This window comes from Actinoplanes hulinensis (assembly GCF_019429605.1).
GTDB lineage: Bacteria > Actinomycetota > Actinomycetes > Mycobacteriales > Micromonosporaceae > Actinoplanes > Actinoplanes campanulatus.
Genome location: NZ_JAHXZI010000006.1, coordinates 173015 through 389890 on the forward strand (window position 1 = coordinate 173015; position 216876 = coordinate 389890).

Below are 216876 nucleotides of genomic sequence, written 5' to 3' on the forward strand. Positions count from 1 at the left end.
AGCTGGGCGACCTTCGTCGACTCGGCCGAGGACGGCAGCGAGGAGGCCGGATCGTTGTCCGTCTCCGTGGAACCGGCGAGACCGAGGACCAGCCCGCCGAGCAGCAGGGCCAGCAGAAGCGTCGCCCATGCCCTTCTCATCTGAAAGCCTCCAAGAACGAGAATCTTTACGATCGAGATTGTTCACGACGAAGCCGGGATCTGCAACACTTACCCCGTGGAAGGCAATGAGACCGCGGAACGCCAGCGGTTACGCGGGGACCTCGTCGACCTGTTGAACACGTACAGCAGCGAGGCGAATCACATCGGGCACGCCTTCGCGCACCTGCACCGGCTGAACGCGACGGATCTGCACGCGCTGCTCGCCGTCATGCACGCCGAACGGCGCGGAGCCCCGCTCACCCCCGGCAAGCTGGGCGAGGCCATCGGCCTCACCTCCGGCGCCACGACGGCGCTGATCGACCGGCTGGAACGCGGCGGCCACCTGCGGCGATCACGGGAGAGCGCGGACCGGCGGGTGGTCCATCTGCGCTACGCGGACGCCGGCATGGCCCTCGCCCTGTCGTTCTTCGCCCCGCTCTCCCCGCGCACCGACGAGGTGATGGCCCGGTTCGGCGTCGGAGAGCTCCAGACCATCGAGAAGTTCCTGCACGGCATGATCTCCGCGCTCATCTCCTACCGCGACGAGCTGCGCAGTCACTGATCGAACCATTTCATCGGTACGGGCTGGAGAGCCCTTTCCCGGCACTCCGCGAGCCGCTGCCGGGCCCGGCCCGTGCCGCGACCGCCGGGCGTAGATCGGTGGTCACCCACGCGACAGCGCTCACTCCGTACCGGGAATGGTGTTGATCGTGATTTTGCAACGCAGCCGCACCGGATGATCATCGGAAGTCGGGCGGCCGGCTGCCGATCGAAGCGGCGTGCGAACCGAGCCCCTCCTGGCCGAGGCCGACGCCCTGCTCGCCCGCGGGCGTGCCCAGCACGCCGAACGGCTGCTCACCCCGTTCGTCGTGCGGGAACCGGAGAACGTCGGCGCCTGGCACCGGATGGCCCGGGCCCGGCTCGACCTCGGTGACACCGCCGGTGCGCTGCTGGCCGCGCGGGCCGCCTGGAACCTGGACCCGTACGGCGCCGAGTCGCTGCTCTGGCTGAGCGCCGCCCGCTCGCGGGCCGGTGACCACGCCGAGGCGATCGCGGCGGCGGCCGCGGCATGCCGCGAGGACCCCGGCAACCCCCGCCTGCACAACCGGCTGGCCCGCGCCCAGCTCGCCGCCGGGCTGCCCGGCGAAGCCGCCGAAACCCTGCGCTGTGTCGCCGACCTGGCCGGGTACGACGCGGACCTCCAGGTCACCTACGGTCAGGCGCTGTTCGCGATCGGCCGGCCGCTGAGCGCCCGCGAGGCGATCGGGCGGGCCCTCACGATCGATTCCGGGCATGCCGGAGCGCGCGCCACGTGGAAGGACTTCGCGAAGGCGATGCGCACGGCCGTCGACGCCGCGTCGCTGGCCCGGGTGGCGGACGAGTTCGGCGAGTCGCTGCGGATCCATCCCGGCCGGCCCGCCGCCCGCCGTGGCGGCGCCGGCCGGGACGCGCTGGCGCACGTGGCGCGGGTGTCGCTGGTCTGGTTCCTGGTCGCGCTCGCCGCGGTCGGGGTGGTCCAGGCGGCCGGCCTGCTGACCGTGCCGTTCAGCCTCTACCTCACCCTGGTCTGCGCCGCCGGTGTGGCCGGCTGCGTCTCCGCGGTGGCCCGCCCACCGTCGGCGGGCGTCGCGTAGTTCCTACCGGGCTTCGCGTAGCAGGTTCAGGATGCGTGCCAGTTCGGTCCGGTCGGCCGGGTCGAGCCCCGCGAACAGGCGCTCGCCCTCGGTGGCCCGGGCCTCGTGGATGGCGGCGGCCGTGGCGACGCCGCCGGGGGTGAGCACGACCAGCGTGGCGCGGCGGTCGGTCGGATCCGGCTTGCGCTCGACCAGGCCGCGGTGCTGCAGGTCGTCGACGACCTCGGTGGCCGAGCGGGGAGCGATGTGCAGCCGCTCGGCGAGCACGCTGAGGCGAACCTCGCCGTGCCTGCTCAGCACGCCCAGCGCCCGCGACTGCGACGGCGAGATGTGCCACGGCTCCAGGGTGATCTTCGTCCGCTCGCGCAGGCGCCGGGTCACCGCCCAGAACGATTCCAGCAGGCTGTCGTCCTCCACCGGACCAAAATAGCAGTGACTACCCTCGTTCCCTCATGTTGAGGTAACCTCAGCTTGTCGCCGTCGTTCGAAGAGAGGCCCCATTTGCCGAAGGATCAATCCCGCAGAATCACCGCCGAGGAGAGAGCGCAGGCCCGTGCCGTCTCCCTGCGCCGCATCGGCGCCCTGTTCACCGGCCACCGCCGGCACCTCGCCGTCGTCGTGGCCGTCATCGTCCTGTCGTCCGTCATCTCGATGGGCTCGCCCTTCCTGCTGCGCGAGGTCATCGACGTCGCCCTCCCGCAGTCCGACCTGCGCCTGCTGTCGCTGCTGGTCGCCGGCATGGTCGGCATCGCCGCGGCCACCTCCGCGCTCGGCGTGGTGCAGACGTGGATCTCCACCACCGTCGGCCAGCGGGTCATGCACCGGCTGCGCACCGACGTCTTCGCCCACCTCCAGAGGCAGTCCGTGGGCTTCTTCACCCGCACCCGCGCGGGCGAGGTGCAGTCCCGCATCACCAACGACATCGGCGGCATGCAGCGGGTGGTCACCTCCACCGCCACGTCCGTCGCCGCCAACCTGACCACGGTCATCGCCACCCTGGTCGCGATGACCGCACTCTCCTGGCAGCTCACCCTCGCCTCGCTGGTCGCGCTGCCCCCGGCGATCTACTGGACCCGGCGGGTCGCCCGCATGCGGCAGAGGATCACCGCCCAGCGGCAGCGCGAGCTCGCCGACCTCAACGTCATCATCGACGAGGGCCTGTCCATCAGCGGCGTCCAACTGGCCAAGACGATGGGCGCCGGCGGCGCGCTCATCGAGCGGTTCACCGCCTCCTCGGCCCGCCTCATCGACCTCGAGCTGCGGTCCGAGCTGGCCGGCCGCTGGCGGATGGCCACGATGAACGTGGTGTTCGCCGTCATCCCCGCGGCCATCTACCTCGCCGCCGGCCTGCCGTTCGCGGCCGGCGCCATGAGCATCGGCACCCTGGTCGCCTTCACCGGCCTCCAGGCGGGCCTGTTCCGGCCGCTGATGAGCCTGCTCGACGTCGGGGTCACCCTCACCGCGTCCCTCGCGCTGTTCCAGCGCATCTTCGAATACCTCGACCTGCCGGTCGGCATCCGGGAGCCGGCCGAGCCCGTGCGCCTGCCCACGGTGCGCGGCCACCTGCGCTTCGAGGACGTCACTTTCGCGTACGACGGCGGCGCCACCGCCGCGCTCGCCGGCGTGAGCCTCGACGTGCCCGCCGGCACCTCCCTGGCCCTGGTCGGCGAGACCGGCTCCGGCAAGAGCACCATCGCCGCCCTGATCGCCCGGCTCCACGACCCGACGTCCGGCCGGGTCACCATCGACGGCGTCGACGTGCGCGACCTGGCCCTCGACGATCTGGCCGCCATGGTCGGCGTGGTCAGCCAGGAGACGTATCTGCTGCACACCACGATCCGAGAGAACCTGCGCTACGCGAAACCCGGCGCCACCGATGCCGAGATCGAGCGTGCCGCCCGCGCCGCCCAGATCCACGACCTGATCGCCGACCTGCCCGACGGCTACGACACGATGGTCGGCTCCCGCGGGCACCGCTTCTCCGGCGGCGAGAAGCAGCGCATCGCGATCGCCCGCACCCTGCTGCGCGACCCCCGCATCCTGGTCCTCGACGAGGCGACGAGCGCCCTGGACAACGAGACCGAGCGCGCCGTCCAGCGCGCTTTCGACGAGCTGTCCCACGGCCGCACCACGGTGACCATCGCACACCGCCTGTCGACGATCCGCGACGCCGACCAGATCGCCGTGATCGACCACGGCCGCATCCTGGAGTCCGGCACCCACGACACCCTTCTGGAGGCGGAGGGCCACTACTGGACCCTGGCCCGCTGACGCCTCACCCGTGCCGGCCCGTCGCCCTCGCCGCGTCATCGGCCCGCGCCTGCCTCACCCGTGCCGGCCCGTTGCTCTCGCCGCCTCTTCGGCCCGCGCCCGGCTCAGTCGTGGGCGAGGATCAGCGTCTCCAGGAGCCCCGGGTGGCGGCGGCGCTCCTCCAACAGGCAGGTGGCGGCGGCCAGCTCGATCAGGGTGGCGGTGAGGCGGTTGTCGTCGGCCTTCTGCGCGAAGCGGGCCAGGACCAGTGCGGGAGCGCGGATGGCGGCGGCGTCCGCCGGAGTGATCAGGCGCTCCCGGGTCACGATCGGCTGAGCCATCCGGAGCAGCCGGTCCAGCGCCGCCTCGAAGAACGAGGCGTCGGCGGGCGATCCGAGGCGATCCGGCATCGCCCCGAGCCTGGCCACCAGACCACTGAGGTCGACCGGGAACCGATTCGCCTTGACCTGGCAGTCGGGCAGCAGCGACTCGGCCACGATGCGTACCGGGTCGCCGGGCCCGGCCGACACCGGTAGCGCGAGGTTGCGGTAGGAGATCGGCTCGAGGACGTGGTCGATCGGTGACTGTCGTTCGACGGCCGGGAAAGCGCCGCGGGCGATCGACCGGATCCGGATGACCACGGTGCCGATCTCCTCGAATTCCGCGCGGATGATCGGGAAGATCCCCATGGCGCGGGGCGTGCTGCCCGGCTCCGCCGACTTGAGCGCCCGTTGCACCCGGCCGAGGTCGACCACCAGGTCTCCCCATCTCGCCGAGGCCCGGCGACGGTCGGACATCCCGAGCAGCACGGTCTCCAGTCGGCCGAGTTCCGCGTGCAGGCGTTCGGCTCTGTCTCGTAGATCCTCCACCATGCCGCCGGTCCGGTTCCCGGGCGTGTTGTCCGTGTCCGTGGACCGGACGTACCGGGTGCTCTCCCTGACGAGTTCGGCCATCTGGGCGGCGACATGGTTCATCTCGGTCATGGACCGGCGGACCAGGTCGGTCTGGCGGGCCGCCAGGTCCTCCAGACCCTTGTCGAGCAGGCGCGATCCGGCGAGGTCCGCGCTGAGCGCGTCGAGCAGCGCGCCGGCGGTGACGACCGGCGCCTTCTTGTCCGGGTACCGAACCGCCCACCGTTCGTCCGTGACCCACACCGGCTGGGCCGGGTGCGCTGTGGCGACCTCCGCGGCGGTCGGCAGGCGGAACACGATGCCCTTGCCGCTACGCGGTCCGGCCGCGACGAGCGCGTTGATCCAGGCCAGGAACGCCTCCGCGTCGAGGCGCCAGACGCCGCGGGCCGGCGCGTCCGGGTCGGCCGGTTCCGTGCCTTCGATGAAGGGCGTGCCGGTCTCCGAGCAGAACAGCTCGTACAGCTCGGTCGTGATCGGCCACCGGCTGATCCGGGTGCCGTCCGGCGTGGTCACCATCGCGCGCAGCGTGCGGCCGATGAGGACGTCGAGCGCCAGAGCCCGGTCCGCGGCGTCGGCGTCCGGCCGCAGACCGCGGTGCAGGAGGCGGTCCAGGTCGTTACGCAGCCCTCGGTCGACGCGGTTGTCGGACTCGGCGAGCTCGAAGGCCAGGGAACGGGCGACGAGGGTCCCCGAACGCACGGCGCTCGCCACGATCGGGTTCGGGTCCTCGCCGGCCCCGTACAGCAGGATGGTCTCCCGCCACCACGGATCGTCGACCACCTCGGTGAGCAGGTGGTGCAGGCCGCTCTCGGCGATGTAGGCGGCGGCCAGGTACTCCTGGAAGGTCTGGTGGGTGAAGGCGAAGTTCTCCAGGTCGGGGACCGGCAGCAGGCCGGTCGCCTCCATGTCCTCCAGGAACCGCTCGGCGGTGATCCCGGGCGCGGTCTCGTCGAGCCAGGGCTGCACCGTCCGGACCAGGGTGCGCCGGTCCTGGCCGCGGATTCCCTGCCGCATCCACTCGAAGGCGAGCCGGCCGAGCAGCATCAGCCGCTGCCGGAGCGCCAGCGCGACGATCTGGCCGCGTGCCTCGTCGCGGCGGCCCAGCATCGTCTCGCACACCTCGCGGTAGAGCATGGCGCGGTTCTCCGGGAGCTGCTTCCCGTACCGGTGCACGTTGGCGATCATCGTGAGCAGAAGTGGGTTCGCGGTGAGGTCGGTCAGGCCGGGAATGGCGTCGATCTGCCTCAACAGGTGCGCGGCCGCCTCCCTCCCGCGTTCGGCGGCGACCGCGTGCCCGTCGTTGTCGGCGTCGTGCCGTTCCGCGGCGGTGTACCACTTCTCCAGGAAGGCGCGGACCTGCGGCCGGCCGAACGGCAGCACCTGGACCGTCTCGGTGGCGTCGACGAACGCGTTGCGGTAGCCGGGCGGCCGTGAGGTGATCACGAAGTCGTTGCCCGGATGCGCCGCGACCTGCCGGTTGATCCACAGTGCCACGTCGCGGCGCGTCCCGGCCTCGCCCGCCTCGTCGAGCCCGTCGAGCAGGATCACACAGCGGCCGGCGCGAAGCCGCTTCTCCCACCAGCGGGCCGGTTCGGGACCGACCGAGTCCGGGATGGAGTCACGAATCAGGCTGGGCAGTGAGACGCCCGGGTCGGCGACGATGGCCTTGGCCTGGTCGCGCAGTTGCAGCCACACCGGGACCGGGCGCGTCATCGCACGGTTCGCCTCGACCGTCCGCCGCGCGACATGGCTCAGCAGGGTGGTCTTGCCGCTGCCCGGCGCGCCGAGCACCGCGAGCACGACGCGTCGCCGGCGGTTCAGGAAATACCAGATCGTACGATCGCGGCCGTTCTCCCGGGCGGTCGGCACCATGCCGGAACCCACCTGGCCGGGCGCGCTCGACGTCAGCGCCAGGCGGACGAAACTGGCGTCCAGCTCGGGGATGAACGGGCCGATGATGTTCAGCCCCTTGGCGTCCAGGTTGCGGCGGCTCTCACTGACCCAGCGCCGGTAGTCGCGGGCGTACCGGGAAGTGACGAAGTCGAGAAGCGCACGGCCGCCGCCCGGCGTGTCCGGGTCGCGCCGCAGGTGGCGGACGGCCACCGTGATCGACAGCACCAGGCAGCCCACGAAGATCGCGCCCATCAGCTTCACGTCGCCGGCCCACTTCCAGTCGGCCGGGAACGTGTTGGTGAAGACGTTGGTGACGGTCCCGAGGGCGGCGCCCGCGAGCACGCCGACGGTCACGGACGACCGGCTGTCCGTGGGCCGGCGACCGTCCGTCATCGAGACATGATGGCAGTCCCGCGCCGCCGCCGGAACCCGGCCGGCGTCCTCTGTACACGCCGGGCCGACGATCATGACCGGCTGGCCGTGCGGGCTGTTTCGCGGGCGTTGACACAGCCCTGACGGCCAGCCGGGGTCCGAGGTTCCCGCGGGTGGGCCGGGTCGCGGCGGGTGCGCTGCGGCCCTGCGCCGCAGCGCGCCCGCGCGAGTACGAGAAGCGGTTCAGTCCACCCGTACCATCAGGCGGTTTGGAACTTCTCGAAATGGACCACCTCGTCGAGTGGGCGGCGCTTCGGCTGGGACCAGCGGCCCTTCGCGGGGTAGCCGAGCGGGATCAGTGCCATCGTGAGGGCGTCCTCGGGCAGGCCGAGCAGCTCGCGGACCTCCTCCTCGTGGCCGATGTGCAGGGTGGTGAGTGTGGCGCCGAGGCCGTGCGCGCGGGCCGCGAGGATCAGCTGCTGGACGGCGCCGTAGATCGACGAGCCCAGCCGCGGGTTGGTGGACTTCGCGGCGCCGAGCAGGACCGGGAAGACCCAGACGGGGGCTTCCTCCAGGTGGTTGGCCAGATGGTCGGCGGCCAGGAAGCTGGCCTTGCTCATCGGGCCGCCCTCGGGCGCGTTCAGGATCTGCTCGCGGCGGGAGCCGTAGTGGCGTTCCCAGCCCTTCCGATACCAGCCGGCGATCCGCTTCTTCGTCTCCGGGTCGCGGACCACGATCCACGCCCAGAACTGGCCGTTGCCGGCGGACGGGCCACGGATCGCGGCGTCGAGGATTTCCCGGATCACGTCGTCGGTGATCGGCTCGGTGGACAGGTAGCGGCGGGCCGGGGTGGAGTGCAGCGCCTCCAGCACGGACAGGTCGGCGGTCATGAGCTGAGACTAATGATCCGTTCAGCGACACGCCGGGCTCCCGTCCCTTGCAGGATCGTGTAGTGGTTGACGTCGGGGATCAACTCGGCGTCAACTCCGGTCAACTGGTCATGTTGATACAGTCCACGCGGTTCATCCATCAGTCCACGCGGCGCCCACAGCAGGGGATGGGGCGCCGGGATCGGGTTGGTCAGCATGTCGTGCGCGTCGGCGCGGATGGCGTCGATGTTGCAGGACGACCCGGTGCCGGTGAAGTCGCGGCGGATGTAGGCCGCCAGATCCGGCGTCCAGTGGTCGCCCAGCGCCGGGTTCTGCCGGAAGTAGTCGAGGTAGGCGGTCTCGTCGTCGAACGTCATCGACAGCCGGCGCATCGCCGGGCCGATGACCGCGTGCAGCGCCGTGTCGACGTCGACGCCCGGCGGCACGGGCAGCGCGATCCCGCCGTCGACCATCAGCACGGGGCCGACGTCATGGGCGGCCGCGGTGACCGCGACCACGAAGGCGCCCATCGAATGACCGACGAGCGCGGGCCGCTCGACGCCGAGATGTTCGGACACCGCGATCAGGTCGGCGATGTGCGCGGCCATGCCGAACGGTCCGGGCAGATGCGCGCTTCCCGCGCGGCCCCGCAGATCAGGAGCGATCAGATGTACGCGTCCGCGCAACTCCCGGGCCACCGAGGTCCAGGACAGCGCGTTGGCCGTGATCCCGTGCACGGCCAGCACCACCGGACCGTCCCCCGGCCAGCTCACCACTCGTAGCTTCCCGCCGGTCACCGCGATGTCGATCTCTTCCATCACGTCAGTGTGCCGTCCATCCGCAGTCGATGGTGATCGACGATCCGGTGATCAGCCGGGCCGGCGGCGTGCACAGGTAGGCCGCCAGTTCCGCGACGTCCGCCGGGTCGACCAGCTCCTTGATCGCCGCCCGGGCCAGCAGGATCCGCTCGATCACCTCGGACTCACCGATGCCGTGCACCGCGGCCTGGTCGGCGATCTGCTTGTCGACCAGTGGCGTCCGTACGAATCCGGGGTTGATGCAGTTCGAGGTGACGCCGTGCGCGGCCCCCTCCAGCGCGGTCACCTTGGACAGCCCTTCCATGGCGTGCTTGGCGCTCACATAGGCGGCCTTGTACGGCGACGCCACCAGTCCATGCACCGACGACATGTTGACGATCCGGCCCCATCCACGTTGATACATGTGGGGAAGCACCAGCTTGACGAGCCGGAACGGCGCCTCGGCCATCACCCTCTGGATCAGCGAGAACTTGTCCGGCGGGAACTCGGTCAACGGCGCCACCACCTGCAACCCGGCGTTGTTGACCAGCACGTCCACCTGTGCCGGCAGCTCGTCCACACGGTCCAGATCGGACAGGTCCGCCGGGAACGCCCGGCCCCCGGTCGCGGCGGCCACCTCCTTCGCCGCCCGCTCGTCGATGTCCACCACCACCACGTCCGCGCCGGCCGCGGCCAGCCGTTCGGCGCAGGCGCGCCCGATGCCGCTGCCGGCGCCGGTCACCAGCGCGGTGCGGCCGGTCAGATCAAGGTCGACCACTCGTGCCGTCGTCATGGCGGTGAACGTACGGGCCGGGCCGTTCCCGCGGCTATGTGTGCGGCCCACACATCCGGCCGCCACCCCGTGTGATCGACGCCCGTGGTTTTGATGCGGCCGTGTTTCTAGCGTGTGGCCACATGAACCGAGTTCGCACGACTTCCGTCCTCGCGGCGGTGACCCTTTCCCTGGCCGCGTGCGGCAGCCCACAGGCCGCCACCGACGGCGGCTCCGGCCCGCTCAAGGTCGGCATCGTCTACTCCCAGTCCGGGCCGCTCGCCACCTACGGCGCCCAGTACGCCGAGGGCTTCAAGGCCGGCCTCGCCCACGCGACCGGCGGAACCGGCCGGATCGGCGGCCGAGCCGTCGAGGTCACCTGGGTCGACGACGCCGGCGACCCGGTGAAGGCGGTGTCCGCCGCCAAGGACCTGATCGGCAAGGGCTACCAGGTCCTCGGCGGATCCACCTCGTCCGGTGTCGCGTTGCAGGTCGCGCCGCTCGCCGCCGAGAACAGGGTGCTCTTCGTCTCCGGGCCGGCCGCCACCGACGGGCTGACCGGCCTCAACAGGTACACGTTCCGGTCCGGGCGCCAGTCGTACCAGGACGTGCTGACCGCCCGGACGTTCCTCGGCGACGGGAAGAAGGTGCTGGTCTTCGCCCCGGACTCGGCGTTCGGCAAGTCGAACGCCGACGCCGTCACCGCGGTCCTCGGTGGCGCCGGGGCCACCGTCACCGACATCGCGGTGCCCGCCAACGCCACCGACTTCACCCCGTTCGCCAGCCAGATCAAGGCGGCCGCGCCCGACCTCGTCTTCGTGGCCTGGGCCGGCACCACCGCGGGCGCCATGTGGCAGGCCCTCGACCAGCAGGGCGTCCTCGCCTCCACCAAGGTCGTCACCGGGCTCGACATCCGCGCCTCCTGGGCCGGGTTCGGCGCCGGCGGCACCAAGCTCAACCTGCTCGCCCACTACTTCGACGGCGCTGCCGACAACGCCGCCTACCAGGCGCTGAAGGCCGCCGTGCCGGGCGGTAGGACCGACCTGTTCCACCCGGACGGGTTCGCCGCCGCCCAGATGATCGTCCACGCGTTACAGAGCAGCCCCGACGACGTCGACAGGATGGTCACCGCTCTGGAGGGGTACGGCTTCGACTCGGTCAAGGGCAGGCTCACCGTCCGCGCCGAGGACCACGCCCTGCTCCAGCCGATGTTCCAGGCCAAGCTCACCGGCGCCGACGCCGTGACCGCAACGGGAACCGTTTCCGCCGACGACGCCGCCCCGCCCGCGGCGGCGATGAAGGGTTGAGCCCGATGACCGCTGTCACGGTCGAGTCCGTGTCGTGGCGCATCGGCGCCGTGCCGATCGTCGACGACGTGACCCTGAAACTGGCGGCGGGCGAGTTCATGGCGCTGATCGGGCCCAACGGCGCCGGCAAGACGTCCCTGTTCAACCTGATCAGCGGGCTGCGGCGGCCCAGTTCGGGACGGATCCTGCTCGATGGCGGCGACGTCACCGGGCTGGCCCCGTACCGGCGGGCCCGCCTCGGCCTCGGCCGCACCTTCCAGACATCGGCCGTCTTCGGCTCGCTCACCGTCGCCGAGAACGTCGCGCTCGCCGTCCAGGCCCGCCGCGGCGGCGCGACGCGCGCCTGGCGCCGGCGCTCCGACCGGCAGGTCACCGGCCGGGCCGAACAGATCCTTTCCGAGGTACGGCTGAGCGCGCGCGCCTCGGCCACCGCCGGATCGCTGGCCCACGGTGAGAAACGCAAACTCGAGATCGCCCTGCTGCTGGCCACCGAACCGAGCGTCCTGCTGCTCGACGAGCCGATGGCCGGGGTCAGCGCCGAGGAGGTGCCGGCCCTGGTCACCGTCATCCGCGGCCTGGCTGGGGAGAGCGGCCGCAGCGTGCTCATGGTGGAACACCACATGGACGTGGTGCTCGACGTCGCCGACCGGATCGCCGTCCTGCACCACGGGGCGCTGCTCGCCTGCGACACCCCGGACGCGGTGATGGCCGACCCCTTCGTGCAGGAGGCCTACCTGGGAGAATCGCTGTGATTCTAAAGATCAACGACCTGTCGGTACGCCTCGGCGGCTCGCACATCCTGCAGGGCGTCGCGTTCGACGTGGCCGAAACCGGGGTCACCGCGCTGCTCGGCCGCAACGGCGTCGGCAAGACCACCACGCTGCGCGCCGTCCTCGGCGAGGTGCCGGCCAGCGGGGAGGTCCTGTTCGGCGGGCGGCCGGCGCTCGGCAGGGCCACCCACCGGCTGGTCCGCGACGGGCTCGGCTACGTGCCGGAGGATCGGTGCGTGTTCGCCGGGCTCACGGTGGCGGAGAACCTTCGGCTCGCGGTCCGCGTACCATCCCCGGATTTTGACCTTGTCTTTGATCTCTTCCCGGAGCTCCGGAAGCGGGCCGGGCAGCGGGCGGGCACCCTGTCCGGCGGGCAGCAGCAGATGGTCGCCATCGCACGGGTTCTGCTCAACCCCAACCGGCTGCTGCTCGTCGACGAACCCACCAAGGGACTCGCCCCGGCCGTGGTGACCGCCGTGGCCGCCGTCCTGGAAAGGGTCGCGACGCGCGTACCGATCCTGTTGGTCGAACAGAACCTGGCGGTGGTCCGCCGCCTCGCCACCGACGCGGTCGTCCTCGAGGCCGGGCGCACCGCCTGGCGGGGCCGCGCCGCCGACCTGCTCTCCGACGCCGACGCGACCCGGTCGCTGCTCGGCGTCGGAACCACCGCCGGGAGGCACTGACATGTCCACCGTGGTCCTGCTGGCACTCACCGGGCTCGGCCTGGCCGCCCTCTACTTCCTCATCGCCTCCGGGCTGTCGCTGGTGTTCGGCCTGGCCGGAGTGCTGAACTTCGCGCACGGACTGTTCCTGTCCGTCGGCGCCTACGCCGCCTGGACCGTCTCCGAGAGCTGGGGGCTCGCCCCGGCCGTGCTGCTCGGCATCGCCGTCGCCGCCGCCACCGGCGCGCTCGTCGAACTCGTGTTGATCCGGCCGCTGTACACACGACACACCGAACAGGTGCTCGTCACCGTCGGGCTGTCACTGGCCGGCGTCGCGCTGCTCCAGTCGGTGTGGGGCGCCGACGCCCGCGTCTTCCCCCGCCCCGCCTGGGCGTCGTCGGTCGTGAGCATCGCCGGCGCACAGGTGCCGGCCGACCGGTTCCTGCTCATCGGCGCGGCCGTGCTCGTGCTCCTCGGCCTGCTCGCGTTCCTCCGATTCACCCGGTACGGCCTGGTCATCCGGGCCGGTGTGGAGAACCGCGACATGGTCAGCGCCCTCGGCATCGACGTACGCAACGCGTTCACGCTGGTGTTCACGATCGGCGGGGCGCTCGCCGGGCTCGCCGGGATCCTCGCCGGCATGTACTTCAGCTCGATCTCACCGGGGCAGGGCGCCTCCCTGCTGATCTTCGCGTTCATCGTGGTGGTCATCGGCGGCCTCGGCTCGGTCACCGGCGCGTTCGCCGCGGCGGTCGCCGTCGGCCTGCTCCAGCAGTTCGTCAACTACTACGGCACCGCCGGAGCCGGGGACGTGAGCGTGGTGGCGCTGCTCGCCGCCGTCCTGCTGCTGCGCCCGGCCGGCCTGGCCGGAAAGGCGGCACCCGCGTGAAATCGTCATCCGTCTCCATGTCGCCGCCGTCGCCGTCCTGGCCGACCGCGGCGCCGCCCGGTCGTCTGCGTCGCCTTGCTCCGCTGCTCGCGCTGCTGGTCGCGGTCGTGCTGCCGTGGTCGACGCTCAACCTGCCCGGCCTGTTCGAAGGACCACTCAACTCGCCCGGCACGCTGCAACTGCTCGCCATCTGCCTGGTCTTCGCCGGGCTGGCGCTCGGCTACGACCTGCTGTTCGGGCGGGCCGGGCTGCTGTCCTTCGGGCACGCCCTCTACGTCGCGGCCGGCGCCTACGGGGTGGACATCCTGGTCAGCCACTACGGCTGGCGGTTGTGGCCGGCGGCGGCCGTGACCGTACCGGCCGCCGCGGTCCTCGCCGTGATGCTCGGCTCGGTGGCGTTGCGGACCTCCGGGATCGCGTTCTCCATGGTGACGCTCGCCTTCGCCCAGGTCGGGCACATCGTGATCAACCGGGATCCGGGCGGGCTCACCGGCGGCGAGGAAGGATTGCCGCTGTCCAGCGCCGGTCTGCCCGCAATGTTCACCGGGGTCGTCAACACCGTCAATCTGTACTGGCTCGCCCTCGCCTTCCTCACCGTGGTCGTCCTGGTGGTGCACGCCATCGACCGGGCGCCCCTGGGTCGTACGTTGACCGGGTTGCGTGACGACGAGCGGCGGATCGCGGTGCTCGGGCTGTCGCCGTACCGGCTCAAGCTTCTCGCCTTCGTCCTGGCCGGAACCCTCGCCGGCCTCGGCGGGGTCATTTACGCCCTGGTCGTCGGTGGGGCGTCACCGCACATCGCCTCGTCCGAGCTCACCCTGTCGCTGATCGTCATGGCGGTCCTCGGCGGGGCCGGCACCCGGTGGGGCGCGGTGGTCGGCGGATTCCTCTACGCCTACCTCGACCAGCGGCTGGCCCGGCTGGGCGGGTCGCTGCCGGGGCCGTTCGGGGAGCCGTTGTTCGTGCTCGGGACGCTGTTCATCCTGGCGGTGTACTTCGCTCCCGGAGGTCTGGCGAGCCTGGGCTCCCGGCTCGAGCCACTACGGCGGGCGCTGCGGCCGCGCCGCCCCGGCGACGGTCACCCGGCGCCGGTGACGGACGCGGTCTGAGTGAAGGGCGGCCGCTGACGCGCCGCCCGCCCGCCGGTTCGCCCGGCCGGCTCTCGGCGTTGCTTCGCTGCGCGTGAGACGGCGCTGGTGGCCGGCTGGGTGGTTCGGCCGGCTGTGAGCGCTGTTTCGAGGTGCGTGAGACGGCTCTGATGGCCAGCCGGTCCCGCCTCGGTCTCGGCCGGGGTCAGAGTGGCGGCAGGCCCGCGTAGGCGCCGGTCGGCCGGAAACGGCTCGGCCGATCCCCGTACTCCTCCAGGGCGTGCGCCAGCCAGCCCGCGGTCCGGGCCACCGCGAAGATCGCCTCGCCGGCGTCCGCCGGCATGCCGTGATGCAGCGTGAGCGCGGCGAGCGCGAGGTCGATGTTGGGAGCCTGCCCCGATCTCGCGCGTACGGTGTCCGCCAGCTCCAGCGCGGTCTCCCGCACCGGCCCGTCGGCGATCAGGCCGAACAGCGTCCTGGCACGCGGATCGCCGTCCGGATACAGCGGATGCCCGAAACCCGGGATCGGCGTTCCGGACCGGTGGCGATCGGCGAGGGCGGCCATCGGGCCGGGGCCCCGCACGGCCTCCGCCAAGAGGGGGTACGCCAGCGCGCTCGCCGCCCCGTGCAGCGGCCCGTCGAGTGCGGCGAGTCCGGCGCTGACCACCGCATAGGGATGTGCCCGGGTGGAGGCGGCCACCCGGGCGGCCAGTGTCGAAGCGGCGATGTCGTGATCGGCGAGCAGGACCAGCGCGGCGTTGAGCGCGCACAGGCCGGGCTTGGCCGGGGTCTCCCTGGTCAGCCGGTGCCAGAGCTCCTTGGCGAACGACGTCTCCTCGACCGGGAACACACCGGACCGCGACGGCAGAGCCTGCACCATCGTGGCCAGCAACTGACGTCCGGTGGCGAGGACGGCGGCCGGCGCGATGTCGAAACGGAGCGGGTCGGCGGCGGCCGCCGCGGCGACCGTGACCCGGAGGCGGTCGGTGAGCCGGGCGGTCTCCGGCAGTGGCGCGGTCACGGCGACGGCCAGTTCCCGCAGTTCGGGTGCGGCTTTGAACGGAGTGTCCCGGAGGTCACCGGTCCAGAGCAGTGCTGCGACGGCCTCGTAGGTGGCGGTTTGGGCGAGCACCGTGGCGTCCCGCCCGCGGAAGTAGAGGGATCCGTCCTCGATCAGGGTGATGCCGGTCTGGATGCCGGGGGTGGTGGTCCGTTTGCGGTTCGCCAGGAACGTGTCGATGTCGGCCTTCGCGAACAGGCTGTTCTTGCCGTCGGCGTTGCGCTGGCTGGTGAGCAGTCCGCGGCTGACGTAGGCGTACACGGTAGTGGGTTTGACACCCAGGAGGACGGCGACCTCTTCGGTCGTCAGCAGCGGCTGTGCACTCATGTCATCAGGCTCTCATATTGACTGGATCAACATTGACATCAACTCATGACGAGTACAGATTGACGTCATGTTGACAGTCAATCCAGGACTCGCCGGTGTCGTTGCATTCGACACCGAGATCGCCGAACCCGACCGGGACGGCGGGGCGCTGCGATACCGCGGCGTCGACATCACCGCACTCGCCGGAACGGTGTCGTTCGGCGACGTATGGGGCCTGCTCGTCGACGGCGACTTCACCCGCGGCCTTCCGGTCGCGGAGCCACTGCCGCCGCTGACGGCCGGCGGTGACATCCGGGCCGACGTGCAGGCGGCGGTCTCTCTGCTGGCGCCCCGGTGGGGACTGGGGCAGCTGATCGACATTACTGACGACCAGGCCCGGGACGACCTGGCCCGGACATCGGCGGCCACGCTGTCCTATGTGGCCCAGGCGGCTCGGGCAGCCTATCCGCCCGCGCCGCGATCGGCCCGGGCCCCTGTGGACAACCGTTCCACCGACCGGCCGGTGCGGGCTCCCGCTGTGCCACAGCGACTCGTCGATGCCGGGCGGACCGCCGCCGAACGGTTCATGATCGCCTGGCAGGGCGAGCCGGACCCGCGGCACGTCGCGGCGATCGACCGGTACTGGATCTGCGCGGCGGAACACGGCATGAACGCCTCCACGTTCACCGGCCGGGTGGTCGCCAGCACCGGTGCGGACGCCCCGGCCTGTCTGTCGGCGGCCGTCGCGGCACTGTCCGGCCCGTTGCACGGCGGGGCGCCGTCCCGGGCGCTGGGGATGATCGAGGAGGTCGAGAGGGGAGTCGACGCCCGCCACTTCGTACGCCGGATCCTGGACGGCGGCCGGCGGCTGATGGGTTTCGGGCACGCGATCTACCGGGCCGAGGATCCCCGGGCGCGCATTCTGCGGGACGCCGCTCGTGAGCTCGCCGCACCCCGTTACGAGGTGGCGCGCGAACTGGAACTGGCGGCCCTGGCCGAACTGCGCGACCGCAAGCCGGACCGTGTCCTGGCCACGAACGTCGAATTCTGGGCCGCGGTGATCCTGGACTTCGCGGGGGTGCCGGCCGAGATGTTCACGTCCATGTTCACCTGCGCCCGTACGGCCGGTTGGAGCGCGCACATCCTGGAACAGAAGCGCTTGGGCAAGATCATTCGCCCGTCCGCGGACTACGTGGGCCCCATCGAGCGCCCGGCCGCCGACGTGCGCGGTTGGCCTGAGGCCCTCCACCGCAACTCTTGATCGTGGACGTGGCCGGTCTGGGCTCCGTCTGCCGAGGTGCGTGGTTGGTCCGAGGTTCCCCACCGCGGCTCTTGACTGGAAGTGCGGCCGGTCTGAGCCCTTCGTTCGCGGTCGTCGGTCCCCGTGTGCCCGCCGTTGTTCGGCCCGGTAGGCCTGCCGGTTCATGGCGGGCGAGGTGCCGCGCAGCGGTGGCCGGAGCCCAGAAGGGAGAGTAGTGCCACAATTCCGACACTACGGACAACCGCATCTAATTCGGGAGTGTCCCGGTTATCGGGACGGATGGCGTCCCCAAGCGCTGTCCTCCGGCCGGCGGTTCTGCCGCCGGCCGCCGATCACGGGTTGCCTGTTTGCCGTGAGGCCCTGATCGCGGACTTCCGCCTCGACGGAAGGCTGCCTGGTCAGGTTCTCCGGGTTGCCGGCGGGCCACGTGCCCAGAGCACCGGGTCATCCGGTCGCTCTGGGCATGGGCCGCGGTTCGCTGCTTGACCCGTAGATCGGGGTGGGCTCCTGATCCGGCGTTCGGCTCGCGGTAGGCGGGCTGATCGCGGACAGGCGGCCCCAGATCCCGGCCGCGGTCAACCGGCGGCCCCCCGACCAGGCAGAAGGTGTTCGATGGCAGTCACCCCCCGAGGATCCGCGTCCGATGACCCGCACGGGTATCCAGCAGCATCCACACCTGACCCGGTCGGACGCGGGTCTACTGCAACAAGCTCAATATCAAGCCGTTCTTCAACACCGCCGACATTGATCATCTCAATGCCGAGTCCGTCAACATTGACGGACGCAACGTTGATCCAGCCGATCATTGTGGACTCGCCATCAACCCGTTCGGCATTGAGCGGTGCAGCAGCGAGCGGTGCGACACCACTCAATCCATCGTCGGGCGGTTCGGCGGTGAGCAGCCCAGTGGCGACTAGTTCGGTGTCGGGCGGTTCAGCGGCGAGCAGCTCAGTGGCGAGTATCTCGGTGTCGGACGGTTCAGCGGCGAGCAGCTCGGTATTGAGCGGTGTGACCACGAGCGGTTCAGTGCTGGAAAGTGCGATGTCGGGCAGCGCGGTGGCGAGTGGTTCGGTGTCGGGCGGTGTGGCCGCGAGCAGTTCAGCGCTGAGTGGTGCGATGCCGGGCAGCGCGGTGGCAAGTGGTTCGGTGTCCGGCGGTTCGGTGTCGGGCGGCGCGGCGGCGAGCACAGTAGTGCTCAGCGGTGTGCCGGTGGACACGTCCGCGTTGAGCGGATCAGCGGCACACCGGACCGGAGCGGGCGACTCGGTTGTGCGGCCGCGTGTGGCGAGTGGTATCCGTGCGAGGCGGCCAACGCTCGCCGAGTTGGCCGAGACACAGGTGATGTCGAGCGAGGCGATCACCGCACGCATCGCCGCGAGCCGAATGGGCGGCGAGGGCTCGGTCGGAACCTTCCCGCGAGCAGACTCCGGCGTCACGGCCACGCGCCGGGCGCGGCCTGGCGCTCCGGGCACGGAAGGTCCGGCAGCGGTGCGGGAGCGATCCGCCTTGGCGGCATCGCGACTGCTGAGTGCGAGCGGCAACCTCGCGGCCCTCGGGTGGGCCGCACGGAAACGACCAGCCCTGAGCGTCACCTTCGCCGCCGTCGGCCTCGGGGCGGTCGTCGCGTCCGTGTTCGGGCTGGCGCCGGAGCGTGCGGAGTTCCGTCCACCGCCGGCCTCCGGCACGCGGGCTCCCACCACCGCCAAGGCCTCCGTCGGCGCCGCCCACGTCGGGATCGCCCCCTATGCGCCGACCTCGGCCGCGTCCGGCGATCAGGTCACACCCGGAACCCGGTCGGGCCGGGCCAGGAACGGCCGGTCATCGGCCAGCCCTTCGTCGGGCGGCGGCACGTCGGCGGACTCCCTGGTGAGTGCCGGCCCGGCGACGCCGACCCCACGCGGCGCCAAGGCGCGGAACCTCACCGGCCCGGCCGGCTCCGGAACCCCGGAGACCGCGTCGATCAGGCTGGGTCAGCCAAGCGACGGCGGCACGTTCAACGCCGGTACGTCGATCATCGGCAGCGCCGACCTTCCTGCCGATCACCAGATCTGGCTGTTGTGGCGGCAGGGAGCCGGTTCCTACCACGTCGGAGGCGCCTGCCGAGGTGGCCGGACCTTCACCTGTGATCCTCCAGGACTCGAAAGTGGCGGCGACGACACCTTCCAGCTCACAGTTGTCGTCGTCGATCCGGACACCGGGCGGACGCTTCACTCCGGAGAGACCCGCGATGCCCTGCCGAGTCACCTCGCCCGTCACGACGTCACGATCACGGTCCGCCGCTCCGCGGGGTAGCGGTGCCCATATCGACTGGCCAGGCGTCTCACCCGTCACGACATCGATGCCGGAGCAGCAGCGCCGAGTTTCGGTGTGACCACGGTCCTACCTGTCATGACATCCGGGCTGGGGTGGTTGCGGCCCGCGTCTTGGTGCGGTCCCTGCCTGTCGCGGGTTCGGGGTTCGGGTTGTAGCGGCCGGGTCTTGGGTGGCCGTCCTACCGAACGCGGGTTCGGGTTCGAGTTGTGGCGGCCGGGTCTTGGGTGGCCGTCCTACCGAACGCGGGTTCGAAGTTCGGGTTGTGGCGGCCGGGTCTCGTCAGCCGTCCTGCCAGTCACGAGATCGGGTTGGCGTAGTAGCGGATGCGTCTCGGTGTGGCCGTCTCGTGTGTCGCGACATCGCGGTTTGCCGGGCCGCCGCCGGGTGGCACACCACACGACCAGCCCGACATGGCCGGCGAAACACCGAAGCGCCGTATGACGAGATCGGTGGAACGTGCCGGTGGCAGTGTCGCCGGAAGACGGCGCCGAACGCGGCGGCGGATGGTGGCGGGTCCGGGTGGCGCCCCCTTGACGCCGCCCGGACCGCGCTCACCTTCCGGGGAGGGCCTCAGACGGCCACCTTCGCCAGCATCGGGCGGACCAGGCCGGCGAACTCCTCCGGCCGTTCGATCTGGGGCATGTGGCCGGTTTTCGCGAACATGTGCGACTGCGCGTGCGGGAACGCCGTCCGCGCCGCGGCCAGGTGGGCGCTCGGCAGGATCAGGTCGCGGTCGCCCCAGATGATCATTGTGGGTCTGGCATGACCGGCGACGCGGGACAGCAGGTCGGCACGCCAGGCCGCGGCGACACCGCGGAGGCCGCCGAGTTCTTTGGCGATCTCCAGGTAGACGGCGGCGAAGTCCGGCTGCCGGGCGATCCGGATGGCCATCTCGATGCGCTCGGGGGTGACCAGCGCGCGGTCCGCGAAGATCATCCGTTCCATCCGGGGCGCGGTGAGCCGGTCGATGCGGCGCAGCATCTGCCTGCCCAGTCCGGGTACGGCGAGCATGCGCAGCGCGACGGTCACCTCTTTGCCGAACCCGGCGCTGTTCACCAGGGTCAGCGTGGACACCCGGTCGGGCGCGCCGGCCAGCATGGTCATCGACACGGCGCCGCCGAGCGAGTTGCCCATCAGGTGTACGGGGCGGGTCTCGCCGAGTTCGTCCAGGGTGGCCCACACTCCGTCGCCGAGCACGCCGAGCGTTGTCGGCAACGGCATTCGTTGCGACAGGCCGAAGCCGGGCATGTCCACGCTGATCACCCGGTACTCGCCGTCGAGCAGCGGATGCTGCAACGCCCAGTCCTCCAGACTGCGGCCGATGCCGTGCAGCAGGACCACCGGCGGAGCGGCCGGATCCCCGCTCTCGTGAAAACGGATCCGGCTTCCACGTACGTCCAGATATCTCATCGCCGGACCACCGATCTCGCCGGGCGCGCTCCGCGGGACACCGACGCCGTGGTCAGCGCGCGCACGATCCGGGCGTGACCGACCGGCAGCAGCCGGGCCAGCAGGTCCGGCGCCTTGGCGCTGGAGGCGATCAGCAGCCGGGCCTTGCGCTTCGCGACGGCCCGCAAGATCTGCTCCGCGGCCTTGTCGGCGGGATAGCTGAGCAGCGCGGCGAAGACTTTGCGGTTGGGTTCGATCTCTTCTTCCGGTACGTGTGAGCCGACCAGCGCCGACTCCGCGATCCTGGTCCGGATGCCCCCGGGGTGCACCGTCGTGACGCCCACCCCGCGGTCGGCGAGCTCGCTGCGCAGCGACTCACTCAGGCCGCGCAGCGCGAACTTGCTGGCGCTGTAGGCGGTCTGCCCGGGCGGCGCGATCAATCCGAACAGACTGGACACGTTGACGAGATGTCCACCCGGTGTGGCGGTCAATGCCGGGAGCAATGCGTGGATGAGCAGCATCGGCGCCCGGAAGTTGACGTTCATGACCTTCTCGAACTGCTCGACCGACACCTGGTCGAAGCGCCCGCCGAGCGCGATCCCGGCATTGTTGACCAGCAGACCGATCGCCGGATGCTCGGTGAGCACCCGCGCCGCCACCGATTCGACGGCTGCCCGGTCGGAGAGGTCAGCGACGATCGTTTCCACCCGGAGAGCGGGATGGGCGCTCCGGATCCGCTCGGCCACCGGGTTGAGCCGGTCCTCGTCGACGTCGATCAGGACCAGGTCACTGCCACGGAAGGCCAGGCCGTAGGCGAGTTGTTCACCGATGCCGCTGGCCGCGCCGGTGAGCACGGCGGTGCGCCCGGCGAACCGGTACTCGGGGAGTCGGGTCATGAAGCCACCTTTGCGTCGGAGCGGACGGGTGCGGGACGACGGGTGAAGCTCATGTCGCGGGTGACGTCGGCACGCGGGGTGGTGAGGACGTCGCGCAGATAGTTCTGCCGGACCAGCCACGGATCGCGGTTTCCCTGGCGCGGGAACTTGTCGAGAGCGCGCTGCACGTAGCCGGACGAGAGGTCGAGCAGCGGGCGGCCGGTCCCGTGCGGGGCGGTCGGGGTGGCGCTCGCGTAGCCGTGCCGTTCCATGTGGTCGAGCAGTTTCAGCAGGTAGCGGTGGGACAGGTCGGCGCGCAGGGTCCACGACGCGTTGACGTAGCCGATGCAGTAGGCGAAGTTCGGCACCCCGCCGAGCATCAGCCCGCGGTAGGCGGCCGTCTCACCGACCTCCACCGGTTCGCCGTCGACGGACAGCGCGATCCCACCGACCGGCAGGAGGGACAGTCCGGTGGCGGAGACGACGACGTCGGCATCGACAACCGTTCCCGACTTGAGCCGGATGCCCACGGGAACGAACGTCTCGATGTGGTCGGTCACCACCGAGGCGCGGCCACTCGTGATCGACTGGTAGAGATCTCCGGACGGGATCACGCACAGGCGCTGGTCCCACGGGTCGTAGTGCGGTTTGAAGTGCTCGTCCACGTACCCCGGATTTTGGAGGAAGTGGATGGCGACGCTGCGCAACGCGCGTCGCACGAGCTTGGGCCGCCGCCTCGCGAGTTGGTAGAAACCCTGGGTGAGCAGGATGTTCTTGGCGCGTGCCACGCGGTTGGCCGCCTTCGGCGGCAGTAGGCGACGGGCCAGGTCGGCGATCACGTCACGGTGCGGCAGAGGGGTGACGTACGTCGGGGAGCGCTGCACCATCGTGACGTGCGCCGCGTCGGCGGCCATGGCCGGAACCAGCGTGACGGCGGTCGCGCCGCTGCCGATGACCACGACGCGCTTGCCCCGGTAATCGAGATCCGACGGCCAGAACTGTGGGTGCACGACCCGTCCGGTGTAGTCGCCGAGTCCCGGGAAGTCCGGCTGGTATCCCTCGTCGTAGCTGTAGTAACCGGCGCATCCGTAGAGAAAACCGCAGGTCAGGACGGTGCCGTCGGCGATGTGCACGGTCCAGCGGGCGTCCGTGGTGGACCAGTCGGCACGCACCACCCGGGCGCCGAAGCGGATGTGCCGGGTGATGCCGGCCTCGTCGGCGGTGTCCTCGATGTACTTACGGATCTTGTCGCCGGAGGCGAGTGACTCGGGTTCGCGCCACGGCCGGAACGGGTAGCTGAGCGTGTACATGTCCGAGTCGGAGCGGACGCCCGGGTAGCGGAACAGGTCCCAGGTGCCGCCGATCGCGCCGCGCGCCTCGAGGACGGCGTAGGTGTCGCGCGGACGCTGCCGTTGCAGCCGCCAGGCGGCGCCGATCCCGGACAGGCCCGCGCCGATGATCAGGACGTCGAAGTGCTGGTCAGTGGGCATCCTGCGCCTTCCTTGGAAGCGGTGCGAACCATGGTGGAGTGCCGGCGCCGGAGATCCGGACGCCACCCCAGGGGTCCGGGTCGCTCAGCTTCACCGTGGTCTCGGGCGAACCGGGAACGATGATCGTCGCCTTGCGGAGGCCACCGCTGACCCGCTCGCGTAACAGATCGTCCGGCCCGGTGCGCCCGGCCCAGCGGAACCGGCCCTCCACCGGCTCGAAGTGGGCCGACATGCGCACCTCGACCGCGACCGTGCCCTGGTCGTCGATGCGTAGCGTGGCCGGTCCGCGGTATTCCTCCTCGCCGGTGCTCACTGGTCTCTGGCCCACCCTTCATGTGCGGCGAGTCCGCCGGGGATGTCGGCGGCGCGGCGCATGCCAGCGATGCCTCCCCAGAGGAACGTCGTCAGGTAATCGCTGAGCGCTTCCCGGCTGATCGGCTGCTGCTGGCGCAGCCACCAGTCGCCGACCGCCTGCACGTAGCCGACCACCCCGTAGGCCCAGGGCAGCGCGGCGCCGGAGTCGAGGCCGCGGGCGCGCAGCCGGTCGCCGAAGATCCGGGCCAGGCCGCTGGCCACGGTGTCCATCACGTCGGCGACCACGTCGCGATGCCGGGCTATGTCCGGCTGATGCACGACGAACCGGTACAGGTTGAGATCGGCCTCGATGTGCGCCAGGTAGACGTCGATCGCGGCGCCCACGATCGCCCGTTCCTCGCGGACCGCCGCGACCGCCGGGACGATCGCCTCCAGGACCATGGCGCCGGCCTGCTGTCCGACGGCCAGCCACAGCTCCGACTTGTCGGCGAAGTAGCGGTAGAGGACCGGCTTGCTGACGCCGGCGTGGGCGGCGATGGCCTCCATGCCGACGTCGGGGCCGTGCATCCGGATCGCCTCGATGGCGGCGGTGGTCAGCTCCGCCCGGCGCTGTTCACGATGACCGTCCCAGCGGCCGCGACGGCCGTCGCCTCGATGGGCACCTGATGAGCCGCCGGCCGAGCCGGGATTGACTGGCGGAGTGACCGAGTTCATAGTACTAGAAGTAACTGTTACCGCCGGTAACGTCAAGTACGTCGAGCCGATCGTATTGATCAATCCAGTCGAGTTGAGTTGATCAAGTCAAGTCAAGGCAACGTCAGAGTTCGGAGGACGGCATGACCACAGTGACTCCGCCCGATCGTGACCGCACCGCCACCCGGCTGCTCCGCTCCTCGGCCGAGCATTCGTACGACCCCGAGGTGGAGATCGACTGGGAGGCGCCGTTCGTCCCCGGCAAGTACTTCGTGCCCCCGCACCGCTCCAGCCTCTACGGCACCCCGCTGTGGGAGCGCATGACCGAGGAGCAGCGCATCGCGCTCACCAGGCACGAGGTCGCCAGCATCGCCGGGCTCGGCGTCTGGTTCGAGACGATTCTCATGCAGTTGCTCATCCGGGAGTATTTCAAACAGGACCCGACCGCACCCCACGCCCAGTACGCGCTCACCGAGATCGGCGACGAGTGCCGCCACTCGGTGATGTTCGGTCGCATGATCGCCCGCCTGGGGACCCCGATCTACCAGCCCACCGGCGTCAACCAGTGGCTCGGCAAGTGGATCGCCCACACCGGAGTCGGCCCCCGCATGTACGCCGCCATCCTCATCGCCGAGGAGATCCTGGACACCCTGCAACGCGAGGCGATGAACGACGAGAACGTGCAGCCGCTGGTCCGGATGGTCTCCCGCATCCACGTCGTGGAGGAGGCCCGGCACGTCCGGTACGCCCGCGAGGAACTGGCCCGCCAGATCCGGTCCGCCGGCCGCGGCCGCCTCGCCTTCGACAAACTGGTCATCGGCCGGGCCGCCTACCTGACCGGGACACGGCTCGTCGACCCGCGCGTCTACCGGGCGGTCGGCCTCGACCCGGAGGAGGGCCGGCGGGCCGCACGCGCCAACCCGCACTTCCGCGAGACGATGCGGTGGGCGGGGGAGCGGGTGGTCGCCTTCCTCACCGACCTCGACCTGATCGGCGGACCGGGCACGGCACTCTGGCACGCTTCGGGGCTTCTTCCGCGTACGGCGCGCTCGTAGAGCCGGTCCGGTGTGGCCGCGGCGTGACCCGGATGGTGTCAGGGCCACGCCTCGCGCCTGGGTGATCCATGAGGCAGGAACACGGCGTGATCCGGGTGGCGTCCGGGCCACGCCTCGCGGCTGGGCGATCCGTCAGGCAGGCGCCAGGTCGATTCGACGGATCCTCTGTGCACCCGAACAGGGTCCTACTGTGGGGGCATGCGTGTCGCCGTGTTCAGCGCCAAGCCCTACGACCGACGATTCCTGACCGAGGCCGACCAGGAAGCCGGCCACGAGCTGGTCTTCCTGGAACCCCGGCTGTCACCGGACACGGCGTCCCTCGCCGGTGGGTGCGACGCGGTGTGCGCGTTCGTCAACGACGATCTGAGCGCGCCGGTGCTGGAGGAGCTCGCCGCGATCGGGGTCCGGCTGGTCGCGCTGCGTTCGGCCGGCTACAACCACGTCGACCTGACCGCGGCCCGCAAGCTGGGCCTCGCGGTCACCCGGGTGCCGGGCTATTCGCCGTACGCGGTGGCCGAACACTGCGCCGGCCTGGTGCTCGCCCTCAACCGCCGGATCCACCGCGCCTACAACCGGGTGCGCGAGCACAACTTCGCACTCAACGGCCTGCTCGGCTTCGACCTGCACGGCCGTACCGTCGGAGTGATCGGCACCGGGAAGATCGGCGTCCGTTTCATCCGGATCATGGCCGGGTTCGGGTGCCGGGTGCTGGCCTACGACCCGTACCCGGGCGACGAGGCGATCGAGGCCGGCGCCCGGTACGTGCCGCTCGAGACGCTGCTCGCCGAGTCGGACATCGTCACGCTGCACTGTCCGCTCACGCCCGAGACCTACCACCTGATCGACGAGCGGCGGATCGCGCAGATGCGCGACGGCGTCATGCTGATCAACACGAGCCGGGGCGCGCTGATCGACACGGCGGCCGTGCTGCGGGCGCTGAAGACGGGCCGCATCGGCAATCTCGGCCTCGACGTGTACGAGGAGGAGGCGGACCTCTTCTTCGAGGACCTCTCCGACGAGATGCCCGGCGACGACCTGTTCAGCCGCCTGGTCACCTTCCCGAACGTGCTCATCACCGGCCACCAGGCGTTCTTCACCGAGGACGCGCTGCGCAACATCGCGGCCAGCACGGTGGAGAGCCTGACCGCGTACGCCCGGGACAACTCCACCGCCGGCATCGCACCCGACGCGCTGGTGTGTTGACTTTTCCGCACGCGTACGCCCGGGGCGGCTTACCACCGCCACCGCCACCGCCACCGCCACCGCCACCGCCACCGCCACCGCCACCGCCACCGCCACCGCCACCGCCACCGCCACCGCCACCGCCGGCGCCACCGCCACCGCCACCGCCACCGCCACCGCCGGCGGTGCGCCTTTCCGCACGCGTACGCCCGGGGCGGCTCACCGTCGCCACCGCCCGCGGTGTGCCGGTGTGTTGATCTTTCGGTGCTGAATACGTCCGGGACGGCTCCATCGCCGGCAGCCTGCGGCGCGCTGGTCTGCTGACGTTTTCGGTGCGAGCGGGCCGGAAGACCCACGGGAAGGGGACCTCCGCCTTCCTCAGCGGCCCTAGTTGATCAATACCGTTGCTGGTGTAGATCGGGGGAGGTGGGTTCGATGAGCGAACTTGGCGGCGGCTGGCAGGACCTGTGGCTCGGCACGGCGACCGCGTGTACGGATCGCACGGCGGACCCGGCCGGACGGGCGAAGAACCGGGACGGTTCGATCAGCGTCACGGTCGGGTCCACCGGGCAACTGTTGGGTCTGGACCTGGACGACCGGGTCCGCGACCTGACCGGCCCGCAACTCGCCCGCGAGATCCTGATGGTGATGCGCTGCGCCCACGCCCACATCCCGGCGCCCGCCCACTGACCGTCGGCCCGGACCCTGCCCCTCCAGGCGACCGGCGTTGCGCGGTTTGGCGGGGCGGGGTCGGCCGCCGACGGGGGATCGGCCGGCGTGGCGCGGTTTGGCGGGGTGGGGTCGGCCGCCGACGGGGGATCGGCCGGCGTGGCGCGGTTTGGCGGGGTGGGGTCGGCCGCCGACCAGGGGGATCAGGCGGATGAACGCGACGGCGCCGCCGTCGCGCAGGTCGATCGGGTCGTCGAGATCCTCCACCTGGCGGCCGCCTGCCAGCATGATGAAGGCGTTGCGGTCGAAGGCCCGGCAGGCGGCGTCGGCCTGGGCCTCCCCGTCGATGCGGGCGCTTCCCGGCATGCGGAAGCCCCGCGGGGTCTCGGTGGCCCCGGACGGCTGGACCAGACCGTGGAACATCTCGTCCCGGGTCGCGTTGAAGCGGGCCACCTCCGCACGGACCCGGAGACGGATCAGCTCGCGGGCGGTGATCCGGTCCGGCAGATCCGGCAGCACCCAGGAGGTGATCTCCCGTCCGGTCATCGTCTCGTCGCGCAGCAGCGCCTCGGCCATCGGCTTCTCCTCGTCTCGTGGCTCAGCGGGGCAGCTGGCTCAGGATCGTCGGGTCGGTGATGCGCTGGTCGGCGGCGAGCAGGAACGCCTTGGACAGGATCAGCGACAACCGCTCGTCGTCGTCGAACGGCAGGCTCACCCGGGCGCCCCGGCTCCCGGGCACGATGCAGAGATAGGCGTCGTTCGGCTCCATCAGCACGTTGCCGGACCCCAGGTGGATCCGGTAGACGGCACGGGTGCCGCGGACCCGCAGGAAACGGTCGGTCAGCTCGCACTTCGGGCCGATCGCCAGCCCGGGCAGCAGCCGGGCCAGCACGTCCCGGCGCACCTCGGCGCTGCCGGACAGTGGACCGGAGACGGCATTCGACCAGTACGCCCGGAACGGGTGCTCGCCGCGGTCGAACCAGCTCTCGTCGGCGGCGATCGACGTCACCCCGACGAACAGGTCGACGTCGCGCATCGCCTCGCTGAGCACCCGTGGTGGCACCTCGGCGAGCGGCGCCGGCTCCCACCGGCGGCCCTCCCGGCGGGCGAACCGCACCTGATCGGTCGAGCAGAACTCCGCCTCGTGACCGCCGGACTCGACGGCCTCGTGAAAGAACGACGCCTGCCAGCCGCCGGCCGCGAACTCCTTGACGGCCTCGCTGTGACGGCCGCTGTCCCACGGGCCCAGGAAGCCGGCCGACCAGCCGCGCACCCGCATGAGGGCGTGGGCCTGCCCGTACCTCAGGATGTGCCCGGCGAACCGGTTGGAGTAGACGCGGGTCTGCTCCTCGGCCGGCGTCAGCCGGTACACCTCCCGGAACGCCTGCTTGAACGGCTGCCGCAGCCCGGCCGCGGTGATCCGGTCACGCCAGCCGGACACCTCGGCCGCGTCGGCGGCCACCGGATGCCACAGTCGCACGGCGCATCCTGGACCGCTCAGGCCGCCCACCGACCAGCCGTCGCCGGCCGGCTCGGGCAGCCCGGTCACCCACCTCCGCCGGTCGGTGGAGACCTGCCAGATCAGCCGCCGCGCGAGTGTGCCGGTGACCGGATGCCGCGGGTAGCGCCGCTCCCACGTCTCCCACTCCCAGACCCGGTCCAGGGAGGACAGTGCCTCCACCCGAACCCGCTCGGTGGCCAGCGTGGCGGTGACCTGCTTGGCGAACTCCTTCGCTGCCTTGACCACCTCGTCGTCCCGGATCGCGGCCGGCATGCTCCGCAGCGGCTGCCCGGCCCGCCAGGCCCGGACCACGGCCTTCTCTCCGGCGATCTCGGCGATCACGGTGTGCCCGCCGGGCGCCGGCCAGGAGCGGCGGCCGTCGGCGTCGAGGTCGTGATGGTCGACCGCCAGCTCCAGCGCCTCGCCCGGCTCCCAGCCGCGGACCGTGCCCATCCGCTCCAGCCCGGTCCGCACACGGGCACGGACCGGCTTGCTGCGGGCGGTCAGGGCGAGCCGGGCCAGCACCCGGGCCGGCTCCGGGCCCGGCCGCTCCACCAGGATCTCGATGACGGCGGCCGCGGTGCGTGACGCCCTCGGCTCGGCGGTGCGGCCCGGCGACCGGCCGGCCGACTCGGCGACCCGCGCCAGCAGCACGGTCGTCTCCTCGGACGGGTCGGTCGCGGCCAGCCAGCAGAGGCCCCGCACCAGCCGGTCCTGAGCCTCCCGCGTCCAGCCGATCGTCCCGGCGTAGACATCGAGGACGTCACGCACCGCCGCGACGGCCTGTGGCTTGTCCCTCAGCAGGGCCTCGCCCTGGCGCAGCCACGCCTTTGTCGGCACCGGCTTCGGCAGGGTGGACGCGAACTCCAGCACGGCGATCGTCCCCGGATCGGTGAGCCGCCCGCCCAGCCGGCGGCGAGCGGCCAGGCCGGCCGCGTCGTAGGCGGGCAGCAGATGCGCCGGCACGCCCGCGCCGACCCGGGTCAGCAACCGCTCATATCGCTCGGCCAGCGGATCGCGGAGGGAGCGGGGCATGAAGTAGCCGGAGCAGGTCTCCTCGAGGATCGCCGCGAGAGCCGGCTCGAAGGCGGCCAGCCGCTCGGCCGGCAACCGCTCGGCGATCAGCAGCGGCAGGTGGTAGAGCATGCCGTCGTAGATGCGGCCGCCGTGCGCGACCCGCAGCGCCCACCCCAGGTCGCCGGTCGTCCAGGGCAGGGGACCGGCGGCGATCCGGTAGATCTCCGGATCACGGTCGTGGCTCGGCTTCTCGATCTCGGAGGCGGCCAGGTGCCACTGCAACGCCAGCAGGCGCTGTTGTTCGCCGCCGTCCGTCATCGCGGACGGATCGGCCGACGCCACCCAGGCCGTGTCGACCTCACCGGGGCCCGGCGGCGGGATCAGATCGAGCCACTTGAACATGCCCCGCATCATGCCAAGCGGGTACGACAGAAATGCCACGCCCGCGGACGGCCGAGTGGCCGGGCGGCCGGGTGGCCGGTTCGGGCGGTGACCGTCCGGGTGACCGAGGGCGCGCTCAGCGGTGGACCGTCCGGGTCGCCGGGAGTGTGCTCACCGGCGGACCGCCCAGGCGCCCGGAGCGCGCCAGCCCCGCCACAGGGCGAGCAGGCGGAAGCCCGAGACGAACACGGCCGCCCCGGCCGCGGCCGCCGGCAGCAGCCATCCGCTCTGGTACGCGACGGCCACGATGATCGCCCCGATCGTGGACGGCACGGCGTACAACTCGTTCTCGGTTTTGAAGAGCTCCGGCGTCTGGCGGGCGAGCACGTCACGGAGCACCCCGCCGCCGACGGCCGTGGTGACGCCGAGGATGACGGCCTGGAACATGCCGAGGCCGGCGTCGAGAGACTTCACCGTGCCGGTCACGGTGTAGAGGCCGAGGCCACCGGCGTCGAAGATCAGCACAGCGATGCCGAGCCGGGCGACCTGCGGGTGGAAGAAGAAGGCGACCGTCGCGGCGACCAGCGGGATGGCCAGGTAGAGCGGATCCCGGAAGGCGGCCGGGGGATGGGCGCCGATGATGACGTCACGCAGGACGCCGCCGCCCAGAGCGGTCGTCTCGGCGAGCACCACGATGCCGACCACGTCGAAACCGCTGCGGATCGCCATCAGCGCCCCGGACGTGGCGAAGACGAACAAGCCGATGAGCTCGAGCACGTAGATGGCGGTGTCCGGTGACATCACGGCAGCGTACGAGATCGGATTTGTGATCTTCTGATTGCGCGCCGTGACGGTTCTGAGCTGCGGTGACGTAGATCGCCCGGGGTGCGGAACGGTTTCGGCGAGGTTGCCGGTGTTCCACCGACGGCCGTACCGGGCGGCGCCCCCGACGGCCCGGGCCGAACCGGACGATCGGACGGTGAGCCGATCTCTGACGGTGTGCGAGATTGTCGCGACGTCGCGCGCGGGAAACCGTGGTGCGCACGTGGCGTGACGACGGAATCACGCGGCGACGCCGGGGGAGAGGAAACGATGGACGACGCTCTGGTCGCCTACAACGCCGGGCGGGTGGACGGCGCGGCCGGGTACCGGGACCCGCAGGTCGCCGAGGATCCCGAGGTGGGCGCCGACTACCGGATCGGGCTGCTGGACGGGCGGATCGCGGCATTCCACCTGATCGCGGAGGTGCGGAGGATTCTCCGGGCGGAGGGGTCCCACTTCGATCACCCGGACGATGTCACGGGATCATGATCAACTAGTCACACGGCTTCGGGCGGCCAAGTGAGTGGCCGTTATTCTCGCGGAAACATTCACTTGGCGGTCCCGAAACCAGCCCTTAGGACTCTTGCACCGGACGGCGGCACAGGATGGGGACCGGATGATCGAGGGCGCACTGGCCGGCTTCACCGTGGCGGTGACCGCGGAACGACGCCGGAGTGAGATGGCCGCGCTGCTGGAGCGGCGCGGGGCACGGGTGATCAGCGCACCCGCGATCACCATCATTCCACTGATCGACGACGAGGCACTGCACGCGGCGACGGCGGCCTGCATCGGCCTGGAACCGCACCTGGTGGTGGCCACCACCGGCTTCGGGTTCCGTGGCTGGCTGGAGGCGGCCGAGGGGTGGGGGCTCGCCGAGAGGCTCCGCGAGGTGCTGGGCCAGGCCCGGATCCTCGCCCGCGGGCCGAAACCGTGCGGGGCCATCCGCGCGGCCGGCCTCACCGAGGAGTGGGCGGCGAAGACCGAGGCCTCCGAGGAGGTGCTCGAACGGCTGCTCAGCGAAGGCGTCGCCGGCAAGCGGATCGTCGTGCAGGAGCACGGTGAGCCACAGACCGAGTTCGTCAACACGCTGCGTGCGGCCGGTGCGGCCGTCGTCGAGGTGCCGGTCTACCGGTGGGCGATGCCCTCCGACACGGCCCCGGTGCGGCGGCTGGCCGAGCAGGTCGCGGCCGGGCAGATCGACGCGGTGACGTTCACCAGCGCGCCGGCGGTCAAGGCGTTCCTGCAGATCGCCGAGGAGGCCGGCGCCGACGTCGAGCAGGCGTTCGGCGGCCGCACCCTGGCGGCCTGCGTCGGCCCGGTCACGGCCGCGCCGCTGATCGAGCGCGGGGTTCCGGTGGTGATGCCCGAGCGCTACCGGCTGGGGGCGCTGATCAAGACGGTCACCGACGAGCTGCCGCGGCGCGCGGTCCGGCTTCCGGTCGCCGGATCAACCCTTGAGGTACGCGGACACGCCGTCCTCATCGACGGGGTGCCGTACGCGCTGGCCCCGGCGGCGATGGCGATCCTGTCGGCGCTGGCCCGCAAGCCCGGTGCCGTGGTGTCGAAGGATCAGCTGGCAGCCGCGCTGCCCCGCGGCAACGACGGTCATGCGGTCGACGTGGCGGTGGCGCGATTACGTGCGGCGCTCGGCTCGGGCAAGCACATCGAGACGGTGATCAAGCGTGGTTACCGCCTTCGCATTGACGAGGCGGCCTGACCACCCAAATCAACCCGCCAAGACGTCAACCCGCCAAGACGTCAACCCGCCAAGACGTCAACCCGCCAAGACGTCAACCCGCCAAGACGTCAACCCGCCAAGACGTCAACCCGCCAAGACGAGCAACACGTCAAGACGAGCAACACGTCAACTCAATCAAGACGATCAACACGAGCAAGACGTCGAGTAGTGCCGAGCGCCGGACATGACAGCCCGATGATCAGCCGGGGCCGTCCGGTCAGCTCAACCCCCGGCGACGAGGCCGGATCCGGATGAGCCCGATGTCCATGCCGGGCCACCAGGAACCCGAGGTCGACGACACGATCGGCCGCACGCCCATCGCGATCGAGTGGGCGCGCGGCCGATCGATGGCCCGTACCCGGATCGGTCACTGGACGATCAAGGACCGCTCCGGCCGTACCGGAAACGAATCGCGTGCCCGGCGCTGATGCCAGGCCGCGCCTGATCACGCACCGCAACCCGTGGATCGCGCCGTGAGGTGCGTGAAGTGGGCCGAGCACCGCAACCCGTGGATCGCGCCGTGAGGCGTGTGACCTGGGCCGAAGACCGAGGAGATGTCCCGTGAGTGAGTCCACCACCCTGATCGCCGTGGCGCACGGCACCCGCTCGCCCGCCGGCATCCGCCAGATCCAGGAGCTGGCCGCCGCAGTGGCCCGGCGCCGCCCCGGCCTGGACGTCCGTCTCTGCTACGTCGATGTGCAGGAGCCGAAGGTCGCCGGCATCGTCCCCACCTGCGAGGACGCGATCGTCGTTCCGCTGCTGCTGTCGTGCGGCTACCACGTGCGGGTGGACATCGCCGAAGCCGTTGCCGGCACCCACTTCCCGGTGTCGGCACCGCTGGGCCCGGATCCGGTGTTCACCGAGAGCCTGCGCCGAAACATTCCCGTCACCGCGGACGCGATCGTGCTGGCGAGCGCCGGCTCCTCCGACCCGCTGTGGGTGGCCGGAATCCGCGAGGTGGCCGCCCAGCTGCCCGGCCGGGTCGAGCTCGGTTACACCTCCGGCGGCGGCCCGCGCGTCGCCGACGTGGTGGCGAAACTGCGCGCCGAGGGCGCCCGGAGGATTGCCGTGGCCGCGTATCTGCTGGCCGAAGGCCTGTTCTACCGCACCCTGCACCAGGCCGGCGCCGACTGGGTGACCCCGCCCCTGTGTCACGACCCGGCCGTCGCCGACCTGGTACTGCGTCGGTTTGATGCCATGCGGCTCACAACGGTGGGTAGCCGTTTGTAGTCACAACTGTGGCGAGGCGGTTGTAGGGAATCCTGAACAACAGCGTCACCGTGAAGCGTCGTAAGGGTTAACGGCGGGCCGCGAACATCATCGGTGTGACGGCGACCCAGACGCATTGCCCCTACTGCGCTTTGCAGTGCGGGATGACGCTGACGCCCGAGATCCCTCGGGTGCGGCTTGAGCCGGCCGAGTTCCCGGTCAACCGGGGCGGCCTGTGCGCCAAGGGTTTCACCGCGGCGGACCTGCTGGACCACACGGACCGGTTGCTGACGCCGCTGGTCCGCAAGGAGCCCGGCAACCGGGAGTCTCCCCTGCGGGAGGCGTCCTGGGAGGAGGCGTACGAGCGGATCGTCACCGCGATCCGGGACAGCCAGGAGCGGTTCGGCCGGGACAGCGTCGGATGTTTCGGCGGTGGCGGGCTGACCAACGAGAAGGCGTACGCCCTCGGCAAGTTCGTCCGTGTGGCCCTGCGGTCGTCGGCGATCGACTACAACGGCCGGTTCTGCATGTCGAGTGCGGCGACGGCGGCCAACCGGGCCCTCGGGATCGACCGTGGCCTGCCGTTTCCGCTCGCCGACGTGGCCGAGGCGAAGACGGTGATGCTGGTCGGCGCGAACCCGGCCGACGCGATGCCGCCGTCGATGCAGTACCTGGACACGGGCCGGGCCAACGGCGCCAAGCACATCGTGATCGACCCGCGCCGCACCAACACGGCCAACGGCGCGCACATGCACCTGGCGCCGCTGCCCGGCACCGATCTGGCGCTGGCGAACGGGATGCTGCACATCGCGATCCGCGAGGGCTGGATCGACGAGGCCTTCATCGCCGACCGGACCGAGGGGTTCGCGGCCGTCAAGACGACGACGAACGCCTACTGGCCGGAGCGGGTCGAGCGGATGACCGGCGTCCCGGAGGCGCAGTTGCGCGAGGCGGTGCGGCTGCTCGCCACCGAGGGCCCGAGCATGATCCTCACCGCGCGGGGCGCCGAGCAGCACAGCAACGGTACGGACACCGCGCAGGCGTGGCTCAACCTGGCGCTCGCGCTGGGCCTGGTCGGCCGGCCGTTCTCCGGTTACGGCACGATCACCGGCCAGGGCAACGGGCAGGGCGGCCGCGAGCACGGTCAGAAGGCCGACCAGCTGCCCGGTTACCGCCGGCTCGACGACCCCGCGGCGCGCGCCCACGTGGCCGGGGTCTGGGGCATCGATCCCGACGAGTTGCCACAGCCGGGGCGTTCCGCGTACGAAATGATCGACGCTCTGGGAAGTGACGGCGGCGTCCGGGTGCTGTGGATCCTGGCGAGCAACATCGCCGTGTCGGCCCCGCACACCAGTCATGTCGTGAATCAACTCAACAGGACCGACTTCCTCGTCGTCTCGGACATCTTCCCGTCGGAGACCGCGCAGCTCGCCGACGTCATCCTCCCCACCGCCCAGTGGGCGGAGGAGGAGGGCACCATGACCAACCTCGAAGGAAGAGTCATCCGCCGGAGGATGGCGCTGCCCCCGCCGCCGATGGTGAAGAGCGACCTCACGGTGCTGACCGAGCTGGCCGGCCTGCTGGGCCGCGGCGAGTTCTTCACCGACGAGCCGGAGGCGGTGTTCGAGGAGCTGCGCCGGGCGAGTGCCGGCGGGATCGCCGACTACGCCGGCATCACCTACGAGCGCATCGAGGCCGAGCAGGGCGTGTTCTGGCCGTGCCCGGACGAGCGGCATCCGGGCACGCACCGGCTGTTCGCCGACGGCTTCCCCACGGCCTCCGGCCGGGCCAGGTTCGTGCGGGTCGATCACCGAGATCCGGCCGAGGTTCCCGACGATGCCTTCCCGTACGTGTTGACGACCGGCCGCAACATGCAGCAGTACCAGAGCGGCACCCAGACCCGGCGGGTGCGGGCGCTCAACGTGGCGCTGCCCGAACCGCGCGCCGAGATCCACCCCGACCTGGCCCGCCGGCACGGCATCGCCGACGGCGACATGGTCGAACTGCGCAGCCGCAGGGGCGCCGCGACGTTGCGGGCCCGCCTCAGCGACGGCATCCGCCCGGACACGGTGTTCGCGCCGTTCCACTGGCCCGGAGCCAACCTCTTGACCAACCCGGCACTGGATCCCCATTCCAAGATGCCCGCTTTCAAGGTGTGCGCGATCGCTCTTTGCAAAGCCGAAGAAGGGAGTTCCTGACGATGTACTCCACACCTCGCTTCCTGCAGGGCGTGTTCGCCTTCGAGGGCAAGGGGCTGGACGAGCCGGCCCCGCTCGGCACGGCCCTCAGCTACACCGTTCCTGCCGGTGCGACCGCGCAGGCCGTCTACTTCCGCGGCGGCAACGCCTCGGACGAACTGATCTGCGTCGTGCTGGTGCGCGACGGAGCACCCATGCGGTACTTCCCGGTCGGCGCGAAGAGCGACGTCCACGTGCCGCTGCGGGTGTTGGAGGACCTCGCCGGTGGCACCACGGTGGAGCTGTGGCTCGCCGCGCCGGCCGGACTGAACGGAAATGTGATCGTGGACCTCGGACTGGTGGAGATCTGATGACCCAGCGACTTGTAGTCATCGGCAACGGCATGGCGGGCGCCCGTACGGTGGAGGAGATCCTCGCCCGCAACGGCGACTTCACCGTCACGATGTTCGGTGACGAGCCGTACGGCAACTACAACCGGATCATGCTCTCCAACCTGCTGGCGGGTGTGGAGAGCGAAGAGGGCATCTACCTCAACGACCTGGCCTGGTACCAGGACAACGGGATCACGCTGCACGCCGGTGTGCGGATCGAGCGGATCGACCGGTTCGCCAAGATGGTGTACGCGTCGGACGGGACCTCCACCCCGTACGACAAGCTGATCATCGCGACCGGGTCGTACTCGTGGACGCCGCCGATCAAGAACATCCACAACCCGAAGCGCGGCTTCCACCAGGGCGTCTTCGCGTTCCGGACGCTCGACGACACCCGCGGCATGATTCGTTACGCCCGGGACCACGAGCGCGCGGTCGTGATCGGCGGTGGCCTGCTCGGCCTGGAGGCGGCCCGCGGCCTGCAGAACCACCTCAGCGACGTGACGCTCCTGCACGCCATGGGCCACCTGATGGAGCGGCAGCTGGACGAGAAGGCCGGCCACATGCTCCAGGCCAGCGTGGAGAACAAGCTGGGCATCAAGGTCATCACCAACGCGATGACGACCGAGATCCTCGGCAAGGACCGGGTCACCGGGGTCAAGCTGGCCGACGGCACGGTGATCCCGTGCGACGTCGTGGTGGTCGCCGCCGGCATCCGGCCGAGCACCGAGGTCGCCGCGAACAGCGACCTGCCGGTCGAGCGCGGCATCGTGGTCGACGACCAGATGCGGGTGCTGGACGAGGACGACATCTACTCGGTCGGTGAGTGCGCCCAGCACCGCGGCAACCTGTACGGCCTGGTCGCACCGCTGTGGGACCAGGCGAAGGTGCTCGCCGACCACATCACCGGCCGGGACACCGAGGCCGCCTACACCGGCTCGAAGCTCTCCACCAAGCTCAAGGTCGCCGGCATCGACGTCGCCTCGATGGGCCTGATCGCCCCGGAGACCGACGACGACGAGGTGATCATCTACAACGAGCCGAAGAAGGGCGTCTACAAGCAGCTCATCATCCGCGAGGGGACGCTGGTCGGCGCGATCCTGGTCGGTGACAACAGCAAGGCAGCCAGCCTGATCCAGTCGTTCGACCGCGCACAGGCCCTGCCGGAGGAGCGGGCCGAGCTGCTGTTCGACATCGGCGGCCCGGCCGGCGATGTCAAGCCGGAGGACATGCCGGACGACGCCCAGGTCTGCAACTGCAACGGCGTCAGCAAGGGCGCCATCTGCGGCGTCGTCAACGCAGGCTGCAAGACGGTCTCCGGCGTGATGGACAAGACCCGCGCCGGCAAGGGCTGCGGCACCTGCAAGCCGCTGGTGCAGCGGATCGTCGAGTGGGCCGCCGGCGGCGAGGCCGAGGAGGACCCGGCCGCGTCCTGGTACGTGCCGGGCGTGCCGATGCCGAAGCCGGAGCTGATGGCCGCGATCCGCAAGTACGAGCTGAAGAGCGTCTCGGCGGTCTTCGACAAGCTGGTGCCGGGCGGCGAGCACGACGCCAAGAGCAAGATGGGCCTGGCCTCGCTGCTCAAGATGATGTGGGCCGATCAATACATCGACGAGCGCGACGCCCGGTTCATCAACGACCGGGTGCACGGCAACATCCAGAAGGACGGCACCTTCTCGGTGGTCCCGCAGATGAAGGGCGGTGTTACCACCCCGGCCGAGCTCAAGCGGATCGCCGAGGTGGCCGAGCGGTACAACGTGCCGATGGTGAAGCTCACCGGCGGCCAGCGCATCGACCTGCTGGGCATCCCGAAGGAGCAGCTGCCGGCGATCTGGGCGGACCTCGACATCCCGTCCGGGTACGCCTACGCGAAGAGCTTCCGCACCGTGAAGACCTGTGTCGGCTCCGACTTCTGCCGGTTCGGGGTCGGTGACTCGACGGCGCTGGGTATCGCGATCGAGGAACGGTTCCAGGGTCTCGAGGGTCCGGGCAAGATGAAGCTGGCGGTCACCGGCTGCCCGCGGAACTGTGCTGAGGCGTACGTCAAGGATCTTGGTGTCGTCGCGATCGACGGCGGTAGGTGGGAGATCTACGTCGGCGGCGCCGCCGGTGCCCACATCCGCAAGGGCGACCTGCTCGCCACGGTCGACTCGGCCGAAGAGGTCATCCGCCTGACCGGCCGGTTCCTCCAGTACTACCGCGAGAACGCCAACTGGCTGGAGCGCACCTATGCGTGGGTGCCGCGGGTCGGCATCGAGAAGGTCCGCGCGGTGGTCGTCGATGACGCCGAGGGCATCGCCGAGGCTCTGGACGCCGCGATCGAAGAGGCCGTGCAGGCCTACAAGGACCCCTGGAAGGAGCGGGCCGTGCCGGCCACGCCCGGCCAGTTCCGTACCTCCCTTCCCCTGACCGTTCTCCCCCAGGTTCCGGTGCGCTCATGACCATCGCCCCCATCGCCAAGACCATCCTCGGCCCCGTCGACGAGATCCCGTTCGGCGAAGGACGCACCTACGCCGTCGGGCCCGACATGATCGCAGTCTTCCGCCTCCGCGACGGCTCCCTTCGCGCGGTGTCCGCGGTCTGCCCGCACAAGGGCGGTCCGCTCGCGGATGGACAGATCGACAACAAGGTTGTCGTCTGCCCGTTGCATCTGTACGCATGGGACCTCTCCACCGGGTGTTCCCAGTCCGGCCAGCCCCCGATCAACGTCTTCCCCGTGCGGGTCGATGACGGTCACATCATTCTGGGAGACTGAACATGACTGCGACATTGCCCGCTGCCGACATCACGGCCGCGAGACCCGGCGCCGCGACACTCAAGGGTCACTGGATCGACGACTGGCGGCCCGAGGACCGGGAGTTCTGGGAGGCCGGCGGTAAGAAGGTCGCCAAGCGCAACCTGATCTTCTCGATCTTCTCCGAGCACATCGGCTTCTCGGTGTGGTCGCTCTGGTCGGTGATGGTGCTCTTCCTGGGCCCGCAGTACGGCTTCGACCCGGCCCAGAAGTTCCTGCTCACCGCCGTTCCCACGCTGGTCGGCGCGGCGCTGCGGATCCCGTACACGTTCGCGGTGGCGAAGTTCGGCGGCCGGAACTGGACGATCATCAGCGCGTCGCTGTTGCTCATCCCGTCGGTGCTGATGTCCTTCATGATCCAGCCCGGGGTGGAGTACAACACGCTGCTGGTCCTGGCGGCGCTGGCCGGCGTCGGCGGCGGCAACTTCGCCTCCTCGATGGCGAACATCAACGCCTTCTACCCGGACCGGCTCAAGGGCTGGGCGCTCGGCATCAACGCCGGCGGCGGCAACATCGGCGTACCGGCGGTGCAGCTGGTCGGCCTGTTCGTCCTCGCGGTCTTCGGCGCCGGCAACCCGGGCATCGTGGCCGGCATCTACATCCCGCTGATCGTGATCGCGGCGCTCGGCTCGGCGCTCTACATGGACAACCTGACCCAGGCCCGCAACGAGAAGGGCGGCATGCGCGCCGCCGCCAAGGAGGGCCACACCTGGATCATGTCGGTGCTCTACATCGGCACCTTCGGCTCGTTCATCGGCTTCGGGTTCGCGTTCGGCCAGGTGCTCCAGGTGCAGTTCGCGGAAACGTTCAACACGCCGATCAAGGCCGCCTACCTGACCTTCCTCGGGCCGCTGCTGGGCTCGCTGATCCGCCCGTTCGGTGGGGCGCTGGCCGACAGGCTCGGTGGCGCGAAGGTCACCTTCGTCAACTTCATCGCCATGGCGGTGGGCGCCTCGATCGTCCTGTTCGCGGCGCAGCAGCGGTCGCTGCCGCTCTACCTGCTCGGCTTCATCACGCTGTTCATCCTCAGTGGACTGGGCAACGGCTCGACGTACAAGATGATCCCGGCGATCTTCAAGCAGAAGTACGCCGGTGACGAGCCGCGCGCCCGCCGGGTCTCCGGTGCGGTCATCGGCATCGCCGGTGCGATCGGCGCGGTCGGTGGTGTGCTGGTCAACCTGGCCTTCCGCCAGTCGTTCCTGACCTACAAGGACGCCGACGCCGCGTACATGGCGTTCATCGGGTTCTACGCGCTCTGCGTGCTGGTCACCTGGGTGGTCTACCTCCGCCCGGCGGCCCGTACGAAGATCGCGGTCTGACGTTCCACTTTCAGCCGAAGAGCCCTCCCCTTTTCGGGGTAGGGCTCTTCGGCTGTCCGGGGGAGGTTTTCCTGATAGATCACCCGATCGTGGTGTGCGTGTTCCCCGTCGAAGATCGCGGCGATTCATAAGATCCAACTTGTCCAGAAGTTACCCTTTCTTGCGGAAAGAGTGATCCGATGAACAAGACGACGCGTGCGTTCGTCATGACGGGCGTTGCCGCGGCCGCCGGCCTGGCGATCTCCGCGGGCCCGGCAGTCGCCTCCCCGGCGGGGCCGACCGCCGTCGAGGCCAAGCCGAAGGCCGCCGCGACGCAGCAGCAGGGCTTCAAGATCCGCGAGCGGATCCACGGGTTCTACCGCAGCCCGCGGACCTGCCACCGGATCGGCAGGTCCGGCGTCTGGCAGGAACGGTGGGAGCGGTACACCTGCTTCCGCGTCTACCGTGGCATCCACCGCGGTGAGTGGGCACTGAAGGTCACCTACGGCTTCGGCTTCAACGACCGTGACCGCAACCGGGACTGGAACGACGGCCCGAACGACAACCGCTGGAACGACGGCCCGAACGACAACCATTGGAACGGCGGTCCCAACGACCGTGACCAGGGCCCCCGCGGTCCCCTGAGGAAGAACTGAGCGCACCGCTCGATCGGCCGAGGGCCGCACCCGTCATCGGGTGCGGCCCTCGGCCGATCGAACGCATGACGTTGATCGCCCAAGAGGCCACCGGGCCCAGCCGGACGCTGACGCCGGCCCCCGGTCTGCCGGTGCCGGGTACACCGCTGATCGTGTTCACCCCGCCGGACGGGGACGGCGACCCCACAACACCAGCCCGGCCAGCAGCATCGCGCCACCCAGTGCGACCGCCGCGACGGCCGCGCCGGTCCGGGCGCCACCCTCCAGGTGCGACGCCACGATCCATCCGCCGGAGATGTCGAACACCAGCACCATGAGCCCTTGGGGGACGACCGGGATCCAGCCGACGGTCAGCAGAGCCAGAGCCCAGGCGGTGGCGCGATTCTCCCGGTACCAGTCGGCGTCCCACTTCACCGGGATCGGCGTCTCCGGCGCGCGCGTCCGCTGCCCGGCCGCGGTCAGCACCTCGGCGCCACGGTTGGCCAGCCGGTCGTCGGCCAGCCACGCGCCACCCCACCACGCGCCGACGCCGGCCGCGATTCCGGCCGGCGGAGCGAGCCAGCGCAGGCTCTCCGGACCCCAGATCAACAACGCCATCGGTACGGACGACGCGATCACAGCGGCGCCGGACGCCACCAGCACGCTGATGATGTCGGTCGGATTGTCCGCCGAGGTGGGATGCCGCGGATCGGGCACCGGCCGAACCCGCAGCAGCGACACCCACGCCGGCACCGTGGCACCCGCCCCCAGCACGGCGGGCAGCACCGCGAGAGCGGGCAACGGGTCGACATGCGGAGTGACCAGAACTCCGCCGACGGTCAGCAACAGCGCGATCGGGCTGACCAGAAGCAGCCAGGCGAGCGCCCGCCCGCGCACCTCGGCCCGCTCCCCACCCGGCACGGTGAACGGCATCCACAGAGCGGTACCGTCCAGCCCGACGAGCCCGGCCGACATGGCCGCCGCCCACAGCGCGGTGAAGACCCCCGCCCACGGCACGAGCAGATCCGCGCCGGCGAGCATCGGCAGACCGGCGAGCAGCGCCCCGTAGACGACCGCGAACGCCAGATACTGCACCCGCAGCGGATGCCGTACCCAGGTACGCAGCTCCCGCCCAGCGACCGCCCACACCGGCCCGGGCCCCCACCGGCCGCCCGGAGTCCGCCCCGCGCCGCCCACGCTCACCGCATCGCGCGCGCTCTCCGGGTCGCTCGCACCCGCGGCATCGGACGGGGTCCCTGTACGGAGGCCCGCTGGGCGGCGGGGACGCCATGAGGAGCCGGCCACGAGGGTTCGCCGGACGAGTGCCACATGGGCGGCGGCCGCCACCGCGACCAGCAGCACCAGGCCGGTGATCATCCAGAGGCCCTGGAGCGGCGGGCCGGACACCATGGACACCGGCCAACTGCCGGGGAAGTAGCGCAGCCAGGGGGCGATGTGTTCGGGTGGCCCGTCGAGCAGTTCCGTGATCCACGGCGCGACCGCCCACACCGAGCCGAGCACGCCCATCACGGTGCCGGTGAAGGCGCCGGTCACGACCGCGCCGACCGGGCCGCCGGCGTGCCCGACCGTCTCCAGGGCGACCGCCGAGCCGATCAGGCCGGTCAGCCACAGCAGCAGCGCCCCGAGCCCGGCGACCAGGACACCGCCCGGACCGTACCGGGCGGCGTGCACCGGCAGTGACGCCAGCGCGATGAGTGAGACCACCGGGCCGATGCCGACCGCGGACGCGGCGAGCAGACCGGCTGCCGCGGTGACGCCGCCGACCGGCTCCAGGCGCAGGTGGGAGGGGCGGACCCGGCCGCGGCCACCGCCCAGCATCAGCGGGAGCACGACCCAGCCGAGTACCCAGGTGCCTGCCAGGATGGAGAGGGTGTGCTGGTCACCGCGTACCGCGTACCGGATCAGCCATGCGGCCGCGAGAAGACCGCACAGGCCGGCCACCGCGGGCCCGGGATGCTCGCGCAGCGAGCGTCGCAGCATCGCGACCCGCATCCGGGCGACGAAACCGGCCGCGCTCATCGCACCGATCCCGGCGCGCGCGTCGCCGGCCCGGAGCGAGGGTCGGCTTGCGATCCCGCTCATCGGATCAGCCAGCCCAGGCCGTCGGCGCCGCCGGTCTCGGCGCCGACCAGTTCGACGAAACGGTCCTCCAGGGCGACGCCACCGGCCACCTCGGCGACCGGCCCGGCGGCCACCACGCGGCCCTGGTGGATGACGGTGACCTCGTCGCACATCTGCTCGACCAGCATCATCGAGTGGGTGGACAGCACGCACGTGCCGCCGCCGTCGACGAAGCGGCGCAGCACCCGGCGGATGCTCGCCGCCGACACCGGGTCGACCGCCTCGAACGGCTCGTCGAGCACCAGCAGACGCGGCGCGTGCAGCAGCGCCTGGGCCAGCCCGACCTTCTTGCGGTTGCCGGTGGAGCAGTCGGCGAGCGGGGTGGCGGCCGCCTTGGTGATGCCGAGGACCTCGATGAGTTCGGTGACGCGTTCGGCGGCGGCGCTCCGGGACAGGCCTCGCAGCCCGGCGCTGTAGCGCAGCAGTTCCGCGCCGGTGAGGCGTTCCGGCAGGTCGAGCCCGTCGGGCAGGACGCCGGTGAGAGCGCGGGCGGCGCCCCGGTCGCGGACCGCGTCGACGCCCAGGACGCCGATCTCGCCCGCGTCCGGGACGACGAGACCGACCGCCATGCCGATCGTGGTGGATTTGCCCGCGCCGTTGGGGCCCACGATGCCGTGGAAGGTGCCGGGACGGACGACGAGATCTAGGTTGTCCACCGCCCGGAATGTCCCGAAGGTCTTGCAGAGTCCACGGATCTCCAGGGCTGGGAATGGCATGGCCGTCAGGATAGTCAATGTCTGGACCGCGGGGGTTCCCATCGGTGGAGGTTGATGGCAGCGTGTCCACATGGGATGGAGACGATCTTTCACCGTGACGCTGGTCGCGGCCATCGTGGCGGCCTCGGCGGGACCCGCCGGCTCCGCCGCGGCCGCGCCGTCGTTCGGCTATCTGCAGCCGGGCGGCAAGCCACGCCTCGTCGAGAAGGTGCCGGTCAACGTGGTGTTCGTCGGCTACGAGCCGGCCCAGGTGGCGAAGTCCGGCTTCCTGGCCGAGCTGGCCGGGGAGTACGAGCCGGTGGTCCGTTCCCGGCTGTGGTACGGCGTGACCGAGAAGCTCGGCATCAAGTACCGGTACGACTACCGCCTCACGTACACCGGCACGCCGTACGAGGACCAGTTCTTCAAGCAGCTCGGCAAGCTGGCGAAGCCGGCGCCGCTGACCGCCTACCAGCAGGCCTACAACGACCAGGCGAACAACGTCCTGGACATCGCGAACAACCACACGATCGACGCCCCGAGCGTGGAGAAGTGGCTGGCCTTCCACCCGCCGGCCGGTGTGGACACCCGCCGCAACACCGTCTTCTTCATCAACTGGTACGGGCGCGGCGACTTCAAGCACCACGTCTACACGAAGACCGGTGAGCCCGACCCGGACACCGGCTACGACTTCGGTGTCCAGCGGGAGAGCCGCAAACTGATCGCCTGGGGCGGCACCACCGCCGACGACGAGGAGACCGGCCTGGGCGCCACCCGGCGGGTCTGGTTCCACGATCTGTCGGCCGGCCCGGAGTCCTGGACCAGCAACTTCGATGTGGACAACCCGGATCTCGACGGTGACGGCGTGGTCGACTACCGGATGCCGCCGACCTGGGAGTACGCCACCGGTGGCTTCCGCTCGCCGTCCGCACTCGCCGGTGACCTCGGCAAACTCACCCGGTACGTGGCGCTGAACCTGCTGTTCACCACGTCCCCGCTGTACCCGGTGGAGCTCCCGACCGCCAACCCGCCGCGGACCCTCGACATCGACAACAACACGTACGAGGGCTGGCCGGGTGTCGACGCGTCGGCCGAGTACATTTCGCCGAAGCTGCTCACCGACGAGTTGAGTGAACTGCGCTGGCGCAACCGGTTCAGCCATGACCAGCAGGACCTGCCGTACGACGCCCGCGCCGAGGAGTGCTACGTCGGTGTGCTGACCGGCGAGTCCTGCTACCCGGACACCGGCTACCCGTCGATCGCCAACCTGTACCTCTACAACACCGAGAACCTCGACCGCGCCCTCGACGACCAGGGCAGGGTGGACTACGAGATCCCGCTGTTCAACTACGCGGTCGGTGAGGGTGTGGACACGCCCGGCCTCGGGTTCGCCGACGACAACTACGTCGACGGCGACCAGAGCTACGTGTTCTCGTTCGTCTCCCCGGACGTGGTCGCCTCCGGCTACGGCCTGACCACCACCCAGATCCACGAGGTCGGCCACCACCTGGGCATGAGCCACCCGCACGACGGCTACGACAGCGCAACCGGCGTCGACTACGGCCCGGCCGGCGAGTTCTACTTCGCCAACGCCGGCGACGAGAACAACTCGATGATGAGTTACATCGACGTGAACTGGGACTTCAGCCAGTTCGACCGGGACAACAGCGACCGGTTCCTGACCGCCGCCTACTGGGAGGCCGCGAACCGGCTCGCCGCGACCGTCCCGGCCGGTAGGGGCCGGACCGCGCTGAAGGCCGCCGACCTGCTGCTGGGCGGCGCGTCGAAGGCGTTCGCGTCGCACGACTACCGGGCCGCGTACGCGCTCGCCGACAAGGCCTACAGCACGGTCGCCGCCATCCCGGGCGTCGACGCCGGCTCGGTGTCCGCGCAGATGCGCGCCGAGGCCGAGCAGGCCCGCAAGGGCAGCAAGGTCCACGACACCCACGAGTTCATCGACACGCTGGCCCCGGAGAGCCCGCGCAGCCAGCCGTGACCCCGCGCCGGCCCCGGACTTCCCGGGGCCGGCCCTTCAACCCCGTGGGTGGTCACTCACAGTTCGCAGAGTCGCACTCCGGTGCGCATTTCCGAGAGGTACGACCGGAGCGCGGCCGTCCGTTCCTCGGCCTCCCGGATCAGGGTCTGCGCCACGCCTCCCCAATCGTCCGGGCCCGGATCGTCCGGCAGCGCGGCGAACACCTCGGCGATCTCCCGGACGGTGAGGCCGACCCGCTGCGCCACCTTCGCCACCCGGATCCGGCAGGCCGCGTCGCTACTGAACCGGCGCTGGTCACTGCTGGTGCGCTCGGCCCGGACGATGCCGTGGCGTTCGTAGAACCGAACCGCCGAGGTGGCCACCCCGCTGTCCGCGGCAACCTCCCCGACCGTCAGCGTGTAACTGCTGGAGAGCTGTGCGGTCATTTCCTCATACTGCTCCGCGCCGGGCCTTGACTTCAACATATGTTGAAGGCCGAGTCTGGCCGCATGACTGAGACGTCCGTTGCCGAAGTACCCACCGCCAGCACCGTGGGCGACGAGCCGCTGCGACTCGCGGTGATCTCCGCCAGCGTCCGTGACCAGCGGATGGGGCGGGCCCTCGCCGAATGGGCGGCGTTCCGCGCCGCGGCCGCCGGCGCCGAGGTGGACCTGATCGACTGCGCCGAGTGCGCGCTGCCCGACGACGGCGGACTGCGTCCCGGCGGCAGCGCCGAATCGCCGGTCGCCGAGCGCCTCGACGCCGCCGACGCCTACGTGTTCGTCACCCCCGAGTACAACCACAGCTATCCGGCGAGTCTCAAGCGCCTCATCGACTGGCACTACCGGGAGTGGATGTTCAAGCCGGCCACGGTCCTTTCGTACGGCGTCCACGGTGGCCTGCTCGCCACCGAGCACCTGCGCGGCGTCCTGGCCGAACTGCACATCGTCACCACCCGGCGGGTCGTCGGCCTGAGCCGGCCGTGGTCCGACCTGAGCCCCGCCGGATACACCCCGCCCGCCGACGTGACCGAGGCGTTCGGCTCCGCCGTCCACGAACTCACCTGGTGGGCCGGCCTGCTGCGCACCGCCCGCCGCGAGCGCCCCTACGCCCGCTGATGCCACGCCACACCGAACCGCCACATGGTGCTCGGCGGCACCCTGCTGGACCGGCCGCTGGGCCCGGCGGGCGCCGGCTTCGCGGGCGGTCTGGGGCTGATCGTCGCCGGACTGTTGCTGCTGGGTGGCTTCACCCGGCGGGCCCGCCGGGTGGCCCGGCCGCTGGTCGACCTGCGGCTGCTGGAGCGGCGGCCGTTGCGGGCCGGGCTCGGGGTGCTCAACTGCTTCGGGGCCGCGTACTTCGGGACGATGTCGGTGCTGCCGCTCTACGTGCAGGGGGTGCGGGGCGATCCGGCGGCGCTGGTCGGGACCCTGTTGCTGCCACAGGCGATCACGGTGGGACTGGTGGCGCAGGTGGCGACCCGGCTGGTCGACCGGATCCCGCCGCGGCGGATCGTGCTGACCGGTACGGCCCTCGGCGCGGCCGGTGGCGCCGGGCCGGCCGTGGCCACCATGACCGGGGCCGGCTACCCGTGGATCGTGGCGGCGTCCGTGCTGCTCAGCGCGGGATCGGGGGCGACGCTGATGCCGACCATGACGATCACGTTGCGGGACCTCGACCATGCCGAGACGCCGCGCGGCACGACCCTGCTCGCTCTGGCGCAGCAGCTCTCGACGGCGATCGGCGGGGCGGCCGTCGCCGTGACGGTCAGCGTGCTGGTTCGCGAGCGGACCGGCGGTGGGGGAGTGGCCGCCATGCTCGCCCTGGACCCGGCAGCCCGGGCCGCGTCACGGCCCGAGCTCGCGGCGGCGGTCGGCGCCGCTGACCGGCCGGATCGCAAAGGCGTCCCGACGGCGGTGAGGGCCGGGCGGGTTCACCGGGACCGTCCCGACGGCGGTGGGGCCTGCCGGATGGTCAGGCTCATCGGGGCACGCGCATGCCGGCGACCAGGAGGGCGGCCATCCGGCGCGGGTCGTACCGGTCGTCGCTGCCGGCGCCGATGCAGAGGTTTCCGACCGCGCGCAGCAGCTGGTAGGCGCCTACGCCGGGAATCACCTGGCCGGCCGCGGTGGCGGCGGCGAGCAGGGTGTCGCAGACCGGTACGAGTCGGTCCAAAAAATAGGCGTGCAGCGTCTCGAAGGTGGCGTCGCCGGAGCGCAGCGCCTCGGGCAGGCCGTGCTTGGTGATCAGGAAGTCGACGAACAGGTCGATCCAGCGGGCCATCGCCTCGTGCGGGGTCGCGCTGTCGGCGAGCAGCGCGGGCCCGGCCTCGGCGCAGGCCTCCACCTGGTGCCGGTAGACGGCGACGATCAGGTCGGCGCGGGTCGGGAAGTGCCGGTAGATGGTGCCGACGCCGACCCCGGCGCGGAAGGCGATGTCGCGGACCGGAGTGTCGACGCCGGATGCCACGAACGCCGCGGCGGCCGCGTCCAGCAGGGTCTGCTCGTTGCGGCGGGCGTCGGCCCGTTTCCGCGGCGCGGCGGTCACCTGTTACCTCCGTCACTCCGATTGGTAAACGGAACACGGTTCCGTATGTTGGTTAACGGAACGCGGTTCCGGTTCCACTCACGTTACCTGAGGAGACCGCCATGCAATACCGCACCCTCGGCCGGACCGGCGTGCAGGTCAGCGCCCTCGTGCTCGGCGCCATGAATTTCGGCCGGATCGGGAACACCACCCAGCGGGAGGCCGAGGCCATGACCGGCGCCGCCCTCGACGCCGGCATCAACCTGATCGACACCGCCGACTGGTACAGCGACGGCCAGTCGGAGGAGATGGTCGGCAGGGCCATCGCCGGCCGCCGCGACGACATCGTGCTGGCCACCAAGGCCACCATGCCGATGAGCGAGAACCCCAACCACCGGGGCGGCTCACGCCGCTGGCTGTGCACGGCGCTCGACGACAGCCTGCGCCGCCTCGGCGTCGACCACGTCGACCTCTACCAGATTCACCGGTGGGATCCGGAGACCGGCGACGAGGAGACCCTGGCCGCGCTGACCGACCTGCGACGGGCCGGGAAGATTCGCTACTTCGGGTCGTCGACGTTCCCCGCCTACCGGATCGTGCAGGCGCAGTGGGCGGCCCGGGAACACCGTCTGGGCCGGTACGTCACCGAGCAGCCCAGCTACTCGATCCTCCAGCGCGGTATCGAGGCCCACGTCCTGCCGGCCACCCGGGACTACGGGATGGGGGTGCTGGCCTGGAGCCCGCTCGCGTCGGGCTGGTTGTCCGGGGCGGTCCGGGCCGGCCGGGAGATCACCACGAACCGCTCGGCGATCCTGCCCGAGCGCTTCGACCTCACCATCGCGTCCAACCGGGCCCGGATGGACGCCGTCGAACGGCTCGCCGTGGTCGCCGACCAGGCCGGGCTCACGATGATCCAGCTGGCCCTCGGCTTCGTCACCGCGCACCCGGCGGTGACCAGCGCGATCATCGGACCGCGCACGACGGCCCACCTGGAGGCGCAACTCGCGGCAGCGGACACGGTGCTGCCGGCGGACGTGCTGGACGCGATCGACGAGATCGTCGCGCCCGGGGTGGACCTGGCGGCGCACGAAAAGTTCGACACGCCCCCGGCCCTGCTGGAAGCCTCACTGCGCCGTCGGTGAGAAGCCGCGCCGCTGGTGAGAAGCCACGCCGCGCCGCTGGTGGGAACCCCGCAGAAAGCCGCCGGCGGGAAGGCGCCGGGTGGCAGCACCGCCCGGCGGTGCCTCGCGGGCCGGACCCGGCAGATGGTCGCGGTGCGCCACGGGACGGCGATCGGTGCGGTCGGGGACGCCTCACCCCGTACCGGAAATGGTTGAAGGCCGCACCCTCGCGCGGAGAATGCGGCCTTCGGGGATCTTGCGGAGGGATCAGCCCTTGACGCTGCCCGCGAGCAGGCCGCGGACGAAGTAGCGCTGGAGCAGGAGGAACACCGTGACCGGCACGACGATCGACACGAAGGCGCCGGCGGAGAGCAAATGCCAGGCCGTGCCGCGGGTGCCGCTCAGGTTGGACAACTGCACCGTCATCGGGGAGATCTCCGGCGAGCCGGCGAAGGTCAGCGAGACCAGCAGGTCGTTCCACACCCAGAGGAACTGGAAGATGCCGAACGCGGCCAGGGCCGGCATGAGCAGCGGCAACAGCACCTTGAAGAAGATCGACACGTGGCCCGCGCCGTCGATGCGGGCGGCCTCGATGAGGCTGGCCGGGACCTCTTTGATGAAGTTGTGCAGCAGGTAGATCGCCAGCGGCAGAGCGAACGTGGAGTGCGACAGCCACAGCGTCCAGAACGTGTTGTTCAGACCGGCCTTCACGTAGAGCTGCAGCAGCGGCACCAGGGTGACCTGGAGCGGGACGATCTGCAACGCGAAGATCGCGATGAACAGGATGTTCTTGCCGGGGAAGTTCATCCAGGCGAACGCGTACGCGGCCAGCGACGCCAGACACAGCGGGATCACCACCGAGGGGATGGTGATGACCAGCGAGTTCAGGAAGAAGTCGGCCAGGTTGATGCCGCCGTCGTCGAAGACGGCCCGGTAGTTGTCCAGCGTGACTTCGGGATCGGAGAAGAACGTCCACCAGCCGGTCCGCTTGATCGCCATCTCCGGGCGGAACGAGGAGATCAGCAGGCCGAACGTGGGGATCGTCCAGAGCACGGCGAGGACGACCGCGGCGAGCGACGCCCACGGCGAGGTGAGCCGGTTCTTCGCGTCCGCCGCGGCGGACAGCTTATGGGCTTCCGACTTCGACACCGGCGTGGTGGTGAGAGGAGCTGCGGTGGTCATCTCACGCCTCCGAACGGCGAAGCTGGCGGATGTTGTACACGACGATCGGGATGACGAGGACGAACAGCACCACCGCGAGCGCCGAGCCGAGGCCCTTGTCGTTGCTGCGGAAGCTCTGGCTGTAGAACTCGTTGGCGATCACGTTCGTGTCGAACCGGCCACCGGTCATGGTCTGGACGATGTCGAAGACCTTCAGGGTGCCGATCGCGATGGTGGTCATGACGACCACGACCGCGGGGCGGATCGCGGGCAGCGTGACGAACCGGAACATGCCCCACGGGCCGACGCCGTCGAGGCGGGCCGCTTCGATGATGTCGTCCGGGATCGCCTTGATGGCCGCCGACAGGACGGTCATCGCGAAACCGGCCTGAATCCAGATCATGACCACGATCAGCAGGAAGGTGTTCAGCGGTGACTCGATGAGCAACTGCACCGGCTCGCCGCCGAGCCAGACGATGACCTGGTTGACCAGGCCGATCTGCTCGACGTTGCGCTGGTCGGGGCGGTACTCGTACATGAACTTCCAGATCACCGACGCCGCGACGAAGGAGATCGACATGGGCAGGAAGATCAGCGCCTTGGCGAACGACTCCATCCGGGCCTTGTCGACCAGGATGGCGTAGAGCAGGCCGATGCCGGTCGCCGCGAACGGGGTGACCAGCACCCAGAACGCCGTGTTGCGCAGCACGGTGAGCTGCTCGGCGTCGGTGAAGATCTTCGTGTAGTTGTCCAGGCCGATGAAGTTGCTCAGCGAGGCGTCGAAGAACGACTGGTAGATGGTGCGAACACCGGGGTAGAGCAGCCCGACGCCGAGCATCAGCACGGTCGGGAGGAGATAGAGAGCGGCGACCGCACGGTCGCGCTTGCCGGCCACGCGGCTGGCGGCGAACAGGATCAGGCCGACGACGGCGGCGAACAACAGGATCGCCGCGAACATTTGCAGGATCTTGTCTGAGGTGGTGGAGGCGGTGGTGAACACGCGGCCCGTTCCTCCTTGGCTTGGTGCAAGCGAGAGGTTAAGTGAAGAACAGATGGGGGCGAACTGCCAGGGCCGGTCGGGTATGACCCCCGACCGGCCCCGGTATTACCAGTTCGTCACTTGGGCCAGGACTTCTCGATGTTGTCGAGCGTGGTCTTGGTGTCCTGACCGATGATCCAGGCCGTCGTCTGCTTCCAGAACGAGTTGGCGCCGACCGCACCGGGCATCATGTCCGAACCGTCGAAGCGGAACTGTGCGTTCGGGTCCTGGAGGATGCCGGCCGAGAGCTGGTCGATCGGGTTGGTCAGGTTCGCCGGGTCGAGACCCTTGTTGGCGGAGACCCAGCCCGAGGAGAGCTTGGCCTTGGTGTTCGCCCACACGTCGCTGGACAGGTAGGTCTGGAAGGCCTTGACCTCCGGACGGTCCGCGAACGCCAGGACGAACTCACCGCCGCCGAGGACCGGCTTGGTGGTGGCGTCCTTGCCCGGCAGGTAGAAGGCGTAGATGTCGCCGTCCTTGGCCACCTTGGTGCCGGCCGGGAAGTTGGCCGCGTAGAAGCTGGCCTGGCGGTGCAGCGAGCACTGGCCGTCGAGGATCGGCAGACCCGCGTCCTGGAAGGTGGTGCTGGCGATGCTCTTGACGTCGCCGAGGCCGCCGTTCACGTACTGGTCGTTCTTGAGGTAGGCGCCCACGGCGTCCAGGGCCTGGGTGGCCTCGGGGCCGTTGAAGGGGATCTCGTGCTTGACCCACTTGTCGTAGGTCTCCGCCCCGGAGAGGCGGAGCATGAAGTCCTCCATCCAGTCGGTGAGCGGCCAGCCGGTCGCCTCACCGGACGCGATGCCGGCACACCACGGCTTGCCACCGTCCGCGACGATCTTGTCGCTGAGCGCCTTGAGCTCGTCGAGGGTGGTGGGGATCTGGTAGCCCTTGTCCGCGAACTCCTTCGGCGAATACCACACCAGGGACTTCACGTTGGCGCCCAGCGGCGCGGCGTAGAACTTGCCGTCGACCGTGCCGTAGGCCTTCCAGTCGGGGCCGAAGAACTTGTCGACGTTGGCGGCGGTCTCGGCCGGGGCCTCGACGGCCTTGCCGGTCTTCACCAGGTTCTGCAGCAGACCCGGCTGCGGCACATACGCGATGTCCGGCGGGCTGCCTGCCTCGGCGCGGACCAGGATCTGGGTCTCGAAAGCCTTGTCGCCCTCGTACTTCACCGTGACGCCGGTGCACTTCTCGAAGGGGACGTAGGACTCCTTGTGCGGAGTGTCCTCCGGGGTCACGATGCCGGTGTAGATCGTGACCGTCTTGCCCTTCAGGTCACCGAACGCGGTGTAGGGCGAGCAGTCGATCGCCGCCGCCGACGCGCCGGTGTCGGCTCCGGTGTCGTCGTCGCTGTCGCCGCAGGCGCTGAGGCCGAAGACCAGCCCCATGCTGAGGGCACCGGCGAGCGCGACCCGCGATCGCGAACTCCCACGTTGAACGAACATACCGCTCCCTATGTCTGTAGCGCCTCCGGCGTCTTACGACGCCGCCGTCCGAAGCGCCTCTTGACCCTCAGTCAAGAGGTAACCAGCAAGTTGCGCAATGATTTCCGCGCGATCGAGTCGGTAACGATATCGCTGCGACCCATCGGCACCTTAACCGGTTAAGGAGATTGGCGGAAGAGCCTACCGTCTGCTGAGTTTCACCGGGGCATTATCCCGATTTTTCCGGATAAAACCTTGGGTGAGACGGTTTTGTTGGCGCTACTTCTGGCGATACGGGTCCACTGTCGCAAAAAGGAACCGCCGCACCCCCCGGCGAGGGATGCGGCGGTTCCGGCGACGGTGTTCTAGCGGGCGACTGCGAGGTACTTGTAACCGATCCGGCGCATCCGCTCCGGGTCCAGGACATGGCGTCCGTCGAGCACCACCGGGTTGCGCATCAGGCCGATGAACTTCGACCAGTCCAGCTCCAGGTACTGCGCCCACTCGGTGACCAGCACGACCGCGTCGCAGTCGGCGAACAGGTCGTCGATCGTCGCGCTCAGGTACGGCGCCAGCTCCGGCTGCTCGGCACGGAACCGCTCCGACGCCACCGGGTCGTGCAGCTTCACCCGGGCGCCCCGGGCCAGCAGCGAGTTCGCGATGTCCAGCGCCGGCGCGTCGCGCAGGTCGTCGGTGTTCGGCTTGAACGCCAGCCCGAGCAGGCCGATCTTGCGGCCCTTCAGGATGCGCAGCTCGTCCTGGAGCCGCTCGACGGCGATGGCCCGCTGCCGGCTGTTGACGTCGCGGGCGGCCTTCACGATCGGCATCTCGAGGTTGTACTCGGACGCGGTGGCGATCAGGGCCTTGGTGTCCTTGCCGAAGCAGGAGCCGCCCCAGCCCACGCCGGGCTGCAGGAACCGGGAGCCGATCCGCTGGTCCAGCCCCATGCCGCGGGCGACCTCGGTGATGTCGGCGCCGACCTTGGCGGCCAGCTGGCCGATCTCGTTGGCGTAGCTGATCTTGAGGGCCAGGAACGCGTTGGCCGCGTACTTGATCAGCTCGGCGGAGGCCAGGTCGGTGGAGACCAGCGGGACCGCGTTGGCGTCCTCCGGCCGGGGCATGAAGGTCGGCGGCGTGAACGTCTGGTTGATGATCGGCCGGTAGAGGCGGTTGAGCACCTCGAGGCTGCGCGGGTTGTCCGAGCCGATGACGATCCGGTCCGGGTACAGCGTGTCGGCGATGGCGTTGCCCTCACGCAGGAACTCCGGGTTCGACGCGACCGCGAACTCGACACCCTCCGGCCGGTCCTCCCGGGTGGCGAACGAGTCACGCAGGATGGCGTCCACCCAGTTGCCGCTGCCGATCGGGACGGTGGACTTGTTGACCACCACGGTGAAGTCGTGGTGGAGAGCGTGCGCCACGCTCTCCGCGGCGCCGCGCAGGTAACGCAGATCCGGGCTGCCGTCCGGGGCCGACGGCGTCTGCACCGCGACGAAGACGACATCCGCGCCGGGGACGGCCTCCTCGTACGAGGTCGTGAACGTGAGGTTCTGCGCCGCCTCGGCCAGCAGATCCTCCATCCCGGGCTCGTAGATCGGGCACTTGCCACCGCGCAGCATGTCGACCTTGGCCTGGTCGAGGTCGACACAGGTGACCTCATGGCCGAGGAAGGCCAGGCTGACGCCCGTGGTGAGACCGACATAGCCGGTACCGACAACGCAAACCTTCATGCAATCTCCTCCACCGCTATGCCGGCCCGCGGTTACACCACGTATCGGGGGCGTGGCTCACCGGCCTCTCGTCGGAGCCGGCCGGCCGGTGCCGCCGATGGCACCGACCTGCGTGTTCCGGCCGAATGATACACAGCCTTTTGGCTCACTTTTTGTCACTGAATGTGGCCTTCCATCGTGCCGTGCTCCCTCCTCATCGGCAGTTGAACCGGGAGTGCTGCGAAGGATGCGGAAAGTTTCCGGCTCTTGACAGGAAGATGACGGAGACCGACGCTGCTGGGAGCGCTCCCACTCACGTGTTTCAATGGAAGGGTCATCCCCCATGCGAAGGTCCCCCGGCGGCGCGATCGTCGCCGCCCTCGTAACGGCCGCGACCGCGGTCGCCGTCGCGTCTGGCCCGAACATGGCCTCGGCCGCCCCCGCCGAGCCCTACACCTGGAAGAACGTCCGGATCGACGGCGGTGGTTTCATCCCCGGCATCGTCTTCAACCCGGGCGAGAAGGACCTCATCTACGCGCGCACGGACATCGGCGGCGCCTATCGCTGGACCCAGTCCACCCAGAGCTGGACCCCGCTGCTCGACTGGGTCGGTCAGGACGACTGGGGACACAACGGCGTTCTCAGCATCGCCCCCGACCCGGTCGACACCGGCCGGGTCTACGCGGCCGTCGGCATGTACACCAACAGCTGGGACCCCAACAACGGCGCCGTCCTGCGCTCCACCGACAAGGGAAACACCTGGCAGCGGACCGCCCTGCCGTTCAAGGTGGGCGGCAACATGCCCGGCCGTGGCATGGGCGAGCGCCTCGCCGTGGACCCGCGGAACAACCGGAACGTCTATTTCGCCGCCGAGGGTGGAAACGGGCTCTGGCGCAGCACCGACTACGGGGCCACCTGGGCCAAGGTGTCCAACTTCCCCAACGTCGGCAACTACGTGGCCGACCCGTCCGACACCAACGGCTACCTGAGCCAGAACCAGGGGCTGAGCTGGGTCACCTTCGACCCGGCGTCGACCAGCGTCTACGTGGGCGTCGCCGACAAGGCGAACCCGGTCTACCGGTCCACCGACTCCGGCGCCACCTGGGAGCGGATCGCCGGGCAGCCCACCGGCTACCTCGCGCACAAGGGCGTGGTGCAGGGGAAGTACCTGTTCATCGCCACCAGTGACACCGGCGGCCCGTACGACGGGACGGCCGGCCAGGTCGCCCGGCTGGACACCACCACCGGCGTCTGGACCGACATCTCGCCGACCCCGGTGGCCGACCGCTACTACGGCTACTCCGGGCTCACCGTCGACAAGCAGAAGCCCGGCACGCTGATGGTCGCCACCCAGACCTCCTGGTGGCCGGACGCGATCTTCTTCCGGTCCACCGACTACGGCGCCACCTGGACCCGGATCTGGGACTGGAACGGCTACCCGAGCCAGACGAAGCGCTACACCATGGACATCTCGGCCAACCCGTGGCTGGACTTCAACAGCAATCCGCAGCCGCCGGAGAGCACCCCGAAGCTCGGCTGGATGAACGAGAGCCTGGAGATCGACCCGTTCGACTCCAACCGGCTGCTCTACGGCACCGGCGCCACCCTCTACGGCACCACCCAGCTGACCAACTGGGACTCCAACACCACCTTCTCGATCAAGCCGTTCGCCAAGGGCATCGAGGAGACCGCGGTCCAGGACCTGGCCAGCCCGCCGACCGGGGCGCCGCTGGTCAGCGCCCTCTACGACGTCGGCGGCTTCTACCACGCCGACCTCGACACCGTGCAGGCGAGCTTCCACGACAGCCCGGCGCTGGGAAGCAACACCGGCCTGGACTTCGCCGAGCTCAACCCGCAGTTCTTCGTCCGGGTCGGCAACGCCTCGGCCGCCCCGCACATCGGCGTCTCCAACGACGGCGGCAAGAACTGGTACCAGGGCCAGGAGCCGTCCGGCGTGACCGGCGGCGGCACCGTCGCGGTCGGCGCCGACGCCAACGCGGTGGTCTGGTCCCCGGCCGGCGTGGGCGTGCACTACTCCACCACACGGGGCAGCACCTGGACCGCGTCGACCGGCATTCCGGCCGGGGCCGAGGTCGAAAGCGACAGAGTCGACCCCAAGACCTTCTACGGGTACGCCGCGGGCAAGTTCTACACGTCCACCGACGGTGGGGCGACGTTCACCGCCTCCGCCGCCGCGATGCCCACCGAGGGCCGGGTGAACCTGAAGGCCGTGCCGGGCGCCGCCGGTGAGGTGTGGGTGGCCGGCAAGACCGGGCTGCTGCGCTCCACCAACTCCGGCCAGACGTTCACCACGATCGGCGGTGGCGTGTCGGAGGGGATCAACGTGGCCTTCGGCAAGGCCGCTCCGGGCGCCACCGCCCCGGCGGTCTACCTGGTCGGCACGGTCGACGGCGTGGACGGCGTGTTCCGGTCCGACAACACCGGGGCCTACTGGGTCCGGATCAACGACGACAAGCACCAGTACGGCAACGCCGGCGACGCCCTGGCCGGTGACCCGCGCGTCTACGGCCGGGTCTACCTGGGCACCAACGGCCGCGGCATCCTCTACGCCGACCGGCAGGGCGGGCCGACCTCGCCCACCCCGTCGACGTCGGCCTCCGCCTCCCCGGGCTCGCCCTCTCCGTCGGTCTCGGTCTCCGTGTCCCCGTCGGTCACGGTCTCCCCGTCCGTCTCCGTCTCGCCGAGCACCTCCGCCGGCTGCACCGCCACCTACAAGGTGACCGGGCAGTGGGGCGGCGGCTTCCAGGGCGAGGTGACCGTCAAGAACACCGGTACGGCCACCACCACCGGGTGGAAGGTCGGCTGGACCTACACGGCCGGGCAGACCGTCACGCAGAGCTGGGGCGGCACCGCCACCCAGTCCGGCGCCGCGGTAACCGTCGTGAACGCCGGATACAACGGCACCCTCACGTCCGGGGCGTCCACCACGTTCGGATTCCTCGGCGGCAACACCGGCACCACCAACCCCGTTCCGTCCCCGATCAGCTGTTCCACCACCCCGTAGGCCGGTCCCCGGGCGGCCTACGGGCCGCCTGGGAACCCGGCGGAGAGGAACATCCCCCGTGAGTCCATTCAGACACCGCCTGCGACGCAGGCTGGCACTCTCCGGCGTCGCCGTTCTCGGCGCCGGAGCGGCCCTCGCGGCCGGCGCCCCGGCCTATGCCGCGGCCGGCTGCACCGTCGTCTACAAGGTGCAGAGCCAGTGGCCCGGCGGCTTCACCGGCGACATCCAGATCAAGAACACCGGTGACCCGCTGTCCAGCTGGAAGCTCGAGTTCGACTTCCCGGACGCCGCCCAGAAGGCGGGGCAGGGCTGGAGTGGCGTCTACAGCCAGACCGGCCAGCACGTCACCGTCAACAACGCCGCCTGGAACGGCTCGCTCGGCACCAACGCCACCGTGGGCACCGGCTTCAACGGCACCTTCGGCTCGGCCAACCCGGTACCGACCGCGTTCACGCTCAACGGCACCGCCTGCAACCAGGCCGCGAACGCGCCGACCGTGGCCATCACCAGCCCGGCGGCCAACACCCGCTACACCGCGCCCGCGTCCATCCCGATCGCGGCGACCGCCACGGCGGCCGGCGGGCAGACCATCAGCAAGGTCGAGTTCTACCACGACGGCCTGCTGCTGGGCACCGACACGGCCGCGCCGTACACGTACTCCTGGGACGGGGTGCCGGCGCAGACCGCCGCCTACCACGTGCAGGCCATCGCGTACGACAACGCCGGCACCAAGAGCAGCACCGCCGACGTGCCGGTCTTCGTCGACGCGGCCACCACCCCGGCGATCGTCGCCGACGCCACCTCGCTGGCGATCAACCCCGGCGCGAGCGGTACGTTCAAGCTCGCGCTGAGCAAGGCGCCGACCGCGAACGTCACGGTCGCCGTGGCCCGTTCCGCGGGCTCCACCGCGGTCACCGTGACCCCGGCGACGCTCACCTTCACCACGTCGAACTGGAGCACCGGCCAGTCGGTCACCGTCTCGGCCGCCAGCACGGCGACGGCCGGGTCCACCGCGACGATCTCGGCCACCTCGACCGGCTACACGGCCGCCCAGTTGGGCGTCACGGTCACGGAGCCGGGTTCGGTGGACACCCGGTTCACGCAGCTCTACAACGACCTGAAGAACCCGGCCAACGGCTACTTCAGCCCGGAGGGCGTGCCCTACCACTCGATCGAGACGCTGATCGACGAGGCGCCCGACCACGGTCACGAGACCACGAGTGAGGCGTTCTCCTACTGGCTGTGGCTGGAGGCCGCCAACTCGCGGATCACCGGCGACTGGGCGCCGTTCAACAGCGCCTGGACCACGATGGAGAAGTACATCATCCCGTCGCACGCCGACCAGCCGACGAACGCGAACTACAACGCGTCCAAGCCGGCGACGTACGCGGCCGAGTACCCGCTCCCGTCGCAGTACCCGTCCCAGCTCGACACCGGCGTCTCGGTCGGCACCGATCCGCTGGCCGCCGAGCTGAAGAGCGCGTACGGCACCGACGACATCTACGGCATGCACTGGCTGCTGGACGTCGACAACACGTACGGCTTCGGGCACTGCGGTGACGGCACCACCCGCGTCGCCTACATCAACACCTTCCAGCGTGGCACCCAGGAGTCGACCTGGGAGACCGTGCCGCAGCCGTCCTGCGACACGTTCAAGCACGGCGGCCCGAACGGCTACCTGGACCTGTTCACCAAGGACACGTCCTACGCCAAGCAGTGGAAGTACACCAACGCCCCGGACGCCGACGCCCGTGCCGTGCAGGTCGCCTACTGGGCCCTGCAGTGGGCCACCGAGCAGGGCAAGCAGTCGCAGATCTCGACGACCGTCGCCAACGCCGCCAAGATGGGCGACTACCTGCGGTACTCCTTCTACGACAAGTACTTCAAGCAGCCCGGCTGCGCGTCCACCTCGTGTGCCGCGGGCACCGGCAAGAACGCCTCCAGCAACCTGATGTCGTGGTACTACGCCTGGGGCGGGGCCTACGACACCAGCGCCGGATGGGCGTGGCGCATCGGCTCCAGCACCAGCCACTTCGGCTACCAGAACCCGATGGCCGCGTACATCATGTCCAACGTCAGCGCCTTCAACCCGAAGTCGCCGACCGCGAAGGCCGACTGGCAGGCCAGCCTGACCCGGCAGCTCGAGTTCTACCAGTGGCTCCAGTCGTCCGAGGGTGCCATCGCCGGTGGCGCGACGAACAGCTGGAACGGCAACTACTCGGCGCGGCCGGCCGGCACGCCGACCTTCTACGGCCTGGCCTACGTGGAGGCCCCGGTCTACTCCGACCCGCCGTCCAACCAGTGGTTCGGCATGCAGACCTGGTCGCTGGAGCGGCTGGCCGAGTACTACTACACGACAGGTGACGCCAAGGCCAAGTCGGTCCTGGACAAGTGGGTCACCTGGGCGCTGGCCAACTCCACCATCACCGCGACCAGCTTCGAGATCCCGTCCGACCTGACCTGGTCCGGCGCGCCGGCCACGTGGAACCCGTCGAGCCCGGCGGCCAACACCAACCTGCACGTCACGGTCAAGAACAAGAGCCAGGACCTGGGTGTCGCCGGCTCGTTCGCGAAGCTGCTGACCTTCTACGCCGCCAAGTCCGGCAACACGGCGGCGAAGACGGCCGCGAAGAACCTGCTCGACGCGATCTGGACGCACAAGGACGGCAAGGGCGTCTCGGTGACCGAGACCCGTGCCGACTACAACCGGTTCGACGACGTCTACAACGCGTCCACCGGTCAGGGCATCTACATCCCGCCGGGCTGGAGCGGCAAGATGCCGAACGGCGACGTGATCCAGCCGGGTGTCTCGTTCCTGGACATCCGCAGCTTCTACCGCAGCGACCCGGACTTCCCGAAGGTCCAGGCCTACCTGAACGGCGGCGCCGCGCCGACGTTCAACTACCACCGATTCTGGGCGCAGGTCGACGTGGCCACCGGCTACGCCGAGTACGCCCGCCTCTTCCCCCAGGGGTGACGATGAGAATTCTCAGAATGGCCGCGGTGGCCCTGTTCGCCGCCGCGGCCGGGCTCCTGGCCCTGCCCAGCAGCCCAGCTCAAGCCCACGGCGCCATCCAGGTGCCCGGTAGCCGCACCTGGTTCTGCTACCAGGACGGCCGTAACCCGAACACCGGCGCGATCGAGCCGAAGAACGCGGCCTGCGCCGCGGCGGTGGCGGCGAGCGGTGTCACGTCGCTTTACAACTGGTTCGCCGTGCTCCGGTCCGACGGGGCCGGGCGGGTCAACGGGTTCCTCCCGGACGGCCAGCTGTGCAGCGGCGGGACCGGCGGGCCGTACAACTTCACCGGGTTCAACCTGGCCCGCACCGACTGGCCGACGACGCACCTGACGGCCGGGGCGAACATCCAGGTCAAGTACAACAACTGGGCCAAGCACCCCGGCACGTTCTCCCTCTACATCACCAAGGACGGCTACGACCCGACCAAGCCGCTCGCCTGGAGCGACCTCGAGCCGACACCGTTCGACCAGGTGACCAACCCGCCGGCCAATGGCGGGCCGGGCACCGATGACGGCCACTACTACTGGACCGGCCGGTTGCCCGCCAACAAGACCGGCAAGCACCTGATCTACTCGGTGTGGTCGCGCTCGGACAGCACGGAGACCTTCTACGGCTGCTCGGACGTGGTGTTCGACGGCGGCAACGGCGAGGTCACCGGGATCGGCGGCGGGGGCACCACCAGCCCGTCCCCGAGCACGCCCACCTCGCCCTCGCCGAGCGTGCCGGTCTCGCCGAGCGCATCGGTGTCGCCGAGCACACCGGGCGGAACGGGCGGCTGCTCCGGCATGTACAACGTCGTCTCGGCGTGGAGCGGTGGCTTCCAGGGCGAGGTCATGGTGCACGCCGGCACGACGCCGGTGAACGGCTGGAACATCTCCTGGACGTTCCCGGGCGACCAGAAACTCGCCCAGGTGTGGAGTGGGAAGGCCACCAGCAGCGGATCCCTGGTGTCGGTGACCAACGAGAGCTGGAACGCGAGCGTCCCGGCCAACGGCCACGTCACCTTCGGGTTCCTGGCGTCCGGCACAGCCGCGACACAGCTGCAGAACCTGACCTGCAGCACGGGGTGACACCCCGGTGACGGTTCCCCCGGCAGTGTGATGGACGTCGCGCCGCCGGGGGCGCCGCACACCGGGAGACAGCTTGACGAGCTATGGGCGTTATCCGTACGTTACCCGCATTAAGAAGAAAAGCGATGTTTCAGGTCGATCGGGTCAGGAAGACGCGCCCGGTCCAGCCGGCCGGCCCACCGTCGGCCGCGTGCTCACCCGCCGCGGCCTGCTGCTGGCCGGTGGCGGCGCGACGCTCGTCGTGGCCACGCCCGGCGCCGCCGGGCAGCGGACCACCCTGGAACGTGAGCCCCCACGGGTCGGCACCTGGGCGGCCGCCCCCACCGCGGTCCCGGTGAAGAAGGTCCTCACGCTCGACGACCAGACCGTACGGCAGGTCCTGCACACTAGCATCGGCGGCGATCTCCCACAGCTCACCCTGTCGAACGAGTACGGCGCCGAACCGGTACGCATCGGCGCCGCCCGGATCGGGGTGCGCACCGGTGGCCTGGGGTCCAGCGCCACCGTCCCGGGCAGTGACCGGCCGCTCACCTTCAACGGCTCGCCGGCCCCCGTCCTGGCCCCCGGGCAGGTGCTCGTCAGCGACCCCGCCGACCTCGTCATCGAGGCCGGCGCCGACGTGGTCGTCAGCCTCCACCTGCCGGAACGCGTTCGGGTCGGCACGATCAGCCCCCGGGCGAAGCAGGAGAACCTGATCGTCGCCGGCGACGCCACCGCGCGGCCCGATCCGGGCCCCGGCAAGACCATCACCCGGTACCTGTGGGTGACCGGGCTGAGCGTCCGCGCGGTCCGGGCGGCGTCCGCGATCGTCGCCCTCGGTGACTCGATCACCTGCGGCACCGCGACCACCGACAACGCCAATCACCGCTGGCCCGACCTGCTGGCCGCCCGGCTGCGCGTCGAGGGGCTGCCCCGCGGGGTGCTCAACGCCGGGCTCAGCGGCAACCGGCTGCTGTTCGGCTATGAGGACCCGACCGGCAGCGCGGACAAAAAGGCGTACATCGGCGCGGCCACGTTCCGGCGCTTCGCCCGCGACGTGCTCACCCACCCGGGCGTGGGCCACGTGATCGTCCTGATCGGCGTGAACGACCTGGCCAACAAGCCGGCCCGCACCACCGGCGAGATGATCGCCGGGCACCGGGAGCTGATCCTGCGGTCCCGCGCGGCCGGGATACGGGTGATCGGCGGCACCCTGCTGCCCTTCGCCGGCGCCTCGGACGGCCTCGACACGCAGGCCAACCAGCGGGTCCGAGCGGAACTCAACGCGTGGATCCGGGGCGGTGGCGAGTACGACGGGGTGATCGACTTCGACGCGGCGCTGCGCGACCCGAACGATCCGTGGCGCCTGAACCCCCGTTACGACTCCGGGGACGGGCTGCACCCCAACGACGAGGGCACCGCGGCGCTGGCCGCGGCCGTGCCGCTGAACCTGCTCGGAGACTGACCGGCCACCTCCGGCCGGCTCACAGCGCAGCGTCCTCTGCCAGGTCCCGGGCGCCCGGGCGATCCGCTGGACGGCCGGCGGCTACCTGATCGACTGCGAGCCCGGGAAGGTCGACGCGTACGCCGGGGTCGGCGGCGCCCCGGCCGCCGCCGGTCAGCGGCGGCGGGCCCTCGCACTGCTGGAGAAGCTCGACCACCCGGCCGCGGCCGGGTTGCGGATCAGACTTCGCTCGTGAACCGGTACGGATCCCCGGCGCCCACCCGCAGGATCTCCGGGGCGCCGCCGGACAGGTCGATCACCGTGGTCGGCTCGGTGCCGCAGTCGCCGGAGTCGACCACCGCGTCCAGGGCGTGGTCCAGTTCCTCCTTGATCTGCCAGCCGTGCGTCATCGGCTCGGTCTCGCCGGGCAGCAGCAGCGTGCTGGAGACCAGCGGCTCGCCCAGTTCGGCCAGGATCGCCTGCGCTGTCACGTGACCGGTGATCCGTACCCCCACGGTCTTCTTCCTGGGGTGCAGCAGACGCCGGGGAACCTCCTTGGTGGCCGGGAGGATGAAGGTGAACGGCCCCGGGGTCGACGCCTTCACCGCCCGGAACAGCGCGTTGTTGATCGTCACGAAATGACCCAGCTGGGCGAAGTCATGACACATCAGGGTGAAGTGGTGCCGATCGTCGAGATGACGGATCGCCCGGATCCGGTCCAGCGCCTCCTTGCTGCCCAACCGGCAGCCCAGCGCGAAGCACGAGTCCGTCGGATAGGCGATCAGAGCGTCGCCGCGGATCAGGTCGGCGATCTGATGGACGCTGCGCTGCTGCGGATTGTCCGGGTGCACGTCGAAGTACTTGGCCACTCGTCGCAGCTTAGGCTGCGGTCATGGCGAGCGTTCACCGTCCGGCCGCAAGAGTGATCTGTTTCGACGCCGACGGGCGCGTCCTGCTCCTGCACTGGGAGGATCCGGTCACCGGCGACCGGCTCTGGGAACCGCCCGGCGGCGGCATCGACCCGGGCGAGACGCCGCTGCGGGCCGCCCGGCGCGAACTGGCCGAGGAGACCGGGCTCGACCCGTCCGCGGTCCAGGAGCGGTGCATCGACGTGCCGCGCGACACCTGGTGGAAGGGGACCCACTTCGTGGGCCCCGAGCAGTTCTTCCCGGCCTTCTTCGGCACCACACGGCCGTCCGTGACCAGAGAGAACCTGCTTTCGTACGAGCAGAGCGAACTCCAGGGACATCGGTGGGTCCACCCCGCCGACCTGCACACGCTGCCCGGCCGCCTCGAACCGCCCACCCTGCCCGCCGTGATCGCGCGGCTGCGCGCCCCCGCCTGACCCGGGGTCAGCCGGAGAAGCGGGCGGAGCGCGCCATCCTGCGGTAGGCGGCCAGCGCCTCGGCGTCGCTGTCCGGCCGGAAGTCGCGGGACGTCCCCTTCTGCCGGTCGGTGTCGAACCAGACGACCGCGCCGACCGACGGGGTCTCCTTCACATAGGCGGAGAGCTTGCGGATCCACGGGGCCTTGGTGCCCTTGCCGTGGCCGATCGCCGCGGTCTCGGCCACGACGATCGGCTTGCGCTTGCCGTAGGCCGACACGATCGGGCTGAACAGTGTCCGCGGCGACTCCTTGGAGAAGTTGTAGCCGGAGACGCCCACCCAGTCGACGTAGTCGTCGCCCGGGTAGTAGTTCTCGAACCGGTTCCACGAGACGTCCGGCCCGGAGTTCCAGTTCGGCGCCCACACCCAGGCCACGTTGGTGGCACCCTCGTCCCGGAAGATCCGGTGGATGCGCCGCCACGACTTGATGTAGCCGGAGGGCTTCTTCCCGTTGTGGGCGCCGTCCCAGGCGAACCAGTTGCCGTTCATCTCCCACGCCCAGCGCAGCATGATCGGCCGTTTCATGCCGGCCAGCCGGTTCGCCATCAGGGCGATGTTCTTGTCGGATCTGCCGCTGGTGATCCGCTTGTGGGTGGTGCCGTCCCAGGACACCATCAGGACCGCGCTCGCGGGCACCTCCGGCTCGGCGAGCGGCGCGTAGCCGGACCACGGGTAGTAGCGGTGCACGATCCGCTGCTCCCGGCCGAGCTGCCTGCGGCGCAGCGCCAGGCTCTCGGTGAACGTCCGCCCGCGCAACGACAGATATGAGCCGAGCAGCGCCTTCCCCTTCCGGAAGGGGACCGCGCCGCCCCGGGCAGCGGCCGCCTCGGCGTCGCCCGCGACGGCGCCGGACAGGGCCACGGCCGGTACGGTCAAGGTCAGCAGGCTCAGCACCCGCCGGCGGGCCAGCCCGTCACGCTGCTCGTTCTCCACCAGCACCAGACTGCCGCAGACCCGGACGGCCCGGCCTCACTCCCACGGCCCGTGAAGATCACCCGTTCAGCCGTACGGACCTCAGCGGTCCAGCAGGTCGCGGCGCGCCTCCGCCAGCGCGTCGGTGACGTCCTCCGGGTCGAGACGGCGTACGTCGTAGGCGTCGACCAGATGCCCGGCGAGCCCGTCCCAGATCTCGATCGCCTCCTCGACCAGCTCCAGCGCCTCCGTGCCGGCCGGCCCGGCGCACAGGATCTCGGTCTCGGCGATGAGGCGGCGGCCCGCGTCCTCCACGTCGGCGATCTCCCACCGGGAGCCGGTGGTCACGGCCTCGACCTCCTGGAGGACGGCCTCGTACGCCTCGACCGCCGAACGGTGCTCGAGCAGGCCCGCCGCGCTCAGCAGCCGGGCCGCGAACAGCCGGTCCCGTGTCGCGTGATCGACCACCAGCGCGGCCAGCCGGGCGGGGTCGAGCGTCCGGACGGCCCGCTGGAGGACGACGTGGTCCGGCTCCTCGGCGTACGGGTCGGCCTCGGCGGCGAACCGCACGTCGGCGTCGAAGGAGGTCAGCGCCACGGCGACGGCGTGGGCGCAGAAACCGTCGTCGTCGGCCGGGCCGTCGCAGTCGCACTCGCCGGTGAACGCCCGGTCGACGACACCCACCCAGGCCAGGTACACCGCGCCGTCGTCGGTCACCTCGGCCTGCGCGCCGCCGCCGACGGAGGTCAGGTCACCGACGGCGCCGGTGGCGGTCAGGCGGTCGGCGACCGCGATGATGCCGGAGGGGATCGAGTCACGGAACGCGGGTACGTCGATGAGAGCCGCCATGATCGTGACCCTACCGGTCGGTGGTGAGCCACATCGCGGTCAGCGACGGTGGCTCCGGCCCTGTAGGCGGGTCAGCAGGTTGCGGATGCGGGTCTGGTTCTCCGGCTTGGCGAGTTCACGGCGGCCCTTGTCGACGATCTGCCGGCCGCGCGGGCTGTTCAGAAAGGCTTGGATGCGCTGCGTGATGGAGGGCATGCCTCCAGTGTGCCCAGCTTTGCGTGGCGCGACACCTACCGGCGGACCATGCTGAGGGCGTAGCCACCGTGAGTGTGAGGAGTCCCCGTGGAGACCGATCTGTTCATCGCCGGGAAGTGGGTGCCCGCGTCCTCGGGCAGCCGGTTCGACGTGCTCGACCCGGCGACCGGCGACACCGTCGCGTCGGTCGCCGACGGTGGGGAGGCGGATGCGATCGCCGCGGTGGAGGCGGCCGCCGCGGCAGGCCCGGGCTGGGCCGGGACCTCGCCGCGGGCCCGGTCGGAGGTGCTGCGCAGGGCGTTCGCGTTGATGACCGAACGCGCCGCGGACCTGGCGAAGCTGATCAGTCTGGAGAACGGCAAGGCGCTCACCGACGCGAAGGGCGAGGTGACGTACGCCGCCGAGTTCTTCCGCTGGTTCGCCGAGGAGGCGGTGCGGGGCGACGGCGCGATCGCGACGGCGCCGTCCGGCGCCAACCGGATCCTGGTGGTACGCCAGCCGGTCGGCGTGTGTGTGCTGGTGACGCCGTGGAACTTCCCGGCCGCGATGGCCACCCGCAAGATCGGCCCGGCGCTGGCCGCCGGCTGCACGGTGATCCTCAAGCCGGCCAGCGACACGCCGCTCACCGCCCTGGCCATGGCTGCGATCCTGGCCGAGGCGGGCGTGCCGGACGGTGTGGTGAACGTGCTGCCGTCCCGGAGTTCGGGCCGGGTGGTGTCGGCCATGCTGCGCGACTCCCGGGTGCGCAAGCTGTCGTTCACCGGTTCCACCGAGGTCGGCCGGATCCTGCTGGCCCAGGCCGCGGAGAACGTCGTGAACACGTCGATGGAGCTGGGCGGCAACGCCCCGTTCGTGGTGTTCGCCGACGCCGACCTGGACGCCGCGATCGAGGGCGCGATGATCGCGAAGATGCGCAACGGCGGGGAGGCGTGCACCGCGGCGAACCGGTTCTTCGTCGAGTCCGGTGTGGCCGGCGAGTTCGCCCGGAGGCTGGCGCAGCGCATGTCGGAGCTGGTGGTGGGCCCGGGCACGGACGAGAGGACGCAGGTCGGTCCGCTGGTCAACGAGGACACCGTGGCCAAGGTGGACGGTCTGGTCCGGGGCGCCCTGGACGGCGGCGCGTCGGCGGTCACCGGGGGCAGCCGGCCGGCCGGTCCGGGCTTCTACTATCCGCCGACGGTGCTGACCGGCGTGGCCGCGGACGCGCCGATCCTGCGGGAGGAGATCTTCGGGCCGGTCGCGCCGATCGTCACGTTCACCGGCGAGGACGAGGCGGTCCGGCTGGCCAACGACACCGAGTACGGCCTGGTCGCGTACGTCTACACCAGGGACCTGGCGCGCGGCCTGCGGGTGAGCGAGGCGATCGAGGCCGGCATGGTCGGCATCAACCGGGGCCTGGTCAGCGACCCGGCCGCGCCGTTCGGCGGGGTGAAGCAGAGCGGCATCGGCCGGGAGGGCGGTCACGAGGGTCTGCTCGAGTACCTGGAATCGAAGTACATCGCCGTCAACTGGTGACCCGTCTTCAGCTATTCTGCTAGGCACCTAGTGGAATAGAGGTTACGGATGATCGAGTTCCATCTGGACGCCCGGTCCGGTGTGTCGCCGTACATGCAGCTCATCCAGCAGGTGCGGCACGCGCTGCGGCTGGGCGTCCTGCGCGAGGGCGACAGGCTGCCCACCGTCAAGGAGGTGGTGGCCCGGGTCGCCATCAACCCGAACACGGTGTCCAAGGCGTACCGGGAGCTGGAGTACGAGGGGCTGGTCCAGGCGCGGCCCGGGCTCGGCACGTTCGTCACGCGGACCCTCGCCGCGGATGCCGAGAGCCACCGGCCGCTGCTCCGCGACCTGGAGCGATGGCTGGCCGGGGCGCGCGCCGCCGGCCTCGACGACGAGAGCATCGAAGCGCTCTTCGTGAGCGCGTTCCGCGCCTTCCAGGAGGCGCGACCGTGACCGCCGCGCTGGAGACCCGAAACCTCACCAAACGGTACGGGCGGCGCACAGCCCTGTCCGGCTGCACCCTCACGGTGCCGGCCGGCCGGGTCGTCGGGCTGGTCGGGCCGAACGGCGCCGGCAAGTCCACCCTGCTCCAGCTCGCCTGCGGCCTGCTCACCCCGAGCGACGGCGACATCCGGGTGCTGGGGGAGCGGCCGCTCAGCGGCTCCCCGCGGGTCGCGTTCGTGGCCCAGGACACCCCGGTCTACCCGGGTTTCACCGTCGCCGAGCACCTTCGCCTCGGCGCCCACCTCAACCCGTCCTGGGACGCCGGTTACGCCGACCGCGGGATCGCCGCCCTCGGCCTGGACCCGGCGCAGAGGGCGGGCAGCCTCTCCGGCGGCCAGCGCGCCCAGCTCGCCCTCACGGTGGCCGCCGCGAAACGGCCGGAGCTGCTGATCCTGGACGAGCCGGTGGCCGCGCTCGACCCGCTCGCCCGGCGCGGCTTCCTCCAGGCGCTGATGGAGCTGACCGCCGAGTCCGAGGTCAGCGTGATCATGTCGTCGCACCTGATCGCCGACCTGGAGCGCACCTGCGACCACCTGATCGTGCTGCGCGACTCGGCCGTCGGGGTGGCCGCCGACGTCGACGACCTGCTCGCCACCCACCACCGGCTGACCGGCCGGCGACAGGATCCGGCCGCGGTCTCCGGCGGCCGGGTCGTGATCGGGGAACGGCACACCGACGTGCAGTCGACGCTGATCGTGCGCAGCACCGCGCCGATCGACGACCCGGAGTGGCAGATCGACCGGCTCGACCTGGAGGACATCGTCCTGGCGTACCTGATGGAGGCACCGCGATGATCTGGCTGACCTGGCGGCAGGCCCGCGTGCAGGCGCTGGCCGCCGCCCTGATCCTGCTCGCGGTGCTGTCCGCCGTCGCGTTCACCTGGCCGTCGCTCACCGACGCCGCCCGGGTCAGCGGCTTCGCGGCCTGCCACGGCGACTGCGAGGCGGCCGCCGGCGAGTTCTCCGCCCTGGTGGCGCCGCGGACCGCGATCCTCGTCTACTACGCCGGCACCGCGCTGCTGCTCCTGCTGCCCGCCCTGGCCGGCGCGTTCTGGGGCGCGCCGCTGGTGGCCCGCGAGCTGGAGTCGGGCACGTTCCGCATGGTGTGGAGCCAGAGCGTCCCGGCCCGGCGGTGGCTCGCCGTCAAACTGGCCGGCGTGGGCGGCGGGGTGGTCCTGCTGGCCGCGGCGACCAGCACGGCGATGACCGTCTGGGCCGGGCAGATCGACCGGGCGTACGCCAACCGGGTCGAGCCGGTGATCTTCGCGGCCCGCGGTGCGGTCCCGGTCGGTTACGCCGCACTGGCCCTGGTCGCGGGGGTGCTCCTGGGCCTGCTGCTGCGCCGGAGTCTGCCGGCGATGGCGGTGACGCTGCTCGTGGTGGCGGCCGTGCAACTGGCCTTCCCGTTCACCGTGCGCCCGCTGCTGGCCGACCCGGTCACCACCGTCTCCGCCCTGGACCTGACCGCCGAGAGCGGGCTGTCGCTGTCGGTCGACGAGCGGGACGGCAGTGTGGAGGCGCTGGTGGATCCCGGCGTCGCCGGGTCCTGGGTGCTCGGCAACCGGGTGCTCACCGCGGGCGGCGAGGAGTTCACCGGGCCGATGGATCCCACCCGCTGCGGTCTCACGGCGGCCCACGGCGCCTGCCTCGCCTGGCTGGGCGAACAGGGCCTGCGGCAGGAGGTGACACACGTGCCGGCCAGTCGGTTCTGGGCTCTCCAGTGGCGTGAGTTCGGGGTCCTGGCACTGCTCACGGGCGTACTGTCCGGGCTTTGCCTGTTGCGAACCCGCCGCCGGAAGGGCTGACCGTCCCCGACGAAGCCGATCGGACCGTCCCACCGGGCCTCGCACGGGTGTCCGGTGGGGCCGAACGGCTATTTCCCGAGGGACCTAACGGCCGGTACTGAGGAGATATGACGCCATCACACGCAGTGATTGTTGGCAGTCGGCGTACAGAAATGAATAATCTTGTTTCCCGGCCCCCCACCCGACGATCATCACGGTGCGTTCTGACCGATACTTGGCGGACCGTTCAGTGCTCACCGCAGCTCGGGACACCCTGAGAGGACACCTATAGCCATGCGCAAGTCTTTGCTCGCTCTGGTCGCCGCCGGCCTGCTGACCACGGCCACGCTCACGGCTTGTGATGACGGGGGTGACACTGACGCGGCGGGTGGCAACGCCCCGGCGACCACGAACGGTGGCAGCGAGGAGGTGACCGGCGAGGGCGGCATCGGCGTGATCCTGCCCGACACCAAGAGCTCCCAGCGGTGGAAGTCGGACGACAACCGCTACCTCGAGGCGGCCTTCAAGAAGGCCGGTGTCAAGTACTCGATCGTCAACGCCGAGGGCGACAAGGAGCAGTTCAAGCGCCTCGCCGAGACCATGCTCGACAAGGGCTTCAAGGTCCTGGTGATCGTGAACCTCGACTCGGTCAGCGGCAAGGCCGTCATCGACAACGCCCACTCCCGCGGCGTCCCGGTGATCGACTACGACCGGCTCACCCTGAACGGCGCCGCCGACTACTACGTGAGCTTCGACAACGAGGCCGTCGGCCAGCTCCAGGCCAAGGAACTGCTCAACTGCCTGAACCAGAAGAAGGTGTCCAACGCGGTGGTCGCCGAGCTCAACGGCTCGCCCACCGACAACAACGCCACCCTCTTCAAGAACGGCTACGACACCGTCCTCAGCGCCAAGTACGACTCGGCCCAGCTGATCAAGGGCCCGGACCAGTGGGTGCCGGACTGGGACAACGACGAGGGCCGCGAGATGTTCGCCCTGATGCTCAAGCAGTACCCGAACATCGGCGGGGTGCTCGCCGCCAACGACGGTCTCGGCAACTCGGCCATCGAGGTCCTCCGGGCGAAGAAGCTCAACGGCAAGGTTCCGGTCACCGGCCAGGACGCCACCACCCAGGGCCTGCAGAACATCCTCGCCGGCGACCAGTGCATGACCGTCTACAAGGACGTGAAGCAGGAGGCGGAGGCCGCCGCCGGGCTGGCGATCAACCTGTTCAACGGCGTCAAGCCGGGCCTCAAGGACAAGCTCAAGGACCCGGAGTCCGGCCTCTACATCCCGTTCCTGAGGCTGCTGCCGAAGGCCATCACGATCAAGAACGTGAAGGACGTCGTCGACGCCGGCTTCGTCGATGTGGACACGCTGTGCAACGCCAAGTACAAGGAAGCGTGCAAGCGGGCCAACGTCATCAAGTGATCATCGGCAGGGGCCGGTAGAACCTAGTCCGCGATCCTGATCCGGACGCGGCGGTTCTGCCGGCCCTTGCTCTCCACCTTCACCACCTCGACCCGGCCCACCTGCGCGGTCGACGCCACATGCGTCCCGCCGTCGGCCTGCACGTCCAGCCCCACGATGTCGATCACCCGGATCTCCGGATGATCCAGCGGCGGCAGCGCGTCCTGGGTGCGCACCAGCGTCGGGATCTCCAGCGCCTCCGCCCGCGGCAGCACCCGCGCCACGATCTTCCGGTCCGCCACGATCTCCGCGTTGACCGCGTCCTCCAGCGCCTGCTTGAACCCTGCCGGCACCTCGGGCAGGTTGAAGTCCATCCGCGCCTCACCCGGCTGCATGTTCCCGCCGGTCACCAGCGCCCCGAAATCCCGGAACACGGTCCCGCACAGGATGTGCAGCCCCGAATGCGTCCGCATCAGGCTGCCGCGCCGCGCGTCGTCGATCGCCCCGCGCACCGTCGTCCCCGCCTTCGGCACCGGATCACCGGGCGCCGGGACCAGATACTGCTCGTCGCCCTTGCGCGTGTCGACGATCCGGGTCTGCACACCCTCCCAGAGCAGTACCCCGTGATCCGGCGGCTGCCCACCCCCACCCGGGTAGAACGCCGACCGGTCCAGCACGATCCCCGCCTCCGGATCGGACCACAACACCGTGCAGTCCCACTCCCGCACAGTCGGGTCGATCCAGTCCAGCCGCTCCGTCACATCACGACCTTATGACAGACACCCCACGGGCGCGGTCACCCTCACCGCGACCCGGCCTTTCCCCACGATTTCGTACGGCGCGCGCCGCCCCCGACCACACCAACGGCGTCCCGCCACCTCCGCGACCCATTGCCGGGTCAAGCCCGCGAGGCCCCGCCGGGCGGAGCGCGATGAGCTTGGCAATGCTGGAGCACCCGGAGCCGTGGAGCGAGGACGAATACCTCGCGCTCGGCGAGACCTCGAATCGCATCGAGCTGATCGGACGACTCGGTCGAACCGCACCTTCACCGGCTGGTCGACGATCGCTACGCGCCGGCCGAGATTTCCCGCCCCGGCCAGACACTCACCTCCGATGAACCGTTCCCCTTCGAGATCGAGGTGGCGTCCCTGCTGCGCCGCCGTGAGCGGCTAGGCGAGTAGATCGCGGACTCGGGGGACGACCTCGGTGGCGTAGAGCTCGACGCATGTCATCAGGTGCTCGTGGGGGAGCGGGCCGTGTGAGTACTTCAGGTCGAAGCGGTCGATGCCCAGGTCACGGATCGTGGCGGCGATCTTGCGGGCGACCGTCTCCGGGGAGCCGACGTGCCAGGCGCCCTCGGTGACGTCGGCCTCGAAGCGGTCCCGGGTGGCCGGGGGCCAGCCCCGTTCGCGGCCGATGCGGTCCAGGTTGCGGCGGGCGTGCGGCCACAGGATGTCGACGGCCTCGGCGTCGGTGGCGGCCACGAAACCGGGACAGTGCACGGCGATCGGCTGGGGCTCCTGCTCCAGCTCCTTGAGGGCGCGGTGGTAGAGGTCGACGTACGGCGCGAAGCGGGCCGGGGCGCCGCCGATGATCGCGAGCACCAGCGGCATGCCGTACCGGGCGGCGCGGACCACCGACTCGGGGCTGCCGCCCACGCCGATCCAGGTGCGGATCCGGCCCGACTCGGTCTTCGGGTAGACCTGCTGGGCGCGCAGGGCGGGTCGGATCGAGCCCTCCCAGGTGACCGGGCCCTCGGTGAGCAGCTCGGCCATCAGGTCCAGTTTCTCGGCGAACAACCGCTCGTAGTCGGCCAGGTCGTAGCCGAACAGCGGAAACGACTCGGTGAACGAGCCACGGCCCAGGATGATCTCGGCCCGCCCGTTCGCCACGGCGTCCAGCGTGGCGAAGCGCTCGAACACCCGTACCGGATCATCGGAGCTCAGCACCGTGACCGCCGTGCCCAGCCGGACCCGCTCGGTCCTCGCGGCGATCGCCGCGAGGACGATCTCCGGAGCCGAGATCGCGTAGTCGTCGCGGTGATGCTCGCCCACCCCGAAGAAGTCCAGGCCGAGCCGGTCGGCGAGCACACCCTGCTCGACCACGTCCCGGATGACCTGCGCGTACGGCTTGCCGTTGACGTCGCCGAAGGTGTCCAGACCGAATTCCACCAGTCGACCCTACCGGCGGCCCTTCAACCGCCGGCCCATCTCCTTGGCGATCTCCTTCTTGGCGTCCCGCTCGGCCATGACCTGCCGCTTGTCGTAGCTCTTCAGGCCGCGGGCCAGGCCCAGCTCGATCTTCGCCCAGCCGTCCTTGAAATAGAGCGACAGCGGCACCAGGGTCAGCCCGGAGCCGTCGCGCAGCTGGTTGAGGATCTTCACGATCTCGACCTTGTGCAGGAGCAGTTTCCGGGTACGCCGTGGGGCGTGGTTGGTCCACGAGCCGAACCCGTACTCGGCGATGTGCAGGCCGTACAGCATGATCTCGCCCTCGTGCTCCTGGGCGAACGTGTCGACCAGCGACGCCCGGCCCAGCCGCAGCGACTTCACCTCGGTCCCGGACAGGACCAGACCCGCCTCGTACGTCCTGAGGATCGCGTAGTCGTGCCGTGCCTTCTTGTTCGACGCGATCAGCTTGACGCCGGTCTCCCTAGGCACCCGGATCCACCAGGTTCGGCGGGATCGGCCGGCGCATCGAGTAGGTGACGCTGCTCAGCCGGTGCGGCTCGCCCATCACATGGATCGCCGCCCGGTTGTACGCCTGCCACCCGGCCGCGCCCGCCCGGTTCAGATGCCGCAGGTCGTCGAACCGCTCGTCGGTGCCCCAGCGCAGCACCCCGCCCGGGTGGTGGAAGGTGGCGGTCCAGTCCATGTACCGGTCCTCGCCGAGGGTGCCGGCCGCGCGGTACTCCAGGCGCGCGTATTCCCAGTTGTCCACCGGATGATTATGACGTCCGATTCGCCGCTAGGGCTGCTCGGCGGCGACCGTCCGCCCGTTCAGATGCCGGAAACCCTCGATGACCAGCTCTTTCAGCACGGATTGGTCGACGTCGGCGAGTCGCTTCAGGTAGAGGCACGACCTACCGGTGGTGTGCGGGCCGAGGCGGGACAGCAGATCCTCGTACGCCTCGAAACCGGCCGAGACATAGAGGGTGAGCGCCTGCTTGCGCGGCGACAACCCGATCGCGGGCCAGTCGCCCTCCCGGCCGGTGCGGTAGCGGTAGTGGTACTGCCCGAACCCGATGATCGCCGAGCCCCACATCACCGGCTCCTCGCCGGTGGCCGCGGCCATCAGCGCGCACGCCGCCTCGGCGTCCGCCCGCCTCACCGGATCGGCCACGGCGGCCAGGAAGGCCGCCACGTCACCGTCGTTCCGGGTCGTCTTCGGCTCCGCCATCCCGCCAGCGTAGGCTCCCGCGTCCTCATCGAGGTCCCGGCGCGCCCTTCCTTCGCCTGATCGCGGCTGCTTTCGCGGCGTGATGGGATGACGGGAAACCGGACCGAGGGGACGAACTGTGCCAGATATCGGGTTGGCTCCATTTCGGTCGGGGATCCGATTGCCCGGTGGGTTCGGGATGGGTCACGGTGGAATCCGCGAAGCATTTCGGCCGGGGTGGGCGGAGGATGCCGTGGACAACGCGTTTTCGCTGAATCAGGGCCGGGCGGATGGTGGGCCGGTCAACCTCAAGGCGTACACGAGCAGGTCGCCCCGGGGTGACGCGCTGGCCCGCAAGCCACCGGGCCGCTGCTGGATCCACGACTACGAGGACGGTGCGGACGGGCCGCGGTTCGTGTGCCGGGACGCGAACGGGGAGCCGGTCGTCGCGGTGCGGAACATTCCGCACCATCGTTTTCGGTCAGCCGGGAATCCCGATCCCGACGTACGGGACGAGCCCGGAGACATGCCGTAGGCCGGGAACGGGCCCGGCGCCACTTCGCGACACGGAAATGACGCCGGGACCGGGTCAGGCGATCGCGGCCCGGACCGCCGGGAGCCAGCGGGCGGCGATCTTGACGTTGCCGGCGTCGTTGGGGTGCACGCCGTCGTAGGTGTCGGTGGTGGTGTTGAAGCCGGTCCACTGGTCGACCACGGTGACCGGCGACGCGGCGGTGCTCAGCGAGGCCGCCCAGGCCGGGATGGCCGCGTTCAGGTTGACCACGCGCTGGCCGCAGTCGGTGCAGGTGGACGGGTTCAGCGGGATGATCTGCGCGACGATGATCTTCATCTTCGGGTTGGCGGCGCGCATCTGCCCGACCAGGGTGGTGTAGGCGTTCAGGATCGTGCTCGTGGAGAGGTTGCTCCAGGCGTCGTTCGTGCCGAAGTGCATGAGGACGACGTCCGGGCCGGAGGCGGAGAGCCAGGCCGGCAGCATGTTCTGGCTCGCGACGTTGGTGACCAGGTAGCCGCCGTGGCCCTCGTGCTCGCCGTCGTAGGGGAAGCCGCAGCCGTCGCCGGGCAGGGTGCCGACGAAGTCCACCTGGGCGGCCGGGAGTTGCTGCCAGAGCAGGGCGCGCCAGCAGCCGGGGGAGCCGGTGATCGAGTCGCCGAGCGCCATGATCTTCTTCTTGGTGGTGGCCGAGCTGCTCGGTGAGGGGGGTCCCGGGCTGACGTCGGTGGGTGTGGGCACGACGCCTCCGGTGCAGGTCACGCCGTTGAGGGTGAACGAAGTGGGTAACGGGTTGCTGCCGGTCCACGAGCCGTTGAAGCCGAACGACGCCTTGCCGTTCGTGGCGATCGCGCCGTTCCAGGCGGCGTTCTTGACGGTGACCGTGGATCCGGACTGGGTGACCGAGCCGCTCCACAGTTGGGTGATCGTCTGACCGGCCGGGAACGTGAACATCAGCGACCAGGAGGAGACCGGGTCGCCGAGGTTGGTGACGTCCACGGCCGCGCCGAAGCCGCCGGGCCACTGACTGCTGACGGTGTACTTGACGGCGCAGCCGGCGTCCGCGTTCGCGCTGGTGGCGGTGGCTACGGCGGTTGCGGTGAGCAGGGCGGTGACGAGGCCGAGGACGGCCACCTTTCGTCGTTGCATCGGGATGCCTCCGGGGATGTGCTTGACGGGGGTCCGGGGACGGAGCACGCTGGGAGCGCTCCCAATTAACGCACATCAATGCGTGGTTGGAGAAGGGCGTGCGGCGCGATGGGATGGGCGCCGCGCGGGTGGGCGACTGCGGTGGGGGTGAGATCCGCGCGCGATTTCACCCGGCAGCCGTCCGGCCGGGAGAGCGGGGAGACGGGTGCTACGGGGCCCGCCTCCCCGCGTCACCCGGGCACCGCGCCCGACCCGGCCGTGATCGGCGCGGTGCTGGGTGTGGCGTGATCAGTCGCGGTCGACGAGCGCTGCGGCGCCGAGGTTGCGGATCGACGCGTCCAGGACGTGGGCGGTGTGCGCCAGGGCGATCGACCCGCCCCGGCGGCGGACCGCGGCCGCCACCTGCATGAGACAACCCGGGTTGGCCGTCACCAGCAGGTCGGCACCGGTGGCCAGGACCGCCTTCGCCTTGCGGTCGCCCAGCTCGGCGGCCGGGGCCGGATTGAGCACGTTCCACACGCCGGCCGAGCCGCAGCAGATCTCCGGGTCGGCGATCGCCCGCAACTCCAGCCCCGGGATGCCGCGGAGCAGGGCCCGCGGCTGCGCCCGGACGCCCTGGGCGTGCCCCAGGTGGCAGGCGTCGTGGTAGGCCACGGTCAGCGGCAGCGGATGACGCCGGGCGACCGGGCCCAGCTCGGCCAGCAGTTCGGACAGGTCGCGGACCTTCGCGGTGAACGCCGCCGCCCGTTCGGCGTAGACCGGATCGTCGGCGAGCAGCTCGTCGTACTCCTTCAGCGACGAGCCGCAGCCCGCCGCGTTGACCACGAAGAAGTCCATGCCGCAGCTTTCGAACGTGTCGATCAGCCGCCGGGCGAAGCGCTGCGCCTCGGCACGGCGCCCGTTGTGCACGCTCAGCGCCCCGCAACAGCCCTGGCCGGGCGGGATCAGCACCTCACAGCCCTCGGCCGCGAGAACCCGTACCGTCGCCGAATTGACGTCCGGGAAGAACGCGGACTGAACACAACCGGTCAGCATGCCCACCACCGCACGCCGGGTGCCGCGTGCGCGCACGCGGGCCGGCGGGCGCGGCACTCCGCGCAGCCGCGGCGCCAGCGATTCCAGCGTGGCGAGCGCCGGGGCCAGTCGCTGGAGCAGGCCACTGCGGGCCACCAGCCTTTGCAGACCCGACATCTGGTACGCGCGAAGCGGCCCCCGCAGCAGCCGGAGCCGTTTCGGGTACGGGAAGAGCGCGAAGATCGCCGTCCGCAGGGCCCGCTCCCGGGCCGTCCGTGGGTGGCGGCGCTCCACCTGGGCGCGGGTGTCCTCGATCAGCCGGTCGTAGCGCACCCCGGACGGGCACGCGGTCACGCAGGCCATGCAGCCCAGACAGCGGTCGAAGTGGGTGACCATCGAGTCGCTCAACGGCTCCCCGGACAGGCCCTGACCGATCAGGTGGATCCGTCCGCGCGGCGAGTCCATCTCCTCACCCCACAGCACGTAGGTGGGGCAGGTGGTCAGGCAGAATCCACAGTGCACACAGTCCGACACCAGGTCGGCGCGCGGCGGATGATCGGAGTCGAAAGCCGGCCCGCCCACCGGTGGACCGCTCGTCCCGGCCGCCCGCAGCGCGTCGACCGGTGGCGTCCCGATCCCGCGTGTCGCGTCCACCGGCGTGTGGAGTCCGTCGTCGATATCGGACATCAGATCCCTCCCACGAATCGGCCGGGCGCGAAGCGGTGGTCCGGATCGAACTGGTCCTTGACCCGGCGCATCAGCTCCAGCCCGGGCACCGGCCCCCACATGTCCAGGCCGTCGAGGGCCCCGTCGGGCACGGTCAGCACGACGGCGTGGCCCTCGGCCCGGGTGGCCGCCGCCCGCAGCCCGTCCACCAATCCCGGAATCCCGGTCGGCGCCCCGGCCGGGAACCCCGCGTGGAGGACGCCGGTGGCGGCCGAGCCGCGGATCGTGCCACCGGCCGCGGTGACGGCCTCCACCAGGGCGGGGACGGCGGAGAGGACACCGGTCAGCTTCAGGCCGAGACCGCCGGGCGGCCACGGTGGGGTGTCCCACCAGGACGGCGGCAGGTCGGTGACCTCGCCGTCGAGGAGCCGGGCCAGGGTGGCCCCGCGGTCGCGGACACCCTCCTCGGTGCCCTCCACCAGGACCGCGATCTCCGGCGGTTCTCCCGGCCCGGCGTCGATCTCCACGGCGCTCGGGGCCAGCTGGGCGGCCAGGATCCGCGCTACCGCGGTGGGCGGGGCGGTCGCCCGTACGAAAGCGGTGGCGAGAGGGACCGGATGCAGGCGGAAGACGCACTCGGTGATCAGCCCGAGCGTGCCCTGCGCGCCGGTGTAGAGCTTGCCCAGGTCGTAGCCGGCGACGTTCTTCACCACCTTGCCGCCCGCCCGGGCGATCCGGCCGTCCGGCCGCACCACCGTGACGCCGATCAGCAGATCGCGGGCCGTGCCGTAGCGCAGGCGCCGCGGCCCGGAGGCGTTCGCCGAGACGGCGCCGCCGGCCGTCGCGGTGGGCGGCGCGTCCAGGGCCAGCTGCTGCCCGGGCAGGGCGTGCAGCTCGGCCATCGGGGTGCCGGCCCGGACCACGGTGATCAGGTCCCCGGCGGCGTGCTCCACCACCCCGGCCAGCCGCCGGGTGTCGATGATCAGATCCAGCTCACGCGGCGGCGGCCCCTGCTGGAGCTTCGTGCCGCCGCCGCGGATCACGACGGTGAGATCGCGGGCGGCCGCGATCAGCGCGGCGGCCTCCTCGGCGCCGGCCGGAGCGGCGACGAAGCGGGCCGGGACACCGCACACCACATCGTCGTCACCCGCCTTGACGGCGAGGTCGTCGAGGACGCTCATCAGAAGATCTCCGCCACGCCGGACTCCTGCAGGGGGTGTGGGCCGGTGCGGCGGCCGGGGCGCTCGCCGCACAGGCGGGGGGTGGGGAAGATCTTGCCGGGGTTGGCCAGGCCGCCGGGGTCGAAGGCGCAGCGGACCAGCTGCATGGTGTCCAGGTCGGTGTCGGTGAACATGCGCGGCATGTAGTGGGCCTTCTCGACGCCGACGCCGTGTTCGCCGGTGATCGAGCCGCCGTACTCGATGCAGAGATCGATGATGGCGCCGGAGACCGTCTCGGCGCGCTCCTCCTCGCCGGTGACCTGGGCGTCGAACAGGACCAGCGGGTGCAGGTTGCCGTCACCGGCGTGGAAGACGTTCGCCACCCGGACGCCGTGCGAGGAGGCCACCTCGTCGATGCGCCGCAGCACCTCGGGCAGCGCGGTCCGGGGGATCACCCCGTCCTGGACGATGTAGTCGGGGCTGATCCGGCCGACCGCCGCGAACGCCGACTTGCGGCCCCGCCAGATCAGCTGCCGCTCGTCGTCGTCGGCGGCCACCCGGGTCTCGAAGGCGCCGTTGGCGTCGCACAGCCGGCTCACCTCGTCGAACTGGGCGGCGACCTCCGCCGACGGCCCGTCCAGCTCGACGATCAGGACGGCGCCCGCACCGGCCGGATAGCCGCAGTGGACGGCGGCCTCGGCGGCCTCGATGGACAGCGCGTCCATCATCTCGATGGCGGCCGGCACCACCCCGGCCGCGATGATCGCCGAGGTGGCGGCACCCGCCTGGTCGGTGCCGTGGAAGGCGGCGAGCAGCGTGCGCACGGTCTCCGGCAGCCGGGTCAGCCGCACCGTCACCTCGGTGGCGACCCCGAGCGTGCCCTCCGACCCGACGAACGCGCCGAGCAGGTCGTAGCCGGGGGTGTCCGGGGCGGCGCCGCCGAGCCGGACCAGCTCGCCGTCCGGTGTGACCACCTCCAGCCCGGTCACGTGGTTGGTGGTGAAGCCGTACTTGAGGCAGTGTGCCCCGCCCGCGTTCTCCGCCACGTTGCCGCCGATGGAGCAGATCTGCTGGCTGGACGGGTCGGGGGCGTAGTAGTAGCCGTGCTCCTTCGACACCGTCGACACCTGGAGGTTGATGACGCCGGGCTGGACCACGGCCCGCTCGTCCTCCGGCCGCAGCGACAGGACCTCCCGCAACTGCGAGGTCACGATGAGCACCCCCTCGGCGTGCGGGAGCGCCCCACCGGACAGGCCGGTGCCGGAGCCGCGGGCCACGAACGGCACCCCCGCCCCGGCGCAGGCGCGGACCACGGCGGCGACCTCGGCGGCGGTGTGCGGCAGGGCGACCAGCGCCGGGATCACGCGATAGTGGGCGAGGCCGTCACACTCGTACGTCCGCAACTGCTGCCGGTCGGTGAGCACCTGGTCAGGGCCCAATTCGGCCCGCAACCGCACGGCTAAGGCGTCGATGCTCATCGCGGACCTCCTCGGCGTCACTGCCCACGGCTCACGCTAACCGTGATCGTCCCGCCGCGCGATGGGAAGCCGGCCGGATCGACCGCCCGGCATCTTTCGGCCGGGGTCTGGCACTATTGCCGGATGCTCCAGACCGCCAGACCCCTCCGTGCCGTCCTGGGCGCCGCCTGCGCCCTGGTCCTGGCGGCCGGGTGCAGCTCCTCGGACGACCCCGACGAGAGCCTGATCACCGCCACCACCATGCGCGGCGCGTTCCTGCAGCCCACCGAGATCGGCCCGGCCTGGGCGGCCCCGGAGGAGAGCGCGAGCCCGCAGCAGATGGTCAGCTTCTGCGGCGGCACGAGCACACCACCGCAGACCCCGCCGGGCGCCGAGGTGGTGACGTCGTCGGCCGCCGACGAGGGGGAGAAGGGCGCGCAGACCCTCCACCAGACCGCTCTCGTCTTCGCCGACGAGGCGAGCGCGAAGGCCGGGCAGGAGCTGCTCCGGGTGGTCGCCGATCAGTGCCCGCCCTCGGCGAGCGTGGCGGCGGCCCAGACCGCCGACCGCAACGAGCCCGCCTACACCGAGACGGCCGAGGTGCGCGATCTCAATGAGGGCGCCTGGTCCGGGTTCGTGATCGTCCGCCACAAGCTGTACGAGTCGGAGCACCCCGGCACCGCCGACACCGCCGTGTCCGTGCTGCGTACCCGCAATGTGGTGCTCGTCGGCACGTACGCCATCTACCGGCTGGAGAACAGCACCCCGTCGCCGGGCTTCGAGGCCGACTGGCAGCGGCTGGTCGGTTCGGTCGTGCAGCGGGTGGGATAGACACACGGACAAACGTCGTCTAATGTTCGCGGTGCGCCGTTGCGAGTTCTTCCCCCGTGGAATTCGCAGCGGCGCCCTTACTTCTGCCGGTTTCCGCCGCCGTGCGCGTTGATGCGCGGAGAGGGCGCGTACCGAGCAGACATCTCCGTACCCGTGTGGAAAAGTCCACGGGACTGTTAACTATTCACTCCGGACGTGCTTAGCCTTACGAATCCCAGGGCAGGACTAGGTATCCGCCGCGGATTCTTCACCGGAGGTATGGGCATGAAGTTCGTCTACGACTTCGCCGAGGGCAACAAGGACCTCAAGGATCTGCTGGGTGGCAAGGGCGCCAATCTCGCGGAGATGACGAACCTGGGCCTGCCCGTGCCGCCCGGCTTCACGATCACCACCGAAGCCTGTCAGCAGTACCTGCGCAACGGCACCCACGTCGACGGCCTCGCCGCCGAGATCGACGCGCATCTCGCCGCGCTCGAGGCCGGGATGGGCCGCCGCCTCGGCGACCCGGCCGACCCACTCCTCGTGTCGGTCCGCTCCGGCGCGAAGTTCTCCATGCCGGGCATGATGGAGACCGTCCTCAACGTGGGGCTCAACGACGAGTCGGTCGCCGGGCTGTCCCGTCAGGCCGGGGGCAACGACCGGTTCGCGTGGGACTCGTACCGGCGTCTCATCCAGATGTTCGGCAAGACCGTGTGCGAGGTGCCCGGCCACGAGTTCGAGGACGCGCTGCACGAGGCCAAGGTCGCCAAGGGTGTGCGCGACGACGTCCAGCTCGGCGCCGACGACCTGCGGGAGCTCGTCACCGCGTACAAGAAGGTCTTCGCCAAGCACACCGGACACGAGTTCCCGCAGGACCCGCGCGAGCAGCTCGACCTCGCCGTCGAGGCGGTCTTCCGGTCGTGGAACGCCGACCGCGCCGTCCTCTACCGCCGCCAGGAGCGCATCCCCGCCGACCTGGGCACCGCCGTCAACGTGGTCGCCATGGTCTTCGGCAACCTCGGCGCCGACTCCGGCACCGGCGTCGCCTTCACCCGCGACCCGGCCACCGGCGAGCCGGGCGTCTACGGCGACTACCTGGCCAACGCGCAGGGTGAGGACGTGGTCGCCGGCATCCGCAACACGCTTCCGCTGGCCGACCTGGAACGGCTCGACCCCGATTCGTACGCCGAGCTGATGCGCATCATGGCCACTCTGGAGGGCCACTACCGCGACCTGTGCGACATCGAGTTCACCATCGAGCGCGGCAAACTGTGGATGTTGCAGACCCGCGTCGGCAAGCGCACCGCGGCCGCCGCCTTCACCATCGCCGCCCAGCTCGTCGACGAGGGCGTCATCGACCTCGACGAGTCCCTCACCCGGGTCTCCGGCGCGCAGCTCGCCCAGCTGATGTTCCCCCGCTTCGATCTCTCTTCCTCTTTCGAGGCGATCACACGGGGCGTGGGCGCCTCCCCGGGCGCAGCCTTCGGACAGGTCGTCTTCACCTCGCAGCGGGCCGTCGAAGTGGCCGCGTCCGGCGCGCCCGTCATCCTGGTCCGGCGCGAGACGAATCCCGACGACCTGCCCGGCATGATCGCCGCCAACGGCATCCTGACCAGCCGCGGCGGCAAGACGTCACACGCCGCCGTTGTCGCTCGCGGCATGGGCAAGACCTGCGTCTGCGGCGCCGACGAGATGGAAGTGGGTCGCGATTCCTTCACCATCGGCTCGCAGACCGTCCGTGAGGGCGACACGATCTCCATCGACGGCAGCACCGGCCGCGTCTACCTCGGTGAGGTCCCGGTCCGGCCCAGCGAGGTCGTCCAGTACTTCGAGGGCGACCTGAACCCGTCGAACGCCAACGATTCGCTGGTCGCGGCCGTGCACCGGATCCTCACCCACGCCGACTCGGCGCGGCGGCTCAAGGTGCGCACCAACGCCGACACCGGGCTCGACGCCGCCCGCGCACGGCGCTTCGGCGCGCAGGGCATCGGCCTGTGCCGCACCGAGCACATGTTCCTCGGCGACCGGCGGGAACTCGTCGAACGCCTGATCCTGGCCCGCAACGAGGTCGAACGCAACGACGCCCTCGCCGCCCTCCAGCCGCTCCAGCGCGCCGACTTCCTGGAGATCTTCCGGGAGATGAACGGGCTGCCCGTCACCATCCGGCTCATCGACCCGCCGCTGCACGAATTCCTGCCCTCGCTGGAGGAACTCGCCGTCAAGGTCGCCGTCGCGCACGAGCACGGCCAGCACGTCGAGCACGACGAGCAACTGCTCGCCGCCGTCCGCCGGATGCACGAGCAGAACCCGATGCTGGGGCTGCGCGGCGTACGCCTCGGCCTGGTCATCCCCGGCCTGTTCGCCATGCAGGTCCGCGCCATCGCCGAGGCCGCCGTCGCACTCGCCGCCGAAGGCGGCCGCCCCCGCCCCGAGATCATGGTCCCGCTGGTCGGCGCCGTCCAGGAACTGGAGACCGTCCGCGCCGAAGCCGAGAAGATCATCGCCGCGACCGTCGGCGACTCCGGCGTCGACATCCTGATCGGCACCATGATCGAGGTCCCGCGCGCGGCCCTCACCGCCGGCCAGATCGCCGAGGCCGCCGAGTTCTTCTCCTTCGGCACCAACGACCTCACCCAGATGGGCTGGGGCTTCTCCCGCGACGACGTCGAAGGCGCATTCTTCTGGCGCTACCTCGAACTCGGCATCTTCGGCATCAGCCCCTTCGAATCCATCGACACCGACGGCGTCGGCCGCCTCGTGAAGATCGCCGCCGACGAGGGCCGTGCCGCCCGCCCCGGCCTCAAACTGGGCGTCTGCGGCGAACACGGTGGCGACCCCGACTCGGTCCACTTCTTCCACGAGGTCGGGCTCGACTACGTGTCCTGCTCGCCCTTCCGGGTGCCGATCGCCCGCCTGGAGGCCGGCCGGGCGGCCATCGAATCCGAGGGCTCCGACCACCGCTGATCCCTACCCACTCGGCCGGGCGGTGGGTGCGGCTCCGTTCGCACCCCCATTTCCGGTACGCCCATCGCCGCCCTCCGACGCACCTTCCCCGTCCCGCCGGCTCCCGCGACCCACTGCCGTCCCCCGGCCTCTGCCGCGCGTTCCGGGCTGAGCTCGGGAGTCCGGCTGGCCCTCAGTGCTGTTTCAACCCAAGGCCGCGCAGTCAAGGGCCCTTGACCGCGCGGCCTTGGGTCTCAACCGCCTCGAAACAGCCCTGACCCTGCTGGTCGATTGCCCCACTGTCATCCGCCGCCCGCGCTGTCCGGTCCGGCGGGCGCTCACGTCGCGCCGTCCGTGTGCCCGGCCTGCCGTTATGACGCGGGCGGGCGACCACGGGAACCGTTACGTGTGCGCTGGTCGGCGCAGACGAGCCGGGGAACGGACAGCGGACCGATCGACCAGCAGGGTCAGCCCTGAGAACCAGCCGCCGAGATCCACACGCTTGTCACTCCGCACATCGCACCCGCAGCCGGACCGCCGGCTCCCTGTCCGGCGAGCGGACGGAACTTCCGGCCGGGACATGGGGTCAACGGGTTGCCGAGAGGGCGTAGAAGAGGGGGATGCGCGGGGCGTCGTCGGGGAGGCGCCAGAAACCGGTGGCGGAGGGGCGCATGTGGGGCCAGCGTGGCCAGGGGATCTCGTCGCTCTCGTGCAGGGAACGGATGGTCAGACCGGCCCGGACCAGGGATGTCACCACCTCGCCCAGGCCGTGGGACCACTCGTAGCTGACGGTGGCCTCGGTCAGGGGCGGCCCGTCGGTGTACGTGCGGGTGGCGTCGAGTTCAGCGGCGCCACGGCCGGCAAGGTAGTCCTTGCGGAGCAGCAGGGACTGATCGCCGGGGTCGCGCGGGACCAGGCCGATCGACTGGAGCAACGGGTGGAACTCGACTACGTACAGTGATCCGCCGGGTTTCAGGAGTTGCTTGATCACGCCGGCCCAGCGATCCAGGTCCGGTAGGTAGCAGAGGGCGCCCTTGCCGGTGTAGACCAGGTCGAAACTGCGGCCGGGCAGGGATTCTACGGCGTCGTACACGTTGGCGTGGACGTATTCGATCGGGAGGCCTGCGTCGGCGGCCAGCTTGCGCGCTGTCCGGACAGCGGCGCTGGACAGGTCGAGGTCGGTCACGGAGCGTGCTCCCCGGCGGGCGAACGCGACTGTCTCCGTGCCGAGGTGGCACTGGAGGTGCAGGACGTCTCGGCCGGTCAGATCACCCATGTCGGACCACTCGTAGTCGGCGAACCAGCTCTCCGGGTCGCGACCGGCCACGTCGTAGAACCGGCTCGCGGCGTGGATGGGCGTGCGCTCGTCCCAGTTCGCCTCGATGGCGGCCATGCGATCGCGGGTGGCGTCGTCGAATGTCATCGGACTCCTTTCCGGACCACGATTCCGCCGGGTGGGATCCAGCGGGTCCCGGTTCGGGTCGGCCAGTGGTGAGCGGCCACTCCGTGGGTTCGGACGGCCGGGGTCAGCTCGGGTTCGCCGGTCGGGCCGGCGTTTCGTGGGCGCTGTGGGACGGGATCAGCCACCGGCGTCGGTGTAGGCGCCGTCGATCACCGAGGGTGGCCTTGCGCCGGGTGCGGTGGCGCAGGTGAACGCGCTGGCCACGGCCCGGTGCAGGTCGTGGGCGATGCGTGGGCCGGCGGAGGCGAGCAACTCGGTGACGGCGTGTTCCAGGACGGCCGCGGCGGTCGGCCAGTCGGCGACGGCCGCGGCGCTCAGGTGACGGGCGGCCTCGGCCGGGCGATGCCGGAAGAGCAGCGCCGACAGCTCGGGAACCGGTGGGCCGGCGGCGGCCAGGACGGCCTGCGGGGTGGCGTAGGCGGCGCCGGCCAGAACCGCGAGCGGATCGGTGTAACCGGCGTCGGCCAGGATGAGCAGGGCCTCGCGGTCGTCGCGGGCGGTGGCCTCGGCGCGGACCCGGCCGGCCAGGGCCGCGACGATCGGGGTGTCGGCGTTGTGGCGGACGATCCCCGCATACGCCGGCAGGCGGGCCGGATCGAGCGGTGCGGGCACCGGCTCGGGGGTCAGGTCGTCGGCCCCCAACTGGTGTGCGCGGACGGTGCGCGCGGTGATCCGGGCGTGCAGGCGGTAGACCGGGTCGGCGACCGGCAGCTCCGGACCGCCGAGGATCTGCTCGTTCGCGGAGACGACCGCCGCCGCCACGGCGCTGCTGCTCGACGGGGTCTGCCGGATGGTGTTGTGCGCGTGGGCGAGAGCGGGGTCGGGCCGCCGGCCGGCCAGGCGCTGGGCGGTGTAGCGGTCGGAGGCGTCGCACGCGTAGGCCTCCCGGTAGACGGCGCTCAGCCCCGGCAGCCCGGCGAGCAGGGCCCGGCCCAGGTCGGGGGCCAGCTCGAGGACGCCGATCGCGGTGTCGAACCGGGCGCGGTGATCGGGCCGCAGGTAGGCCAGGACGTCACGGTCGTGGGGGGTCGCGCCACTGGGCCAGGACCGCGACGGCATCCGGGTGATCAGGTGCCGCAACCGGGACCAGGCGTGGGCCTCACCCTCCAGGTCGTGGACCCGGACGGCGGCGCGGACCAGGGCGCAGTGGGCGACGGCGGCCTCGCCGGGATCCTCGATCAGGGTGGCCAGGACGGTCGCGGTGTGGCGGTCGGTGGGCGCCAGGTGGGTGACGAAGACACGCAGGAGGCGGGCCAGCGAATGCGGGTTGCCCGGGTGGGGCGGCGCCGGGAGCAGTGCCCGGGGCAGGTCGGCGGGCGTGGTGAACAGGTGACGGCGGGGGTCGGCGGGCTGCCCGCTCCGGCGCGGGCCCGGGGCGGCCGGGGTGGAGAGAAGGCCCCGGAGCACGCTCAGGTGGAGGATCCGTGGCAGGTCGGCCCCGGCGCCGAGGGCGGTAGCCAGGGCGTCGTCGAGCAGGCACCGGAAGTGGTCGTCGGAGCCGTTGCGGGTGTGCAGGGACAGCCGCAGCGCGCGGTCGGGGATGGTCACGCCGTGATCTTCGGTCGCGGTCACGGGTCCTCCGATCGATGTTCGTGCCTGCCGGTCTGCTGCGGGAATGCTACCGGCCGGGTACGACAAGTCACGTTCCGTCGCCGGCCCGGCCGGGTGGAGCGGAGCCGATCGGGCCGAAAACGTCAGGGGGCGGGTCTAGGTTCGAGGGGATCGCGAATTCGACGACGATGGAGTGTCCGATGACGTCCCGGCTCAACCCGTACATCGCGTTCAGCGGAAACGCGCGTGAGGCCATCGAGTTCTACCAGTCGATCTTCGGTGGTGACCTGACATTGCACACGTTCGGCCAGTTCGGCGCGCCCGATCCGGCCATCGCCGACCAGGTGATGCACGCTCAGCTCGAGACGCCGCAGGGCTACACCCTGATGGTGTCCGACACCCCGCCGGGCATGAGCCACACCCCGGGCGACAACATCACCGTCAGCCTCAGCGGCGCGGACGGTGACGAGCTGCGCAAGGCCTGGGCCGGGCTCTCGGCCGGCGGCACGATCAGCGTGCCGCTGGAGAAGCAGATGTGGGGCGACGAGTTCGGTCAGCTGGTCGACCGGTTCGGCATCCCATGGATGGTCAACATCGTCGGCGCCAACTGACGGCGCGCGCTCGCCGGGGGCGGCCTCGTGCGGGTCGCCGCTCCAGTCGGCGGCGTCCTCGTTGTCGAATGGCCCGATGCCCCGGCGCCCATTCGTGTTCTCCGATGTGATTCCCGGCGTCGCGTCCGGGAGATGATCAGATGTTCTTCGGTAACTCCGATTATGACGGTGTGACGTCACGCTGAGTAACTATTAGGTGCCGCGCATACTCCGTGTCACTCTTCCGACAGGGATCTCGGAAGGCTGTCCCGGATGGTGCGACGGAATGGGGTTTCCGCTGCTCAGAAATAGTGAGAAGGGGCACGCGTGGCCGATGGATTTTGGAGCTAATGACCAATATTCGGATGGCTGGTCCACTGTGGTGGCCGACACGAAACGCAATTCTCGGGGTGACTGTGTGATCACAGTCGTGCTTAGACTCCCGGAGAAATCGACATCAGGCGAGCCGGGGGGCTCGTGCGCCGCCGTGCGGTCATGATGTCGCTTGAGGGGGAGAGCGACGTGACGGTCGACCGGCCGATCCGTGAGTGGAACGGCCTGATCATTCCGGACCCAGGGGTTTACACACTGGACGAGGCCCACAAGAGGATCGGCTTCGAGGCACAGCACATGATGGTCAGCCCGATCCGGGGTGAATTCGCGAAAGGCAGCGCGACGATCGTGGTGGCGGGGGATCCGCTGCGGTCGTCGATCACCGCGACCATTCGGGCGGACTCCATCAACACCCACAATCCGGAGCGGGACGCGCACCTGTCCAGCCCGGATTTCCTGGACGTGCGGCGTCATCCGACGTTGGCATACCGCAGCACCGGCATCGTCTGGGAGTCGGACAGTGATCCGATCTTCCACTGGGCCCGGCTGCGCAACAATCCGCTCGCCCGCCGGGGGAGCGCCGCCGATCTGCCGCCCGCGGCGACCCGCGCCTCCGGCCGTTTCGTGATCAAGGGCTGTCTGACCGTCAAGAACGTGAGCCGGCAGATCGACATGCACCTGGAGTTCGGCGGGGCGCGCCGCGATCCGTACGGCCGGGAGATCTTCGGATTCAGCGCCACCGCCGAGATCGACCGCGAGGACTACGGCCTCGTCTGGAACGTGATGCTGGACGCGGGCGGCGTCCTGGTCGGCAAGAAGATCCGCATCGAGATCGCCGGCGAGGCCATCCGCGACTCGTGACCCGGCCGGTGAGCCCGGACGGGTCCGGGCTCACCGGGGTGTGGCGTACGGCCGCCGGTCTCAGTCGTCGAACGGGTTGGGCTCCTCGTCGAAGAGGTCGTATTCGGCGTGACCGGGGTCGGCCTCGGGCTCCGGCCCGTTGTAGAGGCCGGCGGACCCGGTGGACTGCCGCGGAGGCCGGGCACCCGACGATCCGCCGGAACCAGGGCCGGCGGCACGACCCGAACCCCGGGCGATGGAAGCAGGCGCCGAGCCCGGGCCGGAAGCGGGAGCCGATGCGGTCCCGGGAGCGGAGACCGGGCCGGGAGCGGAGGCAGGGGAAGGGGCAGGGGCGGATCCGGAGAGGTCCGCGGCGGCGTCCGGCAGGGGCTCGCCGCGGACCACGGCCAGGACCTGGTCACCGAACTTGGTGAGCTTGCTCTGGCCGACCCCGCTCACCGTCCCGAGCTGGTCCAGCGAGGTGGGCGCCAGAGCCGCGACGGCCCGCAGCGTGGCGTCGTGGAAGATGACGTACGCCGGGACGCCCTGCTCCTTGGCGGTGGCGCCGCGCCAGGTCCGCAACCGCTCGAAGAGGCCCACCGCCTCCCCGGAGAGATCGGCCGGCGCGGCGCCCGCCTTGGTCGCGGCCCGGGAAGAGGACCGGGACGCCCGCGGCGCCGCCACCTCACGGCGCATCAACAGTTTCCGCTCGCCGCGCAGCACCTCACCGCTGCGCGCGGTCAGCGTGATCGTCTGGTGGGCGGGCTCGACGGCCAGGAAGTCGCCGGCCAGCAGTTGCCGCACCACGTTGCGCCACTCGACCTCGCTCAGGTCGGCGCCGATCCCGAAGACGGTCAGCTGGTCGTGGCGGAACCGGCTCACCTTGTCGGTGCGCTTGCCGAGCAGGATGTCGATGGTCTGCTGCGCGCCGAACCGCTGTCCCCGCTCCTTGTGCAGCCGGTACACCGTGGACAGCAGTTTCTGCGCGGGCACCGTGCCGTCCCACGACTCCGGCGGGTTGAGGCAGCTGTCGCAGTTCCCGCACGCCGTCTCGTAGGTCTCGCCGAAGTACTGGAGGATCTGCGCCCGCCGGCAGGTGACGCTCTCGCACAGGGCCAGCATGGCGTCCAGGTGGCGGGCGGCGTTGCGCCGGAACGCGAGGTCGCCCTCGGAGCCCTCGATCATGCGGCGCTGCTGCATCACGTCCTGCAACCCGTACGCCAGCCAGGCCGTCGACGGCAACCCGTCCCGCCCGGCGCGCCCGGTCTCCTGGTAATACCCCTCCAGCGATTTCGGCAGGTCCAGGTGTGCGACGAAGCGGACGTCCGGCTTGTCGATGCCCATGCCGAAGGCGATGGTGGCGACCATGACGAGCCCGTCCTCACGCAGGAAGCGCGACTGGTTCCCGAAGCGGGTCCGCGCGTCGAGGCCGGCGTGGTAGGGCAGCGCCGGAATCCCGTTCTGGGAGAGGAACTCGGCGTGTTTCTCCACCGACGCGCGGGACAGGCAGTAGACGATCCCGGAGTCGCCGGCGTGCTCGGTGCGCAGCAGGTCGAGCAGCTGACGGGACGGGTTGTTCTTGGGGACGATCCGGTACTGGATGTTGGGCCGGTCGAAACTGGCGGTGAAGTGCCGCGCGTCGGTGAGCTGGAGCCGGGTGGCGATCTCGTCGCGGGTGGCCGGGGTGGCGGTGGCGGTCAGCGCGATCCGCGGCACGTCCGGCCACCGCTCGTGCAGCATCGACAGGGCCAGGTAGTCGGGCCGGAAGTCGTGGCCCCACTGCGACACGCAGTGTGCCTCGTCGATGGCGAACAGCGAGATCTTGCCCCGGTCGAGGAGCCGCTGCACACCGGCCGTGCCCAGGCCCTCGGGCGCCACGTAGAGCAGGTCGAGCTCGCCGGCCACGAACTCGGCCTCGACGACGCGCCGCTCCTCCAGGTCCTGCGAGGAGTTCAGGAAGTTCGCCCGGACGCCCAGGGTGCGCAACGCGTCGACCTGGTCCTGCATGAGCGCGATCAATGGGGAGACCACCACGCCGGTGCCGGGCCGGACCAGCGCGGGGATCTGGTAGCACAGCGACTTGCCGCCACCGGTGGGCATCAGCACCAGGGCGTCGCCGCCGCCGATGACGTGTTCGACGATGTCGCCCTGCTGCCCGCGGAACGACGGGTAGCCGAAGACCCGGTTGAGGGCGTCGGTGGCGCTGGACACGGAAAGCGAGGGGGCCGAAGTCACCCCGCGAAGTCTAGAGAGCCGAACGGATGATCGGATTCACCCTGTGGATGACGGGAGACCGACCAGGCCGAGAATCCGCTGAGCCGGGGAACCGGTGGCCGCGACCAGGACGAGCGGCGCCTCGACGTCGTGGTGGCACTCGGCGACCTGGTGCAGCGCGGACACCCCGGCGCTGGCCAGATGGCTGACCCCGGACAGGTCGACGGTCATCGGCACGGTGCCGCCCCGGCTGCGGCGCAGCAGCTCCCGCCGGACCTCCCGGGCCGACGCGGCGTCGACGGGGCCGTCCAGGCGGACCCGGGCCTCGTCCCCACCGGGCAGCTCGGCGATGGTGAATTCGGTGCCGTGGGGCACGACGACGGCCGCCTCGTCGAAGCGGACCAGCAGCCGGGCCGGGCGGGCCAGCGGATGCCGGACGGTGGCGACGGTGCCGTCGGCGCCCGGCTCGACCCGCAGGCTGCGCACCAGCTGGGCGGTGAGCGCCAGGCCCCGGCCGCGGGCCGGCTGCCGTTGCGGCGCCTGCCAGCCGCCGTGGTCGGTGACCGTGACCTCGACCGTGCCGGTGCGGTCCAGCCCGGCCCGGATCCCGACGACGTCGCGGCGGGGGTCGCCGCCGTACCCGTGCTCGATCGCGTTGGTGGTCAGTTCCCCGACGGCGTGCTGGAGGGCGAAGACGTCGTGTTCGGACGCGCCGACCTCGGCCAGCCAGGCGGCCAGCCGGCCGCGGACGCCGCGCAGCGCCGCCGCCTCCGCGGGCAGATCGATCATCAGTTCCGGTACGGCCGGGACGCGCTGGGCGGCCAGCAACGTGATGTCGTCGGCGTGCCCACCGGTACGGACCAGCAGCTCCAGCGTCTGGGTGCAGACCCGCTCGGCGGCCGTCTCCGGGTCCCGCAGCGCCCGTCCGGCCGCCGCGTCCGCCGCCACGTGTGCCAGTTCGACGGCACTGTCCAGGGTGCCGTCGCGCCCGCTGCCGGGCCGTTCCAGGATCCCGTCGGTGTAGAGCAGCAGCAGGTCGCCCTCGGCGAGCCGTTCGGTGCGGACCGGGAACGTTCCGCCGGTGCCGAGCGGGACGCCCCACGTGCCGGGCAGGTAGCGGGCGTCGCGGCCGGCCGGGACGAGCAGCGGCGCCGGATGCCCGGCCGTGCAGTACGACAGCTCCCCGGTGGCCGCGTCGAAGAGGGCCAGGCACACCGTCGCCGCGTACGCCGCCCGCACCCGCCCGGCGAACCGGTCCGCGGCGGCCAGCGCCTCGCCGATGCCGGCCCCGGCGTCGAGCCGTTCCTGGAGCACCGCCCGCAGCTGCCCCATCACCCCGGAGGCGGTGACCCCGTGCCCCACCACGTCGCCGACCACCAGCGCGACCCGCCCGTCCGGCCGGGCCACCACGTCGAACCAGTCGCCGCCGGCCGCCGTGTCCGCGTCGGCGAGCAGATAGCTGGCCGCCACCTGCAACCCCGGCAGCACCGGCAGCCCGGCCGGCAGCAGCTCCCGTTGCAGGGCGTTTATCACGTCCCGGCTCTGCTCGTAGCGGCGGCGCAGCCGGTCCGCCTCGGCCTCGGCGGCCAGCCGGGTGCGGGCCAGCTCGGTGACGTCGAACCCGGCCCCGATGACGCCGCGCCGCCCGCCGTCCGCGTCCAGCCACGGCACGATCGTGAACGTCGCGAACATCTCCAGCGCCGACCCGTCCGGCTGGTCGATGTGGGTCCGCCACTGCCGCCCGATGACCGGCTCCCCGGTGCGGTACACCTCGTGATAGGCGTCCACATACTGCTGTCCGGCCAGGTCGGCGATGACCTCCCGGATCGGGCGGCCCAGGATGTCGCGCCCGGGCAGGACGGCGCGGGTCGCCGCGTTGCACGCCACCAGCAGCAGGTCCGGCCCCTCGCACACGGCGACGATGAAGGGCAGCTGATCGACCGCGGCCATCATCGCGTCGAGCTCACCGGCACCCGGTACGTTCACGCTCGTCACCATGCCATCCTGCCGGACCCGCCGCTGGAAGGCGCCGAACGTCACTCGGCCAGGGGCAGATCGATGGTGTGGGCGGTGTGCGACGCCTTGACGCTCAGGTAGCGGACGTTGGCCGCGGACAGGTGCACCCCGGTCGGGATCCGCTGAGTGACGTCGATCCCCAGGTCGGCCAGCTGGCCGGCCTTGTCCGGGTTGTTGCTGAGCAGCCGCACCCGGTCGACACCGAGGGCGAGCAGCATCTGCGCGGCCGCCGTGTAGTCGCGCTCGTCCTCGCCCCGCCCCAGCGCCACGTTCGCCTGGTAGGTGTCGAGGCCGTCGTCCTGGAGCGCGTACGCGTCGAGTTTCGCGTACAGGCCGATGCCCCGGCCCTCCTGGCGCAGGTAGAGCAGGAAACCGCCCTGCTCGGCGATCCGTTCGACGGCCTCGCGCAGCTGCGGACCGCAGTCGCAGCGCTGGCTGCCGAAGACGTCGCCGGTGAGGCACTCGCTGTGCGGCCGGACCAGTGGGGCACGTCCACCGGCCGCCGACTTGGTCAGGGCCCGTTGCCAGTCGCCGAGGCCGAGCGCGAGATGTTCCTTGCCGTCGTCCAGCCCGTCGAAGGTCATCACCCGGGCCGTCGTCGCGTAGCCGTCGGGGAAACGCAGCGGCACGGTGACCTGACGGCGAATGCTCGCCTTGGCAACCGTCATATGCATGGCCGTGGCCTCGAACATCGGTCCTCCTCGTTGGTTCCCGTCTTGCTCGGCGACGTCAGATGCACTGCCCGAAGATCGGCCCTCGCACACAGCGGATTATGGTGAGGAACAATCCCGGGAGGCGTCATCGGTGGCTGAGCATCCTTACACCTTGCTGAGCTGTGGCATGTCCATCGACGGTTACGTCGACGACACGACCCAGGAGCGGCTGCTCCTCTCGAACGACGCGGATTTCGACCGGGTCGACGAGGTCCGCGCCCAGTGCGACGCGATCCTGGTCGGCGCCGGCACGATCCGCCAGGACAATCCGCGGCTGCTGGTGCGCTCGGCGACCCGCCGGGCCGAGCGGATCGCCCGCGGCGAAGATCCGGACCCGGTGAAGGTCACCGTAACCGGTAGCTGCCACCTCGACCCGGGGGCGTCGTTCTTCACCACGGGGGAGTCCGCCAAGCTGGTCTACTGCGCCACGTCGACCGTGGACGAGGCCCGGAAGCTGCTGGACGACCGGGCCACCGTGGTCGACGGCGGCGACCCGGTGGACGTCCGCCGCGTCTCGGCCGACCTCGGCGCGCGCGGGATCCGCCGCCTCATGGTGGAGGGCGGCGGCCACATGCACACCCAGTTCCTCGCCGCCGGGCTCGCCGACGAGTTGCAGCTGGTGGTGGCCCCGTTCTTCGTCGGCGACTCGCGGGCGCCGCGGTTCGTCTACGACGGCGACTTCCCGTGGAGCTCCGGCAACCGGGCCACTCTCGCCGAGGTCCGCCCGATGGGTGACGTGGTGCTGCTGCGCTACGCGCTGTCCGAGCGGTTCGGCCGACCCTGAGATCAAGCCGCGACCCCGCCGGAGTAGGCGGGGCGCGCCCCCACCCGTACCGGAACTCGCCGGCCACGATCGGCCGGAAGCGGCACGATGACCGGGAGCGGCGCCATGGCCGGCGCCGGAACGACCGGGAGCGCGAGAGCCGTGGCGGCCATCGGCTGCTCGCGACGGCGCGCCACCAGGCGCAGCACCAGGATCACCGCGCCGGGCGCCGCCGCCACGAACGCCAGGATGCCGTAGGCCACCGCGATCGTCAGACCCTGCGCCGCGCTCAGCCCGGCCGCGCCGAACGCCCACGCCATGATCCCCTCCCGGGGACCCCAGCCGCCGACGTTGACCGGCAGGCCCATCGCCAGCAAGGCGAGCAGCAGCAGCGGGGCCAGTTCCAGCAGCGACGCCGAGCTGCCCGCGGCCCGCGCCGCCACCATGAACATCGCCAGGTGCCCGGCCAGCGCCGCGGCCGACGCCAGCAGCACCGCGGGCCCGTTGCGCCGCGACAGCAGACCCACGCGGATCTCGGCCATCCCGGTCCGGGCCGCGCCGGCCGCCCGGGAACGCCCGCGCCGCAGCCGCCGCAGGCCGGCGACGATCAGAACGCCGGCCAGCGCGACACCCACGCTCACCGCGGCCACCCGCGCCACGTTCCCCTTCATCAGGGTCAAGACCGGCGATGGTACGGAGACGAGCACCGCGGCGCCGACCACCAGCAGCACGACCTGCCCCGCGATCCGTTCCAGGACCACCGCCCGGACGCCGCGGCCCAGGTCACCCTCGTCCCGGCCGTGCCGGACCGCCCGGCCCACGTCGCCGAGGATCCCGCCCGGCAGCGCGGCGTTGAGGAACAGCGCCTGGTAGTAGTCGGCGGTCGCGTCCTTCAGCGACAGCCGCATGCCCAGGGCACGCGCCACCACACACCACCGCCACGCGGTCAGCACCGTGGTCGCCGCGCCGATGCCCAGCGCCGCCACCAGCGCGCCCGTGTCGAGCACACGCAATCCGTCCAGGAACGCGCCGGTCCCGAACCGCCACAGGACCAGTGCCAGGATCCCGGCACCGCCCAGCAGTTTCAGCCAGGTCCAGATCGATCGCGTCACGTCCATCGTCCCCTCGTAGCCTTCGAGGACTAGTACGCCCGACCGGCGGCTTAAGGTTCAGCTGAAGATCGCTAAAACATCCTGGTGTCCCACGGACGCGTGCGGTAGCGACGCCAGACGCCGTTCCACGTAGTCGCCGACCGCCAGATCGGGCCGCTCCTCGAGGGCCGCCGCCACCCAGCCGCGCAGCCACTCGGCGGTCAGCGCGGGCAGCGCCGGACCCAGCCGCCACGGGCTCGGCCGGACGATCACCCGGGCGCCCGCCTTCTCGAACGCCGCGACCGCCACCTCCGGGGCGTCCGGCCCGAGCAGCCGTCGGCCACCCTCGGCGCGCCGCTGGTGCTCGTTGAACGCCGCCTCGATCTCCGCGTCGAGCGGGTCGTCCGGCGCGAGCCGCACCTCACCGGTCACCGACAGCGTGAACAGCGCCGCCACCCTCGCCTCGGCGCACACCGCGGCCAGCCGCTCCACCTCCGCGGCGGTCAGCAGGTCCAGCAACGCCGAACACGTCACCAGGTCGGTGCCGGCCAGGTCCGCGGCGGTCAGCTCGGTCACGTCACGGCGCTGGGTGCTGACGGTCACCCCCTCGGGCATGTCCCCGGCGGCCCGCAGCAGCAGCGCCGGGTCCCGGTCCGTCATGATCCAGTGCTGGGGCAGCGGCAGCCGCGGGGACAGCCACCGGCCCAGCGAGCCGGTCCCGCAGCCCAGGTCGCGCACCGTCCGTACCGGTCCGGGCAGTTCCCCGATCAGCTCGGCGGCCCGGGCGGCCGCGTCGGCGGGCTCGCGCAGCGCCAGCCAGGCCGCGCTGAAGTCGCCCTCGCCGTCACCGCTGATCGTCGCGGCCCGCTCGTGCGCCGCGGCGCGCGGCCCGGCCCCGCTGATCGGCCCACCCTCACTGAGCGTCCCGATCCCGCTCTCGCCGCCGGTCCTGATCCCGCCGGCGCTCCCGCTGTCCCCGGAAGTCCCGGTCCCGCTGAGCGTCCCGCCCAGGTTGAGCGGCCCGGTTTCGCTGAACGGGCCGATTCCCCCAGCCGTCTCGCTCTCGCCGGGCGTCCCCGCCCCGGTGAGCGGTTCGCTTTGAGGGAGCGGCCCGGTTTCGCTGAGTGGTCCGATCCCACCGGCCGCCTCGCCGTCGCCGAGCGCGCCGATGCCGCCGGCCGTCTCGCTCCCGCGGAACGTCCCCGTCCCGGTGAGCGGTTCGCCTTCACGGAACGGCCCGGTCTCGCTGAACGTGGCGATCTCCTCGTCCATGTGGTCGGGTAGTGCCGTGCCGGGCGCCGCCGGGCCGTCCCCGGTCTCGATCCTGCCGTGCACTTCCGTCATCGCTGCCTCCTCGGCGTGGTCGCCCGGTCCGGGCGAGGTCCCGGCTGGCTGTCAGTGCTGTCTCCCGGCCCGGGAGACAGCACTGACAGCCAGCCGGATGAGTTCGGGACGGCGCGCTTCGTCATGCGAGCGCCGCCCGCGACTCACGATCGTCGTCGTGTGTGCCCGCACCAGGCCGGTAGCCGCGGTGAACGCACACGCCGGGTTCGGGGTGCGCGTCTTTCCAGGCTGTCAGGTTTCCGTGGCGGCGCGGGCGGGTTGGCGCTTCGGGAGCGCGGTGGAGTGGCCGGGTGGGGTCAGGGGAGGGCATCCAGCACCTCCCGGATGCGGTTCGCGGTCTCGTCCCAACCGGTCAGGGTCTCGCGGCGGGCGCGGGCCCGGTCGCGCCAGCGGGCACGCAGGGCGGGGTCGGTGAGCCACTCGCGCAGGGCGCCGGCGAGGGCGTCGCGGTCGCCCGGCGGGATCAGCCTCCCGGGCCGGCCGCCGCCGGCTTCGCCGAGCGCCTCCGGGACTCCGCCGACGTCCGTCGCCAGCACCGGCAGACCGCGGGCGAGCGCTTCGGTCACCACCATCCCGTACGTCTCCGCGTACGACGGCAGCACGAACAGATCCGCGTCCGCGTAGACGGCGTCGAGCGCGGCCCCGCCCAGCGGCCCGGTGAACCGCACACCGCCCTCGTCCGGAACCGGCCCGTCCCGCTCCGGCCGGCTGATCCGCCAGCTGCCCTCGACCGCCCGTCCACCGGCCGCGGCGCCGAACGGCCCGTGGCCATCCGCGCCGAACTTCCCGGCCGCCGGTGCCCCGGGCTGATCGCCGGTGCTGGGGAGGAGTGGTGTTCCGGGTGTTCTGCGCGGGCCGAGCAGGTTGCCGTTCGAGTCGAGGGTGGCGCTCAGGGCGGCGGGTGGGGTCAGGGTGAGGGTGGCGGGGGTGGGGAACTCGCCCAGGATGCGGCCCGCTCCGGTGATCGTGCAGGTCCACGGGAGGCCGGTGAGGGTCTGGAGGGCCTGGAGCAGCAGGTGGTAGCCCTTGCGCGGGGTCAGCGAGGCGACCATCAGCAGCCGGTGGCCGGTGGGGGAGGGGACGGCCGGGGGAGCGGGGTCGACGCCGGGTGGGACGGCGTGGACGCCGGTCAGGTCGTGGAGTTCCTCGACGCGGCGGGCGGCCGGAGTGCTGGTGGCGATGACGGCGGCGGCCAGGTGCAGGGCGCGGCGTTCCCGGGTGCGCAGGTCGGCGGCGGTCCCGGGGGTGAGGCCGGTCTCGTCGCAGAGCGGCAGGTGCACGAGGACAACCAGGCGCAGGCGGGTGGCGTGCGGTTCGAGCAGGTCGGGGACGCCGCAGGCGATCAGGCCGTCGAGCAGGACGGTGGCGCCGTCGGGGATGTCGGCCAGGATCCCCGACAGGGCCCGGCGCGCGGCCGGTTTGGGACGGGGAAAGTCGCCGGGGACGAGCTTCTCCCGTACCGCGAAAGGGGTTTGATCGCCGGAGGCGGGGGAGGGAGCACCGGGGAGGGTGAGGCGGCGCAGCACCTCGCGGTCGTAGCGGTTGCCGCCGGACGGCGCCGCCGGGTCGTCGATCGACGCCGGCAGCACCGCGAACAGCGTGTGGATCACCGCAGGGTGCGCTCGTAGGTCGCCCAGGCGATGTGCGACTCGTGCAGGGTGATCGAGATGCCGGTCAGGCCGGACGCGCCGCGGCCGAACTCGCCGGCGTGGATGCGGACGGCCAGCCGGTCGGCGATGACTTTGGCGAGGAACTCGGTGGACGTGTTGATGCCGGTGAACTCCGGATCGTCGTCGAGGTTGCGGTAGCTGAGCCCGTGACAGACGGTGTGCAGCTGCTCGCTCGCCTTGCCGATGTCCACGACGATGTTGTCGTCGTCCAGGTCGGGACGGCGGAAGGTGGCGTCGACGATGAAGGTGGCGCCGTGCAGGCGCTGTGCCGGGCCGAAGACCTCGCCGGTGAAGCTGTGCGCGATCATGATGTGGTCGCGGACGGTGACGCTGAACAAGGGCTCAACTCCTCAGGTGCGGTTCGTGAGGTAGTACGGGTACCCGTTCCGGAAAGATCAATTCGCCGGATGGTCGATGACGTGACAGAGCGCGGGCAGTGAGCCGTCGGCGATCCGCGGCAACACCCCGGGCAGCTCGTCGAAACCGCTGCGGCCGCTGATCAGGGCGTCGAAGCGCGGGTCTTTCAGCAGGTCGAGGGCGAGGGCCAGACGCTGCGCGTAGGAGCGGCGGCGGGCCGGGGCGATGCCGCCGACCTGGCTGCTGCGGATGGTCAGGCGACGGGAGTGGAAGAACTCACCCAGGGGTACGGCGATGCGGCGGTCGCCGTACCAGGAGAGTTCGACGACCGTGCCCTCGGTGGCGAGCAGTTCCAGTGCCGTGGTGAGGCCCTGTTCGGTGGCGCTGGCGTGAATGACGATGTCACGCTCTGTCTGCGCTGCGGCCGGCTGCGCGAAACCGACATTCAGCTTTTTCGCTTCGTTTTCGCGATTTTGTACGTCGACGAGCTCGACATCCGTGCCCGGCATCCCGGCCAGCACCGCGGCCACCGACAGGCCGACCATGCCGCCGCCCACCACCGAGATCCGGTCACCGATCTGCGGGGCGGCGTCCCACACCGCGTTCACCGCCGTCTCCACCGTCCCGGTCAGCACGGCCCGTGCCGCGGGCACCCCGTCCGGCACCACGGTCACCGCGGTCGCCGGGACCACGTACCGGGTCTGGTGGGGGAAGAGGCAGAACACCGTCTTCCCGATCAGTTCCGGGACGCCGGCCTCCACGACTCCCACGTTCAGGTAGCCGTACTTGACCGGGGCCGGGAAGTCGCCACCCTGGAAGGGGGCGCGCATCGACGGCCACTGGCTCTCCGGGACCCGCCCCTGGAACACCAGCGTCTCGGTGCCCCGGCTCACCCCGGAGTGCAGAGTCCGGACGAGCACCTCGTCCGGGCCGGGATCGGGCACCCGTTCGGTGCGTATCTCCCCGATCCCCGGGGAAGTCATCCAGAACGCGCGAGCCGTCAAGAGCCTCATCCTTACGTGCCGTTGAACCGGGAGCCCCCGGTCGGTGTGTCACTGGTTGACCCTATGTCGTTCAGGAGGAATGGTGACGATCAGTACGACACTGCGGCCCCTGGCCGGGTTCGCCGCGCAGGTCCTCCTGCTCGCCGTGCTCGCCGCCACCGTCGGCCTCACCGGGTGGGGATGGCTCGCCGGGCTGCTGTACGGCCTCCTGCTCTGCGGTCTGCTCGCGGCCGGCCTGCGCCGCGCCGGGATGACCGGCCTCGGATGGGCGAACTCGGTCACGTTCGGTCGCGCGATCCTGGCCGGCGGGGTCACCGCCATGGCCGCCGGCTCGGGCGCCCCGGCCTGGCTGCTGGCAGGCGTCGCCGGGGTCGCCCTCGCGATGGACGGGCTGGACGGGCAGATCGCCCGGCGGACCGGCACCACCACCCCGCTGGGCGCCCGCTTCGACATGGAGGTCGACTCGGCGCTGGCCCTGGTCCTGAGTGTGTACGTGGCCGCCGGCCAGCACTGGCTCGCCCTGGTCATCGGTCTGGCCCGCTACCTGTTCGGCGCCGCGTCGTGGGCGCTGCCCTGGCTGAACGCCCCCCTGCCGCCGCGATTCAGCCGCAAGGTCGTCGCCGCCGAGCAGGGCATCGTGCTGGTGGCCGTGGCGAGCGGGGTGCTGCCGCCGGTGCTCGCGGTGGCCGCCCTGGTGGTGTCGGTGGTGTCGCTGGCCTGGTCGTTCGGCACCGACGTGGTCTGGTTGTACCGGGCGTCCCGGGTCCGGGAGCAGGCCCGCAGCCGTTGGTCCGGAACGCGGGAGCACGCCCTCGCCCGCTGAGATCCCGCTTCCGTGCAGGGCCGTCGACCACCGGGTGATTTCTTCGAGCGGCGGCACGGTCCACGATGTTCCGATGGATGCGGAACAGCGCGGCGCGAACCGGTGGAAGCCGTGGCGGCAGACCCGGCAGACGGTCACCGGCAGTGTCGTCTTCGGCGACGTCGTCCAGGTGGCGAACGTCGGCGGCGACGTCACCATCAGCCCTGACCGCCCGGCCTACCGGGTGACGGCCGCCCAGGTCGCCGCGGTACCGCTGGACCGGGAGGACGCCCGCCGGCGGCCGAGCCGGCTGCTGGCGGCCCGCCACCGGGTCGTGCCGTTCACCGGGCGCGATGCCGAACTGGACGAACTCGCCGCCTGGGCCGGGTCCGCGGCGACCGTCTCGGCGCGGCTCGTGCACGCCGCCGGTGGGCAGGGCAAGAGCCGGCTCGCCGCGGAGGTCGCCGCCCGGTGCGCCGGCGCCGGATGGACGGTCTGGCAGGTCACCCACGGTGCGGCGCCGGCCGCCGGGGACCGGGTCGAACTGGACAGCGGCGCCCTGCTCGCGGTGGTTGACTACGCCGACCGGTGGCCCATGGCGGACCTGCTCGGGCTGCTCGGCCAGATGCGGGCGCTGCACGCGAGGACCGGGACACGCGTACGGGTCCTGATGCTCGCCCGTTCGGCCGGCTACTGGTGGCCGAGCCTCGCCGGACGGGCCGAGAACGATCACGGCATCGACGCCGAGCCGATCCTCCTGGGCGGGCTGGACGCCGCCCGGGAGACGCTGTTCGCCGTGGCGGCCGCCCGGTTCGCCGCCGCACTCGACGTTCCGGACCTCGGTGTGCCGGACGGGGACTGGACCGTACCCGACCTGTCCGGGCCGGGGTTCGCGCAGGTGCTGCCGGTGCACATGGCGGCGCTCGCGGCCGTCGAGGCCCGGCGGCACGGGGACGAGGCGCCGGCCGGCCCGCGGGCGGTCTCCGAGTACCTGCTGGTCCGGGAACAGCGGTTCTGGAACATGAGCGAGGTCATGCACCGTGCCGTGTACACCGCGACCCTGACCGGGCCGCTACCCCGCGACACCGCCCGGCGAGCCCTGAGCGCGGCCGGCCTCGCCGACGGGACCACCGCCGCCGACCGTGTCATCGACGGCCACCGGGCCTGCTATCCGCCGGCCGACCGTCGGCTGGTGCTCGAACCGTTGCACCCGGACCGGCTCGGCGAGGACCTGATCGCCCTGTCCACGCCGGGCCACGACGAGCCGACCGTGTTCGCCTACGACGACTGGCCGCTCAGCGCACCGGCCGCCCTGCTCGCGCACGCGGAACAGGCCCCGGAATGGACGGCGACGGCGATGACCGTCCTGATCGAGGCCGCCCACCGGTGGCCGCACCTCGCCGGAGAGGTGCTGTACCCGTTGATCCGCCGGGACCCGTGCGTCGCGGTCGAGGCGGGCGGCGCCACCCTCATCCGGCTGGCCACCCTGCCCGGGATCGACCCCGGGGTGCTCGCCTCGGTAGAGGCGGCGATGTCGGAGGGCCGGTTCGTCGAACTGGACGTCGCGGCCGCCGTGATCAGCGATCAGCTCACCGGACCCCGGCTGCGGGCGGCCGGCGATCCGGCGACCACGGCGGCCGTGCACGCCGATCACGCGTACCGGCTCTCCCGCGCCGGCCGCTGGACCGAGGCGCTCAGGGCGGGCGAGACGGCGGTGGTCCTGCTCCGGCGGCTCGCCGGGCAGGACCCCGGCAGGTACCTGCCGGAGCTGGCGATCGCCGTCAACAACGTGGGCACGTTCCTCTCCGAACTGGGCCGCCGCGACGAGGCGCTGGCCCTCGGACAGGAGGCGGTCGCGATCCGCCGCCGGCTGGCCGGGACCGACCCGGCCGCACACCTGCCCGCCCTGGCCGGGAACCTGGCCGACGTGGCGGCCCGCTTGGCGGCCATGGACCGGCGCGAGGAGTGCCTGGCGCCCGCGGCCGAGGCGGTGGAGCTGCTGCGCGGACTCGCCGCCGCCGACCCCGGTGCGCACCGGCACGATCTGGCGCTCGCGCTGAACACCCACGGCGCCTTCCTGGCCGAGACCGGACACTGGCAGCGCGGCCTCGACCTGACCGGGGAGTCCGCCGCCCTGCTACGGGAGCTGACCGAGACGGATCCCGGCCGGTACCTGCCCGACCTCGCCATGGTGCTGGGGAATCTCGGGAACCGCCTGCTGGACAACGGGCGTCACGCGGAGGCGCTGCCCTTCTCCGTCGCGTCGGCGGACGTCTACCGCGGCCTGGCCGAGACGAACCCCTCCCGCTACCGGCCAGACCTGGCATCGGCGCAGAGCAACCTCGCCGTCAAGCTCGCCGAGCTCGGCCGCTGGGCGGAGGCGCTGCCGCCGTCCGAGGAGTCGGTCGCCCTCTACCGGGAACTGGCCGCGACGAACCCGGCCCGGCACCGGCCCGACCTGGCCCGTGTCCTGGGCAACCACAGTCTGCGGCTGAGCGAGCTCGGGCGGTTCGGCGAGGCGGTCGTATCTGCCGAGGAGTCCGTCGCCCTGCACCGCGAGCTGGGCCCCGAGGGCCTCCACCGGGAGCACTTCGCCGCGGCGCTGACCAATCTGAGCGCGGCCCTCACCGGCCTGCGCCGCCATGCGGAGGCGCTGGCGGCGACCGACGAGGCGAGCGCCCTCTGGCGGCGGCTGGCCGAGGACCACCCGGAGGCACACCTGCCCGACGTCGCCGTCTCGCTGTGCAACCGCGGGATGGCCCTGTCCAACCTGGGCCGGCGGGCGGAGGCCGTGGAACCGGCGACCGAGGCGGTGACGCTGCTGCGGCGGCTGTCCGGGGAGGATCCGGCCGTGCACGAGCCCCGCCTGGCCGGCGCCCTGGGCAGCCTGGGCCGCCTGCTCGCCACGACCGGCCGTACCGAGGAGGCCCTGCCGGCGTTGGAGGAGGCGGCCACGCTGCACCGGCGGCTGGCCGAGACGAACCGGGAGGCCAACCTGCCGGGGCTTGCCGACTCGCTGCGCAGCCGGGGGATCCGGCTGTCCGAGGCCGGGCACGCCGACGAGGCGCTGGCCTGTGCCGAGGAGGCGGTGGACGTCTACCGGCGGCTGGCCGGGGCCTACCCGGAGAAACACCTGCCCGGATTCGGTGGGGCGCTGATGCACCTGCTCATCGCGCTGTGCGACCTCGGCCGGTTCGCCGAGGCGCGGCCGGTGTGCAAGGAGGCCCGGACGGTGCTGCGCGGGCTCGCCCGTCACGAGGAGCCGGTGCTCCAGGGTCTGGGCCTGGCCTCGACGATGTACGCCTGGATCTGTCTGGAGCTGCGGCGCGACCTGCTCGGCGCCGAGGCGGCGGCCGCCGAGTCGGTGCGGATCCACACGTCCCTGGCCGAGCGGTCCCCGGACGTCTTCGCCGACCGGCTGGGGGAGGCCTACGTCGTCTACGCCGACGTGCTGGAGGCGTCCGGCAAGCCGGCCGGGGCGGAGGCGATCCGGCGGCAGCTCCTCAGCGCCCAGCCGTGAGGACCACGGCGCGGCCGTCCACGTTGAGGACGTGACCGTCACCCAGGGTGGCCAGCGGGTCGTGCCAATGCACGTGACCGCAGACGGTGAGGGACGGGCCGCCGCGCTCCAGCGCCGTACGCAGCGCCGGGTTGCCGCGCTGCTCCGGATCGGAGCCGGCCGGCCCCTCGTGCAGCAGCAGCACGTCCGGCGGCGGGGCGGCCACCGCGGCCCGGACGGTGGCCTCGAAGTCCTCCGGGGTGCGGCGCATCGGACGGGCCGGGTCGCCGGCGATGCCGCTCACCCCGGCGACGGTCAGGCCGCCGAAGACCCGGCGGCCGCCGTCGAGCAGGGCCACCTCCGGTCCGTACGCGCCGACCTCGGCCGCGGTCACCTCGTCGTGGTTGCCGGCCCGCAGCCGTCCGGCAGGGCGTCCACCCGGCGGCGTTCGACGGCGAGCGGGAGACTCTCGGTGCCGCCGCCGCGGGCCGCCGACCGGTACGGGATCGTGTCCAGCGGTTCGGGTGGCGTGCCGCGCAAACGCATCATCGGGTGCCTGCCTCGGGCTCTTCGGAGAGCCCTGGTGTTGCATTCCGGTGAACTTCCGCTATGCCTTGCAGCCGGGGCCCGCGGCCCTTCCCCCGGTGATCCGGTACCGCGAGATGTCCCCGCTCACGTAGTCCTCGAGCTGTCGTACCGAGGTGGGCTCGACCCCGTTGTTCATCAGGTAGCCAACGATCGCCGTCTCCACGGTCCGGCAGGTGGCCTGGTCGGCGACGACCTGGGCACGTGCCTCGAGCTTCGCCGGGTTCACCGCAACGTAAGAAACGCCGCCGATACTCACCGTAAGGGCGCTGGCCATCGCAAGTTCGATCAAACGCACTGACGCAGGCTAGCCATGATCACTCACTGTAGGAAAGTGGGCCTTTCGGTCGAGATCAACAACCCTCTGTCACGGTACGGGTGGGCGAATGAATCGACGTGAGCCGTCCTCCGGGTGCTACCTTGATTACTCGGAGCAACGGTTTGATTGCGCTGGAGGATCCCATGCGTCGTGCCGCTGTCGTTCTCGCCCTCGTTCTCGCCGGTCTCTGGGTCGCCTCACCCGCCCAGGCGTTCGCGCACACCGCTGTGCACAACCCGGCCCTGCACGCCCTGCTCGACGGGCTCACCCTGCTGGTCGCCACGGCGCCGGTGTGGACCGCCCTGCTCTGGGCCGGTGACCGCCGCTGGTTGCTCGCCGCACTGATCGGCGTGGTCCAGATCCCGGTCGCGGTCATCGGCTTCACGCCGATCGCCAACCCGTGGCTGCATCTGTCCCTGTTCGCCCTCGCGCTCGGCCTGACCGCGGTGTCGCTGCGGGTGGTGCGTGGACAGGCACGGTCCGCCGCCGCTGTCACGACTGTTCGCTGACAGGCCGTACCGGCCGCCGCGGCGTCCTCGCGCCGCGGCGGCCTCTCCGAATGATCGGATCCCGTTGTTGCCGCGGCGGGATCTCCGCAGGTGCCGGTCCTGCTCCCGCGCCGTTCCCTCCACCGGAATCCCGGGTCTCGGCCGGTGCCTGTCCCGCTCCGCCCTTCGGCCGGCGTTCCCGCCGGTCCCTCTTCGGGCGTTCGAGCGGTGTTCCCGCCGGTCCCTCTTCGGGCGTTCGAACAGTGGTCTCGCTGGTTTGCTTCGGGCGCTTGATCTGGTGCTCCTGCCGACCCCGCTTCGGCCTTTGGGCGGCGTTCTGGCGGACCCGCATCCGGCCTCTGAGCGGGGTTCTTGCTGTTCGCTCCCGACCCTCCTGCCGGCGCCGGTCCCGATCTCTGCCATGGCGGCGTGGTCGCCGGCCCGGCGGATGTCGATCGTGCGATGCGGGCGTTGCGGGAGCCTCTCAGCGAGCACGTCATCCGATGTGATGTCGGCGTAACGTGGTCGTCAGTGAGGCTGGCCACAATGAATTCGTGGTGACGGAGACGATGGTGCCGGTCAACGGCATCCAGGTGTGCGTGGAGACCTTCGGCGAGCCCACCGATGCCCCGCTGCTGCTTCTGGCCGGGGATGCCAGTCCGATGGACTGGTGGGACGACGAGTTCTGCCGTCGGCTCGCGGCCGGCGGCCGGTTCGTGATCCGCTACGACCACCGGGACACCGGTCGGTCCACCTCCTACCCGGCCGGCGCGACCGCCTACTCGGGCGCCGACCTCATGGACGACGCCGTCGGCGTGCTCGACGCGCTTCGGGTGCCGGCCGCGCACCTGGTCGGCTTCTCGCTCGGCGGCGCGCTCGCGCAGCGCATCGCGGTCCATCACCCCGAGCGGGTGCTGTCGCTCACCCTCATGGCGACCAGCGCCGGCGGGGCGGGATCGGAGGCCGCGCCGGTCACCGTGGGCGGTCCGGTCACGGTCGTCGCGGGCAGGGTCACGGCCGGCATCCGTACGGTGGAAGCCGCCCCGATCACCGACGAGACCGACTGGTCGAACCGGAAGGCCGCGGTCGCCCGCATGATCGCCGAGGTGCGCGACCACGGCGGCCCGTTCACCCCCGACGAGCCGCAGTTGCGCCGCCTGGCCGAGCGCATCTTCGACCGCTCCGCCGATCTGGCCGCCACCCGCCTCAACCACCGCCTCGCCGGCTACGGCCCCCCGGTCCGCGACCTGCTCGGCGCCATCGAGACCCGAACCGTGGTCCTGCACGGCACCCTCGACCGCCGCTTCCCGGCCGAACACCCGGAGGAACTGGCCCGCTGCATCCCCCACGCCCGCCTGGTGTGGCTGGACGGCGTCGGCCACGAGTTCCCGCCCCGAGCCGTCTGGGACCAGGTCCTCCACGAGATCCTCCACTGACACCGCCCAGCCGCCCCCCAACGCACACCGTCCGCTTCCCGATCGCGAAGCGGCGCTGCTAGCGACACGCAAAGCCCGGCCGGCTCTGAGCGCTGACCCTGCTGGTCGATTGGTCCTCTGTCCGTTCCCCCGGCTCGTTTGCGCCGACCAGCGCACACGTATCGGTTCCCGTGGTCGCCCGCCCGGGTCATAGCGGCGGGCCGGGCACACGGACGGCGCGACGTGAGCGCCCGCCGTGCCGGACAGGCGGCGGCGCGAAGTGGCGCGGCGCGGGCGGCGGATGGCAGTGGGGCAATTGACCAGCGGGGTCAGCGCTGTCTCACGCCCGCCGAGACAGCGCTCAGCGCCAGCCGGCCTTGATCGGCGTTCTTCGGCCTCGGCGCGATGAGGCCGGCTTGATCGGCTGTGCGAGCATCGCCGCGTGCGAGTGTTCGGGGGCGCTGGGCGGGATCGGCTCGGATGGTTCGCCGCCGTTCCGCTCGGGGCCCTGACCGCCGGCGTGATGGTCGCCCACCCGGTGCTGCCCGGCGGAAGCCTGCTGCCGACCTTCCTGCCGTGGCTGGGGCTGAGCGTTCTGCCGATCCTCGCCCTGGCCGCGTGGCGCCGCTCCGGGATCGCGCTGGTCGCGGCGCTGTTTCCGCTGACAGCCTGGCTTGCCCTCTTCGGCGGTCGCCTCCTCCCGTCCCGGGAGCCCGTGCCCGATCTGGTCGCCGTGCAGCACAACGTCAGCGACGAGAACCCCGACGTGCCCGGAACCGTCCGCACACTCCTGGAAGCCGACCCCGACCTGGTGGCCCTGGAAGAGGTCACGCCGGAGGCGCTGCCCGCCTACCGGGCCGCATTCCCGGCCGGCTACGCCCATCACAGCGTCCACGGCACGGTCGCGCTCTGGTCCCGGCACCCGCTCGTTGAAGCGGCCGCCCTCGACATCCGCCCGGCGACCCTGGGCGCCGACTGGAACCGCGGCCTGCGTGCCGTCGCCCGCACGCCGCACGGGGACATCGCCGTCTACGTCGCCCACCTGCCCTCGGTGCGGCCCGGCCCGACCGGCCTCGACGCGGAACGCCGCGACGACAGCGCCCGCCGTCTCGCCGCGGCCCTGGCCGCCGAGCCGCTCGACCGGGTGATCCTCCTCGGCGACCTGAACGCCACCACGAAGGACCGGGGCCTCGAACCGGTCACCTCCCTGCTCGGCACCGCCGAGTCGGACTTCGCCTTCACCTGGCCCGCCGCCTTCCCGGTCGCCCGCATCGATCAGGTCCTGGCGCGCTCGCTGACGGTCACCTCGGTCCGAACCCTCCCCAGAACCGGCAGCGACCACCTCCCGATAGCCGCGCACCTCCGCCGGTGGCCGCCGGCGTGATCAATGGTCGCCCTGTGCCGGGGCGGTGGCGACCGCGTCGGTAGTCGCGGGACGCTGCGGGCGAGGTCTCGGGTCGGTCGGTGGCGGCCGTTCGCCGGAAAGGCCGCGCGTCTTCGCAGGGCCAGGGTGGCGGCGGTCGTTTCGGCGGGCGGCACCCTTCGCGGGGAGCCTCAGTGTGGTCGGTCGACGGCACGGAGGGTGAGGCCGGCGGCGACCGAACCCGTGCCGGTGGCCAGGTAGACGGCCAGGAAGCCGAGACCGCTCAGCAGCGGGGCGCCGGCCACGGCGGTCAGCAGGAGCGCGGCGACGGCCGGGGCGGTAACCAGGAACCAGGCGACCGCCTTCTGCACCGGGGTCCACCGTGGGGAGACACTGGCGATCAGCAGCGCGGCGGCCTGGCTGATCAGCGGCAGCAGGAGCGGGCCGGCGATCAGCAGGCGCACCGCGACGCGTTCGGAGCCCCCGGCTCCGGGCAGTGCGGCCGGGACCGCCGGCTGTGGCACCGGCAGGCGCAGGTGGGTGGGGGTGCCGCTGCGGCGCACGGCCGCGACGAGCTGCTCCGGCGGGCCGAGCCGGCCCAGCGCCTGGGCCGGGTTTCCGGCCAGGTCGCGGCGCATCGCGATGTAGCCGGACACGGTGCCCATCAGGTCGTCGCGGGTCTCCGGCGGAAGGTCGTCGCTCGCCGCCCACAGGGCCGCCAGATAGTCGAGGACTAGCGTGTCGTCGGGAGTCGCCGGTGCCGTCGTCATGGCGTACAGCGTCGCTGGTTCGCGCGGCGCGCACATCGGCCCACAGTGGTAACCGGATGGCCCGAAGTCATACCGGAGTCTTACCTACCGTGGTTCGATGCGGCCGCCGCCGGGATCCGGCAGCATGGCGGCATGCGACTGGTCTCCCTTCTCCCGTCCGCGACCGAGATCGTCTATGCCCTGGGGCTGGGCGACGATCTGGTCGGGGTGACGTTCGAGTGCGACGAGCCCGCGTCCGCCCGGCAGACGAAGGCGGTCGTGGTCGGTGGGCGGGACACCCGCGGCATGACGCCGGCCGAGATCGACGACTACGTGCGCACGCAGATGTCGGCCGGCGGTGACCTCTACACACTGCACGCGGACGCGCTGGCCGGGCTCGATCCGGAGTTGATCCTCACCCAGGACCTGTGCCGCGTCTGCGCGCTGCCGTCGGGGCACGTCGATCAGGCGCTGAGCCATCTGGGCTGCCGGTCGGATGTGCTGTCGCTCGACCCCTACACGCTGGAGGAGGTCCTCGGCACGTTTTCCGAGGTGGCGCACGCGGCGGGCGTGTTGGAGAGGGGTGTGGAGCTGGTCGGCGCCCTGCGGGAGAGGCTGCGCGGGGTGAGTGACGCGGTGGCCGGGAGGCGGCGACCGAAGGTCGCGGTGGTGGAGTGGGTGGATCCGCCGTTCACGGCGGGGCACTGGGTGCCGGATCTGGTGGTCGCGGCCGGTGGTGAGCCGGTGGCGGCGCGGGCCGGGAAGCGGTCGGTGCAGGTGTCGTGGGCCGAGCTGACCGCGCCCGAGCCGGAGATCGTGCTGGTCACGCCGTGCGGTTATCACCTGGACGGTGCCGCCCGGCAGGCCGAGGCGGTGATCGAGCACTTCCCGAAGGCCGCGGTGTGGGCGATCGACGGGGACGGGCTGGTGGTCCGACCAGGGCCGCGCCTGGTCGACGGCGTCGAGGCGATCGCCGCGATCCTGCATCCCGAGGCGGTCCCGGCGGCTCCCGAAGGAGCGATCCGCCGGGTCAGCTGACCCGGGCCGCATCGGCGGCCGGGCGGTCGTCCTACGATCGTGGTGAACCACCGGACATGACGGAAACGGGTGACGATGGAGACGTTGGAGTTCCAGGCCGAGGCGCGCCAGCTACTGCAGCTGATGGTCCATTCGATCTACTCGAACAAGGACATCTTCCTGCGCGAGTTGATCTCGAACGCGTCGGACGCGCTGGACAAGCTGCGGCTGGCCAAGTTGCAGGACGGCCTCGAGGCGGATACCTCCGACCTGCACATCGAGATCGGGGTCGACGCGGAGGCGCGGACGCTGACCGTGCGGGACAACGGCATCGGCATGACTCGCGACGAGGTCGTCGAGCTGATCGGCACGATCGCCAAATCGGGTACGGCGGAGCTGCTGACCAAGCTCAAGGAGGCCAAGGAGAGCCCCGAGCTGATCGGCCAGTTCGGTGTCGGCTTCTACTCGACCTTCATGGTCGCCGACAAGGTCACGCTGGTGACCCACAAGGCCGGCACCGAGGGCCACGGCACGCGCTGGGAGTCGGCGGGCGAGGGCACGTTCACGATCGACGACGCGCCGGACGCGCCGGTCGGCACCACGATCACGCTGCACCTGCGTCCCAAGGACGAGGACGACGCGCTCTACGACTACACCGACGAGTGGAAGATCAAGGAGATCGTCAAGCGGTACTCGGACTTCATCTCGTTCCCGATCCGCAAGGTCTCCGCTGACGGTGAGGGGGAGACCCTCAACTCGATGAAGGCGCTGTGGGCCCGGCCGCGCAGCGAGGTCACCGACGAGGAGTACCACCAGTTCTACCGGCACATCAGCCACGACTGGACCGACCCGCTCGAGATCATCAACATGAAGGCGGAGGGCACTTTCGAGTACGAGGCCCTGCTCTTCATCCCGGCGCGGGCCCCGCACGACCTGTTCCAGCGGGACGCCCGCCGTGGCCTCCAGCTGTATGTCAAGCGCGTCTTCATCATGGACGACAGCAAGGAGCTGATCCCCGACTACCTGCGCTTCGTCAAGGGCGTGGTGGACGCGGCCGACCTCTCGCTGAACATCTCCCGCGAGATCCTGCAGCAGGACCGGCACATCCAGATGATCCGGCGCCGCCTGGTCAAGAAGGTCCTCTCCACGATCAAGGACCTGATGTCGAGCAGCCCGGAGAAGTACGCGACGTTCTGGCGCGAGTTCGGCCGGGCCGTCAAGGAGGGCCTGCTCGCCGAGCCGGACAACCACAAGCCGATCCTGGAGATCGCGTCGTTCGCCACCACCCACGGCAGCGAGCCGACCACCCTCGCCGCCTACGTGGAGCGGATGAAGGAGGGCCAGGAGGAGATCTACTTCCTGACCGGCGAGAGCCGCTCCCAGGTGGAGAACTCGCCGCACATGGAGGCCTTCCAGGCGGAGGGCTACGAGGTGCTCATCCTCACCGACCCGGTCGACGAGGTGTGGGTCGACGTGGTGCCCGAGTTCGACGGCAAGAAGCTGCGGTCCATCGCCCGGGGCACCGTCGACCTCAAGAAGGACGAGGAGGAGAAGCAGCCGGAGGGCGACTTCGGGCCGCTGCTCGGGTTCCTCACCGAGAAACTGGACGAGCGGGTCAAGGAGGTGCGCCTGTCGCACCGGCTCACCACGTCGGCCGCCTGCCTGGTCAGCGACGCCGACGACATCACCCCGGCGCTGGAGAAGATGTACCGGGCGATGGGCCAGGAGGGGCCGCGAGTGAAGCGGATCCTCGAGCTCAACCCGAACCATCCGCTGGTCGCCGGGCTGCGGTCGGCACACGAGCGCAAGGCCGACGACCCGGCCCTGCCGGACACCGCCGAGTTGCTGTACGGGACGGCGCTGCTGGCCGAGGGCGGCGACCTGGACGACCCGGCCAGGTTCGCCAAGCTGCTCGCCGACCGGCTCGCGCAGACGGTCTGAGGGAGTCCCGCCCGCCGGACCGATCCGGCGGGCGGGCCAGCCGGTCAGAGAAGAGGCGGGCCGGCCGGTCAGAGAAGAGGCGGGCCGGCCGGTCAGAGAAGAGGCGGGCCAGCCGGTCAGAGAAGAGACGGGTCGGCCCGGTCGGAGAAGCGGCGGGCCAGCCCGGTCAGGGAAGCGGCAGGTGGGCCAGCCAGGCGCGGGGTCCGGCGTGCGCTACGCGGATGGCAGCGACGCGCACTGCGTACCCGATGGCGGTTTGAAGATCGTCGCTCTGGGTGAGGGTGACGGCGAGCGCGCCGTGGAAGGCGTCGCCGGCGCCGGAGGTGTCGACCGCCGTGACCAGCGGCACCGGGACGAGCCCCGATGAGCCCGCGCTGAACCAGCTCACCGACGCGTCACCGTGGGTGATCACCACGTGTGGCGCGGCGACGGCCGCCGCGATCGCCGCGTCGCCCGGACCGGCCGCCGCCGGATGGCGGAAGTCGCCGGAGCAGGCCACCACCTCGGCGTGCGGGAAGACGTCGGCGAAGACCGGGCGCCAGCTTCCGGCGTCGACCAGCAGACGCCGCGCCGACCGGGCCGCGGCCACCGCCAGCGCGGGATGATGTCCGTCGACCAGCGTCAGGTCCGCGTCCGGCAGACCCCTCTCCGGTACGGCGACCGCGCGCGTCCCGGCGTTGCGGCTGACGATCGTCCGCTCACCGGTCGCGTCGAGCACCGTGACGGCGGAGACCGGCGGCGGCTGATCGGTATCGGGCGCCGCGTCGATCAGGGTCACCCCGTGCGCGGCCAGATCAGCCCGCACCAGGTCACCGAGCGGATGCCTGCCGACCGCGGTGACCAGCGCGACGTCGGCCCCGAGGGCGGCCGCGGTGACCGCCGCGTTGGCCGCCGGCCCGCCCGCCGCCACGTCCACCGACTCGGACTGCACCTTCTCGTCGATGCCCGGCATCCGCGCGACCCGCTGCACGAGGTCGACCGTGGCCAGGCCGACGCACAGGATGCGCACGTCAGTCGTTGGTCAGCTCGACGAAGAACGTGCCGATGTTGGTGAAGATGTCGGCTATGCCCTGCCCGATGCTGCGGGTCACGTCGGCGGCCGAGGCCGGGTTGGTGCCGATCCAGAAGACGAGCAGGAACAGCAGGATCCAGCCCAGAACCTTCTTCATCGGAGCTCCTCCACCTGGTGTAACGCCGCCCAAGATCGTGACACAACCTCGCAACTGCCCGCAGGGCGGCGCGCCCTCTCCAAACCAAGTGGCAGTAACTTGTTTTTGGAAGTTACTGTCATTTCATGGATACCCCCACTTCGATGCGGCGCTGGTATGCGCTGATCGCCCTCGCCCTCTGCACCCTGGCCATCGGTCTGGACAGCACGGTCCTCAGCGTCGCGCTGCCCACCCTGGCCCTCGACCTCGGCGCAACCACCGCCGACCTGCAGTGGTTCACCACGTCGTACCTGCTGGTCCTGGCCGCCGCGCTGCTCCCGGCCGGCATGCTCGGCGACCGGTACGGCCGCAAGCGCCTGCTCCTGATCGCCCTGGTCCTGTTCGGCGCCGCGTCGGCCGCCTGCGCCTACGCCGAGACCATCGGCCAGCTGATCGCCGCCCGCGCCGCCCTCGGGCTCGGCTCCGCGGTGATCCTGGCCCTGATGGGCGCCGTCCTCACCGTCCTGTTCGGCGAGGACGAGCGGCCCCGTGCCCTGTCCGTCTGGGTCACCGCCAACGCGCTCGGCGTACCGCTCGGACCGCTGCTCGGCGGCTGGCTGCTCGACAACTTCCACTGGGGTTCGGTCTTCCTGATCAACCTGCCGCTCGTTGTCCTCGGGCTGGTCGCCGTGGCCACCCTGCTGCCCGAGTCGCACGGCGACCGGGAGCGCCGCTTCGACTGGCTCGGCGTGGTGCTGTCGGCGTCCGGGCTGGTCGCTCTGACGTACGGCATCATCGAGGCCGGGGAACGCGGCTGGAGTGACCCGCGCGCCCTGCTCACCATCGCCTTCGGCGTGCTCGCGCTCGGCGCGCTGGTGTTCTGGCAGCGGCGCGCGACCGCCCCGTTGATCGAACTCGAACTGTTCCGCAACCGCGCGTTCACCGGCGGCACCGTGCTCTCCACGATCGCCGGATTCGCCTTCTTCGGGCTGCTCTTCGCGTTGCCGCAGCTGTTCCAGGCGGTCGGCGGCCACGACGCGCTCGGCACCGGCATGCGGCTGCTCCCGGTGATCGGCGGCCTGATCGCCGGTGCCCGGGCCGCCGACCGGCTCACGGCGCGACTCGGCGCCCGTACCCTGATCGCCGCCGGGCTCGCGGTGATCGCCGTGGCCCTCGCGGGCGGCGCCGTCCTCGGCTACACCCTGTACGGCGTGTGGGTCACCGCGGCCGGTGTGGGTCTCGGCCTCACCATGCCGCCGGCCATGAACGCCGCCCTCGGCGCGCTCACCCCCGAGCGCAGCGGCGTGGGCAACGCCATGGTGCAGTCGATGCGGCAGGTCGGCAGCGCGATCGGCGTGGCGGTGCTCGGCATGGCGATGAACACCGCCTACCGCGACGCGCTGCCCGCGGCGGCGCCCGATGAGGTCCGCGACAGTGCCACCGCCGGAGTCGCGGTTGCCGGGCGGCTCGGCGATCCGGCGCTGCTCGACGCGGTGCGCGCTGCCTTCACCGACGGGATGGGCGTCTCCCTGTTCGTGGCGGCGGCCGTGTCGGCGGTGGGCGCGGTGCTCGCGCTGGCGCTGCTCCCGGCGGGGACGGCGCGCGTGCCCGTCCTGGCAGAATCCGGGATATGACGAACGGCCTCCGTGAACGCAAGAAGGCGAAGACCCGGGCCGCGATCCGCGACCACGCCCTGCGGTTGTTCGAGGAGCGGGGGTACGCGGCGACCACCGTGGACCAGATCGCGGACGCGGCCGAGGTCTCGCCCAGCACCTTCTTCCGGTACTTTCCGACGAAGGAGGACGTCGTCCTGGTCGACGACGTCGACGAGGTGCTGCTCGGGGCGATCCGGGCCCAGCCCGCCGAGAGCCCGCCGATCGAGGCGATCCGGCGGGCCATGCGCGAGGTGTTCGACGCCATGAGCCCGGCGGCGTGGGAGTTCGAGCGGCGCCGGCAGCGGCTGGTGCTCACCGTGCCCGAGTTGCGGATGCGCATGCTCCAGCAGATGACCGAGGCCATCGACCTCATGGCCGGGGTGATCGCCGAGCGCACCGGCCGCCCGGCCGACGACTTCGCCGCCCGGGTGACCGCCGGCGCCGCGGTCGGGGCGATGCTGTCGGTGCTGCCGGCGGGCCACACCGACGGGGTTCAACCGGCCGACTTCCAGCGGGTGGAACAGGCCCTCACGCTGCTGCAGAACGGTCTGCCGCTGGACTGACCAGGCCCGTTGCATCGGCAGGCTTGAATGGGTCGCGTTGCTGTCGCCGACCCGTGAGGTTGCCCATGCGCCGCATCACCGTACCGATCGCTCTGCTCGCTCTGCTCGGCCCGGCCGTCCCGGCGGCGGCCGCTCAGGCCGCGCCACCATCATCCATTGCCTGGACCGGCTGTGATCCGGCGGAGGGGGCCCCGGAAGGTCTGCTCTGCGCCACGATCAAGGTTCCGGTCGACTGGTCGAAGCCGGGCGGGCCCACCATCGACCTGGCCCTGGCCAAGCGGCCCGCCACCGACCCGTCCCGGCGGATCGGCTCGCTGCTGATCAACCCCGGCGGGCCGGGCGGCTCCGGGGTCGACTTCGCCTACTTCTCCGGTGAGGCGTTCTCGCCGGCCGTCACCGACCGCTTCGACATCGTCGGGTTCGATCCGCGCGGGCAGGCCCGCAGCAGCGTGATCAACTGCGACAGTGACCTGATCGGTGCCCAGGCGATCCGGCTCTATCCGGACGACAAGGCGGAGTACGCCGACCTGCGCGCCACCAACAAGGCCCTCGCCCTGAGCTGCCGGGAACTGAGCGGCCCGCTGGTGAAGTACGTCGACACCGCCAGCGTGGCCCGGGACATGGACGCCATCCGCGCCGGGCTCGGCGAGAAGAAGATCAGCTACTACGGCGTCTCCTACGGCACCATGATCGGCCAGCAGTACGCAGAACTGTTCCCGGGCCGGATCCGCGCGCTGGCCCTCGACTCGAACATGGACCACGCGCAGAACATCGCGGGCTACCAGAAGTGGGAGACGCTCGCCATGGAGGGCTCGTTCCTCCAGTTCACCTCGTGGTGCGACCGGACCGAGGCCTGCGCGCTGCACGAGCGGGGTGCCCTTGCCTACTTCGACGACCTGTACGCCCGGGCCGAGGCCGGCGAGCTGATCGTCGACGGGTCGCCGCTGCCGCCGGAGGACCTGGTCGGCTGGGTCTTCGGCTACATGTACAACCCGACCTCCTGGTTCGACCTCGCGGAAACGTTGATCTACATCCAGGAGGGCGGAGAGAGCGCTCGTGGCGAGCCCGCGCCCAACGGCTACCTGCCGGTGATGTGCTCCGACTTCCACTTCGACGTGGGCGCCTTCCCCGTGCTGCGGGCCATCGAGCTGGCGCAGAACCGGCTCGCCCCGCACACCCGGCTCAACCCGCTGGCCTGGTCCGATCTGGCCGGCTGCCAGAACTGGCCATGGGAGGTCACCAACCCGCCGCACCGGTTGCGGGCGTCGGCCAAGCTGCCGCCGATCCTGCTGGCCAACAGCCGGTGGGACGTGGCCACCCCGTACGAGTGGGGCACCAACCTGGCGAGCCAGCTGCCGAGCGCCACGTTCCTGACCTACGACGGGGTCGGTCACGGCACCTACTGGCGCAGCGACTGTGCCCGGGCGGCGATCGACACGTACCTGGTCGAGCTGCGTACCCCGAAGAAGGGCACGCACTGCCCGGCCGTCTTCCCGTCGTCGCCGGTCAGCGCGCAGGTGGCGCCGGCGGTGGTGGATCCGCTGCCCCAGCTGACCGGCCCGTTCCGCCGGTGATCATGGCGTAGGGGGCGCCGCTGGTCGCGGCCCGCGGGCCGACCGCTATGCGGGCCGCATCAACGGGCCGCTTCAGCGGGACCGCTTTGCGGGTCGCGACCAGAACCCGGTTCGCCGGGCGAGATCTTCGCCCCCGCCAGACCGTGGATTGAAACAGGTTTCGATGGGGTAGAGCCGCCCCATGACGACCATCGCCGCTGAGGCCATCACCGACGCCGGGACCACGCAGCTCGTCCTCGCCGCGGTGCTCGGCATCGCGGCCGTCGTCCTGCTGATCGCCTGGGCGAAATGGCATCCGTTCCTGGCCCTGATCTCCGGCGCCGGCGTCCTCGGTCTGGCCGCGGGCGCCGCGCCGGAGGCGGTCGTCGACTCGTTCACCGCCGGGCTCGGCACCACGGCCGGCGGTGTCGGCGTGCTCATCGCGCTCGGCTCGATGATCGGCGGGCTGCTGGCCGAATCCGGGGGAGCCGACGGCATCGTGACCCGAATCGTCAACGGCGTCTCCGGGGCCGCGCTGCCGTGGGCCATGGCCGGTGTCGCCGCGCTCATCGGGCTACCGCTGTTCTTCGAGGTCGGCGTTGTGCTCCTGGTGCCGATCGTGCTGCTCGTCGCACGGCGTACCGATGTCGGTCTGCTCCGTCTCGGCATCCCGGCCCTGGCCGGACTGTCGGTGCTGCACGGGCTCGTGCCACCGCACCCCGGACCGCTGGTCGCCATCGAGAGCCTGCAGGCCGACCTGGGCCTCACCCTGCTGCTCGGCCTGATCTGCGCGGTCCCCACGGTGATCGTCGCCGGCCCCGTCTTCGGCAACTTCATCGCCAAGCGGGTCCCGCTGCCGGTGCCGGCGCTGCTCGCCGCCACCGACCGCCCGGCCTCCGGCCCGTCCGGTGGCCAGGACTTCGTCGACCGCGGCGATCTCGCCAACCCGAGCGCTCCCGGCGAACTCGTCGACGAACAGGTCGGACCACGCCGCAACCCCGGCTTCTGGGCCGCGATCCTGACCATTCTGCTGCCGGTCGTGCTGATGCTGGCCCGCGGCCTCGCCGAACTGCTCCTCACCGAGGGATCCGCCCTGCGCGACGCCCTCGAGGTCCTCGGCGAACCGATCGTCGCCCTGCTCGCCGGTGTCTTCGTCGCGATGTACGCTCTCGGCAAACGGGCCGGCTTCGACCGGAGAGAGACGTCCGCGGTGCTCGGCGGCGCCCTCCCACCGATCGCCGGCATCCTGCTGATCGTCGCGGCGGGCGGCGGCTTCAAACAGGTCCTGGTGGACGCCGGGGTCGGCAACGTGATCGCCGACGCGGCCCGGGACGCCAACATCAACGTCCTGCTGCTCGGCTTCCTCGTGGCCGTCGGCATCAGGGTCGCCACCGGTTCGGCCACGGTCGCCACGATCACCGCGGCCGGCATCGTCGCTCCACTCGCCACCACCCTCGACCGCACCGACGTCTCGCTGCTCGCCCTCGCGATCGGTGCCGGCTCACTCTTCTTCTCGCACGTCAACGACGCCGGCTTCTGGATGGTCAAGGAATACTTCGGCATGACCGTCGGCCAGACCATCAAGACCTGGTCGGTCATGGAGACCATCATCTCGGTGGTCGGTTTCGCGTGCGTCATGTCGCTGTCGCTGCTTCTGTGAAAACCTTTCTCCGGTACGGCTACCCGAACCCGCCGTAATAGACCCGCGAGGCGCTGCGACTCCAGACCATGCCGCGCCCGCCGGGCGTGAGCGGCTGGTCACCCTCATCCCGCACAACCGTCCCGTCAACTGCCGACGTCGTCCGGCCGACCCGCAGCCCTGTCCCGCCACAGTCGAGACAGCGCTGACTCCGCTGGTCAACCGGTCCTCTGCCGGTTCCTCCGGCTCGTTTGCGCCGACCAGCGCACACGTAACGGTTTCCGCGGTCGCCCGCCCGCGTCATAGCGGCAGGCCGGGCACACGGACGGCGCGACGTGAGCGCCCGCCGGGCCGGACAGCGCGGGCGGCGGGGCATTTGACCAGCGGGGTCAGCACTGGGCGCCGGCCGACCGATTTCGGCTGATCGTAGGTGTCTCGAGCGCTCCGAACAGCTCCCAGGGCAGCCGGGCAAGATCGACCACGATATACAGCCACCTGAAACGGCCACGCCGCGTCACGTCTGTGATGGCGTCGGCATTGCGCCTTCCGGGCGGGAGCGAGTGGGCGCTGGCATCGTGCCCGGCCGGATGCGGACCGGCTGCCCACACGATGGCCGGTTCCCGGATCGATGGGAGTAACCGGAGGGCATTCGGGCGCGGTGAGCCCCGCGGCGTCCGGCCCGTGGGCCTGTGACGGTACGGAGGAGTGAACTTTGCAAGATCATCACTATGATCTGCGGCCATGGGGAGCACCTATCAGACCGTGCTGGCCACCGGTGACCTGGACGGTGTCCGTAGTGCGGTGGCCGAGTCCCGGCAGAAGGCCGTGATCATCCCGGTGGCCGAGCGGCGCTGGGCGGTGATCCCCCGTGGTGAGAGCGGCTACGCCGAGACCGCGACCCTGGCCCGGCTCATGAGCCTGCGCGCCGGTGAATACGCGGCCCGGTTCGAGATGTACGACTCCGACGCCCTGCTCGTGGAGATCCTGCACCGCGGGGCGACCGTCCACGACTACGTCTCCGAGCAGCGGTTCGTCATCGAGGACTGGGATGACGACGACAACGAGATCCTGGTCGACCTGCGTGGCAACGTCTACCACGACCTGGAGGACGTGCCGCGCGGCCCATACGGCGCCGACCCGTCGGCATTCGCCCCGCTCGGTGTCGGCGCGGTGGACTTGGCCGGACTGGACGCCGCTCTACGTGGTCCACAGTTGATGGCCGAGTCGCAACATCATGACGCGATGCATGCTCTCAATATTGATCCCCGTCCACTGCAGATGACATATGAACAGGCCCGCAAGTCACGTCTCGGCGTCTGAACGGTCGACCGGGCCGGGCGGCGGATATCCGCACTGCCGGACCGGCGCACCATGCGGAGACCAGGGGCAGCGCCGCCGTCGCGATCTGCGCACCCGGATAGCCGGACCAGCCGGCCATCGCCGCCGCCGCGAACAACGGCATGGTGACCAGCCCACCGCAGATCCAGATGAACGAGTACCCGCTCACCGGCAGGCATCGGCTCGTGGGCTGGCCGGTTGACCGGCGGGGCGATGGCGAGTGGTTCGTGGGTGGGGCTTGCTGGCCGGCCGACGCGGCGGTTGGCGGGTGGGGTTGGCCTACCGGCAGGCATCGGCTCGTGGGCGGGGCCGGCCGATGGGGATCGTCCGATGGGACGGCGGTGTCTCGATCGTGGCGGTCGGCCCGGTGACCGTCTGTGATCAGGGCGGGCGAGCTCCGCGGCCTTGTGACGTTACCGGTCAGCGGGCCTCGGGATCGGGGCCGTTGACCGCGCGGCCGCCGTCGACCGGGAGGACCGCCCCGTTGATGAAACCGGCGGCCGGGGAGAGCAGGAAGGCGACGGCGGCCGCCACCTCGCCGGGTGTGCCGACCCGGCCCAGCGGGTGCAGTGCGGCCATCTGGGCGTCGGCTTCCGGGTGTTCGGCACGGTACTCCTCGTACCGTGCCGTGGTGATCGAGCCGAGCGCGACCGCGTTGGCGCGGATGCCGTCCGGGCCGTGGTCGACGGCGACCGCCCGGGTCAGGCCCTCGATCGCGGCCTTCGCCGTGGCGTAGGCGAGCGCGCCGCGAACCGGGCGCTGCGCCTGGTGCGACGAGACGTTGACGATCGCGCCCGGACGGCCGTGGGCGCGGAAGTGGTTGACGGCGGTGTGGCAGCCGGTCACGGCGAGGGCGAGGTTCGTGGTGATCAGGTCGAGGACGCGCGGAACCGGATCGGACGCCAGCCCGGCGTCGTGGAAGACCGCCGCGTTGTTGACCCAGCCGGCCAGCGGGCCGGTGGCCTCGGCGGTAGCGGCCGCGTGCCGTGCCGCCACCGGGTCGGCGGCGTCGCCGGATACCAGCGTGACCCGGTCGTACTGCCAGTCGAGCCGGTCGACGACGTCCAGGACGACCACGTGACCGTCGGTGGCCAGGCGTTCGGCGATGGCCCGGCCGACGCCCTGAGCCGCCCCGGTCACCACGAAGGAGGAGGGCATGTCGTCATCCTGCCGCGGGGACGGCGCTCCGGCCGGATCCGGGATCAGGTACTTGCGGGGCAGGAATGGTCACCCGGGAGGGTTACAGCTGATATGGAAACTTTTGTGCATGAAAAGTACTGAAACTGAGCTAGAGTCCGTTTCTCTATAGCGTATTGTCGGGTCGATGTATTTCTAGTAGGTTTCGTACCCGAAGTTTTAATGCGGACGATTCGGCGAGATGCTTAATATTACGGGGCAAATCGGACCCCTACTCTGAAAGGTTCATGGGTCAACATGAAGCACAACACCCGTAAGGCTTTCGCCGTCGCTGCTCTCGCCGCCGGTGCCCTGATGCTCGCTCCCGCCGCCGCTTACGCGGGCGGCCCGCACGGCGGTGGCAAGGGTGGCGGCGGGTTCGACATCGACGTCACCCAGGCCTGTTCGATGGGCAACAACACTGCGAACGGCAACGCGAGCCTGATCGGCCTGCAGAACACCGATGTCGGCGGCGTCCTCAACGGCCTGCTGAGCTTCGGCAGCGACTTCGGCGACTCCTTCGAGTGCGACAATTCGGCCTTCTGACACACTCATTCGCTGAATGAGATAAGCGGAACGGCCCCCACCAAACGGTGGGGGCCGTTTTGTGTTTCCGCCGAACCTGTCAGACGATCGTGGAGGGTGCTGATCGACGCTGGACCGGAAGCCTCCGGCGGGGAGCGCGCGGAACTCCCGGCCGGGTCTGGCGATCAGGACCGACATCCATGATGGGCCGCGTGAACCGTTTGTGGCGGCCGATCCGATGATGGGTTGTGACAAGTACGCGCGGGCCCGGCCCGACGGACGCCGAGTTGCTGACCCGCACCGCGGGCGGCGACCGGAGCGCGTTCGAGGCGTTCTACCGGCGTCACGCGGCGTGGCTGGTGCTGCGTCTGCGTTACCGCTGTCTCGATGACGCCCTCGTCGACGACGTGGTGCAGGAGACCTTCCTGGCCGTGTGGCGGGGGACTGCCAAGTTCCGGGAACCGGGCGGCGACGTCGCCGGATGGCTGTGGCGGATCGGTTCCCGCCGGCTGATCGACGCACTGCGGGGGCACGGGGCCCGGCAGCGGCTGACCGGCCTGCTGGCCCGGCGACGGTCGAAGGACGAGCCCTCCGCCGAGGAACAGGTGCTGGTCGGCGTGGAACACGGCGACCTCGGCGGCGCGCTCGCCCGGCTCTCCCCGGAACTGCGCGCGGTGGTGCAGGCGACCGTCCTGGACGGGCTCACCACCGCGGAGGCCGCCGTCCTGCTCGGCATCCCCGCGGGCACGGTCAAGACCAGAGCCATGCGGGCCCGCCGCCAACTGCGCCAGGAGTTGGCGTGATCGACGAGGGGAGGGCGGCCATGGAAGCCTGGCATCTGCCGGACGAGGACCTGCGGCGGTACGGGGAGCGGACGCTGGCGCCACCCGTCCTCTGGTCGGTCGAGGCGCACCTGACGGCGTGCGCGCACTGCCGGGACCGGCTCGCCGCCGGGCAGCCGGTCGTGCTGCGGGACGGCTGGGAGAAACTGGACGCCGAACTGGACGCGCCCGTCCCGGGAGCGGTCGAGCGCCTGCTGACCCGGGTCGGCGTGGCCGAGCACACCGCCCGGCTGCTCGCCGCGACACCGGTGCTGCGACTGTCCTGGCTGGCCGCCGTGGTGTCGACGCTGGCCCTCACGGCGGTGCTGGCCGCCGTCCTGCATCCGGTGGTCTTCCTGGCGGCGGCGCCGCTGCTGCCGGTCTGCGGGGTCGCGCTGTCGTTCGGGCCGCGCGCCGACCCGACGTACGAGATCGCCGTGGTCGCCCCGATGCACACCTTCCGGCTGCTCCTGCTGCGCTGCGTGGCCGTGCTGTCGGCCACCACCGCGCTGAGCGCGGTGGCGAGTCTCGCCGTGCCCGACGTCGGCCTGGCCGCCCTCGGCTGGTTTCTGCCGGCACTGACGCTGACACTGCTCAGTCTCGCGCTGACCGCCCGGCTCGGCCCGGTTCTCGCCGCCGCCTGCGTGGGCCTCGGCTGGATCGCGGTGGTGGTGGCCACCCGGGGCGCCGGCGCCACCGGTTCAGCCGTGTTCGTCCCGGCCGGGCAGCTCGCGTCGGCGGTCGCCGCCGTGCTGGCCGCCGTCGTCCTCGCCCGGATCCACCGGGCGTTCGAATCCCCCAGGAGGTTCCGGTGACCGTCGCCGCGGCCACGTCCGTGGTCCACGCGTCCGGCCTGACCCTGCGGTACGGCCGCACCGCCGCACTGACCGATGTGTCCTTCACGCTGTACGACGGCGTGACCGGCCTGCTCGGCCCGAACGGCGCGGGCAAGACGACGCTGTTGCGGATCGTCGCCACCGCGCTCCCGCCCGACCAGGGCACGCTCAGCGTCCTGGGAAATGACCCGCGCACCACCGCCGGCCGGCTCGCCGTGCGGCGCCGCCTCGGCTACCTGCCGCAGGATCCGGGCTTCCATCCGGGCTTCACCGCGTTCGAGTTCGTCGACTACGTGGCGATCCTCAAGGAGCTGACCGACCGTCGCGCCCGGCATCAGGAGGTGAGCCGGGTGCTGGACGCGGTCGGGCTGGCCGGTCAGCGTGGCCGGAGGATCAGGGCGCTGTCCGGCGGGATGCGGCAGCGGGTGGCGCTGGCCGCGGCGCTGGTCGGCGACCCGGACCTGCTCGTCCTCGACGAACCGACCGTGGGCCTCGACCCCGAGCAGCGGCTGCGGTTCCGGGAGGTGATCGCGGAGCTGGGCGAGGGCCGCTCGGTGCTGCTGTCCACCCACCAGACCGAGGAGGTGATGGCGCTCTGCCAGCGAGTGGTCGTGCTGGACGGGGGCACGGTCCGGTTCGAGGGCACCCCGGCGGATCTCGCCGCGCACGCCCGGGGGCGGGTGTGGACCAGCGGCGCCCGGGTGGCCGGGGCGCTCGCCTCCTGGCGGGCCGGCGACGGCCGCTACCGCAACGTCGGCGACCCGCCGGCCGGTGCCGAGCTGCTCGAACCCACCGTCGAGGACGGCTATCTGATGCTCGTCGACTCGCCGGCTCTCGAGGGGACCGGGCGATGACCGCCGCGCTCGCCGAACGGCCGACACCTGCCGCGCCGCGGCCGGGCGATCCGCGCCGGGCCATGCTGGCCCTCGCCCGGACCGAGGGGGTACGACTGCTGCGCCATCCGGCGGTGATCGCCGGGCTGCTGCTGTTCACCGGCCCGGAGATCCATCGGTGGCTGACCGGCCGGGCCAACCGGTTCCCGGTCCTCCAGGACGAGGACTGGTCGACGCAGTTCCTCGCCCTGCTGGTGCTGGGCGGCGGAGCGCTGATCGCGGCCAACCTCGCGGCGTTGCGCGCCGACCGGCACGCCACCACCGGGCTGTACGACACCCTCGTGCTGCCGCCCGCGTGGCGGACCGGCGCCTTCCTGCTGGCCGTGCTGCCGTTCACGCTCCTGGTCGCGGTGCTGACCGCCACCCGGATCGCGCTGCTGGCCGCGCTGCCCGGTTCGGCCGGCCGCCCCGACCCCGCCGAGCTGGCCCTGCATCCCGCCGTGGTGCTGCTGTTCGGCGCGGCCGGGGTGCTGCTGGCGCGGCTGGTCCGTACCGTGATCGTGGCGCCCCTGTTGTTGCTGGCCGCGGCCGTCGCCGTCTATGCCGCCGGGTTGTCGCTGCCGGGTCACGTGCGCTGGCTGCTTCCGGTCGCTCTGGAGCAGCCGCCGATGCCGGTGCCGGTCGCGCTGACGTCGCGGCCGTCCGGCTGGCACCTGGCGTACGTCGCCGGTCTGATCGTCCTGGTGGCGCTGGCCGCGCCGGTCGCCGCGGGTGCCCGGAGCCGCCGCCTCGTGATGGCCGGCGTGGCCGCACTGTCCGTCACCGCCGGGGCCGGAGCGGCCCAGTACCTGCCGGTCGGCGACGCCGTCCGGGACGCCCGGGCCACCGCCGCCGAGCGTCCCGCCGAGATGCAGGACTGCCGCTCGACCGGCCCGGTCACCTACTGCGCGTTCGGCGACTTCGGCCCTTGGACCGGCGACTGGGACACGGTGGTACGCGGGGTGCTCCGCGGGGTGCCCGCCGAGGCGGCCGGACGGCCGCTCGTGATCCGGCAACGAGTGTCCATGGTGGAACGGATGGCCGACGGCCAGGTGGTGACCGCCGAGGAGCAGGCCGCGGCGGCGGCGGAGTGGCAGCGGATCGATCCCGGCGCGGTCACGGTGGGCACACGGTGGGGCGACGGCCGGTCCGAGATGTCGCTGGCCGGCCTGGTCGCGTACCAGGTCGTCACCCATGAGACAGCGCCCGCGCACATCCCGGTCTGCGGCGCTCGCGGCGTGCTGGTCGCCTGGCTCGCCGGGCAGGCGACCCCGGAGACGGCCGCCGGCCTGCGCGCGGTCGACGCCACCAGCTGGGGCGGTGTGCCGTTCGGCGACATGCAGTTCCCGGTGGGGTTCTCGGTGCCGGACCGCGAGATGGCGGCGGCATCGGCGCTGCTGCGGCGCCCGTCCGGGGACGTCGCCGCGACGGTCGCGCGCTCCTGGGCCGAGCTGACCGCCGCGGGCACCTCCGCCGACCGGGCCGGTGAGCTGCTCGGCGTTCCCGTCCCGCCGCTGCCGCCCGTCGAGGAGCGGATCCAGTGCGACGGGTGAGCATACGGGTCCTGCCGCTGCTGGTGTTCCCGGCCGCGCGGGCCACACCGTGGACGGCGTTCCTGGCCGCGGCCGGTGTGGGGCTGGCGATCGTCGCCGTGCCCGCCGTCCTCCGGGTGGAACTGACCGCCGAGGACCTCGTGGGCCTGCTGCGCGCCGCCGCGGTCTGCGGTGCGCTCGGCCTGGCGTTCCTCCTGGACGACCCGGCCGCGCGCACCGTCGCGACGGTGCCCACCCCGCGCCCGCTCCGGTACGCCGCCCGGGCCGGCGTCATCCTCCCCGCGGCGGCGGCCTGGTGGGCTCTCGTCCTGACGATCACCGGCGACGGCGCCCTCCTCCCGCTGGGCGGCGTCACGGTGGAGGCGGCCGCGCTCGGCGGGGTGGCGCTGGCGGTGGGCGCCGTTCGCCTACGGTCCGGCGACAACGGCGGCATCGTGGCGGCCCCCGCCGTGTTGGTCCTGGTGATCGCGGCGAGCCGGATCCCGCCGGATCTGGCCCTCTACGTGCCACCCGGCGACGAACGCTGGGCCGCCGCCCACGATCGCTGGGCCGTCCTGCTGGCGGCGGCCGTCGCCGTATCGGTGTGGGCCGTCGCGGAGCCGGTCCGGCAGGGTCGTCAATGGTGACCGAAATCGATTAAAAAGATCTTTTGAGGGTACGACGGAAGCGTTCCTGAGAGTGCTCCACCCATCGGTGACGCCGAGGACCGGCAGCTCACCGGCGGCCTGCGCCGGCGACTGCGACACCGCTGAACAACCGCCGCACCCCTGTCGGATCCGTCACATCGCCGAAGGAGGCGCCCGGGGCGTCCGTCATGTGTGGCCATGAGAACTCGTGAGGACGTGCCGGTCTGGCTGCCCGGCGCGATCCGCCCGGCGGACGCCGTCATCGAAGGCTATCGCCGCCTCGGGCTGTGGCACGACGAGCACCTGCTGACCCATCTGGAACGGCACCGGCGGCAGCGGCCGGACGCGACCGCGCTCATCGGCTTCCACGCCGAAGGCCCGGCCGACGTGGTGTCCTGGTCGCGGTACGCCGCGGAGGTGGAGAAGTACGCCGCGGCCCTGCGCGCGCTCGGCGTCGGTCCCGGGCAGGTCGTCGCCGTCCAGATGCCGAACCGGTGGGAGACCGCCGCGCTGATGCTCGCCGTCATGCACACCGGCGCGATCCTGGCGCCGGTGGTCACCGCCATCCGCGGGCGGGAGCTCGAGAAGATGCTCGTCCAGCTGCGAGCCACCGTCGTGGTGACGGTGGGGGAGTGGGCCGGCTTCGACCACGCGTCATCCCTCGCCGAGCTGGCCGGCCGGCTGCCTGACCTGCGGCACCGGGTCGTGCTCGGCTCGACGTCGGGCGACGAGATCGATTTCGACGCCCACTTCCGGAACACGGACTGGACCGCCGGCCACCCGTCGCCGCTGGCGCACAGCGTCGCCGACCCGGACGACGTCGCCGTGGTCCTCTTCACCTCCGGCACGACCGGCGAGCCCAAGGCCGTCCTGCACACGGCCAGCACCCTGCAGGCCGGCGCCGCGCCCGTGGTGAACGAGGAGAAGCTCGGAGCCGGCGACGTCAGCTACAACCCGCACAATCTGACGCACATCTTCGGCATCACCACCGGCCTCGCCTTCCCACTGCTCAGCGGCGGCTCGGCGGTCCTGCTCGACACCTGGTCACCGGCCCGGGCGGCCGAGATCATCCGGGATGCGCGGGTGACGGTCTTCTCGGGCGCCGCGGTCTTTCTCGATGCGGTCGTCAAAGCGGCGGACGATCTGTCCTCGCTGCGACTGCTGTGCTGTGCCGCCGCCCCGGTGCCGCCGAAGCTGGTCAGGGAGATCCACGCGAAACTCGGCGTGCCGCTACGGGCCGGCTGGGGCATGACCGAGGTGCCGCTGGGCACCTTCACCCGCGCCGGCGACCCGGCCGACCACGCCACCATCAGCGACGGACGGCCACCGGCCACCCTGGAGCTCGACCTGCGCGTCGAGGGCACGCTCTCCAAGGAGAACCCCGCCCGGCTGTACGTCCGTGGCGCCGCCCTCTGCATCGCGCTCGTCGGGCGGGACACCGGCACGGTCCACGTGCTCGCCGACCACGACGACGGCTGGTTCGACACCGGGGACCTGGTCCTGCCGGACGGTCACGGCGGCATCCGCCTGGCCGGGCGGGCCGCCGACCGGGTCGGCGGGATCCTGATGGTCCCGGTGGCCGACGTCGAGGCCGAGCTGCTGGAACATCCGGCGGTCGCGGACGTCGCCATCGTCGGCTACGAGGACGAGCACGGGCACGACGCGCCGTGCGCGGTCGTCGTCCCGGCCGGCGAACCGCCCACGCTCGCCGGCCTGCGCGCCTATCTCGACGGCGCCGGGATGACCGAGTTCTACCAGCCGACCCGGCTCGAGCTGGTGCCGATGCTGCCACGCACGGTCAGCGGCAAGGTGCTGAAGCGGGAGCTGCGCGACCGGCTCGAGCGCTGAGGTGATCAGTGGGGTTTGGCCTGGTAGCCGTGGATGTCGGAGTCCGGGGTGTCGGCGCGGCGGCACACCTCGCTGACGACGGCGTCGACGACCGCACGTTCGGTGGCGCCGTCGGCCCGGAACAGGGGGACCGCCCAGTCGCAGCCGGCGAGGGCGAGATGTTCCTCCCATCCGGGCCAGGCGAGCAGCTCCGTCAGCCGCAGTGTGGTGGCGCCACCCATCTCGCCGTGGCCACCGTTGATGGACTCCCCGATCAGGAATGGGCGCGTGCCGAACGGGACGAGCTCGAAGTAGTAGACGTGGTGGGTGGGGTGTTGTGGGGTCGGGGCCTGGTTCCGGTAGGCGACCCGCATGAACTGCCGATCCCGTTCCGGCCCGGTCAGCGGGTTCGACGCGACGAACAGATAGGTGGCGTCCAGCGTCACACCGCCGGCCCAGTGCACCGCCCCGGAGCCGACCGTGAGGTGCCGGAAGAACTCCGGGTGGGCGAGAACCGTCCAGTCGGTTCCGGGGTGGTCCCGGACGAGCCGGTCCCGCGAACAGTCGAAGAGCCGGACGTCGCCGGACCCGAACTCGAGGACGAGCTTCGCCCGGTCGGCGGGCACAGCCCGGATCAGCGGGGGCACCGGCCCGGCTGCCCGGTTCGGGGACGGCTCTGCCACGCTCATGGTCGCCATTCAACACGAGGCGGAACAGAGCGCGAGATGTCCGGCGGGAGCGGAGCGCGGACGCCCGCTTTCGGCGACCGGCGACGGTGTATGACCCCGCGCAGCTGGAGCGGCGGTATCGTGGGGCCGACAGCCGAAGCACCATTCGGGAGGCGCACATGACTGCCGAGATGATCGCGCCGGCCTGGATGCGTGAGCAGGTGACGGCTGAGCGATACGCGACGTGGACAGAAGCGCAATGCGCCGGCATCGAGATCGTGGATGGGATGGTCCTCGCGAGCCCGCGAGCCTCGAAACGGCACAACCGCCTGGCCAGACTTCTGGCGAACGCCCTGGATGCCGCTGCGGGCCCGGATTGGAACGCTGACACCGATTTCGATGTACGGCTGCAGGACGTGCCGTTGAACAACCGTCGTCCTGACGTGACGGTTTACCGGGCGGAGACCATCGACGTCACTCCGACACGGCCCGAGCATGTGCTTCTCGTGGTCGAGGTGGTCTCGCCCGGTTCGGAGACGACCGACCGGATCGTCAAGGCCGATCAGTACGGGAAAGCCGGTATCCGGTTCTACTGGCGAGTCGAGCAGGCCGTGACCGGTGCGCCTGTCGTCTGTACCTACATCCTCGACCCAGCAGCGGGACGTTACCGCGACGGCGATGTCTTCACTGGCGTCGTGAAGCTGAGCGCACCCTTCTCCATCGAAATCGATCTCGGCCTACTTTTGATCCCTTCCCTCGCTGAGCGGGGCAGCGACAAGGGCTGAACGCCGTAAACGGTGATCCAGCCCCTGCCGTGAGCGTTACCCGTCGAGTTTGTCGCGCCAGGAGAAGAAGTCGCTGAGGTCGGGCTTCGGGCCGCCGGTGTGAACGGTGAAGAGCCGGGCGCCGAGTTCGCGTTTCAGGGTCTCCGGGTCGAAGAAGCTGTGCCAGATGTCGGCGGTTTCGCCGTGAGGCACAGGGGCTTCTTCTCGCCGCCGTCGTCGATCAGCACCGGGATGTCGCGAGTCGGCTTCGGGTTCAGTTGCGGACGCTGGCCGTCTGCCCCAGTCGATTCACGAATCGAACCCGGTTGTTGTCGCCGCCGCTCGCGTTGTTCTCGGAGGCAGAGCTGCCGCAGGCTCCGATCGCACGACAGGCTCGCGGGGCCGCGACGGGTGATGACGTCAAGCCGAGCGTGGCCGTCAGCAGGCCGATCGCTGCAGCCACCAGTCCAGTGGTACGTCCCATCACGCCGCCCCAACTTCCGCCCGAGAATTACCCGATATATGTGTTCAAACCCTTTGTTTTCCGAAGTGGAATTCTAGAGTCCCTGCCAGGACTGGCAAAGGTTGCCACCGTTGTGCCGATACGCAACCACGGTGGTTCACATACGTTCAGGGCCGGTCGAACGGATGAATCGACGAGGAGTCAACGCCTGCACGACCGTGCCGGTCCTCACGGCACCCGGTCAACGTACCGGCCAAGGGGGTCGATCTTCGAAAGGGTTGATCAACCCCCTGCCGCGAAGGGTTATGCGTTGAGTTTGTCGCGCCAGGCGAGGAAGTCGCGCAGGTCGGTGAGGTCGGGCTTCGGGCCGCCGGTGTGGACGGTGAAGAGGCGGGCGCCGAGTCCGTACATCTCGTCGCGGTTCTCGGTGTTGCCCATCACCGAGATCTCGATCTCGGCGGGGTCGCGGCCGATGTCGGCGCAGTGCTGCCCGAGGATGCCGAGTTTGCGCTCCAACGTCGAAGGGTCGGAGAAGCTGTGCCAGATGTCGGCGTGTTTCGCCGTGAGGCGCAGGGTCTTCTTCTCGCCGCCGCCGCCGATCAGCACCGGGATCCTGCGGGTGGGCGGCGGGTTCAGCTTGCCCCAGCGGGACTCGATCCTCGGCAGGGAGACGGCCAGGTCGTCGAGGCGGCTTCCGGCGGTGCCGAACTCGTAGCCGTATTCGGTGTAGTCGCGTTCGAACCAGCCCGAGCCGATGCCGAGGATCAGGCGGCCGTCGGAGATGTGGTCGACGGTGCGGGCCATGTCGGCGAGCAGTTCGGGGTTGCGGTAGCTGTTGCAGGCGACGAGAGCGCCGATCTCCACCCGGCTGGTGGACTCGGCCCAGGCGGCGAGCATGGTCCAGCACTCGAAGTGCAGGCCGTCCGGCTCGCCGCTGAGCGGGTAGAAGTGGTCCCAGTTGAACAGGATGTCCAGGCCCAGGTCCTCGGCCTCGGAGGCGGTACGGCGGATGGTGGCGTAGTCCATGTGTTGCGGCTGAAGTTGCAGCCCGATGCGAACCGGCCTATCGATCATGTGACCGAGCCTACGTGGGCTTGCCGCCGATGGTGGTGAACCCGGCCGGGCCCGCTCGCCGGCCGGGTGACGGGCCGGGTCAGCAGTGGGACAGACTGAAGTTGAAGAGGGTGTCGACGTCGCCCTCGGTGGCGTTCATCGACATCGTGCTGAGGCCGGTCGAGGTTCCCGGGTCGATGCGCAGCTCGGTGTTGACGTTGAGGACGCTCTGCGAGCCGCACTCCGCGTAGGTGAGCACCGGCGCGACGTCCCAGGTCGTCCAGAGACCGTTCAGCGGCCCGGCGAACGCGGCGTCCTTGCGCTGGGTCGCGGAGGAGCCCTGCCAGTAGTAGCTGGTGCGCTGGAGGGCGGTCGCGCCGGACCGGAGGCTCGCCTTGCCGCGGTAGTTGGCGGAGGCGATCGCGATGGTCCAGCCGTCCGGGATGCTCACCAGGACGCCGAGCTGGCAGTTCTTGCGGCGGTCGATCAGGGCGGCGCCGTCGCCGGCCTCGGCCACGAAGTCCCGGTACCTGACCCGGAATCCGGTGTCGTCGCCGTTGCTCACGACCGAGGCGGTGCCGGGCGCGCATCCGGATCCGCTGGCGGCGATCACCTCCACGGTGATCGCGGCCTCAGCCTCGGCCGCGGCGTGGGCGGGCGTGCCGAGGGGAAGCGCGAGAGCGGTGACCAGCACGGCCGCCATCACGCGATTGCTGTTCTTCATGGACTTCCTCCGGGGGGAACGGGGCATGCTTCTGGAACCATTCCAGAACGACGGTCATCGCGTCCGCGACCACCGTAGTGGTGCACCCGAGGCATTTACAAGTATGAATTGCTAATGATCTCGGCAGGGGCAAAAACCGCCTATAGGGGTGAAATTTCGGGCCCTTTGTGCCCTTTGTGAGCTTCAGAAATCACCTCACAACGATTGACTTCCATTGATTTTCATCAATAGCTTCAGCTCGATCCGTTCCCGATCCCGAAGGGGATGAAAAAATGAAAAGGTTGTTAACCCGCGGTTGCGCGGTGCTGGCGCTCCTGGCGTCGTCGCTGCTCGTCGCGACACCGGCCTCGGCGATCATCGTCATCGTCGACCCGCCGCCCGCCGGCGAGATGTCCATCGAGCTGGTCGCGATGGCCGGCTCGGGCTGTGCCCCGGGCACCGCCGACGTGGCGATCTCGCCGGACAACTCCGCGTTCACCGCGATCTACAGCGCCTATCTGGCGCAGGCGGGCCCCGGCGTACCGGTCACCGAGAACCGCAAGAACTGCCAGCTCAACGTGCTGGTCCACGCGCCGGCCGGCTTCACCTTCGCGATCGCCAAGGTGGATTACCGCGGCTACGGGTTCCTCCAGCCCGGCGCGATCGCGCAGCAGCGGGCCAACTACTACTTCCAGGGCATGACGACCGGCAGCTACGCCAACCACGCGATCGCGGCGCCGCTGGACGACAACTGGATCGCCACCGACCAGGTGCCGATCGCCTCGCAGGTCTTCCGGCCCTGTGGCGAGCAGCGGAATCTCAACATCAACACCGAGCTGCGGGTCACCAAGGGCACGTCGACCGACGTCAGCTACCTGACGATGGACTCCACCGACGGCAGCATCGAGACGATCTACCACTTCTCCTGGATGCGGTGCAACAACAAGTGAACGAAGGGGTGGCGATGGCGGCTCGCGCCGCCATCGCTACTCGGGGCACGTGCCGTCGAGCCTCTGGCCGATGGTGGCGAACTCGCCGGTCAGGAACGCCTCCGGGTCGGTCTGCCGGGAGCCCTCGGTGAGGGCGGCGGCGATCTCGCCGGCGGCGGTCCGCTGGGCGGGGTCGGTGCTCTGCTCGCCGGCGGTCGTCACCTGGCTCGCCATGTCGGCGAACGTCCTCTGCAACCCCGCGGCGTCGTCGTTGGCCGTGTGCTCGGCCAGCCGGACCGCGCCCTCGGTGAGGATCTTGTAGACCGTGCTGCACACGTACTTCGGCTGACCCGCCGAGGCCGACGGCACCGGCGCGATGCTGACCGGGGCGGGCAGGGATCCGGCCGGGACCTCGATCTCGATCCCGTCGCATCCGGCGGCGGCGACGGCCAGGACCGCGATCAGGGCGGTGGTCACGGCCGTGCGGCGACGTTGCGGCACTCGATTCCCCTCCTTCGATGGCGTACGCCGGAGCATAGTGCCCGCCGTGACTTTTGCGGATCTCGGAAGTTAGCTCTGACGTGGTCAATATCCCCAAAAACGGCAAAAAGGTGGTACGCCGTGCGATGATCACCGGCCTCGCGACGGTTCTCGTCGCGGTCGGTGGCACGGCGTTCGCGGAGATCGTCTCGTCCCGGCCGGCGACGTCCCCCTCGTTCAACGGCCCCGTCTACGCGGTCGCCTACCACGGCGACACCGTCTACGTCGGCGGCAACTTCACCACCGCCTCGGTCAACGGGCGCACCGAACAGCGGACCCGGCTGGCCGCCTTCGACGCGCACACCGGCGAGCTGCGCGACTGGAGACCCGCCGCCGACGCCAACGTGCGCGCGCTCGCCGTCGGTGACGGAGTGGTCTACGCGGCCGGCGACTTCGACACCGTCAACGGTGAGTCGCGGGACGCGGTGGCCGGCATCGGCGAGGCGGACGGGCAGGTGACGCCGCTCCGGCACGCCGTCGTGGGGCAGCCGAACGCGATCGCCGCCGGGCACGGCCGCATCTACCTGGGCGGCCGGATCACCTCCGTGGACGGTCAGCCGCGCCGCAACCTGGCGGCCTTCACCGCCGCCGACGGGACGCTGGACGCGTGGGCGCCGACCACCGACGACACGGTCAACGCGCTCGCCGTCACCGACGACCGGGTCTATCTGGGCGGAAGCTTCCATCGTACGAACGACGTGCGCTCGACACTGCGGCTGACCGCCGTGGACCCGGACACCGGCGTGCTCGACCGGAGTTTCGCGCCGAAGCCGGTGTCCCAGGTGTTCGCGCTGGCCACCCACACCGACGGGGTGTACGCGGCGCTCGGCGGCCAGGGTGGGCGGGCGGTGTCGTACACCCGGGAGGGGCAGACCCGCTGGACGCGGGTGTTCGACGGTGACGCCCAGGCGATCACCCAGCTCTCCGATGTGATCTATGTGGGCGGGCACTTCGACAAGGCGTGCACCACCACCAACAACGGGGTACGGGGCATCTGCACCGACGGCTCGGTGATCCGCGGCAAACTGGCCGCGATCGACCGGGAGGGCAACCTGCTCGAATGGGCGCCGCAGGCCAACGGGATCGTCGGCACCCGGCAGCTGGCGGCCAGCGCCGGGCTCGCCTCGGTCAGCGCGGTCGGCGACTTCACCCAGGTGGACGGGGTGAGCCGGAAACGGTACGCCGAGTTCACCGGGGTCATGCCGCGGATGGAGAGGGCGGCCACGGACGACGTGGCGGCGTACAACTTCGACACGACCATCGCGGACGGCACCTTCGACGACGGCTCCGGGCACGGCCACCTGCTGCGGGCGGTCACCCGCAACGGCGGGGCGCCGCGGATGGTGCCGCACGACAGCGGCCAGGCGCTGAGTTTCCCGGCCAAGTGCGCCGACGAGAGCTGCCCGCGCCTGGTCCTGCAGGCCGCCGACACCGCGGATCTCAACCCCGGGACCAGAGCTCTGCGGTACGGGGCGGGCGTGCTGTTGTCGCCCTCGGAGACCGGCCGGGGCGAGAACATCCTCCAGAAGGGCTACTCGAACGGCGGCGGCCAGTACAAGCTCCAGGTCGACGGCCAGTCCGGCAAGCCGAGCTGCGGCATCAGCGACCGGACCGGCACGACGGTGTACGTGGCCCGCAGCCGGACCTCGGTGGCCGACGGCCGCTGGCACAGCCTGGAGTGCCGCCGCACCGGCCCCACGCTGGCGATCGTGGTCGACGACCGTCTGGAGACGGTGACCGCCGTCCCGGAAACCCTGTCGGTGGAGACGAACCAGCCGTTCACCGTCGGCGGCAAGGGCGTGGGCCAGAACAACGACCAGTTCCACGGCACCCTGGACGACGTCTGGGTCCACATCGGCTGACGTAGGGGAAGGAGAAGCGCTTCAAGCGGGTTTCTTGAAGCGCTAAGGAGCACTTCAAGTGGGGTGTCTTGAAGTGCGGCACTTTCAGTTTTCCGCCGCGGGGCTAGCCGAGCCCGCCGCGGATTAGCAGAGTGTGCCGGTCGGAGGGCCGGCACACGCTGCTTCACCACTCACGCGCCGCCGAGGCTGAGGCCTGCGGCGGCGGGGTTCCGTGCCGTCCGGTCCGGGGAGAGCGGGGCGGGATCACGCCGGCGAGGACGGTGCCGGCGAGTCCCGCGTGACCGGGCGGCGCGGAATCGAAGGTCATCGTTGCAGCGATGTTGCGGTGATGCAACAGTCTGTTTCTACTTGTTTCAGATCCGGTTCGGCAGCCGGGTGGCGACGATCGCGCCGACCGCGAGGATCGCCGCTCCGGTGAGCACCGCGGGCACCACACCGTCGACGAAGTCCTGGGCGCTCGCGAAACCGCCCTGGCTGCTGAAGACGGAGGAGAGCGTGGCCACCCCGGCCGCCACCCCGAACTCCCGGATCGTGTTGTTCGCGCCCGAGGCCACCCCGCGCTGCTGTTCGCCGACGCTGGCCAGGGTGACCGTGCTGATCGGCGCGAAGGTCAGGCCCATGCCGATGCCGCCCAGCACGAACGCGCCGATGAACCGGGCGTACCCGGCGTCGGTGGTGGTGACCAGCCCGATCCAGAGGATGCCGGCGGCCAGGAGCACCTGCCCCGCCACGATCAGGTTGCGCAGCCCGATGCGGGACCCGAAGATGCCTGCCAGCGGGGCGACCACCATCGGGGCCGCGGTCCACGGCAGCGTCCGCAGACCGGACTCCAGCGGGGTGAGGCCCTGCACCACCTGGAAGTACTGGGCGAGCAGGAAGACCGAGCCGAACGCGCCCGCCGAGAAGGTCAGGGTCACCACGTTGACCAGGCTGAACGACCGGGACCTGAACAGGCTCAGCGGCAGCATGGGCGTACGGTTGCGGCTCTGCCAGAAGAGGAACCCGGCGAGAAGCGCGACGCCCGCGCTCAGCATGAGTGGCACCCGGCCGCTGGTCCACCCGCGCTCCGGGCCGTCGACGATGCCCCAGATCAGCAACAGCATGCCGCTCGCCGACAGCAGCAGGCCGAACGGGTCGAGCCGGCGGGCGCCGCCGTAGGACTCGCCGAGCGTGAAGGCGGCCAGCGCCAGGGCGACCACGCCGATCGGCACGTTGACCCAGAAGATCCAGTTCCAGGTGAGGCCGTCGACGACCGCGCCGCCGATGACCGGGCCGAGCGCGACGCCGAGGCCGGTGATGCCGCCCCAGATGCCGACCGCGGCATTGCGGAACCGGTCCGGTACGGCGGCGGCCAGCAGGGTGAGCGACAGCGGCGCGATCATGGCGCCGCCGATGCCCTGCACGGCCCGGGAGGCGGTGAGCTGCCACGGTTCGACGGAGAGCGCGGCCCCGGCCGAGGCCAGGGTGAACAGGGTGATGCCGGCCAGGTACATCCGGCGGCGGCCCAGCCGGTCGCCGAGCGCGGCCGCGGTGAGCAGGAACGCCGCGAACGGCAGGGTGTACGCGTTCACGAACCACTGGAGGTCCGAGATGGACGCGCCGAGCTCGGTGCGGATGACCGGGAGCGCGGTGCTGACGACCAGGTTGTCGAGGGCGCCCATGAAGGCCGGGATGCCGACGGCGGCGATCACCAGGCCCAGCGGGCGGGTCTTGACTGTCTTTGCGGTGCCGAGGGTGGCGGTGGCCACGAACTTCCCCCTAGAAGTTGTTATCCACTGATAACTAAGCACGGTAAGCATCGACTGATAACCTGTCAACGTGACCCGGACCCGTCTCACTGCTCAGGAACGCCACGCTCAACTGGTGGCGGCCGCCGTCACCGCCTTCGCGCGGGGCGGCTACGCCGGCACCACCACCGACCAGGTGGCCCGCATCGCCGGCGTCTCCCAGCCGTACGTGATCCGGATCTTCGGCACGAAGCAGGAGCTGTTCCTGGCCACCATGTGGCACGCGTCCGACCGGGTGCAGCGGATCTGGCGGGAGGCGGCCGCCGTCGATCCCACACTCCCCGGGCTGGGCAAGGCGTTCAAGGCGCTGCTGGCCGAGCGGGACCTGCTGGTCGTGCTGCTGCACGGGTTCACGGCCGGGTCCGACCCCGGCCTCGGCGACGCGGTCCGCCAGTGCTACGGCAACATGTTCATGCTGGTCCGCGAGCTGACCGGGGCGACCGCCGAGCAGGCACGGGACTTCTTCGCCAGCGGCATGCTGATCACCGTGCTCGGGGCGATGCGGGTGCTGGGGCCGGACGCGGTGCCACCCCAGCCGTGGATGACCGACCTCCTGGGCACCCTGCCCTACGACCAGGAGTGAGCCGTCACATGTTGTGGCGGGTGTAGGCCGGCTCCCGCCAGCCCAGCATCGCCTCGGTCATCCGGATCGCGTCGTGGTTCGCCCGCACATCGTGCACCCGCATGATCCGGGCGCCCCGCATGATCGAGAAGACCACCGTGGCCAGCGTGCCGGCCAGTCGCTCCTGCTGCGGCCGGTCCAGCGTCTCGCCGATGAAGTCCTTGTTGCTTAGCGCCGCCAGCATCGGATAGCCGATCGCCGCGATCTCGTCCAGCCGCCGGGTCAGCTCCAGCGAGTGGTGGGTGTTCTTGTTCAGGTCGTGACCCGGATCGATGATGATCTGGTTCGGGCGGACCCCGCGGGACAGCGCCAGCTCCACCTTCTCCCGCAGGAACGCGCCCACCTCCGCGGTCACGTCCCGGTACCGCGGCCGGGGATACTCGGTACGCGGCGCGGCCAGGCTGTGACAGATCACCAGCTGCGCGTCCGTCCCCGCCACGGCATCGGCCATCGCCGGATCACGCAGCCCGGACGTGTCGTTGACGACCCCGGCACCCGCCTTGATCACCTCGGCGGCGACCTCGGGACGGAACGTGTCCACCGACACCACGGCCAGACCGCGGGCCGCCTCGACGACCGGCAGCACCCGGTCCAGCTCCTCGGCGGCGGTCACCTCCGGGCCGGGCGCGAACGGGACACCGCCGATGTCGATCCAGTCGGCGCCGTCGGCGGCCGCCGCCCGGACCGCCTCGGTCGCCTTCTCCAGCGCGAAGGTCCGGCCCTTGTCGTGGAACGAATCCGGCGTACGGTTCACGATCGCCATCACCACGACCTGCCGGGAGAAGTCGTAGGCCCGGCCGCCGATGACCCGTGTACCGCTGAGTTCGCTCACGGTCGCCGACCCTAACAAAGGCCGGCGGGTGTACCGGCCGGTACGCCGTACCCATGATCAAGAGTTCTGGCAGCCGGAACTTCGCGTCATGCGTCACAACCGGAGAGGAATCGACGGCTGTGGACGGGGTAGCCGAGAGAACAGCCGCCCCGTCGACTACACCTACGCCGGCTACCCGGACGAGACACCGGAGACCGTCGCCTGCGTCCGACCGGTCGGAAGGGCGACCTCGGCGGCACCGTCCGGCACGCCGCCGGCGAGGTGCGCGGGATCGCCCGGGACGCGGCGCGGACCACCGGGGAGACGGCCCGCTCGGGCGCACAGGACGTCCGGAACACGGCCACCTCCTAGGGGACGTTGTCCCCTCCCGATCCGGGAATCGGCAGCACCATGAGACTGGATACGAGCTCGCCGCCGCCCAGGGAACCAGCGGGGCGGCTCACTACTCTCCGGCGCGGACCCGCCAGCCTGTTGAACGCTTTAGCCGATCTTGGACGTCTGGCCACCGATTGCGGTGGCCGATAGTCCAAGATCGCGGTCGGCGGGTTCGGCGGGTTCGGCGGGTCGGCGGGTCGGCGGGTGGGCGGCGGCGGGTGCGGCGGGTGCGGCGGGCGTGGGGCCTGCCGGCGCGGGTGGCCTCCGTGATCTTGGGCGGCTTGCCACCGATTGCGGTGGGAAATCGTCCAAGATCGCGGGCGGTGGGGTGAGGGATGAGGGGGTGCGGGGGTGCGGGGTGCGGGGGTGCGGGGTGCGGGGGCAGCTCAGCCCGGTGGGCGCGGCACGGGCCGGAGTGGGCAGGTGGTCGCGGGGTGCTGCGGGACTCGGCAGTCCCGTACGGGATCAGGGGAAACCGTGGGTGCGGCGGACGGTGACGTAGGTTTCGGTGGCCTCGTCGATGTGGGCCGGGTCTGCGCGTAGGGCTCGGAGGATGAGGCGTGCGGATTGTGCCTGGGTCAGGGCGGCGGGGTTTTCGGGGTTTCGGCCGGCCGCGGCGGTGAGGGCCTGCGCGAAGCGGGTGAGGACCTCGGTGCAGGGGCCGCCGGGGACCGCGGGCCAGCCGTAGCGGGCGGCCGCGGCGCACGCGTAGTCGGCGGCCGGGCCGGGGCGGTCGGCGCGCAGGTGGGTGACCGCCGCGTGCAGCAGGATCGTGGTGGCCTCGGCGTCCGAGGTGACGGGGCGGGAACCGGCCGGGGTGACGGGGCGGGAGCCGGCCGGGGTGACGGGGCGGGAGCCGGCCGGGGTGACGGGGCGGGAACCGGCCAGGGTGACGGCGCGGGCGGTGAGGCGGCAGGCGATCCGGTGGTCGCGGACGGCGCTGCGCAGCAGGCCCGCCTCGGCGGCGGCGACCGGCAGAAGGCCGGGCAGTGGGGTGTGGCGGCAGAGCGCGAAGGCCTCCATGGCCAGTTCGACGGCCTCGCGGAGGCGCCCGGAGTGGCGGGCGACGGTGACGGCCTCGGCCAGGTCGCCGGCGAGCAGCGCGGCGAGGTCCGGGTCGGCGCGGTCGGTGTCGTGCAGGGAGCGGCTTGTCGCCAGCCCGGCGGCGTAGACCGGTTCGGCGTCGGCGAGGCGGCCGGTACGGCGCAGGCAGCGGCCCAGATGACGATGCATCAGGGCGACCCGGCCGCGGGGAGCGCGCACCGGCGGGTCGAGGGTGGGATCCCGGTCGAGGCAGTGGCGAAGGTCGCCGATCGCCTCGGCGGGCCGGTCCAGGTCGGACAGAAGCAGGCCGCGCAGCCCCCGCAACTCGATGAGCGCGATCTGCTCGTCGTAGGTGCGGGCCACCGGTTCGGCGTACTGGCACACCTGGAGAGCGGTTTCCGCATCGACGACCTCGATGAACGCCATGGCCATGTCGTAGAGCGGCAGCCCCAGCCAGTCGGCGGCGTTCGGGCCGGGCATGTCGAGGATCGCGCGGACCTCCGACCACAGGGCGGCGGCCTCCTCCGGGTCGCCGTCGTGGGCCGCGTCGACGGCCAGTCCGGCGGCCACCCCGGCGTGCAGGGCGCGGTCGGGCAGGGTGCTTCCACCGCGGGTCCGGTCCAGCAGCTCCCGCGCCTTGCCGGTGCCGGCCGCCACGTCGGTGAGGTGGTAGCCGAGCAGTCCCAGCCGGACGAGCAGGGTGGACGCGATCGGATCCTCCGGGTCGGCCGGATCCTTCTCCGGCGCCAGGGAGAACGCGGCCGTGAACAGGCGGCGGGCGTGCCCCGGCCGGTCGTCGACGTGGGCGATCACCCCGCCGTCGTGGAGTTCGATGACGCGCATCAGATGCTCGGACGTGTACGGCACGGGCGGGTCACCGGCCCGCTGCCCGATCCGGCGGGCGCTGTCGTGCTCGTGGCGCAGCCGGCAGTGCAGCGACAGCAGGTGCACCAGCCGGTCGCGGGTGAACGGCAGGTCGACGCCGTCGGTGACCGCCTGCTCCCGGATCGCGCGGTCGTAGTCGCGGGCGTCCGCCATGGCGGTGTCGTCTCCGGCGGCGGCGAGCAGCCCGGCGGCGACCCGGCTGTGCAGGTTGAGGCCGAACGCCGACGAGTCCGCCAGCGGGGGCAGCAGTTCCCGGACCGCGCCGAACTGGGCGTGAGCGCCGGCCGGGTCGGCGCCGATGAGGTGGTGGGCCAGGGCGAGCCGGGCCAGCGCCATCGTCTCGGCCGCGCCCGGCCGGCGGTCGGCGGCCGGCTGGGCGCCCAGCGCGACGGCCTCGACGGCATACGTCCCGGTGGCGTCGACGTCGAGAAAGTGCGCGGCCCGGATCGCGGCCCGGGCCAGCGCCTGGAACAGGTCGGTCTCGCCGATCGGCTGGTTCGCGGCGATCCGGCGGCGGCACACGTCGACCAGGTCCAGGGTCGTCCGGTACGCCTGGAGGCCGAGGCCGTGCTGTTCCTGCCAGTCGGCGAGCTCCCCGGCGACGGTGGGCAGCCCGGCCGCCGCCCACATCGCCGGCGCCTTCGCGACGACCGCCTCGAGTTGCCGTTTGGCCTGGCTGCCGGCGCTGATCGCGCCGGACAGGTCACCGGCCTCGATGCGCAGCAGGCCCAGCATCCGCCACATCTCGCCGTCGCGGACCGCGAAGCCCGGCTCGCTGACGTCGTCGGGCACGGTGCCGCGCAGCCCTTCGACCAGGTGCCGTTCGGCGTCGGCGTTGCGGTCCGTGAAGATCGCCAGCCGGGCCGCGGCCCAGTGCGCGGACCGTCGCAGGTGCACGCCGATGGCCAGGCCGCTGACCCGCTCGGCGACCCGGAACGACTCGTCGGACCAGCGCCGGGCCAGGTCGTGGTCGTCCAGCTGGACGGCGATGCCGATCGACACCACCAGGGACTGCGCGAGCAGGATCTGCATCTGGGTGTAGCTGGGCGGCTCGGCGCGCAGCAGCGCGAACAGGTCCTCCGCCTCGGCCAGCGTGTCGGCGGTGACCGTGCCGATGGCCAGGACCTGGAGACGCAGATGGCCCACGAAGATCGAGGCCGTGCGGTAGACCGGGTGGTCGCCGGGGATGCTCGCGAGCGTGTCCACGGCCTGCTGGGCGAGCCGGGTGGCCTGGTCGTGGTCGCCGACCACGACCAGGTTCATGGCGTTGCTGGCCAGGGTGATGGCCAGTTGCATGGCGGCCACCGGGTTCATGCCGATCCGCTGGTAGGCGCGGTGCGCCTCGGTGAAGAACGCGGACGCCTCGGTGGCCGACCCCTGCGACATCAGGATCTGGCCGAGACCCAGGCTGGCCTCGGCCACCTGTACGTCGTTGAGCCCGCTGGCCCGGCGCAGCAGCCGCAGCGCCCGGCCGGAGGCGGCGCTGGCCTCGCCCGGCTGCCCGAGACCGTTGTGCAGCTGCGCCTTGAGGGTGAGCGCCTCGACGAGCTGGCCGGTGCGCTCGGGGCCGTCCGGGGTGATCCGGACCGCCGGCTCCAGCCGGTTCAGGGCCTCCCGCAACTGGCCGCCGACCAGCAGGTAGCGGGCGATCGTGATGCGGAACATGACGACCACCGACTCCTCGAACCCGTCGTGGCCGGCCGCGTCCAGGATTTTGCCGAGGACCACGACGGCCAGGTCCTTGAGCGCCCATTCGACGTGGTCCGGCAGGTAGGAGCCGACCTCGTAGAACAGGTCGTCGTCCAGGGCCAGCTGCGCCTCGACCACGGCGCCGGCCGCGTTGCCGAGTTCACCGCCGACCGACGGGGCGAGGCGTACGGCCAGTGGCACCAGCCGGCGGATGTCGGTGCCGAGCAGGTCCTTGAGGGTGGCCGCGGCGCCGGGCGAGTGCCGTCCGGCCCGGGCCAGCACGGTCAGGGCCTGCCCGGCCCGGCGGTCGTCGACGTTTGCGGCGACCTTCCGGGGCAGGTCCGGCTCGGCCTCGCAGACCACGGCGGCGAGGCGTTCGGCGAGCAGGTCGGGGCCGAGCGGGGTCCAGTAGCCGGCGCCGTGCTGGGAGCCGTCGTACAGGTCGTGCAGCCATTCCGCGACCGGCTCGGCACGTTCCGGCCGCCAGCCCAGCACGTCACCGAGCAGGGCACATCCCTCCGCCTCGGTGGTGGCGCCGGCCAGGCTCATCAGCGCCACGGCCCGGCGCTGCGCCACCGGGTCGAGGCGTAACCCGGCGACGCGGGCGGTGGCCTTCCAGTAGACGTGCTCGTGTTCCAGAACGGCATCGAGGGCGTCCACACCGCTGCGTGCGACAGTGCCCGGGTTCAGGGCGGCCACCACGGCCGCGGCGTGCAGGTGCAGCAGCGGGGTGTCGCCGCGGAAGTCCGGCGGCGGGCCCGGCGGTCCGGGCGGCACCCCGGCGTGGACGGCGAACGCGGCCAGGGCCCGCTCGTACTCGCCGGTCCAGTCGCCGGGCGCGACACCGGACAGGTGCAGCCGGCAGACCCGGGTGTCCAGGCTGGTCATCAGGGAGGCGCTGATGCCGATGCCGACGTCCTCCCACCAGGCGCCGGCCCGGCGGGCCAGGACCAGCAGCCGGATCGGTGGGCGCTCCGAGCGGGCCAGCTCGTCCAGTTCGGAGATCAGATGCCTGAGGCGTACGTGGTCCTCGCCGTAGTCGGCGACGATCAGCGCCGGTTCGCCCAGCCGGTCGAGCGCCTCGATCAGCCGGTCGACCGGGCCGGGGCCGGGATCCATCCGGTCCACCGGCCGCAGGAACCCGGCCACCCAGCCGTGCTCGTGCCGGCGGCTGACCAGCTGCCCGGCCAGCCGGGTCTTGCCGACGCCGCCCGCGCCGGTGACCAGCCGCACCGAGAACGGCTCGGCCGAGTCGCACCAGGCGGTGAGCGCCTCGATCTCGGCGTCGCGGCCCTCGAACGGCACGATGCCGCGCTCCGGGCGCAGCAGGTCGGCGGTGCTGCCGTGGGCGCCGCCGCGGGGCGCGCGCTCACCGGGCCGGTGCAGGATGGCGCCGAGTTTCGGGACCAGCCAGCGGCGGCGGGCCGCCTTCCAGCCGGGACTGCCGTCCAGACCCTCCAGGCCGGGTACGCCGGCGAGCGGCACCACCCAGCCGCCCCGGGCCCCGTGCTCGCCGCCGCGGGTGGCCTTGACCGGCCCGATCACCCGCCCGGTCCGCACGTCGAACGCCGGTGACCCGCTGATCCCCGGCTCGACCGTGTCGTCGCCGATCTGGAGGAACCGGACGCCGTCCGCCTCGGTCGGGCCGTCGATCCGGTACCGGCCGTGGACCAGGGTGGGCCGGTCGCTGAACAGCCGCTGGTAGCCGGCGATCCGGACCTCGCCCGGGTGGGCCTCGTCGGGGTGCGGGGCGCGCTGCACATCGGCGTACGGATGCTCGTCGCCGATCGTCACGTCCACGACCGCGAGATCCGGCAGCGGGGTCCAGCCGTCGTCGGGCCGCTGTTCGGGGCGCCGCCAGCGGACCGTGCCCGGGTAGTCGCGGCCGTGCCAGTGGACCGTGCACTCCGCGTGGTCCTGGACCACGTGCGCGCAGGTGACCAGGACCCCGGGGGCGACGAAGAAGCCGTTGCCGTCCGAGTCGCCGGCCCGGACGGCCGCACACACGTCGTACAGCTCGTCGGTCGTCACGCCGACGATGCTCCCGTGCGGACGGTCCGGGCGACATACCTCGTTCGGCCTTGTTCACCAGCCGGTGGGCGGGGCCTCCAGGTGCACCACTGTGGTCACCGTCATCTCGTCGAGCAGTTCGGGGCCGTACCCGAAGCCCTGTCCGCTGCCGCGGCGCGGATGCGCGGCACCGCCGGGCGCCCCACCGAACACCGCGTTGACCTTGATGGTGCCGGCCGGCAGCTCCCGCCAGGCCCGCTGGGCGTGGCTCATGCTGGGCGTCAGCACGGTGGCGGCCAGCCCGTACGGCGAGTCGGCGGCCCGCTCCAGGGCCTCCTCGAAGGAGTCCACCACGAGCACCGGCGCGACCGGCCCGAACGTCTCCTCCCGCATCACCGGCATGTCGTCGGTGCAGCCGGTCAGGACGGTCGGCGGGTAGTAGGCGCCCGGCGCGTCCGGGACGGCGCCGCCGCAGACCAGGGTGGCGCCGTCCCGGACCGCGGCGCGCACCTGCTGGTGCACGGTGTCGCGCAGCCGCCGGTCGACCAGCGGCCCGATCTGCTTGCCCCAGGTCTCGGCCTCGGCGGCGAGCGCCTCGACGAACGGCTCGGCCACCTCCCGGTGCACGTAGATCCGCTCGACGGCGACGCAGATCTGCCCCGAGTTGGCGAACGCGCCGAGCGCCGCCTGTCCGGCCGCCCACACCGGATCCACGCCGGCGTCCACGATCAGCGGGTCGCTGCCGCCGTTCTCCAGCAGCGCCTTCGCGCCGGTCCGGGCGCAGGCCGCGGCGATCGACCGGCCGGTGGCGGTGGAGCCGACGTGCGCCACCACGTCCACGGCCCCGGCGGCCAGCGCGGCCCCGGCCGGGGCGTCGCCGTGCACCACGTCGAGCACGCCCTGGGGCAGGTGCGGGGCGAACAGCCGGGCCAGCCGCCAGCCGGTCGCCGGGGTGCGCTCGCTCGGCTTGTGCACCACCGTGTTGCCGGTGACCAGGGCGGCGCCGAGCAGCCCGCAGGAGACGGCGACCGGGTCGTTCCACGGGGTGATCACCGCGACCACGCCGCGCGGCCGGTACGCCATCAGGTCGATCGCGCCGTCGTCCCCGGCCAGCGAGCGGCCGCGGTGGGTGGGGCCGAGCTCGGCGTACTGGCGCAGGGTGCCGACCCCGGCCGCGATCGAGTCGCGGGCGCCGTCGACCGGTTTGCCCATCTCGCCCGCCATGATCTCGGCCAGCTCGCCGGCCGCCGCCTCGATCGCGTTCGCGGCGGCGTGCAGGGCGGCGGCCCGGGCGGCCGGGGCGGTGCGGGCCCACTCCGGCGCGGCGGCGCGGGCGGCTCGCACGGCGGCGGCGACGTCGGCCTCGGAGGCGACCGGCACCCGGGTGACCGGGCGGTCGTCGCACGGGCCGGTGACGGTCAGGGTCCGTCCGCCGGTGCCCGGCGCCCACCTGCCGTCGATGAGCTGTTCCACCTCATGCATGCGGCCAGTCTGCCCACACCGCATCGCCCGAAAACATGCCTTACGGCAAATGTTCACCGTGAAAGTGCAGGAAAACGGGGATTCCAGCTATCCGGGGGAAGTTGATGATCATGCGGTTAAAGGGGAGATCCGGGGGTATGCCGCCCGCCATGCGCGTTCTCGGGATCAATGCGATCTTCCATGACCCATCGGCGGCCGTGATCGTGGACGGTCGCGTGGTGGCGGCAGCGGAGGAGGAGCGGTTCAGCCGCCGCAAGCACGGCAAGCGGCCGGTGCCGTTCGCCGCCTGGGAGCTGCCGGAGCTGTCCGCCGCCTGGTGCCTGGAACAGGCCGGGCTGCGGCCGGGCGACCTGGACGCGGTCGCCTACTCGTTCGACCCCGGGCTCTGCCGGGATGCCGCCGAGATGGGCCTCGACGATCCCTGGGACCACCTGCGCGCCGACTACGCCCGGCGGGCCCCGCAGTTCCTGGCGACCGCGCTGCCCGGCCTCGACCCCGAGCAGGTGCGGTTCGTGCCGCATCACGTGGCGCACGCCGCCTCGGCCGGGCTCAGCGTGCCCGGGGACAGCGCCGTGCTGGTGCTCGACGGGCGCGGAGAGCGGGCCAGCCACCTGGCCGGGGCCTACCGGGACGGCCGGCTCGACGTGCTGTACGGCCAGGATCTGCCGCACTCGCTCGGTCTGCTCTACGAGGACCTCACCCGGCATCTCGGCTTCCTGCACTCCAGCGACGAGTACAAGGTGATGGCGCTCGCCTCCTACGGCCGGCCCAAGTACCTCGGCCTGCTGCGTGACCTGGTCCGGGCCGGCGACGACGGCGGGTTCACCGTCGAGCGGATCGACTGGGACGCCCTCGCCAAACCGCGGACCGACGGCGAGGAGATGACCGAGGCGCACGCCGACCTCGCCGCCAGCGTGCAGAAACGCCTCGAGGAGGTGCTGCTCGACCTGGCCCGGTGGACGTACCAGGCGGCCGGCGGGCTGCCCACGCTCACCATGGCCGGCGGGACCGCGCTCAACTGCGTGGCCAATGCCCGGATCGCCGCCGAGGGCCCGTTCCGGCGGGTGTGGGTGCAGCCGGCCGCCGGTGACGCGGGCACCGCGCTCGGGGCCGCGCTCGCCGTCAACGGCGAGCACCTGCCGTTCACCACGGCCGCGCTGGGCCGCGGCTGGAGCGACGACGAGCTGGAGGCCGAGCTGCGCCGGGCCGCCGTGCCGTACAGCCGGCCCGCCTCGATCGCCGCCGAGGCCGCCGGGGTACTGGCCCGCAACGGCATCGTCGCCTGGTACCAGGGCCGCAGCGAGTACGGGCCGCGGGCGCTCGGGCACCGGTCGCTGCTCGCCCACCCCGGCGACCGGGACACCCAGACCCGGATGAACGACGTGAAGGGCCGCGAACAGTTCCGGCCGATCGCGCCGATGGTCCGGGCGGAACGCTTCCACGACATCTTCGAAGGCGTCTACCCGAGCCCGTACATGCTCTTCGTCCACCGGGTGAGACCGGACTGGAGGGACCGCATCCCGGCGGTCACCCATGTCGACGGCACCGCACGTGTGCAGACCGTACATGGTGACGACGAGCCGGTCGTGGCGTCGATGTTGACGGAGTTCGAGCGGTTGACCGGACTGCCGGTGGTCGTCAACACGTCGCTCAACACGGCCGGCCGGCCGATGGTCGACACCCCGCGCGAGGCCCTCGAACTGTTCGGGTCGGCGCCGGTCGACCTGCTCGCCCTCGGCCCGTTCGCGGTGCACCGCGCCCAGACCCACCGGAGCGTGGAGTGACGTTCGCCAGCATCGTCGTACCCACCGTGGGACGGGTCAGCCTCGGCGCGCTGCTGGCCGCGCTCGGTTCGGTGCCGCCGGACATCGAGCTGCTGATCGTCGACGACCGGGCCGACCGGCGTACCCCTCTCGAAGTGCCGGCCCGGGTGATCGCGGGCCGTGCCGCCGGGCCCGCCGCGGCCCGCAACACCGGCTGGCGGGCCGCCGAGGGTGAGTGGGTGGCGTTCCTCGACGACGACGTGCTGCCCGACCCGGACTGGATCGAACGGCTGGTCGACGACCTGCGATCGGCGGCCCCGACCGTCGGCGGGGTGCAGGGCGACCTCCGGGTGCCGCTGCCGCCGGACCGGCCGCCCACCGACTGGGAGCGGGTCACCGCGTCCCTCGCCGACGGCGAGTGGCTCACCGCGGACATGGCCTACCGCCGTGCCGCGCTGGCCCGCGCCGGCGGCTTCGACGAACGGCTGCCGCGCGCCTTCCGCGAGGACGCCGAGCTGGCCCTCCGGGTCCGGCTGGCGGGCTGGGAGCTGCACCGCGGCCGTCGCCGGGCCACCCATCCGGTCCGTCCCGAAGATCGATGGATCAGCGTACGGACACAGCGCGGCAACGCGGACGACGCTCTGCTGCGCCGCCTCTACGGCCCGGACTGGCATGCGGTGCTCGGGATTCCGGCCGGCCGCCGGCACCGGCACGCCGTGATCACCGCCTGCCTGGCCGCGGCCGCCGGATCGGCCCTGCTGCGCGCGGCCACCGGTGGCCGGGCCTGGTCGCCGGTGGCCGCCCTGGCCGCGGCCGGCTGGGCGGCCGGGACCGCCGAGTTCGCGCTGGCCCGCATCGCCCCCGGCCCCCGCGATTCCCGCGAGGTCGCCACCATGCTGGTGACCAGCGCGGTCATCCCCCCGGTGGCGATCGCCCACTGGCTGCGCGGCTGGCTCCGATGGCGTGGCGCCGAGCCGCACCGGCCGGTTCCCGAGGCGCCGTGCGTTCCGCTGCCGGACGGCTCCACCGCGCCGCGCGGCAGGCGGAACCGGTGAGCGCGCCGCTCTACGACGCGGTGCTGTTCGACCGGGACGGCACGCTGATCGTGGACGTGCCCTACAACGGGGACCCGTTCAAGGTCCGGCCGATGCCCGGCGCCAGGGCCGCCCTCGACCGGCTGCGCGCCGCCGGCCTGCGGCTCGGCGTGGTCACCAACCAGTCCGGGCTGGCCCGCGGCCGGTTCACCGCCGAGCAACTGACCGCCGTGAACGAACGGGTCGAGGAACTGCTCGGCCCGTTCGGCACGTGGCAGGTGTGCCCGCACGACGACACGGCCGGCTGCGCGTGCCGCAAACCGGCCGCCGGTCTGGTCCTGGCCGCGGCGGCCGCGCTCGGCACCACCCCGGAGCGCTGCGTGCTGGTCGGTGACATCGGCCGGGACGTGGAGGCGGCGCTCGCCGCCGGGGCCGCCGGGATCCTCGTCCCGACCGGGGTCACCCTGGAGGCCGAGGTGGCGGCCGCACCGCACCGCGCCGCCGACCTGGCCGGAGCCGCCGACCTGATCCTCGACCGGCACCGGCTGCTCAGCCCGGCGCCCCGGCCGCGCGCCGCCGGCACGATCCTGGCCGTCCGCTCCGACTCGGCCGGGGACGTGCTGGTCACCGGCCCGGCGATCCGTGCCCTGGCGGCCGGCGCCGACCGGGTGGTGCTGCTGTGCGGCCCGCGCGGCCGGGCCGCCGCCGAACTGCTGCCCGGTGTGGACGAGATCGTCGAATGGCGGTTGCCGTGGATCGACCCCGAGCCGGGCCCGGTCGACCCGGCCGGCATGCGGGCGCTCACCGACAGGCTGCGGGCCGTCGGCGCGGACGAGGCCGTCGTGTTCACCTCGTTCCACCAGTCGGCGCTGCCACTGGCCCTGCTGCTGCGGATGGCCGGCGTCGAGCGGATCACCGCGATCAGCGAGGACTACCCGGGAACGCTGCTGGACGTGCGGCACCGCGTACCGGATGAGCTGCCCGAACCGGAACGTGCCCGCAGCGTCGCGGCAGCCGCGGGTTTCGTTCTCCCGGCGGGCGACGACGGGCGGCTGCGGGTGACCGTCCCGCGCCGGCCGCGTGGCGGCTACCTGGTGGTGCACCCGGGCGCGAGCTGCGAGGCCCGGTCGTGCCCGCCGGAGAACCTGCGCCGCATCGTGGCCGCCCTCGCCGACCAGGGCCACCGGGTCGTCGTCACCGGCGGGCCGGGAGAGCGGCATCTGGCCGCCTACGTGGCCGGGGACGCCGCCGACGACCCCGGGCCGATGCCGCTGGCCGAGCTGGCCGCCCTGCTCTCCGGCGCCGACTGCCTGATCGTCGCCAACACCGGCCCGGCCCACCTGGCGGCGGCCGTCGGCACCCCGGTGATCAGCCTGTACGCGCCGACCGTCCCCTATGGCCGGTGGGGCCCCTACCGGGTGCCCGCCGTCCGGCTCGGCGACGCGGGCGCACCCTGCCGGGACACCCGGGCCACCCGCTGCCCGGTCCCCGGGCATCCCTGCCTGACCGGCATCCGACCGCACGACGTGCTGGCGGCGGTACACCGTCTCGGCATCGCCGTACCCGAACCGAACCACGACGAGGTGGCCGCGTGAACATCCTGCTCTGGCACGTGCACGGCTCCTGGACGACCTCGTTCGTCCAGGGCAAGCACCGGTACCTGGTACCGGTCAACCCGGCCCGCGACGAGTGGGGCCGCGGCCGTGCCCGTACCTTCGACTGGCCGGACACCGTCGAGGAACTGCCGCTCACCGAGATCCGTGACGTGGACGTGGCGATCGCCCAGCGTCCCGGGGAACTCGACCTGATCCCGCCGCACGTGCCGGTGATCTACGTCGAGCACAACACGCCCAAGGGCGACGTGCCGGACACCCGGCACCCGCTCGCCGACCGTGACGACCTGGTCATCGCGCACGTCACCGACTTCAACGACCTGTTCTGGGACTGCGGCGGCACCCGGACCACGGTCATCGAGCACGGCGTCGTCGAACCGGCCGCCCGCTGGACCGGTTCGCTGTCCCGCCTGGCCGTGGTCACCAACGAGCCGGTACGCCGTGGGCGGGTCACCGGCACCGACCTGTTCCCCCGGTTCGCGTCCGTCGCCCCACTGGACGTCTTCGGCATGGGCGTCTCCGGACTGGCCGGCGTCACCACCTTCGAGGACCCGCCCCAGCACGAGATGCACGCCGAGGTCGCCCAGCGGCGCGCCTACCTGCACCTGTGCCGGTGGACGTCGCTCGGGCTCAGCCTCATCGAGGCCATGCAGATGGGCATGCCGGTGCTGGCCCTGGCCACCACCGAGGCGATCGCCGCCGTCCCGCCGGACGCCGGGATCCTCTCCACCCGGGTGGACACCCTGGTCGAGGCCGCCCGCCGGCTCATCGACGAACCCGACGAGGCGGCCCGGCTCGGCGCCCAGGCCCGGCAGGTGGCCCTGGCCCGGTACGGCATCGACCGCTTCCTCGCCGACTGGGACCGACTGCTGGAGGAGGAAACATGCGCATCGCGATGATCTCCGAACACGCCAGCCCGCTCGCGGCGCTCGGTGGCGTCGACGCGGGCGGGCAGAACTCGCACGTCGCCGAACTCGCCGCCGCCCTGGCCGCGAACGGTCACGAGGTACGCGTCTACACCCGGCGGGACAGCCCGGACCTGCCGGAGGTCGTGCCGATGGGGGAGCGGGCCGACGTGGTCCACGTACCGGCCGGGCCGGCCGAGGCGCTGCCCAAGGACGAGCTGTTGCCGTACATGGGCGCCTTCGCCGCGTGGATGGCCGCCGACTGGCGCGCCGAGTGGATGCCGGACGTGGCGCACGCCCACTTCTGGATGAGCGGGCTGGCCACCCTGGACGCCGGGCACTCCTGCGGGGTGCCGGTGGTGCAGACCTTCCACGCCCTCGGCACCGTCAAACGCCGCTACCAGGGCGCCGCCGACACCAGCCCACCCGGGCGGATCGGCTACGAACGGCACATCGGGCGGGCCGCCGACCGGGTGATCGTGCAGTCCCGCGACGAGGTCGAGGAACTGCTGCCCCTCGGGGTGCCGCGGTCGAGGATGTCGCTGGTGCCGTCCGGGGTCGACACCGAACGGTTCAGCTCGCGCGGGCCGGCGGTGGAGCGCACCCCCGGGCTGAGCCGGATCCTCACGGTGGCCCGGCTCGTCGAGCGCAAGGGCATCGAGGACGCCATCCGGGCCATGCCGGCCGTGCCCGGCGCCGAGCTCGTGGTGGTCGGCGGTCCGCCGGCCGCGGCACTCGACGCCGAACCGTACGCCCGTCGGCTCCGGGCCCTCGCCGAGCACTGCCGGGTCGCCGACCGGGTCCGGCTGGCCGGCGCGGTTCCGGCGCACGAGATGCCGGCCTGGTACCGGTCCGCCGACGTGCTCGCCGCCACCCCCTGGTACGAGCCGTTCGGTCTTACCCCCCTCGAGGCGATGGCCTGCGGGGTGCCGGTGGTCGCCACCGCGGTCGGCGGGCTCACCGACACGGTCGTCGACGGCGTCACCGGCGACCTGGTGCCGCCCCGCGACCCGCGCGCCCTGGCCGTCGCGCTGCGCCGGCTCGCCGGGGACGAGGTCCGCCGGTACGGGTACGCCGCCGCGGCCGCCGACCGGGCCGCCGCCTCCTACTCGTGGCCGCGCATCGCCGAACGACTGACCGCCGTCTACTCGACCGTCGCCAACCTGGAGGTCGTGGCATGACCGACTGCACCGAGTGGCACTCCGCCGGACCTTCCCAGGACCTCGCAGACGAGGGCCAGGAGGGCATGCCGAAAGGAAGCACGGTTTGAACCCCCTCGACGTCCACCTGACCGGGCTCGTCCAGGCGCTGCTGCCGTACCGGGAGCAGGCCGGCCGCCTGGCCCGCTGGGGCGCCACCCTGGCCCGTCACCTCTCCGGCGGTGGACGGCTGCTGGTCGCCGGCAACGGCGGCAGCGCCGCCGAGGCCCAGCACCTCGCCGCCGAACTCGTCGGCAAGCTGCGCGAGGACCGGATCCCGCTGTCCGCGATCGCGCTCACCCCCGACTCGTCGGCGGTCACCGCGATCAGCAACGACTACGGCTTCGAGGAGGTGTTCGCCCGCCAGGTCCGGGCGCACGGCCGCCGCGACGACATCCTGCTCCTGCTCTCCACCAGCGGCCGCAGCCCCAACCTGCTGGCCGCGGCGCGCGCCGCCGAGGAGATCGGCATGCGGACCTGGGCGATGGTCGGCGAACGGCCCAACCCGCTCGCCGACATCTGTCACGAGGCGCTGTGCTGCCCGTCACCGGACAGCCAGGTCGTCCAGGAGCTGCACCTGGTCTCGGTGCACGTGATGTGCGAATACGTGGACCGGCACCTGGCCCCTTCGGACCTGGGCCGCGACGAGCTGGAGGAGATGGTCAGCGCATGAGCGGCCGCGCGAGTCCGGCGGCACCGCAGCGCGGCACAGGTCGCGGCACGAGGTTGGTCGTCGTCGGGGACACGCTGCTCGACCGGGACGTGCACGGCACCGTCACCCGGATCGCCCCGGACGCGCCCGCCCCGGTCCTGGACGAGGAGCGGGTGTCGGAGCGCCCCGGCGGCGCGGGCCTGGCGGCCCTGCTCGCCGCCCGGCGGGGGATCGAGGTCGCGCTGGTCACGGCGCTCGCCCCGGACGCCGCCGGGGCCCGGCTGAGCGAGCTGCTCACAGCCGCCGGCATTCGGGCGTACGCGCTCCCGCTGCCCGGAGACACCCCGGAGAAGATCCGGCTGAACGCTGGCGGCCAGGTGCTGCTGCGGCTGGACCGCGGTGGCCCGCCCCAGCCGCCCGGCGACGCCCCGGCCGCCGCGCTCGACGTGCTGCGCGACGCGGGCGCCATCCTGGTCAGCGACTACGGCCGCGGGGTGGCCCGGCATCCGGCGCTGCGGGCCGCCGTCGAGGAGTCGAAGGCGCCGGTGGTGTGGGATCCGCACCCGAACGGGCCGCCGCCGGTGCCGAACTGCCGTCTCGTCACCCCGAACGAGGCCGAGGCGCGGCGGCTGTCCGGCGACGCCGGAAACGGGTCCGGGCTGGCCATCGCCCAGCGGGCCGGGCACGCCCTGCGGCAGCGCTGGCAAGCCGCGGCGGTGGTGGTGACCCGCGGCGCGGGCGGCGCGGTGCTCTGCCAGGGCGGCCCGACACCGCTGGTGGTGCCGGTTCCGGTGGCGTCGTCCGGTGACACCTGTGGTGCCGGGGACGCGTTCGCCGTCGCGGCCGCGGTGGCTCTCGCCGAGGGCGCTCTGGTCTCGGAGGCGGTCGGTGAGGCGGTCGCCGCAGCATCAGAATACGTGGCCGGAGATCACGAAATATTTGGAAGAGCTGGCCGCGAGGGCAGGATCGGCGCCGACGAAGCCGGCCGGCTCGCCGCCGCGGTCCGCGCCCGCGGCGGCACCGTCGTCGCCACCGGGGGCTGCTTCGACCTGCTGCACGCCGGCCATCTCGCCACGCTGGAAGCCGCCCGTGCGCTGGGCGACTGCCTGATCGTCTGCCTCAACAGCGACACCTCGGTCCGCGGCTTGAAGGGCGACAACCGCCCGCTCACCGGCCAGGAGGACCGCGGCCGCCTGCTCGCCGCCCTGGACTGCGTCGACGCCGTCGTCGTCTTCGACGAGCCCACCCCGGAACCGGTCCTGGCCCGGCTGCGCCCCGACGTCTGGGTGAAGGGCGGCGACTACGACACGCTGCCGGAGACCGAGATCGTCCAGCGCTGGGGCGGCCAGACCGTGATCGTGCCGTACCTGGACGGCCGCTCCACCACGAAAACCATCGCCGAAGCACGCAGGAGGTAGCGCATGGACGCAGTCATCGTCACCGGAGGATCCAGTGGCCTGGGCGCCGCGGTCGTCGACGCCGTCGTCAAGGCCGGCGGCCGCCCGTACGTCATCGACCGGCAAGCCCCGAAGCCGGGCGTCGACTGGATCGAGTGCGACCTGGCCGACACCCGCGCCGCCGAACGGGCCACGGCCGAGGTGATCGCCCGCGCCGGCGGAACCCTCGACGGCGTGGTCACCGCCGCCGGCATGGACGTGCCCGGCACCCTGGAGGACGTTCCCGGCGAGACCTGGGACCGGATCGTCGCCGTCGACCTGCTCGCCACCGCCGCGGTGATCCGCGCCGCGATCCCCGCGCTCAAGCGGTCGCACGGCGGTGTCGTGACGATCTCCTCCACCCTCGGGATCAAGGCCGTCTCGGACGCCACCGCCTACTGTGCCGCCAAGTTCGGTGTCGTCGGCTTCACCCGGGCGCTGGCCGCCGAACTCGCCGGGCAGGTCAACGTGACGCTGCTGATCCCCGGCGGCATGCGGACGAGGTTCTTCGACGACCGCGACGACAGGTACAAGCCGGGACCGGACGCGATCCTCAACGATCCGGCCAACGTGGCCGCCGCGGTGCTGTTCGCGCTCAGCCAGCCGCCCGGCTGCGCGGTCCGGGAACTCGTCGTGGCGGCGGAGACGGAGAGCTCGTACCCGTGATCCTGGTCCTGCGCGCGCTCGGCGTGGGAGATCTGGCGACCGCGGTGCCCGCCCTGCGCGGGCTCCGCGCCGCCTTTCCCGGCGAGACCCTGGCCCTGGCCGCCCCCGCCTGGCTCACCCCGCTGATCGTCACGATCGGCGGTATCGACCGGATCGTCCCGGCCCGCGAGCTGGAACCCCTCGACGGCGCTCCCACCGAGCCCCGGCTCGCGGTCAACCTGCACGGCTCCGGTCCGGAATCGCACCGCCGCCTGATGGCGTTGCGCCCGGGCGCGTTGTGGGCGTTCGCCAGCACCCCGGCCGGGCACCACGACGGGCCCGGCTGGCACGACGACGAACACGAGGTCCGGCGCTGGTGCCGGTTGGTGCGCTATTACGGCGTACCCTGCTTGGACATTGATCTTGATCTTGAAGCGCCGCACGCGGACGTGCCCACCGGCATGACGATCATCCATCCCGGCGCGAAATCCCCGGCCCGGCGATGGCCTCCGGACCGCTACGCGGCCGTCGCACGACGGTTGCGCGCCGCGGGTCACCACCCGCTGATCACCGGTTCCGCCGCCGAGAGAGACCTATGTGTACGGGTGAGCGCGCTCGCCGGGCTCCCGGAGGAGGCGGTCGCGCGCACCGGGCTGAACGAACTCGCCGCCCTGGTCGCGTCCGCCCGGCTGGTGATCAGCGGCGACACCGGGGTCGCCCATCTCGCCACCGCCTACCGGACGCCGTCGGTCACCCTGTTCGGCCCGGTGTCGCCGCAACGCTGGGGACCGCCGCCGGACCGGCCCTACCATCGCCCGATCTGGCACGGCACCCGCAGCGAACGCGGCGACCTGCCCGGCCCGGTCCACCCCGCGCTGCTCGCGATCACCCCCGACGAGGTGCTCGCCGCCGCCGACGAGGTCCAGCATGCGGCCGTACCGCGCTGACCTGCGCAGACGACCCGCGGGTCATCGAGTCCCACGAGAGCGGCGAGGTGATCGAACCCGGGCGTCCGGAGAAGACCGAGGCCGAGGTCATCGAACTGCTGACCGGAGATTCTGGTTGACTTCCGCCGTGGGCGACTGGGAAGTGCGGCTGATCGGATCCGACGGGCTGACCGAGGGGGAGACCGCCGGTGTCGTGGCACTGCTGCGCGCCCTGGTCGCCGGTGGCGCGGCGCTCGGCTGGGTGGAGCCCCCGCCGGCCGCCGAGGTGGTCGCCCTCCTGGACACGCTGACCGCGGCCGTCCCGTCCGGTGACGCCGCGATCGCCCTGGCCGTCGTCCCCGCCGACGGCGGCGAGGAGGTGGCCGGATTCGGGTACTGGCGCCGCTACGACCGGCCCACCCACCGTCCCAACGCCGACCTGGAGAAACTCGCCGTCGACCCGGACCGGCAGGGCCTCGGCCTGGGGCGGACCCTGCTGACCGCGCTGATCGCGGCCGCGCTGCGCCACCGGATCGAGGTCCTCACCCTCGACCTGCGCGGCGACAACACCCGCGCGGCGGCCCTCTACAAGAAACTCGGCTTCCACCAGTACGGCCGTCTCGACCGCTTCGTGGCCGTCGGCGAGGCCCGGTACGACAAGCTCCTCTACGCCCTCGACCTGCGCGAACTCCGCTAGTCTGTGGCGACTCGGCCGGGGGTGGTGGCGATCAGCACGTGGGCGATCGTCCGCCAGCCAAGCCGCGGGTAGACGATCTGGCCGTCCACACTCGCGACGAGCAGGCCATGCTCGGCGCCCGCAGCCACCGCCGCGGCCGCCAGCGAGCCCATCACGGTGCTGGCCAGGCCCCGGCGCCGGTGGGCGGCATGCGTCTCGATCCTGTCGGCGACCGCGTCCGTGCCGGACAGCCCGGCGGTGCCCCACGCGGCCATCTCACCCGACTCGTGGACGACGGTGGCCGTCACCACCGCACCGGACCGGACGGTCTCGACCCGGTAGCCGGCGGCCGCCTCCCGCCGGGGATGCTCCCGCAGGTCGATAGTCATCATCGCCTCGGACTTCTGCAACAGCACCAGCCCGGCCGCCTCCAGCGCCGCGGCCGTCGCGTCCGGATCGGTGGTCGGCACGGTCAGCCAGGTCACCGTCCGTTCCGCCGCGACCCGGCCGGCCAGCCCGGCGAGGGTGGCCGGATCCACGTCGAGGGCCAGATACTCGACATCGCGGGTCGGCTGCCGGCAGTCCGACCGCAGCCCGCCGTCGACCGTCTCCGCCAGGGGCAGGGACCGGGCCACCGACCAGCCGCGCTGCCACCGGACGACGGTCTCGCGTAGATCACTCACCCGTTTAGTAGATCATCCATTCGCGATCACCAGTCCATCCAGCCGTCCAGGCTGGGCTTGCGCAGGTACGGCGGCTCCTCGAAGTCGATCGCGGTCAGCCACCGGGTGCCCGGCTCGACCCGGTGGCCGATCCTCCGCAGCTCGCGGACCACGACCGGGATGTGCAGGGCGCCGAAGACGACGGCGACCTCCATGTCCTCCGCCGCGAACTCGCCGTCGATCTTCCCGATCGCGTCGAGCAGCAGCTCGTCGCGTTCGGTGAGGATGACCCGGGTCAGGTACTCGTCGGCGAACCGCGGCCTGCTCTCGTCGGTCAGTTCCAGCGACGTCATGCCCTCCACCAGTTCGGAGCCGGTGAGGGCCATCCGGATGGCGAGAACCGGGGTCATCACGGCGAGACCCGCCCACGTCTCGCGGGGCAGGCGACGGTCCGGCCGCGCTTCCGGCCCCAGGTGCGCGTCCGGAAAGATGATCGGTACGTCCAGAGCGCCGTAGTCGATGTCCTGGTGCACCAGTTGCCGGGCCACCCGCTGCCCGGTCCAGCGCATCGCGGTGACGTAGGCGAGCCCGGTCGAGCTGGGCCCGTCGTACTGCTCGGCGATGACCGCCTGACAGGTGCGAAGCCGCTGCCAGATCTCCCAGTAGTAGTCCGCGTGCCCCATGTGGATCGTCGGGATCAGGACCCAGCGGATGCCGCCGCCGGGCCGTCCCAGCACACTGATCGAGGTCCGGTAGCAGGTGCCGCTCATCTCCGTCAGCCGCATCCCGCCAGCGTAGGAACGGCTGGCCAGCCCGGGTCCGGGCCGTGGTGCCGCATGGCCCGGACCCGGTGTCTCAGCAGCGCGGCAGACCATGCGGTGGCGCCGAACCCGGAACCTTGGGCAGATCCGTCCACATGTCCGGAATCCACCGGCCGGTGGTCAGCCGGTTCCAGACGGCCCAGTCCGACGGCTGGCCCGGTGCCGGGTCACGGTCCCGCACGTTCTCGCCGTCCCGCTCCTGGCACACCACCTCGACCAGGCTTCCGTCCAGGTACCCGTCCGGGTAGTGCGCGCCCCGGCGCGGCTGCGGGTATGTGTAGATCCCATCCGAGCCGGAGTTGACGACGCGGGCGAACACCGGGGTGGCGGCCGGTGACGCGGTCGTCGAGTACGACGGCTGCGGCGTGGCCCGGTGCCGCGCGTCCGGCCGCATCGCCACGAGAAGCGCGATGATCGTGCCGAGGATGGTGGCCACCGCCGCGAGCCTGCCGAGGATGCCGAGACCGCCGTCCCCGATGATGATTTTCGAGCCCCGGACGTTCTGGATCCGGGTGTTGTCACGGCCGGCACGCTGCGCCTGCTGCCTGGGCTTTGTAGACGTCGCCATGAAAGCGTCTCCCTTCCACCCTTCAGCGTGGCCGCCGCGCCTTCACGGATGGTTCGCCAGCGCACACGGCACCTCTCCGAGCAGGCAGAACACTCTGAAAAGGGCGATCGTGGCAGCGAACACCGATACTCGGAAAGGTGCCCACCGAGGATCTGCGGGATTTCCTGGCTCTGCTCCGGGACGCCGCCGGACGGCGCGAGAACCGCCGGCTCTCGTTCCGCGTGATCGGCGAGAGGGCCGGTGGGCGCGCGTACTCCCATGTCGCCGATGTCTTCAAGGGACGCAAGGCGCCCGGTGATGATGTACTGGAGGACATCCTCCGTGCGCTGGGCGCCGGCCCGGCCGACCGGGAGAAGGCGTTCCGGCTGGCCCGCGAGTCCGTCCGGCCGCCGAAGCGGCGCACCGCCCGGCCCCGCATGCTGCCGCGCGCCTTTTCCGCGTTCGCCGGACGCGCCGACGCGATGCGACAGATCACCGAAGCGGTCGCCCGGCAACGAATCGTGGTGATCAGCGGGATGGGCGGGATGGGCAAGACCTGCCTCGCTGTCCGGTGGGCGAAGGACCACTCCCGCCGCTTCCGGTCCGGCGTCCTCTACGCCGACCTGCACGGATTCGATCGCGAGAAGCCGGAGCTGCCGGAGTCGGTAGTGGAGGCGTTCTTGACCGCACTCGGCGCCGTCGTCCCAGCCGATCCACGCCGTGCGGCCATCCTGTACCGGAAGCTCACCGGCCCGGGCATGCTCGTCGTCCTCGACAACGCCGCCCATGCAGGTCAGGTCCGCGCGCTCCTTCCCGGCGACGGCGCGACTGTGCTGATCACCAGCCGTGATCGCATGGGAGACCTGGAGGTTCGCGAGCACGCGTACCCTCTCGTGCTGCGACCGATGAGCGTGGCGGAGTCGACGGACTCGCTCCAGGTACGTCTGAGCCGGACCAGGATGGCAGGCCAGCAGGCGGCGGTCGCTACGCTGATCGAGGCGTGTGCGGGTCTGCCGCTCGCCCTGGGGATCGTGGGCGCCCGGTTGGAAGCGCATCCCGGCGAGCCGCTGACGACGGTCGCGGCGCAACTCGCCCGTCGGTCGGATCGGCTGGACGTCCTCGATGGATTGCGAACGGTGATCTCCTGGTCGGACCGGTTCGACCCGGCCACCCGGCGAGCCATGTGCCTGCTCAGCGCCGCGCCACCGGTGCTTGTCGGATTGGGCGGGGCGGCCGCGCTGTTCGGCCTGCCGCCCAGAGGGAGCCGGCTCGTCCTCCGCGAGTTCGAACGCGCCGGGCTGGTGCATCGCGACGCCGCCGGTCGGTACGGCATGCACGAACACGTCCGCCTGTACTACGAGGAGAGCACCGGTGAGGTCGACCCGGCCGTACGCCGGCTGGTGCGCTACTACCTGCACTCCGCGTACGCCGGCCAGCGGCTGCTGTCGCCGGCACGGCCCGAGATCACGATCGAGCCGCTCCCCGAGCACGTCGCGGTCGAGCGGATGGAGGAGGAGCAGGGCGCGCTCGCCTGGTTCGACGCCGAGAAGTCGACTCTGCCGGTGGTGCAGCGGGCCGCCGCCGATCTCGGGTGGCATGCGGAGGTGTGGCAGCTCGCCTGGTGCATGGATGACTACCTGTACCGGCGCGGCACGGTCGAATCGCACGAGCGGATGTGGCGGCTCGGGCTGACGGCTGCCGAGCGCACCGAAGATCGGGACGTGATCGCGCTGGCCGAGCTGTGCCTGGGCCGGATCGGGGGCATCGGCGCGCGAGACCATCTGCGCCGCGCCCTCGATCTGATCCGTCCCGGCGACCTCGTGCACCGGGCGTTGGCCCATCGCGCCCTCTCGCTGCAACTTGAGCACGAGAACCGGCGTGAGGCATTGCACCACGCCATCGCGGCGTTGCGGCTCTTTCGTACGCTGCCCGACCCGAGGTGGTCGGCCGTCCAGCTCAACGCGATCGGCGAGATGCTGGCCGCACTCGGTCACCCCGGCGCCGGCCGGAGGTGCTGCCTCCGGGCGCTGGAAGCCCACCGCCGGCTCGGCAACGACAACGGTGTGGCCGCCACCGAGGACGGCCTCGGCACGGTCGAGATGGCGGCCGGGCGGCCGGCGGCGGCCCGGCGGCACTACGAAAAGGCCATCGACCTGTACGAACGGCTGGGCAACATCTCGTCCCTGGCGAACACCACGGCCCGTCTCGGCGACCTGCTGATCACGATGCCGGGCGGCTCCGAGGAGGCGGTCCGCCGGTGGGGCGCCGCCCACGACCTCTTCCGGAGCCAGGGCCGCCTTCTCGAGGCGTCCCTGATGCGTGAGAAGGTACACCGTTCACCGGTGCTGTGATCCCTGTCGGTCAGCGGGCCCGCAGCCGGCCGGCGAGGACGGCGACTCCCGGGCCGGACAGGTCGGTAAGGGCGGCGGCGCGGCCTGTGGCGGCCATGCCGAGCGCCTCGAACGGGCCGGTGATCAGCGCCCCGTCACCGACGGTCCAGCCGGTGCCCGGGCCGGTGGCGGCGAGGCGCAGGCCGTCGAGGCGCCCGGGTGGGACCAGGGCCGGGGCCGGGCGTGGGCCGGCCAGGTAGTCGAGCAGGATCCGCCAGTGGCCGGCCGGGACGTCGGCGGACAGGCCGAGCGGGCGGGCGATGTCGCGCAGGTGCACGCACGTCTCGGCGAACGGGCCCATCGGGCCGACCCGCGGCGGGTTGACCTCGTCCGGGGCGTGCTGCCGGAGGAGGGTGATCAGATCGTCGGGGGAGTGCCGGGCCAGACGCCGGGTGAGGTGGTCGACGGTCCGGTCGGTGTCCCCGCGATGGCGGAGGGAGGTCAGAAGGAAACGGCCGAAACCGATCACCATCGGCTGGACGAAGTGGGCGGCCAGATGCCGTACCGTCCAGCCCTCGCACAGGGTCGGCGCGGCCCAGGCGCCGTCGTCCAGGCCCTCCAGGAAGTCGGCGATCATCAGCCGGTTCCGGCCCGTGAGACGGTAGATCTCGGTGCTCATGAACGAACGGCCTCCTCGCGGATATCCCGGTGCAGGGCGGCCAGGACCCGCAGCGCCGTCGTGATCTCCTCCGCGCCGCACTCCGCGGCCATCGTGCCGAGCCGGGCCAACTCGCCCGCACCCATCCGCGCGAACAATGATGTCATGTCGAGCATCATCACGTCCTTGATCCGTCGCCGTCGTCTATGGACGTGGGGTGACGGGCGCGGACCGTTCAGGCGCGCCGGGCCTCGATCAGCGTCCGTGTCGAGTACGCGGCGAACGACCCGTGTTCCGGATGTGCGCGTCCAGCGCCCGTAGCCGCTCGCGATACCTCCCGACGGTGAAGTCCGGCACCCACCACACGCATTTACGCAGGATCCAGACGACGGCCCCGATGTCGTGGAACTCCATCCGGCACCGCGTGGTCCGCAGATCCACGATCTCCAGTCCGGCCCGTCGTGCCGCGGTCGCCTCGGCTTCCGGATCGCGAGCGAGATGCGTTGCCGGCAGCGGCCCGAGAAACCACTCGATCAGCCCGAACGCCGACGCCGGACCGACATGCTGCGCCAGGTAGCCACCGCCGGGCACCAGCACCCGGGCGATCTCCGGCCAGTCCGGCCGCACCGGATGACGGCTGCTGACCAGCTCGAACGTCCGGTCCGCGAAGGGCAGCGGGTCACCCGGCGCGACCTCGGCGACCACCACGCCCCGCGGCCCCAGCAGCCGCCGGGCGTGTGCGGCGTTCGGCGGCCAGCCCTCGGTCACCACCATCCGCGGCGGCAGCACCGGCATCCCGCCGATGATCTCCCCACCGCCGGTGTCCACGTCCAGCGCCGACGACACCCCGGCCAGCCGGGCCGCGAGCAGCCGCGCATATCCCCACGGCGGTCGCTCCTCGGTGGCCCGCCCGTCCAGCCAGCCGAAACCCCAGCCGGAGACGTCCGCGGAAGAGCCTTCCACAACCAATTCCTCAAACGTACGCACGACGCGCTCCCCCCATGCCGCACCGCAGTCTGCCCGCGCCGCAGCCGAAAACGCATCCCGTTTCCGCGACCCGCGACCCCGTCAGTCAGGCGTCCGACCCGGCCTACCTGCTTCGTGGGCCGGACTCCTTACCCTGGTCTGTCCGCTTCGTCGGCCGGACTCCTTACCCTGGTCTGTCCGCTTCGTGGGCCGGGTGACCGGTTCTGGTCTGTCCGCTTCGTCGGCCCGGCTTCGGCTTCGGCCCGCAACCCTGTCAGCTGGGCGGCTTGTCCCGCTCGTCCATCCTGCGGTCAAACCGGGTGGTTTCGGTCTGTCCGCCCCGGCCAGGCGGTTCTGAGGGACATCGGCGCGGTTGCTTTCCGGCGTTTCCAGCGGATGGCCGTGACGCGGGCCCGCGTGTCAGGTGGTTGCCCTGAGCCAGCGGCCTGCCCGTGTCTCGGCGGGCGCGTTCGGGCTTTCGTGCCGGTTCCGGCCGACGGGCGCGTTGCGGCCTGGCGTGGCGGGTGGCCGCGTGGAGCCGGCGGAGCGGCCGTAGTTCGGCGATCGCGGCCACGTCCGTACCAGAAGCGGTTTTGGTTTTCTGATAGGACATCGACGTGGCGCATTTCCCGGATCTGAGTGTCTACACGTATCACCCGGAGGAGATCATCGGTTTTCCGACCGGGACGACCAGCTGTCGGCCCGGCTATGAGCGGCTCAACGTGGGCTGGCTGGACGCTCCGCACGAGTTCGAAACGGGAACCGTTGCCGACGGGTTCGCGGACGCGCTGCTCGACATCATCGCCGGGCGCCGGATCAACCAGATGCGCGGCTTCCACGTCTGCACGCTCTGCCCCGCGCAGGCCTCGCCCGGACGGCCGCGGAGCCTGGAGGTGGTGCATCGGTCTCGCACGCTGTATCTCGGATCCTCCGAGATCAGGGTGCCGTCCGGGCCTGGCACGATGTTCGCGGCGCCCACCCTGATCTGGCATTACGTGACCGCCCACGGCTACCGTCCGCCGGACGTGTTCGTGCTGGCCGTGCACGGCTACGACCCGGAGTGGACGTCCGGCCCGTGGGTTCCCGCCGACGCCGACCGCCGCGATTCGCGCGGTGATCCGCTGACCTCACCGGATCTGCGGCCCCTGTTCGGCGGGGAGGCCGCGCGCAAGGCCACGCCCGCCCTGGACCTGCGCCCGGTCCCGGTGCAACCGGGACTCGTTCTCGACAACGACGCGGTCGGCCTGCTGCGCGACGGACTCGGCTGGTACGACATGGAGATCCGCTGGATGGCCCACCTCGACGACTCCGGCGTGCTGCGGTTGTGGCGGTCGTGGAAAGGCCAGCAGGTCTACGAGGCGCGGCTCGTTCCCGGGCCGGACGGCGCGACGCTGACCGGGCTCACGGTCGAGCAGGATCCGTCGCGTCACCAGGGAACGCTGGACCGGGAGCCGGACCTCTTCGAGAGAGTGCTGCGGTCGTGCCTCGATCACCCGCGGCGATTCCGGGCCGGCCACACTCCGTACGGGCCGTCGCCGGTCACGGGCGCTCCCGGCTGAGCGTGGTGACGCCGGCCCCGTCGAGACGCATGGACAGCAGGCGCAACTCCATCTCGGTGCCGGGCAGACCTTGACCAGTCAATGCGGTCAACATTGCGGCGATGTCGGAGAGCGCCGTGCCACGGTCCCGGAGCACCTTCAACACGGCGACCCGCGAGGTGATCCCGGACAGGCGCAGCCGGAAGACGCCGCACTGGTCCAGCAGCGCCTGGCGCACCTCCGGCGGAGGCTCGTCCCGGCCGCATTCCAGGACCGGGCCGTCCGTGCAGGCATGAAGCCGTGACCAGTGCAGACGGCCGTAGACGATCGTCTCGCCGACCGTGGCGGTCGCGCCCGGCGGACAGCGACCGCAGACGACCGGCACGGCAGCCTCATCCGGGAATGTCGTCACGGGACTGGAACGTCCTGGCGGTAGAGGGTGATCCGGTCCCGGGAGACCGTGCCGGGAAGGTACTCGAACCCCTCCGGCGAGATGACCAGTGAAGCCGGGTCGATGCCGTCGGCCGCCCACACGTCCACCGGTCCACCGGTGTTGTTGATCCGGATGAAGAAGCCGGCGGTGTGCTCGTCGGCCAGGAAGATCCCGTCGACCTCGGGTCCCCGGCTGCCGGCGATGCCACGGGCGGCGCCCATCCGCGACGAGTCCAGGCCGAACCTCCAGATCGAATCCCGGTTGCGAACCGAGGTGACATGGTAGAGACGCTCCACCGGCCGACCATAACGGTCACCCCCGACCCGCTCACCCGCATATTCGGCCGCCGCCCTCCCGAACCCGGAGGTGCGCTTCGTGGTGGGCGGTGCGTCAGCGGGTGGCGCATCCCTGCGGCCGTGGCGCCACGCGGGTAGTACGGTCGGGCGGTGCGTCAGCGGGTGGCGCATCCTTGCGGCCGTGGCGCCACGCGGGTAGTACGGTCGGGCGGTGCGTCAGCGGGTGGCGCTGATGGAGCTGCCGGTTTCCGCGCGCACCAGTTCGGTGATCCATTCGACGGCGACGGCGGCCTGCTCGGGCGGTCCGGTGTACAGGCCGTTCACGACAAGCCAGATCCGGTCGGCGAGCAGTGAACTCCCCCCGATGCCGGTGACGAGGCGATCCCACTGAGCGCGGCTGTCGGCCAGATAAGCCTGGGCGACACGGGCGGGCTCGTCGTCCTCGTCCGGGAACTCGGTCAGATAGTTACGAAACGCGCACCCCCGATAACCCGGCTGCCGAACCGTGTCGGCGACCTCCCCGGTCAGCGCGAGCAGCCGATCAACCGGATCGGTGGACCAGTGCAGAGCCTCGGTCACCGAGCGTTCCCGCTCATGGCGGACCAGTGAGAGGTAGGCCGCCGCCAGCTCCGCCTTGCTCGGAAAGTGCTTGTAGAGCAGGTTCTTGCCGCACCCGGCCGCCTCGACCACCTGGGCCATGCTGACACCGCGGACGCCGTGCTCATAGAAGAGCCCGGCGGCCGCCGTCAGAATGGTTTCCCGGGTGCCCGGAGCAGGCGTGCGTGCCACGATAACCAGCTTAAGGGGTTATATCGGTCAGTTTGCCCCGGCTGAGGCGGAGCACCCGGTCAGCGAGCCCGAAACCCTCCACACGATGCGCGAAGACCAGCACGGTACGCCCGTCGGCCGCCCCCAGCAGGTCCGCCATCAGCCGGTGCGCGCCGTCCTCGTCGATCCCTTCGGTGGGTTCGTCGAGAATCAGCAGGGCCGGATCCGCGAGGAGCGCCCGTGCGGTCGCGAGACGGCGGCGTTGCCCACCGGAGACGGTGCTGCCGCCGGTGCCCAGCCAGGTGTCCAGCCCGGCCGGCAGCCCCGCCAGCCACTCACCGAGCCCCACCCGCCGAAGAACGGCGTGGAGCCGCTGATCGCTCGCGTCCCGGTCCCCGAGCCGCAAATTTTCCCGCACGGTCGACGCGAAGACATGCCCGGTGTCGTCCCCCACCAGAACTGTCCGCCCACCCGCGGTGACAGTGGTGGTGCTGTTGCCATCAGGGTCACCTGTGGTGCCGCCTTCGGCTTCGGTGCGCGTGCCGCCCTCGAAAGCAGTGCGGGTGCCGTCTCCGATAGCGGTGTGCGTGCCGGTGTCGGGTGCGCTGCCGGTGGCCGTGCCGGTGTCGGGTGCGCTGCCGGTGGCCGTGCCGGTCTCGGACGCGCCGACGATGGCCGCGCCGGTGTCGGGTGCGCTGCCGGTGGCCGTGCCGGTCTCGGATGCGTCGACGATGGCCGCGCCGGTGTCGGGCACATCCACGATGGCCGTGCCGGCGTCGCGCGCCTTGACGATGACCGTGCCGGCGTGGGGCGTCAGGAGGCCCGCGAGTACGGCGGCGAGCGTCGACTTGCCGGAGCCCGATCGTCCGGTGATCACCGTCCGCGATCCCGCGGGAAGGTGCAGGTCCAGGCCGTTGAGTGCCGGCTTCCGCCTCGGATCCCACCCGGCGACAAGCCCTTCGACCCGAACCTCGCCCCGGCCACCGTTGACCCCGGTGCCGACTGCCAGCACCTCCGATGATTCCGAAGCTTCGGCGGTTGACTCTGGACCCGTGACAGAGATGCGCCCATCCACGCCGACAACGTTGACGTCCTTATGGATGGCACCATCATTCCTGTCGCAGTCGGTGTTGACTGCACCGTCGTCCATGTACACGTCAACATTGACTGCAAGGTCGTCAATGTTGACGTCTTCATTTGCTGTATTGATTACCTGGCCGCTCAAGTTGACGGTCTGACCGCGTTGGTTGACGTCTCGACTGGTCACGCTGACTGGCTTGACTGCCGTGTTGACCGGTGGGTGCCTGGCCGTCAGGGCGGAGACACGGTGCTCGGCTCCGGCGGCACGCCGCCCGGCGATCGCTGCCTCAGCCAGGCCGACCACCGTCTCGCCGAGCACGATCACGCTCAGCAGCACCACGGCGCTCCATTCCGCGGACAGGCCTCCGCGCGTGAGAAGAACTGCGACTCCGGCAGCGGCGGCGCCCCAACCCAGGTGGGCGGTCGCCGCTGCCAGCCCGGCTTCACGGGCCGCCCGGGCCTCCAGCACGGCGAGGGTTCGGCTTCGCTGCTGGGGTACGCCCGGGTTGCCGCCCCCGCCGCTCAGTTCCTCGATTCCGTCGACGGTCTCCACCACCGCGTCACGGAGCGCCGAGCGGGCCGCGCCGGTCGTCGCTTCCCGGCGGTCCACCTGCCGGGCGGCGATCGCCGGGGCGAGCACTCCCGCGATGACCAGGCCCACCGCGAGCGGTACCCCCAGCGCCGGGGCCGCCCACACCACCGCCAGCGCGCCGACCGTCACCGTCACGGCGGCGGTGATCATCGGCAGGCGGCCGCGGAGGAGCCCGTCGGCCTGGGCGTCGACATCATCGACGAGCCGGGTGAGCAGGTCGCCCCGCCGGTGCAGCCGCGGCCCCGGAACGTGCGGGATCAGGTCGGCGTAGACCTGTGCCCGGCGGGCCCCCAAGGAGGCGAACGCCACGTCGTGCGCGAGCAGCCGTTCCAGGTAGCGCAACAGCGGCCGGGCCACCGCGCTGCCCCGTACCAGCACGACCGCCGCCGAGAGACTCAGCACCGGCGGCAGCGCGGACGCCCGCACGAGCAGCCATGCCGCAGCCCCGGTGAGCAGGATCCCGGCCAGCGACGATCCGGCGCCGAGCGCGACCGCCGTACCGGGCCGCCGCAACCGGCCCCACCCCCGCCGCCCCGGGAAGCCGCGGCCGGTAACGCCCGCCGCCTGGTGTGCCGCGCGGGTGGTCGAGAGAAGCGAGGGATGGTGGTCTGTGACCGGCCTCGGAAGCGGCGACGGCGGTGCTGCCGAGCGGGCTGCTGACGGTTGTTCGGGCCGGCTCGCCGTGGGCGAGGTCAGGCCGTGCGGTGGTTGTGCCGCATCCGGATCCGGGGAGGGCAGCGGCCGGGCGGGCGTGGTCGGCGACGGCTGATCCAGCCGATCGGTCTCGGTCACCTCCCGGATGATCTCGTCGATCCCGGTGACGACCCGCCCGCCGCCGTCCGGCTGGTGGGTGGGGGTGGACGACGAGGTCGTGGCCCGGACGATGACGGCCGTCGGTGGCCCGGCCGACCAGGAGGGCTGTTCGGCATCGTTGGGGATGACGGCCGTCACCGTGCTGGTCAGTACGGCCGGGCCGGCGGGTGGGGCGACATCGACGATGCGGTCGGCGGCGGCCAGCAGGGCCGGGCGGTGGGCGACCACCAGGACGGCACAGCCCCGGGCGGCCAGGTCTCGCAGGCGGCTGACGATCAGGCGTTCCGCCGTCACGTCCAGGTGGGCGGTCGGCTCGTCCAGCAGCAACGTGACCACCGGTGGGGGGAACCGGGGCGCGAGGCGGCCCTGTGCGGTGGTGACCAGGCGCGAGGAGGAGGACATCGCCCGGGTGGCCCGGTGCAGCAGCACGGCGAACGCCAGGCGCTGGCGCTGGCCCGCGGAGATTCCGGAGACCTGTTCGCCGAGTGGTGTCTCCGGGGTGATCTCGCCGGTCAGGCCGGCCGATCGCAGCGCGGCCAGGATTTCCGCGAGGCCGGTCTCGGCCGGGAAGGCGCCGGCGACCGTACGGGCGTGCGGCAACGCCGAGCGCTGCGGCAGGTAGAACGTGCCGCCCACGGCGAGCGCGCCGGATTCGGCGGGGTGCAGTCCGGCCAGTACGCGCAGGGCGGTCGTCTTGCCCGCACCGGATGGGCCACGCAACGCGACCAGTTCCCCCGCGTGCACGAACAGCTCCGGAAGGTGTAGCGCGTCGGTGAGCGAGCCGGGGTAGCGGGCCCGGAGCCCGGCGGCACGGACACCCCACCGGCCGGTGTCGCTCGGCCGGAATCCCTCGGGTGCCGGGATCCGGTGCGATGGGGCGGGTGTGCACCCGACCTCGTCGGCGAGACCGGTTGCCGACGGCGACGGGGCGGTGAGGATCTCGTCGACGTCGGCGATGACCGCGCCCGCGCCGGTGGAGGCGTGGTAGCGGGCGGCCATCTCGCGCAGCGGGCGGTAGGCCTCCGGCGCCAGCAGGATCACCAGCAGGGCCGGGCCGAGGTCCATGGCGCCGGCCGCCACCCGGAGGCCCGCCTGGACGGCGATCAGCCCGACCGCGAGGGTGCCGACCAGGTCCAGGGCGGTCGAGGAGAGGAACGCTACCCGCAGCACCCGCATCGTTGCCGCTCGATGGCGGTCGGTCAGATCGGCGATGACGTCGATCTGGTGTTCGGCGCGCCCGTACATCTTGAGGGTCGGCAGGCCGCGCACGACGTCGAGGAAGTGACCCGCCAACCGTGCGTCAGCGGCCCAGCGCCGTTCGGCGCGGGCCTTGGTGGCCCAGCCGATCAGCGCGCCCAGGATCGGCAGCAACGGCAGGGTGAGCAGGGCGATCACCGCGGAGGCGGGATCCACGGCTGCCATGATCACGATGACGAGTGGGGGCAGGAGGACGCCCAGCACGAGCGCCGGCAGGTAACCCGAGAACCATGGGCGCAGGGCGTCGAGGCCGGTGCCCAGTACGGTCGTGAGCCGGCCGGAGCCGTAGGCGGCGACCCACGCGGGACCGCGACGGATCACCCGGTCCAGGAGGGACCGGCGTAGCTCGTCGGTGACCGTGGCGGCGGTGCGCTGGGCGACCACCTGCTCCGCCCAGGCCAGTGCGCCGCGTGTTGTGAACGCGGCGGCCAGCAGGAGGATCGCGGTCGTCCCGCTCAATTGCCCGGGAAAGACCTTCACGGAGCGGCCGGTCACGAGGCCGGTCACGATCCCGCACAGGGCCACCGAGATGGCGATCGTGGCCGCGGCCTGGCCGATACCGATCAGCGCGAGCAGGGCGATTCCGGCTCGGCTGGTCCGTGCGTGGCGGAGCAGCCGTGGATCGATCGGCCCACGGGAGACCCGCGCGCCCGTCACCGCCGACGTCGCCGGCTGTGGCCCGGCCGCACTCGGCACCGGCTCCCGTTGCCCGGCCCGCCTCCCGACCTTGAACCTCTTCCCACCGGATCCGGTGGCCGATCGTCCAAGGTCCGCTGTCGGGGGCTTGCGATCGTCTTGTTCCGCGTTCTTGGACGTTTCTCCGCCTGCTGCGGTGGTGGATCGTCCAAGGTCCGCTGTCGGGGGCTCGCGATCGTCTGTTCCCGCGTTCTTGGACGTTGTCCCACCCGCTGCGGTGGTGGATCGTCCAAGAGCGACCGAAATGGTGGACGAGGATGTGAGGGGAGGGGAGGTGGGGGCGCCGCTGGTGGGAGCCGGTTCGGGGCCGTTCGCCGAGAGGTGGCCGGGGGAGCGCGGCTCGTCAACGGTGGCCCGGGAGCGGGGGTGGGCCGGATTCACGAGGCGACCCGCTCGCTGGCGACACGGCGGCGGAAGACCCAGTAGGACCAGGCCTGATAGACCAGGACGCCGGGCAGGATGATCACCCCGGCGATGGTGATCAGGCGGAGGGCCTCGGGGCCGGCAGCGGCCGAGGCGCGGGTCAGGGACCAGGCCGGGTCGAGAGTGCTGCGCAGCACCACCGAACCGTGTGTGGTGAAGACCGCGACGACCGCGCCGGCGACGGCCAGGGCGACGGCTGTGAAGGCGGTGCCCTCCCGGGAGCGCCGCGCCTGCAGTCCGGCGGCGAACACGATGGCCGCCGCCGCCAGGGCGAGGCGATTGCCCGTACCGATGCCGATGAGCAGAAGGGCGACCGCGCCGGCCGTGCTGGTGTGGCGTGCCACGTCGCGTGCCCGGCGGCGCACCGGGCCGGTGGTGCGCAGCGCGAGGAACGTCGCGCCCAGCAGGACGGCGGCGAGCAGCGCGGCGAGCGCGCCGAGACCGGCGGCGGGGCTGAGCAGGGGGCCCAGGCTGCGGCTGAGCCCGGTGCCGGTGACCTCGCCGTCGCTGCCGAGGGCGAGGCCGTCGACCAGTACGCCGAGGACCGCCCCCCAGAGCAGCACGATGCCGCCGGAACTCGCGGCGAGCAGCAGGTCGCAGCGACGGCGCCACGATGGCGAGTCGTGTTTGCCGCGGAACTCGAGGGCGACTCCGCGAATCGCGAGGAGCAGCAGGATGGCGACCATCGGCAGGTAGAGGGCGGACATCAGGGCGGCGTACCAGGCGGGGAAGGCGGCGAAGGTGACGCCGACCGCGGCGACCAGCCAGACCTCGTTGCCGTCCCAGAACGGGCCGACGGTCCGGATGATCGCGCCGCGTTCGTGCTCGTCGCGGCCGAGGACCGGGGAGAGGACGCCGACGCCGAAGTCGAAGCCCTCGAGGACGAAGTAGAGCACCCAGGCGAGGACGAGGACCGCGAACCAGAACGTGATCATGGGAGACGACTCCTAGTAGGCGGGAACCGGCTCGGGCTCTTCCTGCTCGGAAGCGACCGGGGTGAGCGGCTGGCGGGAGAGGTGGACGACCAGGCGGTACCAGGCGATGGCGAGCAGGCCGTAGATCAGGGTGAATCCGGCCAGGGAGGCGATCACCTCGGCGCCGGTGAGGCCGGGGGAGACGCCGTCCTCCACCTTCGAGATGCCGAACGCGAGCCATGGCTGGCGGGCGGTCTCGGTGAAGATCCAGCCGAAGGTGTTGGCGGCGGCCGGCAGCGCCGGGGCGAGCAGGACGAACCGGCGCAGCCAGCGTGGCGTGCCCTGGCCGGGCCGCAGGAACGTGGGGAGCGGCGGCATCCGCCGGGCGGTCTCCCAGGTGGACCACAGGTGGTAGGCGGCGACCGCCATCGCCAGGATCCCGGCGCCCATCATGAGGCGGAAGGTCCAGAACGCGACCGGGATCATCGGTACGTAACTGCCCGGCCCGTACTGGGCGACGTACGCCGCCTGCAGGTCGTCGATGCCCTGCACGGTCCCGCCGAACGATCCGGTGCCCAGGAAGGACAGCAGGCCCGGGATCTCGATGCTGAAGAACGGCCGGTCGTGGCCCAGCTCGCCGATCGCGAAGACGGAGAACGGCGCAGCGGTGGCGGTCTCGTAAAGGGCTTCGGCGGCGGCCATCTTCATCGGCTGCACGGCCGTCATCACCTTGCCCAGATGGTCGCCGCTGATCGCGGTGACCGCACCGCCGATCAGCATGGTCCAGGCGCCGACCCGGGCGAGCGTGCGGAAGGCGGGGTCGGCGACGGTGCGCCAGATGCCGATCGCCATGAGGAGCCCGCCGCCGGCCATCGCGGCGCCGCCCATCGTGTGCGGGAACGCGGCGAGCACCACCTCGTTGGTCATCAGCTCGGTGAAGCTGGTGAGCACGGCCCGCCCGGTCGACGGGTCCAGTTCGTACGCCACCGGGTTCTGCATGAACGAGTTGGCGGCCAGGATGATGTACGCCGACAGCAGCGTGCCGACCGCGACGACCACGATGGTGGCGGCGTGCAGACGGCGGGGCAGCCGGTCCCACCCGAAATACCACAACGCCAGGAACGTGGCCTCGAGGAAGAACGCGAGCATCCCCTCGATGGCCAGCGTCGGCCCGAACACGTCGCCGTAGAACCGGGCGAACGCGCTCCAGCCGAGCCCGAACTGGAACTCCTGCACCAGGCCGGTGACCACGCCGACCGCGAACGTGACGATCAGCAGCTTCCCGGTGAACTTGGCCAGGTGCAGATACTTCTCGCGGGCGGTGCGCAGCCAGGTCAGGTGGAAGCCCGCCGCGGTGGCGGACAGGCAGATCGACACCGGTACGAACAGGTAGTGGTAGATCGTCACGACCGCGAACTGCAATCGAGTCAGGTCGAGCACGTCCATGGCAACCCCTCTACGACGATTCGTAGTAGATACTACGACTCGTAGTACGACGTCGTGCAGTAGACTGCCTCACATGGCGAGGAACGACCTCGAGCGCGAGGTCATGGCGAAACTGTGGGACGCACGCGAGCCGCTCACCGTGCGGCAGGTGCACGATCTGCTCAGCCGTGACCGCGACCTGGCGTACACGACGGTGATGACCGTCCTCGACCGGCTCGCCAAGAAGGGCCTGGTCGTTCAGCAGCGAGCGGATCGTGCCTACCGTTACGCCCCGGCGCAGACCCGCGAGGAGATGACCGCCGGTGTGATGCTGGACGCGCTGAGTGCCACGCCGGACCGGGATGCCGCGCTCGCCTACTTCGTCGGCCAGCTGCCGCCGGAAGCGCTGAGGGCGGCCATCGAGAAGGCCGGCCGTAACATCGAGCGGTGACCGCCCTCCTGCTCGGCGCCCTCGGGCTGACACTGTCGCTTGCCGTGCCGAGGCTGTTGGCCAACGCCCGCTGGCCGGACCGCGCCCCGGTGGCCGGGGTGCTGCTCTGGCAGGCGCTGACCCTGACCGCCGTGCTCTGCGCGCTCGGGGTCGTGCTCGCCGCCCCGGAAGAGGTGGTCCGTGCGGCCGGCGCGCGGCACCCGGAGACCGTCGCGGCGCTGCTGTTCTCCCTGGCGGTGGCCGCGACCATCGTGACCCGGCTGGTGGTCTCGCTCGTCAAGGTGACCTCCCGGGCCCGTGCCCGGCGCGACCGGCACCGCATGCTCGTCGACCTCCTCGATCGGGTGGAACGTCATGACGGCCTGAGCGGGGGAGAGGTGCGGGTGCTGGAGGCGCCCCTGCCGCTGGCCTACTGCGTGCCGGGCCGGAACCCACGGGTGGTGCTCAGCGACGGCGTGCTCGACGTGCTCGACCGGGAGCAGGTCGACGCCGTCCTCGCCCACGAGCGTGCCCACCTGCGGCACAAGCACGAGCTGGTGATGGAGTCGTTCACGGCCTTCTACCAGGCCGTGCCCGGGCCGTTGCGGTCGAAGGCGCCGCTGGACGCCGTACACCTGCTGTTGGAGATGGTGGCCGACGATGCCGCGAGGCGCCGCACCGGGCACGCGCCGCTGCGGGCCGCGCTGGCTCGTCTCGCCGACGCCGTCCCCTTGGCGGAGGAGGTGACCGCCGACCCGGAGGGTGAATCACGGCGACGGCGCCTGGCGCGGCTGGATCGTCCGGGCCGTAGCTCGACGGCACTCGCGGTGGCCGGGACGGCAGCGGCCGCGGGTCTGTTGGTGCTACCCACGGTGATCGTCGTCGTGCCGTGGCTGGCGCGTGCCCTGAATACCTGGCCATTCTAGTAACCCTCCGTATTGCCGGCTGTTCGTACAGTTCGGCGGGCTGTGCGACCTTCATTTGCCGGCATGATCCGAGTACGGTGGTCCCCGGTTCGGCAGCCCCCCATCGTCCATCCGGCCGATCTGGCGAACCACCGCCCAATCGCGACACGCGAACCGGGGACCCAGGTCAGTGGGGTGAAGCCGTGGCACCACGCGCGGCCGGGCATGCTTCCCGCCCGAACCCGTCAGCTAACCCGGTCGGCGGCTGAGTGGGAAGAAAGGACGACGCACACAACGTGAAACGCAATGGCGCGCGTCGCGCCGGCCTGCTGCGCATCCTGGTTTGCGCGCTCGCCGCGGCCGGCCTGGTGATCACGGGTCCGGTGGCGGCCCATGCCACTCCCTCGCCGTCCACCGTCGAGGGTCAGATCGACGAGGAGTGGAACAAACTCGAGCCCGTCATCGAGGAGTACAACGCCAACCACACGAAGCTGACCAAGCTGCGGAAGCAGCAGAAGCAGCTGGCAAAGACGCTGACGCCGCTTCAGCTTCAGGTGGATGTCGCGATGGCGCAGGTGCGAGGTCTGGCGGTCGACGCCTACATGCAGGGCCCGCCGGGAAACCTCAACGCTCTGCTGAGTGGTGACCCGGACGGTCTGGTGGAGAAGCTCACGCTGCTCGACCAGCTTGCCCACAACCAGGAGGCCTCGATCTCCAACGTCGCGAAGCTCCGCGACAAGTACGCCGCCGACAAGGCCACGGTCGACCAGCTCGAGTCCGAGATCTCCGCCCGCGACACGGACCTCGCGACGAAGAAGACGGCGATCGAGAAGGAGATCACGAAGCTCCAGAAGCTCCGGATCCAGGCGTACGGCGACGCGAACATCGACGACGGTCCTCTGCGCACCGGCCCGTGCCCGGTCACGTACACCAACGACAAGGGTGGCCGTGCCGCCCAGAAGGCGTGCGACCTGATCGGCAAGCCCTATGTCTTCGGCTCCGAGGGACCGAACAGTTACGACTGCTCGGGCCTGACGAAGGAGGCGTGGGCCGCGGTCGGTGTGCATCTCGAGCACTACACGAAGGACCAGTGGGGCTCGGGCACACCGGTGAGCCGGAGCGAGTTGAAGCCGGGTGACCTGGTCTTCTACTACTCCGACGTGCACCACGTCGCCATCTACATCGGTGGTGGCCAGGTGGTGCACGCCCCGCACACGGGAGACCACGTGCGGATGGCGACCATCGATCGGGGGCCCATCGCCGGCTATCGCCGACCGGGCTAGAAAACCCTCCGGGAAAGACCGCCGTCGTTTCGCGCCGGCGGTCTTTCTTTTGATTTCGTACGCCTTCGTGAGCCGCCGTGGGAGACCCGCGAGCTCCCCGGCCCGTCGCGGCCGTGCCGCGCCCGCCGGGGGTGAGTGGCCCGTCACCCGCCCGATTGATGGTGCTCCAACAGCCGCTGCAGCAGCCCGGTCAGTTGCTCGCGCTCCGGGCCGGACAGGGGTGCCAGCAGCTCGTCCTGGACCGCGTGTGCCCGCTCCGACAACTCCTCGGCCCGCTCCCGCCCCCGCTCGGTGAGCCCGACGATGTTGCGCCGCCGGTCCGCCGGGTCGGGTGACCGCTGCACATGGCCCGCCGACTCCAGCTCGTTGAGCGCCCCGACCAGATCGCTCAGATAGATCCCGGTGCGCCGGCCGAGCGCCGCCTGACTGGCCGGACCCTCGGTGGCCAGGGAGCGCAGCAGCCGGTAGTGGTAGCCCCGCGCCCCCACCGCCCCGAACCTCTCGACGATGATCCGGTGACCCTGCGCCGAGACCTGACTCAGCACCCAGCTTGGCAGCTCTTCCACGTCGCGATTTTAACATTGGGCTCTCTAACGTTGACGAATCTAACGTTGGACTTCTGAACGTTCGCTAGTCTAACGTTAGTCGCATGAACGAATCCAGTGTCCGGGTCCCGCAATCCGAACTCGACGATCTGACCGCCCGGCTCGGCCACACCCGGTGGCCCGACGCCGCTCCCGGCGACTACGGCATCCGGCTCGATCGGGTCCGGGCACTCGCCGACCGCTGGCTCGGGTTCGACTGGCGGGCGCACGAGGCCGAACTCAACGCCATTCCGCAGCAGGCCGTCGAGATCGGTGGCGACCGGATCCACCTCTTCCACGTCCGTTCCGCCGACCCCGGTGCCCTGCCTCTGCTGCTCACCCACGGCTGGCCGGGCTCCACCGTCGAGTTCCTCGACGTCATCGGCCCGCTCAGCGAGCACTTCCACGTCGTCGTCCCGGCCATCCCCGGTTTCGGGCTCTCCGGGCCCACCACCCGGCCCTGGGGACTGCGCCGGGTGGCCGAGGCCTGGGCCGAGCTGATGTCCCGCCTCGGCTACCGGCGCTACGGCGCCCAGGGCGGTGACTGGGGCTCCGGCATCTCCCGGTCGCTCGCCGCGGTCGCCCCCGACCGGGTCGTCGGCGTCCATGTCAACTACCTGCCGACCCCCGGCCCGGCGGAGGGCCTCGGCCCCGAGGATCAGGAGCGGCTCGCCAGGACGATGCGGCTGGCCGCCAACCGGCACCCGCACCAGATCCTGTTCGCCGCGACTCCGCAGACCCCGGCGTACGCGTTGAACGACTCCCCGGCCGGGCTGCTCGCCTTCCTGGGTGAGAAGTTCGACACCTGGGCCGACCCGGCCACGCCCGTCCCCGACGACCGCATCGTGGCGGATGTCGCCCATCACTGGCTGTTCCGCACCGCGGGTTCGGCGGCCCGCATCGTCAAGGAGACCGGCCTGGACGGCCCGCAGGCGCCCTGCCCGGTGCCGCTGGGTGTGGCCGTCCTGCCCGGCGACATCACGCAGTCCGTGCGCCCGCTCGCCGAGCAGCGCCACGACATCCGCCACTGGACGGAGTTCCCGCGCGGCGGCCACTTCGCCGCACTGGAGGTCCCCGACCTTTTCACCGCCGACGTGACCACCTTCTTCCGCACCCTGACCGGCCGATGACCCCGGCACGAGCGCCGGGAGCGGCCGGGGAGGAGCGGTGGGTGCGGGAGACAGATCGGCGCCGGGGGAGCCGTCGGGGTCCGTCCGTGGTCGGTGGGCGGCGTGGCGGGGGCATAATCGCCCGCATGAGCGATGCCTTGATCAACAGCCTGGCGGCCGCCGTCGAAGCACGGCCCGACGACCTGACGCTGCGGCTGCACCTGGCCGAGATGCTGGTGGCCGCCGGCCGGGGGCCGGAGGCGATCGGGCATGCCGCTCAGATCCTGGCCCGCGAACCCGGCAATACCGGAGCGCAGCAGGTCATGGCCCGGGCGCTGGGCGGGACAGCGCCGCCCGTGCCCCCGGTCGGTGAAGAGCAGGCACCGCCGACCGCGACGGTCGCGCCCGAGGCGGGGGCACAGTCGCCGGAGGCGGCGCCGGAGAGACCCGCGACGGGTGGGTCCGGGATCGACTGGACGGCCATGGAGGAGCAGTTCGGGGACGTGGTGCCGCCGCGGTTCGCGCGGGCCGACGGCGAACCCGATCCGGTGCGCGGGCACGCCGACCGAGCCTTCGACGTGGAGCGCTCCGCCGTCACGCTCGCCGACGTCGGTGGCATGGCCGAGGTGAAGAAGCGGCTGGAGGTGTCGTTCCTCGGGCCGCTGCGGAACCCCAAGCTGCGCAGCCTGTTCGGCAAGAGCCTGCGCGGCGGGCTGCTGCTCTACGGCCCGCCTGGGTGTGGCAAGACGTTCCTGGCGCGGGCGGTCGCCGGGGAGATGGGGGCGGCGTTCATCTCGCTGTCGATCACCGACGTGCTGAACATGTGGATCGGCAGCTCCGAGCGCAACCTGCACGACCTGTTCGAGTCGGCTCGCGGGCACTCGCCGTGCGTGCTGTTCCTCGACGAGATCGACGCCCTCGGGCACAAGCGCAGCCAGTTGCAGTCGTCCATGCGAACTGTGGTGAACCAGCTGCTCACCGAACTGGACGGCGTCGACGGCGGCAACGACGGGGTGTTCGTGCTGGCCGCCACGAACGCGCCGTGGGACGTCGACGCGGCCCTGCGCCGCCCCGGCCGCCTCGACCGCACCGTGCTGGTTCTCCCACCGGACCGGCCCGCGCGCGAGGCGATCCTGGAATACCACCTGCGGGATCGTCCGGTCGTCGGGATCGATCTGGCCGCCGTCGCCGCCGCGACCGAGCACTACTCCGGCGCCGACCTGGCCCACCTCTGCGAGACCGCCGCCGAGTACGCGATGCGCGACTCGATCGCCACCGGCGAGGTCCGCATGATCAGCCAGGCCGACATGCTGGGCGCGGCGCGCGAGGTCCGGCCGTCGACGGACGCCTGGTTCGCCACCGCCCGCAACGTGGCGATGTTCGCCAACGAGAGCGGCGAATACGACGATCTGGCCGCCTACCTCAAGAAGCGCAAGCTCCGATGATCCGCTCCCTCGTCGCGGCGGCCGTCCTCTCCGTCGCTCGCGTCCTGCTCGCCGGCTGTCACCTGCTGCGGGCGGGCTTCCCGGCCGCGGCCCGATTCCTGCGCGCGACCCGCTTCGGGTTCGCGGCGCGGATCCTGGGCGCGGCGCGCCTGGTGTTCGCGGCGCGCGTGCTGGGCGCGGCCCGCCGTCTGCTCGCTGTCCGGTTCCCGCGCGTGGCCCGTCTTCGGCCCGCCGTCCGATTCCCGCGCGCGGTCCGCCTACTGCTGGCCGCACGCCTTCTGCACGTGGCCCGTTCCCTGGTCGTGGCCCACCCACGTGTCGCGACCGGCGACGGCGGCGGCCGGTGAGTGCCGCGGCGCGGGCACGGGCGCTTGCCGACGTCGGGCGTCTCGAGCAGGCCGAGTCGGCCGTTCGTGCGGGACTGGGCGAGACGCCCGCCGACCCGGAGTTGCTCGGACTGCTCGCCGGCCTGCTGCGGCTGCAAGGCCGTTACCCGGACGCTCTGGTGTCGGCCGAGGCCGCGGTCGCGGTGGCTCCGGAGATGGCCGCCGTGCACATCGAGCACGCCGAGTGCCTGCTGCTGCTCTCGCGGCCGGACGACGCGCTGGCCGCCGCCCGCGAGTCGGCCCGGCTCCGCCCGGACGCCCCGGAGCCGCACCGCTCGGTGGCCCGTTGCCTCATGCTGCGCCGCGACTTCGACGGCGCCCGCGAGGCGGCCGGGCGTGCCGTCGGGATCGCGCCGCAGTCCGTACCGGATCTGATGACCCTGGCGGAAGCGGAACGCCATGCCGGCCACCGCGACGCCGCCCGCGCGGCAGCGGCCCGGGCACTGGCAGAGGATCCGGACGACGCCGACGGCCGCTGGATGATGGCCCTGCTCGACGCGGAACGGATGCGTGTCCGCGACGCCATGCGGGGGCTCCGGCGGCTCGCCGCCGACCGGCCCGACCGGTACGGCGCGCCCGCCCTCACCTGGCCCATCCGCGGTCTGCTCGCAGGTCTGCGCCGCGGCCTGGCCGCCGGGATCCCGCTCACCGCCGTCCTGGCCGTGATCGGCCACTGGTGGGCGCCGGCGGAACTGCTGGCCCGCGGCGCCGCCGCCGTCATGGTGTTCGTGACGGTCGGCCTGGCCGGCCGCGTGCTGATCCCGGCCGGCCGCCTCCCGTGGATCTGCGTGGGCCTGCTTCCGGCCCGCATGCGCCGCGCCGTCGTGGTCGGCCTGATCAGCGCGGTCGCTCTCATGCCGATTCTCATCCGGTACGCGGTGAGCGCTACGTGGCCGGCACTGGCCTGCGCGTTCGCGGTGCTGATCGTGCTGCTCACCGCGGGAGCGGTCGAGCGAACGGACGGTGATCTTCCCGATTAGAACTTGCCCAAGCGGCAAGATCGTCGGATGCTATGCCCCTTGATCGACGGGGGAGCGTCATGGCGATTTCACATTCCAGTGACCCGGCGGATACCTCCGAGTCTCCGCCCCTGTCCCGTACCCGCGTGCCCCGGCAGCGTGGCTCCGGCAGTGCGTCGGGTGCCGCCGGCCGCCTGGGCCGTGCGGCGGGTGCTACCACCCGCCTGGAAGGTCCCGGCCATGGAATGGGTAGCGCCGGACGACCGGAGGGTTGGCGCCGAGCGGCGGGCGTTGCCGGCGGCCATGGGACGGGTGGCGCCAAACGTTCGGGGAGCCTACGTCGTGCGGCGGGTGCCGGTGGGCACTCGGGCCGCGCGGCGAGTACTGCCGCCCGCCTGGACGGCTCCGGCGAAGTAGCGAGCGCTGCCGCCGACCATCTGGCCGCGGCGGGACGGGGCCCGGCCGGAGAAGCCGGGTCGGGTCGGCTGTGGGCACTACGGGGACGGGCCGGGAAAGCCGCGTCGGGTCGGTTGCCGGCGTTGTGGGGACGGGTCGGGGTGGCCGGGTCGGGTCGGTTGTCGGCGTTGCGGGAGTTCGCGCTGATCGCCGTGCTGTTCCTCGTCTACAAGGTGGCTCGGCTGGCGGCCAACGGCCACGTCGGCGAGGCGTTCCGCAATGCGCGCGCCGTCTGGGACGCCGAACGCTGGCTGCGCCTGCCCGGCGAACTGGCCGCCCAGCAGAGCCTGCTCGGCTGGGACATCCTGGTCGAAGCGGTGAACAGCTACTACGCGTACGTGCATTTTCCGGCGACCGCGGTCTGCCTGGTCTGGCTGTACCGCTACCGCCCCGCCCACTACCGCTGGACGCGGAATGTTCTGGTCCTGCTCACGGGCGGTGCCCTGGGCGTACATTTTCTGGTCCCGCTCGCCCCGCCCCGCATGCTGACCGAAACCGGGATGCTGGATCTCGGCCGTCTCTACGGCCCGGCCGTCTACGGCCCGCCGGAGACCGATCAGATCTCCAACCAGTACGCGGCCATGCCGAGCCTGCATGTCGGCTGGGCACTGGTCGTCGCGATCGCCCTGATCGCCGCGACCACCACCCGGTATCGCGGCCTGTGGCTGCTGCACCCGGCGATCACCCTGCTGGTGGTCGTGGTCACCGGCAACCACTACTGGCTCGACGCGCTCGCCGCCGCGGCGCTGCTGGCCGTCGCCTACGCCATGCTGCGCGGTCAGCGCCCGACACCGGCGGTTCCGCGACCACGTGCCGAGGAGGTTCTGGTTCACGTACCGTGAGCGACCATCAGGCGCTGGACACGCCGGTCTATGTTCGCGGATGTGCGACTCGACTGGCCGGACTGCGGCAATGCCCGTGATCTGGGCGGCACTCCCACCCGTGATGGCGGCCGGGTCCGTGCCGGCGCGCTGATCCGCTCCGACAGCCATGCCCGCATGACCGCCGCCTCGGTCGGCGTGCTGCGCGGCCACGGTCCCGGGCTGATCCTGGATCTGCGCTGGATTCGCGAATGCGACAGCGCACCGAGCCCCTTCGCAGCCGACCCGGTCTACCGGAACGTTCCCCTGCTTCCCGATCCGATGGACTACGAGGTTCCTGACCACACGTACGTGCCGATGCTCGACCACAACGGCGAACGCGTCGCCCGCGCCGTCCACGAGATCGCCATCGCTCCGCCGGGCGCCGTGGTGATCCACTGCCACAGTGGCCGGGACCGGACCGGCTTTCTGGTCGCCCTCCTGCTCGGCGTCGCCGGGGTGGACACCGATGTGATCGCGGCCGACTTCGCCCGGACGCCGGGAACCGATCCCGCCGCCATGCGTGACACCCTCGCACACGCCGATGCCCGCTACGGCGGGGTGGTGCCCTACCTGCTACTTCACGGCGTCCCTCCGGCGGAGATCACCGTGATCCGTCATCGCCTGCTGGAGCCGTGACCTCACCGGGAAGCGCCAGTTGATCATCAGACGGCCGGTCGGCTCCAGTGGAGGGTGAGACCGTGCACAGCCCGCTCGGTACGGATCTCCATGGCCGACCCCAGGATCGTCGCCCGATCCACCACCAGGGCCGAGTCGTCCAACCCGTACGAGATCCGCTCGGACAGCAGCACCGGCTCGCCGGGGGAGCGGCGTAGCAGCGTGGCCGCCGGCTCCTCCAGCAGGGCGGGCCGGACCACTTCGGACGCCCGCCGGACACCGATGCCGTGCTCGGCCAGCGCCGCGTAGAGCGAGGTGCCGCTCAGGTCGGCGCCGGCCAGGACGGTGCCGCGGATCCACGAGAGCTGGTGGACGGCGGGACGCCCGGCGACCAGCCGGAGCCGTTCGAGGCGGACCGCGGGGCCGTCGCCGAGGACCGTGCCGGCCCAGTCCGGGGGTGTTCCGGTGTCCTGGCCGAGGATCTCGGTGGTCACCGTCTGCCCCTGGGCACGCAGGTCCTCGGCGAAGCCGCGCAGGGAGTCGAGTGTGTACGTAGCCCGCGGTGAGAACACGAACGTCCCCCGCCCCGCCTGCTGGGAGAGCAGCCCTTCGTCCTCCAGCCGCTTCAGCGCCTGCCGCAGCGTGGCCAGCGTGACCCCGTAGCGGGCGCTGAGCTCCTTCTGCGGCGGCAGCGCGGAGCCCGGCGGCAGCTCCCCAGCGCGGATCTTGCTGCTCAGGTCAGCCGCGATCACCTGATACTTCGGCGTGCGCGTGGTCAGCGGGCACCTCCTGGTCGGCCTGGTCGACGGCGGCCCGCAGCGCGGCGACGTCGTCCAACAGCTCGCCGGGTGTGGCCCCGTCCAGAACCCTACGCATCAGGGTGGAGGCGACGACCACCCCGTCCCCGGCCCGGGCGGCGGCGGTGGCGTGTTCCGGACGGGAGATGCCGAAGCCGATCAGCACCGGCAGATCGGTGACCGCCTTGATCCGGGCGGCGAGCGGCGCGGCGGTGCCGGCCAGTTCGTCCCTCTCGCCGGTGGTGCCCAGCACGCTGACCGCGTAGACGAAGCCCCGGCTGCGTGCGGCGATCTCGGCGAGCCGCTCCGGCGGGGTGACCGGGGCGGCCAGCAGGACCAGGTCGACCCCGGCCGCCTCGGCCGCGGAGGAGAGGCCGTCGGCCTCGTCGACCGGCACGTCCGGCACGATCAGCCCGGAGACGCCCGCCTCGGCCAGCCGCCGGCAGAACACCTCGGGGCCGTCACGGAAGACCAGGTTCGCATAGGTCATCGCGAACAGCGGAACGCTGATGCGGTCACGCACCGCGGCCAGGTCGGCCAGAATCGCGTCGATCGTGGTGCCGCGGCGCAGTGCCCGGTCGGAGGCTTGCTGGATGGTCGTGCCGTCGAGCATCGGATCGGAGAACGGCAGGCCGATCTCGATGGCATCGGCCCCTGCCTGCTGATAGGCGAGCAGGTAGTCGGTCCAGTCCTCGGTGATGCCGCCGGTCAGATAGGGGTAGAGCCGCTTCATGCGGCACCTCCAGTCGGTTGAGGAAGCACACGGCGGTGCCGCGCGGGATTGTGGGTCTCACGAATGAGCCGCCGACCAAGGTCGGGCCTGATCAGTGGGCGACGAACACAGGGCGGCGGTGTCCAGGGAGAGCGCCCGTCAGCGACGGGCCGGGATACGTGGAGTTGCGGTCGGCCCGTGCCCGGGACGAGAGGGAAGAGCCCCTACCGAAGCCGGCCGGGCGAGATCGGGATGTGCGGCGTTGCGCCGGACTTGCTTCCGGGACGACAGGGGAAGAGCCGTACCGAAGGCGAGGCGGATCGCGAGGGAAGGACGAGAGAGGAAGGCCGTCCCGAAGCGAGGCAGATCGGCAGGAAGGAACGACAGGGGAGGGCCGTGCCGGGAGCGAGGCGGATCGCGTGGGAAGGACGACCGGGCAAGAGCTGTCCCGGAAGCCAGGCGGATCGTGAAGGAAGAACGACCGGGGTGCGGCACCGGTGGGCTCACTCGGTGACCCCGGCCAGCGTGGCCATGTCCTTGTCGCCGCGGCCGGAGAGGGTGAGCAGCACGGTGGAGCCGGCCGGCAGCTCGGGTGTGCCGGCGGCGCGGAGCACCCAGGCGACCGCGTGTGCCGACTCCAGTGCGCAGATGATGCCCTCGGCGCGGGCCAGGTGGCGGAGCGCGGCGACCGCCTCGTCGTCGGTGACGGTCACATACTCCGCGCGGCCGATGGCGCCGAGATGGGCGTGCTCGGGGCCGATGCCGGGGTAGTCCAGCCCGGCGGAGATGGACTCGGCCTCCAAAATCTGGCCCTGCTCGTCCTGGAGCAGCATGGACCGGTAGCCGTGGACGACGCCGGGCCGGCCGTGGGTCATTGCGGCCCCACCGGCGGCCTCCACACCGACCAGCCGCGCCCGGGTGTCGGCGAACCCGGCGAACGTGCCGGCGGCGTTGGAGCCGCCGCCCACACAGGCCACCACCACATCGGGCTGGATCGCGGCCTGGGCCCGGGCCTCCTCGCCGATCACCCGCTGGAACTGGCGGACCAACCACGGGTACGGATGCGGGCCCGCCGCCGAGCCGAGGCAGAAGTGCGCCTCCTCGACGGCGGCCACCCAACCGCGCATGGCCTCGTTGGTGGCGTCCTTCAGCGTGCGGCTGCCGGCGGTGACCGGGATGACCTCGGCGCCGAGCAACTCCATGCGGAAGACGTTGAGCCGCTGCCGGGCCATGTCGCGCTCGCCCATGTAGATGGTCGCGCGCATGCCGAACAGGGCGGCCGCGGTCGCGGTGGCCACGCCGTGCTGACCGGCGCCGGTCTCGGCGATGAGGCGGGTCTTGCCCATCCGCTGGGCGAGAAGCGCCTGCCCGAGCACATTGTTGATCTTGTGGGACCCGGTGTGCGCCAGATCCTCCCGCTTGAGCATCAGGGTGATGCCCAGGTCGGCGGAGAGCGTGGCGGCCGGAGTCAGGGCGGTGGGCCGCCCGGCGTAGACGGAGCGAAGCTCGGCGAGCCGCTCGTGGAAGGTGGCGTCCGCCCAGGCCTCCCGGAAGGCCGTCTCCAGCGCCGCGCAGGCCGGGACGAGGGACTCGGGCACGTAGCGCCCGCCGAAATCACCGAAGCGGCCGCCGGCGGGAGGGGCCATCGATTCGAGCACGGTCATCACCATCTCCTAGAGTTCTAGAACTCTTGCCACTCCAGTGTGCCATGAAAGCGGCGAGAGTTCTAGAACTGTGGAGGAGGCGCAAAGGAAGAACGCCCCGGCAGTCGTGCACCGGGGCGTTCTGCGTGTAGCTGACTACTTGGCGGCCGCCGCGTACAGCGCCTCCGGCGAGACCAGCCCGCCGAGCACCCGTCCGTCGTCGGTCAGCAGCACGCTGAACAGCGAGCTGCGGAGCAACCGGCCCTTGCCCCAGGCGCCCTCGACCTTCTCCAGGGTGCCGAGGAACTGCTCGGCGACCTGACCCGCCTGGGCTTCCTCGGGCGAGGAGGACGAGGAGGACGTGGCGCCCTCCAGTTCGTCGAGCACCGGCGCCTTCCCGACCACGATCGTCGTCCAGCCCTCGCCGATGACCTTGACGTCATCACCGGCCGGAGAACCGGCCGGAGCGCCGGGGACGGACGGCTTGGCCGGAACGCCCGGAGCGCCCGGAGCCGCCTTGTCGGAGTGGTCGGCGATACCACCCTCGCTGACCTTCGCACCCGGCGGCGGGTTGAAGCTGAACTGGTCGTCCGCCGGAACCTCGAAGGTGATCTGCTCGAACGCCACCCGGAACGCGGGCTTGCTGGTGTTCTTCGCGTAGACGTCCACCCGCAGCGGGATGTGCTGCTCGGCGTCGATCGCCAGGCGCACCTGCCCGACCAGCGACTCGGTGTCCCGCGGGCTGAGCACCAGCTCGTACGCGTCCCGCCCGGCCACCTCGGCGGCGCCGGTCGTCTCCACCTTGGTGCTCTCGTCGATCGCGGCGAGCGCGGCCTCGGCGGCCTCCTGCGGTGTCGCCGGCACCCCGGCCGGCACCTTGTCCGGCTTCCCGCCCACGTCGGCGGGGAGCTTCACGTGCGTACCGGTGTTGTCCTTGCTGCTCCAGATCCATACGTCGGAGCCGTTGCGGATCACGTCGGTCTCGCCGCTCGTGCCGAGCAGCGCGAACCGCGCCTTGTCCTCACCCGCGTACCAGACGCGGGCGGTGTTGCTTCCGGCGATCAGGCTGGTCAGGTTGCCGCCACCTCCGGAGACGTTGCCGAGCAGCCCCGCGATGCCCGGAAGCCCCAGGTCGGCGCTCTGCACCAGGGTGCCGGACAGACCCTCCGGATCGGCGCTCTGCAGGTCGACGAGCAACTGTGCGGCACTGCGCTCCGGCAGTGCGGGGTCGGCGTTCGCCACGATCGTCCCGGCCGCTGCGCCGCCCCCGATGACCGCCACCGCCGCAGCCGACGGGACCAGCCAGCGCAGCGCCGGCCTGGACCTCAACACGGACACGATGTCCACCTCCCGAATCTCTGGGGCAATCGTGCGCCGGGGCCGCTGTGATCCTGCTGAGAAGCTCCCCTAGGGGTTCGCCGCCGATATAGCGTTATGTGCGACATAGGGGATATTCATGGCTTCCGATCAGGGGCGTCCACTGCCCCGGCCCGGCGTGGACATTCTCCACCAGGGTCTGGCCTTCGACCTGGCCACCATGCGCCGCCGTCAGGCGCTGCGCGTCTTCGGGCTGGGCGCGGTAGCCCTCGGGCTCGGCGGCTGCGGCGACGATGAGCAGACGCCGATCACCGAGACCGGCACGGTGATCGGCGAGATCCCCGACGAGACCGCCGGTCCCTACCCGGGCGACGGCTCGAACGGGCCCGACGTGCTGACCCGGAGCGGCGTGGTCCGCAGTGACATCCGGTCCAGCTTCGGCAGCTCCACCACCCGTGCCGAGGGCATCCCGATGACCCTCATCCTCGCCATCCAGGATCTGGCCGGCGGCGGCGCCCCCTTCGCCGGCGTGGCCGTCTACGTGTGGCACTGCGACCGGGCCGGCGCCTACTCGCTCTACTCCGAGGGCATCACCGGCGAGAACTACCTGCGCGGCGTCCAGATCGCCGACGACCGTGGCGAGGTGACCTTCACCAGCATCTTCCCGGCCTGCTACAGCGGCCGGTGGCCGCACGTCCACTTCGAGGTCTACCCCGACCAGGCGAGCATCTCCGATGCCTCGAACGCCATCGCCACGTCGCAGGTCGCGCTTCCGGAGAACATCTGCGAGGAGGCATACACCCAGACCGGGTACGAGGCCTCGGTCACCGATCTCGCCCAGGTCTCGCTGGACGGCGACAACGTGTTCGGCGACGACTCCGGCGCGCTCCAGCTGGCCACCGTGACCGGCGACGCGATGAGCGGCTACACGGTCACGCTGGAGGTGGGTGTCGACACCACGACCACCCCGACGGGTGGCCGGCTCACCGGAGACGGTGTCCCGTCCGGAGCGCCACCGAGCGGCGGGCCGGGTGGGCCGCCGCCGAGCCGCTGAGAAGTCGCTGAGAGTGCCTGACAATCGCGTGCCCCGGCGTGCCAAGGTGTGGGGGTGCGGTTGCTGGTGGTGGAGGACGAGGCGCGGTTGGCCGCCGCGCTACGGCGTGGCCTGCAGGCCGAGGGCTTCGCGGTGGACATCGCCGCCGACGGCCAGGACGGTCTCGAGATGGCCCGCCACGGTGGATACGACGCGATGATCCTGGACGTGATGCTGCCCCGCCTCTCCGGCTACCGGGTGGTGCGCCAGCTGCGCGCCGAGCGGCACTGGCTGCCGGTGCTCATGCTGAGCGCCAAGGACGGGGAGTACGACCAGGCCGACGGCCTCGACTGCGGCGCCGACGACTATCTGACCAAGCCCTTCTCGTACGTCGTGCTGTTGGCCCGTCTCCGCGCCCTGCTGCGCCGCGGCGCCCAGGCCCGTCCCGTCGTGCTCGCGTTCGGTGATGTCGAACTCGATCCGGCGGAACGCCGGGTCCTGGTCCGCGGCGACGAGGTGACCCTGACCGCCCGCGAGTTCGCCCTGCTGGAGTACCTGATGCGCCATCCCGGCCAGGTCGTCTCCAAGACCGAGCTGCTCGACCACGTGTGGGATGCCGCGCTCGAGACCGCGCCGAACGCGGTCGAGGTCTACGTCGGCTACCTGCGCCGCAAGATCGGCCGGGAGCGGCTGGAGACGGTCCGCGGCGCCGGTTACCGGCTGGCGATAGTCGAGTAGATGATGCGCCGCGTCAAGGAGCTGAGCCTGCGGGCACGGCTGCTGCTCGTCTCCCTCGCCGGCCTCGTCTTCGGCCTGTCCGCCGGCGCCGTCCTGCTGATCGCCGTCCTGGGATACGCCCAGGTCCGCTCGGTGCAGAGCGAGGCGATGGCCACCGCCCGCGGCGTGGCGGCGCTCGTCGACCAGGGTGCGCTGCCGAACCCGATCCCGGTCACCCCGGGCGTGCAGGTGCAGGTCATCGACGAGGACAACAGGGTGCTCGCCTCGTCGGCCACCGCGGACGACCTCACCCCCATGCTCGGCGCCGCGGAGCTCGCCCACATGCGCGACGGCGAGGGCCGGCAGATCCCCGGCCACCTGATCCACGACCAGGGCAAGGCCCGTGTCGTCCAGCTCACCGCCGGTCCGCCGACCGCGCCGGTCCGCATCCTGGTGGCCCGTTCCATCGACCACGTCACGCAGAACCTGCACATCCTGCGGATCACCCTGCTGATCCTGTTCCCGCTGCTGGCCGCGCTGCTGGCGGCCGGGCTGTGGCGGGCGCTCGGCGCGGCGCTGCGGCCGGTCGACGCGCTGCGGGCCGGCGCCGAGGAGATCACCGGCGGCACCCGGGCCGGCCGGCTGCCGGTGCCGGACTCCCGCGACGAGGTCCACCGGCTGGCCGTGACGCTCAACGACATGCTGCACCGGCTCGACGCGGCCCGTGCACGGCAGCGCGCGTTCGTCGCCGACGCCGCACACGAGCTGCGCAGCCCGCTCACCAACATCCGTACCGAACTGGAGGTCGCGCAGCACCTGCCGGACGACACCGACTGGCCGGCGCTCACCGATGATCTCCTGGCCGACGTGCAGCGGCTGTCCCGCCTGGTCGACGACCTGCTGCTGCTGGCCCGTTCGGACGAGGGCGTCCCCGCCACCCGCCTCGAGAGGATCGATCTCGCCCAGTTCGTCGGCGAGGCGGCGCTGCGTTACCCCGATGTGGAGTACCAGGATCCGGGCGTGCCGCTGCCCACGCTCGCCGAGCCGGACGCGCTGGCCCGCGTGGTGACCAACCTGCTGGACAACGCGGAGCGGCACAAACGCGAGAAGGTGACGGTCAGCGCCGCCGCCGCCGGCGGGCACCTGCTCGTCGTGGTCACCGACGACGGCCCCGGCATCCCGGAACACGACCGGGAGCGGGTTTTCCAGCGCTTCACCCGCCTCGACGACGCCCGGGCCCGCGACGCGGGCGGCTCCGGGCTCGGCCTCGCCATCGTCCGCGAGCTGGTCCGCCGGCATCGCGGTTCGGTCACCCTCGGCGACAATCACCCCGGTCTCCGAGTCGAGGTACGCCTACCGAAAGCGTGACCACCCGCGTTACCCTTCCGCGGCGAGTTCGGTGAGGGGCGGGGAAGTCATGAGATCCCGGATCTGGCGCCGTCACGGCCCTCGCCGTGAACCCGCGCCGCGACGGCCGGGTGTGGCGGGTGATCCGCCTCGACGCCCTGCTCGGCATCGTGATCACCGGCATCGTCTACAGCACGATCCTGGCCGGGCAGGTCGAGTTGCACGGCGCCGCCTACCTGGCCGACCTGGGCTTCCACTACATCGCCCCGTGGGCGGCCCTGCTCGGCTGGCTCCTGTTCGGCCCGCACCAGCGCATCGACGCCCGCACCATGGCGTGGGCTTCCCTGTGGCCCCTGCTGTGGATCACCTACACCCTGGCACACGGCGCCGCCACCGACTGGTACCCGTACCCGTTCTCCGACGTCTCCCGCTGGGGTTACCCGGCGGTTCTGATCAACCTGGGCGCCGTCGTCCTCATCGCTTCTCTGTTGGGTGCCGTGCTGCGCGTCCTCGACACACGTCTGGCCGGCGGATCGCCGACCGTGCCCGAGGCAGCGGCCGCAGCCGTGCCGAGGTTGGGTTCCGGTGCGGAGTCCATGCCTCACCGCGACACGTGATGCCCTCCGTCAACGGGCAGCACGGCGATCGGCCGACCCGCTCGCGCGTCTGGTCCTCGAGGGTTGGTCCGGTCATGCCGGCTCGATTCCGAGTTCCCGGATCAGGATCGACAGGGCGGCCGGATCGGCGAAGATGTACCCGGACTGGTCGTCGGAGTCGTTGACCTCGACGAACACCCGTGGGTCCGTGTCGTCGCGGGGCGCCAGCCGGTCGGCGATCTCGAAGACCATCAGCGTGTCGATGTACCGGTCGCACTGGTGCTCCAGGTGCCACACGAGTTCGTCACCGTTGACCAGCATCCGGATGCGCTCGCCGTCGGCTGTGTCGAGGAGCTCCACGTCGGTGATGGTCACCGCGCCTCCGCTGCTGGCGGCGAACCGGCCGAACAGGTCCCGATAGCCCTCCAGGAGGCCGTCCACTTTCGGGTGTACCCGAACGCCGGCGCCCCATTCCTCCATCATGTCGATGAGCGCACCGGCGATGTCCCTGCCGTAGTAGGACCACGGCCGCTCGCGCAGGTCGTCCTCGGCCGGCCCAACCACTGCGACGATGCCGAGCTCCATCGCCCGGTCCGCCACCTGTCCCACTGTCGTCAACATCGCCATAGGTCTCCTCCGGCGTCCGCGTGTTCCGGGCGATGGTAGCGGGCGGACGCGGCCGAGTCCGGCGCGCTCATTTGCCGTGCGGTGTGCCCGCGGGCTCCCGGCACTCCAGAACTGACGTCACCCTGCGTATCGGCCCCGTCGTGATACGGAATGCGTCCTGTCGATCCGCGGGCCGTGGCCGGCCTCGGAACCAGCGGAGACGCCATGACGTCTCATAGCGGTGATGATGCGACTTCGGCTTTCCTCGGTCTTGGTGTCGGCGTCTCTGGCGTCTCCGATGTCAGCTTGTGCGACCTCCGCCAATCCATCCGCAGCTGGATCCGATGGGAACGTCCGGACCGAAGCCAGTTCACCGGCGAGGACGAGCGCACCCGGCGAAGCTGCTGCTGTCTGGTTCCTCAAGCCAAACCAGAGTCTCAAGAAATCGTCCACGAGGTTCACCGCGTTCGTCTCACGGCTGGAGTGCAACAGTGGGGTCACGGGGCAGGTTCTGGCCCCGGAAATCCACAGGGGCGAGTCGGAGGTCGTGGTGACTTTCATGGTCGCGCCGATGAATCCTGCCGCTGCGAGGTGCCCCGGCAACGATCAGGTTTCCTACGAAGTCGATCTCGGTGAACCACTTCAGGGCAGAACACTTGTCGATGGTCAGTGCCGGCCTGGCGGGGAAGCAGTGAACACATCGTTCTGCGCTCCTGACGCCACGCGCTTCAGGCCTTGATCCCGGCCGTGCTGATCGCGGCGCCGCTGGGGACGGTGCTGCCCGGCCACCGATCTGAGCCCGGCGGGCGCGGCAAAGGCGGGAGCGGGCAGCGAGATCGCGCCGACCGGACGGAACGGTCGTGATATGGCGGGGCGGCGTCACGCGTACGAGAAAAGGGGCGGAAGCGAAACGCGGACCTCGACCACAAAAAGGTCGGCAAGGATCTGCTATCCGGCCGCCCGGCGGGGAGCATCTTCTTGTCATTGTTCGGTCAGTGCGCGCCTACCTAACGTGAGGTGATCGACAAGGAGGCGGTTGTGCCCGAAACACAGGAGATTCAGCGGTTCCCGTTCGCCACGGCGTTGCCGGCGGAGCCCGCCCCACGATATGCGGAGTTGCGGAACACGGAGCCCGTCTCGCCCGTGCTGCTGCCGACCGGGCACGCGGGCTGGGTGGTCACCCGCTACGACGACGTCCGGGCGGTCTGTACCGATGCGCGGTTCAGCAAGCAGGCGGTGACCGAGCCCGGTGCGCCGCGCCTGCTGCCGATCTTCCAGGACCTCAAGTCCATCGTGGTGATGGACGCACCGGAGCACACCCGGCTGCGCAAGCTGGTGGTGAAGGCGTTCAGTGCCCGGCGGGTGGAGAGCCTCCGGCCGTACATGCGGCAGGTGACCGAGGAGCTGATCGCGGCGATGACCGCGGGCCCCTCGGAGGCCGACGTGGTCGCCGCGGTGGCCATGCCGTTGCCGATCAAGGTGATCTGCGAGTTGCTGGGTGTGCCGTTCCAGGACCGTGAACAGTTCCGGATCTGGGGCGACGCGGTCGTCGGGCTATCCGGCTCGGCGGGTGGCCCGGACGCGGTGAAGGAGGCGGCCGTTCAGCTGTTCGGCTATCTTGACGCGCTGATCGACAGCAAGCGCCGCACACCGGCCGATGACCTGCTCACCGCCCTCCTGGCCGCGCACGAGGCGGACGACCGGTTGTCCGCCGAGGAGTTGCGGGTCTTCGCGCTCACGCTGCTGATGGCCGGCTACCACACCACGGCGAGCGCGATCAGCCAGGCGCTGTTCCACCTGTTGCGCCGGCCGGAGAGCTACCGTTCGCTGGTTGGCGCGCCGGCCGAGGTGCTGGACCGTGCTCTGGAGGAGCTGCTGCGCTACAGCCAGGTGGCCAACGGGCTGGGCGCGATGCGGATCGCGCTGGAGGACGTGGAGCTGTCCGGTGTGCTCATCCGCAAGGGCGACGCCGTGGTGCCGGCGTTCGGATCGGCCAACCGGGACGGCGCCGTCTTCCCCGACGCGGACCGCCTCGTCCTCGACCGGCAGGACAACCCGCACATCTCCTTCGGGGCCGGCATCCACTACTGCCTCGGCGCCCAGCTCGCCCGGGCGGAGATGCAGATCCTGCTGGCCACCCTCACCGAGCGGCTGCCGACCCTGGCCCTGGTGAACCCGGACGACCCGCTGACCTGGACCACACCGGCCTTCCCCCGGCCCGCCGAGATGCTCGTGCGGTGGTGACCCGGAGCCGGCCGGGCCGCGACGGCCCGGCCGGCTCTCCGGGCTACCTCCAGTCGCCCAGCATCTCGACGTGCACCAGGGCCCGCGCCGGCCGGCCACGGTACGTCCCGGTCGCGGTGGCCGCCCCCTCGTAGACCCCGGACGCGGCACTGGTGCGCACGATCTCCTGCGCCCGGGGACGCGCGTCCACCACGAGCCTGGTGTCGATCGACGGGATGCGCACCACCCACTGGGTCGGGAACCGCTTGCCGGTCACCGGGCTCGTCCAGAAGGCGCCCGCGTCCTCGGCTAGCGGCACCAGTTCGGCGACCTCGATGCGGCCGTCGGGGTGCAGCACGGTCGCGGCGTGGTCCTCGTCGACGGTGGAGTAGTTGTCCAGCAGCGCGATCCGGTCGCCGTTGTCCAGGGTGACGGCCATCCACGTCCACTTCTTGAACTTGGAGAAGTCGCCGGCGAAGTACTGATGGTCCATCCAGGCCGTACCGGTCACCGGGTACTTCTTACCGTCCAGCGTGAGTGTCCCGGCGGCGGCGAGGTACGGCAGCTCGATGTTGTAGGTGGTCGTTCCCCACAGCGGGATGAGCCCGGTGCCGCCGAAGTACAGCGCCGGCCCGGTGGCCCGGATGCCGAGGTCGATGTCGGCGTTCGGCAGGACTCCGCGCAGTGACAGCGCGTCGAGTGTGCCGGTCAGCGACCCGGTCGGCATGCGCACCGCGATCTCCGACCCGGAGGCGCTGACCTGGTCCAGCGGAAAGCTGCTCCACTTCTGGTGGAAGGCGCCGGTGTTCAGGTCGGTGACGGCGATGTTGGTCTCCGCCGTGTTCTTACCGACGGTGAACGCCACCTGGTAGGCGAACTGGTGCGGGCCCGCACACAGGTGGCCGACGAAATACCAGCCCTCCCAGCCGATCCCGGGGTGGGCGGCCAGATCGCCGGGCAGTTTCGGGAACGTCGGGAAAGCGGGATCGGCCGGCACCGCGGTCGGCGCGGCGCCGGCCGTGCAGGCGATCCTCTTGAACGGGTCGGCGGAGCTCTCTTCCGCGGCGGAACCGCGCACCGGTGCCAGCACGATCAGCGCGGCAACCCCTGATGCCGTGATTCTTCGCCAACTCTTGGCGTACTCCATGTCAATTCCTCCCCGTAAGCGTGCGGCAGCCCCGCGCTTTTTCGTCGCGGCCTGCGGCAGGTGAATCCATTGATGCGGCGCCGAATGCGCCCGGGCCAGGGTAGGAGCGGCTCCGGCGGGCCGCCAATAGCAATTTACTGTCGGGCGGCACCGGGCCGTACCCTCACCGAACCGAACCCCGTACAAAACTCATTTCCGCATTGACGCTCGCCGAGCGTGGCTAAAAGACTCGGAGCAACAACCCGGATTCATGGGAGTCCGCAATCGGGAGATGAGAGCATGACCGCCACCTATCTCGAAGTGGCCGCCGCCACGGCCGCCGTCGATGTCGCGATCAGGAACTTCTTCATCGAACGCCGTGCCGAGGCCGCCGCGCTCGGACCGGACTTCGCGGTGATGGTCGGCGATCTGGAGAGTTTCGTGCTGCGCGGCGGCAAGCGCATCCGGCCGACCTTCGCCTGGCTGGGCTGGATCGGTGCGGGCGGGGACCCGGAGGACCCGGGCGCCGAGGCGGTGCTGAGCGCCTGCTCCGGTTTCGAGCTGCTGCACGCGGCCGGCCTGATCCACGACGACATCATCGACGCGTCCCGGACCCGGCGCGGGCATCCCGCCGCGCACATCACGTACGCCGAACGGCACCGGGCGAGCCGCTTCTCCGGTGACTCGCAGATCTTCGGCACGGGCACCGCCATCCTGATCGGCGATCTGGCCCTGATCTGGGCCGACGTCCTGGTCCGGGGGTCCCGGCTGCCGGCCGACGCGCAGGCCCGGGTGTCGCCGGTGTGGTCCGCGGTGCGTTCCGAGGTGATGTACGGCCAGCTGCTCGACCTGATCAGCCAGGCCCGTGACGACGAGGACGTCGACGCGGCGCTGCGCGTGAACCGGTACAAGACGGCCTCGTACACGGTGGAACGTCCGTTGCAGTTCGGGGCGGCCATCGCCGGCGCCCCGGCCGACCTGATCACGGCGTACCGGAGTTTCGGCGCCGGTCTGGGGATCGCGTTCCAGCTCCGCGACGACCTGCTCGGTGTCTTCGGCGATCCCGAGGTGACCGGCAAGCCGTCCGGTGACGACCTGCGCGAGGGCAAGCGGACGGTGCTGCTCGCGACCGCGCTGAAGCTGGCCGACGAACAGGACCCGGAGGCGGCGGCCTTCCTGCGGGCGAGTGTCGGCACCGACATCTCCGAGGCGGACCTCGCCCGGATCCGCGCCGTCCTCGTCGACGTCGGCGCGGTCGAGCAGACCGAGCGGCAGATCGCGCGGCGCACCGACGAGGCGGTGGCCGTGCTGGAGGCGAGCAGCGCCGCCGGCCCCGCGAAACATCAGCTCGCCGAAATGGCGATCAAGGTGACGCAGCGGGCCCTGTGATGTCGTCGACGGATCTGGTCACCTTCCCCGGCCGCGGTGGCACGGGCGCCGAGTCCGGTCGCCCCGGTGTCGGCCGCGCGCACGGCAAAGCCATCCTGCTCGGCGAGCACGCCGTCGTGTACGGCGCTCCGGCGCTGGTCATGCCGATGCCGCAACTGACCGTCACGGTGCACGCGACACGGTTCGCGTGCCCGGGCGACGGCGCGGACAAGATCTCCTTCGCGATCGCGGGGCAGCATCCCGCACCGGTGACGCCGCTGGTCACCGACGGTTTGCGGTACCTGGTGGAGAAGTTCAGGGAGAGGGCCGCCGTCGCCGGGCGCATGTGTGCTGACGTGCTCATCGACTCCGGCATCCCGCAGGGCCGTGGGCTCGGCTCCAGCGCCGCGTGCGCCCGGGCGGCGGTGCTCGCCCTGGCGGACGCCTTCGGCCGCCCGCTGGACGCCGCCGCGGTCTACGACCTCGTGCAGGCGTCGGAGACGGTGGCGCACGGCCGGGCGAGCGGCATCGACGCGCTCGCCACCGGGGCGACGGCCCCGCTGCTCTTCCGTGGCGGCAGCGCCCGGGAGCTGCCGATCACCATGTCCGGCGGGCCGTCCCGTTTCGACGGTGTCTTCATCGTCGCGGACAGCGGCGCCGGGGGCAGCACCAAGGAGGCGGTGGAGCTGTTGCGGGATCGGTTCGAACAGGACGAGAAGATCAAAGAAGCATTCGTACGCCGGGTGTCGGAGCTGACGACCGCGGCGCTGCGCGATCTCGACGACGGCCGGCTGACCGGGTTCGGCGCCCGCCTGACCGAGAACCACCGGTTGCTCCGCGATCTCGGGATCAGCACGGAGCCGATCGACGCGATGGTCGAAGCGGCGCTGGCCGCCGGTGGCCTGGGCGCCAAGATCACTGGCGGTGGGCTGGGTGGCTGCATGATCGCGCTGGCCGGCGACCCGGGCCAGGCGGAAGCGGTCGCGCACGGCATCGAGGCGGCCGGCGCGGTGAGGACCTGGGTCGTACCGGTGGGGAGGTTCGCCAGCCATGACCGTTGACAACCAGTTGAAAGCCGCTGCCGCGACCGCGGTGGCCCATCCGAACATCGCGCTGATCAAGTACTGGGGCAAGAGCGACGAGCGCCTGATGATCCCGTACGTCGACAGCCTGTCGATGACCCTGGACATCCTCCCCACCGTCACCACCGTCGCGCTCGGCACGGAGGAGCGGACCGATCGGGTCACCCTCGACGGCTCACCCGCGAAGGGCGACTTCCGGCAGCGCGTCGTCACCTTCCTCGACCTGCTGCGGGCGATGGCCGGGCGCGACGAGCGGGCCGTCGTCGACACCCGCAACGTGGTGCCCACCGGGGCCGGGCTCGCCTCCTCGGCGAGCGGGTTCGCCGCGCTGGCCATGGCGGGCGCCGCCGCGTACGGTCTCGATCTCGATCCCACCGCTCTCTCCCGGCTGGCACGGCGGGGCTCGGCGTCGGCCTCCCGGTCGATCTTCGGCGGCTTCGCGATCTGCCACGCCGGTCAGGGTGGCGGTGAGGCCGCCGACCGGAGCGCCTTCGCCGAGCCGGTGCCCGTCACCGGCCTGGACCCGGCGCTGGTGATCGCGCTGGTCAACGCGGGCCCCAAAGCGGTGTCCAGCCGGGAGGCGATGCGGCGTACCGTCGCCACGTCACCGCTCTACCAGTCCTGGGCGGCGTCCAGCAAGATCGACCTGGCCGAGATGCGGGGCGCGCTGCACCGCGGCGATCTGGCGGCGGTGGGTGAGATCGCCGAGCGCAACGCGCTCGGCATGCACGCCACGATGCTGGCCGCACGCCCCGCGGTGCGATACCTGTCGCCGGACACCGTGACCGTGCTCGACAGCGTCCTGCGCCTGCGGGCGGACGGCGTCGCGGCCTACGCGACCATGGACGCCGGACCGAACGTCAAGGTGCTCTGCCACCGGGCGGACGCCGTGCGGGTGGCCGACGCGGTGCGTGCCGCCGTACCGGACTGCTCGGTCCTCACCGCCGGTCCGGGCCCGGCCGCCCTGCTGCGGACGGAGGCCGGCCGGTGAGCGGCCCGCCCCCGGTCCGCTCGGACGCGCCGGGAAAGCTGTTCGTCGCGGGCGAGTACGCGGTGATGGAACCGGGCCACCCGGCGATCCTGATCGCCGTCGACCGGCAGGTGAGCGTCACCGTCTCCACACCGGACGGCGCCGACGTCGTGATCGACTCCGACCTGAACCCGGCCGAGACGCGACTGGACCGGCGAGGTGGCGACCTCGTGCCGGCCGGCGCGGACGCGGTGAAGGCACCCGAGGGGCTCGGCCATGTGCTGTCGGCGCTCGGCGTGGTCGGTGAACTGCTGACCGAACGCGGGTCGCGGATGCCCGCCGTGCACCTGTCGATCCGCAGCCGCCTGCACCGCGACGGCCTCAAGTTCGGCCTGGGCTCGAGCGGCGCCGTCACGGTGGCGGTGGTGACGGCGGTGGCGTCGTACTGCGGCGTGGAGTTGTCCCCCGAACAGCGGTACCGGCTCGCGATGCTGGCGACGGCACGGCACGATGCCGGCTCGTCCGGTGGTGACCTGGCCGCCAGCGTGTGGGGTGGCTGGCTCGCGTACCACGCGCCGGACCGGGCCGCCGTCCTCGACCTCGCCGACCGGCGCGGGGTCGGGGAGATGTTGCGCAGCCCGTGGCCGGGATTCTCGGTCCGCCGGCTGGAGCCGCCGCGGGGACTGGCCCTGGAGGTGGGCTGGACGGGCGAGCCCGCCAGCACGTTCTCCCTGGCCCAGCGCCTGGGCTCGCGGGCCTGGCGGGGCAGTGCGGCGCAACGCGGCTTCCTGGCGCGCAGCGACGAGTGCGTGCGGGCCGCGATGGGGGCGCTGGACCGGGGAGACGACCGGGAGCTGCTGGAGCACATCCGGGCCGCCCGCCGGGTGCTCGCCGACCTGGACGACGAGGTCCGGCTGGGCATCTTCACCCCCCGGCTCACGGCGCTGTGCGACGCCGCCGACGCCGTCGGTGGCGCGGCCAAACCGTCGGGCGCCGGCGGCGGCGACTGCGGCATCGCCCTGCTGGACGCCGCCGCCAAACGGGACATCTCACAGCTGCGGAAGGAATGGGTCGCCGCCGGGGTGCTGCCCATGCCGATCCAGGTCCAGCCCACGAAGGGAAGCCCAGAATGATCGCCAACCGGAAGGACGACCACGTCCGTTTCGCCGCCGAGCAGCAGCGCCGCCCCGACGGGCACAACCAGTTCGACGACGTGTCCTTCGTCCACCACGCGCTGGCCGGCATCGACCGTACCGACGTCTCACTGACCACCCGGTTCGGCGGCATCGAATGGCCGGTCCCGCTGTACATCAACGCGATGACCGGCGGCAGCGCCAAGACCGGCCTGATCAACCGCGATCTGGCGATCGCCGCCCACGAGACCGGGGTGCCCATCGCCACCGGGTCGATGAGCGCGTACTTCGCCGACGACGCGGTGGCGGACACGTTCAGCGTGATGCGCCGGGAGAACCCGAAGGGGTTCATCATCGCGAACGTCAACGCCAACGCCACCGTCGACAAGGCCCGCCGGGCGATCGACCTGCTGGAGGCCGACGCCCTCCAGATCCACCTGAACTCCATCCAGGAGACGGTGATGCCGGAGGGCGACCGCGCGTTCTCGTCGTGGGGGCCGCAGATCGGGAGGATCGTGGCCGGCGCCGGCGTACCGGTGATCGTCAAGGAGGTCGGCTTCGGGCTCAGCCGCGAGACCCTGGAACGGCTGCGGGAACTCGGTGTGACGGTGGCCGACGTCGCCGGCAGCGGCGGCACGAACTTCGCGCGGATCGAGAACGACCGGCGGGACCGGGCCGACTACACCTTCCTCAACGGGTGGGGACAGTCCACCCCCGCCTGTCTGCTGGACGCCCAGGGCGCCGGCATCCCGGTGCTCGGGTCGGGCGGGGTACGCCACCCGCTCGACGTCGTACGCGCCCTGGCGCTCGGCGCCTCCGCCGTCGGCGCGTCCGGGCTGTTCCTCACCACCGTGCTCGACGGCGGCCCGCCCGCCCTGATCGCGCTGATCTCCGGATGGCTCGATCAGCTGAAAGCCCTGATGACCGCGCTGGGTTCGCGGAACCCGGCGGAACTGACCCGGTGCGATGTGCTGATCAGCGACGGCCTGCGCGACTTCTGCGCCGACCGGGACATCGACATCCGCCGGCTCGCTACACGCTCCCGGTCGCACCGTGGCGGCCCGGAGCCGATCGGAGGCACACGATGAGCGACACGACATTGACCGCCAGTGTTCCCCTGCGGTGGGTGGGCCCGCTGCACATCACCGGGAACGTGGGAGACATCGAGACGGAGGTCCCGCTCGCCACCTACGAATCGCCACTGTGGCCCTCGGTCGGCCGGGGCGCGAAGATCTCCCGGCTGGTCGGGCCGGGCATCGTCACCACCCTCGTCGACGAGCGCATGACCCGTTCGGTGCTGGTCCGGGCGGAGGACGCGCAGACCGCCTACATGGCCGCGCTGGAGGTCGACGCCCGGCTCGACGAACTGCGGGAGATCGTGCGCACCTGCGGCCGTTTCGTCGAGCTGATCGGCTTCCACCACGAGATCACCGCGCACCTGCTGTATCTCCGCTTCGATTTCACCACCGGCGACGCGTCCGGGCACAACATGGCGACGCTGGCCGCCGACGCGCTCCTCGCGCACATCCTCAAGACCATTCCGGGGATCTCGTACGGCTCGATCTCGGGAAACTACTGCACCGACAAGAAGGCGACCGCGGTCAACGGCATCCTCGGCCGCGGCAAGAACGTCATCACCGAACTGACGATCCCGCGTGACATCGTCCGTGACAACCTGCACACGACGGCCGCCGCGGTCGCCGAGCTCAACGTGCACAAGAACCTGATCGGCACGCTGCTCGCCGGCGGCATCCGCTCGGCCAACGCGCACTACGCGAACATGCTGCTCGGGATCTATCTGGCGACCGGCCAGGACGCCGCCAACATCATCGAGGGCTCGCAGGGCGTGACGGTGGCCGAGGACCGCGACGGCGACCTCTACTTCTCCTGCACCCTGCCGAACCTGATCCTCGGCACCGTCGGCAACGGCAAGGGACTCGACTTCGTCGAGGAGAACCTGGCCCGGCTGGGCTGCCGGGAGGAGCGCGAGCCCGGTGAGAACGCCCGCCGGCTCGCGGTGATCACCGCGGCCACCGTGCTGTGCGGGGAACTGTCCCTGCTCGCGGCGCAGACCAACCCGGGTGAGCTGATGCAGGCGCACGTCCGGTTGGAGCGCGACAACAAGACCGCCAAGATCGGAGAATAGCGATGTCCGCGGATTTCGCCATCGGCCTGCACGACTTCTCGGCAGCGACCGGCCAGTACGTTCTGACGCACGAGACGCTGGCCGCCGAGAACGGCGCCGACGTCGCCAAATACCACAAGGGCATCGGCCAGCGGTCGATGAGCGTGCCCGCCGTCGACGAGGACATCGTGACGATGGCCGCCGCGGCCGCCGCACCCGTCGTCGCCCGGCACGGCGCCGACCAGATCCGGACGGTCCTGTTCGCCACGGAATCCTCCATCGACCAGGCGAAGGCCGCCGGCATCTACGTCCACTCGCTGCTGGGCCTGCCGGCCGGCGCCCGGGTCGTCGAGCTCAAACAGGCCTGCTACAGCGGCACCGCAGCGCTCCAGTTCGCGCTCGGGCTGGTCCACCGGGACCGCTCCGAGCAGGTCCTGGTGATCGCCAGCGACGTCTCGAGGTACGAGCGGGGCACGCCCGGCGAGGCGACCCAGGGTGCCGCCGCGGTGGCCATGCTGGTCAGCGCGGAGCCCGCGCTGATGCGGATCGAGAACCCCTCGGGCATGTTCACCGCCGACATCATGGACTTCTGGCGCCCGAACTACCGCACCACCGCCCTGGTCGACGGGCAGGAGTCCATCTCCGCCTACCTCCAGGCGGTGGAGGGGGCGTGGAAGGACTACACCGAGCGCGGGGGCCGCTCGCTCGACGAGTTCACCGCGTTCTGCTACCACCAGCCGTTCACGAAGATGGCCTACAAGGCGCACCGGCACCTGCTCGACCACTGCGGCTACGACGTCGACGACGGCGAGATCACCCGGGCCATCGGCCAGACGACCGGTTACAACGCCGTCATCGGCAACAGCTACACCGCGTCGGTGTACCTCGCGCTCGCCTCGCTGCTCGACAACGCCGACGACCTGACCGACCGGACCGTCGGCTTCCTCAGCTACGGCTCCGGCAGCGTCGCCGAGTTCTTCGGCGGCACCGTGGTGCCGGGGTATCGCTCACACCTGCGCACCGACATGCACCGGGAGGCGATCGACCGGCGGCAGGAGATCGACTACGCCAAGTACCGGGAGATCCACGACCATTCCTTCCCGGTCGACGGCGGGAACCACGCCGTGCCGAGGGAGACCACCGGCCCCTACCGCCTGGCCGGGCTCGCCGGCCACAAGCGCCTCTACGAGCAGCTGTAGCCGGGCGCTCCTCAGGACCGGGCGGGTGTCCGCGCCGGCTGATCGATGAAGTGGTCGTGGGCCCAGCGGTCGAGCTCCCGCAGCGCCGGCCGCAGCGCCACGCCCCTGTCGGTCAACCTGTACTGGACGCCGAGCGGCGGGCCCTCCAGTACCTCGCGCACCACCAGACCGGACTCCGCCAACTCCGCGAGCCGGGCGGCCAGCATGCGCTCGCCGATGCCGGGGACCGCCTGGCGAAGCTGCCCGAACCGGGCGGGACCGCCGAGCAGGATCGCCAGGATCAGGCCGTTCCACCGCTTGCCGAGGACGGCGAAGACCTGCGTCAGGGCGTCGCTGACGCTCTCGCACTCGTCGTGACCGGCATCCATCCAGCCAGGTTACCCCGGCGGCGCCGTTGCACCCGAAGACCCGGACACCGTACGACCTCGACAAGGGGGAGACATGGGAATCCTGTCGGCAGAGCAGATTGCGCCACGGCACGGCACGACCGTCCGGCTGCCGGGCCGGGTATCGATCGGGATCCTGGCGACGGGCTCCTACCTGCCGGAGACCGAGATCGGCAACGACGAGGTCGCCGTACCGGCCGGAGTGGACGCCGCCTGGATCAGCGAACGGACCGGCATCCTCAGCCGCCGCCGGGCCGCGCCCGACCAGGCGACGTCCGACCTGGCGATCGCCGCGGCCCGCCGGGCGCTGGAGGCGGCGGCGGTGCAGGCCGCGGACCTCCAGCTGATCATCGTCGCCACCTCGACGCCGGACTACCCCCAGCCGTCCACCGCCTCGCTGGTGCAGGGAGCGCTCGGCGCCACCGGTGCCGCCGCCTTCGACATCAACGCCGTGTGCAGCGGGTTCGTCTTCGCGCTCTCGGTGGCGCAGCGCTTCCTGGCGCAGACCGCCGGCGGCCGGGCCCTGGTGATCGGTGCGGACGTCTACTCGCGCATCCTCAACCGCACCGACCGGCGTACCAGCACACTCTTCGGCGACGGGGCCGGAGCCGTGATCCTCGGCGACGTCCCCCCGGAGCGGGGCATGGTGGCCGACCAGCTGGCCAGCTTCGGCGAGTACGCGGATCTCATCCGGGTGCCCGGCGGCGGTAGCCGGACCCCGCTGACCACCGAGGCCCTCGCCGCCGGCCTCCAGCACTTCACCATGCAGGGCCGGGCGGTGCGCGAGTTCGTCGAGAGCTACCTGCCGCCCGCGGTCGCCGGGTTCCTCAAGGACGCGGGGCTGTCCCCGGACGACGTCGATCACGTCATCCCGCACCAGGCCAACGGGCGGATGCTCGACAGCCTGCTGCCGCACCTGGACCTGCCACGGGCCGTGCTGCACCGCACCGTCGAGCGCTACGGCAACACCGGCGCCGCCTCGATCCCGATCACGCTCGACCACGCCAACCGGTCCGGCCGGCTGCGGGCCGGTGACGTGGTGCTGCTCGCCGGTTTCGGCGGCGGGATGGCGACCGGAATCAGCGTCCTGCACTGGTGAGGACAAGCGATTCCCATTCTTTCGAAAAGGCCGGGAAATGGTACGGCCACCCGAACCGATACCCGAACAGAATAGACGGTGATCTTGTTGGTCCCAGCAATGCGAACCGAGACTCGGAGCATCACCACGGGGCATATACGGGAGAGGCCATGAATGACGCAGGACCGATCACCGTGACGGGAAGCAGCGGTTCCGTCGTGGCGTCCGAGAGGCTGGTGGCGGGCCGCAACGGGCGCGACGCCCCGGTGTATCAGGTGCGGAGCTGGGCGGTGACGGCGCCGGAGCAGTTCGCCTACGAGGTCCAGCTCGCCGACGGCCTGCTCGACCCGGAGAACCCGGCACTGCTGGACGCCGCCGGCGGCTCGGCCGGCCCGGCGCGCCGCTTCGTGGTCATCGACGACCGGGTGGCCGATCACTACGGCGACCGGGTGCGCGACTACCTCACCCGCAACCAGGTCCAGCACCGCATCCTGCGGCTACGGGTCTCCGAGGAGACCAAGACGATGCAGGCGGTCCTGCGGCTGGTGTCGGCGCTGGACGACTTCGGCATCAGCCGGCGGCGTGAGCCGATCATCGCGATCGGCGGCGGGGTCCTGCTGGACATCGCCGGTCTCGCCGCCAGCCTGTACCGCCGGGGCACTCCCCATGTCCGGGTGCCGACCACGCTGGTCGGGCTGATCGACGCGGGGATCGGGGTCAAGACCGGCGTCAACCACGGCGTCCACAAGAACCGGCTCGGCACCTACTTCGCGCCGGCCGCCGTCCTGCTGGACCGGTCGTTCCTGGCGACGCTGGACCGCCGCCACCTCAGCAACGGTCTCGCCGAGATCCTGAAGATCGCCCTGGTCACCGACGCACGCCTGTTCGACCTGCTGGAGGCGCACGGTCAGCTCCTGATCGACGAGCGGTTCCAGGGCACGACGGAGACCGGCCGGCGGGCCGCGGACGAGGTCCTGGACCGGGCGATCGCCGGGATGCTGCACGAACTGGCCCCCAACCTCAAGGAGCAGCAGCTGGACCGGCTCGTCGACTTCGGGCACTCGATCAGCCCCAGCATCGAGATGGTCGCACTGCCCGAACTGCTGCACGGCGAGGCGGTCGCGATCGACATGGCCCTGTTCACCATGCTGGCCGCCCGGCGCGGTTCGGTCGGCGCCGAGGAGAGCGGCCGCGTCCTGCGGCTGATGCGCGCGCTCGACCTCCCGGTGGACCATCCCGCCGTCGACTGGCCGCTGCTGGTGGAGGCCATGGAGAGCACCATCCGGCATCGGGACGGGCTGCAACGGCTGCCCCTGCCGGCCGGGATCGGCGCGGCCGAGTTCGCCAACGACGTCACCCTCGGCGAACTCGCTCGCGCGCTGGAGGACCTGCGGGAGATGGAGCGTGCCCATGCGTGACGGTGTGGTGGTCGCCGACGTGTCGGATCCGTCGGTGGTCTACGGCGTGCACGGCACCGAGGGCGCGTCCCGGTGGAAGTGCCTCGCCCGGCGGGCCGGGCTGTCCGCCGGCTGGGAGGCGATCGAGTGGGCGTGCCTGCCGCCCGGCGGAGTGAGCGGGGAACACCTGCACACCCGTACCGAGGAGATCTATTTCGTGCTGTCCGGCACCGGCGAGATCCTCCTCGACGGCGTGGCGACCCGGGTGCGGGCGGGGTCGCTGATCCTGACCGGCGCCGGGGTGACGCACGGGCTGCGCAACGTCGGCGAGGACGACCTCGCCTGGCTGGTCGTGGAGATGTCGACACCCGCCACCGCAGCGGTGTTGAGCGAAGGGAGTGAGGCGGGATGAGCCGTGCACAGGTGATCAATCTTCAGCAGCCCGGCGAGGCCGACCCGGCCGGCGTCCTCGGCGGGCCGGTGCGCGGCATCCGGCGGGTGCGGCTGGCGGCGGGCGAGCAGCGACTGCTCTCCAGCCCGGGTACGGAGACCACGCTCTTCGTCCTCGACGGTGACGGCGACGCGCACTCGGGCGACACCACCGCGGCGCTGACTCACGGGGTGTCGGTGACGGTGCCACTGGACACGGAGCTGCGGATCACCGCCGGCGCGGGCGGGATCGAGTACTTCGCCGTCGTCCTGGCCGTCGCGGAGACGGCACGATGATCGTCACCCGTACCGCGCGGGGCTCCCGTACCGTGGCGCGGACCGGCGAGCGCATCGACTGGCGCTGCCTGGCCAGGCGCGGCATGCTGCACAGCGAGTGCGAGTCCATCGACCATCTGCGGCTGGCGCCCGGCACCGAGTTCGCACTGACCGGCCGCTCCGGCCTGGAGAGCGTCTGGCTGGTCGTGGACGGCGCCGGGGAGCTCTTCGACGGCGGCCCCCGGCCCCGGCCGATCACGGCCGGCGACGCCGTGCTCACCCCGGAGGAACGCCGGATCCGGCTGCGCGGCGGTGACGACGGCCTGGAACTGCTGTGGATCGCCGTGCTGCCCGAACCGGTCAGCGCACGGCTGCCCGGCCGGAAGCCGAGGCTGTGATGTCGCTGCTCAGCGAGGTCCGCACCGAGTCCCCGGCCGGGTGGCCGTCCGGCTCGATGGAAGCGATCACCATCGTCGGCCCGGGACGTCTGGAACCGGCCTCGGTGCCGGTGCCGGAGCCGCTGCCGGGCACCGTCCTGGTGGCTCCGCGACATGTCGGGATCTGCGGGACCGATCTGGAGCTGTTCCACGGCACGTCGAGCTACCTCGCCGACGGCCGGGCGGCCACCCCGCTGATCTTCGGCCACGAGTGGTGCGGCCGGGTGGTCAGCGCCGATCCGGGCACCGGCTGGCGGCCGGGCGACCGGGTGGCCGGTCAGACCATGGTGCCGTGCGGCGGCTGCGCCCGCTGCCGGGCCGGGCGGCGCGGACTGTGCCGGCGCATGCGCGAGGTCGGGCTGTACGGGCTCGACGGCGCCGCCGCACAGTACATCCGGGTCCCGGGGCACGCCCTGGCCCGGCTGCCCGACGCGGTGCCGGACCGGACCGCGGCCCTGGTCGAGCCGGCGGTCACGGTGGTCGAGTCGTTCGCGCGTACGGGCTGTTCCTTCTACGACCGGGTCGCCGTCCTCGGCACCGGCACGATCGGCCTGCTCGCCGTGCAGTTCGCCCGCCGTGTGGCCGGCGAGGTGGACGCCGTCGGCGTGGACCCGGCCGGGCTGGCGCTGGCCGTCCGCTGCGGCGCGGACCGGGCGATACCGGTGGGCGAGACGACCGCCGGTTCGTACTCCCTGGTCGTGGAGGCCTCCGGGGCCCCGGAGGCGTTCGCCCACGCGCTCGACCTGGTCGAGCCGGGCGGGCGGGTCGGGGTCATCGGGGTGGCCAACGAGCCGACCGCGGGAGTGGTCGCCGGGTCTGTCGCGCTGCGCGGCGTCTCCGTCCTCGGCATCCAGCACGGGCTCGACCACTACGACCGCACGATCGAGCTCTTCGCGACCGGCGCGCTCACGGCGGACCCGCTGATCGGGGCGACGTTCCCGGCCGGGGCCGCGGCCGAGGCGTTCGCCTTCATGGAGAGCGCCCGGTCCGGCCCGCCCAAGGTGCTGCTGGACCTCACCGAGTGGGAAGGGGACCGGCGATGCGCCTGATCCACACGCACCACGACGCCGGCGAGAGCCGGCTGGACGCCGGGGCTCGCGGCACGCTCGCGGTGCGGCGGCTCACTCCCGGCGCCGTCGTGCCCGGCTCGCCGGGCGCCGAGACCGCGGTGCTGGTACGGGAGGGCGACGTGCGCTGGCACGACGAGGCCGGCGGCCGGCCGCTCGGCCCCGGCGACGGCATGTTCGCCGCCGCGCGCGGCGGCCGGTGGCGGGTGACCGCCGGTGCGGCCGGCGCGACGCTGCTGCTGGTCCGGGGCGGGGAGACCGCCCCCGGCACGGTCGCCCCGGCGGCCCCGGCCGGACGGTTCACGCTGAACGCCCGGCCGCACGGCGACGCGCTGACCGGGTTCGGCGGCTTCGTCGACATGGGGGTGCGCTGGCTGGTCACCGCCGCCACGCTGGGCGCCCGGAGCCTCGTCGTGGCCACCTCCACCTTCACCCCCGGCGGAAGCCACGACCTGCACCGTCATCCGTCCGCGGACGAGTACTTCCTGGTCCTCTCCGGCGGTGGCGAGCACCTGACCGAGTCCGGGCCGGTGCCGGTGGGCCCCGGCGACCTGGTTCACGTGCCCGCCGGCGAATGGCACGGCTACCGCACCTCGCCCGGCGTGGTGACCCGCACCGTCTACGGCTATCTCGGCGCCGGTGACCTCGACACGGCCGGATACCAGCTGATGTCCCGGAAGGCGAAGGCATGAGTGACAAGCGACGACCGATCGCGATCGTGACCGGCGCCAGCTCCGGCATCGGCCGGGCCACGGCGACCGTCCTCGCCGGACGCGGTTTCGACGTGGGCATCGGCTACCGGGCCAACGAGAAGGCCGCCCACGAGACCGCCGAGGCGGTGGCCGCCCGGGGCGCCGCCGCCCTGGTGTTCGCCCAGGACCTCGCCGACCCGGCGGGCGCCGCGGCGGCCCTCGAGACCGCGATCGAACGGCTGGGCGGGGTGGACGTGTTCGTCAACAACGCGGGCGTGAACCGGCGTGCGCCGTTCCTGGAGGAGACCCTCCAGGACTGGCAGCGGGTGCTCGCCGTCGACCTCACCGGACCGTTCGGCTGCGCCCAGGCCGCCGCCCGCCACATGGTCCGGCAGGGGCGTGGCGGCCGGATCGTCAACGTCAGCTCGGTGCACGACACGATCCCGATCGCGGGCGGCGCCACCTACTGCGCGGCCAAGGGCGGCCTGTCGATGCTCACCAAGGTGATGGCGCTGGAGCTGGCCGAACACGACGTCACCGTCAACGCGGTCAGCCCGGGCGAGACGGCCACGCCGATGAACGGCGTGCCCGACGAGGTCGACGCCGCCGAGGTCGCCCGGCCGGAGATCCCGCTGGGCCGGCCCGGACGGTCGCGCGAGGTCGCCGAGCTCATCGCCTTCCTGGCCGGGCCCGGCGCCGCCTACCTGACCGGCGCCCTGATCACCGTCGACGGCGGCCTCTCGCTGATGGCCGCCGTGGCCAACGCGCGCTACGCCGGGCGCAACTGAGCCGCATCCGCGGCACCGCATCCACGAAGGAGACCACCAGCATGGCAGCACAAGGAATTCCGGGCGCCGGGTACGTGCACCACGTCGCCTACACGGTGCCGGATCTGGACGAGGCGGTCCGGTTCTTCGTCGAGGTGATCGGCGCACGGCTGCTCTACCGGCTCGGGCCGGTGGAGGACACCGCCGGTGACTGGATGACGCGTCAACTGAACGTCGACGCGAAGGCCTCGGCCCACATCGCGATGCTCCGGCTCGGCCCGTCCACCAATCTGGAGCTGTTCGAGTACGACGCTCCCGGCCAGAACCGCAGGCTCCCGCGCAACAGCGACTGGGGCGGCCACCACCTCGCCATCCACGTCGACGATGTGGACGCCGCCGTCGAGTACCTGCGGGCCCAGCCCGGGGTGCGGATCCTCGGCGAGCCGCAGACCATCACCGACGGGGTCATCGCCGGGGACCGGTGGGTCTACTTCACCACACCGTGGGGCCTGCAGATGGAGGTGCTCAACATGCCCTCCGGTATGCCGTACGAGCGGCAGACGCCCGACCGGCTCGCCGCCGTAGACGCGACCTGGAACGACTGAGGCGATGACCGCCGTCGACGACACGCGAGCCGCGCCGCCCCGGTCCCGCCGGGAGGTGATCCTCGCCTTCATCCGGCTGGCGCGGCTGAAGTTCCTGCTGGAGAGCCTCATCACGGTGGCGCTCGGGATGGGGCTGGCCGCGCTGGCGGGGGAGGGGCTGCGGTGGCGCGAGTACCTGCTCGCCCAGGTCTTCATCTCCGGCACGCACCTGATGACCCACTTCTGTAACGAGTACTTCGACTGGGACGCCGACAACGCGCACGCCTCGCCGACCGCCTGGACCGGGGGCAGCCGGGTGCTGACCCAGGGCCTGCTGACGCCGACGGCCAGCCTCTCGGCGGCGTTCGTGGCGCTGTTCGCGATGATCGCGGTGTCCGCCCTGATGCCGTCGGTGGGCAGCCGCCTGACCGCGGTGCTGATCCTGGCGCTCGCCTGGTTCTACACCGCGCCGCCGGTCCGGCTGAACTACCGCGCGCTGGGCGAGGTGACGACCGCCGCCGTGCTCACCCTGCTCACCCCGGGCCTGGTGTGCTACCTCCAGGCGGGCCGGATCCCGGTCGAGCTGCCGGCGGTGTGCGTACCGCTCTTCCTGGTGATGAGCGCCCGCATGATGGTGATGAACCTGTGCGACCACGAGGCGGACCTCGCGGTCGGCAAGCACACGGTGCCCAACCGGCTGGGCCCCCGGCGTGCCGTCGGGTTGATCGCCGCGCTGAACGTCGTCGCGTACCTGCTGCTGATCGTGGTGACGATCGCGGGCGTCCTGCCGCGGGTGGTGGGCGTGGCCGTGCTGCTCACCGCGCCGCTGGCGTACTGGCTGGTGCGGGGTCTGCTGGACGATCCGCTGAGCGATCCGGCACGCAGCAACGCGGTGGCGTTGCGGGCCACGCTGCACGCCGCCTCCACGGGTTTCGCCGCGACGCTCGGCGTGCTGATCCAGGCCGGCGGCGACCCGCTGGTGGGCGCTCTGCTGGTGGCGTACCTCCTGCTGTTCACCGTCCTGATCGCGGGCGTCCGCCGCCGGGCCTGACGCCCGTCCCGCTTCTTCCATGAGAGAGGTCTCTCCGCATGCCGCAATGGGAAGTGCTGCTCGCCGCCGGTGACCCGGTGCCGGCGCTGGCGCCCAAGCACGAGATCGATCTGACCGTGCAGACGATCCTCCAGCTGGTGTTCGCGGTCGGCTGGTCGGCCATCTACCTGATGGCGATCCGGCGCGGCTTCAAGGACGGGCGCCTGGGCATCCCGCTGCTCGCGCTCGCCGGCAACATCGGCTGGGAGACGATGTTCACCTGGGTGTTCCCGGTGGACCGTGCGAACTGGACCATCAACGTCTTCTGGTTCGGCATCGACCTGGTCATCGTCTACCAGGCGATCAGGTTCGGCCGGCGCGACTTCCCCGGGATCCCGCCGGCGGTCTACCGCTGGTCCGTCGCCGGCCTCTTCGCGTTCGGGTTCGGGTTCATGTACGCGCTCCCGCACGACCTGGGCGGCGACTTCCTGTACCCGGCCCTGCTCCTCGACTGCTTCCTGAGCTACGCCTTCATCTGGATGCTGCTGCGCCGCGGTTCGACGGCCGGGCAGACGATGTACATCGCGGTGCTCAAGCTGGTGGCGAACGCGGCCGCCACGGTCCTCGCGATCGCCAACTACCCCGATCGGCTGCTGTTCCCGGTGCTCTTCGCCACCACCGTGGTGCTCGACATCCTCTACATCGTGATGCTGCACCGCGCCTTCGTGAAGGAGGGCCGGCCGGTCTGGCGTACGGTGTGACCGGGTCTAGCCACTGCAAAAAAAGAAGTTACTATACTTCCTGCCGGTAGATGCCGTCGTCTGGTCTCCGAAGGGCTGTCTCATGTCTGTCGTCTCGACCACCCTGTCGATCCTTCTCGCCGTCGTGTTCCTGTCGCTGGGGCTCGCGAAGCTGTTCGGGGCCAAGCCGATCCGGGAGACCTCGGAGCGGATCGGTGTCCCGTTCCCGTTCCTGCGGTTCGTCGGTGTGCTGGAGGTCTCCGCCGCGGTGGGCCTGCTCATCGGCCTCGCCTGGAAACCGCTGGGTGTCGCCGCCGCGGTCGGGCTGACCCTCCTGATGGCCGGTGGCTACATCGCCCACGCCCGGGCCAAGGAGCCGGCCCAGGGACTGCCGGCCGCCGTGCTGGCGGTCCTGGCCGGCGGCGCGGCCACCGCGCTTACCCTCAGCTGAGCTGGTCTCACCCTCAGCTGAGCGGGTGGCCCAGCCGGGGCCGCCACGGCGGACGTCGCCGTGGCGGCCCCGGCTCCCGAGAGCGGATGTCACTGCCGGGAGGCGGACTCCATCGCGGCCGGCAGCTGGAGCCGCCCGGCGATGCCGAGCTTGCGGTACACCGAGGTGAGCGCCTTCTCCACCGCCCGCTGACTGACGAAGAGGCGGGCCGCGATGTCCCGGTTGGAGCAGCCCCGGGCGGCCTCCATCGCGGTGCGCTGCTCGGTCGGGGTGAGGGCGGCCAGGCCCGTTCCGCGCAGCCGGCGCGGCCTCGCCCCGGTGGACACCAGGGCCGCGTAGGCCTGCTCGGCCAGCGGCGCCGCGCCGCACTCCTGGGCCAGGTCCAGCCCGCGGCGCAGGTGCGGGCGCGCCTGCTCCGGCTGGTCCTGCCCGGCCAGGGCCGTACCGAGGTCGACCAGGGTCCGGGCGTGTTCGAGCCGGGAGGGCGACCCGGCCAGCACCGCGGCCGACTCCTCCAGCAGGCGCAGCCCGTCCGCGCCCGGGGTGACGTTGCCCAGGGTCCGCAGGGCCGCTCCCACCGGCGTGGCGGCACCCCAGCTGCGGGCCAGCGCGAGCTCCTGCACGGCCAGCCGCCGTGCGGCCTGGGAACGGCCGGTCTCGGCGTACGCGATCACCGTCATCGACCGCCAGTTCAGGATCGCCGGATTGGCCCACGGCGCCCAGGAGACGAAGTTGCTGCAGGCGAGCAGGTCCGCCAGCGCCCCGGAGTGGTCGCCCTGGATGTGCCGCAGCCGGCCGCAGGCCACCAGCAGCGCGGCCCAGCCCTGGGTGCCGGGTACGGTGTCGCCCCGCCACTCGCGCAGCAGGGCCTCCGCCTCCTCGTGCTGCCCCATGCTCATCAGCGTGTCGGCGAGACCCGCGGCGGCCGTGGGGCTGAACAGCATCTGGCGGTCGGCGCGTTGCAGGATCCGGACCGCCTCCCGGCCCGCCGTCCGTGCGGCCGCCAGATCTCCGGTGCGCCGGGCGAGGTCCGCGCGGACCAGCGAGACCAGCCCCTCCATCAGGCTGGAGTGCAGGCAGCGTGGCGTGTCCAGTGGCCAGCTCAGCAGGTGCTCGGCGAAGTCGGTCCGGTCGCTGAGGCCGAGGCCGGTCAGCGCGCAGAGGAAGTAGGGCAGACCGGCCGCCGCCGCGTGCAGGCCCGCGGTGAGCTGTCGTTCGATGACGGCGACGGTCTTCTCGGCCGAGGCGGAGAGCGCCGCGGCCCGGCACAGCGCGGCCACCGCGAGCGCCTGCTGCTCGTCGTGGGTCCGCCCCGGCACGGTACGGCTGATCCGGTCGGCGAGCGCGGCGGCGTCCGGTGCGGTGGCGGAGCACCAGTACCCGTGGAACATCAGTTGCGTCTGCAGTTGCAGCGTCAGCGTGCGGTCCGCCTCGTCGTCACTGCCGGCCAGGCCGTTGATCGCGTTGTGCAGGGCCTCCGCGGTGCCGCAGGGATTGCGCGCGCTGTGCAGGCTGTAGGCCAGCCGCGCCGCCACGGTGCCGCGCTCGTGCGGGGTGGCGGCCAGCCGCATCCCCTCGTCCAGCCCGTGCAGGCCGCCGGTGTTGCTGCCGGCCTCGATCTGCGCGGTGGCCAGCGCCAACGGCACGTTGAGCCGCTGCTCCCCGTCGAGGGGCTCACGCATCGCCCGCCGCAGCAGCCGGGCCGCGGTCCCGGCCCGGCCGCCCGCCATGTGTTCCCGGGCCGCTTGCAGGAGCGTGCACACCACCCACTTCTCGCCGTACGTCGGTGCGGCCAGCAACTGCTCGGCGATGTCGGAATGGCTGGCGCCCCGCCGACGCAGGGCCAGGGCGGTACGGGTGTGCTGGGCGCCGCGCTCGTCCGGGCTCAGACTCGCGCGGATCGCGTCACGCAGACCCGGGTCGCTCAGCCGCCCGGGATCGTCCGGGTGCAGAAGCCCGATGTCGGCGAGCTGTTCGAGCGCGTGATCGATCCCGGGCACGTCGGCCATGGCGACCTCGGCCACCAGGTCACGGTCGGAGTGCTCGGGGAGGACGGCCAGGGCCGCGGCGACCGCGGCGTGCTGCCGGGGCTGCCGGTGCAGCCGCGCTAGCAGAGTGTCCAGCAGGACCGTGCGGAAGACCTCCTCCAGGTGGTGGACCGGGATGGCGCCGGCCAGCCGTTCCAGCAGCGCGCGTACCAGCTGCGGATTGCCCCGGCAGAGCGTGTGGCAGGCGAGGATGAAACGGTCGTCGATCGGGTGGTCCAGGATCGTCCCGGCCAGTCTCCGGACCCCGTTGACGCTCAGCGGCGGCAGGCCCACCCGGGTGAAGGCGGTGTGCGCGGCCAGTTCCGCGAGGACCGCGGCGTGCTCGCCGCGCTGTGACGGGCGCCGGGTGAGAAGCAGCAGCACCGGCAGGCCGTCCAGCCGGCGGCCGGCGTAGTCGAGCCAGCGCAGCGACTCGTCGTCGGCGAGATGCATGTCGTCGACGACGAGGATGACCGGCTGCTGCCCGGCGAGCTCGGCGAGCTGGTGGTGCAGCCGGTGGTGGACGGTGTACGCGGTGGGCAGCCCGCCGCGCAGCGCCTGGCGGCCCGCGACCGGGGTGGCCGGTTCGAACAGCTGCCGGACGGTGCTCAACGGCCTGTCCTGCTCCAGTTGACCGCACCGGGCGCGCATCGCCCGCCACCCGCCGGCGTGGCCGGTCAGGAACTCGTTGACGAGGGCGGTCTTGCCGGCCCCCGCGGATCCCTCGACCAGCACCACCTGTGCGGCCCCGGTCTCGGCCAGATCGGCGAGCCGGCGAAGATCGTCAAGACGGCGCGACTCATCGAGATAGTGCGTCCTGGTCAACACTGCCACTCGGATCCCCCATTACTTGCTCTTATCCGATGAAACGCAGCGGCCGCTCGACGTGGATGTGCCGCGATTCGTCCGCTGTGGACTCCGGTAACCGTAACTCGTCCATATATGGACGTCGATGAAATTCTCTTTTCGAGAAAGTGTCACGAGTCACCCGCTGAGTTGTTGGAAGCCTTTCCGAAAATGAAATGCCGAATCGGGGAACGCTCCGGTGAGCTCCCCTTTCGGCGACGGTCCGCGGATTATCGGAATCAGGCGGCGGCTCCCTCGAGCCGCAGCACGGCGGCGGCCACCGCGCCGGGCCGGGTGTCCCGGTAGTTCTCGACGAGGGCGGAACAGAACGCCTCCGGGGTGAAGGCGTACTCCTGACTGCCCTCGTGCCGCAGCGCGAAGGCGGCGACCTGGCATCCGACCGCGGCGGCGTCGCCCGGCGCGAGTCCCCAGGCGATCCCGGCGACGAATCCCGAGCGGAACGCGTCACCCCCTCCGGTCGGGTCCACCACCGCCGGGATCGGCGCCGCGGGCACCGACGTCTCGCCGTTCCGGTCCCGGATCCGGACTCCCCGCTCGCCCCGGGTGGTCACCACCGTGCCGACCAGGCCGGGCAGGTCCGGTTCACGGATCCCGCACTTCTCCAGGAGCAGGTTCAGCTCGTACTCGTTGGTCATCAGGTAGTCGGCGCCCGAGACGAACTCCCTGATCTCGGCGCCGGACATCCGGGCGATCTGCTGCGACGGATCCGCCGCGAAGGGCCACCCGTGCCGGCGGCAGGCGGCCGCGTGCCGCACCATGGCGCCCGGCGCGTCGGGCGCGACGATCACCAGCTCGGGCCGCGTCGCGCCGACGATGCCGGCCAGGTCGATCTCGGCGGCCTCGGCCATGGCGCCCGGGTAGAACGACGCGATCTGGCACTGCCGGGCGTCGGTGGTGCAGATGAACCGCGCGGTGTGGGCGGTGCGGCTGACGTGCACCGCGGAGCAGTCCACCCCGGAGTGTTCCAGCCGGCGGCGATAGCCGTCGAAGTCGGCGCCGACCGCGCCGACCAGCCGGGGGCGACGGCCGAGCAGGGCCAGGCCGTAGGCGATGTTCGCGGCGACCCCGCCGTGGCGTACGACCAGGTCGTCCACCAGGAACGACAGGGAGACGGTGTCGAGGCGGTCGGCGATGAGCTGCTCGGCGAAGCTGCCGGGGAACGTCATCAGATGGTCGGTCGCGATCGACCCGGTCACGTAGATGCCGGTCATGTCAGGCCGTGGCCGCGCTCTTGAGATCGGTGGCGCGGTCGGTGCTCTCCCACCGCAGGTCCGGCAGTTCGCGGCCGAAGTGGCCGTACGCGGCGGTCTGCTGGTAGATCGGGCGGAGCAGGTCGAGGTCGCGGATGATCGCGGCCGGGCGCAGGTCGAAGACCTCGTTGATGGCCTTCTCGATCCGCTCGACCGGCACGTTCTCGGTGCCGAACGTCTCGACGAACAGCGACACCGGGTGGGCCTTGCCGATCGCGTAGGCGACCTGGATCTCGCAGCGCTCGGCCAGACCGGCGGCCACCACGTTCTTGGCGACCCAGCGGGTGGCGTACGCCGCCGACCGGTCCACCTTCGACGGGTCCTTGCCGGAGAACGCGCCGCCACCGTGACGGGCGTAACCACCATAGGTGTCCACAATGATCTTCCGGCCGGTCAGGCCGGCGTCACCCATCGGGCCACCGATCTCGAAACGGCCGGTCGGGTTGACCAGCAGCCGGTA

General features: G+C 71.6%; 195 protein-coding genes, 3 pseudogenes and 1 riboswitch (1 of these 199 running past the window's edge). Of the genes and pseudogenes, 111 read left to right on the plus strand and 87 right to left on the minus strand.

The window, feature by feature from the left end; all coding sequences use genetic code 11:
• Positions 1–140, minus strand: partial view of an MMPL family transporter gene (locus tag KZ829_RS13200; RefSeq protein ID WP_220144164.1) — the start only. 1921 nt of this gene lie to the left of the window's left edge; the window shows 140 of its 2061 coding nt (coding positions 1–140); the start codon lies at positions 138–140; the stop codon falls past the left edge of the window.
• A gap of 76 nt (positions 141–216) precedes the next feature.
• On the opposite strand from KZ829_RS13200, the gene KZ829_RS13205 reads away from it, so the two are divergent.
• Positions 217–702 (plus strand): MarR family winged helix-turn-helix transcriptional regulator, encoded by a 486-nt coding sequence (locus KZ829_RS13205; RefSeq protein WP_220144165.1) that lies wholly within the window; start codon positions 217–219, stop codon positions 700–702.
• A gap of 217 nt (positions 703–919) precedes the next feature.
• On the plus strand, positions 920–1774 hold the full coding sequence (locus tag KZ829_RS13210; protein WP_220144166.1) for a tetratricopeptide repeat protein: 855 nt from the start codon (positions 920–922) through the stop codon (positions 1772–1774).
• Positions 1775–1777: 3 nt separating this feature from the next.
• Here KZ829_RS13210 and KZ829_RS13215 read toward each other — a convergent pair whose 3' ends face one another.
• Positions 1778–2191: a MarR family winged helix-turn-helix transcriptional regulator gene (locus KZ829_RS13215; protein ID WP_220144167.1), complete on the minus strand. Its 414-nt coding sequence runs from the start codon at positions 2189–2191 to the stop codon at positions 1778–1780.
• An 84-nt stretch (positions 2192–2275) separates the two neighbouring features.
• On the opposite strand from KZ829_RS13215, the gene KZ829_RS13220 reads away from it, so the two are divergent.
• Positions 2276–4045 carry an ABC transporter ATP-binding protein gene (locus KZ829_RS13220; protein WP_281428115.1) on the plus strand — a complete coding sequence of 590 codons (1770 nt, stop codon included), beginning with the start codon at positions 2276–2278 and terminating at the stop codon, positions 4043–4045.
• Between the two features lie 104 nt (positions 4046–4149).
• Here the strand turns inward: KZ829_RS13220 and KZ829_RS13225 are convergent, their stop codons facing one another.
• The 4 genes from KZ829_RS13225 to KZ829_RS13240 form a co-directional block, all read right to left on the minus strand.
• On the minus strand, positions 4150–7221 hold the full coding sequence (locus KZ829_RS13225) for an NACHT domain-containing protein (RefSeq protein ID WP_220144168.1): 3072 nt from the start codon (positions 7219–7221) through the stop codon (positions 4150–4152).
• Between the two features lie 239 nt (positions 7222–7460).
• Positions 7461–8090, minus strand: a complete 630-nt coding sequence (locus KZ829_RS13230) for a nitroreductase family protein (protein WP_220144169.1) — start codon at positions 8088–8090, stop codon at positions 7461–7463.
• Positions 8087–8887, minus strand: coding sequence for an alpha/beta hydrolase (locus KZ829_RS13235; protein ID WP_220144170.1), 801 nt, complete (start codon positions 8885–8887; stop codon positions 8087–8089). Before KZ829_RS13235 ends, KZ829_RS13230 begins: the two co-directional genes overlap by 4 nt.
• Positions 8888–8891: 4 nt before the next feature.
• Entirely contained in the window at positions 8892–9659 is a 768-nt protein-coding gene (locus tag KZ829_RS13240) for a 3-hydroxybutyrate dehydrogenase (protein WP_220144171.1), read from the minus strand.
• A 122-nt stretch (positions 9660–9781) separates the two neighbouring features.
• On the opposite strand from KZ829_RS13240, the gene KZ829_RS13245 reads away from it, so the two are divergent.
• The 5 genes from KZ829_RS13245 to KZ829_RS13265 are packed head-to-tail and all read left to right on the plus strand — an operon-like array spanning position 9782 to position 14375.
• Positions 9782–10945, plus strand: a complete 1164-nt coding sequence (locus tag KZ829_RS13245; RefSeq protein ID WP_220144172.1) for a substrate-binding domain-containing protein — start codon at positions 9782–9784, stop codon at positions 10943–10945.
• A 5-nt stretch (positions 10946–10950) separates the two neighbouring features.
• Positions 10951–11697 (plus strand): ABC transporter ATP-binding protein, encoded by a 747-nt coding sequence (locus KZ829_RS13250; RefSeq protein ID WP_220144173.1) that lies wholly within the window; start codon positions 10951–10953, stop codon positions 11695–11697.
• The gene (locus tag KZ829_RS13255) at positions 11694–12398 is read left to right on the plus strand and encodes an ABC transporter ATP-binding protein (RefSeq protein WP_372453865.1); all 705 of its coding nucleotides are present in this window, start codon (positions 11694–11696) and stop codon (positions 12396–12398) included. Before KZ829_RS13250 ends, KZ829_RS13255 begins: the two co-directional genes overlap by 4 nt.
• 1 nt (position 12399) lies before the next feature.
• Complete coding sequence (locus KZ829_RS13260) at positions 12400–13266, plus strand: branched-chain amino acid ABC transporter permease (protein ID WP_183222176.1); 867 nt, start codon at positions 12400–12402, stop codon at positions 13264–13266.
• Positions 13267–13283: 17 nt separating this feature from the next.
• A complete protein-coding gene (locus tag KZ829_RS13265) occupies positions 13284–14375 on the plus strand; it encodes a branched-chain amino acid ABC transporter permease (protein ID WP_220144350.1) in 1092 nt (363 codons plus the stop codon).
• A gap of 184 nt (positions 14376–14559) precedes the next feature.
• On the opposite strand, the gene KZ829_RS13270 is transcribed toward KZ829_RS13265, so the two are convergent.
• Positions 14560–15741, minus strand: a complete 1182-nt coding sequence (locus KZ829_RS13270; protein ID WP_220144174.1) for a citrate synthase family protein — start codon at positions 15739–15741, stop codon at positions 14560–14562.
• Between the two features lie 67 nt (positions 15742–15808).
• Here KZ829_RS13270 and KZ829_RS13275 point away from each other — a divergent pair, with 67 nt between their 5' ends.
• The gene (locus tag KZ829_RS13275; protein ID WP_220144175.1) at positions 15809–16981 is read left to right on the plus strand and encodes a citrate synthase 2; all 1173 of its coding nucleotides are present in this window, start codon (positions 15809–15811) and stop codon (positions 16979–16981) included.
• Positions 16982–17556: 575 nt separating this feature from the next.
• Here the strand turns inward: KZ829_RS13275 and KZ829_RS13280 are convergent.
• The gene (locus tag KZ829_RS13280) at positions 17557–18351 is read right to left on the minus strand and encodes a hypothetical protein (RefSeq protein ID WP_220144176.1); all 795 of its coding nucleotides are present in this window, start codon (positions 18349–18351) and stop codon (positions 17557–17559) included.
• A gap of 136 nt (positions 18352–18487) precedes the next feature.
• Here KZ829_RS13280 and KZ829_RS13285 point away from each other — a divergent pair, with 136 nt between their 5' ends.
• Entirely contained in the window at positions 18488–19273 is a 786-nt protein-coding gene (locus KZ829_RS13285) for a hypothetical protein (RefSeq protein WP_220144177.1), read from the plus strand.
• Between the two features lie 591 nt (positions 19274–19864).
• On the opposite strand, the gene KZ829_RS13290 is transcribed toward KZ829_RS13285, so the two are convergent.
• Genes KZ829_RS13290 through KZ829_RS13310 form a run of 5 tightly spaced genes read right to left on the minus strand, consistent with a single transcriptional unit; the run spans position 19865 to position 24077 of the window.
• A complete protein-coding gene (locus KZ829_RS13290; protein ID WP_220144178.1) occupies positions 19865–20704 on the minus strand; it encodes an alpha/beta fold hydrolase in 840 nt (279 codons plus the stop codon).
• On the minus strand, positions 20701–21579 hold the full coding sequence (locus KZ829_RS13295) for an SDR family NAD(P)-dependent oxidoreductase (protein WP_220144179.1): 879 nt from the start codon (positions 21577–21579) through the stop codon (positions 20701–20703). The genes KZ829_RS13290 and KZ829_RS13295 overlap by 4 nt, the downstream gene beginning before the upstream one ends.
• Positions 21576–23048, minus strand: a complete 1473-nt coding sequence (locus KZ829_RS13300; protein ID WP_220144180.1) for a flavin-containing monooxygenase — start codon at positions 23046–23048, stop codon at positions 21576–21578. The genes KZ829_RS13295 and KZ829_RS13300 overlap by 4 nt, the downstream gene beginning before the upstream one ends.
• Positions 23038–23361: a DUF4873 domain-containing protein gene (locus KZ829_RS13305; protein ID WP_220144181.1), complete on the minus strand. Its 324-nt coding sequence runs from the start codon at positions 23359–23361 to the stop codon at positions 23038–23040. Before KZ829_RS13305 ends, KZ829_RS13300 begins: the two co-directional genes overlap by 11 nt.
• Positions 23358–24077 carry a TetR family transcriptional regulator gene (locus tag KZ829_RS13310; protein WP_220144182.1) on the minus strand — a complete coding sequence of 240 codons (720 nt, stop codon included), beginning with the start codon at positions 24075–24077 and terminating at the stop codon, positions 23358–23360. Before KZ829_RS13310 ends, KZ829_RS13305 begins: the two co-directional genes overlap by 4 nt.
• Positions 24078–24199: 122 nt before the next feature.
• Between KZ829_RS13310 and KZ829_RS13315 the strand changes: the two genes are divergently transcribed.
• On the plus strand, positions 24200–25111 hold the full coding sequence (locus KZ829_RS13315; protein ID WP_220144183.1) for an AurF N-oxygenase family protein: 912 nt from the start codon (positions 24200–24202) through the stop codon (positions 25109–25111).
• Between the two features lie 198 nt (positions 25112–25309).
• Positions 25310–26314 carry a 2-hydroxyacid dehydrogenase gene (locus tag KZ829_RS13320; RefSeq protein ID WP_220144184.1) on the plus strand — a complete coding sequence of 335 codons (1005 nt, stop codon included), beginning with the start codon at positions 25310–25312 and terminating at the stop codon, positions 26312–26314.
• 366 nt (positions 26315–26680) lie between these two features.
• On the opposite strand, the gene KZ829_RS13325 is transcribed toward KZ829_RS13320, so the two are convergent.
• The 3 genes from KZ829_RS13325 to KZ829_RS13335 all read right to left on the minus strand — a co-directional run bounded on the left by KZ829_RS13325 (position 26681) and on the right by KZ829_RS13335 (position 30662).
• On the minus strand, positions 26681–27538 hold the full coding sequence (locus KZ829_RS13325) for a hypothetical protein (RefSeq protein WP_220144185.1): 858 nt from the start codon (positions 27536–27538) through the stop codon (positions 26681–26683).
• Between the two features lie 22 nt (positions 27539–27560).
• Positions 27561–29882 (minus strand): DUF4132 domain-containing protein, encoded by a 2322-nt coding sequence (locus KZ829_RS13330; protein WP_220144186.1) that lies wholly within the window; start codon positions 29880–29882, stop codon positions 27561–27563.
• A gap of 150 nt (positions 29883–30032) precedes the next feature.
• Complete coding sequence (locus tag KZ829_RS13335; protein ID WP_220144187.1) at positions 30033–30662, minus strand: trimeric intracellular cation channel family protein; 630 nt, start codon at positions 30660–30662, stop codon at positions 30033–30035.
• Positions 30663–30953: 291 nt separating this feature from the next.
• Here KZ829_RS13335 and KZ829_RS13340 point away from each other — a divergent pair, with 291 nt between their 5' ends.
• The 10 genes from KZ829_RS13340 to KZ829_RS13385 all read left to right on the plus strand — a co-directional run bounded on the left by KZ829_RS13340 (position 30954) and on the right by KZ829_RS13385 (position 40947).
• Complete coding sequence (locus tag KZ829_RS13340; protein ID WP_220144188.1) at positions 30954–31172, plus strand: hypothetical protein; 219 nt, start codon at positions 30954–30956, stop codon at positions 31170–31172.
• Positions 31173–31299: 127 nt separating this feature from the next.
• The gene (locus KZ829_RS13345) at positions 31300–32400 is read left to right on the plus strand and encodes a uroporphyrinogen-III synthase (protein ID WP_220144189.1); all 1101 of its coding nucleotides are present in this window, start codon (positions 31300–31302) and stop codon (positions 32398–32400) included.
• Between the two features lie 272 nt (positions 32401–32672).
• A complete protein-coding gene (locus KZ829_RS13350) occupies positions 32673–32849 on the plus strand; it encodes a hypothetical protein (protein ID WP_220144190.1) in 177 nt (58 codons plus the stop codon).
• 133 nt (positions 32850–32982) lie between these two features.
• On the plus strand, positions 32983–33651 hold the full coding sequence (locus tag KZ829_RS13355; protein WP_220144191.1) for a sirohydrochlorin chelatase: 669 nt from the start codon (positions 32983–32985) through the stop codon (positions 33649–33651).
• A gap of 95 nt (positions 33652–33746) precedes the next feature.
• Complete coding sequence (locus KZ829_RS13360) at positions 33747–35828, plus strand: molybdopterin oxidoreductase family protein (RefSeq protein ID WP_220144192.1); 2082 nt, start codon at positions 33747–33749, stop codon at positions 35826–35828.
• Between the two features lie 2 nt (positions 35829–35830).
• Positions 35831–36178, plus strand: coding sequence for a molybdopterin oxidoreductase (locus KZ829_RS13365; RefSeq protein WP_183222196.1), 348 nt, complete (start codon positions 35831–35833; stop codon positions 36176–36178).
• Complete coding sequence (gene nirB, locus KZ829_RS13370; protein ID WP_220144193.1) at positions 36178–38640, plus strand: nitrite reductase large subunit NirB; 2463 nt, start codon at positions 36178–36180, stop codon at positions 38638–38640. Before KZ829_RS13365 ends, nirB begins: the two co-directional genes overlap by 1 nt.
• Positions 38637–38954, plus strand: a complete 318-nt coding sequence (locus KZ829_RS13375; RefSeq protein ID WP_220144194.1) for a Rieske (2Fe-2S) protein — start codon at positions 38637–38639, stop codon at positions 38952–38954. Before nirB ends, KZ829_RS13375 begins: the two co-directional genes overlap by 4 nt.
• A gap of 2 nt (positions 38955–38956) precedes the next feature.
• A complete protein-coding gene (locus KZ829_RS13380; RefSeq protein ID WP_220144195.1) occupies positions 38957–40312 on the plus strand; it encodes a nitrate/nitrite transporter in 1356 nt (451 codons plus the stop codon).
• 179 nt (positions 40313–40491) lie between these two features.
• The gene (locus KZ829_RS13385) at positions 40492–40947 is read left to right on the plus strand and encodes a hypothetical protein (protein WP_220144196.1); all 456 of its coding nucleotides are present in this window, start codon (positions 40492–40494) and stop codon (positions 40945–40947) included.
• 156 nt (positions 40948–41103) lie between these two features.
• On the opposite strand, the gene KZ829_RS13390 is transcribed toward KZ829_RS13385, so the two are convergent.
• Both KZ829_RS13390 and KZ829_RS13395 read right to left on the minus strand, forming a co-directional pair.
• The gene (locus tag KZ829_RS13390) at positions 41104–43029 is read right to left on the minus strand and encodes a hypothetical protein (protein WP_220144197.1); all 1926 of its coding nucleotides are present in this window, start codon (positions 43027–43029) and stop codon (positions 41104–41106) included.
• Positions 43026–43784 (minus strand): ABC transporter ATP-binding protein, encoded by a 759-nt coding sequence (locus KZ829_RS13395; protein WP_220144198.1) that lies wholly within the window; start codon positions 43782–43784, stop codon positions 43026–43028. The genes KZ829_RS13390 and KZ829_RS13395 overlap by 4 nt, the downstream gene beginning before the upstream one ends.
• Positions 43785–43878: 94 nt before the next feature.
• Between KZ829_RS13395 and KZ829_RS13400 the strand changes: the two genes are divergently transcribed.
• Positions 43879–45759, plus strand: coding sequence for a zinc metalloprotease (locus KZ829_RS13400; RefSeq protein ID WP_220144199.1), 1881 nt, complete (start codon positions 43879–43881; stop codon positions 45757–45759).
• Between the two features lie 56 nt (positions 45760–45815).
• On the opposite strand, the gene KZ829_RS13405 is transcribed toward KZ829_RS13400, so the two are convergent.
• Positions 45816–46184: a MerR family transcriptional regulator gene (locus KZ829_RS13405; protein WP_220144200.1), complete on the minus strand. Its 369-nt coding sequence runs from the start codon at positions 46182–46184 to the stop codon at positions 45816–45818.
• A 63-nt stretch (positions 46185–46247) separates the two neighbouring features.
• On the opposite strand from KZ829_RS13405, the gene KZ829_RS13410 reads away from it, so the two are divergent.
• Both KZ829_RS13410 and KZ829_RS44865 read left to right on the plus strand, forming a co-directional pair.
• Positions 46248–46856, plus strand: coding sequence for an NADPH-dependent FMN reductase (locus tag KZ829_RS13410; RefSeq protein ID WP_220144201.1), 609 nt, complete (start codon positions 46248–46250; stop codon positions 46854–46856).
• A 24-nt stretch (positions 46857–46880) separates the two neighbouring features.
• Positions 46881–47423 (plus strand): annotated as a pseudogene (locus KZ829_RS44865) (MFS transporter); the annotation flags it as partial.
• Here KZ829_RS44865 and KZ829_RS13415 read toward each other — a convergent pair.
• Together KZ829_RS13415 and KZ829_RS13420 are read right to left on the minus strand one after the other, a co-directional pair.
• Positions 47324–47554: a hypothetical protein gene (locus KZ829_RS13415; protein ID WP_220144363.1), complete on the minus strand. Its 231-nt coding sequence runs from the start codon at positions 47552–47554 to the stop codon at positions 47324–47326. The pseudogene KZ829_RS44865 and the gene KZ829_RS13415 overlap by 100 nt on opposite strands.
• A gap of 164 nt (positions 47555–47718) precedes the next feature.
• The gene (locus KZ829_RS13420; protein ID WP_220144202.1) at positions 47719–48285 is read right to left on the minus strand and encodes a TetR/AcrR family transcriptional regulator; all 567 of its coding nucleotides are present in this window, start codon (positions 48283–48285) and stop codon (positions 47719–47721) included.
• Positions 48286–48386: 101 nt separating this feature from the next.
• On the opposite strand from KZ829_RS13420, the gene KZ829_RS13425 reads away from it, so the two are divergent.
• Together KZ829_RS13425 and KZ829_RS13430 are read left to right on the plus strand one after the other, a co-directional pair.
• Positions 48387–49406, plus strand: coding sequence for an aldo/keto reductase (locus KZ829_RS13425; RefSeq protein ID WP_220144203.1), 1020 nt, complete (start codon positions 48387–48389; stop codon positions 49404–49406).
• A gap of 15 nt (positions 49407–49421) precedes the next feature.
• Entirely contained in the window at positions 49422–49601 is a 180-nt protein-coding gene (locus KZ829_RS13430; RefSeq protein WP_220144204.1) for a hypothetical protein, read from the plus strand.
• Positions 49602–49652: 51 nt separating this feature from the next.
• Here KZ829_RS13430 and KZ829_RS13435 read toward each other — a convergent pair whose 3' ends face one another.
• The 4 genes from KZ829_RS13435 to KZ829_RS13450 form a co-directional block, all read right to left on the minus strand.
• Positions 49653–50567 (minus strand): carbohydrate ABC transporter permease, encoded by a 915-nt coding sequence (locus tag KZ829_RS13435; RefSeq protein ID WP_220144205.1) that lies wholly within the window; start codon positions 50565–50567, stop codon positions 49653–49655.
• Position 50568: 1 nt separating this feature from the next.
• The gene (locus KZ829_RS13440; RefSeq protein ID WP_246635593.1) at positions 50569–51504 is read right to left on the minus strand and encodes a carbohydrate ABC transporter permease; all 936 of its coding nucleotides are present in this window, start codon (positions 51502–51504) and stop codon (positions 50569–50571) included.
• 158 nt (positions 51505–51662) lie between these two features.
• Entirely contained in the window at positions 51663–53030 is a 1368-nt protein-coding gene (locus KZ829_RS13445) for an ABC transporter substrate-binding protein (RefSeq protein ID WP_220144207.1), read from the minus strand.
• A gap of 344 nt (positions 53031–53374) precedes the next feature.
• Positions 53375–54739: a UDP-glucose dehydrogenase family protein gene (locus KZ829_RS13450; RefSeq protein WP_220144208.1), complete on the minus strand. Its 1365-nt coding sequence runs from the start codon at positions 54737–54739 to the stop codon at positions 53375–53377.
• 322 nt (positions 54740–55061) lie between these two features.
• Between KZ829_RS13450 and KZ829_RS13455 the strand changes: the two genes are divergently transcribed.
• The 4 genes from KZ829_RS13455 (at position 55062) to KZ829_RS13470 (ending at position 63276) form a co-directional block, all read left to right on the plus strand.
• The gene (locus tag KZ829_RS13455) at positions 55062–57743 is read left to right on the plus strand and encodes a cellulose binding domain-containing protein (RefSeq protein ID WP_220144209.1); all 2682 of its coding nucleotides are present in this window, start codon (positions 55062–55064) and stop codon (positions 57741–57743) included.
• A 58-nt stretch (positions 57744–57801) separates the two neighbouring features.
• Positions 57802–60720, plus strand: a complete 2919-nt coding sequence (locus KZ829_RS13460; protein WP_308285462.1) for a glycoside hydrolase family 48 protein — start codon at positions 57802–57804, stop codon at positions 60718–60720.
• Positions 60721–60722: 2 nt separating this feature from the next.
• A complete protein-coding gene (locus KZ829_RS13465; protein WP_220144210.1) occupies positions 60723–61832 on the plus strand; it encodes a lytic polysaccharide monooxygenase in 1110 nt (369 codons plus the stop codon).
• 190 nt (positions 61833–62022) lie between these two features.
• Positions 62023–63276, plus strand: a complete 1254-nt coding sequence (locus KZ829_RS13470) for an SGNH/GDSL hydrolase family protein (RefSeq protein ID WP_220144211.1) — start codon at positions 62023–62025, stop codon at positions 63274–63276.
• Between the two features lie 218 nt (positions 63277–63494).
• Here KZ829_RS13470 and KZ829_RS13475 read toward each other — a convergent pair whose 3' ends face one another.
• Positions 63495–64124 (minus strand): L-threonylcarbamoyladenylate synthase, encoded by a 630-nt coding sequence (locus tag KZ829_RS13475; protein ID WP_220144212.1) that lies wholly within the window; start codon positions 64122–64124, stop codon positions 63495–63497.
• Between the two features lie 23 nt (positions 64125–64147).
• Here KZ829_RS13475 and KZ829_RS13480 point away from each other — a divergent pair, with 23 nt between their 5' ends.
• Positions 64148–64600, plus strand: coding sequence for an NUDIX domain-containing protein (locus KZ829_RS13480; RefSeq protein ID WP_220144213.1), 453 nt, complete (start codon positions 64148–64150; stop codon positions 64598–64600).
• Positions 64601–64607: 7 nt separating this feature from the next.
• On the opposite strand, the gene KZ829_RS42885 is transcribed toward KZ829_RS13480, so the two are convergent.
• The 3 genes from KZ829_RS42885 to KZ829_RS13495 all read right to left on the minus strand — a co-directional run bounded on the left by KZ829_RS42885 (position 64608) and on the right by KZ829_RS13495 (position 66596).
• Positions 64608–65573: a glycoside hydrolase family 26 protein gene (locus tag KZ829_RS42885; protein WP_220144214.1), complete on the minus strand. Its 966-nt coding sequence runs from the start codon at positions 65571–65573 to the stop codon at positions 64608–64610.
• An 81-nt stretch (positions 65574–65654) separates the two neighbouring features.
• On the minus strand, positions 65655–66401 hold the full coding sequence (locus tag KZ829_RS13490) for a hypothetical protein (protein ID WP_220144215.1): 747 nt from the start codon (positions 66399–66401) through the stop codon (positions 65655–65657).
• 39 nt (positions 66402–66440) lie between these two features.
• Entirely contained in the window at positions 66441–66596 is a 156-nt protein-coding gene (locus tag KZ829_RS13495) for a hypothetical protein (protein WP_220144216.1), read from the minus strand.
• Between the two features lie 87 nt (positions 66597–66683).
• Between KZ829_RS13495 and KZ829_RS13500 the strand changes: the two genes are divergently transcribed.
• The 5 genes from KZ829_RS13500 (at position 66684) to KZ829_RS13520 (ending at position 71808) form a co-directional block, all read left to right on the plus strand.
• A complete protein-coding gene (locus KZ829_RS13500; RefSeq protein WP_220144217.1) occupies positions 66684–68111 on the plus strand; it encodes an NAD-dependent succinate-semialdehyde dehydrogenase in 1428 nt (475 codons plus the stop codon).
• Between the two features lie 48 nt (positions 68112–68159).
• The gene (locus KZ829_RS13505; RefSeq protein WP_220144218.1) at positions 68160–68546 is read left to right on the plus strand and encodes a GntR family transcriptional regulator; all 387 of its coding nucleotides are present in this window, start codon (positions 68160–68162) and stop codon (positions 68544–68546) included.
• A complete protein-coding gene (locus KZ829_RS13510) occupies positions 68543–69391 on the plus strand; it encodes an ABC transporter ATP-binding protein (RefSeq protein WP_220144219.1) in 849 nt (282 codons plus the stop codon). The genes KZ829_RS13505 and KZ829_RS13510 overlap by 4 nt, the downstream gene beginning before the upstream one ends.
• A complete protein-coding gene (locus KZ829_RS13515; protein WP_220144220.1) occupies positions 69388–70401 on the plus strand; it encodes an ABC-2 membrane transporter-related protein in 1014 nt (337 codons plus the stop codon). Before KZ829_RS13510 ends, KZ829_RS13515 begins: the two co-directional genes overlap by 4 nt.
• A gap of 273 nt (positions 70402–70674) precedes the next feature.
• Positions 70675–71808 carry a sugar ABC transporter substrate-binding protein gene (locus KZ829_RS13520; RefSeq protein WP_220144221.1) on the plus strand — a complete coding sequence of 378 codons (1134 nt, stop codon included), beginning with the start codon at positions 70675–70677 and terminating at the stop codon, positions 71806–71808.
• Between the two features lie 23 nt (positions 71809–71831).
• Here the strand turns inward: KZ829_RS13520 and KZ829_RS13525 are convergent, their stop codons facing one another.
• From KZ829_RS13525 to KZ829_RS13545, 5 genes are all read right to left on the minus strand, one after another.
• Positions 71832–72548: an alanyl-tRNA editing protein gene (locus tag KZ829_RS13525; RefSeq protein ID WP_220144222.1), complete on the minus strand. Its 717-nt coding sequence runs from the start codon at positions 72546–72548 to the stop codon at positions 71832–71834.
• Between the two features lie 408 nt (positions 72549–72956).
• A complete protein-coding gene (locus KZ829_RS13530; RefSeq protein WP_220144352.1) occupies positions 72957–73961 on the minus strand; it encodes an LLM class flavin-dependent oxidoreductase in 1005 nt (334 codons plus the stop codon).
• Between the two features lie 6 nt (positions 73962–73967).
• Positions 73968–74447 (minus strand): SsrA-binding protein SmpB, encoded by a 480-nt coding sequence (smpB, locus tag KZ829_RS13535; RefSeq protein ID WP_220144223.1) that lies wholly within the window; start codon positions 74445–74447, stop codon positions 73968–73970.
• Positions 74440–74727 (minus strand): hypothetical protein, encoded by a 288-nt coding sequence (locus KZ829_RS13540; RefSeq protein ID WP_183222226.1) that lies wholly within the window; start codon positions 74725–74727, stop codon positions 74440–74442. The genes smpB and KZ829_RS13540 overlap by 8 nt, the downstream gene beginning before the upstream one ends.
• A 27-nt stretch (positions 74728–74754) precedes the next feature.
• A complete protein-coding gene (locus KZ829_RS13545) occupies positions 74755–75186 on the minus strand; it encodes a DUF1801 domain-containing protein (RefSeq protein ID WP_220144224.1) in 432 nt (143 codons plus the stop codon).
• A gap of 232 nt (positions 75187–75418) precedes the next feature.
• Here KZ829_RS13545 and KZ829_RS13550 point away from each other — a divergent pair, with 232 nt between their 5' ends.
• Positions 75419–75700: a hypothetical protein gene (locus tag KZ829_RS13550; RefSeq protein WP_220144225.1), complete on the plus strand. Its 282-nt coding sequence runs from the start codon at positions 75419–75421 to the stop codon at positions 75698–75700.
• Between the two features lie 54 nt (positions 75701–75754).
• Here KZ829_RS13550 and KZ829_RS44475 read toward each other — a convergent pair whose 3' ends face one another.
• The 4 genes from KZ829_RS44475 to KZ829_RS13570 form a co-directional block, all read right to left on the minus strand.
• Entirely contained in the window at positions 75755–76825 is a 1071-nt protein-coding gene (locus tag KZ829_RS44475) for a cellulose binding domain-containing protein (protein ID WP_220144226.1), read from the minus strand.
• 288 nt (positions 76826–77113) lie between these two features.
• Positions 77114–78526, minus strand: a complete 1413-nt coding sequence (locus tag KZ829_RS13560; RefSeq protein ID WP_220144227.1) for a (Fe-S)-binding protein — start codon at positions 78524–78526, stop codon at positions 77114–77116.
• Complete coding sequence (locus KZ829_RS13565; RefSeq protein WP_220144228.1) at positions 78526–79686, minus strand: FAD-binding oxidoreductase; 1161 nt, start codon at positions 79684–79686, stop codon at positions 78526–78528. Before KZ829_RS13565 ends, KZ829_RS13560 begins: the two co-directional genes overlap by 1 nt.
• Positions 79686–81143 carry an FAD-linked oxidase C-terminal domain-containing protein gene (locus tag KZ829_RS13570; protein WP_220144229.1) on the minus strand — a complete coding sequence of 486 codons (1458 nt, stop codon included), beginning with the start codon at positions 81141–81143 and terminating at the stop codon, positions 79686–79688. Before KZ829_RS13570 ends, KZ829_RS13565 begins: the two co-directional genes overlap by 1 nt.
• 123 nt (positions 81144–81266) lie before the next feature.
• Here KZ829_RS13570 and KZ829_RS13575 point away from each other — a divergent pair, with 123 nt between their 5' ends.
• On the plus strand, positions 81267–81953 hold the full coding sequence (locus KZ829_RS13575; protein WP_220144230.1) for a hypothetical protein: 687 nt from the start codon (positions 81267–81269) through the stop codon (positions 81951–81953).
• 264 nt (positions 81954–82217) lie between these two features.
• Positions 82218–84896, plus strand: a complete 2679-nt coding sequence (gene ppdK / locus KZ829_RS13580; protein WP_220144231.1) for a pyruvate, phosphate dikinase — start codon at positions 82218–82220, stop codon at positions 84894–84896.
• A gap of 565 nt (positions 84897–85461) precedes the next feature.
• On the opposite strand, the gene KZ829_RS13585 is transcribed toward ppdK, so the two are convergent.
• On the minus strand, positions 85462–86298 hold the full coding sequence (locus KZ829_RS13585; protein ID WP_220144232.1) for a class I SAM-dependent methyltransferase: 837 nt from the start codon (positions 86296–86298) through the stop codon (positions 85462–85464).
• 156 nt (positions 86299–86454) lie between these two features.
• Positions 86455–87909: a hypothetical protein gene (locus tag KZ829_RS13590; protein ID WP_220144233.1), complete on the minus strand. Its 1455-nt coding sequence runs from the start codon at positions 87907–87909 to the stop codon at positions 86455–86457.
• A gap of 179 nt (positions 87910–88088) precedes the next feature.
• Here KZ829_RS13590 and KZ829_RS13595 point away from each other — a divergent pair, with 179 nt between their 5' ends.
• Together KZ829_RS13595 and KZ829_RS13600 are read left to right on the plus strand one after the other, a co-directional pair.
• Complete coding sequence (locus tag KZ829_RS13595; protein ID WP_220144234.1) at positions 88089–88499, plus strand: VOC family protein; 411 nt, start codon at positions 88089–88091, stop codon at positions 88497–88499.
• Positions 88500–88976: 477 nt separating this feature from the next.
• Entirely contained in the window at positions 88977–89672 is a 696-nt protein-coding gene (locus KZ829_RS13600) for a YceI family protein (protein ID WP_220144353.1), read from the plus strand.
• 60 nt (positions 89673–89732) lie between these two features.
• Here KZ829_RS13600 and recQ read toward each other — a convergent pair whose 3' ends face one another.
• From recQ to KZ829_RS13615, 3 genes are read right to left on the minus strand one after another with little or no spacing between them, the layout of a single operon-like run.
• Positions 89733–91886 (minus strand): DNA helicase RecQ, encoded by a 2154-nt coding sequence (gene recQ, locus KZ829_RS13605; RefSeq protein ID WP_220144235.1) that lies wholly within the window; start codon positions 91884–91886, stop codon positions 89733–89735.
• Positions 91887–91922: 36 nt separating this feature from the next.
• Entirely contained in the window at positions 91923–93851 is a 1929-nt protein-coding gene (locus tag KZ829_RS13610; protein ID WP_308285463.1) for a SpoIIE family protein phosphatase, read from the minus strand.
• Between the two features lie 50 nt (positions 93852–93901).
• Positions 93902–94555, minus strand: coding sequence for a GTP cyclohydrolase II (locus tag KZ829_RS13615; RefSeq protein ID WP_183222359.1), 654 nt, complete (start codon positions 94553–94555; stop codon positions 93902–93904).
• 130 nt (positions 94556–94685) lie between these two features.
• On the opposite strand from KZ829_RS13615, the gene KZ829_RS13620 reads away from it, so the two are divergent.
• Positions 94686–95378, plus strand: a complete 693-nt coding sequence (locus KZ829_RS13620; protein WP_220144237.1) for a RibD family protein — start codon at positions 94686–94688, stop codon at positions 95376–95378.
• 2 nt (positions 95379–95380) lie between these two features.
• Here KZ829_RS13620 and KZ829_RS13625 read toward each other — a convergent pair whose 3' ends face one another.
• From KZ829_RS13625 to KZ829_RS13645, 5 genes are all read right to left on the minus strand, one after another.
• Complete coding sequence (locus KZ829_RS13625; protein ID WP_308285464.1) at positions 95381–96469, minus strand: lysylphosphatidylglycerol synthase transmembrane domain-containing protein; 1089 nt, start codon at positions 96467–96469, stop codon at positions 95381–95383.
• A 57-nt stretch (positions 96470–96526) separates the two neighbouring features.
• A complete protein-coding gene (locus KZ829_RS42900; RefSeq protein ID WP_308285477.1) occupies positions 96527–97303 on the minus strand; it encodes a class I SAM-dependent methyltransferase in 777 nt (258 codons plus the stop codon).
• Positions 97304–98088: 785 nt separating this feature from the next.
• Positions 98089–99402: a glycosyltransferase family 4 protein gene (locus KZ829_RS42905; protein ID WP_308285465.1), complete on the minus strand. Its 1314-nt coding sequence runs from the start codon at positions 99400–99402 to the stop codon at positions 98089–98091.
• Positions 99399–99800 (minus strand): 6-pyruvoyl trahydropterin synthase family protein, encoded by a 402-nt coding sequence (locus tag KZ829_RS13640; RefSeq protein ID WP_183222244.1) that lies wholly within the window; start codon positions 99798–99800, stop codon positions 99399–99401. Before KZ829_RS13640 ends, KZ829_RS42905 begins: the two co-directional genes overlap by 4 nt.
• A 57-nt stretch (positions 99801–99857) precedes the next feature.
• Entirely contained in the window at positions 99858–100832 is a 975-nt protein-coding gene (locus KZ829_RS13645; RefSeq protein WP_220144239.1) for a zinc-dependent alcohol dehydrogenase, read from the minus strand.
• Between the two features lie 70 nt (positions 100833–100902).
• On the opposite strand from KZ829_RS13645, the gene KZ829_RS13650 reads away from it, so the two are divergent.
• On the plus strand, positions 100903–101646 hold the full coding sequence (locus KZ829_RS13650; protein WP_220144240.1) for a CDP-alcohol phosphatidyltransferase family protein: 744 nt from the start codon (positions 100903–100905) through the stop codon (positions 101644–101646).
• Between the two features lie 73 nt (positions 101647–101719).
• Entirely contained in the window at positions 101720–105145 is a 3426-nt protein-coding gene (locus KZ829_RS13655) for a tetratricopeptide repeat protein (protein WP_220144241.1), read from the plus strand.
• Here KZ829_RS13655 and KZ829_RS13660 read toward each other — a convergent pair.
• Genes KZ829_RS13660 through KZ829_RS13670 form a run of 3 tightly spaced genes read right to left on the minus strand, consistent with a single transcriptional unit; the run spans position 105129 to position 106007 of the window.
• Positions 105129–105518 (minus strand): metallophosphoesterase family protein, encoded by a 390-nt coding sequence (locus KZ829_RS13660; protein WP_220144242.1) that lies wholly within the window; start codon positions 105516–105518, stop codon positions 105129–105131. The genes KZ829_RS13655 and KZ829_RS13660 overlap by 17 nt on opposite strands.
• Positions 105515–105673, minus strand: coding sequence for a hypothetical protein (locus KZ829_RS13665; RefSeq protein WP_220144243.1), 159 nt, complete (start codon positions 105671–105673; stop codon positions 105515–105517). Before KZ829_RS13665 ends, KZ829_RS13660 begins: the two co-directional genes overlap by 4 nt.
• Positions 105674–105731: 58 nt before the next feature.
• Entirely contained in the window at positions 105732–106007 is a 276-nt protein-coding gene (locus tag KZ829_RS13670; protein WP_220144244.1) for a hypothetical protein, read from the minus strand.
• Between the two features lie 164 nt (positions 106008–106171).
• Here KZ829_RS13670 and KZ829_RS13675 point away from each other — a divergent pair, with 164 nt between their 5' ends.
• The 3 genes from KZ829_RS13675 to KZ829_RS13685 all read left to right on the plus strand — a co-directional run bounded on the left by KZ829_RS13675 (position 106172) and on the right by KZ829_RS13685 (position 109315).
• Positions 106172–106537, plus strand: coding sequence for a hypothetical protein (locus KZ829_RS13675; RefSeq protein ID WP_220144245.1), 366 nt, complete (start codon positions 106172–106174; stop codon positions 106535–106537).
• A 533-nt stretch (positions 106538–107070) separates the two neighbouring features.
• Complete coding sequence (locus tag KZ829_RS13680) at positions 107071–107952, plus strand: alpha/beta fold hydrolase (RefSeq protein WP_308285466.1); 882 nt, start codon at positions 107071–107073, stop codon at positions 107950–107952.
• A gap of 421 nt (positions 107953–108373) precedes the next feature.
• Complete coding sequence (locus KZ829_RS13685) at positions 108374–109315, plus strand: endonuclease/exonuclease/phosphatase family protein (RefSeq protein WP_308285467.1); 942 nt, start codon at positions 108374–108376, stop codon at positions 109313–109315.
• Positions 109316–109485: 170 nt separating this feature from the next.
• On the opposite strand, the gene KZ829_RS13690 is transcribed toward KZ829_RS13685, so the two are convergent.
• The gene (locus tag KZ829_RS13690) at positions 109486–110064 is read right to left on the minus strand and encodes an HAAS signaling domain-containing protein (protein ID WP_220144246.1); all 579 of its coding nucleotides are present in this window, start codon (positions 110062–110064) and stop codon (positions 109486–109488) included.
• A 132-nt stretch (positions 110065–110196) separates the two neighbouring features.
• Between KZ829_RS13690 and KZ829_RS13695 the strand changes: the two genes are divergently transcribed.
• On the plus strand, positions 110197–111081 hold the full coding sequence (locus KZ829_RS13695) for an ABC transporter substrate-binding protein (RefSeq protein ID WP_220144247.1): 885 nt from the start codon (positions 110197–110199) through the stop codon (positions 111079–111081).
• Between the two features lie 69 nt (positions 111082–111150).
• Positions 111151–113001 (plus strand): molecular chaperone HtpG, encoded by a 1851-nt coding sequence (gene htpG / locus KZ829_RS13700; protein ID WP_220144248.1) that lies wholly within the window; start codon positions 111151–111153, stop codon positions 112999–113001.
• Between the two features lie 166 nt (positions 113002–113167).
• Here the strand turns inward: htpG and KZ829_RS13705 are convergent, their stop codons facing one another.
• Together KZ829_RS13705 and KZ829_RS13710 are read right to left on the minus strand one after the other, a co-directional pair.
• On the minus strand, positions 113168–114010 hold the full coding sequence (locus tag KZ829_RS13705) for a carbohydrate kinase family protein (RefSeq protein ID WP_220144249.1): 843 nt from the start codon (positions 114008–114010) through the stop codon (positions 113168–113170).
• Position 114011: 1 nt separating this feature from the next.
• Entirely contained in the window at positions 114012–114170 is a 159-nt protein-coding gene (locus KZ829_RS13710; RefSeq protein WP_220144250.1) for a hypothetical protein, read from the minus strand.
• 125 nt (positions 114171–114295) lie between these two features.
• Here KZ829_RS13710 and KZ829_RS13715 point away from each other — a divergent pair, with 125 nt between their 5' ends.
• The 5 genes from KZ829_RS13715 to KZ829_RS13735 all read left to right on the plus strand — a co-directional run bounded on the left by KZ829_RS13715 (position 114296) and on the right by KZ829_RS13735 (position 120879).
• Positions 114296–115783 carry a DHA2 family efflux MFS transporter permease subunit gene (locus KZ829_RS13715; RefSeq protein WP_220144251.1) on the plus strand — a complete coding sequence of 496 codons (1488 nt, stop codon included), beginning with the start codon at positions 114296–114298 and terminating at the stop codon, positions 115781–115783.
• Positions 115780–116367, plus strand: coding sequence for an acyl-CoA-like ligand-binding transcription factor (locus KZ829_RS13720; RefSeq protein ID WP_220144252.1), 588 nt, complete (start codon positions 115780–115782; stop codon positions 116365–116367). Before KZ829_RS13715 ends, KZ829_RS13720 begins: the two co-directional genes overlap by 4 nt.
• Positions 116368–116432: 65 nt before the next feature.
• On the plus strand, positions 116433–117941 hold the full coding sequence (locus tag KZ829_RS13725; RefSeq protein WP_220144253.1) for an alpha/beta hydrolase: 1509 nt from the start codon (positions 116433–116435) through the stop codon (positions 117939–117941).
• A gap of 181 nt (positions 117942–118122) precedes the next feature.
• On the plus strand, positions 118123–119580 hold the full coding sequence (locus tag KZ829_RS13730) for a GntP family permease (RefSeq protein WP_220144254.1): 1458 nt from the start codon (positions 118123–118125) through the stop codon (positions 119578–119580).
• 720 nt (positions 119581–120300) lie between these two features.
• Positions 120301–120879, plus strand: coding sequence for a hypothetical protein (locus KZ829_RS13735; protein ID WP_220144255.1), 579 nt, complete (start codon positions 120301–120303; stop codon positions 120877–120879).
• A gap of 438 nt (positions 120880–121317) precedes the next feature.
• Here KZ829_RS13735 and KZ829_RS13740 read toward each other — a convergent pair whose 3' ends face one another.
• Positions 121318–122055 (minus strand): SDR family NAD(P)-dependent oxidoreductase, encoded by a 738-nt coding sequence (locus tag KZ829_RS13740; protein ID WP_220144256.1) that lies wholly within the window; start codon positions 122053–122055, stop codon positions 121318–121320.
• A 276-nt stretch (positions 122056–122331) separates the two neighbouring features.
• Here KZ829_RS13740 and KZ829_RS13745 point away from each other — a divergent pair, with 276 nt between their 5' ends.
• The 7 genes from KZ829_RS13745 to KZ829_RS13775 all read left to right on the plus strand — a co-directional run bounded on the left by KZ829_RS13745 (position 122332) and on the right by KZ829_RS13775 (position 129154).
• Positions 122332–122619 carry a hypothetical protein gene (locus KZ829_RS13745; protein WP_220144257.1) on the plus strand — a complete coding sequence of 96 codons (288 nt, stop codon included), beginning with the start codon at positions 122332–122334 and terminating at the stop codon, positions 122617–122619.
• Between the two features lie 227 nt (positions 122620–122846).
• Positions 122847–123401 carry an RNA polymerase sigma factor gene (locus KZ829_RS13750; protein WP_308285468.1) on the plus strand — a complete coding sequence of 185 codons (555 nt, stop codon included), beginning with the start codon at positions 122847–122849 and terminating at the stop codon, positions 123399–123401.
• Positions 123398–124234, plus strand: a complete 837-nt coding sequence (locus KZ829_RS13755) for a cupin domain-containing protein (protein WP_220144258.1) — start codon at positions 123398–123400, stop codon at positions 124232–124234. The genes KZ829_RS13750 and KZ829_RS13755 overlap by 4 nt, the downstream gene beginning before the upstream one ends.
• Positions 124231–125109 (plus strand): ABC transporter ATP-binding protein, encoded by an 879-nt coding sequence (locus KZ829_RS13760; protein ID WP_220144259.1) that lies wholly within the window; start codon positions 124231–124233, stop codon positions 125107–125109. Before KZ829_RS13755 ends, KZ829_RS13760 begins: the two co-directional genes overlap by 4 nt.
• The gene (locus KZ829_RS13765; protein WP_220144260.1) at positions 125106–126680 is read left to right on the plus strand and encodes a hypothetical protein; all 1575 of its coding nucleotides are present in this window, start codon (positions 125106–125108) and stop codon (positions 126678–126680) included. The genes KZ829_RS13760 and KZ829_RS13765 overlap by 4 nt, the downstream gene beginning before the upstream one ends.
• A complete protein-coding gene (locus tag KZ829_RS13770; protein ID WP_220144261.1) occupies positions 126677–127306 on the plus strand; it encodes a hypothetical protein in 630 nt (209 codons plus the stop codon). The genes KZ829_RS13765 and KZ829_RS13770 overlap by 4 nt, the downstream gene beginning before the upstream one ends.
• A 198-nt stretch (positions 127307–127504) precedes the next feature.
• On the plus strand, positions 127505–129154 hold the full coding sequence (locus tag KZ829_RS13775) for an AMP-binding protein (protein ID WP_220144262.1): 1650 nt from the start codon (positions 127505–127507) through the stop codon (positions 129152–129154).
• Positions 129155–129159: 5 nt separating this feature from the next.
• Here KZ829_RS13775 and KZ829_RS13780 read toward each other — a convergent pair whose 3' ends face one another.
• Positions 129160–129822: a hypothetical protein gene (locus tag KZ829_RS13780; protein ID WP_220144263.1), complete on the minus strand. Its 663-nt coding sequence runs from the start codon at positions 129820–129822 to the stop codon at positions 129160–129162.
• Between the two features lie 158 nt (positions 129823–129980).
• Between KZ829_RS13780 and KZ829_RS13785 the strand changes: the two genes are divergently transcribed.
• A complete protein-coding gene (locus tag KZ829_RS13785) occupies positions 129981–130586 on the plus strand; it encodes a Uma2 family endonuclease (RefSeq protein ID WP_220144264.1) in 606 nt (201 codons plus the stop codon).
• A 36-nt stretch (positions 130587–130622) separates the two neighbouring features.
• Here KZ829_RS13785 and KZ829_RS13790 read toward each other — a convergent pair whose 3' ends face one another.
• The 3 genes from KZ829_RS13790 to KZ829_RS13800 form a co-directional block, all read right to left on the minus strand.
• Positions 130623–130778 carry a hypothetical protein gene (locus tag KZ829_RS13790; RefSeq protein ID WP_246635558.1) on the minus strand — a complete coding sequence of 52 codons (156 nt, stop codon included), beginning with the start codon at positions 130776–130778 and terminating at the stop codon, positions 130623–130625.
• Positions 130779–131331: 553 nt separating this feature from the next.
• Entirely contained in the window at positions 131332–132102 is a 771-nt protein-coding gene (locus tag KZ829_RS13795; protein WP_220144265.1) for an LLM class F420-dependent oxidoreductase, read from the minus strand.
• A gap of 79 nt (positions 132103–132181) precedes the next feature.
• On the minus strand, positions 132182–132805 hold the full coding sequence (locus KZ829_RS13800) for a DUF4360 domain-containing protein (RefSeq protein WP_246635559.1): 624 nt from the start codon (positions 132803–132805) through the stop codon (positions 132182–132184).
• Between the two features lie 272 nt (positions 132806–133077).
• Here KZ829_RS13800 and KZ829_RS13805 point away from each other — a divergent pair, with 272 nt between their 5' ends.
• On the plus strand, positions 133078–133734 hold the full coding sequence (locus KZ829_RS13805; RefSeq protein WP_220144266.1) for a DUF4360 domain-containing protein: 657 nt from the start codon (positions 133078–133080) through the stop codon (positions 133732–133734).
• Between the two features lie 36 nt (positions 133735–133770).
• Here the strand turns inward: KZ829_RS13805 and KZ829_RS13810 are convergent, their stop codons facing one another.
• The gene (locus KZ829_RS13810) at positions 133771–134214 is read right to left on the minus strand and encodes a hypothetical protein (RefSeq protein WP_308285469.1); all 444 of its coding nucleotides are present in this window, start codon (positions 134212–134214) and stop codon (positions 133771–133773) included.
• Positions 134215–134339: 125 nt separating this feature from the next.
• On the opposite strand from KZ829_RS13810, the gene KZ829_RS13815 reads away from it, so the two are divergent.
• Positions 134340–136115 (plus strand): LamG domain-containing protein, encoded by a 1776-nt coding sequence (locus KZ829_RS13815; protein WP_220144268.1) that lies wholly within the window; start codon positions 134340–134342, stop codon positions 136113–136115.
• A gap of 353 nt (positions 136116–136468) precedes the next feature.
• Here KZ829_RS13815 and KZ829_RS13820 read toward each other — a convergent pair whose 3' ends face one another.
• The gene (locus KZ829_RS13820; RefSeq protein ID WP_308285470.1) at positions 136469–137863 is read right to left on the minus strand and encodes a DHA2 family efflux MFS transporter permease subunit; all 1395 of its coding nucleotides are present in this window, start codon (positions 137861–137863) and stop codon (positions 136469–136471) included.
• Positions 137864–137933: 70 nt separating this feature from the next.
• On the opposite strand from KZ829_RS13820, the gene KZ829_RS13825 reads away from it, so the two are divergent.
• The gene (locus tag KZ829_RS13825; RefSeq protein ID WP_220144270.1) at positions 137934–138485 is read left to right on the plus strand and encodes a TetR/AcrR family transcriptional regulator; all 552 of its coding nucleotides are present in this window, start codon (positions 137934–137936) and stop codon (positions 138483–138485) included.
• Between the two features lie 4 nt (positions 138486–138489).
• On the opposite strand, the gene folP is transcribed toward KZ829_RS13825, so the two are convergent.
• From folP to KZ829_RS13840, 3 genes are all read right to left on the minus strand, one after another.
• Positions 138490–139287, minus strand: coding sequence for a dihydropteroate synthase (gene folP / locus KZ829_RS13830; protein ID WP_246635611.1), 798 nt, complete (start codon positions 139285–139287; stop codon positions 138490–138492).
• 909 nt (positions 139288–140196) lie between these two features.
• Positions 140197–145380: a trypsin-like peptidase domain-containing protein gene (locus KZ829_RS13835; protein ID WP_220144272.1), complete on the minus strand. Its 5184-nt coding sequence runs from the start codon at positions 145378–145380 to the stop codon at positions 140197–140199.
• A 54-nt stretch (positions 145381–145434) separates the two neighbouring features.
• Positions 145435–146841: an aldehyde dehydrogenase family protein gene (locus KZ829_RS13840; RefSeq protein ID WP_220144273.1), complete on the minus strand. Its 1407-nt coding sequence runs from the start codon at positions 146839–146841 to the stop codon at positions 145435–145437.
• A gap of 149 nt (positions 146842–146990) precedes the next feature.
• Here KZ829_RS13840 and KZ829_RS13845 point away from each other — a divergent pair, with 149 nt between their 5' ends.
• From KZ829_RS13845 to KZ829_RS13890, 10 genes and pseudogenes are all read left to right on the plus strand, one after another.
• Entirely contained in the window at positions 146991–148625 is a 1635-nt protein-coding gene (locus KZ829_RS13845; protein WP_220144274.1) for a carbamoyltransferase family protein, read from the plus strand.
• A complete protein-coding gene (locus KZ829_RS13850; RefSeq protein WP_220144275.1) occupies positions 148622–149659 on the plus strand; it encodes a glycosyltransferase family 2 protein in 1038 nt (345 codons plus the stop codon). The genes KZ829_RS13845 and KZ829_RS13850 overlap by 4 nt, the downstream gene beginning before the upstream one ends.
• Positions 149563–151233 carry an HAD-IIIA family hydrolase gene (locus KZ829_RS13855; protein ID WP_220144276.1) on the plus strand — a complete coding sequence of 557 codons (1671 nt, stop codon included), beginning with the start codon at positions 149563–149565 and terminating at the stop codon, positions 151231–151233. Before KZ829_RS13850 ends, KZ829_RS13855 begins: the two co-directional genes overlap by 97 nt.
• Positions 151230–152150 carry a glycosyltransferase gene (locus KZ829_RS13860; RefSeq protein ID WP_220144277.1) on the plus strand — a complete coding sequence of 307 codons (921 nt, stop codon included), beginning with the start codon at positions 151230–151232 and terminating at the stop codon, positions 152148–152150. The genes KZ829_RS13855 and KZ829_RS13860 overlap by 4 nt, the downstream gene beginning before the upstream one ends.
• Entirely contained in the window at positions 152135–153337 is a 1203-nt protein-coding gene (locus tag KZ829_RS13865) for a glycosyltransferase (protein ID WP_220144278.1), read from the plus strand. The genes KZ829_RS13860 and KZ829_RS13865 overlap by 16 nt, the downstream gene beginning before the upstream one ends.
• An 85-nt stretch (positions 153338–153422) precedes the next feature.
• Positions 153423–154028: a D-sedoheptulose-7-phosphate isomerase gene (locus KZ829_RS13870; RefSeq protein ID WP_220144279.1), complete on the plus strand. Its 606-nt coding sequence runs from the start codon at positions 153423–153425 to the stop codon at positions 154026–154028.
• Positions 154025–155507: pseudogene (locus KZ829_RS13875) on the plus strand (PfkB family carbohydrate kinase); the annotation flags it as partial. The gene KZ829_RS13870 and the pseudogene KZ829_RS13875, both read left to right, overlap by 4 nt.
• A complete protein-coding gene (locus KZ829_RS13880) occupies positions 155429–156109 on the plus strand; it encodes an SDR family oxidoreductase (protein ID WP_220144281.1) in 681 nt (226 codons plus the stop codon). The pseudogene KZ829_RS13875 and the gene KZ829_RS13880, both read left to right, overlap by 79 nt.
• Complete coding sequence (locus tag KZ829_RS13885) at positions 156106–157035, plus strand: glycosyltransferase family 9 protein (RefSeq protein WP_220144282.1); 930 nt, start codon at positions 156106–156108, stop codon at positions 157033–157035. The genes KZ829_RS13880 and KZ829_RS13885 overlap by 4 nt, the downstream gene beginning before the upstream one ends.
• Positions 157036–157162: 127 nt before the next feature.
• Positions 157163–157711: a GNAT family N-acetyltransferase gene (locus KZ829_RS13890; protein ID WP_308285472.1), complete on the plus strand. Its 549-nt coding sequence runs from the start codon at positions 157163–157165 to the stop codon at positions 157709–157711.
• On the opposite strand, the gene KZ829_RS13895 is transcribed toward KZ829_RS13890, so the two are convergent.
• The 3 genes from KZ829_RS13895 to KZ829_RS13905 all read right to left on the minus strand — a co-directional run bounded on the left by KZ829_RS13895 (position 157708) and on the right by KZ829_RS13905 (position 159741).
• Complete coding sequence (locus KZ829_RS13895) at positions 157708–158373, minus strand: N-acetyltransferase (RefSeq protein ID WP_220144284.1); 666 nt, start codon at positions 158371–158373, stop codon at positions 157708–157710. The genes KZ829_RS13890 and KZ829_RS13895 overlap by 4 nt on opposite strands.
• A 26-nt stretch (positions 158374–158399) precedes the next feature.
• Entirely contained in the window at positions 158400–159137 is a 738-nt protein-coding gene (locus KZ829_RS13900) for a hypothetical protein (protein WP_220144285.1), read from the minus strand.
• Between the two features lie 70 nt (positions 159138–159207).
• Positions 159208–159741, minus strand: a complete 534-nt coding sequence (locus KZ829_RS13905) for a hypothetical protein (RefSeq protein WP_220144286.1) — start codon at positions 159739–159741, stop codon at positions 159208–159210.
• A 137-nt stretch (positions 159742–159878) separates the two neighbouring features.
• On the opposite strand from KZ829_RS13905, the gene KZ829_RS13910 reads away from it, so the two are divergent.
• Complete coding sequence (locus KZ829_RS13910) at positions 159879–162071, plus strand: tetratricopeptide repeat protein (RefSeq protein WP_220144287.1); 2193 nt, start codon at positions 159879–159881, stop codon at positions 162069–162071.
• 10 nt (positions 162072–162081) lie between these two features.
• Here the strand turns inward: KZ829_RS13910 and KZ829_RS13915 are convergent, their stop codons facing one another.
• From KZ829_RS13915 to KZ829_RS13925, 3 genes and pseudogenes are all read right to left on the minus strand, one after another.
• Positions 162082–162729 (minus strand): maleylpyruvate isomerase family mycothiol-dependent enzyme, encoded by a 648-nt coding sequence (locus tag KZ829_RS13915; RefSeq protein ID WP_220144288.1) that lies wholly within the window; start codon positions 162727–162729, stop codon positions 162082–162084.
• Positions 162726–162875, minus strand: a complete 150-nt coding sequence (locus KZ829_RS13920; RefSeq protein ID WP_220144289.1) for a hypothetical protein — start codon at positions 162873–162875, stop codon at positions 162726–162728. The genes KZ829_RS13915 and KZ829_RS13920 overlap by 4 nt, the downstream gene beginning before the upstream one ends.
• A 68-nt stretch (positions 162876–162943) precedes the next feature.
• Positions 162944–163695: pseudogene (locus tag KZ829_RS13925) on the minus strand (class I SAM-dependent methyltransferase).
• Between the two features lie 596 nt (positions 163696–164291).
• Between KZ829_RS13925 and KZ829_RS13930 the strand changes: the two are divergent.
• Positions 164292–165233: a DUF7919 family protein gene (locus KZ829_RS13930; RefSeq protein ID WP_220144290.1), complete on the plus strand. Its 942-nt coding sequence runs from the start codon at positions 164292–164294 to the stop codon at positions 165231–165233.
• On the opposite strand, the gene KZ829_RS13935 is transcribed toward KZ829_RS13930, so the two are convergent.
• The 6 genes from KZ829_RS13935 to KZ829_RS13965 all read right to left on the minus strand — a co-directional run bounded on the left by KZ829_RS13935 (position 165214) and on the right by KZ829_RS13965 (position 173930).
• The gene (locus KZ829_RS13935) at positions 165214–165624 is read right to left on the minus strand and encodes a hypothetical protein (RefSeq protein ID WP_220144291.1); all 411 of its coding nucleotides are present in this window, start codon (positions 165622–165624) and stop codon (positions 165214–165216) included. The two genes, KZ829_RS13930 and KZ829_RS13935, sit on opposite strands and share 20 nt — an antisense overlap.
• Positions 165621–165941 (minus strand): hypothetical protein, encoded by a 321-nt coding sequence (locus KZ829_RS13940; RefSeq protein WP_220144292.1) that lies wholly within the window; start codon positions 165939–165941, stop codon positions 165621–165623. The genes KZ829_RS13935 and KZ829_RS13940 overlap by 4 nt, the downstream gene beginning before the upstream one ends.
• Positions 165942–166157: 216 nt before the next feature.
• Positions 166158–166730: a TetR/AcrR family transcriptional regulator gene (locus KZ829_RS13945; RefSeq protein WP_220144293.1), complete on the minus strand. Its 573-nt coding sequence runs from the start codon at positions 166728–166730 to the stop codon at positions 166158–166160.
• A gap of 10 nt (positions 166731–166740) precedes the next feature.
• On the minus strand, positions 166741–171147 hold the full coding sequence (locus tag KZ829_RS42910; protein WP_308285473.1) for a thiol reductant ABC exporter subunit CydD/CydC: 4407 nt from the start codon (positions 171145–171147) through the stop codon (positions 166741–166743).
• 377 nt (positions 171148–171524) lie between these two features.
• Complete coding sequence (gene cydB, locus KZ829_RS13960) at positions 171525–172505, minus strand: cytochrome d ubiquinol oxidase subunit II (RefSeq protein WP_220144294.1); 981 nt, start codon at positions 172503–172505, stop codon at positions 171525–171527.
• Between the two features lie 12 nt (positions 172506–172517).
• Entirely contained in the window at positions 172518–173930 is a 1413-nt protein-coding gene (locus KZ829_RS13965; protein WP_220144295.1) for a cytochrome ubiquinol oxidase subunit I, read from the minus strand.
• Positions 173931–174003: 73 nt separating this feature from the next.
• Here KZ829_RS13965 and KZ829_RS13970 point away from each other — a divergent pair, with 73 nt between their 5' ends.
• From KZ829_RS13970 to KZ829_RS13980, 3 genes are all read left to right on the plus strand, one after another.
• Positions 174004–174360: a BlaI/MecI/CopY family transcriptional regulator gene (locus KZ829_RS13970; protein ID WP_183222306.1), complete on the plus strand. Its 357-nt coding sequence runs from the start codon at positions 174004–174006 to the stop codon at positions 174358–174360.
• Positions 174357–175265, plus strand: a complete 909-nt coding sequence (locus KZ829_RS13975) for a M56 family metallopeptidase (RefSeq protein ID WP_220144296.1) — start codon at positions 174357–174359, stop codon at positions 175263–175265. Before KZ829_RS13970 ends, KZ829_RS13975 begins: the two co-directional genes overlap by 4 nt.
• A gap of 122 nt (positions 175266–175387) precedes the next feature.
• Positions 175388–175523, plus strand: a riboswitch (cyclic di-AMP (ydaO/yuaA leader).
• 17 nt (positions 175524–175540) lie between these two features.
• Positions 175541–176527 (plus strand): C40 family peptidase, encoded by a 987-nt coding sequence (locus KZ829_RS13980; RefSeq protein WP_239141708.1) that lies wholly within the window; start codon positions 175541–175543, stop codon positions 176525–176527.
• Between the two features lie 143 nt (positions 176528–176670).
• Here KZ829_RS13980 and KZ829_RS13985 read toward each other — a convergent pair whose 3' ends face one another.
• Positions 176671–177093, minus strand: coding sequence for a MarR family winged helix-turn-helix transcriptional regulator (locus KZ829_RS13985; RefSeq protein WP_220144297.1), 423 nt, complete (start codon positions 177091–177093; stop codon positions 176671–176673).
• Between the two features lie 83 nt (positions 177094–177176).
• Here KZ829_RS13985 and KZ829_RS13990 point away from each other — a divergent pair, with 83 nt between their 5' ends.
• The 6 genes from KZ829_RS13990 to KZ829_RS14015 all read left to right on the plus strand — a co-directional run bounded on the left by KZ829_RS13990 (position 177177) and on the right by KZ829_RS14015 (position 182965).
• A complete protein-coding gene (locus tag KZ829_RS13990) occupies positions 177177–178241 on the plus strand; it encodes an epoxide hydrolase family protein (RefSeq protein ID WP_220144298.1) in 1065 nt (354 codons plus the stop codon).
• 125 nt (positions 178242–178366) lie between these two features.
• Positions 178367–179665, plus strand: coding sequence for an AAA family ATPase (locus KZ829_RS43950; protein ID WP_220144299.1), 1299 nt, complete (start codon positions 178367–178369; stop codon positions 179663–179665).
• A complete protein-coding gene (locus KZ829_RS14000) occupies positions 179662–180012 on the plus strand; it encodes a hypothetical protein (protein WP_220144300.1) in 351 nt (116 codons plus the stop codon). Before KZ829_RS43950 ends, KZ829_RS14000 begins: the two co-directional genes overlap by 4 nt.
• Positions 180009–181031, plus strand: coding sequence for a tetratricopeptide repeat protein (locus KZ829_RS14005; RefSeq protein WP_220144301.1), 1023 nt, complete (start codon positions 180009–180011; stop codon positions 181029–181031). Before KZ829_RS14000 ends, KZ829_RS14005 begins: the two co-directional genes overlap by 4 nt.
• Before the next feature lie 536 nt (positions 181032–181567).
• Complete coding sequence (locus tag KZ829_RS14010) at positions 181568–182308, plus strand: phosphatase PAP2 family protein (RefSeq protein WP_308285474.1); 741 nt, start codon at positions 181568–181570, stop codon at positions 182306–182308.
• Positions 182309–182350: 42 nt separating this feature from the next.
• Positions 182351–182965 (plus strand): tyrosine-protein phosphatase, encoded by a 615-nt coding sequence (locus KZ829_RS14015; RefSeq protein ID WP_308285475.1) that lies wholly within the window; start codon positions 182351–182353, stop codon positions 182963–182965.
• A 26-nt stretch (positions 182966–182991) separates the two neighbouring features.
• Here the strand turns inward: KZ829_RS14015 and KZ829_RS14020 are convergent, their stop codons facing one another.
• From KZ829_RS14020 to KZ829_RS14035, 4 genes are all read right to left on the minus strand, one after another.
• A complete protein-coding gene (locus KZ829_RS14020) occupies positions 182992–183696 on the minus strand; it encodes a GntR family transcriptional regulator (protein ID WP_308285476.1) in 705 nt (234 codons plus the stop codon).
• The gene (trpA, locus tag KZ829_RS14025; RefSeq protein WP_220144304.1) at positions 183683–184474 is read right to left on the minus strand and encodes a tryptophan synthase subunit alpha; all 792 of its coding nucleotides are present in this window, start codon (positions 184472–184474) and stop codon (positions 183683–183685) included. The genes KZ829_RS14020 and trpA overlap by 14 nt, the downstream gene beginning before the upstream one ends.
• Before the next feature lie 482 nt (positions 184475–184956).
• Entirely contained in the window at positions 184957–186117 is a 1161-nt protein-coding gene (gene trpB / locus KZ829_RS14030; protein ID WP_220144305.1) for a tryptophan synthase subunit beta, read from the minus strand.
• Positions 186118–186252: 135 nt separating this feature from the next.
• On the minus strand, positions 186253–187434 hold the full coding sequence (locus tag KZ829_RS14035) for a LolA family protein (RefSeq protein ID WP_220144306.1): 1182 nt from the start codon (positions 187432–187434) through the stop codon (positions 186253–186255).
• 118 nt (positions 187435–187552) lie between these two features.
• Here KZ829_RS14035 and KZ829_RS14040 point away from each other — a divergent pair, with 118 nt between their 5' ends.
• The 4 genes from KZ829_RS14040 to KZ829_RS14055 all read left to right on the plus strand — a co-directional run bounded on the left by KZ829_RS14040 (position 187553) and on the right by KZ829_RS14055 (position 191127).
• Positions 187553–188467 (plus strand): dioxygenase family protein, encoded by a 915-nt coding sequence (locus KZ829_RS14040; protein ID WP_220144307.1) that lies wholly within the window; start codon positions 187553–187555, stop codon positions 188465–188467.
• Between the two features lie 54 nt (positions 188468–188521).
• Positions 188522–189184, plus strand: coding sequence for a response regulator transcription factor (locus KZ829_RS14045; RefSeq protein ID WP_220144308.1), 663 nt, complete (start codon positions 188522–188524; stop codon positions 189182–189184).
• Between the two features lie 3 nt (positions 189185–189187).
• Entirely contained in the window at positions 189188–190531 is a 1344-nt protein-coding gene (locus KZ829_RS14050; RefSeq protein WP_220144362.1) for a sensor histidine kinase, read from the plus strand.
• 86 nt (positions 190532–190617) lie between these two features.
• Positions 190618–191127 carry a Pr6Pr family membrane protein gene (locus KZ829_RS14055; protein WP_220144309.1) on the plus strand — a complete coding sequence of 170 codons (510 nt, stop codon included), beginning with the start codon at positions 190618–190620 and terminating at the stop codon, positions 191125–191127.
• Between the two features lie 72 nt (positions 191128–191199).
• On the opposite strand, the gene KZ829_RS14060 is transcribed toward KZ829_RS14055, so the two are convergent.
• Positions 191200–191727, minus strand: a complete 528-nt coding sequence (locus tag KZ829_RS14060; RefSeq protein WP_220144310.1) for a hypothetical protein — start codon at positions 191725–191727, stop codon at positions 191200–191202.
• A gap of 1023 nt (positions 191728–192750) precedes the next feature.
• On the opposite strand from KZ829_RS14060, the gene KZ829_RS44480 reads away from it, so the two are divergent.
• Positions 192751–193956 carry a cytochrome P450 gene (locus tag KZ829_RS44480; protein WP_220144311.1) on the plus strand — a complete coding sequence of 402 codons (1206 nt, stop codon included), beginning with the start codon at positions 192751–192753 and terminating at the stop codon, positions 193954–193956.
• A gap of 43 nt (positions 193957–193999) precedes the next feature.
• Here KZ829_RS44480 and KZ829_RS14070 read toward each other — a convergent pair whose 3' ends face one another.
• A complete protein-coding gene (locus KZ829_RS14070; protein ID WP_220144312.1) occupies positions 194000–195082 on the minus strand; it encodes a lipocalin-like domain-containing protein in 1083 nt (360 codons plus the stop codon).
• Between the two features lie 279 nt (positions 195083–195361).
• On the opposite strand from KZ829_RS14070, the gene KZ829_RS14075 reads away from it, so the two are divergent.
• From KZ829_RS14075 to KZ829_RS14105, 7 genes are read left to right on the plus strand one after another with little or no spacing between them, the layout of a single operon-like run.
• Positions 195362–196450, plus strand: a complete 1089-nt coding sequence (locus KZ829_RS14075) for a polyprenyl synthetase family protein (RefSeq protein WP_220144313.1) — start codon at positions 195362–195364, stop codon at positions 196448–196450.
• Positions 196450–197490 carry a mevalonate kinase gene (gene mvk / locus KZ829_RS14080; protein WP_220144314.1) on the plus strand — a complete coding sequence of 347 codons (1041 nt, stop codon included), beginning with the start codon at positions 196450–196452 and terminating at the stop codon, positions 197488–197490. The genes KZ829_RS14075 and mvk overlap by 1 nt, the downstream gene beginning before the upstream one ends.
• Positions 197480–198502, plus strand: a complete 1023-nt coding sequence (gene mvaD, locus KZ829_RS14085) for a diphosphomevalonate decarboxylase (RefSeq protein WP_220144315.1) — start codon at positions 197480–197482, stop codon at positions 198500–198502. The genes mvk and mvaD overlap by 11 nt, the downstream gene beginning before the upstream one ends.
• Positions 198499–199614 carry a phosphomevalonate kinase gene (locus KZ829_RS14090; RefSeq protein ID WP_220144316.1) on the plus strand — a complete coding sequence of 372 codons (1116 nt, stop codon included), beginning with the start codon at positions 198499–198501 and terminating at the stop codon, positions 199612–199614. The genes mvaD and KZ829_RS14090 overlap by 4 nt, the downstream gene beginning before the upstream one ends.
• Positions 199611–200702, plus strand: a complete 1092-nt coding sequence (fni, locus tag KZ829_RS14095) for a type 2 isopentenyl-diphosphate Delta-isomerase (RefSeq protein ID WP_220144317.1) — start codon at positions 199611–199613, stop codon at positions 200700–200702. Before KZ829_RS14090 ends, fni begins: the two co-directional genes overlap by 4 nt.
• Positions 200699–201760 carry a hydroxymethylglutaryl-coenzyme A reductase family protein gene (locus tag KZ829_RS14100; protein WP_220144318.1) on the plus strand — a complete coding sequence of 354 codons (1062 nt, stop codon included), beginning with the start codon at positions 200699–200701 and terminating at the stop codon, positions 201758–201760. The genes fni and KZ829_RS14100 overlap by 4 nt, the downstream gene beginning before the upstream one ends.
• Before the next feature lie 2 nt (positions 201761–201762).
• On the plus strand, positions 201763–202938 hold the full coding sequence (locus KZ829_RS14105; RefSeq protein ID WP_220144319.1) for a hydroxymethylglutaryl-CoA synthase: 1176 nt from the start codon (positions 201763–201765) through the stop codon (positions 202936–202938).
• A gap of 11 nt (positions 202939–202949) precedes the next feature.
• Here KZ829_RS14105 and KZ829_RS14110 read toward each other — a convergent pair whose 3' ends face one another.
• A complete protein-coding gene (locus tag KZ829_RS14110; RefSeq protein ID WP_220144320.1) occupies positions 202950–203306 on the minus strand; it encodes a winged helix-turn-helix transcriptional regulator in 357 nt (118 codons plus the stop codon).
• Positions 203307–203379: 73 nt separating this feature from the next.
• Here KZ829_RS14110 and KZ829_RS14115 point away from each other — a divergent pair, with 73 nt between their 5' ends.
• The 12 genes from KZ829_RS14115 (at position 203380) to KZ829_RS14170 (ending at position 212272) form a co-directional block, all read left to right on the plus strand.
• Positions 203380–204423, plus strand: a complete 1044-nt coding sequence (locus KZ829_RS14115; RefSeq protein ID WP_220144321.1) for a 3-oxoacyl-ACP synthase III family protein — start codon at positions 203380–203382, stop codon at positions 204421–204423.
• Positions 204424–204572: 149 nt separating this feature from the next.
• Complete coding sequence (locus KZ829_RS14120) at positions 204573–205820, plus strand: sedoheptulose 7-phosphate cyclase (RefSeq protein ID WP_220144322.1); 1248 nt, start codon at positions 204573–204575, stop codon at positions 205818–205820.
• Positions 205813–206211, plus strand: a complete 399-nt coding sequence (locus tag KZ829_RS14125) for a cupin domain-containing protein (protein ID WP_220144323.1) — start codon at positions 205813–205815, stop codon at positions 206209–206211. Before KZ829_RS14120 ends, KZ829_RS14125 begins: the two co-directional genes overlap by 8 nt.
• Positions 206208–206525, plus strand: coding sequence for a hypothetical protein (locus tag KZ829_RS14130; RefSeq protein WP_220144324.1), 318 nt, complete (start codon positions 206208–206210; stop codon positions 206523–206525). Before KZ829_RS14125 ends, KZ829_RS14130 begins: the two co-directional genes overlap by 4 nt.
• Positions 206522–206902 carry a cupin domain-containing protein gene (locus KZ829_RS14135; RefSeq protein WP_220144325.1) on the plus strand — a complete coding sequence of 127 codons (381 nt, stop codon included), beginning with the start codon at positions 206522–206524 and terminating at the stop codon, positions 206900–206902. The genes KZ829_RS14130 and KZ829_RS14135 overlap by 4 nt, the downstream gene beginning before the upstream one ends.
• On the plus strand, positions 206902–207990 hold the full coding sequence (locus tag KZ829_RS14140) for a zinc-dependent alcohol dehydrogenase (protein ID WP_220144326.1): 1089 nt from the start codon (positions 206902–206904) through the stop codon (positions 207988–207990). The genes KZ829_RS14135 and KZ829_RS14140 overlap by 1 nt, the downstream gene beginning before the upstream one ends.
• Positions 207981–208700 carry a cupin domain-containing protein gene (locus KZ829_RS14145; protein ID WP_220144327.1) on the plus strand — a complete coding sequence of 240 codons (720 nt, stop codon included), beginning with the start codon at positions 207981–207983 and terminating at the stop codon, positions 208698–208700. Before KZ829_RS14140 ends, KZ829_RS14145 begins: the two co-directional genes overlap by 10 nt.
• Positions 208697–209488 (plus strand): SDR family oxidoreductase, encoded by a 792-nt coding sequence (locus KZ829_RS14150; protein ID WP_220144328.1) that lies wholly within the window; start codon positions 208697–208699, stop codon positions 209486–209488. The genes KZ829_RS14145 and KZ829_RS14150 overlap by 4 nt, the downstream gene beginning before the upstream one ends.
• A gap of 41 nt (positions 209489–209529) precedes the next feature.
• Positions 209530–210072, plus strand: coding sequence for a VOC family protein (locus tag KZ829_RS14155; RefSeq protein WP_220144329.1), 543 nt, complete (start codon positions 209530–209532; stop codon positions 210070–210072).
• Between the two features lie 4 nt (positions 210073–210076).
• The gene (locus KZ829_RS14160) at positions 210077–211102 is read left to right on the plus strand and encodes a prenyltransferase (protein WP_220144330.1); all 1026 of its coding nucleotides are present in this window, start codon (positions 210077–210079) and stop codon (positions 211100–211102) included.
• Between the two features lie 38 nt (positions 211103–211140).
• Complete coding sequence (locus KZ829_RS14165; protein ID WP_220144331.1) at positions 211141–211842, plus strand: transmembrane-type terpene cyclase; 702 nt, start codon at positions 211141–211143, stop codon at positions 211840–211842.
• An 82-nt stretch (positions 211843–211924) separates the two neighbouring features.
• On the plus strand, positions 211925–212272 hold the full coding sequence (locus tag KZ829_RS14170) for a DoxX family protein (RefSeq protein ID WP_220144332.1): 348 nt from the start codon (positions 211925–211927) through the stop codon (positions 212270–212272).
• Between the two features lie 89 nt (positions 212273–212361).
• Here the strand turns inward: KZ829_RS14170 and KZ829_RS14175 are convergent, their stop codons facing one another.
• The 3 genes from KZ829_RS14175 to KZ829_RS14185 all read right to left on the minus strand — a co-directional run.
• Complete coding sequence (locus KZ829_RS14175; RefSeq protein ID WP_220144333.1) at positions 212362–215133, minus strand: AAA family ATPase; 2772 nt, start codon at positions 215131–215133, stop codon at positions 212362–212364.
• A gap of 251 nt (positions 215134–215384) precedes the next feature.
• On the minus strand, positions 215385–216377 hold the full coding sequence (locus KZ829_RS14180) for a carbohydrate kinase family protein (protein ID WP_220144334.1): 993 nt from the start codon (positions 216375–216377) through the stop codon (positions 215385–215387).
• 1 nt (position 216378) lies between these two features.
• On the minus strand, positions 216379–216876 hold a 498-nt coding region (locus tag KZ829_RS14185; RefSeq protein WP_220144335.1), incomplete at its 5' end, for a methionine adenosyltransferase domain-containing protein.

What these genes read in the sequence shown, in the direction of transcription:
- KZ829_RS13715 (WP_220144251.1), top strand. Translation starts at nt 114,296, where the DNA reads ATGGATACCCCCACTTCGATGCGGCGCTGGTATGCGCTGATCGCCCTC.
- KZ829_RS14130 (WP_220144324.1), top strand. Translation starts at nt 206,208, where the DNA reads ATGAGCCGTGCACAGGTGATCAATCTTCAGCAGCCCGGCGAGGCCGAC.
- KZ829_RS14140 (WP_220144326.1), top strand. Translation starts at nt 206,902, where the DNA reads ATGTCGCTGCTCAGCGAGGTCCGCACCGAGTCCCCGGCCGGGTGGCCG.
- KZ829_RS13345 (WP_220144189.1), top strand. Translation starts at nt 31,300, where the DNA reads ATGATCGAGGGCGCACTGGCCGGCTTCACCGTGGCGGTGACCGCGGAA.
- KZ829_RS13390 (WP_220144197.1), bottom strand. Translation starts at nt 43,029, where the DNA reads ATGAGCGGGATCGCAAGCCGACCCTCGCTCCGGGCCGGCGACGCGCGC.
- KZ829_RS43950 (WP_220144299.1), top strand. Translation starts at nt 178,367, where the DNA reads ATGAGCGATGCCTTGATCAACAGCCTGGCGGCCGCCGTCGAAGCACGG.
- KZ829_RS13565 (WP_220144228.1), bottom strand. Translation starts at nt 79,686, where the DNA reads ATGAGCGTCCTCGACGACCTCGCCGTCAAGGCGGGTGACGACGATGTG.
- KZ829_RS14150 (WP_220144328.1), top strand. Translation starts at nt 208,697, where the DNA reads ATGAGTGACAAGCGACGACCGATCGCGATCGTGACCGGCGCCAGCTCC.
- KZ829_RS13880 (WP_220144281.1), top strand. Translation starts at nt 155,429, where the DNA reads ATGGACGCAGTCATCGTCACCGGAGGATCCAGTGGCCTGGGCGCCGCG.
- KZ829_RS13250 (WP_220144173.1), top strand. Translation starts at nt 10,951, where the DNA reads ATGACCGCTGTCACGGTCGAGTCCGTGTCGTGGCGCATCGGCGCCGTG.
- KZ829_RS14165 (WP_220144331.1), top strand. Translation starts at nt 211,141, where the DNA reads ATGCCGCAATGGGAAGTGCTGCTCGCCGCCGGTGACCCGGTGCCGGCG.
- KZ829_RS13455 (WP_220144209.1), top strand. Translation starts at nt 55,062, where the DNA reads ATGCGAAGGTCCCCCGGCGGCGCGATCGTCGCCGCCCTCGTAACGGCC.
- KZ829_RS13855 (WP_220144276.1), top strand. Translation starts at nt 149,563, where the DNA reads ATGGCGTGGCGCCGAGCCGCACCGGCCGGTTCCCGAGGCGCCGTGCGT.
- KZ829_RS13235 (WP_220144170.1), bottom strand. Translation starts at nt 8,887, where the DNA reads ATGGAAGAGATCGACATCGCGGTGACCGGCGGGAAGCTACGAGTGGTG.
- KZ829_RS14170 (WP_220144332.1), top strand. Translation starts at nt 211,925, where the DNA reads ATGTCTGTCGTCTCGACCACCCTGTCGATCCTTCTCGCCGTCGTGTTC.
- KZ829_RS13570 (WP_220144229.1), bottom strand. Translation starts at nt 81,143, where the DNA reads ATGAGCATCGACGCCTTAGCCGTGCGGTTGCGGGCCGAATTGGGCCCT.
- KZ829_RS13240 (WP_220144171.1), bottom strand. Translation starts at nt 9,659, where the DNA reads ATGACGACGGCACGAGTGGTCGACCTTGATCTGACCGGCCGCACCGCG.
- KZ829_RS13270 (WP_220144174.1), bottom strand. Translation starts at nt 15,741, where the DNA reads ATGAGTGCACAGCCGCTGCTGACGACCGAAGAGGTCGCCGTCCTCCTG.
- KZ829_RS13665 (WP_220144243.1), bottom strand. Translation starts at nt 105,673, where the DNA reads ATGATGCGTTTGCGCGGCACGCCACCCGAACCGCTGGACACGATCCCG.
- KZ829_RS13230 (WP_220144169.1), bottom strand. Translation starts at nt 8,090, where the DNA reads ATGACCGCCGACCTGTCCGTGCTGGAGGCGCTGCACTCCACCCCGGCC.
- cydB (WP_220144294.1), bottom strand. Translation starts at nt 172,505, where the DNA reads ATGATCACGTTCTGGTTCGCGGTCCTCGTCCTCGCCTGGGTGCTCTAC.
- KZ829_RS13690 (WP_220144246.1), bottom strand. Translation starts at nt 110,064, where the DNA reads ATGACGACGGCACCGGCGACTCCCGACGACACGCTAGTCCTCGACTAT.
- KZ829_RS13225 (WP_220144168.1), bottom strand. Translation starts at nt 7,221, where the DNA reads ATGACGGACGGTCGCCGGCCCACGGACAGCCGGTCGTCCGTGACCGTC.
- KZ829_RS13905 (WP_220144286.1), bottom strand. Translation starts at nt 159,741, where the DNA reads ATGGCGACGTCTACAAAGCCCAGGCAGCAGGCGCAGCGTGCCGGCCGT.
- KZ829_RS13445 (WP_220144207.1), bottom strand. Translation starts at nt 53,030, where the DNA reads ATGTTCGTTCAACGTGGGAGTTCGCGATCGCGGGTCGCGCTCGCCGGT.
- KZ829_RS13505 (WP_220144218.1), top strand. Translation starts at nt 68,160, where the DNA reads ATGATCGAGTTCCATCTGGACGCCCGGTCCGGTGTGTCGCCGTACATG.
- KZ829_RS13730 (WP_220144254.1), top strand. Translation starts at nt 118,123, where the DNA reads ATGACGACCATCGCCGCTGAGGCCATCACCGACGCCGGGACCACGCAG.
- KZ829_RS13260 (WP_183222176.1), top strand. Translation starts at nt 12,400, where the DNA reads ATGTCCACCGTGGTCCTGCTGGCACTCACCGGGCTCGGCCTGGCCGCC.
- KZ829_RS14180 (WP_220144334.1), bottom strand. Translation starts at nt 216,377, where the DNA reads ATGACCGGCATCTACGTGACCGGGTCGATCGCGACCGACCATCTGATG.
- KZ829_RS14135 (WP_220144325.1), top strand. Translation starts at nt 206,522, where the DNA reads ATGATCGTCACCCGTACCGCGCGGGGCTCCCGTACCGTGGCGCGGACC.
- KZ829_RS13655 (WP_220144241.1), top strand. Translation starts at nt 101,720, where the DNA reads ATGGATGCGGAACAGCGCGGCGCGAACCGGTGGAAGCCGTGGCGGCAG.
- KZ829_RS13480 (WP_220144213.1), top strand. Translation starts at nt 64,148, where the DNA reads ATGGCGAGCGTTCACCGTCCGGCCGCAAGAGTGATCTGTTTCGACGCC.
- KZ829_RS13465 (WP_220144210.1), top strand. Translation starts at nt 60,723, where the DNA reads ATGAGAATTCTCAGAATGGCCGCGGTGGCCCTGTTCGCCGCCGCGGCC.
- KZ829_RS13405 (WP_220144200.1), bottom strand. Translation starts at nt 46,184, where the DNA reads ATGACCGCACAGCTCTCCAGCAGTTACACGCTGACGGTCGGGGAGGTT.
- KZ829_RS13600 (WP_220144353.1), top strand. Translation starts at nt 88,977, where the DNA reads ATGTCGCTTGAGGGGGAGAGCGACGTGACGGTCGACCGGCCGATCCGT.
- KZ829_RS13440 (WP_246635593.1), bottom strand. Translation starts at nt 51,504, where the DNA reads ATGTTCGCGGCGATCCTGTTGTTCGCCGCCGTCGTCGGCCTGATCCTG.
- trpB (WP_220144305.1), bottom strand. Translation starts at nt 186,117, where the DNA reads ATGACCGTGCTCGAATCGATGGCCCCTCCCGCCGGCGGCCGCTTCGGT.
- KZ829_RS13545 (WP_220144224.1), bottom strand. Translation starts at nt 75,186, where the DNA reads ATGGCGGAGCCGAAGACGACCCGGAACGACGGTGACGTGGCGGCCTTC.
- fni (WP_220144317.1), top strand. Translation starts at nt 199,611, where the DNA reads ATGATCGCCAACCGGAAGGACGACCACGTCCGTTTCGCCGCCGAGCAG.
- KZ829_RS14000 (WP_220144300.1), top strand. Translation starts at nt 179,662, where the DNA reads ATGATCCGCTCCCTCGTCGCGGCGGCCGTCCTCTCCGTCGCTCGCGTC.
- KZ829_RS13845 (WP_220144274.1), top strand. Translation starts at nt 146,991, where the DNA reads ATGCGCGTTCTCGGGATCAATGCGATCTTCCATGACCCATCGGCGGCC.
- KZ829_RS13745 (WP_220144257.1), top strand. Translation starts at nt 122,332, where the DNA reads ATGAAGCACAACACCCGTAAGGCTTTCGCCGTCGCTGCTCTCGCCGCC.
- KZ829_RS13395 (WP_220144198.1), bottom strand. Translation starts at nt 43,784, where the DNA reads ATGCCATTCCCAGCCCTGGAGATCCGTGGACTCTGCAAGACCTTCGGG.
- KZ829_RS13615 (WP_183222359.1), bottom strand. Translation starts at nt 94,555, where the DNA reads ATGCATATGACGGTTGCCAAGGCGAGCATTCGCCGTCAGGTCACCGTG.
- KZ829_RS13495 (WP_220144216.1), bottom strand. Translation starts at nt 66,596, where the DNA reads ATGCCCTCCATCACGCAGCGCATCCAAGCCTTTCTGAACAGCCCGCGC.
- KZ829_RS13650 (WP_220144240.1), top strand. Translation starts at nt 100,903, where the DNA reads ATGGTGACGATCAGTACGACACTGCGGCCCCTGGCCGGGTTCGCCGCG.
- KZ829_RS13280 (WP_220144176.1), bottom strand. Translation starts at nt 18,351, where the DNA reads ATGCGTGCGGTGATCGCCTCGCTCGACATCACCTGTGTCTCGGCCAAC.
- KZ829_RS13410 (WP_220144201.1), top strand. Translation starts at nt 46,248, where the DNA reads ATGACTGAGACGTCCGTTGCCGAAGTACCCACCGCCAGCACCGTGGGC.
- KZ829_RS13265 (WP_220144350.1), top strand. Translation starts at nt 13,284, where the DNA reads ATGTCGCCGCCGTCGCCGTCCTGGCCGACCGCGGCGCCGCCCGGTCGT.
- KZ829_RS14145 (WP_220144327.1), top strand. Translation starts at nt 207,981, where the DNA reads ATGCGCCTGATCCACACGCACCACGACGCCGGCGAGAGCCGGCTGGAC.
- KZ829_RS14040 (WP_220144307.1), top strand. Translation starts at nt 187,553, where the DNA reads ATGGCTTCCGATCAGGGGCGTCCACTGCCCCGGCCCGGCGTGGACATT.
- KZ829_RS13645 (WP_220144239.1), bottom strand. Translation starts at nt 100,832, where the DNA reads ATGAGGCTCTTGACGGCTCGCGCGTTCTGGATGACTTCCCCGGGGATC.
- KZ829_RS14105 (WP_220144319.1), top strand. Translation starts at nt 201,763, where the DNA reads ATGTCCGCGGATTTCGCCATCGGCCTGCACGACTTCTCGGCAGCGACC.
- KZ829_RS13415 (WP_220144363.1), bottom strand. Translation starts at nt 47,554, where the DNA reads ATGGCGGCCACTCCCCCACCGCCGGTCCGCTCGCGAACCAGCACGCTG.
- KZ829_RS13340 (WP_220144188.1), top strand. Translation starts at nt 30,954, where the DNA reads ATGGACGACGCTCTGGTCGCCTACAACGCCGGGCGGGTGGACGGCGCG.
- trpA (WP_220144304.1), bottom strand. Translation starts at nt 184,474, where the DNA reads ATGAAGCGGCTCTACCCCTATCTGACCGGCGGCATCACCGAGGACTGG.
- ppdK (WP_220144231.1), top strand. Translation starts at nt 82,218, where the DNA reads ATGAAGTTCGTCTACGACTTCGCCGAGGGCAACAAGGACCTCAAGGAT.
- KZ829_RS13350 (WP_220144190.1), top strand. Translation starts at nt 32,673, where the DNA reads ATGAGCCCGATGTCCATGCCGGGCCACCAGGAACCCGAGGTCGACGAC.
- KZ829_RS13840 (WP_220144273.1), bottom strand. Translation starts at nt 146,841, where the DNA reads ATGCATGAGGTGGAACAGCTCATCGACGGCAGGTGGGCGCCGGGCACC.
- KZ829_RS13520 (WP_220144221.1), top strand. Translation starts at nt 70,675, where the DNA reads ATGCGCAAGTCTTTGCTCGCTCTGGTCGCCGCCGGCCTGCTGACCACG.
- KZ829_RS14120 (WP_220144322.1), top strand. Translation starts at nt 204,573, where the DNA reads ATGAATGACGCAGGACCGATCACCGTGACGGGAAGCAGCGGTTCCGTC.
- KZ829_RS13990 (WP_220144298.1), top strand. Translation starts at nt 177,177, where the DNA reads ATGAACGAATCCAGTGTCCGGGTCCCGCAATCCGAACTCGACGATCTG.
- KZ829_RS13300 (WP_220144180.1), bottom strand. Translation starts at nt 23,048, where the DNA reads ATGCCCACTGACCAGCACTTCGACGTCCTGATCATCGGCGCGGGCCTG.
- KZ829_RS13775 (WP_220144262.1), top strand. Translation starts at nt 127,505, where the DNA reads ATGAGAACTCGTGAGGACGTGCCGGTCTGGCTGCCCGGCGCGATCCGC.
- nirB (WP_220144193.1), top strand. Translation starts at nt 36,178, where the DNA reads ATGACCCAGCGACTTGTAGTCATCGGCAACGGCATGGCGGGCGCCCGT.
- KZ829_RS14075 (WP_220144313.1), top strand. Translation starts at nt 195,362, where the DNA reads ATGACCGCCACCTATCTCGAAGTGGCCGCCGCCACGGCCGCCGTCGAT.
- KZ829_RS13295 (WP_220144179.1), bottom strand. Translation starts at nt 21,579, where the DNA reads ATGACCCGACTCCCCGAGTACCGGTTCGCCGGGCGCACCGCCGTGCTC.
- KZ829_RS14100 (WP_220144318.1), top strand. Translation starts at nt 200,699, where the DNA reads ATGAGCGACACGACATTGACCGCCAGTGTTCCCCTGCGGTGGGTGGGC.
- mvk (WP_220144314.1), top strand. Translation starts at nt 196,450, where the DNA reads ATGTCGTCGACGGATCTGGTCACCTTCCCCGGCCGCGGTGGCACGGGC.
- KZ829_RS13275 (WP_220144175.1), top strand. Translation starts at nt 15,809, where the DNA reads ATGTTGACAGTCAATCCAGGACTCGCCGGTGTCGTTGCATTCGACACC.
- KZ829_RS13585 (WP_220144232.1), bottom strand. Translation starts at nt 86,298, where the DNA reads ATGACATTCGACGACGCCACCCGCGATCGCATGGCCGCCATCGAGGCG.
- KZ829_RS13785 (WP_220144264.1), top strand. Translation starts at nt 129,981, where the DNA reads ATGACTGCCGAGATGATCGCGCCGGCCTGGATGCGTGAGCAGGTGACG.
- KZ829_RS13335 (WP_220144187.1), bottom strand. Translation starts at nt 30,662, where the DNA reads ATGTCACCGGACACCGCCATCTACGTGCTCGAGCTCATCGGCTTGTTC.
- KZ829_RS13765 (WP_220144260.1), top strand. Translation starts at nt 125,106, where the DNA reads ATGACCGCCGCGCTCGCCGAACGGCCGACACCTGCCGCGCCGCGGCCG.
- KZ829_RS13780 (WP_220144263.1), bottom strand. Translation starts at nt 129,822, where the DNA reads ATGAGCGTGGCAGAGCCGTCCCCGAACCGGGCAGCCGGGCCGGTGCCC.
- KZ829_RS14160 (WP_220144330.1), top strand. Translation starts at nt 210,077, where the DNA reads ATGACCGCCGTCGACGACACGCGAGCCGCGCCGCCCCGGTCCCGCCGG.
- KZ829_RS13385 (WP_220144196.1), top strand. Translation starts at nt 40,492, where the DNA reads ATGAACAAGACGACGCGTGCGTTCGTCATGACGGGCGTTGCCGCGGCC.
- KZ829_RS13490 (WP_220144215.1), bottom strand. Translation starts at nt 66,401, where the DNA reads ATGGCGGCTCTCATCGACGTACCCGCGTTCCGTGACTCGATCCCCTCC.
- KZ829_RS13920 (WP_220144289.1), bottom strand. Translation starts at nt 162,875, where the DNA reads ATGACATCATTGTTCGCGCGGATGGGTGCGGGCGAGTTGGCCCGGCTC.
- KZ829_RS14125 (WP_220144323.1), top strand. Translation starts at nt 205,813, where the DNA reads ATGCGTGACGGTGTGGTGGTCGCCGACGTGTCGGATCCGTCGGTGGTC.
- KZ829_RS13815 (WP_220144268.1), top strand. Translation starts at nt 134,340, where the DNA reads ATGATCACCGGCCTCGCGACGGTTCTCGTCGCGGTCGGTGGCACGGCG.
- KZ829_RS13515 (WP_220144220.1), top strand. Translation starts at nt 69,388, where the DNA reads ATGATCTGGCTGACCTGGCGGCAGGCCCGCGTGCAGGCGCTGGCCGCC.
- KZ829_RS13865 (WP_220144278.1), top strand. Translation starts at nt 152,135, where the DNA reads ATGCGCATCGCGATGATCTCCGAACACGCCAGCCCGCTCGCGGCGCTC.
- KZ829_RS13710 (WP_220144250.1), bottom strand. Translation starts at nt 114,170, where the DNA reads ATGAAGAAGGTTCTGGGCTGGATCCTGCTGTTCCTGCTCGTCTTCTGG.
- KZ829_RS14110 (WP_220144320.1), bottom strand. Translation starts at nt 203,306, where the DNA reads ATGGATGCCGGTCACGACGAGTGCGAGAGCGTCAGCGACGCCCTGACG.
- KZ829_RS13740 (WP_220144256.1), bottom strand. Translation starts at nt 122,055, where the DNA reads ATGCCCTCCTCCTTCGTGGTGACCGGGGCGGCTCAGGGCGTCGGCCGG.
- KZ829_RS13725 (WP_220144253.1), top strand. Translation starts at nt 116,433, where the DNA reads ATGCGCCGCATCACCGTACCGATCGCTCTGCTCGCTCTGCTCGGCCCG.
- KZ829_RS13290 (WP_220144178.1), bottom strand. Translation starts at nt 20,704, where the DNA reads ATGAGATATCTGGACGTACGTGGAAGCCGGATCCGTTTTCACGAGAGC.
- KZ829_RS14070 (WP_220144312.1), bottom strand. Translation starts at nt 195,082, where the DNA reads ATGGAGTACGCCAAGAGTTGGCGAAGAATCACGGCATCAGGGGTTGCC.
- KZ829_RS13245 (WP_220144172.1), top strand. Translation starts at nt 9,782, where the DNA reads ATGAACCGAGTTCGCACGACTTCCGTCCTCGCGGCGGTGACCCTTTCC.
- KZ829_RS13595 (WP_220144234.1), top strand. Translation starts at nt 88,089, where the DNA reads ATGACGTCCCGGCTCAACCCGTACATCGCGTTCAGCGGAAACGCGCGT.
- KZ829_RS13735 (WP_220144255.1), top strand. Translation starts at nt 120,301, where the DNA reads ATGGGGAGCACCTATCAGACCGTGCTGGCCACCGGTGACCTGGACGGT.
- KZ829_RS13915 (WP_220144288.1), bottom strand. Translation starts at nt 162,729, where the DNA reads ATGAGCACCGAGATCTACCGTCTCACGGGCCGGAACCGGCTGATGATC.
- KZ829_RS14050 (WP_220144362.1), top strand. Translation starts at nt 189,188, where the DNA reads ATGCGCCGCGTCAAGGAGCTGAGCCTGCGGGCACGGCTGCTGCTCGTC.
- KZ829_RS13795 (WP_220144265.1), bottom strand. Translation starts at nt 132,102, where the DNA reads ATGATCGATAGGCCGGTTCGCATCGGGCTGCAACTTCAGCCGCAACAC.
- KZ829_RS14060 (WP_220144310.1), bottom strand. Translation starts at nt 191,727, where the DNA reads ATGTTGACGACAGTGGGACAGGTGGCGGACCGGGCGATGGAGCTCGGC.
- KZ829_RS13450 (WP_220144208.1), bottom strand. Translation starts at nt 54,739, where the DNA reads ATGAAGGTTTGCGTTGTCGGTACCGGCTATGTCGGTCTCACCACGGGC.
- KZ829_RS14155 (WP_220144329.1), top strand. Translation starts at nt 209,530, where the DNA reads ATGGCAGCACAAGGAATTCCGGGCGCCGGGTACGTGCACCACGTCGCC.
- KZ829_RS13965 (WP_220144295.1), bottom strand. Translation starts at nt 173,930, where the DNA reads ATGGACGTGCTCGACCTGACTCGATTGCAGTTCGCGGTCGTGACGATC.
- KZ829_RS13380 (WP_220144195.1), top strand. Translation starts at nt 38,957, where the DNA reads ATGACTGCGACATTGCCCGCTGCCGACATCACGGCCGCGAGACCCGGC.
- KZ829_RS13435 (WP_220144205.1), bottom strand. Translation starts at nt 50,567, where the DNA reads ATGACCACCGCAGCTCCTCTCACCACCACGCCGGTGTCGAAGTCGGAA.
- KZ829_RS13315 (WP_220144183.1), top strand. Translation starts at nt 24,200, where the DNA reads ATGACCACAGTGACTCCGCCCGATCGTGACCGCACCGCCACCCGGCTG.
- KZ829_RS13675 (WP_220144245.1), top strand. Translation starts at nt 106,172, where the DNA reads ATGCGTCGTGCCGCTGTCGTTCTCGCCCTCGTTCTCGCCGGTCTCTGG.
- KZ829_RS13695 (WP_220144247.1), top strand. Translation starts at nt 110,197, where the DNA reads ATGCGACTGGTCTCCCTTCTCCCGTCCGCGACCGAGATCGTCTATGCC.
- KZ829_RS13330 (WP_220144186.1), bottom strand. Translation starts at nt 29,882, where the DNA reads ATGTTCAAGTGGCTCGATCTGATCCCGCCGCCGGGCCCCGGTGAGGTC.
- KZ829_RS13425 (WP_220144203.1), top strand. Translation starts at nt 48,387, where the DNA reads ATGCAATACCGCACCCTCGGCCGGACCGGCGTGCAGGTCAGCGCCCTC.
- KZ829_RS13900 (WP_220144285.1), bottom strand. Translation starts at nt 159,137, where the DNA reads ATGCGGCTGACGGAGATGAGCGGCACCTGCTACCGGACCTCGATCAGT.
- KZ829_RS13310 (WP_220144182.1), bottom strand. Translation starts at nt 24,077, where the DNA reads ATGAACTCGGTCACTCCGCCAGTCAATCCCGGCTCGGCCGGCGGCTCA.
- KZ829_RS13375 (WP_220144194.1), top strand. Translation starts at nt 38,637, where the DNA reads ATGACCATCGCCCCCATCGCCAAGACCATCCTCGGCCCCGTCGACGAG.
- KZ829_RS13720 (WP_220144252.1), top strand. Translation starts at nt 115,780, where the DNA reads ATGACGAACGGCCTCCGTGAACGCAAGAAGGCGAAGACCCGGGCCGCG.
- KZ829_RS13805 (WP_220144266.1), top strand. Translation starts at nt 133,078, where the DNA reads ATGAAAAGGTTGTTAACCCGCGGTTGCGCGGTGCTGGCGCTCCTGGCG.
- KZ829_RS13575 (WP_220144230.1), top strand. Translation starts at nt 81,267, where the DNA reads ATGCTCCAGACCGCCAGACCCCTCCGTGCCGTCCTGGGCGCCGCCTGC.
- folP (WP_246635611.1), bottom strand. Translation starts at nt 139,287, where the DNA reads ATGGCGATCGTGAACCGTACGCCGGATTCGTTCCACGACAAGGGCCGG.
- KZ829_RS13800 (WP_246635559.1), bottom strand. Translation starts at nt 132,805, where the DNA reads ATGAAGAACAGCAATCGCGTGATGGCGGCCGTGCTGGTCACCGCTCTC.
- KZ829_RS13560 (WP_220144227.1), bottom strand. Translation starts at nt 78,526, where the DNA reads ATGTCCGATATCGACGACGGACTCCACACGCCGGTGGACGCGACACGC.
- KZ829_RS13970 (WP_183222306.1), top strand. Translation starts at nt 174,004, where the DNA reads ATGGCGAGGAACGACCTCGAGCGCGAGGTCATGGCGAAACTGTGGGAC.
- KZ829_RS14115 (WP_220144321.1), top strand. Translation starts at nt 203,380, where the DNA reads ATGGGAATCCTGTCGGCAGAGCAGATTGCGCCACGGCACGGCACGACC.
- KZ829_RS13365 (WP_183222196.1), top strand. Translation starts at nt 35,831, where the DNA reads ATGTACTCCACACCTCGCTTCCTGCAGGGCGTGTTCGCCTTCGAGGGC.
- KZ829_RS13320 (WP_220144184.1), top strand. Translation starts at nt 25,310, where the DNA reads ATGCGTGTCGCCGTGTTCAGCGCCAAGCCCTACGACCGACGATTCCTG.
- KZ829_RS13325 (WP_220144185.1), bottom strand. Translation starts at nt 27,538, where the DNA reads ATGGCCGAGGCGCTGCTGCGCGACGAGACGATGACCGGACGGGAGATC.
- mvaD (WP_220144315.1), top strand. Translation starts at nt 197,480, where the DNA reads ATGACCGTTGACAACCAGTTGAAAGCCGCTGCCGCGACCGCGGTGGCC.
- KZ829_RS44475 (WP_220144226.1), bottom strand. Translation starts at nt 76,825, where the DNA reads ATGCAACGACGAAAGGTGGCCGTCCTCGGCCTCGTCACCGCCCTGCTC.